General features: G+C 47.2%; 176 protein-coding genes, 1 tRNA gene and 1 riboswitch (1 of these 178 cut by a window edge). Of the genes, 96 read left to right on the top strand and 81 right to left on the bottom strand.

Annotation, left to right across the window (positions count from 1 at the left end; translation table 11 throughout):
• The 7 genes from IC229_RS35910 to IC229_RS05555 all read right to left on the bottom strand — a co-directional run.
• A protein-coding gene (locus IC229_RS35910) for a ligand-binding sensor domain-containing protein (protein WP_317171540.1) crosses the window boundary here: on the bottom strand, nt 1-316 show its start. 374 nt of this gene lie to the left of the window's left edge; 316 of the gene's 690 nt are visible here — the first part of the coding sequence; its start codon is at nt 314-316; its stop codon lies beyond the left edge, outside the window.
• 42 nt (nt 317-358) lie between these two features.
• Nucleotides 359-625 (bottom strand): two-component regulator propeller domain-containing protein, encoded by a 267-nt coding sequence (locus IC229_RS35260; RefSeq protein WP_223833875.1) that lies wholly within the window; start codon nt 623-625, stop codon nt 359-361.
• 306 nt (nt 626-931) lie between these two features.
• On the bottom strand, nt 932-2,428 hold the full coding sequence (locus IC229_RS05575) for a serine hydrolase domain-containing protein (RefSeq protein WP_190885947.1): 1,497 nt from the start codon (nt 2,426-2,428) through the stop codon (nt 932-934).
• A 256-nt stretch (nt 2,429-2,684) separates the two neighbouring features.
• Nucleotides 2,685-3,683, bottom strand: coding sequence for a helix-turn-helix domain-containing protein (locus tag IC229_RS05570; protein ID WP_190885946.1), 999 nt, complete (start codon nt 3,681-3,683; stop codon nt 2,685-2,687).
• A gap of 1,148 nt (nt 3,684-4,831) precedes the next feature.
• On the bottom strand, nt 4,832-6,169 hold the full coding sequence (locus IC229_RS05565; protein WP_317171530.1) for a Y-family DNA polymerase: 1,338 nt from the start codon (nt 6,167-6,169) through the stop codon (nt 4,832-4,834).
• Nucleotides 6,096-6,566, bottom strand: a complete 471-nt coding sequence (locus IC229_RS05560) for a LexA family protein (protein ID WP_190885945.1) — start codon at nt 6,564-6,566, stop codon at nt 6,096-6,098. The genes IC229_RS05565 and IC229_RS05560 overlap by 74 nt, the downstream gene beginning before the upstream one ends.
• Before the next feature lie 235 nt (nt 6,567-6,801).
• Entirely contained in the window at nt 6,802-6,939 is a 138-nt protein-coding gene (locus IC229_RS05555) for a hypothetical protein (RefSeq protein ID WP_190885944.1), read from the bottom strand.
• Between IC229_RS05555 and IC229_RS05550 the strand changes: the two genes are divergently transcribed.
• Nucleotides 6,921-7,169, top strand: coding sequence for a DUF2911 domain-containing protein (locus tag IC229_RS05550; RefSeq protein WP_190886109.1), 249 nt, complete (start codon nt 6,921-6,923; stop codon nt 7,167-7,169). The genes IC229_RS05555 and IC229_RS05550 overlap by 19 nt on opposite strands.
• Before the next feature lie 71 nt (nt 7,170-7,240).
• Here IC229_RS05550 and IC229_RS05545 read toward each other — a convergent pair whose 3' ends face one another.
• The 5 genes from IC229_RS05545 to IC229_RS05525 form a co-directional block, all read right to left on the bottom strand.
• Nucleotides 7,241-7,774 carry a hypothetical protein gene (locus IC229_RS05545; RefSeq protein WP_190885943.1) on the bottom strand — a complete coding sequence of 178 codons (534 nt, stop codon included), beginning with the start codon at nt 7,772-7,774 and terminating at the stop codon, nt 7,241-7,243.
• Nucleotides 7,775-7,797: 23 nt separating this feature from the next.
• Nucleotides 7,798-9,150, bottom strand: a complete 1,353-nt coding sequence (locus tag IC229_RS05540; protein WP_190885942.1) for a serine hydrolase domain-containing protein — start codon at nt 9,148-9,150, stop codon at nt 7,798-7,800.
• Between the two features lie 177 nt (nt 9,151-9,327).
• The gene (locus IC229_RS05535; protein ID WP_190885941.1) at nt 9,328-10,572 is read right to left on the bottom strand and encodes a hypothetical protein; all 1,245 of its coding nucleotides are present in this window, start codon (nt 10,570-10,572) and stop codon (nt 9,328-9,330) included.
• An 83-nt stretch (nt 10,573-10,655) separates the two neighbouring features.
• Complete coding sequence (locus IC229_RS05530; RefSeq protein WP_190885940.1) at nt 10,656-10,958, bottom strand: winged helix-turn-helix domain-containing protein; 303 nt, start codon at nt 10,956-10,958, stop codon at nt 10,656-10,658.
• Complete coding sequence (locus IC229_RS05525) at nt 10,955-11,524, bottom strand: hypothetical protein (protein ID WP_223833874.1); 570 nt, start codon at nt 11,522-11,524, stop codon at nt 10,955-10,957. Before IC229_RS05525 ends, IC229_RS05530 begins: the two co-directional genes overlap by 4 nt.
• 621 nt (nt 11,525-12,145) lie before the next feature.
• Between IC229_RS05525 and IC229_RS05520 the strand changes: the two genes are divergently transcribed.
• The 7 genes from IC229_RS05520 to IC229_RS05490 all read left to right on the top strand — a co-directional run bounded on the left by IC229_RS05520 (nt 12,146) and on the right by IC229_RS05490 (nt 24,144).
• Nucleotides 12,146-12,832: an NUDIX hydrolase gene (locus IC229_RS05520; RefSeq protein WP_190885938.1), complete on the top strand. Its 687-nt coding sequence runs from the start codon at nt 12,146-12,148 to the stop codon at nt 12,830-12,832.
• A gap of 284 nt (nt 12,833-13,116) precedes the next feature.
• Entirely contained in the window at nt 13,117-13,713 is a 597-nt protein-coding gene (locus IC229_RS05515) for an RNA polymerase sigma factor (protein WP_190885937.1), read from the top strand.
• 56 nt (nt 13,714-13,769) lie between these two features.
• Nucleotides 13,770-14,837, top strand: coding sequence for a FecR family protein (locus IC229_RS05510; protein WP_190885936.1), 1,068 nt, complete (start codon nt 13,770-13,772; stop codon nt 14,835-14,837).
• A 233-nt stretch (nt 14,838-15,070) separates the two neighbouring features.
• On the top strand, nt 15,071-18,535 hold the full coding sequence (locus tag IC229_RS05505; protein WP_190885935.1) for a TonB-dependent receptor: 3,465 nt from the start codon (nt 15,071-15,073) through the stop codon (nt 18,533-18,535).
• A gap of 14 nt (nt 18,536-18,549) precedes the next feature.
• On the top strand, nt 18,550-20,364 hold the full coding sequence (locus IC229_RS05500) for a RagB/SusD family nutrient uptake outer membrane protein (RefSeq protein WP_190885934.1): 1,815 nt from the start codon (nt 18,550-18,552) through the stop codon (nt 20,362-20,364).
• 234 nt (nt 20,365-20,598) lie between these two features.
• A complete protein-coding gene (locus tag IC229_RS05495) occupies nt 20,599-22,569 on the top strand; it encodes a sialate O-acetylesterase (protein WP_394355926.1) in 1,971 nt (656 codons plus the stop codon).
• 24 nt (nt 22,570-22,593) lie between these two features.
• The gene (locus IC229_RS05490) at nt 22,594-24,144 is read left to right on the top strand and encodes a glucuronyl esterase domain-containing protein (protein ID WP_190885933.1); all 1,551 of its coding nucleotides are present in this window, start codon (nt 22,594-22,596) and stop codon (nt 24,142-24,144) included.
• A gap of 72 nt (nt 24,145-24,216) precedes the next feature.
• Here IC229_RS05490 and IC229_RS05485 read toward each other — a convergent pair whose 3' ends face one another.
• Nucleotides 24,217-26,901 carry an ABC transporter permease gene (locus IC229_RS05485; protein WP_223833873.1) on the bottom strand — a complete coding sequence of 895 codons (2,685 nt, stop codon included), beginning with the start codon at nt 26,899-26,901 and terminating at the stop codon, nt 24,217-24,219.
• 106 nt (nt 26,902-27,007) lie between these two features.
• Nucleotides 27,008-27,139, bottom strand: a complete 132-nt coding sequence (locus IC229_RS35685; protein ID WP_262893382.1) for a hypothetical protein — start codon at nt 27,137-27,139, stop codon at nt 27,008-27,010.
• Nucleotides 27,140-27,162: 23 nt separating this feature from the next.
• On the opposite strand from IC229_RS35685, the gene IC229_RS05480 reads away from it, so the two are divergent.
• Nucleotides 27,163-28,107 carry an NAD-dependent epimerase/dehydratase family protein gene (locus IC229_RS05480; protein ID WP_190885932.1) on the top strand — a complete coding sequence of 315 codons (945 nt, stop codon included), beginning with the start codon at nt 27,163-27,165 and terminating at the stop codon, nt 28,105-28,107.
• A 122-nt stretch (nt 28,108-28,229) separates the two neighbouring features.
• Here the strand turns inward: IC229_RS05480 and IC229_RS05475 are convergent, their stop codons facing one another.
• Nucleotides 28,230-30,185, bottom strand: coding sequence for a cell division protein ZapB (locus IC229_RS05475; protein ID WP_190885931.1), 1,956 nt, complete (start codon nt 30,183-30,185; stop codon nt 28,230-28,232).
• 447 nt (nt 30,186-30,632) lie between these two features.
• Between IC229_RS05475 and IC229_RS05470 the strand changes: the two genes are divergently transcribed.
• The 9 genes from IC229_RS05470 (at nt 30,633) to IC229_RS05430 (ending at nt 44,636) form a co-directional block, all read left to right on the top strand.
• Entirely contained in the window at nt 30,633-31,211 is a 579-nt protein-coding gene (locus IC229_RS05470) for an RNA polymerase sigma factor (protein ID WP_190885930.1), read from the top strand.
• A gap of 300 nt (nt 31,212-31,511) precedes the next feature.
• Nucleotides 31,512-32,558, top strand: coding sequence for a FecR family protein (locus IC229_RS05465; RefSeq protein ID WP_190885929.1), 1,047 nt, complete (start codon nt 31,512-31,514; stop codon nt 32,556-32,558).
• 193 nt (nt 32,559-32,751) lie between these two features.
• Complete coding sequence (locus IC229_RS05460) at nt 32,752-36,075, top strand: TonB-dependent receptor (protein ID WP_190885928.1); 3,324 nt, start codon at nt 32,752-32,754, stop codon at nt 36,073-36,075.
• 20 nt (nt 36,076-36,095) lie between these two features.
• Nucleotides 36,096-37,742: a RagB/SusD family nutrient uptake outer membrane protein gene (locus tag IC229_RS05455; protein ID WP_190885927.1), complete on the top strand. Its 1,647-nt coding sequence runs from the start codon at nt 36,096-36,098 to the stop codon at nt 37,740-37,742.
• A gap of 219 nt (nt 37,743-37,961) precedes the next feature.
• Nucleotides 37,962-39,608 carry a glycoside hydrolase family 28 protein gene (locus IC229_RS05450; protein ID WP_190885926.1) on the top strand — a complete coding sequence of 549 codons (1,647 nt, stop codon included), beginning with the start codon at nt 37,962-37,964 and terminating at the stop codon, nt 39,606-39,608.
• 1 nt (nt 39,609) lies between these two features.
• Entirely contained in the window at nt 39,610-40,374 is a 765-nt protein-coding gene (locus IC229_RS05445) for a rhamnogalacturonan acetylesterase (protein WP_190885925.1), read from the top strand.
• Nucleotides 40,375-40,641: 267 nt separating this feature from the next.
• Complete coding sequence (locus IC229_RS05440; RefSeq protein ID WP_190885924.1) at nt 40,642-41,640, top strand: pectinesterase family protein; 999 nt, start codon at nt 40,642-40,644, stop codon at nt 41,638-41,640.
• Between the two features lie 100 nt (nt 41,641-41,740).
• Nucleotides 41,741-43,426: a glycoside hydrolase family 43 protein gene (locus IC229_RS05435; RefSeq protein WP_190885923.1), complete on the top strand. Its 1,686-nt coding sequence runs from the start codon at nt 41,741-41,743 to the stop codon at nt 43,424-43,426.
• A gap of 256 nt (nt 43,427-43,682) precedes the next feature.
• Nucleotides 43,683-44,636, top strand: coding sequence for a hypothetical protein (locus tag IC229_RS05430; RefSeq protein ID WP_190885922.1), 954 nt, complete (start codon nt 43,683-43,685; stop codon nt 44,634-44,636).
• On the opposite strand, the gene IC229_RS05425 is transcribed toward IC229_RS05430, so the two are convergent.
• The 5 genes from IC229_RS05425 to IC229_RS05405 form a co-directional block, all read right to left on the bottom strand.
• On the bottom strand, nt 44,622-45,608 hold the full coding sequence (locus IC229_RS05425) for an alpha/beta hydrolase (RefSeq protein ID WP_190885921.1): 987 nt from the start codon (nt 45,606-45,608) through the stop codon (nt 44,622-44,624). The genes IC229_RS05430 and IC229_RS05425 overlap by 15 nt on opposite strands.
• An 89-nt stretch (nt 45,609-45,697) precedes the next feature.
• Nucleotides 45,698-47,434 carry a CAP domain-containing protein gene (locus IC229_RS05420; protein WP_190885920.1) on the bottom strand — a complete coding sequence of 579 codons (1,737 nt, stop codon included), beginning with the start codon at nt 47,432-47,434 and terminating at the stop codon, nt 45,698-45,700.
• 643 nt (nt 47,435-48,077) lie between these two features.
• A complete protein-coding gene (hemB, locus tag IC229_RS05415; protein WP_317171539.1) occupies nt 48,078-49,043 on the bottom strand; it encodes a porphobilinogen synthase in 966 nt (321 codons plus the stop codon).
• A 52-nt stretch (nt 49,044-49,095) separates the two neighbouring features.
• A complete protein-coding gene (locus IC229_RS05410; protein WP_190885918.1) occupies nt 49,096-49,776 on the bottom strand; it encodes a response regulator transcription factor in 681 nt (226 codons plus the stop codon).
• An 80-nt stretch (nt 49,777-49,856) separates the two neighbouring features.
• Nucleotides 49,857-51,761 (bottom strand): sensor histidine kinase, encoded by a 1,905-nt coding sequence (locus IC229_RS05405; protein ID WP_190885917.1) that lies wholly within the window; start codon nt 51,759-51,761, stop codon nt 49,857-49,859.
• A gap of 177 nt (nt 51,762-51,938) precedes the next feature.
• On the opposite strand from IC229_RS05405, the gene IC229_RS05400 reads away from it, so the two are divergent.
• From IC229_RS05400 to IC229_RS05365, 8 genes are all read left to right on the top strand, one after another.
• Nucleotides 51,939-52,769 carry a T9SS type A sorting domain-containing protein gene (locus IC229_RS05400; RefSeq protein ID WP_190885916.1) on the top strand — a complete coding sequence of 277 codons (831 nt, stop codon included), beginning with the start codon at nt 51,939-51,941 and terminating at the stop codon, nt 52,767-52,769.
• Between the two features lie 173 nt (nt 52,770-52,942).
• Nucleotides 52,943-53,188 carry a hypothetical protein gene (locus tag IC229_RS05395; protein WP_190885915.1) on the top strand — a complete coding sequence of 82 codons (246 nt, stop codon included), beginning with the start codon at nt 52,943-52,945 and terminating at the stop codon, nt 53,186-53,188.
• A gap of 446 nt (nt 53,189-53,634) precedes the next feature.
• Entirely contained in the window at nt 53,635-56,718 is a 3,084-nt protein-coding gene (locus IC229_RS05390) for a glycoside hydrolase family 3 N-terminal domain-containing protein (protein WP_190885914.1), read from the top strand.
• Nucleotides 56,719-57,059: 341 nt separating this feature from the next.
• Nucleotides 57,060-60,488, top strand: a complete 3,429-nt coding sequence (locus IC229_RS05385; protein WP_190885913.1) for an Ig-like domain-containing protein — start codon at nt 57,060-57,062, stop codon at nt 60,486-60,488.
• Nucleotides 60,489-60,612: 124 nt separating this feature from the next.
• Nucleotides 60,613-61,047: a nucleoside deaminase gene (locus tag IC229_RS05380; RefSeq protein ID WP_190885912.1), complete on the top strand. Its 435-nt coding sequence runs from the start codon at nt 60,613-60,615 to the stop codon at nt 61,045-61,047.
• Nucleotides 61,048-61,104: 57 nt separating this feature from the next.
• Nucleotides 61,105-61,719, top strand: a complete 615-nt coding sequence (locus tag IC229_RS05375) for a superoxide dismutase (RefSeq protein WP_190885911.1) — start codon at nt 61,105-61,107, stop codon at nt 61,717-61,719.
• Between the two features lie 100 nt (nt 61,720-61,819).
• A tRNA-His gene (locus tag IC229_RS05370) sits at nt 61,820-61,895 on the top strand.
• A 285-nt stretch (nt 61,896-62,180) separates the two neighbouring features.
• Complete coding sequence (locus IC229_RS05365) at nt 62,181-63,059, top strand: MerR family transcriptional regulator (RefSeq protein WP_190885910.1); 879 nt, start codon at nt 62,181-62,183, stop codon at nt 63,057-63,059.
• 50 nt (nt 63,060-63,109) lie between these two features.
• On the opposite strand, the gene IC229_RS05360 is transcribed toward IC229_RS05365, so the two are convergent.
• Nucleotides 63,110-63,646, bottom strand: a complete 537-nt coding sequence (locus tag IC229_RS05360; protein ID WP_190885909.1) for a GNAT family N-acetyltransferase — start codon at nt 63,644-63,646, stop codon at nt 63,110-63,112.
• A 15-nt stretch (nt 63,647-63,661) separates the two neighbouring features.
• Nucleotides 63,662-64,627 (bottom strand): YheT family hydrolase, encoded by a 966-nt coding sequence (locus tag IC229_RS05355; protein WP_190885908.1) that lies wholly within the window; start codon nt 64,625-64,627, stop codon nt 63,662-63,664.
• A 54-nt stretch (nt 64,628-64,681) separates the two neighbouring features.
• On the opposite strand from IC229_RS05355, the gene IC229_RS05350 reads away from it, so the two are divergent.
• The gene (locus IC229_RS05350) at nt 64,682-65,125 is read left to right on the top strand and encodes a hypothetical protein (protein WP_190885907.1); all 444 of its coding nucleotides are present in this window, start codon (nt 64,682-64,684) and stop codon (nt 65,123-65,125) included.
• A gap of 23 nt (nt 65,126-65,148) precedes the next feature.
• Here the strand turns inward: IC229_RS05350 and IC229_RS05345 are convergent, their stop codons facing one another.
• The 11 genes from IC229_RS05345 to IC229_RS05295 all read right to left on the bottom strand — a co-directional run bounded on the left by IC229_RS05345 (nt 65,149) and on the right by IC229_RS05295 (nt 77,561).
• On the bottom strand, nt 65,149-65,916 hold the full coding sequence (locus IC229_RS05345; RefSeq protein WP_190886106.1) for a glycosyltransferase family 2 protein: 768 nt from the start codon (nt 65,914-65,916) through the stop codon (nt 65,149-65,151).
• A gap of 44 nt (nt 65,917-65,960) precedes the next feature.
• Entirely contained in the window at nt 65,961-66,932 is a 972-nt protein-coding gene (locus tag IC229_RS05340) for an aldo/keto reductase (RefSeq protein WP_190885906.1), read from the bottom strand.
• 256 nt (nt 66,933-67,188) lie between these two features.
• A complete protein-coding gene (locus IC229_RS05335; RefSeq protein ID WP_190885905.1) occupies nt 67,189-67,980 on the bottom strand; it encodes a TauD/TfdA family dioxygenase in 792 nt (263 codons plus the stop codon).
• Between the two features lie 78 nt (nt 67,981-68,058).
• Entirely contained in the window at nt 68,059-69,027 is a 969-nt protein-coding gene (locus IC229_RS05330; protein ID WP_190885904.1) for a glycosyltransferase family 2 protein, read from the bottom strand.
• 71 nt (nt 69,028-69,098) lie between these two features.
• Entirely contained in the window at nt 69,099-69,923 is an 825-nt protein-coding gene (locus IC229_RS05325) for a hypothetical protein (RefSeq protein ID WP_190885903.1), read from the bottom strand.
• A 76-nt stretch (nt 69,924-69,999) separates the two neighbouring features.
• The gene (locus tag IC229_RS05320; RefSeq protein WP_190885902.1) at nt 70,000-70,947 is read right to left on the bottom strand and encodes a glycoside hydrolase family protein; all 948 of its coding nucleotides are present in this window, start codon (nt 70,945-70,947) and stop codon (nt 70,000-70,002) included.
• Between the two features lie 80 nt (nt 70,948-71,027).
• Nucleotides 71,028-72,905, bottom strand: a complete 1,878-nt coding sequence (asnB, locus tag IC229_RS05315; protein WP_190885901.1) for an asparagine synthase (glutamine-hydrolyzing) — start codon at nt 72,903-72,905, stop codon at nt 71,028-71,030.
• 125 nt (nt 72,906-73,030) lie between these two features.
• Nucleotides 73,031-73,993 carry a glycosyltransferase family 2 protein gene (locus tag IC229_RS05310; protein WP_190885900.1) on the bottom strand — a complete coding sequence of 321 codons (963 nt, stop codon included), beginning with the start codon at nt 73,991-73,993 and terminating at the stop codon, nt 73,031-73,033.
• Nucleotides 73,994-74,003: 10 nt separating this feature from the next.
• On the bottom strand, nt 74,004-75,479 hold the full coding sequence (locus IC229_RS05305) for a hypothetical protein (protein WP_190885899.1): 1,476 nt from the start codon (nt 75,477-75,479) through the stop codon (nt 74,004-74,006).
• Nucleotides 75,473-76,444, bottom strand: a complete 972-nt coding sequence (locus IC229_RS05300; protein ID WP_190885898.1) for a GDP-mannose 4,6-dehydratase — start codon at nt 76,442-76,444, stop codon at nt 75,473-75,475. The genes IC229_RS05305 and IC229_RS05300 overlap by 7 nt, the downstream gene beginning before the upstream one ends.
• Before the next feature lie 43 nt (nt 76,445-76,487).
• The gene (locus IC229_RS05295; protein WP_190885897.1) at nt 76,488-77,561 is read right to left on the bottom strand and encodes an NAD-dependent epimerase/dehydratase family protein; all 1,074 of its coding nucleotides are present in this window, start codon (nt 77,559-77,561) and stop codon (nt 76,488-76,490) included.
• Nucleotides 77,562-77,853: 292 nt separating this feature from the next.
• Between IC229_RS05295 and IC229_RS05290 the strand changes: the two genes are divergently transcribed.
• The 3 genes from IC229_RS05290 (at nt 77,854) to IC229_RS05280 (ending at nt 80,865) form a co-directional block, all read left to right on the top strand.
• Nucleotides 77,854-79,011 (top strand): zinc-dependent alcohol dehydrogenase, encoded by a 1,158-nt coding sequence (locus tag IC229_RS05290; protein ID WP_190885896.1) that lies wholly within the window; start codon nt 77,854-77,856, stop codon nt 79,009-79,011.
• Between the two features lie 199 nt (nt 79,012-79,210).
• Nucleotides 79,211-80,248, top strand: coding sequence for an SDR family NAD(P)-dependent oxidoreductase (locus IC229_RS05285; protein ID WP_190885895.1), 1,038 nt, complete (start codon nt 79,211-79,213; stop codon nt 80,246-80,248).
• Nucleotides 80,249-80,340: 92 nt separating this feature from the next.
• Nucleotides 80,341-80,865: a hypothetical protein gene (locus IC229_RS05280; protein WP_190885894.1), complete on the top strand. Its 525-nt coding sequence runs from the start codon at nt 80,341-80,343 to the stop codon at nt 80,863-80,865.
• A gap of 12 nt (nt 80,866-80,877) precedes the next feature.
• On the opposite strand, the gene IC229_RS05275 is transcribed toward IC229_RS05280, so the two are convergent.
• On the bottom strand, nt 80,878-81,906 hold the full coding sequence (locus IC229_RS05275; protein WP_190885893.1) for a chemotaxis protein CheB: 1,029 nt from the start codon (nt 81,904-81,906) through the stop codon (nt 80,878-80,880).
• A gap of 98 nt (nt 81,907-82,004) precedes the next feature.
• Here IC229_RS05275 and IC229_RS05270 point away from each other — a divergent pair, with 98 nt between their 5' ends.
• Both IC229_RS05270 and IC229_RS05265 read left to right on the top strand, forming a co-directional pair.
• Nucleotides 82,005-86,516, top strand: a complete 4,512-nt coding sequence (locus IC229_RS05270) for a CheR family methyltransferase (protein WP_190885892.1) — start codon at nt 82,005-82,007, stop codon at nt 86,514-86,516.
• A 202-nt stretch (nt 86,517-86,718) separates the two neighbouring features.
• On the top strand, nt 86,719-87,192 hold the full coding sequence (locus IC229_RS05265) for a response regulator (RefSeq protein ID WP_223833871.1): 474 nt from the start codon (nt 86,719-86,721) through the stop codon (nt 87,190-87,192).
• Between the two features lie 12 nt (nt 87,193-87,204).
• Here IC229_RS05265 and IC229_RS05260 read toward each other — a convergent pair whose 3' ends face one another.
• Nucleotides 87,205-88,017 (bottom strand): LytTR family transcriptional regulator DNA-binding domain-containing protein, encoded by an 813-nt coding sequence (locus tag IC229_RS05260; RefSeq protein WP_190885890.1) that lies wholly within the window; start codon nt 88,015-88,017, stop codon nt 87,205-87,207.
• A 235-nt stretch (nt 88,018-88,252) separates the two neighbouring features.
• On the opposite strand from IC229_RS05260, the gene IC229_RS05255 reads away from it, so the two are divergent.
• Nucleotides 88,253-89,290, top strand: coding sequence for an SDR family NAD(P)-dependent oxidoreductase (locus IC229_RS05255; RefSeq protein WP_190885889.1), 1,038 nt, complete (start codon nt 88,253-88,255; stop codon nt 89,288-89,290).
• 134 nt (nt 89,291-89,424) lie between these two features.
• On the opposite strand, the gene IC229_RS05250 is transcribed toward IC229_RS05255, so the two are convergent.
• From IC229_RS05250 to IC229_RS05240, 3 genes are read right to left on the bottom strand one after another with little or no spacing between them, the layout of a single operon-like run.
• Entirely contained in the window at nt 89,425-90,117 is a 693-nt protein-coding gene (locus IC229_RS05250) for an adenine nucleotide alpha hydrolase (protein WP_190885888.1), read from the bottom strand.
• Nucleotides 90,114-91,169 carry a YncE family protein gene (locus IC229_RS05245; protein ID WP_190885887.1) on the bottom strand — a complete coding sequence of 352 codons (1,056 nt, stop codon included), beginning with the start codon at nt 91,167-91,169 and terminating at the stop codon, nt 90,114-90,116. Before IC229_RS05245 ends, IC229_RS05250 begins: the two co-directional genes overlap by 4 nt.
• Nucleotides 91,169-93,106: a TonB-dependent receptor plug domain-containing protein gene (locus IC229_RS05240; RefSeq protein WP_190885886.1), complete on the bottom strand. Its 1,938-nt coding sequence runs from the start codon at nt 93,104-93,106 to the stop codon at nt 91,169-91,171. Before IC229_RS05240 ends, IC229_RS05245 begins: the two co-directional genes overlap by 1 nt.
• Before the next feature lie 81 nt (nt 93,107-93,187).
• Nucleotides 93,188-93,523, bottom strand: a riboswitch (cobalamin riboswitch).
• 36 nt (nt 93,524-93,559) lie between these two features.
• On the opposite strand from IC229_RS05240, the gene IC229_RS05235 reads away from it, so the two are divergent.
• Complete coding sequence (locus IC229_RS05235; protein ID WP_190885885.1) at nt 93,560-94,333, top strand: SDR family oxidoreductase; 774 nt, start codon at nt 93,560-93,562, stop codon at nt 94,331-94,333.
• 157 nt (nt 94,334-94,490) lie between these two features.
• On the opposite strand, the gene IC229_RS05230 is transcribed toward IC229_RS05235, so the two are convergent.
• From IC229_RS05230 to IC229_RS05220, 3 genes are all read right to left on the bottom strand, one after another.
• Complete coding sequence (locus tag IC229_RS05230; protein WP_190885884.1) at nt 94,491-95,435, bottom strand: sugar phosphate isomerase/epimerase family protein; 945 nt, start codon at nt 95,433-95,435, stop codon at nt 94,491-94,493.
• 96 nt (nt 95,436-95,531) lie between these two features.
• The gene (locus IC229_RS05225; RefSeq protein WP_190885883.1) at nt 95,532-97,223 is read right to left on the bottom strand and encodes a hypothetical protein; all 1,692 of its coding nucleotides are present in this window, start codon (nt 97,221-97,223) and stop codon (nt 95,532-95,534) included.
• Nucleotides 97,224-97,258: 35 nt separating this feature from the next.
• Nucleotides 97,259-98,464: a hypothetical protein gene (locus IC229_RS05220; RefSeq protein ID WP_190885882.1), complete on the bottom strand. Its 1,206-nt coding sequence runs from the start codon at nt 98,462-98,464 to the stop codon at nt 97,259-97,261.
• 209 nt (nt 98,465-98,673) lie between these two features.
• Here IC229_RS05220 and IC229_RS05215 point away from each other — a divergent pair, with 209 nt between their 5' ends.
• The 8 genes from IC229_RS05215 (at nt 98,674) to IC229_RS05180 (ending at nt 111,219) form a co-directional block, all read left to right on the top strand.
• The gene (locus IC229_RS05215; protein ID WP_190885881.1) at nt 98,674-99,297 is read left to right on the top strand and encodes a hypothetical protein; all 624 of its coding nucleotides are present in this window, start codon (nt 98,674-98,676) and stop codon (nt 99,295-99,297) included.
• Nucleotides 99,298-99,558: 261 nt separating this feature from the next.
• Complete coding sequence (locus tag IC229_RS05210) at nt 99,559-100,707, top strand: helix-turn-helix domain-containing protein (RefSeq protein ID WP_190885880.1); 1,149 nt, start codon at nt 99,559-99,561, stop codon at nt 100,705-100,707.
• A 51-nt stretch (nt 100,708-100,758) separates the two neighbouring features.
• Complete coding sequence (locus tag IC229_RS05205; RefSeq protein ID WP_190885879.1) at nt 100,759-102,147, top strand: serine hydrolase; 1,389 nt, start codon at nt 100,759-100,761, stop codon at nt 102,145-102,147.
• Between the two features lie 81 nt (nt 102,148-102,228).
• The gene (locus tag IC229_RS05200) at nt 102,229-103,251 is read left to right on the top strand and encodes a FecR family protein (protein WP_190885878.1); all 1,023 of its coding nucleotides are present in this window, start codon (nt 102,229-102,231) and stop codon (nt 103,249-103,251) included.
• Nucleotides 103,252-103,465: 214 nt separating this feature from the next.
• Nucleotides 103,466-107,086: a TonB-dependent receptor gene (locus IC229_RS05195; RefSeq protein ID WP_190885877.1), complete on the top strand. Its 3,621-nt coding sequence runs from the start codon at nt 103,466-103,468 to the stop codon at nt 107,084-107,086.
• A 22-nt stretch (nt 107,087-107,108) separates the two neighbouring features.
• Nucleotides 107,109-108,875, top strand: a complete 1,767-nt coding sequence (locus IC229_RS05190; RefSeq protein ID WP_190885876.1) for a RagB/SusD family nutrient uptake outer membrane protein — start codon at nt 107,109-107,111, stop codon at nt 108,873-108,875.
• 197 nt (nt 108,876-109,072) lie between these two features.
• Entirely contained in the window at nt 109,073-110,299 is a 1,227-nt protein-coding gene (locus IC229_RS05185) for a purple acid phosphatase family protein (RefSeq protein WP_223833870.1), read from the top strand.
• 113 nt (nt 110,300-110,412) lie between these two features.
• Nucleotides 110,413-111,219, top strand: a complete 807-nt coding sequence (locus tag IC229_RS05180; RefSeq protein WP_190885875.1) for an endonuclease/exonuclease/phosphatase family protein — start codon at nt 110,413-110,415, stop codon at nt 111,217-111,219.
• Between the two features lie 186 nt (nt 111,220-111,405).
• Here the strand turns inward: IC229_RS05180 and IC229_RS05175 are convergent, their stop codons facing one another.
• Genes IC229_RS05175 through IC229_RS05165 form a run of 3 tightly spaced genes read right to left on the bottom strand, consistent with a single transcriptional unit; the run spans nt 111,406 to nt 115,143 of the window.
• Nucleotides 111,406-112,506 carry an alginate O-acetyltransferase AlgX-related protein gene (locus tag IC229_RS05175; RefSeq protein WP_190885874.1) on the bottom strand — a complete coding sequence of 367 codons (1,101 nt, stop codon included), beginning with the start codon at nt 112,504-112,506 and terminating at the stop codon, nt 111,406-111,408.
• Nucleotides 112,507-112,513: 7 nt separating this feature from the next.
• Entirely contained in the window at nt 112,514-113,689 is a 1,176-nt protein-coding gene (locus IC229_RS05170) for an alginate O-acetyltransferase AlgX-related protein (protein WP_190885873.1), read from the bottom strand.
• A 14-nt stretch (nt 113,690-113,703) separates the two neighbouring features.
• Entirely contained in the window at nt 113,704-115,143 is a 1,440-nt protein-coding gene (locus tag IC229_RS05165) for an MBOAT family O-acyltransferase (RefSeq protein ID WP_190885872.1), read from the bottom strand.
• Between the two features lie 243 nt (nt 115,144-115,386).
• Here IC229_RS05165 and IC229_RS05160 point away from each other — a divergent pair, with 243 nt between their 5' ends.
• Entirely contained in the window at nt 115,387-116,550 is a 1,164-nt protein-coding gene (locus IC229_RS05160; RefSeq protein WP_223833869.1) for an SGNH/GDSL hydrolase family protein, read from the top strand.
• 284 nt (nt 116,551-116,834) lie between these two features.
• Nucleotides 116,835-117,818 (top strand): GDSL-type esterase/lipase family protein, encoded by a 984-nt coding sequence (locus IC229_RS05155; RefSeq protein WP_317171529.1) that lies wholly within the window; start codon nt 116,835-116,837, stop codon nt 117,816-117,818.
• 135 nt (nt 117,819-117,953) lie between these two features.
• Here the strand turns inward: IC229_RS05155 and IC229_RS05150 are convergent, their stop codons facing one another.
• Both IC229_RS05150 and IC229_RS05145 read right to left on the bottom strand, forming a co-directional pair.
• Nucleotides 117,954-118,592 carry a hypothetical protein gene (locus IC229_RS05150; protein WP_190885871.1) on the bottom strand — a complete coding sequence of 213 codons (639 nt, stop codon included), beginning with the start codon at nt 118,590-118,592 and terminating at the stop codon, nt 117,954-117,956.
• Between the two features lie 40 nt (nt 118,593-118,632).
• Entirely contained in the window at nt 118,633-119,262 is a 630-nt protein-coding gene (locus IC229_RS05145) for an MgtC/SapB family protein (protein ID WP_190885870.1), read from the bottom strand.
• A 141-nt stretch (nt 119,263-119,403) separates the two neighbouring features.
• On the opposite strand from IC229_RS05145, the gene uvrA reads away from it, so the two are divergent.
• From uvrA to IC229_RS05120, 5 genes are all read left to right on the top strand, one after another.
• The gene (gene uvrA / locus IC229_RS05140; RefSeq protein WP_190885869.1) at nt 119,404-122,301 is read left to right on the top strand and encodes an excinuclease ABC subunit UvrA; all 2,898 of its coding nucleotides are present in this window, start codon (nt 119,404-119,406) and stop codon (nt 122,299-122,301) included.
• Nucleotides 122,302-122,415: 114 nt separating this feature from the next.
• Complete coding sequence (locus tag IC229_RS05135; protein ID WP_190885868.1) at nt 122,416-124,809, top strand: DUF11 domain-containing protein; 2,394 nt, start codon at nt 122,416-122,418, stop codon at nt 124,807-124,809.
• A 210-nt stretch (nt 124,810-125,019) separates the two neighbouring features.
• Nucleotides 125,020-127,809, top strand: coding sequence for a DUF1553 domain-containing protein (locus tag IC229_RS05130; protein ID WP_190885867.1), 2,790 nt, complete (start codon nt 125,020-125,022; stop codon nt 127,807-127,809).
• A 13-nt stretch (nt 127,810-127,822) separates the two neighbouring features.
• Nucleotides 127,823-129,325, top strand: a complete 1,503-nt coding sequence (locus tag IC229_RS05125) for a DUF1501 domain-containing protein (RefSeq protein ID WP_190885866.1) — start codon at nt 127,823-127,825, stop codon at nt 129,323-129,325.
• A gap of 98 nt (nt 129,326-129,423) precedes the next feature.
• Complete coding sequence (locus IC229_RS05120; protein ID WP_190885865.1) at nt 129,424-129,816, top strand: DMT family transporter; 393 nt, start codon at nt 129,424-129,426, stop codon at nt 129,814-129,816.
• Nucleotides 129,817-129,832: 16 nt separating this feature from the next.
• Here the strand turns inward: IC229_RS05120 and gatC are convergent, their stop codons facing one another.
• The 3 genes from gatC to purH all read right to left on the bottom strand — a co-directional run bounded on the left by gatC (nt 129,833) and on the right by purH (nt 132,634).
• Nucleotides 129,833-130,120: an Asp-tRNA(Asn)/Glu-tRNA(Gln) amidotransferase subunit GatC gene (gene gatC / locus IC229_RS05115; RefSeq protein WP_190885864.1), complete on the bottom strand. Its 288-nt coding sequence runs from the start codon at nt 130,118-130,120 to the stop codon at nt 129,833-129,835.
• 61 nt (nt 130,121-130,181) lie between these two features.
• The gene (locus tag IC229_RS05110) at nt 130,182-130,916 is read right to left on the bottom strand and encodes a lysophospholipid acyltransferase family protein (protein ID WP_190885863.1); all 735 of its coding nucleotides are present in this window, start codon (nt 130,914-130,916) and stop codon (nt 130,182-130,184) included.
• Nucleotides 130,917-131,104: 188 nt separating this feature from the next.
• Nucleotides 131,105-132,634 carry a bifunctional phosphoribosylaminoimidazolecarboxamide formyltransferase/IMP cyclohydrolase gene (purH, locus tag IC229_RS05105; protein ID WP_190885862.1) on the bottom strand — a complete coding sequence of 510 codons (1,530 nt, stop codon included), beginning with the start codon at nt 132,632-132,634 and terminating at the stop codon, nt 131,105-131,107.
• Between the two features lie 152 nt (nt 132,635-132,786).
• On the opposite strand from purH, the gene IC229_RS05100 reads away from it, so the two are divergent.
• A complete protein-coding gene (locus tag IC229_RS05100) occupies nt 132,787-134,367 on the top strand; it encodes an oligosaccharide flippase family protein (protein WP_190885861.1) in 1,581 nt (526 codons plus the stop codon).
• Nucleotides 134,368-134,478: 111 nt separating this feature from the next.
• Nucleotides 134,479-138,042 carry a VCBS repeat-containing protein gene (locus tag IC229_RS05095; RefSeq protein ID WP_190885860.1) on the top strand — a complete coding sequence of 1,188 codons (3,564 nt, stop codon included), beginning with the start codon at nt 134,479-134,481 and terminating at the stop codon, nt 138,040-138,042.
• Nucleotides 138,043-138,167: 125 nt separating this feature from the next.
• Here IC229_RS05095 and IC229_RS05090 read toward each other — a convergent pair whose 3' ends face one another.
• The 3 genes from IC229_RS05090 to IC229_RS05080 all read right to left on the bottom strand — a co-directional run bounded on the left by IC229_RS05090 (nt 138,168) and on the right by IC229_RS05080 (nt 142,578).
• Entirely contained in the window at nt 138,168-139,070 is a 903-nt protein-coding gene (locus tag IC229_RS05090; RefSeq protein WP_190885859.1) for a DUF4249 domain-containing protein, read from the bottom strand.
• A gap of 21 nt (nt 139,071-139,091) precedes the next feature.
• On the bottom strand, nt 139,092-141,530 hold the full coding sequence (locus IC229_RS05085; RefSeq protein WP_190885858.1) for a TonB-dependent receptor: 2,439 nt from the start codon (nt 141,528-141,530) through the stop codon (nt 139,092-139,094).
• Nucleotides 141,531-141,696: 166 nt separating this feature from the next.
• Nucleotides 141,697-142,578, bottom strand: coding sequence for a PPK2 family polyphosphate kinase (locus tag IC229_RS05080; protein ID WP_190885857.1), 882 nt, complete (start codon nt 142,576-142,578; stop codon nt 141,697-141,699).
• Between the two features lie 181 nt (nt 142,579-142,759).
• Between IC229_RS05080 and msrA the strand changes: the two genes are divergently transcribed.
• The 6 genes from msrA to IC229_RS05050 all read left to right on the top strand — a co-directional run bounded on the left by msrA (nt 142,760) and on the right by IC229_RS05050 (nt 151,884).
• Nucleotides 142,760-143,338, top strand: coding sequence for a peptide-methionine (S)-S-oxide reductase MsrA (msrA, locus tag IC229_RS05075; protein WP_190886102.1), 579 nt, complete (start codon nt 142,760-142,762; stop codon nt 143,336-143,338).
• A gap of 145 nt (nt 143,339-143,483) precedes the next feature.
• A complete protein-coding gene (locus tag IC229_RS05070) occupies nt 143,484-144,005 on the top strand; it encodes a phage integrase SAM-like domain-containing protein (RefSeq protein ID WP_190885856.1) in 522 nt (173 codons plus the stop codon).
• 156 nt (nt 144,006-144,161) lie between these two features.
• A complete protein-coding gene (locus tag IC229_RS05065; RefSeq protein WP_190885855.1) occupies nt 144,162-145,592 on the top strand; it encodes an autotransporter outer membrane beta-barrel domain-containing protein in 1,431 nt (476 codons plus the stop codon).
• Between the two features lie 317 nt (nt 145,593-145,909).
• Nucleotides 145,910-146,119, top strand: a complete 210-nt coding sequence (locus tag IC229_RS05060; RefSeq protein ID WP_190885854.1) for a hypothetical protein — start codon at nt 145,910-145,912, stop codon at nt 146,117-146,119.
• Between the two features lie 208 nt (nt 146,120-146,327).
• On the top strand, nt 146,328-151,484 hold the full coding sequence (locus IC229_RS05055; protein WP_223833867.1) for a M36 family metallopeptidase: 5,157 nt from the start codon (nt 146,328-146,330) through the stop codon (nt 151,482-151,484).
• A 133-nt stretch (nt 151,485-151,617) separates the two neighbouring features.
• Nucleotides 151,618-151,884 (top strand): hypothetical protein, encoded by a 267-nt coding sequence (locus IC229_RS05050; RefSeq protein WP_190885852.1) that lies wholly within the window; start codon nt 151,618-151,620, stop codon nt 151,882-151,884.
• Between the two features lie 211 nt (nt 151,885-152,095).
• Here IC229_RS05050 and IC229_RS05045 read toward each other — a convergent pair whose 3' ends face one another.
• Together IC229_RS05045 and IC229_RS05040 are read right to left on the bottom strand one after the other, a co-directional pair.
• The gene (locus tag IC229_RS05045) at nt 152,096-152,281 is read right to left on the bottom strand and encodes a hypothetical protein (RefSeq protein ID WP_190885851.1); all 186 of its coding nucleotides are present in this window, start codon (nt 152,279-152,281) and stop codon (nt 152,096-152,098) included.
• A 989-nt stretch (nt 152,282-153,270) separates the two neighbouring features.
• On the bottom strand, nt 153,271-153,804 hold the full coding sequence (locus IC229_RS05040; protein WP_190885850.1) for a hypothetical protein: 534 nt from the start codon (nt 153,802-153,804) through the stop codon (nt 153,271-153,273).
• A 440-nt stretch (nt 153,805-154,244) separates the two neighbouring features.
• Here IC229_RS05040 and IC229_RS05035 point away from each other — a divergent pair, with 440 nt between their 5' ends.
• From IC229_RS05035 to IC229_RS05020, 4 genes are all read left to right on the top strand, one after another.
• On the top strand, nt 154,245-154,613 hold the full coding sequence (locus tag IC229_RS05035; RefSeq protein ID WP_190885849.1) for a hypothetical protein: 369 nt from the start codon (nt 154,245-154,247) through the stop codon (nt 154,611-154,613).
• Nucleotides 154,614-155,295: 682 nt separating this feature from the next.
• Nucleotides 155,296-155,715: a hypothetical protein gene (locus IC229_RS05030; protein WP_190885848.1), complete on the top strand. Its 420-nt coding sequence runs from the start codon at nt 155,296-155,298 to the stop codon at nt 155,713-155,715.
• Entirely contained in the window at nt 155,688-155,834 is a 147-nt protein-coding gene (locus IC229_RS05025; protein ID WP_190885847.1) for a hypothetical protein, read from the top strand. The genes IC229_RS05030 and IC229_RS05025 overlap by 28 nt, the downstream gene beginning before the upstream one ends.
• A 1,168-nt stretch (nt 155,835-157,002) precedes the next feature.
• Complete coding sequence (locus IC229_RS05020) at nt 157,003-157,689, top strand: hypothetical protein (protein WP_190885846.1); 687 nt, start codon at nt 157,003-157,005, stop codon at nt 157,687-157,689.
• Between the two features lie 105 nt (nt 157,690-157,794).
• On the opposite strand, the gene IC229_RS05015 is transcribed toward IC229_RS05020, so the two are convergent.
• From IC229_RS05015 to IC229_RS05005, 3 genes are all read right to left on the bottom strand, one after another.
• Nucleotides 157,795-158,085: a hypothetical protein gene (locus IC229_RS05015; protein ID WP_190885845.1), complete on the bottom strand. Its 291-nt coding sequence runs from the start codon at nt 158,083-158,085 to the stop codon at nt 157,795-157,797.
• Between the two features lie 95 nt (nt 158,086-158,180).
• Nucleotides 158,181-158,366: a hypothetical protein gene (locus IC229_RS05010; protein ID WP_190885844.1), complete on the bottom strand. Its 186-nt coding sequence runs from the start codon at nt 158,364-158,366 to the stop codon at nt 158,181-158,183.
• A 15-nt stretch (nt 158,367-158,381) separates the two neighbouring features.
• A complete protein-coding gene (locus tag IC229_RS05005; RefSeq protein WP_190885843.1) occupies nt 158,382-158,723 on the bottom strand; it encodes a hypothetical protein in 342 nt (113 codons plus the stop codon).
• Nucleotides 158,724-159,930: 1,207 nt separating this feature from the next.
• On the opposite strand from IC229_RS05005, the gene IC229_RS05000 reads away from it, so the two are divergent.
• The 4 genes from IC229_RS05000 (at nt 159,931) to IC229_RS04985 (ending at nt 164,466) form a co-directional block, all read left to right on the top strand.
• Nucleotides 159,931-161,697: a serine hydrolase gene (locus IC229_RS05000; protein WP_190885842.1), complete on the top strand. Its 1,767-nt coding sequence runs from the start codon at nt 159,931-159,933 to the stop codon at nt 161,695-161,697.
• A gap of 777 nt (nt 161,698-162,474) precedes the next feature.
• Nucleotides 162,475-162,651 (top strand): hypothetical protein, encoded by a 177-nt coding sequence (locus IC229_RS04995; RefSeq protein WP_190885841.1) that lies wholly within the window; start codon nt 162,475-162,477, stop codon nt 162,649-162,651.
• A gap of 248 nt (nt 162,652-162,899) precedes the next feature.
• Entirely contained in the window at nt 162,900-163,736 is an 837-nt protein-coding gene (locus IC229_RS04990; protein ID WP_190885840.1) for an IS5 family transposase, read from the top strand.
• Between the two features lie 145 nt (nt 163,737-163,881).
• Nucleotides 163,882-164,466, top strand: coding sequence for a hypothetical protein (locus tag IC229_RS04985; RefSeq protein ID WP_190885839.1), 585 nt, complete (start codon nt 163,882-163,884; stop codon nt 164,464-164,466).
• Here the strand turns inward: IC229_RS04985 and IC229_RS04980 are convergent.
• The 9 genes from IC229_RS04980 to IC229_RS04940 all read right to left on the bottom strand — a co-directional run bounded on the left by IC229_RS04980 (nt 164,452) and on the right by IC229_RS04940 (nt 173,713).
• Nucleotides 164,452-164,640 (bottom strand): hypothetical protein, encoded by a 189-nt coding sequence (locus IC229_RS04980; RefSeq protein WP_190885838.1) that lies wholly within the window; start codon nt 164,638-164,640, stop codon nt 164,452-164,454. The genes IC229_RS04985 and IC229_RS04980 overlap by 15 nt on opposite strands.
• The gene (locus IC229_RS04975; protein ID WP_190885837.1) at nt 164,637-165,062 is read right to left on the bottom strand and encodes a hypothetical protein; all 426 of its coding nucleotides are present in this window, start codon (nt 165,060-165,062) and stop codon (nt 164,637-164,639) included. The genes IC229_RS04980 and IC229_RS04975 overlap by 4 nt, the downstream gene beginning before the upstream one ends.
• A 247-nt stretch (nt 165,063-165,309) precedes the next feature.
• Complete coding sequence (locus IC229_RS04970; RefSeq protein WP_190885836.1) at nt 165,310-165,486, bottom strand: hypothetical protein; 177 nt, start codon at nt 165,484-165,486, stop codon at nt 165,310-165,312.
• A 54-nt stretch (nt 165,487-165,540) separates the two neighbouring features.
• Nucleotides 165,541-166,617 (bottom strand): hypothetical protein, encoded by a 1,077-nt coding sequence (locus IC229_RS04965; protein ID WP_190885835.1) that lies wholly within the window; start codon nt 166,615-166,617, stop codon nt 165,541-165,543.
• A 509-nt stretch (nt 166,618-167,126) separates the two neighbouring features.
• A complete protein-coding gene (locus tag IC229_RS04960) occupies nt 167,127-169,769 on the bottom strand; it encodes an ABC transporter permease (protein WP_190885834.1) in 2,643 nt (880 codons plus the stop codon).
• Nucleotides 169,757-170,095, bottom strand: a complete 339-nt coding sequence (locus IC229_RS04955) for a PadR family transcriptional regulator (RefSeq protein ID WP_190885833.1) — start codon at nt 170,093-170,095, stop codon at nt 169,757-169,759. Before IC229_RS04955 ends, IC229_RS04960 begins: the two co-directional genes overlap by 13 nt.
• A gap of 74 nt (nt 170,096-170,169) precedes the next feature.
• A complete protein-coding gene (locus IC229_RS04950; protein WP_190885832.1) occupies nt 170,170-170,862 on the bottom strand; it encodes a hypothetical protein in 693 nt (230 codons plus the stop codon).
• A gap of 1,059 nt (nt 170,863-171,921) precedes the next feature.
• Entirely contained in the window at nt 171,922-172,665 is a 744-nt protein-coding gene (locus IC229_RS04945; RefSeq protein WP_190885831.1) for a LytR/AlgR family response regulator transcription factor, read from the bottom strand.
• 22 nt (nt 172,666-172,687) lie between these two features.
• Entirely contained in the window at nt 172,688-173,713 is a 1,026-nt protein-coding gene (locus IC229_RS04940; RefSeq protein ID WP_190885830.1) for a sensor histidine kinase, read from the bottom strand.
• Between the two features lie 249 nt (nt 173,714-173,962).
• Here IC229_RS04940 and IC229_RS04935 point away from each other — a divergent pair, with 249 nt between their 5' ends.
• Nucleotides 173,963-174,388 carry a hypothetical protein gene (locus tag IC229_RS04935; protein WP_190885829.1) on the top strand — a complete coding sequence of 142 codons (426 nt, stop codon included), beginning with the start codon at nt 173,963-173,965 and terminating at the stop codon, nt 174,386-174,388.
• A gap of 98 nt (nt 174,389-174,486) precedes the next feature.
• Here the strand turns inward: IC229_RS04935 and IC229_RS04930 are convergent, their stop codons facing one another.
• Together IC229_RS04930 and IC229_RS04925 are read right to left on the bottom strand one after the other, a co-directional pair.
• Nucleotides 174,487-174,759: a hypothetical protein gene (locus IC229_RS04930; protein ID WP_190885828.1), complete on the bottom strand. Its 273-nt coding sequence runs from the start codon at nt 174,757-174,759 to the stop codon at nt 174,487-174,489.
• Between the two features lie 72 nt (nt 174,760-174,831).
• A complete protein-coding gene (locus IC229_RS04925; RefSeq protein WP_190885827.1) occupies nt 174,832-175,422 on the bottom strand; it encodes a hypothetical protein in 591 nt (196 codons plus the stop codon).
• 116 nt (nt 175,423-175,538) lie between these two features.
• Here IC229_RS04925 and IC229_RS04920 point away from each other — a divergent pair, with 116 nt between their 5' ends.
• Together IC229_RS04920 and IC229_RS04915 are read left to right on the top strand one after the other, a co-directional pair.
• Nucleotides 175,539-176,897 (top strand): sulfatase, encoded by a 1,359-nt coding sequence (locus tag IC229_RS04920; protein WP_190885826.1) that lies wholly within the window; start codon nt 175,539-175,541, stop codon nt 176,895-176,897.
• A 354-nt stretch (nt 176,898-177,251) separates the two neighbouring features.
• The gene (locus IC229_RS04915) at nt 177,252-177,779 is read left to right on the top strand and encodes a hypothetical protein (RefSeq protein ID WP_190885825.1); all 528 of its coding nucleotides are present in this window, start codon (nt 177,252-177,254) and stop codon (nt 177,777-177,779) included.
• A 158-nt stretch (nt 177,780-177,937) separates the two neighbouring features.
• Here IC229_RS04915 and IC229_RS04910 read toward each other — a convergent pair whose 3' ends face one another.
• Nucleotides 177,938-180,043 (bottom strand): prolyl oligopeptidase family serine peptidase, encoded by a 2,106-nt coding sequence (locus tag IC229_RS04910; RefSeq protein ID WP_190885824.1) that lies wholly within the window; start codon nt 180,041-180,043, stop codon nt 177,938-177,940.
• 247 nt (nt 180,044-180,290) lie between these two features.
• Here IC229_RS04910 and IC229_RS04905 point away from each other — a divergent pair, with 247 nt between their 5' ends.
• Entirely contained in the window at nt 180,291-183,479 is a 3,189-nt protein-coding gene (locus IC229_RS04905; protein WP_223833866.1) for a sensor histidine kinase, read from the top strand.
• Here IC229_RS04905 and IC229_RS04900 read toward each other — a convergent pair.
• The 4 genes from IC229_RS04900 to IC229_RS04885 form a co-directional block, all read right to left on the bottom strand.
• On the bottom strand, nt 183,476-184,018 hold the full coding sequence (locus IC229_RS04900) for a 3'-5' exonuclease (protein WP_190885823.1): 543 nt from the start codon (nt 184,016-184,018) through the stop codon (nt 183,476-183,478). The genes IC229_RS04905 and IC229_RS04900 overlap by 4 nt on opposite strands.
• 181 nt (nt 184,019-184,199) lie before the next feature.
• Entirely contained in the window at nt 184,200-185,729 is a 1,530-nt protein-coding gene (locus IC229_RS04895) for a S41 family peptidase (RefSeq protein ID WP_190885822.1), read from the bottom strand.
• A 184-nt stretch (nt 185,730-185,913) separates the two neighbouring features.
• Entirely contained in the window at nt 185,914-186,123 is a 210-nt protein-coding gene (locus tag IC229_RS04890) for a hypothetical protein (protein ID WP_190885821.1), read from the bottom strand.
• 56 nt (nt 186,124-186,179) lie between these two features.
• On the bottom strand, nt 186,180-187,073 hold the full coding sequence (locus IC229_RS04885) for an EamA family transporter (RefSeq protein WP_190885820.1): 894 nt from the start codon (nt 187,071-187,073) through the stop codon (nt 186,180-186,182).
• A gap of 236 nt (nt 187,074-187,309) precedes the next feature.
• Here IC229_RS04885 and IC229_RS04880 point away from each other — a divergent pair, with 236 nt between their 5' ends.
• From IC229_RS04880 to IC229_RS04830, 11 genes are all read left to right on the top strand, one after another.
• Nucleotides 187,310-187,864 (top strand): YceD family protein, encoded by a 555-nt coding sequence (locus tag IC229_RS04880; protein WP_190885819.1) that lies wholly within the window; start codon nt 187,310-187,312, stop codon nt 187,862-187,864.
• Nucleotides 187,865-187,966: 102 nt separating this feature from the next.
• Nucleotides 187,967-188,161: a 50S ribosomal protein L32 gene (gene rpmF / locus IC229_RS04875; RefSeq protein WP_157587039.1), complete on the top strand. Its 195-nt coding sequence runs from the start codon at nt 187,967-187,969 to the stop codon at nt 188,159-188,161.
• A gap of 146 nt (nt 188,162-188,307) precedes the next feature.
• Complete coding sequence (gene plsX / locus IC229_RS04870) at nt 188,308-189,249, top strand: phosphate acyltransferase PlsX (RefSeq protein WP_190885818.1); 942 nt, start codon at nt 188,308-188,310, stop codon at nt 189,247-189,249.
• 108 nt (nt 189,250-189,357) lie between these two features.
• Nucleotides 189,358-190,341: a beta-ketoacyl-ACP synthase III gene (locus tag IC229_RS04865; protein WP_190885817.1), complete on the top strand. Its 984-nt coding sequence runs from the start codon at nt 189,358-189,360 to the stop codon at nt 190,339-190,341.
• An 88-nt stretch (nt 190,342-190,429) separates the two neighbouring features.
• Nucleotides 190,430-190,993 carry an elongation factor P gene (gene efp / locus IC229_RS04860; RefSeq protein WP_190885816.1) on the top strand — a complete coding sequence of 188 codons (564 nt, stop codon included), beginning with the start codon at nt 190,430-190,432 and terminating at the stop codon, nt 190,991-190,993.
• An 88-nt stretch (nt 190,994-191,081) separates the two neighbouring features.
• Nucleotides 191,082-191,573: an acetyl-CoA carboxylase biotin carboxyl carrier protein gene (gene accB, locus IC229_RS04855; protein WP_190885815.1), complete on the top strand. Its 492-nt coding sequence runs from the start codon at nt 191,082-191,084 to the stop codon at nt 191,571-191,573.
• 95 nt (nt 191,574-191,668) lie between these two features.
• Nucleotides 191,669-193,012 carry an acetyl-CoA carboxylase biotin carboxylase subunit gene (gene accC / locus IC229_RS04850; RefSeq protein WP_190885814.1) on the top strand — a complete coding sequence of 448 codons (1,344 nt, stop codon included), beginning with the start codon at nt 191,669-191,671 and terminating at the stop codon, nt 193,010-193,012.
• An 88-nt stretch (nt 193,013-193,100) separates the two neighbouring features.
• Nucleotides 193,101-194,738 carry a sodium/sugar symporter gene (locus IC229_RS04845; RefSeq protein ID WP_190885813.1) on the top strand — a complete coding sequence of 546 codons (1,638 nt, stop codon included), beginning with the start codon at nt 193,101-193,103 and terminating at the stop codon, nt 194,736-194,738.
• Between the two features lie 6 nt (nt 194,739-194,744).
• Nucleotides 194,745-195,833 (top strand): serine hydrolase domain-containing protein, encoded by a 1,089-nt coding sequence (locus IC229_RS04840; RefSeq protein ID WP_190885812.1) that lies wholly within the window; start codon nt 194,745-194,747, stop codon nt 195,831-195,833.
• Between the two features lie 84 nt (nt 195,834-195,917).
• Complete coding sequence (locus IC229_RS04835; RefSeq protein ID WP_190885811.1) at nt 195,918-196,772, top strand: inositol oxygenase family protein; 855 nt, start codon at nt 195,918-195,920, stop codon at nt 196,770-196,772.
• Nucleotides 196,773-196,997: 225 nt separating this feature from the next.
• Nucleotides 196,998-198,389: a sodium:solute symporter family protein gene (locus IC229_RS04830; protein ID WP_190885810.1), complete on the top strand. Its 1,392-nt coding sequence runs from the start codon at nt 196,998-197,000 to the stop codon at nt 198,387-198,389.
• Between the two features lie 12 nt (nt 198,390-198,401).
• Here IC229_RS04830 and IC229_RS04825 read toward each other — a convergent pair whose 3' ends face one another.
• The 3 genes from IC229_RS04825 to IC229_RS04815 all read right to left on the bottom strand — a co-directional run bounded on the left by IC229_RS04825 (nt 198,402) and on the right by IC229_RS04815 (nt 199,978).
• Nucleotides 198,402-198,848, bottom strand: a complete 447-nt coding sequence (locus IC229_RS04825; RefSeq protein WP_190885809.1) for a DinB family protein — start codon at nt 198,846-198,848, stop codon at nt 198,402-198,404.
• A gap of 18 nt (nt 198,849-198,866) precedes the next feature.
• On the bottom strand, nt 198,867-199,319 hold the full coding sequence (locus IC229_RS04820; RefSeq protein WP_190885808.1) for an NUDIX domain-containing protein: 453 nt from the start codon (nt 199,317-199,319) through the stop codon (nt 198,867-198,869).
• 152 nt (nt 199,320-199,471) lie between these two features.
• Nucleotides 199,472-199,978: a Dps family protein gene (locus IC229_RS04815; RefSeq protein WP_190885807.1), complete on the bottom strand. Its 507-nt coding sequence runs from the start codon at nt 199,976-199,978 to the stop codon at nt 199,472-199,474.
• Nucleotides 199,979-200,106: 128 nt separating this feature from the next.
• Here IC229_RS04815 and IC229_RS04810 point away from each other — a divergent pair, with 128 nt between their 5' ends.
• A complete protein-coding gene (locus IC229_RS04810; RefSeq protein WP_190885806.1) occupies nt 200,107-200,298 on the top strand; it encodes a hypothetical protein in 192 nt (63 codons plus the stop codon).
• Nucleotides 200,299-200,437: 139 nt separating this feature from the next.
• Nucleotides 200,438-200,701, top strand: coding sequence for a type II toxin-antitoxin system death-on-curing family toxin (locus tag IC229_RS04805; RefSeq protein WP_190885805.1), 264 nt, complete (start codon nt 200,438-200,440; stop codon nt 200,699-200,701).
• 50 nt (nt 200,702-200,751) lie between these two features.
• On the opposite strand, the gene lhgO is transcribed toward IC229_RS04805, so the two are convergent.
• Complete coding sequence (gene lhgO / locus IC229_RS04800; RefSeq protein WP_190885804.1) at nt 200,752-201,948, bottom strand: L-2-hydroxyglutarate oxidase; 1,197 nt, start codon at nt 201,946-201,948, stop codon at nt 200,752-200,754.
• A gap of 231 nt (nt 201,949-202,179) precedes the next feature.
• Entirely contained in the window at nt 202,180-203,439 is a 1,260-nt protein-coding gene (locus tag IC229_RS04795; protein WP_190885803.1) for an anthranilate phosphoribosyltransferase, read from the bottom strand.
• Nucleotides 203,440-203,860: 421 nt separating this feature from the next.
• Here IC229_RS04795 and IC229_RS04790 point away from each other — a divergent pair, with 421 nt between their 5' ends.
• The gene (locus IC229_RS04790; protein ID WP_190885802.1) at nt 203,861-207,403 is read left to right on the top strand and encodes a DEAD/DEAH box helicase; all 3,543 of its coding nucleotides are present in this window, start codon (nt 203,861-203,863) and stop codon (nt 207,401-207,403) included.
• A gap of 12 nt (nt 207,404-207,415) precedes the next feature.
• Here IC229_RS04790 and recF read toward each other — a convergent pair whose 3' ends face one another.
• A complete protein-coding gene (recF, locus tag IC229_RS04785) occupies nt 207,416-208,531 on the bottom strand; it encodes a DNA replication/repair protein RecF (protein ID WP_190885801.1) in 1,116 nt (371 codons plus the stop codon).
• Between the two features lie 204 nt (nt 208,532-208,735).
• On the opposite strand from recF, the gene pdhA reads away from it, so the two are divergent.
• The 7 genes from pdhA to IC229_RS04750 all read left to right on the top strand — a co-directional run bounded on the left by pdhA (nt 208,736) and on the right by IC229_RS04750 (nt 217,460).
• Nucleotides 208,736-209,794, top strand: coding sequence for a pyruvate dehydrogenase (acetyl-transferring) E1 component subunit alpha (pdhA, locus tag IC229_RS04780; protein WP_190885800.1), 1,059 nt, complete (start codon nt 208,736-208,738; stop codon nt 209,792-209,794).
• Nucleotides 209,795-209,943: 149 nt separating this feature from the next.
• Nucleotides 209,944-210,882 carry a ring-cleaving dioxygenase gene (locus IC229_RS04775; RefSeq protein WP_190885799.1) on the top strand — a complete coding sequence of 313 codons (939 nt, stop codon included), beginning with the start codon at nt 209,944-209,946 and terminating at the stop codon, nt 210,880-210,882.
• Nucleotides 210,883-210,968: 86 nt separating this feature from the next.
• Nucleotides 210,969-211,601, top strand: coding sequence for an alpha/beta hydrolase (locus IC229_RS04770; RefSeq protein WP_190885798.1), 633 nt, complete (start codon nt 210,969-210,971; stop codon nt 211,599-211,601).
• A gap of 27 nt (nt 211,602-211,628) precedes the next feature.
• Nucleotides 211,629-211,925, top strand: a complete 297-nt coding sequence (locus IC229_RS04765; RefSeq protein ID WP_190885797.1) for a muconolactone Delta-isomerase family protein — start codon at nt 211,629-211,631, stop codon at nt 211,923-211,925.
• Between the two features lie 191 nt (nt 211,926-212,116).
• On the top strand, nt 212,117-212,563 hold the full coding sequence (locus tag IC229_RS04760; RefSeq protein WP_190885796.1) for a barstar family protein: 447 nt from the start codon (nt 212,117-212,119) through the stop codon (nt 212,561-212,563).
• A 166-nt stretch (nt 212,564-212,729) separates the two neighbouring features.
• Nucleotides 212,730-216,083, top strand: coding sequence for a transcription-repair coupling factor (gene mfd, locus IC229_RS04755; RefSeq protein ID WP_190885795.1), 3,354 nt, complete (start codon nt 212,730-212,732; stop codon nt 216,081-216,083).
• Between the two features lie 114 nt (nt 216,084-216,197).
• Entirely contained in the window at nt 216,198-217,460 is a 1,263-nt protein-coding gene (locus IC229_RS04750) for an SUMF1/EgtB/PvdO family nonheme iron enzyme (protein ID WP_190885794.1), read from the top strand.
• Nucleotides 217,461-217,537: 77 nt separating this feature from the next.
• On the opposite strand, the gene IC229_RS04745 is transcribed toward IC229_RS04750, so the two are convergent.
• Nucleotides 217,538-218,254, bottom strand: coding sequence for a ComF family protein (locus IC229_RS04745; RefSeq protein WP_317171528.1), 717 nt, complete (start codon nt 218,252-218,254; stop codon nt 217,538-217,540).
• 55 nt (nt 218,255-218,309) lie between these two features.
• On the opposite strand from IC229_RS04745, the gene IC229_RS04740 reads away from it, so the two are divergent.
• From IC229_RS04740 to IC229_RS04720, 5 genes are all read left to right on the top strand, one after another.
• Nucleotides 218,310-218,657 (top strand): hypothetical protein, encoded by a 348-nt coding sequence (locus IC229_RS04740; protein ID WP_317171527.1) that lies wholly within the window; start codon nt 218,310-218,312, stop codon nt 218,655-218,657.
• 19 nt (nt 218,658-218,676) lie between these two features.
• Nucleotides 218,677-221,979: a DUF4175 family protein gene (locus IC229_RS04735; RefSeq protein ID WP_190885793.1), complete on the top strand. Its 3,303-nt coding sequence runs from the start codon at nt 218,677-218,679 to the stop codon at nt 221,977-221,979.
• Nucleotides 221,980-222,124: 145 nt separating this feature from the next.
• Nucleotides 222,125-223,984 (top strand): tRNA uridine-5-carboxymethylaminomethyl(34) synthesis enzyme MnmG, encoded by a 1,860-nt coding sequence (gene mnmG, locus IC229_RS04730; RefSeq protein ID WP_190885792.1) that lies wholly within the window; start codon nt 222,125-222,127, stop codon nt 223,982-223,984.
• A gap of 74 nt (nt 223,985-224,058) precedes the next feature.
• Nucleotides 224,059-224,940, top strand: a complete 882-nt coding sequence (locus tag IC229_RS04725; protein ID WP_190885791.1) for a class I SAM-dependent methyltransferase — start codon at nt 224,059-224,061, stop codon at nt 224,938-224,940.
• Nucleotides 224,941-225,428: 488 nt separating this feature from the next.
• Nucleotides 225,429-227,237: a tetratricopeptide repeat protein gene (locus tag IC229_RS04720; RefSeq protein ID WP_223833865.1), complete on the top strand. Its 1,809-nt coding sequence runs from the start codon at nt 225,429-225,431 to the stop codon at nt 227,235-227,237.
• 80 nt (nt 227,238-227,317) lie between these two features.
• Here the strand turns inward: IC229_RS04720 and thrC are convergent, their stop codons facing one another.
• Entirely contained in the window at nt 227,318-228,634 is a 1,317-nt protein-coding gene (gene thrC, locus IC229_RS04715; RefSeq protein ID WP_190885789.1) for a threonine synthase, read from the bottom strand.
• Nucleotides 228,635-228,818: 184 nt separating this feature from the next.
• Here thrC and pruA point away from each other — a divergent pair, with 184 nt between their 5' ends.
• Entirely contained in the window at nt 228,819-230,459 is a 1,641-nt protein-coding gene (gene pruA, locus IC229_RS04710) for an L-glutamate gamma-semialdehyde dehydrogenase (RefSeq protein WP_190885788.1), read from the top strand.
• Nucleotides 230,460-230,686 lie beyond the last annotated feature (227 nt).

Below are 230,686 nucleotides of genomic sequence, written 5' to 3'. Positions count from 1 at the left end.
GATGTTTATCCGTAAAGGTGGTAAATGTTTTTCCATCATAAACACAGAGTTCGCCCTCGGTGCCAAACCATAATTTCCCGGTTTTGTCTTCAATGATCGAACGAACATTATTACTGGTCAGTCCATCTTTCCTGGTAAAATTCCGAAAGGATTTCCCATCGTACCGGCTGGCTCCTCCTTCAGTGCCATCAGTGCCGAACCAAATATTGCCGGCTTTATCTTCATACATATCAGTAACCTGATCACTGGCAAGGCCATCCTTGGTTGTAAACTGTTGAAAGGATTTCCCATCGTAATAATAAACCCCTGAACCGATTGAGGAGAACCAAAAATTCCCTTTTCTATCTTCTAATACAGACTAAAAACGAGCCTTACTCACTTGACTGGTGATATTGGTAAATGATTTTCCATCGTATCGAAAAACACCACCAAAGGTTGCTATCCAAATATTACCCTTTCGATCTTGCTTGATGGTACGAGTGATACTGTTAGGTACAGTTGCCGTGATTAGTTCTTTGGTTTTGGGCTTGATCGTATCTGTTGGCAGGTCAGTTTCGTTCAGGGCTTTACCGGAAGAGTACAAAGCAAGCAGCAAACCTAATGCATATATGGGTACGTACCTCATCACTATTTCTTTTATGGCCCAATGGTTTTAACAAATCTAGTTGTTTTTGTATTGAACTTTAGTTAATGGCTTGTTAATGAGTGTTGAAGAAAGCGAAAGGCGTCTTTTACTGACTGCTGGGAGTTTTTGTACATAAGCAGTGTGGCCTACACAACTGGCTCACATTAACGCTCCCAGTTGAGACGATATAACTATCATGTATCTGCTTCTCAGATGGGGCGTTTCTAGGGACAGGCAGTACACGCCACTATAAGTTTATGGCATACTAACCACTCTTTACCTAGTCTAAGCTTCTCACAACGACTACTAACGTTCGACCTTACTACCCTTATTCGGCTTTGTGGCCGCCAGTTTCGCTTGATTCTTTTTGATCATCGCTTTGGCATGGTCGGCATCGTCATAGTGTTCATTGATCGCCAATGCCCGCTGATAGCTCGTTAGCGACAGCTCATACTGACCATTGCTGTAATAGGCTTCCCCTAGGCTATCATACGGATTCGGTGAATGGGGAAATTCAGCGACCAACAGTTTAAATACATTGATGGCGTCGGCCAGCCGTTTGTCCGCCATCAACGCATAGCCCAGCCGGTTTAATTCCCACTGGTCGCTAAACGTATACTGATCAGGCGTTTCTTTTTTCAGCCGATGGTAGTACGCGATGCCTTTTTCTATATTGTGATAGTAGTTTTTCCGGATCACCAGATCAATAGAGGTCTTAGGCAGGCGATACGCTTCGCCCCGTAAAATATTGTGAATACTGGTGCCCAGGTCAAAGATGGGCAGCAATCGGCCATTGTTCGTTAAAACCACTACATCTCGATTATGCTTCATGTCCCGCATGTGGATATTGTAAAAACCCCCGTAAGCCCCTGAATGACCCAGTATCCCCTCGAACTGGTCCCGGTAAATGTATTGGCCGAAGCCATAGCTAAACGTACTTTCCCGCATTTTTAAGTCTAATACTTTTCCGGAAGGAGATTGGGCGGCTTGATAAGCCACTTTCTTTGACGACAGGGGAATGAGTTGATCAGTTGACATGGATTGTGACCATTTGAATAAATCCTGGGTCGTCGAATACACCCCATTGGTGCCATACGTGAGCACGTTAAAGTCTGCTTTATGACCAAAGCCGTCGTAGCCAACAGCAATATCGGCTCGCCCCTGATGGGCTTTGCTCATCACAAACGTCTGGGTCATGCCCAGGGGATGCCATACGTTTTCCTGAAGAAAGGCTTCGTAGGTTTTACCCGATACTCTTTCAATAAGCAGGGCAAGCAAAATATAGGCCGTATTGCTGTAGCTTAAGTTGGTGCCGGGAGCAAACAGCAACTGATCGCCCACGCTGTTACGTAGGTTTTGATAAACCTCTTCATTGACTAGCCCGTCATGTTCTTGATAATGGGTACGTTTAAGGCCTGAGGTGTGTTGTAACAAGTTTTTTATGGTTATCCCATGCAGGTAGGGCGGTAGTTGGGGGAATAGGGCTCCGACCGTATCGGAATACTGGAGCTGCCCCCGTTGCTCCAGAATCATGATGCCCATCGCAGTAAATTGTTTGGCAATCGAACCTACGCAAAAGGGCGTATGGCTAGTCAAAGGTCTTTGGGTCTCAAAATCGGCAAACCCAATGGATTTATGGTAGATGATTTGGCCATTTTCGGCAACCAGAAGATTGCCGTTGAACATATCGTTCTGCTGACAAAAGCTCACTAATCGTTCGAGCTCATCAATTCGGTTCTGAGCCGAAAGATGATCGGCCATGAAGAGAACGACGATTGACAGGAGCAGTTTTTTTACGTTCATGATCGGTTGATTTTAGATGCGTTGACTTGGCGCTGTACCTGAATGCATTATACCTTATGGGAGGTTACGGTCAAGCTCTTACCTGCGTTTCATAGTCAGGCCCCTTTTGATCACTCGTTGATCAGCGGTTGCTAACCGTGGGATCGATTGACCATCGCCATGTTTAGGCAAGGATAAGGCGACTAGGAGCCGAATTCTTTAACAAACACGATTCTTAAAACGAAAAACTTCACCAAGCAGGCGCTTTTCGGGTCAATCAGGCGAAGTTGCCTTGCCTGCGGTATTGAGAGGGAGTCAATCGGGTTTGGGCTTTAAAGGCCAGATTGAACGAAGTGACATTGCCAAAGCCACAGTCGTAGGCGATGGTCTGGATCTTTTCCTGGAAGTAGGCCGGATCGGCCAGTAGGATTTTGGCTTTGGCGATCCGGTACTGATTGACAAATCCAGAAAAATTCATTTGCGCCTGCTCGTTGATAACCTGCGATAGCTGACGAGGACTGGTTGACAGTAGTTGGGCTACCCCGTTTACCGAAATCGTAGGATCCAGGTAAATTTCCTTTGTTTCGAACAGCTTTTCAATCTGTTGAAGCAATTGCGTTGAGGCAACCTGATCCAGCGAAGAGGTACCATATTTTTCTAAAGCAAAAACATGTCGTTTTAATAACAGAAACGAGAACAGGTAGATCAGCAATGAAAAAATAACTGCGCCGAGTATATACAAAGGAATCAAACCGATAAAGATGCCCACATACACAAACCATATAACCGAAACGCCGATGACAATCGTCCGATACCAGGGCAAAAGCCTGGCGCCAGGTAGGCTTTTTAGGAGATACATCCAGCAAACGATCAGGTAGACGGCCAAATGCAGAAATACCAACGAAGCTATAGCATAAGATACAAAATCAGCGCCGTTGGGCAGCAGCCGACACAACAAAACCACTAAACCAAATGGGATTAGTTGCCCATACTCGCTGGTAGTCACCCCCTTTTTTTCGAAAAGCGCTTTGCCGTAAAACCAAAGGAAAGGCCCAATGAGCAAAAGTCCGGAAATGCCCAGAATGCGTATCCAGGGTTCTGGCCTGATATAATTGGTAACGACCGAATGGGAAATTCGCAGGATCAGTCCCAGCAGCATCAACGCCAAGAATAGATTGGCTTTTTTGTCGCGTAACGAAAACAGATAAATACTGAGAAGAAGGGCCTGGGCGATTCCCAAACAGCTCAAAACAAGGACAATGTTTTTGGTGAGCATTTTGATGCGGTACTACCTGTTTAATGATCCGCTGATTGGTTAAAAGTAAGCAAGGCTGGCCAAATAACCGACCGGTTGCTTCATGCTTTTTCAAGGTACCCTTTTTACCGTCAGCCAGCGCTAAAAAATTGCCTTCAGAAACAGACACTCCGTCGGCCCGGCACAATGGCCGACCGTGGTTTAAAGCCGGTCAGAACGGCACCTGGGCTGTCAAGATCATCTTAGCTATTATCCGAGCAAGTTGTGGTCCCAATCGGCGTGCTTACTGCGTCAAGGGTCGCCGAAGTCGGTATCCACTAAAAAGTCAGCCGAGTCAAAGCCCGAATCGGCGTTCAGAAACAGCCTTTTCAGAGTACTATCAGCCGCTTTGAGTAAACTACATAGTTACTCTAAGAATACCGCACGGGCGGCCCCGCTGAATCTGGAATAAGTCATGGTGCTGGCCTTCTTGAGGGGTAGACATAGCAAGCATAACACCCTGATTATCTGACAAAAATAACGCATCTGTTGTGTTGCAGGCCTTTCGGCCTTGATAGCCCACCGCATCTCCGCCATTCTTGGCAGGCGTATGGCTACCATCAAATTCGATGCTTGACAAATCCAGGTACTTGAGGTTTTTACGCAAAATATTGATCCAGACACGTTTCCAGCCATCGGCCTTACCGCACGGGCGGCCCCGTCCATTTATTATAGTAGTAAAAGACCGAATTCCAATTCAGGACCTAATCACTAAAGAATTGTTTGGTAAGTAATTCACGCCACTGACAACCTGTTTTGAGTCGGTGAAAAATGCATTCCACCACCTCGGCCAAAGGGACTGTTGTCTCAAGTCCACGCTTCAATCATAGCTTTGTCCATAACCGCGCGGGCGGCCCCGCCCCATTGTTGTGTTTAATGAAAGTTCACACCGCAAAACTCACACAGCTTTGGGGATTTTCCTTAAAGTTTAAACAGCTTCATTGTTATAGTTCTGAAATTCTATAGTACTCGTCTCAAACGTAGTGTTTCGGTTTAGCTCAATTTTTAAGCAATTGTGTGCTCTATTTTTTTTATAAAATATTCTTTTGTTGCCCCGTTTAAGTTGGTTAGATAGAACAATCAGCTGTTAAAACGTTCTTTGAACTACTACGTAGTAGGTTGCGACTCTTTTATTTCGCTTCTAATATCTCGCTCCACCGGGTTGTACATCGTTTTGATAGATATTGAAACTGCATCGGCCATTCGGGGTTGTGTTGCTGAGAAGCTAACCGAAGTTTATTCGATCCAAAACGCTGATTAAGTTTGTCGACTGCGTTTGATAGCTTTAGCCGTTTTTCATCAAGGCCAGCTGTGAAAAGATTAGTCTCCCGGTAGTCGGCCGAAACCAAATCCGTCAGCATAATGCCTACTTTCTGATAATGATAATCAGGCGCGTAGATTTCATTGAGTGCGCCTACTGCATAGTGAATCATATCGAGTACATTGTTGGTCGGGTGAGGGAGCACAATGGTTCGGGAAGGATTATGTTGTTTGTCTGGTAGTCCAGTGGCTGTTTTTCTATATCGGTTCGTCTTCAGGTAGACTGTCAGGCAGCCTGCCAGAGAGTTTTGTCGGCGCAACTTTTCACAAACCCGGCTCAGGTGGGCGGTCAGTGCATCCTCAATCATAGCCAGGTCAGTAGTTACCCGATGAAAACCGGGTTCGGTACAGAACGACTTTTTAGGCTTTTGGCCCACCTCCAGAAGCTTACAGGGGTGCCCCTGCAACTCATAAACCAGCCGCACACCATTGACAGTCATCATCTGACGTATCCAATCAATGGGCACCTTACGTAGTTGGTCGGCCGTCTTGATGTCGAAGCATTCAAGCTTCCTGGCCGACTGACGCCCTACGCCCCAAATTTCATTCACTGGAAAATTCTTCAGCGATTCATCGATTTTTTCCGGCGTATCCAGTACACATACACCGTTATGTTCTGGCGTTTTCTTTGCGAGCCGGTTAGCAATTTTCGCCAAGGTTTTGGTGGGGCCAAATCCAATACTGACCGGAATACGGAGCCACTGGTCAATCTTGGCGCGAATGATTTCGCCCAAATCCTGATAGGAAGGGTATAGACACTCAAAGCCTTCTACTAGAAGAAACGCTTCATCAATGCTATAGACCTCTACATCCTCGGCAAAGTGCGTCAATAGGCTCATCAACCGCGCCGAAGTATCTCCGTAGAGCGCATAATTCGAAGAAAAAACGGCGATGTCATGCTGTTTTCGTAATTCCGCCAACTGAAAGAATGGCTGCCCCATATTGATACCCAAGTCCTTCGCTTCGTTGCTACGTGCTACTACGCAACCATCCCGGTTCGATAAGACAATGACCGGCTTGCCTTCCAGAGCAGGGTTAAAGCTACGCTCGACGGAGCAGTAAAAACAATTAGCATCAATCAGGGCGTACATATCGGGGCGGTTTAGAAACGACATACGTAACAACACCCAGCACTCGGAACGTATCACGGTCTTTGTGGACGTAGATGGGTGAATAGTTCTCGTTGCTGGGTTCGAGAATAATCATCTTGCCCACACGCAGAAAGCGTTTAACGCAGCAATCGCCGTTTAGCCAGCAAACCACTACGTTACCCATTTCTATAGGGATGGCAGAATCGACAACCAGAATCGAGCCGGGAAAAATATAGTCTCCCAACATGCTTTCGCCCGTGGCTTTCACAAAGTAGGTACAGTCAGGATGGGCTACGCATAGATCCTGCAGGTTCAGACTGGTTTCAATAATGTTGTCGGCCGGAGAGGGGAAACCCGCTTGTACCTGAGCACTGAAATAAGGAATCGCCTGCCGACGTTTTGGGTCGAGTCGGAAGATATTTTCAGCAGGAATAGGGTCAAGCGAGTCGATCATAGGCGGTCAAAGGCAATTAACCGCCTATATTATACTTTTGTTATATATGTTGCAAATAAATTATAGTGCCGTGATAATACATCTACACCAGCGTTACGTTGGTCCGGCGTGTAACATACTATCATGAAAAACGTAGTAAGATTAACGTAGCAGTGGAAAGCCTACAATACGTTGTTTAGACAGCCTTTTGGTATGAAAGCGGTCAAAAAACGACTGTTCTGGTCGAATCAGGACCTCAGAAGCGGGCAAATTGAACAGCTCCTGTACCGATAAACCCATAACGCAGCCCCGCTACCCACCCGGCATCATTCGACAATTTCCCTTTGCAGGCTAATCGATTGGCCACATAAATAGCTGCCTGTTGACCATTCACTTCGTAGCGGACAGGTTACCATTCCGAATGAAAACGAGTGGACTATCGTCATCAACAAAACGATTAAGTGGGGAGCCTTCAGCTATAAACAGGATGAAGACGTATTGCGGGTGAACGTACCGGTCAAAAAGTCGGACAAATTTTTCGAGCGGATGACCTTCTCCACTGCGAACAATGGCACGGTAACGCTGAATTGGGCCAACGCCAAAGTTGACTTTCATGTAAAGTGAGTCGCTGACGCGAGGCCCGACCCGTTGGGCCCCGCGTCAGCTTTTTACAGCTAAACAGCGGTGAATCAGCATTATTTTACGTTCGTGCGTGCTACGTGTCGAAACAACAACGCCGATCCGACAAACAATAGGGCGAAGAATGCATGGAGGCCAAACACCGCCACCACGCCGTTGGCAAAAGCAGGTGTCCCGATACGTAACGCAATTACAGGAACCAGCACTATAGCGAACGCTGTCGCTAACAACGCGCGTGACATTCCCTGTGGCTCTAAACGTGCGATAATGGTACCGACTAATCCGACGAGCAGCACCCCGAAATACATCATGTTGGCAGAATCGTCTCCAAGAATGCCTCCGACAGCAACATTCATCCAAACAAGCGCAAACACGGCCGCAAGTGCCATTCCGCCGGCGAATCGATACGATTTATTGGTCAATTGCTGTTTTGCTATCAGTTGATACGTTAGACTGGCACCACCGACTAACAAGATAAAACCCAACACAAAAACGCCCGGTTTCCAATGCCAGATGGCAAGAAGTGTCAAAATCAAGGGAATAAGCAGAAACAGTCCTGTTTCGACTGCAATGCGAATACTGTTTTTCATGATGATTTATGAGTTTAGGATGGTTAATTTTCCTTCGTGAAAACTCGCTCTCCACCGTTACGTTTGATAGTCATCTGGTTTTTAGCAACATCGAACTCAATAACGATGCCGCCCGCTGTGCCATTATCGATTTTGAATGTACCCTGTGCCGTTGCTTCGAGCGGGACGGCAGATTGCCCGGGCGGCATCGCGTAAAGTGTTTCCTTGTCGCGGGTGATCACAAATTTCGCGGGTGTTCCAGGAATTGAATAAGTGCCGACGTAATGATCCAGAACATCCGGGCTGACGGCGACCGATTCGAAGGTGGGAATCTGAAACGGTTTGTTGTAATAAATGTCGACAACACCGCTCATAATATCCTTTACCGGGTAGACCTTCGCGTTTGTCGTGTAAGCGACAGCCAATTTTTCTTCCGGCAGGTAAGCCACCCACGCTCCATAGTTATCAGCCCCGCCCGTGTGCCCATAGAAAGTCTTGCCAACGAACGGGAAGGTCACCATGCCTAACCCCTCGCCATCTCGCATCGTTTTTATCTGATCAAGACTCTCCCTTGACACAATCTTCCCATCGAACAGCGCCTGGATGAATTTGGTCAGGTCGGCTGGTGTCGAAACAATCGCACCCGAGCCGAAGAGGATGCTGGGGTGGGTTTCAGCTACCTGTTTCCAGTCGCTACCGGGGAGTATAAAATAGGTTAGACTTTCGTTCTTGTTTATATCAATGTTTCCGGTTGCGGTGTACGTATCCCTAAGCCCTATTTTTGTAGTGATTTTTTCCTGGAGGGCAGCCTCGTAGGATTTGCCGGTTACCTTTTCAATGATAAGCCCCAACAGGAAATAGCCAGAGTTGCTGTAAGAAAACCTGGTGTCTGGCTCGAAATCGGGCGTGGCTTTAACGATAAGGGCGAGGTGTTCATCTTTCGTCATTGGCATCGTATTCACGTTTCGCTGAGCATTCCGATCGCGTTTTATGTTAGGGATACCACTGCGATGCGCCAGTATTTGCACGATAGTAATTTTCTGGGCGTTCGGCACCTGCGGCAGAAATTTGTCGAGCGGGTCGGTCAGTTTCAGTTTTCCTTCTTCAACGAGCTGAAGTATCATTGCAGCGGTGAACATTTTTGTGATCGAACCGATCCGGTATCTGCTGGCTGCGGTTAACGGTTTCTTTTCGGTTCCGTTGATCTGGCTGTAACCGATGGAGCGGCTATATAGAACGTTGCCGTCTTTAGCAATGACCAGACTCCCCATCGCTTTATTTTTTTCGGCGAGTCGATCGAAAAACTGGTCGAGTTTGGCTTTATCAATTGTCTGTGCGTACGCAGAAACAGACAGCGCCAGTGTCAGAAGAGTAGCGAATAATAGATTAATTTTCATTGTCATGGAAAATGGCTTTGAATTTCAAAGTGAATAGGCAAAAAAGTGAGTTGATTAACGAGATTTATGCGTAAATGGCGAAGCAGAGTATGGTATTGCTGATGCTAAAGGCTTCGACAGGTTCAGCCTGACACGTCAGCAATACGTTGATTTTAAGCTATGAAATAGTATCTCCGGTTATCTGAATCCAAACAGAAAAGGAAATAGAAAGGTCACGACAATTGCCCATAACGCGTAAATGGGCAGGTAGAACGTAATGGTTTCGCCAACTTCGGTTAGTCTGGCTTTTCTGGAAACAACCTTAAAAAGTTGCGCCGTTACCAGCAACAGATTGATTAAAATTAAAACATTTCCACCCAGAACGGCAGCTCTGTTGGGTGTAATTCCCCACTCAGAAATTCGGAACAGGATGGCCGACAGGGCAATGCCATTAACAAGCACAGTTACTGCCGATAGTAGGAAAAGAATCCAGACCTCCGGTAGGCTTTGCGTTGTTTTGGATGTTTCGGCTACGGAAAAGAAAATGATAGCCATAACTCCAATTAACAATGCATTGAATATCAGCAGAAAATCCCGGTCGTTATAAGGGTCTTTCCCGGAATAAACGATGGCGACGAGATAAATGACCAGCATCACCAAGACCAGCGGGCTGAACAGTTTGGCGATCACCGGTGAGACTTTACCGACTAACTGCGGATTGGTCTGGATGAGATAAGTGCCAACAATGGGTGCGGCAGGAAGCCCCAAAACCACTACGTTCTCGAAATAAAACTTCTCAATTTCAAAGCCAATCAGTTTGAAAAGTCCAATAGTTATACCGGTCATGATGCCGCCTGCTATCAGAATGAGCCCGGTTATGACGATAAGATCACCGTTATACTTTAAATAGCTAAGTCGCTTCTCATCCGTATTTCTGGTCTCGCCAACGAAAGCAAAGCCTAATACCGACCAGAGAACTAAGACTACATGAATGCACGATAAAATTAACGTATCACTTTTCTTATCGTTGGGCATGAAATTGATAAAAAGTAAACCAATCAGCGTTGAGCCAACGAGAATAGCGATGCTACGTACTGATACGTTATTTTTCCAAGCGAAGTAGGCCGATAGCATCGGGAAAACGATAAATCCAACATTTCTGGAAAAGAAGAATTCCTGATCAATAGACAAAAACGCTGGCAATTTGGCAATAAGGCCCGCCACAAGCGAAATAGCGATTACAACTACCAATTCCTGGCGTGTGCCCCAGCTAAGTTCATCACTTTCGTAACTCAGTCGTGCATTCCAGAAATCAGCCAGTACGTTGCCCTCAAGCTCTGGATAAAGCGCGGTGAATGCTCGCTTAAAAGGCACTTTGTTCGTTCGGTACAGCTTTTCGAGTTGCCCGGGATCATCTAAGGATGTAATTATTTCGTCTTTCATGAGTGTATGTGTTAAAAATTCTTATTAAGTGCTTTGAATTTCAAAGTGTAAGCGTAAAAAACAGCCATTACGTTTCACGACCTCTACTCAGCAATTCCTTTGATCAATTTCTCCAGGGCATTTAAATGGTCATTGAAGGCTTTCCGACCAAGTTCGGTAGCGGCATAATTCGTATTCGATTTTCCGCTGACGAATGATTTTTCTACCTGAATGAACTCCTCTTTCTCCAGCGCTTTCAGGTGGCTTGCCAGATTGCCATCGGTTACATCAAGAAAATCCTTCAACGAATTGAAATCAAGCGACTTATTAATAGCCAGAGCCGCCATAATTCCAAGCTTGATTCTGCTCTCGAATGCCTTCTGTAAACCATTGATCGATATTTTCACCGTTCGTACCTGTAATGCATGTAAATACCGTATATGATGTGGAGTACACCAAAACCTAAAGCCCAGCACACTACTCCATACTCAACGTAGTAAGCGCTAAACAAACCTAACCCTACTTGAATGAGCCCTAAACTTTTAACTTCTTCATAAGTAAACTGACTGGCATTATATAAGGATAAACCGTAAAACAGCAAGGTAAGCGGAGCCATTAAGCCAATCAATCCTTTGTCGATTAAAATAAGAACTAGAAGCCCCCCTACAACTAATGGAACCGCCATATGGACGAGCAGCCGCCTAACAAGGGCATTCCAGAGGTTTTCTCCCCGTTTGGTCGCTTTTTTATGAGAAAGAAAAATAGCGGTTCCTAACGCAAGAACTAATATGACAACGGCTAATAGAATGACTTTCGATAGGTTGGAAGCTAAATTTTCAGAACTCTCATATACTAGTTTATCAGGATTAAAATCAAAAACCCTATAGGCAGTATAAGCTCCCATTAATGCATACAGCCCTGCCATGATACCAGCCCACCCAGCCAGCGACAGAAATTTGGAAGAACGCTCCATGATGGAACGTATCTGAGCTATATCCCGCGTATAATCCTTCTCTTCTCTCATTCAAAAGTACTTTGAAATTCAAAGTAACTAGAGAAAAAATAGTTATGCAAGCGTTATTGGAAATATTTTACAAATCGGCGAGTGATACGTAGCATACAATAGTTAATTTATCGTATTGCTCTACAAAACGGGAATACCACTTATCGCCAATTTTTGGTGATTTACCCCTCAAAATTGACGCTTGGTAAGGTTTCGATTGTTTGCCTGGCAAGTAAACGCTCATCTTTGTGCCATCAATCACAAACAACAACTGCTAATGAAAACGAATTTTTTGCACATCAACCGCCCAGCCCGGCCCCGCATTATTGAAGTAGGTGGCCCAGTAGTTGGCCTTCGTGGTCGGACAATCTATCGGATGCGGACTCGCTAAGCGACCTGATCCACAGGCGGTAAGCTCTCAGTAAGTGGGAGCTTTTTTTTTGCTTTATTGATCCGTAAGCAGGTACAGGGTAATACGTTTCACCTTGTTTATTGGGCGAACATCCATTGAATCTGCTCATTAAGTATACCGAACTACGTGACTTATAGTCTACTTTCGCTCAGAAATAAATTCTGGCCGGAGAATCAATAATGTTAGATCAATACAAGCAGCAACATCCTTACTTATTGGCCCTTGATTCCATCATTTTCGGCTTCGACGGCGAAAGCTTAAAAGTGTTATTGGTTAAACGGGGCGTCGAAGAGCAAACCTGGTCGCTGATGGGGGGATGGCTACAACCCAATGAGGGCCTTGAACAGGCGGCTGCCCGCATTCTGTTTGAACTAACCGGGCTTACTGATGTATATCTGGAGCAATTATACGCTTTTGGTGAACCTCACCGCGATCCAATTGTTCGCACCATCTCCGTCGCTTATTTCTCCTTGGTGAAAGTGGCGGATTATGAATCCAAGATTTCGGAGACGTTTCAGGCGCGCTGGTTTTCTATTTACGACTTACCAATTTTGCTCTTCGACCACGGCGATATGGTTGACCTGGCGATTAAACGATTACGTTATAAAGCCGCTCAACACCCTATTGGTTTCGAGCTGTTACCTGATAAGTTTACCATTCCGCAACTGAAGAAGCTTTATGACGCTATCTACAACACGAACTTCGATAAGCGGAATTTCAGCCGGAAAATCCTCTCAACAAATTTGCTCATCAAATTAGACGAGAAGCAGAAAGGGTTTTCGAGACGTGGGGCTTACTATTATCAGGTCGACCTGGCCAAATACAAGCAGGAAACCGACTCCTTTCTAAATTTTATTCCTACCTGATCGGATTGCTACGTTCACTGGCTTATCCATTCAAGTTTTTTAGACAAAATAGTAGCTGATTCAGGCTTAAAAAATATTGTGTAAAATATTGGTGTTTCAAAAATGAGTGTCATTTTTACACTAATAATCCCCGTACCTTATCACTACGTATGAGCGAATAGGACGTAACTCGAATCACTACGTCTCTACTCAGCTAACTCATCGCACATTTAAGTGATTATTGCATAATTCGGGAAAATTCTATAATTTTTCATTTTTGTAAGCATACGTCATATACGTATTCGATGACTTTTCAACCACAGGACCAGGCGCTATGGCAAGCCTATCGCGCGGGTGATAAACAGGCATTAGGCTTACTGGTTGAACGCTATTATGGCGCGCTGAAACACTATGGACTAAAGTTTATGGTGGAAGAAGCGGTGGTTGAGGACTGTATTCAGGAATTGTTTTTACAGCTCTGGCAAAATCGATTACAGATCAATGAAACGGAGTCCATCAAGCATTACTTACTAAAATCAATACGTCACCACATCCTGCAATATTTGCGCACGCAGAAAAGACTGATACGTAACGAATTAGACTGGGATACATCCGTTGGGGCGGATATTGACTCAGAAACTTTGCTGATTCGTCAGGAATCGTTGGTTAGTATGACGAAAATGATTCAGGATCAATTAGCTACGTTGCCGGCCCGTGAGCGGGAAGCTTTATACCTCCGTTACTACGAGAATCTATCCATACCGGAGATTGCCGAAGTAATGAACGTAAACCGCCAGTCAGTATCAAATTTTCTTCAGAAAGCACTCAATAAGCTTCGGACGCGTTGGCTAGTACACACATTACTAGCGATTTGCATTTTTTTCCAAAAAAATTTCCTTTAAGAAGGGTATAAACGGAATAATACTTCATACTATCAATAAAATAGTAGAAAAGTACAATGTATCCGCCCCCCGAACAATTTTCGACGGTTGACGACTTCTTAGAAAACGACGCTTTTCGGGCGTGGGTTTGGGAACGGCGTCCTGAAGATCAAGTCTATTGGCAGCAATGGCTGGCTCAATATCCCGAAAAAAGGGATCTCTACGAACAGGCCGTTGCTACGTTGTTAGTGATTCAGGGACAGCGAATTGAGCTCTCAGATCAGCAGATAAAAGACAATAAAGACGAAATATTGGCTCAGCTTTCCCCGCCCACTACGTTCGTAAGGCAGTTATGGCAGTGGGGGCGTTGGGCTGCCGCTGCCGCAGTAATCGGGATTGTTATTTGGTGGCAATCCAGTCAATCGGATTCCGGCCAGTACGTATCCATAACTGAACGTAACACTCCTCAGCTAAAAGAGCAGGAATGGAAAATTGTAAAGAACGTAACGGGGCAGTCTTTGGTGGTGCTGCTACCAGATAATTCGTCTGTTTTGCTATCGACGGGTAGCCAGCTACGTTTCCATAAACAGGATAACCATAAGCTTCGGGAAGTGTATTTGCAGGGAGAAGGTTTTTTTGAAGTGACCAAAAATCCAGCTAAACCGTTCCTGGTTTACACCAACAGTTTGACTACTAAAGTGCTGGGAACCAGCTTCCAGGTACGTTCCTTCGCTAAAGAAACCTCCTCTTTTGTGAAGGTAAAAACCGGTAAAGTTTCGGTTACCCCAGTCGACGCGCCTGATCAATCAGTTCTACTCGTAAAAAACGAACAACTCAATCTGGAAACCAGGACGGAAAAGGTTGTTAAACACGACATCGTTCCATCGAAAGAAAGTTCGTCAGCCATTATTAATCAGCAGTTTAGCTTCGAGTTTACACCCATTCCTGACGTATTTGCCCAACTGGAGTCCAGCTATCATATGCCGATTCAATATGATCGGAATATGCTTACCAACTGCACCTTTACCGGACAACTCAACGACGTACCGTTCCTGGAAAAAATTCGGCTTATCTGTCTGACTATTGAAGCTACGTACGAAATCGTTGACAACCAGCTGATTATACAAAGTCACGGTTGTAATTAATTTTCGTTTCTCTTAACCCAAACTACTACCTATGCCCAAAAACGACCTCCTGTTAACAGAAAAGCGATAGTGCTACCAACACTATCGCCTGGAAGCCCCTTAACGTATTAGCTACACACATTACATCTCTATTGATGAGAAGGGGGCTGTTTTTTGTCATTTCTTCCAAAACAACAAAAACGCATAAATGTATGCATTACCTTTTCATCAATCGCAATGTTTGGATCAGGATTATGAAAATCTCAAGCCTGCAAATTTTGCTAGCCCTTGTTCTAACCCACGTTGGCTTTGCCTCGGATGGCGTGGCGCAGGAACTTCTGAGTCGACGAGTTACTATCTCAGCCCAAAATGAAGATGTTGAAGTGACGATTCGGCGAATTGAAAAACAGGCCAACGTCCAGTTTCTGTTCAGCCGGGAAATTATTCAATCGAAGCGAAAAATTAATTATCAGGCGAAGAATGAACAGCTTTCGCAGGTACTGGATCGCATTCTGACTCCACTAGATTTAATTTATGAGGTTGTGGGTCAGCAAATTGTGATAAAAAGAACTGTCGCTCCGGCACCGCAGCTTCTGCAAAATGCTTCTACTGAAATCAACATCGAGACGGCTGTAGATAGACAACTATCAGGCCGAGTTACGGGTGAAAACGGCGAAGGTTTACCGGGAGTAAATATTCAAATAAAAACTACGACACGCGGTACAACTACCGACGGAAACGGGAATTACAGACTCGCTATTCCCGATGAAGCTAGTACGGTACTCGTGTTCTCCTTTATCGGATATGCTACACAGGAAGTAACCGTGGGAAATCAATCGGTTATCAATGTTACGTTGGCTGCCGATGACAAAACACTCAGTGAAGTAGTAGTAGTTGGTTACGGTACGCAACGCAAACGGGATGTTACCGGGGCAGTAGCTTCGGTTAGCGAAGCTATCCTGAGAGAAGTGCCCTCGCCTAACTTGGTAAACCAATTAAAAGGGCGCGCAGCTGGGGTATCTATCGTCAGCAATGGTACTACGCCCGGTTCGCAGGGGCAGATTCGAATCCGAGGGAACAGAACGCTGACAACCAGTTCCAACGGCAGTGATGGATTGGATGGCCCATTGGTTGTGGTCGATGGGATACCTTATGGCGGGCTCAATGATATAAATCCAGACGACATTGTTAATCTGGAAATTCTGAAAGATGCTTCAGCAACGGCGATCTATGGGTCGCGAGGGGCCGGTGGGGTTATTCTGATCACCACGAAACGTGGGAAAGTGGGCAAACCGGTATTCAGCTATGATGGATATCATGGCATTACCTCCATCATGGGCAAATACAACGTAATGAATGGTCAGGAGTATGCCCAGTTTAAAGATGATGCGGCAAAATATAACCGTACGGCCCCCGGTACCACTGGTTATCCGCTCACCCAAAAAGAGAAAGATGCGTTAGCGGCCGGCGTTTCGACCGATTGGCAAAATTTGATATACAAACCCGGCTTCATGACCAACCATCAGCTCAGCATGACGGGTGGAGTTGAAAATACACAATATTCATTGGGGCTGGGTTACTTTAATGAGACCGGTATTATTCCCAGTCAGGATTTTAGCCGAATCAATATACGGGCGACCATTGATCAGCGAATTGGCAAACGTATCAAAGTAGGCTTAAATACCCTCAATACGTTAACGTATCAAAATACGCCAGGTGGTGGTGGTATTCCGGGTGGTTTGGTACGTTTAACGCCGTTGGCTTCACCGTATAATGCAGATGGTTCGGTAAATCTGTTCCCGGCGGAGGGCTCTATTGATGCGGCTATAGTCAGCCCGTTGACGATCAACACCAAAAAGGATTCGTACTTAGGCCGCACACGGTCACTACGTACCTTTAATAGCCTCTATGCTGAGTTGAGTATTCTCCCCGGCCTACGCTATCGGTTCAATGCGGGTTTAAATTTTAGCCAGTCAAACTACAACGGTTACGGCGGCCCACTCACTTATTTTAACACAGCCACGGTGCAGTCTTCATCGACTGCCGAAATCAGCAATACCGAATACTGGGATGTCAATTTGCAGCACTTACTGTATTACGACAAAACGTTTGGAAAGCATAAAATCGGTGTTACAGGCCTGTATGAGGTTACCCAAAACCATTCATTGGGCAGCCGATTTACGATAACAGGTGTTCCAGCTGATTACATCAAAACGTCGAATTTTTCGCTGGCGTCCGGAACACCCGTCGCGAATTCAGACTTCGGCAACTCGTTTTCTGAACTTGGCCTGCTTTCGTACATGGGTCGGGTAAACTATAGTTACAACGACCGTTATCTGTTGACGTTGACCCTACGGCGAGATGGTTCTTCTACGTTATCGCCAGGTAATCAGTATTTTAACTACCCGGCAATTGGCGCAGGCTGGAACGTAATAGAAGAAAGTTTTATGAAAGAAGTTCCTTTTATTTCAAACCTGAAAGTACGGGGCAGTTGGGGTATATCCGGGAACAGGAACGTAGGGGCCTATGCTACGTTGGGCGCGCTTTCGGCTGGCTATTACAATTTCGGAACTGGTACTGCCGGACAGCAACTGGCGTATACCGTTACCAGTTTACCAGCTACGGGTCTGGGTTGGCAATCTACATCTCAAATCGATATCGGGGTTGACTTCGGATTCCTGAATAACCGGATTAGTGGTTCGGTAGATTATTATCACCAGAAAACGAAGGATATCCTTTTGTCGGTGCCGTTACCGCCGAGCAACGGAGCTGGTTCGACTTTGAAAAACCTGGGAAGAACCGAAGGAAAAGGTTTGGAAACAGCGCTGACGTTTGAGGTTTTGAGAAATCCGACAGGATTTAACTGGAGCGCTGATGTTACGTATTTCTTTAACCGTGAGAAAATTACACAGCTCACTACCCCAGCTGAGCAATCCAATATAGGGGCTGGCTGGTTTGTTGGGCAGCCACTCTCAGTAATTTATGATTACAAGAAAATTGGTATCTGGCAAACAGCGGACAAAGAAAACGGTACGTTGGCCAAACAAACGTCACCGGTTCAGTTCGCCGGACAGATCCGAGTGGAAGACGTAAACGGAGACGGCAAAATTGATGCCTCCGACCGGCAGATTCTTGGCAACTTCCAGCCCGCCTGGGAGGGCGGCTTTACCAACCGCTTCAGTTTCAAAAACTTTGATTTATCGATTGTTACGTATGCTCGTATAGGTATGAAAGTAATCGTGCCTTACCTGACGGGTAACTCTACCGGCTCAGGCGGTTTCGCGTTCTTCAATCAGGGCCGAGTTAACCAGGTGAAAGTCGATTACTGGACTGAAGCGAATCCGACCAATGCATACCCGGCTCCTGATGCAGGTGGGGCGGTCGCCAATTTTGGGTCAACATTGGGGTATTATGATGGTTCGTTCATCAAGTGTAGAAGCATCAACTTGGGCTACACCTTTTCCAGTCAGTTGATCAGAAAAATCGGTATAAATTCCGCCCGGATTTATGTCAACGCAACCAATCCGTTCATCATTTATTCGCCACTGGTTAGCCAGAATTTAGCTGTCGATCCAGAAGGAAATAGTTATGCCAGTGGTACGTCGACTCTGAACCCGCAGTTTGCCAGCGAACGCGGAACCCCAGAGCGTCAGATCGCCGTGAACCTGAACAATCCACCCGTACGTCAATTCACGCTTGGGGTAAATCTTAAATTCTAACCTTTGATACGACGATGAAAACCATAAAAGTTCTGGCCATACTGAGTCTCACAGCGTTACTCAGCACGGGCTGCGAAAAAATATTAGAAGAGAACCCGCAATCACAGATTGTTCCTGCCTATTTCAACAGTCCGTCTGGCGTATTAGGTGGAATCGCCGGTGTCTATAACGACATCCGGGGGCAGTGGGGCACCGAAGGGTTCACGGTAGAAATGCAGGCGGGTACCGACGATTTTTTACAGGGGGTCAGTAGCGGAGGAGGACCAGCATATACGTATAACGGCCTGAACGGGAGCAATTTTGGTTCGGCGTGGGGCATCGCTTTTCAGGATATCAATACGTTAAATGGCGTGCTGAAATACGGACAAACGATTGATTTACCTGAAACAACGCGCAAACAATATCTGGCACAGGCGAAGTTTCTGCGGGCATTCTGGTACTTTTATCTGGTGCAGACCTGGGGCGACGTACCGCTCAATACGGAGTTTATTACGGTGCCTTCACAGGCCGCTTCCCGCCAGCCAGTAGCTCAGGTTTACGAGCAGATTATTAAGGATTTGACCGAATCAGCTACTGATTTGCCGAATCAGCCGACTGCGCCGTTTCTGGGAAAAGCCGCTACCAAACCTGTAGCCCAACTGTTGCTGGCTAAGGCCTATTTAACTCGTGGATGGTTAAATAATACAGCCGCTGATTTTACGCAGGCAGCCACCATTTGTGCCGATATCATCGCCAATAAATCGTCGTATGGTCTTGATCTATGGCAGGACTTTGGGGATGCGTTCGTTCCAGCCAACGATTATGGTAAAGAAACCATGTTTGTCAGCGATCACGTGCTGGATCCTAAATATGGTTACTATAAGGTAGGTTCTGGCGAAAGTGGTGGTGCGGCAAATAACCTGACGCCCTGGTTTACAACCTGGAATTACCCCAACAACAGCGGCATCAACTCGTTCAAAAGCGCTGCGGGAGCCTACGTGAACAGCGGCACTTCTCTGATGATTCGGGATTCGCAATATGGACGTCCTTACGTTCGTATGCGGCCAAATAGCTACAAGTGGCCTTCGGGGGCAAACGCTGGGAAAAATTATTTTCTGGATCAGGCGTTTACGAACCGCACTGTCGATTCCCGATTTAGTAACTCGTTCTATACAGTTTATATTTCCAATACGTCCGTTACCAACACGGCTACGGCTGCCAATAATAAACGGGGTATCGGTTATACAACCGTTGTCGGCGCCGATACCGCCGTCTGGATGCCCGACTTTGAAGTGGAAGGTGCACCGCAATTCATCGGTACAAGACCGTTTAAAGGGCTTGTTGTACCGCCCAGTTTATGGGATAATGGGATTTTTCCATCCCTGAAGAAATTCATGGACCCAAGCCGGGGCGCGAACTTCAACGACCCATCGACGCGTCCCTGTGTCTTGTACCGTTTTGCGGATGTGTATCTGACGGGCGCGGAAGCGTACCTGAAAGCGGGCGATGCGACAAAAGCTGCGGCTTTGCTCAACGTAGTACGTCAGCGGGCAGCTTATCGAAAAACCAATACAGCCGCTCAGAATACGGCAGCAGCCACCGCCATGACCATTGCAGCCGCCGACGTAACGGTAGACTTTATTCTGGACGAGCGAACCCGTGAACTGTTCGGCGAATGGCAGCGGTGGCATGATCTGGTACGTACCCGTTCGCTGGTACGTCGCGTGAAAGCCTGGAATCCGGAAGCGGCCCAATATATTCAGGATTTTCACATGCTGCGTCCCATTCCGCAGACCCAAATCGATCGGGTTGTCGAAGGTCCTAAGTTTCCGCAAAATCCGGGTTATTAATGGAGTGAACGTAGTAGCAGGAGTTTTTGATTTTCTAGTAGACAGCTAAATTGATGCGATTTGTGTAAGTGAGCGTATCGAACACTTACACAAATCGCTATTTCTGGAAAGACACATCTACGAAATATGAAAGTGCCCGATCTGACCTATAATCCCGATGGTATGATTCAAGCAATTGACGCTTATAGGTGAGAGACTTTCCAGTTTTTTACAGAAGAATCAAAAACATTGATTTTGTCAATTGATCTCAGCGCCCTATACGTAGCGAGGTTGTGCTACGTCTGTCTGCTCCTGCTAACAGCCAACGTAGCACAGGCACAGCTTCGTCTGCCCAAATTGATCAGCGATGGTATGGTGCTGCAACGGGACGTACCACTCAAAATTTGGGGATGGGCAACTCCTGGCGAACGTATCACCGTACGATTTAACAATAAGAACTACAGAACGGTAACGGAAACCAGGGGGAAATGGCAGCTTGGTTTGCCCGCCATGTCGGCAGGAGGCCCGTTCACGATGGAAATTATCGGAAGTACGCAGCTTACTGTGAAGGATATTCTGATTGGTGATGTCTGGTTTTGCAGTGGGCAAAGCAATATGGTTCACCAACTGAATATTCATGACGTTACGTATGCCAAGGACATTCGGGAGGCTAATTACCCGCAAATCCGACAGTTCTGGATCCCTACCCTGACTAATCTGCAGGGCCCACAAAACGATCTTCCGAGCGGGCAATGGAAAGCGGCTGTTGGCGAAGACGTTCGGCCATTTTCGGCAGTGGCGTATTTCTTCGCGAAGAAAATTCATGAGAAATATAAAATTCCCGTTGGCATCATAAACGCCAGTGTGGGTGGTACGCCCATCGAAGCCTGGACGAGTGAAGAAGGGTTGAAAGAGTTTGACGCCCTGAAAGCGACCATCGAGAAAAATAAAGACACTACGTATATCAATAGTCTCACCCGACGACAGACTGCTACGTCAACCCGGCCAGCGCCACCGGTTGATTTGGGTATGGCAGGCTCCACAAAATGGTTCGACGTAGCGTATGTCCCGAAAGGCTGGCGGCCAATCAACGTACCGGGTTATTGGGAAGATCAGGGCGTGAAAGATCTGAACGGTGTTGTGTGGTATCGAAAAGAGGTTGAAATTCCCGCTTCGATGACGGGCAAGCCTGCCCGGGTTTTTCTGGGACGTATCGTCGATGCTGATGAGCTTTATATCAATGGTAAATCAGTCGGGCGCACTACGTATATGTATCCCCAACGCCGATACAACGTAGCAGCAGACGTATTGAAAGCTGGAAAGAACGTATTTGTGATACGTGTCACCAACAACGCCAGCAAAGGAGGCTTCGTACCCGACAAACCCTACTGCATTTTCGCTGGTGCAGATACCGTCGATCTGAAAGGAACGTGGTACTATAAAGTTGGTACTACGTATCGGCCGATTGCGGGAGGCAATTCAGCGGGAGGCAATTCAGCCGGAGGTATCAATGCGCAAAATCAGCCAACGGCGTTGTTCAATGCGATGGTTGCCCCAGAAATAAACTATGCGATCAAAGGGTTTTGCTGGTATCAGGGTGAAACCAACGCTGGCAAACCTCAGGAATATGCTACGTTGCAGCCCGCACTAATCAACGACTGGCGACGCCTTTGGAAACAGGGGCCATTACCGTTTCTGTACGTCCAGCTTCCGGGTTTCATGGATTACAACTATCAGCCCACAGAAAGTAACTGGGCTATGTTACGTGAAGCGCAGCTCAAAGCGCTGTCTGTACCCAATACGGCTATGACCGTCGCCATTGACCTGGGCGAATGGAATGATATTCATCCTGACAATAAGAAAGATGTGGGTGAACGGCTGGCTTTGGCTGCTTTGAAAACGGCTTACAAGGAAACCCTTGTTTCGTCGGGGCCATTATATCAATCGGCCGCCGTTGAAGGCAACAAAATTGTCATCAACTTTACGAGTACAGGCAGTGGTCTGGTGGCCAACGATGGCGAAGAGTTGGGTGAATTTGCCATTGCGGGTGCCGATAAAAAATTCGTGTGGGCGAAAGCTAAAATCGAAGGAAACAACGTAGTGGTTTGGAGCGATGACGTATCGAATCCGCAATACGTGCGCTACGCCTGGGCCGATAATCCAGTCAATCCAAATTTGTACAATAAAGAAGGTTTACCTGCTTCCCCTTTCCGAACCGACCAATAAACCTTAGCCTACTCCCCAACTATCATGAAAAAATACCTGGCATTTGTACTGTTGATATGCTTTCACTACGTAGCAGTAGCCCAGCAGGTTGCTATCGACAGTAGTAAATATCCTCGACTGAAAACGTTTACGGCTGCTGAAGATCAGGCGAATATGATGCAGCAACTGGGTATCAAAAAGTTAAGACCAGGCCCAAGTGGTAATGAATCAGCGCCCAACCATGCCAATTATGATGAGTCTCAGGCCGAACCTTGTCCGCAATTGCCGGACGTACTAACAACCAGGAATGGAAAAAAAGTAACCACAACCGAACAGTGGTGGCAGGTACGTCGTCCTGAAATTATAGAAGATTTTGAACGGGAGATGTATGGCCGGGTTCCAAAGAACGTACCGAAGGTGACCTGGATCACCAAAGTGACTGATAACGAAATGGTGGGCCGAATTCCGGTAGTGGCGAAACATCTGATCGGTCGGGTCGATAACAGCGAATACCCGCTCATAAACGTCAATATCAATATGGTGCTGGTGCTTCCGCAGAACGTAAAAGGACCGGTGCCGGTATTGATGATGTTTGGATTTCTGCCTCCTACGTTGCCAGCCCCGGCACAGCCTTCGCTCGCCGACATGGAGAAAATCAATGCTACGTTCAAGGAAATGATGATCAGGCAAAATCCGGAGATGAAGGCCATTTTTGATAAGTACCCAGCTTATGCGCCCATTACACGATTACCCGGTCCTAATTTCTTTGCTCCCGCGCCAAACGGCGATTCACCGCCAACCGAACAGTTGCTGGCAGCGGGTTGGGGTTATTGCACGCTGGAAACAGGTAGTATTCAGGCTGATAACGGTGCCGGTCTGACACGAGGTATCATTGGCTTGGTAAACAAAGGCCAGCCGCGTAAACCCGAAGACTGGGGATCGTTGAGAGCCTGGGCGTGGGGAGCCTCACGAGCATTGGATTATCTGGAAACCGAACCGCAGGTAAACGCCAAACAGGTGGGTATTGAAGGTGTTTCGCGATATGGAAAAGCGGCACTGGTCACGATGGCGTTCGATCAGCGTTTTGGTCTAGGATTAATCGGTTCATCGGGTAAGGGCGGTACTACGTTACAGCGCCGGGTATTCGGAGAAGCCGTCGAAAGCCTTGCCGGCAGCGGAGAGTATCATTGGATGGCCGGTAACTATTTGAAATACGCAACCGAAGAATCGTCATTCGGCCGAAAAACGGGTTGCGATCTTCCAATTGACTCGCACGAATTAATAGCCCTTTGTGCGCCACGACCAACGTTCGTTAGTTATGGCATACCCGAAAAAGGTGATGCTAAATGGCTCGATCAAACCGGAAGTTATAAGGCTACAGTTGCCGCCGGGCCGGTATTTAAATTGCTGGGAGCGAAAGATTTAGGCGTGAGCAACGATTATAATTCCGAACAAATGCCCCCTGTATTGACCGGCCTGATGGACGGTGAACTGGCCTGGAGACAGCATAATGGCGGCCATACGGATGCACCTAATTTCCAGTATTTTATTCCCTGGGCTAACAAGATGCTGAAATACGAACGTACCAACAAGTGATGAACAAGGGGCGTAGATAGGCATTGGTAGAGACAAGGGATGCCTTGTCTCTACGGGGAATTTGGAGTGGCATTATTCGCTACGTAGTGATTTAACCGGGTTGGTCAATGCGGCTTTAACTGCCTGTGTGGCAATCGTGAAAATCGATATCCCGATGGTTAGCAAACCAGCCAGGGCAAATACCCACCACTCGATGTCGATTCGGAAAGCGAAATCCTGGAGCCACTTATTCATAACCCACCAGGCTAGTGGAGACGCAATCAGGACAGCCACCAGCACAAGTTTCACGAAATCTTTGGACAATAACCCGAAAATGGTTGTAGACGACGCTCCCAGGACTTTTCGAATGCCGATTTCTTTGGTACGATTGGCCACGGCTAGTGCAGAAAGTCCCAATAATCCAAGGCAAGCCAGAAAAATAGAAATACCGCCGGCCCATCCCACAATGTTGCTCCATCGGGCTTCTGATTTGTAGGTACGGTTCAAATCTTCGTTCAAAAAGCTGTATCTGAACGGAAAATCCGGTACAACTTCTTTCCAGGAAGCCTGTAAAGTGGCCAGCACTTGGGAGGGATCGCCAGGCGCTATGCGCACAAAATATTTATAGGGACGGTAATCCGCTAGTTGGTGAAATAGTTGCGGCTCAATTTTCATCTTGAATGACTGATAATTGAAATCCTTCACAACGCCAATAACGACAGGATTGAAATCTTTTCTATAGCCCTTTATCTGTTGGCCAATGACATTGTTAAGTGTCCAGCCAAACTCTTTCATCATGGCTTCATTAATGATGACGGCATTTTCCCTGTCGGAAGTAATAGCCGGATTGAAATCTCTGCCAGCCTTCAATTGCATGCCCATAACCTGTAGATAATCCCGTTCTACAAACAATTCATTTATTTTTTTAGGCTGCCCATTCACTTCCACTTCGGTATTGCTATGCGACAGTCCGCCTAAATTCTGATCCGAACCAGTCACCCCAATAATTCCGGGATGGGCAGCTATCTGCTGTTTAAAAAACGGATAGATTTCCTTTGGCCAGGTTCCGTCGGCATTGACAACAATGATATTCTCGCTTTTAAAACCCGGATTCTTCGACTTTATATAATTCAATTGCTGAAGGATGATGAGCGTAGCAATAATGAATCCGGCGGATAAGACAAATTGAACTGTAACCAGTGATTTTGTAAAAATCGTTGAGCCGCTCAGTTTTACCTTTGTCTTCAACGCATCGACAGCTTTAAAGCCAGAAAGTATCCATGCGGGATAACTACCAGCTAATAGACCAACAATAAGAATTAAGCCGACCAGCAACCAGCTTAATTCAGGAAACTGGACAAATGAAACGCGAAGCTCTCGTTCTGAAATCTGTTGAAAATAAGGCAGAAAGATTTGTAAAAGCAGTAAACCTAAACTGGCAGAAAGAATAGTAAGCAGCAGTGCCTCCGCTATAAACTGAACTACGAGCGACCGTTTGTTTCCGCCCATTACTTTGCGTACACCAACTTCTTTTGCGCGGTGAACCGAACGGCCAATGGCCAATGTAGTAAAATTGATACAGGAAATCAGCAGAATACCAGTGGCTATGCTCAGCAGAATCCAGACGAGTTCAGGATCAGTAGCAGCCACCTGAGCGCCCTTTAGCTGAGTATCCATATGCATTGCCAGAAGTGGTTGCAAGCCATACGCTCTAGACAGCCCGGCACCTTTCCAGCCCTTTTTTCTTGTTTCCGCTTCCGTATCAGCATTATACTTTCGATAAAAGTTATCGAGTCGTTTTTTTACAGCATTCAGTGAATTAGTATGGTCCAGTTGTACATACGTTTGACTGGATGAATAACGCCAATCATTTACCTGGCCTTTACCATCGGACGTAACGGTGGTCAAAAAATTGAAATTGCCAAGCATCTGGAATGTAATGCTTGAGTTGGAAGGTATATTTTCAATAATCGCCGATACCACAAATGGCTCGTACTTATCCTGAACTTTTACTTCAATAATTTTACCTACTACGTCTGTTTTGCCCCAGAGCCTTACCGCTGTTTCTTCTGTCAGCACTACGTTGTACAAATCGTTTAACGCGGATGCTGCACTGCCTTTTTTGAAGGTAAATGAGAAGACGGAAAAGAATTGCGGGTCGGCAAAGGAAATTTTTGCCTGAGTAACTTTATCTCCGGCTTTAGTAAAGCTTTCCCGCCAAGCATCGCGTATACGAACGTACTGCTTCACCCCCGGCAAATCCTGTTTCATAGCCGGGCCAAGCGGCATGGGATGAGCGGTTTCTCCGGTGTTCGTCCAATTGTCCCATTGGTATACACGATAAATACGATCAGCATTGGTATGAAAACGGTCAAAGCTGAATTCGCTTAAGGCATATAACAGAAAAAAGACAAAACAGAAAAGCCCAATCGAAAGGCCCAGAATATTAATAAAAGTCAGGCCTCTTTGTCTGACTATATTGCGTAATGCGATTTTGACATAATTGCGTAACATATCAGCGTTCAGGATTAAATGTTGTTTATAATAGTCTTCTCTTTGTTGTCGTCGTCGCACAAACGGCGGCAGTACAGATACTACGTAGAGCAGGTAACGTAGCGTCGCCTGCGTCCGGCCAGATCGTGCGTACCAGTACGTATACAACTCATCCAAATCACCAGAAACCTCCTCCAACGTATCGTCGGGGTGCAGGCGAGTCAGCAACCAACGGGCCCAACGCGGAGCATGCTCATGGTTCGGTTCTTTGTCAGGAGCTCTCATAGACTGCCCAGGGAAGCGTGATCGTAGCGGAAAGTATTTGTCTCTATTTTTAAGTACAAATCTGTTACCAACTTGGCAAACAAGCCTGAATCGACTGTGGATGAAGTTATTCCAGAATATTATCCAGCGAAAGTGTCCATTTGCGGACATTGGTTGTCCACTGAGGGACAAGTTGCGAAGTAGCATACTGGATAGGATTGATTAATTTTCCTGTAAACGCATCTGCTACGTCTCTCATAAGCAGATACTAATCTTTTCCTTATGCGTGTAGTCGTTATTGGTGGTACCGGACATATCGGTACATATCTGGTGCCCCGTTTGGTAGAAGCTGGCCATCAGGTCACTTGTGTTTGCCGTCAACAAAGAAATCCTTATCATCCAAACGAAGCCTGGAAACAAGTACAACTAGTTTCGTTAGATCGTAGCCAGCTTGAACAGCAGGGCAAGTTTGGTCAGGCCATCGCTGATTTGAATCCACAAGTAGTTATTGATCTGATCTGTTTCCAAATCGACAGTGCCCGTCAGCTGGTGAGTGCCTTACAAGGTCGTCTGGATCATTTCCTGCATTGCGGAACCATGTGGGTACACGGACACAGTGTCGAAGTACCAACCGACGAAACCCAACCCCGCCACCCTTTTGGCGACTATGGCATTCAGAAAGCGGCTATTGAAGATTTTCTGTTACGCGAAATTGACCAGCGAAGTTTGCCTACAACTGTGCTCCATCCTGGTCATATTGTGGGCCCAGGATGGCTACCCATTAATCCAGCCGGAAATCTCAATCCCGCTGTGTTTGCACAGCTCGAACAAGGTCAGGAAGTGCTTTTGCCCAACTTGGGCATGGAAACCTTACATCATGTGCATGCCGACGACGTGGCGCTGGGATTTATGCAGGCGCTGACTCATCGAGAGCAGGCCGTAGGCGAATGTTTCCATATTGTATCAGCTAAAGCATTGACCCTACGCGGCTATGCCGAATCGCTGGCAACCTGGTATGGACAACCAGCTAAATTACGGTTTGTGCCCTGGGAGGAGTTTCGGCAACAAGTATCAGCACAGGACGCCCATTTAACCTGGGATCATATAGCTCATAGCCCAAATGGCAGTATCGAAAAAGCCCGTCGATTACTGGATTATCAACCCCGATATAGTTCGTTGGAAGCTATTCAGCAGGCACTGAGTTGGCTAAAGAATCACTCAGTCTGAGATAGAAAATAGTAATCTCATAAATTACACTTATTGAAATAGAAAAGTAAACGCCAGCTTCCTGATAAAGGCTGGCGTTTTTAGTTTTGTCTGGGAAAGTACCTCAACCATAAAAGCTAAGGTTATTTCTTATCCAGGAGTTGCTTAACGAGTTGTTTTAATTCGTTAAATTCCTGCTGACGTTGCTGGTCTTTTTCCTGCAACTTCTGGTTGTCCTTAGCCAATTGAATGCTATACAAAGTCAACTCTTCAATCTTTTCCAGCAACGTAGCATTCAGCTTAACCAGATCGATACCCTCTTTCGCGACCTGCTCTGCTGAAGGTACGTTAGGTAAATGACCGTGTTGCTGGATATGCTGTTCTACCTGAGCCAGCGGCTTTAACTGATACGTTGAGGAGAATACCTTATCGCTCCACTGATTTACGTCGTTGATGTGCAAACGATGTTTAGCCAGCACCGTCTCCCCGTTTTCGTTGACGGTTAAAAACTGGTCGGTGTATCCGTTACGCAGTAAGGGATTTATCAGGTGACTGAATTTGAGCGTTCCATTGTTCCGTAAGTTGATGATTCCGCGTACATCGAGAGGAAATTGGGGAGAGTCAGTACCGATGCCTACTGCGATGCTGGTATTAGTAGGGTCGCCTAAAACGATAGCATTGCTGAGTGCTACTTTGGAATTAGTGCCGATGGCTACTGCATTTTGAAGCGTGCCGCTGGCCGGTTTGCTGCTTGCACCCAGCATTAGATTGCCACTGCCTGTCGTGTTCGTCTCACCTGCACCTTCCCCTAAGAAGATATTACTATACCCACTAACACTATTAAGACCTGAATGAAATCCCATAAAGATATTGCCTCCTCCGTTGCTATTATTATACCCTGCCTGAGCCCCAATGAATATGTTACTGAAACCTGTTGTATTATTCAGGCCCGATGAAGAGCCAATAAATTCATTGAAAAAACCTGTTGTATTTTTAAAGCCCGCAGAGTTTCCAATTAACGTGTTTTCGCCCCCTGTTGTGTTATTCTGGCCAGCAAAAGACCCAATAAATGTACTGCCGATAGCTGAAGTACTGCTTAAACCTGCATTAGTACCTATAAGCGTGTTCTGAGAACCTACCGTGTTGTTTTGCCCTGCAAAAGATCCTATAAATGTATTATTTAGGGCTGTAGTATTAGCGGCTCCTGCATACGAGCCAATAAACGTATTGGCACTACCTGTGGTATTATTGGTCCCCGCAATACTGCCTATAAACGTATTTACGTTCCCTGTTGTGTTGGCTTTACCACTGGAGGTTCCGAAAAATGCATTGTCGGTCCCTGTTGTATTAGAAGATCCGGCAAGGGTCCCCATAAGTACATTAGAAGTACCTGATGTATTATTTTGACCGACAAAAGCCCCTACAAATATATTATTGTTAGCTGTTGTGCTACTGAACCCTGCCAAAGTACCTATAAATACATTCGTACTTCCTACGGTATTATTATGACCTGCTAAAGATCCTATAAACGTATTATTAACCGCTGAGGTGCTATTTAACCCTGCACTAGTACCTATAAACGTATTTTGGAAACCCGTTGTATTATTAACACCTGCATTGGCTCCCATAAAAACATTAGATGCTCCTGACGTATTCTTTTGACCAGCAAAAGCACCTATAAACGTGTTATTTGCGGCTGTAGTACTAGCTACGCCTGCATAAGCACCAACGAACGTATTCCCATTTCCTGTAGTATTGTTGCTCCCCGCAATACTGCCTATAAATGTATTAACGGTTCCTGCTGAATTAGTTCTACCCGTAGAGGTTCCCAAAAATGTATTGTCGGTCCCGACTGTGTTAGCTAGTCCTGCACTGCTTCCCACAAATACATTACTACTGCCAGATGTATTGTTTTGACCAGCAATATATCCCATAAACGTATTGTTCAGGCCCGTCAGTGTCAAATTCCCCGCATTGGGACCTAAAATGGTATTGTTCATACCAGGGGTAGTCGAATTTGGGCCACGCACCACATAATTAGTCTGAGCCAACAACGAACTACTGGTTAATAGCAAGAGAAACAGCAGATGTGCTTTCATAAAGGCGGAATTTTAGTTTTATCAAATCTAGCTGATAACCAGCTTGCTGTCGGCTCATTTTACTTTCCGGTAGTATTAGTAAGAAGCAAAGTGATTTGAGAAAACCGCCGAGCTAACTAGTAAGTCAGCTATATGATCACGCCCGACAAATTATTACGTGTGCGAATACAGTCCACGTATCGGTAAAATACAAAATTTTTCCTAGGACGATACGTCCAGGATTAAAATCTATGTTAAGAAATCATGTATATAAATGGGTTGAAGCAGATTCAATCAGGCTACTAGCAACGTTCCCGGTAACGATTGCATAAAAAATAGACAACTTTTGCTTGATAAAATAAAGTAATCTATAGAAATTAATAGACGGTTAGTCTTAGCGTGAATTTTCATCCGTAAAATGTATTCTGGGAATAATTCAAAAATTATTAGCTGCGATCCCATATAGTTATGAATCTTAAATCGCTACCTGACGAAATACTGCTCATCCGACTTCGGACAGGCGATGAAGCTGCTTTTCGGGAGATTTATCTGCGCTATTGGAAGAAGTTATATGCCACAGCCCGTCGTAAAATAGAATCGCAGGATGCGGTTGAAGAGCTACTCCAGGAATTATTCTTAAAACTATGGGAGCGACGTAACGAACTGCGTATTGAACGGCTTGATGCGTATCTGTTTACCGCTATTCGGTACGCCATCATCAACCATATTAAATCAACGCTGATTCACGAGAAATATACCGAATACGCTTACGCCCATTTGCCTGAAGCTTCCTCAAGTACTGACGAGCAGATGGAACTGGATGAGCTAATGGCTGTCGTTGAAAAACAATTGAATGATCTTCCCGAAAAAACCCGCGAAATTTTTAAACTGAATCGGCTGGAGTGCCAATCCGTCAAGCAGATATCATCAAATTTGAACGTACCGGAACGTACCGTCGAATACCATCTTAGTCACGCTGTTAAAACGCTACGTACCTACCTACGCAGCTATCTTTTGCCGAGTCTTCTTTTGCTTATTACTGTTTAGAATACGTGAACATATTGCTTTCGCGTGGGGCTTCGACAGGCTCAGCCTGACAGTCCAGCATGAATCAACAAATTTATGTGGACTGTCAGGCTGAGCCTGTCGAAGCCCCACGCGAAAGCAATAGTCTTAAATCAAGTGATTATTCTGTCAATTATCTACAACTTACACCTTTTAGGATTATTCGAATAATATCAAGTTGTACTTATCCGTTTTATTGTAATTTTCTTCTAATTAATAAAATCATTTGCGGTTCCGGACGAGTTGTTTGACTTAGGTAGTATAAACCTTTGCTACCAGACCATGAGTCGAAAGTCATTCAAAGAGCTTCTACAAAAATACCTTCGTGGAGATTGTACGCCGGAAGAAAAGGCATTTGTTGAGCATTGGTATGGCTTACTGGAAACCGAGTCCGGCGAAACGGGGCAGCAACTCGATATGGACGAGTTGGAGGACCGTCTCTGGAATCGGATTCAGGATAAAATGGATACGGCTGAAGAAGACGAATCGACCCGGATTATTCCACTACGTACCGTTCTGTTTCGCTGGGTTGGCGTAGCGGCTTCGCTGGTTCTGGTTGGTTGGTGGTATTTCGCACAACGGCCCGATGCTACGTTACTTCCGTCGCTGGCCAAGTCGATACCTGCTCCGTTTACTCAGGAGGGCTGGATTGAAAAAACAAACGAATCAGCAAATTCGGTAGCGGTCCAACTAGAAGATGGAAGCACGGTTAAACTGGACGCGCATAGTTCACTACGTTATCCGAAGCATTTCGCAGCCGACAAACGTACCGTTTTCCTCACGGGTGATGCCTTTTTCGACGTAGCACGAATGCCCTCGCGCCCCTTCTATGTATACGCCGGTAACGTAGTGACCAAAGTATTAGGGACCAGCTTTTTTGTTCGTAATCAGCAAAATACGAAGCAGGTGCGGGTAGAAGTTGTAACGGGCCGAGTGGCCATTTATGAAGAGGGCGCGGAGGAAAAGACAACATCGAATGGAGTGGTGTTGAGCCCGAATCAGGCCGCTACGTTCTTCGAAGAACAGCAGCATTTCGTAACGGGACTGGTCGAAGCACCACAGGTCATCAAAACGCCTGAAGCCGAAAAAAAGTCCGTGTCTTTCGAGTTCGACGATACGCCGTTAGTCGACGTATTAACGCGACTGGAACAGGCTTACGGAATCAACATCGAAGTAGAGAGCGAGAGTCAGAATAACTGCCCGCTCACAGCCGACCTTACCAATCAGCCGCTTTACACGCAACTCGACATCATTTGTGCCGCCTTGAAATCAACCTACGAAGTTCAGGGAACCACCATTCTGGTCTCTGGAAAAGGATGTGGCGATTAAGTCTTTCACAAACAGCCACTTAAACCTAAACTATGACCTAAAAATTTCCATTCCCCGGTACGTAAAAAAACGCTGGTCGTGCTTTCAACACAAACCAGCGCTCCATGAATCCCAATTCGGGTAGACCGCGAATCTTGCCCCGAACAAAGGGATGATTTTGTCAAATGTCCATTTAACAAAAACCCTTAAAAGTATGAAAAAAAGAGAACCTGTACGTATAGGTAACTCTCCAGGTAGGCAGGTTAAAACCCTTCTGTGGATTATGAAAATTTCGGCTGTTCAACTGTTTCTGCTCATCGCCTGTGCAAGTTTGACGATGGCTTTCGACGGCCTCGGCCAGGAATTGATGAGTCGACCCGTTACCCTCAAAGTCGATGGGCAACGACTACGTAGCGTTTTGTCACAAATTGAGCAACAGACCGCAGCCCGGTTCGTCTACAGCTCGAAAGCGGTGAACGTAGAACGGCCCGTAACCATCAATTTCTCCGAAAAACGCCTGAATGAAGCGCTAGACGAGTTACTGAAACCAATGAAGCTGTCATATCGGCTGGTTGGAGGGCAAATCATTCTGGAAACCTACACAGAGCCTCGCACACAGGTCGTTGACCCAACCGTCGAAGCGGCTGACCGTGTGGTGTCGGGAACGGTAAAGGATGAGAAAAATGCGGGGCTGCCGGGCGTAAGTGTCGTTGTGAAAGGCACGACGCGTGGTTCGACAACCGATGCGAATGGTCAATACAGAATATCGGTACCCGACGGAAGCGGTGCTACGTTGACGTTTTCGTTTGTCGGTTACCAAAGTCAGGACGTAGTGGTTGGCAATCAGTCAGCGATCAACGTAACGATGGCTCCTGACGTGAGTTCGCTTGATGAAGTTGTGGTCATTGGCTACGGTGCTGTTCGGAAAAAAGATTTGACGGGTTCGGTAGTTCAGCTTAAAAGCGAACAATTGAAGGAAGTGCCAACCGCCAACGTACTGGAAGCCGCACAGGGTAAAATTGCCGGTGCCGACATTACCCGGAACAGTGGTCAGGCCGGTGCTGGCGTTAGCATCCGTATTCGGGGAAACCGATCGATTGGCGGTAATAACGCGCCACTGATCATAGTCGATGGAATTCAATACGGCAACCTCGAAGACATCAACGCCAACGACATCGAAACGATGGACGTATTGAAAGATGCGTCGTCGATTGCGATTTACGGGTCGCGGGGTGCCAACGGCGTTATTCTGATTACGACCAAAAAAGGAAAATCGGGCAAACCGGATATTTCGTTCAATGCCTACTCGGGGATTTCGCAGGTGACCATGTATCCGAAAGCGATGGATATTAATGGGTTCCGCGATCTGAAACGGGAAGCCTGGCGGGCGGCTGGTATCTGGAAAAGCCCCGCCGATGACGCTGCCATTTTCACGAACGTAGCAGAATACGATGCGCTGCAAAAAAATATCTGGACAGATTATCAGAACGAGCTGATTCACAATGGCCTGCAACAGGATTATCAGATTGGCATTCGCGCCGGTTCTGATCGACTGAAGTCCTACGTATCGGTCGATTATTTTAACGAAAAAGGAGTTTTGAAACTGGATGAACTGAAGCGTTATACAGGCCGTCTGAATGTCGATTACACCATCAACGACTGGATGAAAGTTGGCCTCTTGAGCCAGCTAACGTACTACAATCAGAGCGTTCGTCGCGATCCGCTGAACCAGGCCAACAAAATCAGTCCGCTGGGTTCGCTGTATGATGCAAATGGCAACTTCAACTACTTCATGCTGGATGGTCAGACGTCCAACCCACTGTCGGACGAGCAGCCGAACGTGTTCAATAATTCCATTCTGACAACCCGGATTCTGACAAACGGATACCTCGAACTGACGCCAATAAAAGGCCTGACGATACGTAGCACGGTGGGTGTCAACCTGGCTTCGCTACGTAACGGTTCGTATGCGTCGCCAAAATCCATTGATCGTTCACTGACGGGTAAATCACTGGCAACCTACAACGCCAGCAACAGCACCAGTCTGAACTGGGAGAACGTAGTAACGTATCAGCGGACGCTTGGCCAGCATGCATTTACGCTTACCGGAATTGCCAGCTACATTGGTAACAAGTCCGATAACGTAACGGCTTCGGGTGTGAATCAGCTGCTACCGTCGCAGTTGTTCTACTCGCTGGGTAGCGCTACCGAGGAAATCAAAATCAACTCGGACTATTCGCAGAACAACCTGATTTCATACGCGGCCCGCTTAAACTACGCTTTCCGCGACCGTTATCTGCTCACGCTGACCGCTCGTGAAGATGGTTCGTCGAAACTGGCAACCGGCAATAAATGGACGTTTTTCCCATCGGCAGCCTTCGCGTGGCGGATCATCGAAGAGAAATTCATGCAGGGAATAAAAGGCTTGAGCGATCTGAAAGTCCGGGCGAGCTACGGTATTGCCGGAAACGACCCCTCAGGGCCGTATGCGACACAAACTACGTTAACACGCCTGGCCTTTGGTTACGACGAAGTACCGGCTCCGGCCTATACCTTCTCACGCAACGTAGGAAACGCAGCATTAGGTTGGGAATTATCGAGCACAACGAACTTCGGGGTAGATTTTGGCCTGTTCAACGGGCGGCTCAATACGTCGATTGATTATTACGACACCCGCACGATGGACCTGCTGCTGGATCGTGGTTTGCCGCCAACAACAGGCGTAACGACGGTTAAGCAGAACATCGGAAAAACGCGCAATCGGGGCTTTGAAGTCACGCTGGGAAGCACCAACATCCGCACATCGAACCTGACCTGGACCAGCAACGTAACGTTCACCAAAAACAAGGAAGAAATTACGGAACTGGTAACGGGTGGCAACGACATTGGTAACGGCTGGTTTATCGGCCAACCCATCAACATCTTCTACGATTACGAGAAGCTGGGCATCTGGCAAACGTCTGAGGCTGAGGCAGCCAAGGCTGTTTCGCCAACGCAATTACCCGGTGAAATCAGGGTGAGAGACCAGAACGGCGACGGTAAGATAGATGCTGTTAACGACCGAATCATTCTCGGAAATCCACGGCCAAAATGGAGCGGTGGTTTTGATAACAACGTCAAATTCAAAGGCTTCGATTTGAACGTATTCCTGTACGCCCGCGTCGGTCAGATGATCAACTCCGACCGTTCGGCCCGTTTCGACTCGCAGGGTGTTGGTAACAGCACGGCAGGTCTTGACTACTGGACGCCCGAAAATCCAACCAACGCATATCCCCGCCCGAACAAAAACGGCGGTCTGAAATACCTCTCGACGCTTGGTTATGTTGATGGTACGTTCGCCCGAATTCGAAACATCACGCTGGCGTATAACGTACCCGCTACGTTCCTGCGGTCGAAAGTAATTCGGGGCGTTCGGCTGTACGTAACGGGTAAAAACCTGTTCACGTTCACCAAACTGAACTACGACCCAGAGCGCGGTGGCTCTGAGAATTTCCCGATGACCAAACTGTACGTTTTTGGCCTGAACGTCAATCTATAACCCTTAATTCAGTACTGAACATGAAATCATTTTTGATCAATAAAACGGGGTTATTGGCCTTCTTCCTGCTCACGTTTACATCTTGTAAGGACGTACTGGAAGAATACAACCCTAGCGGCTTAACGGCCGAAACCGTTTACTCTACGCCCGAGGGTTTCGAAACGCTGGTCAATGCGGCCTATACGTATCAGCGGTGGTGGTATGGCAAGGAGGAAGCCTATAACATATCCGAAACCGGCACCGACATCTGGACGAGCGGATCAGGAGAAGTCTACCGCGATCTGACTCAATACCTGAACCTACAGGGCAGTAATGCAGCGCTCACGAGTGAGTGGCGTGAGTTTTATGCCGCTATTAACCTCTGTAATGGGGGTATCGCGCGAATCGATAAAGCAGGCTTGTCGGCTGCACTACGTCCGATTCGCGAGGGCGAACTTCGGTTTTTGCGGGCCTTTTATTACTGGCATATTGTTGAAACCTGGGGTGGTGTGCATTTCACGACGCAGGAAACGAACGGCATTGTTTCGACTGCCAATCGTACGCCCGTCGAAACGTTTTACAATCAGATTTTTGAAGATTTGAAGTATGCTGTTGCCAATCTGCCCGTTACACAGGCGCAATACGGCAAAGTAACGAAAGGGGCGGCTCAGGCGTTTCTGGCGCGCATGTATCTGACACGGAACATGAACAAAGAAGCCCTCGAAATGGCGCAGGCCGTGATCACCAGCAATACGTATAAGCTGGAAGCCAACTACGCCGACCTCTGGAAAATGAGCAATCTGAAAACCAAAGAGGCCATCTACGTAGTGGATTATGCAGCAAACCTGGCGATCAACGACCTCGTAAACACTACGTTCAATCCATACGGCCACAGCCGGGGCAGTAACAACGGTCACCTGTTGTTTCTGATGAAATACGACGACCGGCCCGGTTTGGTACGTGATATTGTGAACGGGCGTCCGTTCAACCGCTACATGCCAACCCGTTTTCTGCTTGATCTCTACAGCGATAACGACGCTCGGTACGAAGGCTCCTTTATGGAAGTCTGGCTGGCTAATTCAACGTCGCGTCCGGCGGGGATGAATATCGGTGATACGGCGGTGTATTGTACCCGAAAAGAAATCCCCGACGCATTCGAGGCCACGCGCAAGTATCAGACGTTTGACCGTAGCAAAATTTACAACGCCAACGGAACGACGAAAGACAATCTGCGCTACCCTACCCTGTCGAAGTTCATGGATCCTACGCGAGCGAACCTGAACGAAGCACAAAGTGCCCGCGACGTATTTGTGATACGTCTGGCGGAAGTGTATCTGATTGCAGCTGAGGCACAAATGAAACTGGGTAATCTACAAGCTGCGGCCGATTACGTCAACGTGCTACGTACGCGCGCTGCCAAACCGGGTAAATCAGCGGCCATGCAGATCACATCAACTCAGGTAACGCTCGACTTCATTCTGGACGAACGCGCCCGTGAACTGGCTGGCGAACAGATTCGCTGGTTCGATTTGAAACGTACCGGCAAATTGGTGGAACGTATCAAAGCTTACGCGCCCGATAACGCTGTGAATTTGCAGGATCACCACGTACTACGGCCCATCCCGCAAACGCAACTGGACGCCGTGACGAACAAAACAGAGTTCTCGCAGAACCAGGGGTATCAATAGGAAAAGAACCCAGATTCGTAAGGATTTGGGTTCGTCACGTAGTGACCTAATGTTTATAGAAGAAGAATTTTAAGAAAAGCTTTCCGTCGCGTAGCGACCAAACCAGAATTATATTGTTTGGTCGCTACGCGACGGAAAATAGATGAGCAGGTGCTTAATAACTATAAACATTAGGTCGCTACGCGACGAAAAAGACGATCTACGTTTCTATAAAATCTTATGCGAAAAAGCCATCAATTACTCAACGCATTACTCTTAGGACTAGCTCCATTGGCTGTTTCAGCCCAGATGTATAGCTGGACAAACCTGCCGAAAATAACCCAGCCAACCTTCCGCAAAGATACCATTTCCATTCTGGCATATGGTGCTAAACCCGATGGTGTTACGTTGAACACGAAGGCCATCAATGCCGCCATTGCTACGTGTAATCAGAATGGCGGTGGTGTTGTGCTGGTTCCGGCGGGGATATGGATTACCGGCCCTGTCGAGCTGAAAAGTAACGTTAATCTGCACCTGAAAAAAGCTGCTACATTGCTTTTTACGACAGATAAAAGCCAATATGCGCTGGTCGAAGGAACGTATGAAGGCAAAAAAGCGGCCCGGAATCAGTCGCCGATTTCGGGTATCAATCTGGAGAACGTAGCGATTACAGGTCAGGGAATTATCGATGGCAATGGCGATATCTGGCGGGCGGTTCATAAGAGCCAGTTGACCGAAGGTGCGTGGAAAGAAAAAGTGGCGTCGGGTGGCGTTTTGAAAGATGATGGCAAAACCTGGTACCCGAGCGAGCAATTCAAACGGGCCAGTACCGAAAACAAGAGCATGTTGCTGGCCAATGGCAAAAAGCCCGAAGATTTTGCCGACATGAAAGATTTCCTGCGGCCAAATCTGCTGGTGCTGACGAGCTGCAAAAAGGTCTTGCTGGAGGGTGTTACGTTCCAGAATTCACCGGCCTGGTGTCTGCATCCGCTGATGTGCCAGGATTTGACGATTCGGAACGTAACAACCAAAAATCCCGAATACGCGCACAACGGCGACGGCATGGACATTGAATCCTGCAAAAACTTCCTGATAGAAGGATGCACGCTCGACGTGGGCGACGACGCCATTTGTATTAAATCGGGTAAAGACGAAGAAGGCCGCAAACGCGGAATGCCTACCGAAAATGGCGTGATACGTAACAACACAGTCTATAACGGGCACGGCGGGTTTGTGGTCGGCAGCGAAATGAGTGGTGGGGCACGTAACATTTTCGTTTACAACTGCACGTTCATGGGTACCGATAAAGGGCTACGTTTCAAGTCGGTACGTGGCCGGGGCGGGGTGGTCGAGCATATCTACGCGAAGGATATTTTCATGAAAGACATTGCACAGGAAGCCATCTTCTTCGACATGTATTATTTTGTCAAGTTCGCCACCGACGGCGAGCGCGATATGAAGCCAGTCGTGAACGAAGGCACGCCTGTTTTCCGGAATATGCAGTTCGAAAATATCGTCTGCAACGGAGCAAAAAAAGGCGTTTTTGTGCGCGGTCTTCCTGAAATGCCAATCCAGAATATTCGAATGGCGAACCTGACCCTGAAGACTGACAAAGGCGTTGAACTGATTGATGCGCAGGGCATTGAAATCCGGAAAGCGCAGTTTATTACGCACGACACCAAGCCCGTTATTCTGGTCGATAACAGCAGCAAACTGACCTTCGACGCCATTCAATACAATCCGCAGGCCAGTCTCCTGTTTTCGATCAATGGCGAACGGAGCCAGGGTATTCAGGTAACGAATACCGACGTAACAAAAGCGCAGAACAAAGCCGAATTCGGCAAAGGGGCGCTGGAAAAAAATCTGATGTTATCATCCGCTAAATAAGATGAACTCTACCCGTTTTCGTACTACGTTCCTGCTGATTAGTCTGCTGGTGTTTTCGGGATTTGCTACGTTACCTGGCAAGATTACGGTCTATTTAATTGGTGACTCAACCATGTCGATCAAGCAGGTAAAGTCGTATCCCGAAACGGGTTGGGGAATGCCATTTGCCTATTTTTTCGACGAAAGCGTAACGGTCGACAATCGCGCTCAGAATGGACGTAGCACCCGTACGTTTATCGAGGAAAAACGCTGGCAATCAGTGGTCGGCAACCTGCATGAAGGCGACTACGTTTTTATTCAATTCGGTCATAACGACGAAGTGTCAACAAAAAAAAGCTACACCAACGAAGCCGATTTTCAAGCAAATCTGATACGTTTTATTACCGAAAGTCGCGCTAAAAAAGCGGTTCCTGTACTTATTACCCCGGTTGCCCGCAGGAAATTCGATGACGCCGGAAAAATTGAAGGCACGCACACGGTTTATTCGGAATTGGTACGTACCGTAGCCAAAGAACAGACTACTCCCTTGATTGATTTAGACACACAAAGCCAGCAACTTTTGCAGCAACTTGGCGTAGAACCGTCGAAGTTTTTATTCCTTCATCTGGCTCCTGACGAGCATCCCAACCATCCGCAGGGCAAAGAAGACGATACGCATTTCAGCGAACTGGGCGCCCGTCGGATAGCCGAAATCGTGCTAGCAAACATTAAGTCGCTAAAGCTGGATCTGGCTGATCGCATTGTTAGGCCAGAAAGTGCGAAATAAGAAACTGGTTTAAACTTTCAGGGCTAAGCCTCAAAAAGAAGCGTTTCAGTTTCGTTTAAAAACTCTTAAAGGGGACTTAGCCCGCACGCTAACAAAGTCCGGCAGCGGCCGACCGTCCTTTAGGGGATTTAGGGATTTTCCAGACAGTTTCTAACGTATTTCAACAAGTGAGTAAGGAAAGTTTAAGATGCTTCCTGCGTCAGCATGACAAAATCGCTCAGAGATTTTTAACAGTTCAAACCTATTGGATTTCCTATTTTCCCTTAAATGAAAAAACTGCTTTTGCTTTTTTGCTTAGTAGCTTGTACACGTATCGCTTGCGGCCAGACGCTGTCTGCTACGTCCTCAGTTACGTTTACTGTGGCGCAGGACGGTAGCGGCAATTACAAAACCATTCAGGAGGCCGTCAACAGCTTCCGCGACCACATGCAGGTGCGCGTTACGTTGTTTATCAAAAATGGTACGTATGCCGAAAAACTTGTCATTCCATCCTGGAAACCCAACATTCACATCATCGGTGAAAGCAAGGAAGGTGTAATCATTACAGGCGATGATTATTCCGGGAAAACGTATCCCAGCGGCAAAGACTGGACTGGAAACAGCAAATTCAGTACGTATACGTCCTACGTCGTTTTGGTCGATGCGCCGGACATTATTCTGGAAAACCTGACGATACGTAACACCGCCGGTCGTGTAGGCCAGGCGGTGGCGCTGCATGTGGAAGGCGATCGGTTTGTCTGCAAAAACTGTGTGTTGCTGGGCAATCAGGATACGCTCTACGCAGCCGCCGAAGGAAGTCGACAGTATTATGAAAACTGCTATGTCGAGGGAACAACCGATTTTATTTTTGGGAAATCGATAGCAGTTTTCCAATCGTGCACGATCAAAAACCTATCAGATTCGTTCATCACCGCAGCCGCTACGCCCGCCTATCAGCAATACGGATTCGTTTTCTTCGACTGCAAACTCATTGCTGATCCATCCGTTAAGAAAGCCTATCTCGGCCGTCCGTGGCGACCGCAGTCCAAAACGGTTTTTATACGTAGTGAAATTGGCAGTCATATTCTGCCCGTCGGCTGGGATAACTGGGGCAATACCGACAACGAAAAAACGGTTCTCTATGCCGAATACGGTAGCACCGGAGCTGGAGGTGATACGTCGAAGCGGGTCGGCTGGTCGAAGCAACTTTCGGCGAAGGACGTGAAGCCGTATACATTGGAAAACATCTTTTCCGCTCAATCGACCTGGAATCCTAAATCGAAATGAGGCTATAAACGCTATAAGCTCTTAAATCCCCTGAAGGGGACTTTGTTTGAACACGAACCAAGTCCCCTTCAGGGGATTTAGGGGTAAAAAATCTTTTCTAATGAAATCATTAGTCTTTTTCATACCATTCTGTCTATCAACATTTTCGGCTGTTGCGCAAACTGCCAAACCAAAAACCGCTACGTTGCCCGCTACATCCTACGTATCGAAAGTATGGGTGCCGGATCTGGGAAACGGTACGTATAAAAACCCGGTTCTGAACGCCGACTATTCCGACCCCGATGCCTGTCGCGCGGGCGACGATTTTTATCTGGTTGCGTCCAGTTTCGACGCCATTCCGGGATTGCCTATTCTGCATTCGAAAGATTTGGTGAACTGGAAACTCATTGGCCATGCCTTAAAGCGACAACCGCCGTTTGAGCATTTCGAGAAAACACAACATGGCAATGGCGTTTGGGCTCCGGCGATACGTTACCACAACAACGAATTTTACATCTATTACCCTGATCCCGATTTTGGTATTTATCTCACCAAAGCCAAAAATCCGGCTGGCCCGTGGTCGGAGCCTGTACTGGTGGAAGGCGGTAAGGGATTGATTGACCCCTGCCCGCTCTGGGACGATAATGGACAAGTTTATCTAGTGCACGGCTGGGCGGGCAGTCGGGCCGGTATCAAAAGCGTGATTACCGTTAAAAAGCTGAATTCGGAAGGTAATAAAGTGATCGACGAGGGGGTCATTGTTTACGACGGCCACGAAACCGACCCCACTATTGAAGGGCCTAAGTTTTACAAACGTAACGGCTATTACTACATTTTCGCTCCGGCGGGTGGTGTGCCAACAGGCTGGCAGTTGGTGCTACGTTCGAAGAATATCTACGGGCCTTATGAACGTAAAGTCGTGATGGATCAGGGAAAAAGTGCTATCAATGGCCCACACCAGGGCGCTTGGGTTAATACGTCGCCAATTAATGGGAAGTCTGAAGATTGGTTTCTGCATTTTCAGGATAAGGAAGCTTACGGGCGTGTGGTGCACCTTCAACCGATGAAATGGGTAAATGACTGGCCTGTGATCGGCATCGATGCCGACGGTGACGGAAAAGGAGAACCCGTACTGACGCACAAAAAACCAGCCGTTGGGAAAACCTATCCGATCAATACTCCACCCGAATCGGATGAGTTCAATGGCACTACGTTGGGTTTACAATGGCAATGGCAGGCCAACCCCAAAGGCATCTGGCACACCATGAGCAAACAGGGCTTTCTGCGACTCTATTCCTATAAAGTCCCCGACGAGGCCAAAAACAACTGGGACGTACCGAATCTGTTGCTTCAGAAATTCCCGGCCGAGCGGTTTATGGCTACTACGAAGCTGACGTTTAAGCCAAATCAGAGACTGGAAAACGAACGTACTGGACTGATCATTATGGGGCAGAGTTATGCCAATCTCGTTCTAAAAAGCGGGAAAGATGGTATCAGCCTACTCTACGGCGTTTGCAAAAAAGCATCCGATGGAAAGCCGGAAGTTGAAACCGTTATCACTAAAGTGAATGCAGGCAGCCCCGTTTACCTTCGTGTAGAAGTGGTTGACGAAGCAAAATGTCAGTTTAGCTACAGCCTGGATGGTCAACGCTTTACCAACACTGGTGAACCGTTTCAGGCCGAAGTGGGCCGTTGGATTGGCGCGAAACTGGGCATTTTCTGTACACGTACCACGCAAATCAACGACTCTGGTTATGCCGATTTCGACTGGTTCCGGATAGAGCCTGTGCAGGGTGTAAATCCGTAATGCTACGTCCTTTGATCTGTTTATTAGGTTGATCGAGGAAGTAGAAGGGTTATTGAAAAGAAAGTAGTATAAATCTTCACGAGGTAGTCTTTTCAAGAAGCCTGTTTAAACTTTCGAGAGATTTCTGTCATGCTGAGGAACGAAGCATCTTGATGTACCATCACTCACTGGTTTTGAATCCTTAAGATGCTTCGTTCCTCAGCATGACAAAAATCTCTCGAAAAAACGGCACAGAGATAAACATGAGTTTTCACCCATGACAAAAACACGTAGCGTCAGTTTGATTTCAGTCCTGTTTTTGCTGATTTCACTAGCGGGTATCTCGCAGCCCTCCTCGGGCAGTTATCCATCCCGGCAGATGCTGCTACGTGATGAGGGACTTTCTAAATTGAATTACATCGATCTGGCTCACCCTGAACGAAACTATTACGTATCAGTTCCGGCTGGTCGCGATTTGCAACTGGTTGGGCACGGTCGAGTAATGATCGGTACGGGTAAGGGTTATGAAGAGCGGGATATTAAAACAGGAGCTAAAGTTACCGAAGTTGCTACGTTCGATGGAACCATTGTCGCCCGTCGTTTACGTAACGGCAACACGATATTGGCTGGCCTGAACTGGCAGGGCAAAAAAGGCATCGTATTACTTGAGTTAGACCAGAATCAGAACGTACAGCGAACCATCAATTATCCAGACTTCAATTATGTTCGCCTGATCCGGGAAACCGCAACTGGGAACTTCCTAATTACGTCCAACGACCGGGTTTTTGAAGGGAAACCCGACGGCTCTATCGTGTGGCAGGCTCAGCTCACCAAACAGACCAAGGCTCAACACGCCTGGCAGGCGCAACGATTAGGCAACGGCCATACGCTGGTGAGTGGCGGTTATTCGGCAAATTTTCAGCGATTTGATCAGAAAGGCGCTTTTGTGGATAGCGTCAGTGGGCCTCCCGTAGTACACCCTGATTTTTTTGCCGGTTTTCAAATTCTCAAGAATGGCAACTGGGTAGTGGCCAATTGGCAGGGACACGGCCCTGGTCACGGGGATAGTGGAACGCAGATACTGGAATATACACCCGCCGGAAAGTTGTTCTGGTCGTGGAAACAGGACCCAAAGCAACAGTCATCTATACAGGGCGTACTGGTATTGGATGGACTTGATTTGAACCGACTGCACATTGAGGATGCTCAGGGCCAGCTAGTGCCGAATTGATAAAACCCGGTTTAGAAAATCGTTGATATACGTGAGCGTGGGCGTAAACCACGGGTTGAAAAACAGGAACGTATGGGGTGCATCCGGAAATGTATGGACTTCGGAATACGTACCAAACGGTTTTAGTTTGGCAATCAGGTCATCACGACCGCCGTGCATCCGATCAACAGAACTATTCAGGAACAAAATGGGGGGCGTTTGTTTGTCGATGTGATTCAGCGCCGATGCTTCCTGCCATAAATCGGGCCGCTGTGTTTTGGAATAGCCAAACCAGTACGTAGCTGCCGATGTCGACTTGGAGTCATCGCCCTCCCCTGATTCGGGGTGAATAAAGGCAAGTACCCCGTCAATATCGACAATAGCCTGGACAGCGCTTGAATACGTAGCATTTCCTCCCCGACCTTCAAATTGCGAATTTTTGTTCGTAGTACCCACCAACGCGGCTAACTGCCCCCCTGCCGAAAAGCCCAGTACGGTGACTCGATTTGGGTCAACGGCATATTTCTTCGCATTGGCCCGAACCCAGCGAATGGCCGCTTTGACATCATGAACGGCGGCTGGATATAAGGCTTCCGTTGACAACCGGTATTCGACCGGAATAGCCACAAATCCCCTGGCGGCTAGCTGCCCCGCTAACGTATTGTTATGCGAGCGGTCGCCGGAACGCCAGCCGCCACCATGAATCATGATGACGGCCGGCCGAGTTTTTCCGGAAACGGCTGATTGAGCATAGACATCCAGCTTAAGATTTCTTCCCGTACTGGGTGTGCTATACGTAATAGCTTTATCAATACGTACTCCAGTTGGCAACGTTGAATCAGCCAGCGTGATGTCAGGATAGTATTTCTTCTCGCGCAGGTAAGAACCCTGTACTGTAAATGATGTATCACGAACACCCGTTGGCTTCAATTGGGCATGAACAACTGTTGACTGTAAAGCGCTGATAAGCAATAGAGCAATAGGTCGATTCATACAGGTTTGGTCAAGGCGATTACTGAATCGTTAGCGTAGTTTTATACGACTAAATATATAGCCCGTTTGCTGGCAATTCTACTAGTACCTTATGGTATTAACTTTAGGCGGGCGCTGGATAGTAAAGAGAGACGCCCCCCATTCAGATAGGTGACCTTTGCTACCTGAACTGTAGCTCCTGCTCCGACTGTAATCGAATGACCAATCCGCACCTGATCGGTTGCCAGCGGAGCGCGGTTGCACGACCAGGTTGCGGGGCTAGTCCAGTTACCATTCTGTACGGTTGTCATCACGGTGCAGGGAGGGGTGGAGGATTGTATCCATAATCCATAATCATCGACCTGGCCTCCGTCTGTGAGGGCGCACGCTGTAGTCGCAGAACTGGGGGCATCGGCCATCACCCGTATACGCAGCAACGTATTGACGGAGGCCGTAGTGGGAATGGTTACTACCGCACTCACACTGCCTGCCGAACTTGCTACCACCTGTTCTCCAGAATCGGTGAATTGACCGTTCCCGTTGTAGTCAATCCAGACGCGTAATCGGTGTACGTTGGAAGCAGCACCTTGCAGATTCAGCGTGTAACTACTCCCGGCAGTAACCGTTGTCTGGGTAACGCACGATAGATCGGTGTAGTTTTGCCCGTCATTACTTGCTGACGACGATTGTGTGTCTATTGTGTTAAACCGAAAGGCGGCCGTTCCATAAAAAACGCTCTGACCACCCGATACCGTCACCGAACAGCTGGCTACCGGAGAAGTGCCGGGGCAGGAAGTCACCGTACTTGGATCGATAGCTACGACCGTATAGGAATATGGGGGCTGGGTCACTCCATTTTGGATAACGTTTGATACCGTCACCCGAAACGATTTGTCGGCTGAACCAGTCCAGGCCAGATCTGTAGCAGGTAGATTCCACACAAGTGTGTTGTCGCCATACGCCCCCCCAGGCGTATGCGTCGTAAGGCTAAGTGGAGCTCCTAACCCATCCTGAAGCGTTACGTTAGCAGATGAGAAATTAGCACCAGGAATACTAAATGACCAACGGTCTGGAATCAGTGTACGAGGAACATAACCTGCTGGGGGGAAGGCAATGTATTGTGGTAGAGAAGCGGGGGTTGTGGTCGGGTTGGCAATCCAAAGTGCATCGGCAAAGGTAACAAAGTTAGGATTAGAGGTTCGGGCGCTACCATGACCAAAGCTGGTCGCTCGCGAATATAGAATCCAACGTCGATGACCAACTTCCTCATTACCAGGGGTTCTATCGTCAATGTATTGTTTAACAGCCCTACTGGAATGAAATCCTAAGCCTAAGTTTGAATTGGATGCCCCGCTCAAACCCGCGCTCGAGTAACAGAGCGAAGTTGAGGGAGGGGTATGGTTTAGCTGATTATTGGCTCCCATTATCAGGGCAGCCGCCTGGGTTTCAGTATTGCGGCTTGGGTCGAATGTCATGTTATCGGGTAAGCCTACTAACCGGCGATAATAATTAATGCGCTGAATGGTACGGTTCTGGGCTACCTGAGAGATGGTTCCTGGTATGCAGCTCGCCAGGTTACCGGTCCAGTTCAACTCATTATCGCTGACCGCAGAGCCGAGGTAGTTCTGGTAATAATCGGCCAGAATAGCATTGCGATTCCAGGGATCAACGAGCGATCTGGCGGGTGCAGCTGAACGGATCACAAGCGAATCACCCATCGGTGGGGAATACCGGGGAGCTTCATTGAGCCTGTCAAAAGGGATTTGCTGGGCATTTACGTACAATGGTACTAGCAGACTGGTATAGCTGAACCATCGAACAAGGCGAAAAAAGAGGAGATTGTACATATATTCCTGACATTAATGGGTTTTCAAATTAACTTTCCCGGTGTTTATTACGCCCGTATCTACCCGTTCAACTTGAAGCGTTTGGACGGGTAATTGTCTTTTCGCCGATGAGTTGGCGAAGCTTCATCAGTGAACTGTGTATACAGTACTGAAGCGCATAGCAAGATTAGTAAATAGAAGGCAGAAATAGGTGGACTCTAGTTTCAAAAAGGTGGACTATGGTGCCAACAGGTGAAAAATGGTTGGAGAAACGCCAAATTCTTCGAAAAACAGCCAACAGCTTTGCAGATCAATGAATGCTACTTATAACGTGAATTATGGCTGATTGAAAAAGTAATAGATTTATTCCCAGCGTATTGCTGACGCTTGTGGCTTCGACAGGCTCAGCCTGACAGGCCACTTAAATTTGTTAACGCAGGCTTGGCTGTCAGGCTAAGCCTGTCGAAGCCACAAGCGTCAGCAATATGTCGGCTTATCCATAACTCAGGTTAATTATAGAACTATCAGATGTAGACAGGGTAAGGAACAAAATCTGTTTAGGGTTTCGAAAAGATATTAAAAATAGCCGTTTTTGTCACTCGGAACCCTTGGTTCCGAGTGACAAAAACGGCTATTTTTAAAAGTCCTTAAACAGGTTATATTTTTAAAGTAACCGGGCTGCTTCTTTCGCGAAATACGTTAAAATAACGGTGGCGCCCGCTCGTTTAATCGCCATCAGCGCTTCCATCATGGCGCGTTCACCATCGAGCCAGCCGCGCTGTGCGGCCGCCTTAATCATGGCATACTCGCCACTGACATTATAGGCTGCAATGGGCAGATGAAAATTATCGTTCAGCAGTTTTATAATATCCAGATAAGCCAGTGCCGGTTTTACCATCAGAAAATCAGCGCCTTCTTCAAAGTCAAGCTGGGCTTCGATAATAGCCTCCCGGCTATTGGCGGGGTTCATCTGATACGTTTTCTTATCGCCAAATTTCGGAGCGGAATCCAGCGCGTCGCGGAAGGGACCGTAGAATGCGCTGGCGTATTTGGCCGAGTACGACATAATCGCGACCTCGTTAAAACCGCCTTCATCAAGAACCTGACGGAGATAACCAACCCGACCATCCATCATATCAGATGGGCCAATGATGTTGGCTCCCGCTTGTGCCTGCGTTAGTGCCATCTTTCCTAATACTTCTAACGTAGCATCATTCAGGATTTTACCGTTTTCTACAATCCCATCGTGCCCGTCAGAACTGTACGGGTCCATCGCTACGTCGGTCATGACCACTACGTCAGGAAAACGGTCTTTGATGGCACGTATCGCCTGTGGATACAATCCGTCTGGGTTATAACTTTCAGTAGCGTATTTATCTTTCTTCGACTCGGGCAGATTAGGAAATAAATCGAACGTCTGAACGCCTAAATCCACGCACTCCTGAATTTCTTCCAGCATCAAATCGAGTGATAGACGATGGATACCGGGCATTGAACTTACTTCAGAGCGGACGTTCTTGCCCTCCATAATAAAGAGGGGTAAAATAAAATCAGTAACCGACAAGCGGGTTTCCTGAACCATGTCGCGAATAACCGCCGACTGGCGATTTCGACGCGGACGACGTAGTATATTTGCCAATGTTGTAGGGTTGTTGTAGAGACAAAGCATGCTTTGTCTCTACTCATACAATTAGTTTAAATCCTTCGCCGTGTACGTTAACGAGTTGAACCGCCGGGTCTTCCTTCAGGTATTTGCGGAGTTTCGTTACGTATACGTCCATGCTTCGGGCGTTGAAGTACGAATCATCACCCCAAACCATTTTCAGTGCAAAGCTACGACTGACGGGCTGATTGAGGTTCTGCGCGAGCAATTTTAATAATTCCGACTCTTTGCTTGTCAGTCTCTGCGACGAGCCATTATGGATCAAAAGCTGATGCTGATAATCGAAAGCCAGGTTGCCAATTTGATACGTAGTAGGTTCCGTAGCATCGGCCGACCGCTGGGATCGGCGGAGAATGGCCTGGATACGTAGTAGCAATTCTTCCATACTGAAGGGCTTCGTAATGTAATCATCGGCACCCACCTTAAATCCTTGAATGGTGTCTTCCTGCATCGATTTGGCGGTCAGGAAAATGATCGGTACGTCGCGGTCGCCCATACGGACCTCTTTCGCCAGGGTGAACCCGTCTTTTTTGGGCATCATTACGTCGAAGATGCACAAATCATAGGCTTTATTCATAAAATGCTGCAAGCCCTGATTCCCGTCGGTGGCGCGGTCGGTGGCATATCCCTTCATGGTCAGGTATTCCTGCACCAACTGCCCCAAATTCGGGTCGTCTTCAACTAAGAGAATAGTAGGCATAAGTGTAAAGAGCAAAAGAGTGAAAGACCGGGCCGCCGGAGCGGTGAAAGAGCGAAACCTGCCGGATGGCATTCGCTCTTTCATTCTTTCACTCTTTCGCTCATTTTATATGGTAAAATTACTTCGAACGAACTGCCTTTGCCGGGTTGACTTTCAACTAGAATCTGGCCATGATGCTCGTCAATCATCTTTTTAACGTAGCTAAGTCCCAGGCCAAATCCTTTTACATCATGACGATTGCCGGTCGGAACCCGGTAAAACTTCTCGAAAATACGGCTGGTCTGTTCTTTCGTCATTCCCAATCCTTGGTCAGCGACGGTTATACTGACACCTTCTGGTACGTTCCGGGTACTCAACGTAATATGTGGACTGTCGGGTGAGTATTTCAGCGCGTTATCCAATAAGTTGTACACGATGTTTGTCAGGTGTACTTCGTCGGCTTCGACCACTTCCTGATCGGCATCGAAATGCAGGTCAAGTTCGCCATCGCGCTGCTCTATCTGGAGACTCAGGTTATTGAGCACTTTTTCAATAACATCATGAACATTTACCGACGTGAGATTAAGCTTAATTTCACCCCGGTCGAGCAAAGCCATCTGCAATACTTTCTCTACGTGTGAGCCCAGCCGCCGGGTTTCATCACGAATGATGCCCATGTACCGACCCAGCCGATCTTTGGGCTGGTTATCGACTATGGCACGATCCATCGGTACGTCGGAGCGAAGTTGCTCCTGCGCCATTTCGACCGCCAGTGAGATGGTAGAAATCGGCGTTTTGAACTCGTGAGTCATGTTATTGATAAAATCATTCTTGATGTCGGCCAGTTTTTTCTGTCGCAGAATCGTATTAATGGCGATGTAAAAACAAGCCAGAATAACCAGAATAAGTATCGCCGATGCGGCAAATGTGAAGCCCAATCGACCCAGAATAAATTGCTGCTGCGTGGGGAAATAAACATAGACGTAATTACCCGTTTCCATGAGATTGTTCGGAAATAAGGCAGCTTTATAGCCACTGGAATTGACCTGCTGGGCGTCGATACCCATCGACGCAAATAAGAATTCAGGTTTCTTGTGCGTACGCACGGCATATGCGAACGGAATGCTGATGCCACGTTCGTCCAGCGTTTGCCGGAGCAACGTATCGAGTGCCAATCGATTAATCCGATCTTCAATCGGGCGATCGGACAGGAGCAGCCCTTTCAATACGTCCTTAACCCGATCTGCCTGTTCCTCACTCTTCGACCGGGCAGAGCTCGTCAGTTTGCTGGACGAATCCAGCTTACCGGCAGTCAGCGCGTTGGCCTGCCTGGCTCGCTGTTGTTGAGCAGCCAGACGTAGCTGTTTCTTCCGGACTTTTCGTAGCGAATCCTGACGGTGAGCTAACTGAGCTGCCTCATTGTTGATACGTGGCAGTTCGGTACTCATTACGTTCTCAAACCAGTTGTCAAACTGTTGTTGATGAATAAGTTGCGTTTGCCAGTCGCCAATGGCCATCAACTCGCCCTGTTGCCGCAAAAACTCAGCGACTATAGCCGCCTGTTCCGGCGACAGAGATAGGGGCCGTCCGGTTGGATGTAAGGCATCCGATTGAACTACCAGCGCACCACCATTCAACGGAATCGTCTGCCGGTAAACCAGCCCATCACCTGCCGATGGATTGTCTGTTTTTGATTGCGCTATTGATGGAGAAGTTGTGCTACGTTGTTTCCTGACTGGTTTGATTCCAATCTTATCTTCTTTTTTGGCAATGGCCATCAGCTGGCTTTTGTGTTCGCGGGCCTGAATACGTTGTTTGGTCAGAAAAACGATTTCCTGACGTTCCAGCGTACGGACAACCTCCTGAAGCGCATCCGTGACTTTATAGGCAAACTGTTCTTTCTGTAGCCGGATGGCACTACTAATCCAATAGACCTGCAAGCCAATCAGCCCCAGCAGCCCTATCGCCATAAGTGCCACAATCCAGAGTATGCGTTGTTTCGACATTTTTTACTCGCTCATGCAACGTTCGGTTTGTTTTTACATCTATAACAAACCGAACGTAGTGGTTAGTAAAAGTACGAATCGTGTTGGCGACTCATTGACTCATTAACAAACTTTAACAGCCCCGCTACCGGTCGGTTCAGCAACTTAATGTTCCTTCGTTTGCAATTCGTCTGTACTATGAAAAAAACAGTTTTTAGCGGGCTGCGGTTCGTACCAGCCCTACTTCTGGCCGTTACGTTGAGCGGAGTGGCCATTGCTCAGAAGAAAGCAGCACCTTCCACTAAATCGAAGGACGACAATTCTGAAGTTCATGTCAGAATCATCGAACGTAACGGCGACGATGTCCGTGAAATTGATCGGACGTACCAGTTAGAGGGAAAAAACGACTCGGATCGTGATAAAGTAGTTATGAAACTGGTCGATTCGTTGAAGGCAACCCGAAAAGGAAGCGGTCGTCGACAAATGACCATTATTGTCGATGAAGATGCTGACAATCAAATTGTAACGCGCGATGGATTCAAAATAGGTAAAAAACGCGCGCCAGGAGATGTCTATGTATATCGCGGAAGATCGCCCAAAAACAACCGGGAACTTTGGGATAATAACAACTGGCGTTATGAATTTCGGCAGGGTTTCGACTCGTTGACCGACCGGATGAATCGGTTCCGATATGAATTTCCAAAAGATTTTGACCAGAAACTGGTTCGTCCATTTGAAGAATGGTCCCGGAATTTTAATGGAAAACCCTCAACCATTCGTAGTCTGGACGCTTACCCAAACAACCCAGACCGCGATCAACTGAACGTACGGTTTACAGCGCCGGGAAAGGGTGACGTAACTATTATTGTCACAAACCCAAAAGGTAAAGAAATTGCGCGCCGGGAAATAAAAGATTTTTCGGGCGAATTCGTAGGACAAATAGATTTGGGCAGTAAATCGCAGGGAACGTTTTTTATTACGGTGACTCAGAATGAAGACGGCGCCGTAAAACGAATTGTTGTCGATTAATTTTGATTTAGGTTCCAGATTCTGAGCATTTGTTTACATTTGTGAGCCAGAATCTGGAACCTACACGTAATGATCTTCATACGTAGCAAAAAAAATTAAGAAATTTTAGTACTATGTATTGCAAGATACCAAATAAAACATATAACTTTGTGCTGTCATAAATACTAATGGACATGAAGACTATTGTTATCATCGGGATTTTGTTAGTAGGATTAAGCGGACAGGCTATGAGTATGGGGCACCCACATAATGTGTTTGCCGCTCGGAAACAGTTACGGTCTAAACCATGTGTATCGAATACTAAATCTAAGATACGGGCATCGGCCGAATGGAAACCTGCTGTGAAGACTGCCAAAGCTGCTATTAGTGAGCGATTGCTGACTGTGTTCACTCATCTCCGTCCGTTACGTTCTTATTAATTGAGCAAAAGCTTACTGATTCTGCTCATTTAATTAGACGTGGTAGCTGATTATTGATTGGCCTTTCCACAACTCGTCGACAAGGTTTTCTTTCTCTTCTCTAAATTACCTGTCTGCTGTGGCTGCACCACGGCATTATTTTTGCTCTTTTTCGGGTAATTTTTTTCCTATTTAGTACGTATCGTCGCTGTAAAAAACGACTTGATATTCAAGCACAAGTCTGATTAATAACGTATTGTCGAGTATGTTAGGCTTTACCTATTTGTGACTATTCAATTTTTAATTTTGCATTAATCCGGTGTCAAACACGATTAATCAATAATTTTTCGTTAAAAATTTAGACAATTCGATGATTAGCTATTGTTTTTGGCAGGCTTTACCTATTTTTATGGTTTAGCCAAAATACCACCGATAACAGATTGTACAATTTTACGTACTGAGTACCCATGCAGAACACCGTTGTACGACCCTTTTTACTTGTCGCACTCCTGTTCGTGAGTTTGCTGACGGCTTTCGGCTTAATGAAACCAGACCGCAAATTCTGGGTTCGCCTTGCCCATTCAGCGATCACGAAAGCGGCACCTAAAACCTCGGTTTCCCTTCCGACACGTGCTAAAATTGCTTCCTATAAGTTTGGTCCCGATGCTCGTCCTGTCGAAGTATTCACGCTACCTGACAGTGGTACGCATTGGGTAGATAGTGTTTTCCAGACACTGACGCCGGAGCAGAAAATTGGGCAGTTCTTTATGGTAGCTGCTTTCTCGAACCGCAGCGAAAACCATAATCAATACATCGATCATCTGATTCAATCCAATCATATCGGGGGTTTGATTTTCTTCCAGGGAGGCCCGTATCGGCAGGCAGTGCTGACCAATCGGTATCAGGCTCAGTCGAAAGTACCTTTGCTAATCGGTATCGATGGCGAATGGGGTCTTGGTATGCGACTGGATAGTGCCATGGATTTCCCGAAGCAAATGTCCCTCGGCGCCATTCAGGACAATGAACTGATTTACCGCATGGGCGCTGAGATTGGACGGCAGTGCCAGCGGCTGGGTATTCACATCAACTTTGCGCCCGTGTCGGATGTAAACAGCAATCCAGCAAATCCGGTGATTGGTGTTCGTTCATTTGGCCAATCGAGAGAGAACGTAGCGTTGAAAGCTTCCGCCTACATGCGCGGTTTGCAACAGACGCACGTAATTGCTACCGCGAAGCATTTTCCCGGCCACGGCGACACCAGCGCCGATTCGCATCATACGCTGCCAACGGTTAGTCGTTCTCCCGAAGATATGCGCGAAATCGACCTGTATCCGTTTCGCAAACTCATTGCCGATAGTCTGATGGGCATTGTTACGGGCCATCTGCACGTACCGGTTATGGATAATACGCCCGCGCTGGCTGCTACGTTGTCAGAGAAAATTGTTACCGAATTATTAAAAAAAGAGCTGGGATTCAGAGGTTTAGTCTTTACAGACGCGCTGAATATGGGAGGCATCAGCCGGTCGCCGAAAGCCATGGACGTAAACCTACGGGCGCTGATTGCTGGGAACGACATTTTGCTTTACCCGGAAAACGTTCGCGAAGCCACGCTGAATATTCTAAATGCCGTCCAGCAGGGTATCATTTCGCAGGAACTGATTGACGAGAAAGTTCGGAAAATTCTCCGGGCGAAATACTGGGCAGGTCTTAACCAGTACAAACCCATCAACCTCGCCGGCTTATCGACGGAGCTAAACTCGCCGGAAGCACAGCTTCTGAAACAGGAACTTTGCGAGCAGGCCGTTACCGTTACAGAAAATAAAAATAACCTTCTGCCGCTGAACCGTCTCGATACGTTGCGGATGGCATCGATAGCGATTGGAGCCGAGCCAGGTAATTTATTCCAGAAAGCACTGAATCAGTACGCTCCCTTCCAGACGCTGGCGATTGATAAACCCGTTTCGGAAGCAGATTTAACGACTATTCTGGCACAGGTTGGCGATGCAAATACCGTAGTGCTCAGCTTTCACAAAATGGTTGAGTCCGCAAACCGGAAATATGGCATCACCAAACCGTCGCTGGATCTGATTAACCGGCTAAAGATGCGTGGCACCAAAGTCATTGTTACCGCTTTCGGTTCACCTTATAGTCTACCTCAGTTTGTTGGAGCCGATGCCCTGGTTTGTGCCTATCAGGAACTCGACGCCATGCAGCGCGTAGTACCGCAAATTCTGTTTGGTGGTCTGGGAGCCCGTGGAAAACTGCCCGTTTCGATAGGTGGACTGGAACTGGGTACTGGTCTGGCGTTAAATCCAGAAGGGAGGCTCTCGCTGGGGTCACCGGAAAGCGTCGGGATGAAATCAGAAGTACTGACGCAGATTGACGCGATGGCGCAAGGGGCCGTCAAAAACCACGTAGTGCCCGGTTGCGAAATTTTAGTGGCACGTAAAGGAAAAGTCGTTTACAACAAAAATTTTGGTGCCCTTACCTACGCAGCCGGTGCTGAAAAGGTATCCGACGAAACGTTGTACGACCTGGCTTCGCTCACAAAAGTGCTTGCTACGTTACAGGCCGTGATGGTTCTGCACGACCGTAAGCTGATAGACCTCAGCCAGAAAGCCTCTTTATATTTGCCCGAATTACGTAACACCAATAAGCAAAACATTACGCTTCAGGATTTATTGTGGCATCAGTCGGGCATGGTATCGTACTACCCGACGTCCTGGGATCGCACTCGTTTACCAGGTGGCGGATTGAAGGCCGAATATTATTCAGCCACACACGATACGTTGCATACGCTTCAGATCGCACCGACGCTTTGGGGCGTACCAGCCCTCAGAGATTCGGTCTGGAAATGGGTGGTTCAATCGCCGATGTCGCGTAAAGTAGATGAAACCGGCAAACCCGCCTATGTATACAGCGATTTGAATTTCCTGACGTTACAGAAAATTGTAGAACGTATCAGCAAACAACCGCTCGATAAGTTCGTAACCGAGAACGTTTATAAACCATTAGGCTTACACCAGCTAGGTTTTACACCCCTGCAACGTCTGCAAAAGCCCATTTGTGCGCCCACCGAACAGGATACGTATTACCGTAATCAACTGTTGATCGGTACGGTTCATGATCAGATGGCGGCCGTGCAGGGCGGAATTTCGGGCCATGCGGGGCTATTCGGGAATGCGCGTGATATTGCTACATTGTTACAAATGAATTTACAGAAAGGCAGTTACGGAGATCAACGTATCCTGAATCCGATGACAGTTCCTTTCTTCACTCAAACGCTCAGCAATCGGAGCCATCGGGCATTAGGCTGGGACAAACCCAATCCGGAAAGTGCCAGCAGCGTTTATATGTCTCCTAAAGCCTCGGCCCGTTCGTTTGGCCACACAGGTTTTACTGGTAACGTAGTATGGGTTGATCCAGATGAAGAGTTGATTTTCGTGTTTTTGTCGAACCGTATATATCCCACGGCAGGGAATACTACAATTAACACTACCAAACTTCGCCGACGGATACATGAGGTGATTTATAACGCGGTGCAGCATTGATACGTATCCGAACTTTAAAATTTTTATCACATTAATGCCACTTCATATTGAAGTGGCATTTTTATTGCTAAGACAAGCTATTGACTATCATCCCTAATGAAAATCTATAATGAGCAACTGTGTAAATGCCTTTAAATCAGAAATCTATGACATTTCTGTTTTAAATAAACGACAAGTGGTTTTGATAAGAAAATCAGCAATATCACTAGCGATGTTGCCTTAAATGGCAATTAGTAAACCACATGATTTTGTTTACGAAGCATCGGTATCAATCATATCTGCTACGTAAGTATAAATGACTTAACTTTAATTAACACAATTGCTTTATCGCTTCTACTTTTATGAAAGGACGTAGCTTTTACCTCTCTGTAGTAATTCTGCTCTGGCTTTGTTGTCTGGCAGAACGTAGTGGTGCTCAAGCGCTTACCGGTGTCACGTTTTCGCCAACGTCTCTTTGCCCTGGTGGCGCTCTTACTGTGAACTTTACGGCAACCGGTACGTTTGGAACGGGTAACGTTTTCACAGCTCAATTATCTGATGCAACGGGTTTTATGCCTGTCAACCCTACTGTTATCGGTAGCGTTACCCGGACCACCAGTGGAACCATCAATGCCATCATCCCGAAAACGGCTGTGGCTGGAACGGGCTATCGTATTCGAATTGTATCGAGCACCGTAGCTAAAGCCTCTATTACCAGCGCTATTACTCTTGCGCTAACAACGCCAGTTCCTCCAACTGCGGCTACGCCCGCGCCCTATTGCCAGGGCGCATCGGCAGCACCATTAACGGCAACGGCTTTGGCCGGTGCTACGTTGCAATGGTATGGCCAGAATGCAACGGGAGGTACTGGCTCGAGTACGCCAACCGTGCCTGTAACCACCCAGGCCGGAACCGCAAATTACTACGTTAGTCAGATAGTAAACAGTTGCGAAAGTACGCGAAGAAGCATTACCGTAACCGTTAAGACAGCACCCGTCGGGCCGACCGTGACGCCCGTTCCAACGTATTGTTTAAGCCAGACGGCTACAGCATTATCCGCTACGCCCTCTGCGGGTGGTACGTTAAACTGGTACGGGACAGCCGCTACCGGCGGAACAGCGTCTAGTGTTGCGCCTAAACCATCGACCACGCAAGCTGGAACCACCAACTACTACGTTAGCCAAACGCTAAACGGGTGCGAAAGCGCACGGGTAGCCATTGCGGTAACTGTATCATCCGGGCCCAGCGCACCTGTCGTGAAGAATCCGACCCAGGCATGTTTGAACCAGACTCCGCCGAGCTTAACGGCGACAGCATCGTTGGGTGGTACGTTAAACTGGTATACAGCCGCAACCGGTGGCATTGCGTCAAGCGTTGCGCCTAAACCAACGACAAACAGCTTAGGATCAACCACGTATTACGTTAGCCAGTCGGTAAGTGGCTGCGAAAGCCCACGGGCTGCGCTCACTGTTACGGTGAGTTCTATTCCATTCATGCCCAACATCGCCATACCCAGTGCCTACTGCGAAGGAGCTACAGCACAAGCTTTATCGGCGGGCGGCCAGAATTTGTTGTGGTATGGAGTGAATAAAACGGGAGGCACTGGTTCACCAACTGCAACTATTCCCAGCACGGCCTCAACGGCTATCGGTACTACGTCTTACTACGTTACGCAAACCGTAAATGGCTGCGAAAGTGCACGAGCGACTATTCCTGTACAGGTGAAAGATACGCCCAATGCGCCTGTTACGTCGGCGCTTGATATCTGTCAGGGTGTAACGGTTCCAGCCCTTTCGATTTCCCTGGTCGCCAATGCCACTGCGAACTGGTATGGTACGTCGGCTACGGGTGGCACACCAACTACAGTTGCACCAAAGCCGTCCAGCACTACGCCGAGTAATGCGCTTTACTACGTTAGCCAGACCTTAAACGGCTGCGAAAGTCCTCGGGCAAGCCTGCGCGTACAGGTGAAAGCAACGCCTACGGCTCCAGGTGTTAGCCCGATCAGCTTATGCAACAATGCGACGGCTACGCCCTTGACGGCCAATGGCAAAAATTTGAAATGGTACGATTCGTTCGATAAACTTTTAGGAGGAACGCCAACCCCAAACACCAGTAATGTTGGTACGTTGACCTATAAAGTTTCGCAGGTATCTGACGATGGCTGCGAAGGGCCCAAAGCAAATCTTTCGGTTGTTGTTAACGCGCTGCCCGGTATGCCTACCGTAAAAAATGTTAGCTACTGCCAGGCGCAAACCGATCAGCCCGCCCAGAACATAGAAGTGCTTCAGGCTACTGGACAGAACCTGAAATGGTATAATCAGGCCGGTAATCAGCTTCCTGGCGCGCCGACGCCTTCTATCGACAAGTCAGGTGCACAGGTTTATCTGGTTAGCCAGACGGTCAATAACTGCGAAAGCCCCAGAGCTACGTTGCAGGTAAATGTGGGCGCTATTGCGGCTCCTACAGTAGCCAAGACGCTGCTGGTTTATTGCATCGACGAAAAAGTAGGACCGCTTGAAGCAGCGGGCGAGCCGGGGAGTACATTACAATGGATTGACCCCTACGGACGTTTTCGATCGGACACGCCCATTCCGTCGACTCAAAATACCAATGTTAACCCAGACGGCGACATTTTCTACGTCTACCAGATTAGTTCGGGAGGCTGTTATAGCCCGCGAGCTGCCATCCGGGTCATTGTAAACGCTCCGCCAACATTAGCACTACGTTCCCAGAATGCGACGGTGAATTTGGGTGAAAAGGCCACGTTAGAGCTGAAGTTTACGGGTTCAGGACCATACAGCTACAGCATTTCCGAAGGCTACACAGGCACCTGCCGCCGGGCTGATACAACCATTGCAGTTGTGCCGCGTGGTAATACTACGTATCAGGTAGCGGGCGTTTCCAACGGTTGCGGACTGGGATTACCCGGCAATCCGGCTACAGCATCGGTTACGGTTCGCGTACCCACCGTTTCGACCAATACGCTGGCAACTACTACGTTATGCGCTGGTACGTCGATTGATGTTCCGTTTACAACTACGGGTCAATTCACGCAGGACAACCGATTTAAAATTGAACTGGCCAGTACGGCCGATACGTCGAAAAAATACAGCGTGGCGGCCACCGCACTACGTTCACCTGTTTCAGGAGCATTGCCCGATACGATACCAAGTGGTCAGTACTACGTTCGGGTGATAGCGTTGAATTCAGGAGTCAGTGTTCCGGGAACCGATAGCCCAACGCCATTGACTATCCGGTCAAAACCAACCGCCAGTTTATCAGGTACGTTGGTAGCGCAGGAAGGCATGCCTGTGAATCTGACCTTTACATTCGGCGGTGATGGTCCCTGGACATTTACGTTTGCTGACAGTCTTCAGAGCTATTCAGGAACGGCGACAACGAGCCCTTATCTAGCAGAAGTCCGACCGAATAAAAATACAGTATATCGGCTGACTAGCGTATCAAATAATTGTGGCACCGGCGTTGCTTCGGGTACAGCTACTGTCGCCGTTTTTTCGGTGTTAGGAACGGGCGACAGCTCGCTTGACCAACAGGTAAAAATATACCCCATGCCTGTTACGACGACTTTCACAGTAGAACTAAATTTGCAGTTGATATTCAACCCTGCCGTTATTACGTTGTCAGATTCAAGGGGTAGGCCGTTGCAGGAACGAGTAACCCGGCTCCACTATAACGATTTTGACCTAACCGGCCAGCCCAATGGCATTTATCTGGTCCGCGTTCAGGTGGGTGATCGGCAGGTGATTCGAAAAATACTGAAGCAGTAAAGCTGAGACACAGAGATACACAAAGACGACACGGAGATGTACAGAGGATTATTCTTTGTGCATCTCCGTGTCGTCTTTGTGTATCTCTGTGTCTCAGCCATATCTTTGACAAAATTTATTCCACATGCCCGACGAGTATTTTATGGATATTGCGCTCAGCTTGGCCGAAGAAGCAGCGGAGAAAGGCGAAATTCCCGTAGGCGCGGTCGTCGTATGTCGGAATCGGATTATTGCCAAAGCCAGTAATCAGACAGAGCAACTTAACGACGTAACGGCCCACGCTGAAATGCTGGCGATTACTGCCGCTACGCAATATCTGGGTGGTAAATACCTGAGCGATTGTACGCTCTACGTAACACTGGAGCCCTGTGTAATGTGTGCCGGAGCCTTGTTCTGGGCGCAACTGAGTCGATTAGTGATTGGTGCCGAAGACCCGAAACGTGGCTACAGCCGGATTAGCGCTACGTTGCTGCATCCAAAAACCAGGGTCGAGACGGGCGTACTAGCTACCGAAAGTCAGGCGTTGCTGACGAAGTTTTTTTCCCGCTTAAGAACATAATTTAAGATAGGCTTGTTAACACAACCGAATATCTTCCATTCTAACTAAACAAGTAAAATGGCTTTTGTATTAGACCCGCTTCCCTACCCTAGTGATTCGCTCGAACCGAATATCGACAAACAGACGATGGAAATTCACCACGGCAAGCACCACAATGCTTACGTGACGAACCTGAACAATGCCATCGCTGGTACCGATTTGGAAAATAAAACCATCGAAGACTTGCTGGCAGGCGTAAGTAGCGCGCCCATTGCCGTTCGTAATAACGGAGGAGGGCATTATAACCACACACTATTCTGGAATACGATTTCGGGATCGGGTGGAGGTCAGCCGACTGGCGAACTGGCGGAAGCTATTAATAAAAAATTTGGGTCGTTCGATGCTTTCAAAGAAGAGTTTACGAAAGCGGCTACTACCCGATTTGGCTCAGGTTGGGCCTGGTTAATTGTAACTCCCGAAGGCGAACTGGCTGTTACGTCGTCGCCGAATCAGGACAATCCGTTGATGGATATTGCCGAAGTGAAAGGTTTTCCTGTAATCGGCCTTGACGTTTGGGAACACGCCTATTACCTCAAATATCAGAACCGCCGGCCCGATTATATTGCAGCCTACTTTAATGTAGTAGACTGGAACGCAGCTGAACAACGCTATCAGCAGGGCAAACAAGCTTGATTCAATTAACAATGGGTAATATATGATGAAGAATGTCGGTGCTTATGGCAATTATTCATTGTACATTACCCATTATTCATTATTTTTGCAAACTCAAAACGGTGATTGTAGCTCAGTCGGTTAGAGCGTCGGATTGTGGTTCCGAAGGTCGCGGGTTCGAGCCCCGTCTTTCACCCTGTGAAGCCCTGACATTGTCAGGGCTTTTTTTGTTTACTACGTAGTTCTATCGTCTGCCTATTGTCGAGCCAATCAATTCATAAAAAACAGCCTTTTGTTTATTTTTTTAACAATAAAAATTAAACAAAACAGGATAAATTCAGTTTTTTGAGTAAATTATTCCTAGACATTCTACCTGACCGTATCGCTGTTTTTGTTAAAAAATGACCTGCTTTTCTCTGTTGGAGCATAAGCAAATTGTTTTATTATTACTGAATCGGTTGTGAACGAAGCCAATACGTGCTATGAGTAAGTATTCTATAAAAGATTTGGAGCAGCTTTCAGGTATTAAAGCCCATACACTACGCATCTGGGAGCAACGCTACACAATTATTTCTCCTCAACGGACTGATACTAATATTCGCACTTACGATGACCAGGATTTAAAACTAGTATTGAATATATCGATGCTGAAAGATCATGGTTACAAAATTTCGGAGATAGCCAAACTGTCGATCGAGGACATGAATCGGGAAGTGTCCAGAATTTCTGAGAAACAATTGAATTATCCTGATCAGATTCAAGCGCTTACACTGGCCATGGTTGATCTGGACGAAGCCAGATTCAATAAAATCATTAGTACCAATATTCAGCGGTCAGGTTTTGAGAATACGATGATTCGTATTATTTATCCGTTCCTAAGCCGCCTTGGTACACTTTGGGTAACGGGTTCTATCGGACCAGCGCAGGAGCATTTTATTACCAATCTGATTCGCCAAAAAATTATCGTTGCCATCGATATGCTGGCTGAAAATGAAGAACAGTCGGGCAAAACATATCTCTTGTTTTTACCAGAAGGCGAATTTCACGAAATCAACCTGTTGTTCGCCCACTACGTTATTGCCACTCGTGGGAACAAAGTTGTCTATCTGGGGCAGAATCTTCCATTTAATGAATTACTATTTGCCGGTAAACGACATAAGCCAGACTATATTTTTACGGTTGTTACGTCAACGCCTGCCAATCATGAAGTTCAGCCGTTTGTGAATCAGCTTGCCGACGCATTCTCTGATGCAACGATTTTAATGACTGGTTTTCAAGTTGTTGGCCAGGACATTAATACACCCGAAAACACCCGGATTATCAATCAGATTGACGAACTAATACGTATTGCTGGAACGTAGTAGGTTCTACAACGTAGCGGCTTACTACGTTCCAGCAATACGTATTAGCTTCATGCAATAGGTAACAATTCAAAACACAATTTTTCTGGGTCGTCGCTTTCAAAGGAATAAAATCCATTTTTAGTCAGCGCCTTAATTGATGCTTCATTGGAAGGCAGCGTGTGCGCAATAATCCGTCGTATCTCTGGCTGTTTCCAGGCATGAGCAGTTAACGTACTGACAATTTCGGTAGCAATCCCCTGCCGACGCCATTCTTTGGAAACCGAATAACCGATTTCGACGGTACCATCAGAACTGGGTGGGCCAAAATAACCAGCGCCAGCTACCAAAGTTGCTGGAGACGTAGCAGTCGGATACGTAATGACGTACCAGTTATACCAGCCAATAACTTCTTCCTGGCCGCTGATCAGTTGATCTATAAAGAATCTCATAGCGCCTTCATCGTACTCACCCGGTGGCCAGTCAGACGTAATTGCTACGTTCAGAAGTTGTGCAAATCGCGCTCGATCCGTTAATTCAAGATTTAATAATGTAGGCGTACCGGCAACAAAAAGTAATCGATTGGAATAAAGGAAAGCAGCGTTCATTGGTAGTTGAGGCAGTTATATGTGCTCCCGTACAAAGGACAGCGCACGTCGTTCGGAGTACGTATGTTCGTCGCGGGAAACCTGAAATCCTACGTGTCCGCCTGTTCGGGGTGTTTCCAGAAAAATAGATTTATGCGTCTCCGCCAGCCATGCGGGTGAACATTCGGTCGATAGTAACGGATCATTCTGGGCGTTCAGCAACAAGGCAGGCACAGCAATACCCGACATGTAATTGACGGCAGACGCCTGTGCGTAAAAATCATCGGCATCCCGGTAGTTATTAATGGGCGCGGAGAAAAACTCATCGAAATCACGCCACTTTTTTACGTATCGCATTTTGTCGAGATCCAGACGCCCCGGAAAACGACTGTCTTTCTGACGTAGTTTGCCAATTAGCTTTTTCATAAATCGCTGCCGATAAAAGCGATTAGACGCCCGATCAAGCAAACCCGCACTGGAACCCAAATCAGTAGGTGACGAAATCGCTACGCCCCTTTTCACTACGTCGGGAAGCTCTTTTCCGTGAACACCCAGGTATTTCAGGGTAATATTACCACCCATGCTGTAGCCGACCAGCACGATTTCCTGATAGGGTTTTGTTTTCAGCGCATGGCCAATGACCTCGCCTAAATCGCCAATTTCGCCGTGATTATACAGCCGGAAGGCGCGATTCATTTCGCCACTGCACGAGCGGCAATTCCAGGCTAGTACGTCGTAATTATGTTGGGCAAAGAGCTTGGCAGTTCCCTGAATGTATTGACGATGGCTATCCCCTTCCAGACCATGCGTTAACACAACAAGCCGACGCTGGCCTTTATCAATCCAGTCTGCATCGACGAAATCACCGTCGCTGAGCGTCAAACGTTCACGCTCATACGTAACACCTTGTACTCGGCGCGTGAGACTAGGGACAATGGTTTGAAGATGACCATTGTACTGATAAGCCGGTGGCCCGGCATACGAAGATTGAATTAGCGGCATATACCGTGAACAACGGATAGTTTTGTATCGTTGTTCCAGCATACGTTCAGAACCATGCCAATCGCCAAATACCTCTCCGTAATCATTGCAAGTACTCTCAAATTTGTGGGTGGGCCACTGTCAGGTGTCGCGCTGGGATTATCTTGGCTCGAAACGGCCATTTTCACGACGATAGGCATGATGGTCAGCGTGGTGGTTGTTATCTACGCTGGCGCTGCACTGCAACTGCTCATTCAGCGGTATCGCTCTACTCCTCCCAAACGATTTACGAAACGAACCCGATTAGCTATAAAAATTTGGAAACGAGCAGGGTTGGCCGGTATCGCTTTCCTGACTCCTTTATTACTGACACCCATCGGCGGCACAATTCTCGCCATCTCATTCCGGGTGAAACCAGGGCAGATAATGCTGTATATGTTAGTCAGCGCTGTATTTTGGGCAGTTGTTCAGTCAATAGTCTTCTATCAGATTCCTGGTCTGAAGGGTGTATTTGGCTGAGTAAGGCTGACCGTCCACCTTACTCAACTAGCAACCTTGCTCACAGGAGCAACCGGTTTCTTGTTGAAATCCCCTCTTGAGAAGTATTTTTCAATGAGGCAATACATCAGAATGAAGAAATACCGGGTGCCCATCTCCTTGATCTTGAGCTTCGATTCGCCGTATTTTCGATTCGTCCAGCTATTCGGGACAATGGCGTAGCTATAGCCTCGTACAATCGTCTTTAGGGGCAACTCGATAGTAAGATTAAAGTGGGGCGACAGAAATGGCTTCAGGCCCTCCATTGTTTCGCGTTTGTACAGTTTGAAGGCATTGGTTGTATCGTTGTACTTGATACCCATTACCATCTTCACAATGAAATTAGCAATGCGATTGATGAATTTTTTCAGCGCCGGATAGTCGATTACTTTGCCATCTTTCCCCCAACGCGAACCAAACACGGCGTCGACACCGGTTTCCTGCATCTTGTTGTAGAAACGTACTAAATCCTCGGGATCGTCAGACATATCGGCCATAAAAACCGCTACGCAATCGCCGGAGAATCGCTCTAGGCCGTAGCGTACAGCATATCCAAACCCGTTCGGGCCCGGATTGGTGTAATAAACCAAAGTCGGAATTTCGGTAGCCGCCAGTTTTTCGAGCATTTGCAACGTACCATCCTTCGAATTATCGTTGGTGACGCATATCTCGTGCGGAATACCATGTTTCGCCAATGTCTGATAGAGCGCTCGCAACGTTGGCGGCAACGATTCCTCCTCGTTATAGGCGGGTATGACAACGCTTAATTTCATCATGATACAATAAGCGAATAAATCTCGTTGATAAAATCCAGAAATCAGTTTTTCGGTTTCCAGTGTTCTGCTACGTCCGGAACCGCCTGACGAATCTGCGCCAGCACATCAGCAGGCAAAGGTCCTAATTTAACGGCTTCACAGTTCGCCAGCACCTGCTTTTCGTTACGCATCCCCGGAATAACAACGCCAATATTTTCGCTGGACAAGCTGAAACGTAGCGCCGAAACAGCCAGACCGCCCGGCAAATCGTTCAGGAAAGCTAGTTTTCGTGACGAATCAAGTAGCCAGTTTCGGTCGCGATCGGGTAAATAGTGACGGTATTGATCGGGAGCGAAAGCTGGTTCAGATTGCAGATACGTTGGATTTAAGAAACCCGAAGCCAGCGGTACCCGTCCGATGAAAAAATAATCGTCAGCACCAGAAATTGGAAAAAGTAGTTCTTCAGCCCGCCGGTCGAGCGCGTTGTAAATAACTTCCACTACGTCCCCAAAACCAGCTTCTACTACTTTTTTAGCACCATACACGCTACGTGAGCTTACACCAACGTAACGAATTTTACCTGCTTGTTTCAACGTATCAAAAGGCGTTGGATCATACGTTGCCCAATCGAAAGCATCAGGTGGGCTGTGGAGCAGTAATACGTCAATTGTCTCGCGACCAAGCCGACGCAAACTTGCCTCAACGGCTTCTGTTACGTAGTCGGCACTATAATCCTGAATTGGTTGGCCATCGGGCGTCTGCCGATTACCGAATTTTGTGCAAATAATCGACGTAGCCGTTTTTTGCTGAAAAGCTTCCCGCAGAATTTCTTCGGATTGACCACGACCGTAACTATCGGCCGTATCGAAGAAATTGATTCCCTGTTCCAGTGCTACGTGTACGGCCCGAATCGCTTCCGACTTATCGACCTCGCCCCAACCTGTTACGTTACCGTTTACTACGTTAGGTCCGCCAAACTGCCACGTACCGAAGCCCAGACGCGATGTTAATTGTTCGTTTAGAGAATTTACCATTCGATTATTTATGAGCCTGTTCAAACTTTTATTCGAGAGCGTTTTTGTCACCCTGACGCAGGAAGGATCTTAAGGTTGCCTGAAATACAAATAAGGAAACGTTAAGATTCTTCCTGCGTCAGGATGACAAAAACGCTCGTCTTAGGTCTATTTTCAAAAGTTGAAACAGGCTCTTTATAAAAATTCTGGTCGTTCAACGGCCTAGCTATCTGCTAATTAGCTCGCTGAACGACCAGAAAATCAATACTATTCAATTTTAGAAAACAGACTCAGCAGGAGCCGGATTCATGATGATTTTACCTTTAATAAGGCTGCGCTGGCCGGGGTATTCGGCGAAGAACGCGTTACGTCCGTGCATCACGCGGTCATCGTGGAAGAAAACGGCTTCACCTTTTTGTAGCTGCACAGGCAGAATAACACCGGCGTTCATGATGCGGCTTTCCAGGAATTGATGGAAACGTTCGCACAAATCCAGTACTTCAGGTGAGTTTTCTTCCCGCGACAGGCAGAAGTAGTTCCAGTTGGCCAGATAACCTTCGCCATCCTGATCGATAATTTTCCGCACTTTCCGGCTACCGCCTTTCGAGTGGACTACGTCTGTTGCCATTAACTCTTCAAGAAGTGCTTCTTCTTCGTCAAGTTTCATGCATTCAACCAGATCAGGCAGGTCGAAGAACGTAGTAGCGCCACCGATTTTTGCACGAGAAGCGCAGTAGAAGAAGTTAACGGCTTCTTCACCATTCAGCTCTACGTACGAATCGTCCGTGTGCATGGGCTGGCGCGTGTTGCTGGAGCGGTAGCGGTCAGGAATTTGCGGATCATACGTAATGTCGATCCAGCGATTTCCGGTTTGCTTACCAGTTGCCAGGTCTTCATCGGCGGCATGAATGCGACCAATGGTTTCCGATAGCTTACTATAAAAATCGTGTACGGGTAGATCTTCTTTGAAGCCCGACAGGTAAACCAATTTATTATTCTGAACAGCCTCTTTTACGTTCTGGAACGTTTCTTCCGGCGTAGTATAGACGACTTCCTTGAAAAAATTCATAGCCTATATTCGTTTCATTGTTTGACACACAAAATAAGGAAACTCAAACAGTTAGCCAAAATTGACTTATTGTTCGTACTAATTATTTAGAATTCGGTGTAGACCGATCGCTATTACGCCGTAAGCACGTTGTATGGCTGGTGGCGTCAGATGGTCATAAATAACCGTTTTCAAATCTTCCCAGCTTGGCCGCGCCAGTGAATAATATTTGGCCGTTAACCGAAGTTTGGCCAGATACGAATCGCGGTACTGCTTGCTGTTCATCATCATTCGGTAGTACCGGGCTATATTTTTCTTCATCACCCGGTCGTACCGATATTCCAGCTCGCGATTGATGTTGTCATACATATCGATCCGGTTTTTCAGATAAACTGCATCGGCCTCATTATCCGTAAAGCTGGTACCGTTTTTATTCTTCCGATATACCGACATAACATCGGGTATATAGCCAATTTTACCCATTTTCGCCTTCAGAATCAGGCGGGGGATATCGCCACTAACCGACTCGCGGAACCAGGCCGGATATTCTTTGATGGTGTTCCGATACATGGTACTCGACGTAGCCATAAACCAGATTTCTTTATCACCAATCAAATCCTCGATGGTGTAATAGGATTTCATATCCGACCCATTAAGTATCTCCGACGGGCTACCATCTTCATACGTAATCAGTGCGTTATGAAACACCATTGAATAGTCTGGGTGCGCATCCAGCATGTCGACCTGTTTCTGGAGCTTGAGCGGATCCGTGAGATAATCGTCACCATCGATGAGTGCGTAATACTCACCTTCAGCCCGTTTCAGCGTTTCCAGAAAGTTGATTCCACCATTCTTACCCATGTTACGTGGGTGCAGCACGCCTTTCACCAAGCCAGGATGTTCGCGTTCATATTCCTGAATAATCTCCCGCGTACCATCCTTCGAAAAATCATCGCCGACTAAAATTTCAATAGGAAAATTTGTCTGCTGCATCAGTACACTGTCGATGGCCTGACGAATGAATTTCGCTTGATTATAGGTGATAATCAGAACACTAACTTTTGGCATAACTAGTATTGATTCGATTTTCAGTTCATGAACAACCACGTAGCGTGGATGATTCCAGAATCGAAAATGGACTAAACAACAGCCTCCGACGTAGCGTTTTTGGCAGTTTGAATCTGTGCTTTCCAGCCTTGCGGCTCATCTTTATCAGCCGGTTTGGCCCAGGGATCGTAGAACGGCAGAATGGCCACCCAACGCCCGGCGGGATCCTCCCAACTGAAACGGTCTGCAAAACTTGATGGACTAACCCAGTGGGGCAAATCGTACCGGAACAGGATGATATCGCCCATGTCCTGATAACCTTCCGTCTCCACAATGTGGTCGTTGATGACGTAACCCGTACCGCCCGAGGTATAATCTTTTCCGTACTGATTTAGTGCCAGAATTGTGCCAACCTTCTGCGGATTCAGTGGGTGCCAGTGCCGACCGAAGAAGCTGCCTCCAAGCGGATAGTGCGTAACCTGCGGATGGAAAAACGGCCCTCCTTTGTGGATACCGTATTCTTCGTTATTACCGGTCAGATTATTCCAGAATTGACGTAACGGCGTGAAAACATTCAGTAAAGTTTCTTTGGTAGGTTCTTCCAGATCCAGAATGGCGTCGAACGTGTGGTCATGAAACAGTTGCGGAGCCTGCTGAATCTTGGCAATGTGCAATCGCTGCTTATGCTGATTATTGTCGAACGTATCAGGACCTTCCGCAAGTGGCGTTTTATCGGCCCATTCGCGGGTTGCTGCGATAACGCTACGTAGCGTAGCCTCTGGAATCCCTGTTTTAACGATTACGATGTTTGGTTCATTAACCAGCCGCATTACCTCTTCAAACGGAATCTCCGGCACAATCTGACCATCCTTGAATTCGGCATCAACTTTTATAATGTATTTTGCTACTTCTTTCATGGTTGTGAACGTACTGATTTGATACAAAATAGGCGTCTATCTTTGCAAAATGCAAATTCCGTACAACTGATTCTTATCATAAGGCTGGCTGAGTTGCGTACCCGAAACCAGATGCGCCAAAGCCATTTCCGTTATAAAACATAACCCATTGCTGCTGATACGGGAAAATATGGCAGTAGTCCATCATCAGTGAGTCCCAGCCATCCTCCGAGCGTTCAATGCCTGCCAGTTCGTCTTTCCGAGTCCACGTAAGACCATCCGTCGATTCGGCGTAACCAATCCGGTAACTCTGCCGAACATCGGTACGGTAGTTGGTAGCATTACGATAGGAAAAATACATTTTGTACAAATTCCCATCCTTATAGACCGTCGGTCGACCAATGGCATCGGTAAATTCATCGTAACCAACACAAACGTGCCCGGTACGTTCCCAGTTGATACCGTCAGTAGATTCAGCGTATTTGACGTTATAAAATGGCTCCGGGTGGTTGTTAATTACCTCAATTTTCGTGCACGACAAATACCACATCCGCCAACGGATACTTCCGTCGGGTTGTTCTTCACGGATAACACAGGGTTGCGCTACCCAAACCTGATCGTAAATGGAACGATCGAGAAGTGGGCCCGTGTACTTACGCTCGAACGTCAATCCGCCATCTTTACTGACAGCCAGACCAATTCCTAGTCGATAACTAGCCGTTTCACTTTTGTTCCAGCCGGTATAGTACAGCCAGATTTCGTTCCCGACCGGCAGAAACCACGAAGGCATCGCTCCCGAATCATCGAACATACCAACTTCACCTTTCGTAAGACAAGGTTTGTCGTGGATATACGTAACGTTGGTCAGGTCATTGGGGTCAAGCTCAACAAACGACGTAGCAGATGATACGTTCTCGTCGCGGGTTGAGAAATAAACGCGGAGTTTATCGGCCATCGGAAAGCCAAATGGAACTTGCGCGTGCGTCCGGCTAAACGCTTTTGAGCCGTCGGGTTTATAAATCAGTCCTTTTTTCTGCCAGGTCATAGTGTAGCGCGGGTGGAAACCCGCGATTTTGCGTCAGTAACTGCGGACGGTCGGCCGCTGCCGTTTCCACCCGCGTTACTTTATGCTACGTAATGTCTGTACCACTGCTGGAAAACCATCAATGTCCAGAGAAGTTTGCGGTTGTTTTGTTTACCGGCGTAATGTTCGTTTTTGATTTTTGCTACGTAGTCGTAATTGAACAGACCGTGCTGTTTCAACGACGCTTCCGATAGCAGATCGTCGCACAACGGACGTAATTCGTTACGCAGCCACTGCGACAACGGAATCCCGAACCCTTTTTTGGGCCGATCAATGATGTCATCGGGAATTTTGCCCCGCATCAGCGATTTCAGGATGTATTTACCCGAAAGTCCTTTTCGTTTGTATGACTCAGGCAAACTATTGGCGAAATCTACAATCCGATAATCCAGAAACGGCGCCCGAACTTCCAGCGAATTGTACATGCTGGCCCGGTCAACTTTTGTCAGAATATCATCCAGCAGATACGTCTGGTAATAGATATACGACGTTTGATCGAAGGAATCCGTATTTGCGGGAAGTTGCGCTAAATGCTTATCAATGAGCCCCAGTCCGGTTTTATCCGTCACCTGACTCAACACCGACGATGACAGCAATTGCCGCTTCTGCGACGGCGAAAAACTCCCCAGCCAGAGCGTATGCGTATAAGCTGGTTTTTCCTGAAAACCCTTCAGGAACTGCTTCACCTTAAAATCCAGACTGATGTTATCGTCCTTAACGGGCAGTAAATCGGCCGCGTGACCCGCCAGCGCGTGTACAAAACGTGGCATCTTGCTATAAACACCCCGCGCATAATCGGACGTAAAGGTTGGATAGCCAGCCAGTAACTCATCGCTGCCGTCGCCCCCGAGCGAAACCGTTACCTGTTCACGCGTAAACTGCGATAACAGATACGTTGGAATGATCGACGCATCGGCAAATGGCTCGTCGAGTTTATCAGTGATATTGGGCAGCAGGTCAAGAGAGTCCTGCGCCGTTAAGGTTTTCTCGTGGTGATCAGTGCCCAAGTGTTTGGCAACTGTTCGGGCGTAACCGGCTTCGTCGTACGATTTTTCCTGAAAACCAATGGAGAACGTTTTTATTGGAACCGCACTGTTTTTCTGCGCATAATAGGCCACCGCCGAGCTATCGAGTCCACCGCTTAAGAAAATGCCCAGTGGTACGTCGGCTATCATCCGAATGGCGGTTGCGTCGTTGAGCAGCGCGTCGAAACGGTCAATAGCCGATTCAAACGAGATTGGCTGGTGATTGAACGTAACGTTCCAATATGGTTGGTGTTTGGTGATACGTCCTTCCTCAAAAATCATGTATTGCCCCGGCTCCAGCTTGTGGATGTCGCGGAAAATACTGTAGGGCGTCGGTACGTATTCAAACGTCAAATACGCATTAATAGCGTCCGGGCTAATTTCGTTCGAAACGAGCGGGTGCTGCAACAGGGCTTTAGGCTCAGACCCGTAAACCAACGTATCACCCGCCACGCTGTAATAAAGCGGTTTTTTACCCATGCGATCACGGGCAATCAGAGTACGTTTCCGCTTAAAATCGTGAATCACGAACGCAAACATGCCGTTGATCCGGTCGAACATGGCTTCGCCGTACTCTTCGTACATATACACCAGCACTTCGGTATCCGACGTAGTACGTAGCGTGTATTTATTCAGCTTCAGCAGGTCGTTACGTAGCTCCTGAAAATTATAAATCTCGCCGTTGAAGACCATGCCAATGGTTTGGTCGGCCGTAAAAAACGGCTGATTGGCGGCATCACTCAGGTCGATGATGCTAAGCCGGGCATGGCCCAGCCCAACGCCAGGCTGCCACCATCCGCCTTGAAAATCAGGGCCACGATGGCGTAACTGACGAATCATACGTAGCAGATCGTCTTCGTTGCCACGCCCTATAAATCCCGCTATTCCACACATAGACCTATAGTTTTATTTTTTCGTCATCCTGACGCAGGAAGGATCTTAAAGTTGCCTGACGTACAAATAAGGAGACTTTAAGATCCTTCCTGCGTCAGGATGACAAAAAACTGCTGAATATCATTTTATACCACTTCGGTTTCCTGCCCGAAGTTGATGGTTTCTTTCACGCTATACGGCATTTTGTGCTGCGACTCGTAATACGTTCGCATCAAAATCTCTGCCAGCACGCCCATCAGCACTAATTGAATACCTACGATAAAAAACATAGACCCAATTGTTGGCAATGGGGTTTCAACCAAATCTTTCTGACCGGTAATTTTGAAATAAGCCGCCAATAAAACAGCCGCCAGCGACACCAGAAATGCCAGAACGCCTGCTCCGCCAAAAAAGTGAATCGGCCGCTGCATGTATTTATCCAGAAACTTAATCAGAACCAGATCAAGCAACACCTTATAAGTTCGGAAAATACCGTAGTTGCTTTTACCAAACTGTCGGGGTCGATAGTTAACAGGCATTTCCGTCACTTTGCCACCCTGCCACGTACAATAAACCGGAATAAACCGGTGCATCTGTCCGTACAGAATAACATCCTTGATGACATCCCGGCGATAGACTTTGAGCGTGCAGCCGTAATCGTGCAACTCAACCCCCGAAATAGCGCTGATAAGCTTGTTAGCCATGCGCGAGGGCAACTTACGGGTCAGGAATTCGTTTGCCCAACGGTCTTGCCGCCAGCCGCTCACTACGTCGTAGCCCGAATTCAGTTTTTCAATCAGTTTGGGAATATCGTGCGGATCATTTTCTAAATCGCTGTCGATCAGCACAATAATTTCACCGGACGCATTTTGAATACCAGCATTGATAGCGGCTGTCTGTCCGAAATTACGTTTGAAATTGATGGCTTTTACCCGGTCGTTTTGTGCACAGATTTTACGTAGCTGAGCAAACGAATCGTCTTTGGAACCGTCGTTAATCGCAATAATCTCGTAGTCATACTGCCCGATGGCATCGTCCAGCGCGTCGAATAGAATGGGAATACTCTTCGATTCGTTGTAAATAGGCAGTATTACGGATAGATACGTCATAGTTTTATAATTAACGTGCAAATTTAAGCATCGGAACGCTTAAAAAAGTACAAACGGCACTTAAAACCAGAAACGGGTAAAATGGAACCAGATAACGCGTTTCAGGATGCCGCAGCACAACCACGAAAACAACTGTACACATCAATATGGCCAACGGAGCCGCCAGCATTCTTGGTTCCTTACGAAATCCACGAATCAGCATCAGCACCAAACCTACTACACCCGGCAACAGAATAAATACGTAGTGGTAGAGACGTAGCAGCCAGCGCGGCCACTGAGCAGGAATAATATCGTCCAGAAAATTATACCCCCAGGTCCCGTTGAAGAACGTAAACGTATATCGACTAAGTGCCCGAACGTAGTAAACGAACGGCTTTTCTTCCTGAACGGACTTCGTATACTCACCCAGTTTCTGATGAATTTCGGCGTGATAAGCTTTCCGTCTGGTCGAATCGAGATTCGGATTGTTGGCGGTTTCGTAATATAGATTGCGTAGGTGCGTAATCGAATCCTTATTGAACCGGGAGGTGTAGATGTAATCCGGTGGTGGACCTAAATTCTCCTTAACGTACCAGCGAAGGGGCGGCACAAACGCATCATTTTTCCAACCCAACATCCAGCGAACGCCCGTATTCGGAAACCAGAACGAATAATCTTCGCCATAGGTCTTGTAAAAATCCATCATGTCGAAATAATTCGTCGGCCATACGCTCGCGGGGTACCACGGATTTTTCAGCAGGGGAATAACCTGATGATAATGACGGTAGTTACGTAGCGTCCACACGCCATCGGCAACGACAAACGGAAGCAGAAACAACGTAGTATACTGAACTACCCGACCAAATTTCAACTGCCCTTTCAGCCACTGCAACCCCCAAATTCCGGGAAGTATCGCCAGCATCGGCGCATGAGCGGGCTTTAGGAAAATAGACCAGGTTACCCAGCCACCAGCCGCCAGCAAGGCTAGCCAACGTAACGCCTGTTTATCCTCAGACCGTAGCCAGGCGTGTACAAAAAAAATAGAGGCCGAAGCCGCGAAACTTTCGGTCAGGAAATACGCATCGAAAATACTGACGAACGTACTGAACAGGTAAATGAAATACGCCCAATAAAAAGCCCGCTCGCTCTTAAAAAGTCGTTGCGCACACAGGCCCAGTACGTATACGGAAATTGCTGAGACAATTAACTGAAGAAAAATGAGGGTATTACAGGCATCGGCCTGATCCATCAGCCGACGTAGTACGTAGTAAACCAGCGGGTAACCCGGCATACGCTCGCCCGTATCGAAGCTACCTGTAATGAGCAAGTGTTCGACGGGCGTTACGTAAGTGACCATGTCACCGTTACTCTGCCCTAAAAATCCCGGAACATCGTGGTAATACGTCTTGGTCAGGTACCATCCGAAGAAGGTCCCTTTCACGACCAAAGCAATTGTTATCCAGAAAAGAGGAGCCAACCAGCGATGAGCCAGAATTTTTTTCAGCATGGCTGCTCGGTTTTGTACCAGGTCACAAACCGACGTAACCCTTCTTCCAGCGGCACGCGGGGTTGATAACCAAGCAAACTACTTGCTTTTGCTACGTCGGCGAAGGTCCGTTCTACGTCGCCAGCCTGTTTGGGCAGGTTGATGATGTTTGGCTCTTTTTCCATCAGCCGATACAACGTATCGACTAATTGCTGCAACGTAACGGGACTTTGATTACCAAGATTAACGGTCTCGAATGCCTTCGGATGCTCGTTCAGGTACGTAACGGCGGCCACAATGCCATCGACAATGTCGTTCACGTACGTATAATCGCGCGACGTATCACCCAAGCCGTACATAGTAATAGGCTCGTTATTGGCCATCATTCTGACGAACTTGTGAATCGCCAGATCAGGCCGTTGCCGTTCGCCGTAAACCGTAAAGAATCGCAGGTTGATAATCCCCATACCATACAAATGATGGTAGCTGTGGTTCATCAACTCACAGGCTTTTTTGGTAAAGGCGTAGGGCGAAATCGGGTTATCAACGCTATCGGATTCGCTAAATGGAATTTTCTCGTTGTTGCCATACACCGATGACGACGAGGCAAATACCATCTTGCCCACCTTCTGCGCGCGCATCCACTCCAGCAAGTTGTGCGTCCCGACGATATTGGTCGAAATGTACTCAGCAGGCTGGTCGATGGAGGGCCGAACGCCGGCTTTACCCGCCAGATGGATTACCGTATCGATATCGGTGCTGAGGCCGGTAAGCCAGTCGGTTTGCCGAATATCGGCTTCGACAAACGCAAAATTCGGGTTTTGGCGCGCCAGTGAGAGATTTCGCTCTTTATAGTGGCGCGCGTAAAACGTATCGAAGTTATCGACGCCGGTAACGCGATAACCTGTATTTAATAATCGCTCCGTAAGGTGACTACCAATGAAACCCGCACAGCCCGTAATCAAAAAATGGGGAGTAGTTGCCATCTTCAGCTTAAATCAGTGACGTACCAGACTAAACTAGTGACGCTTAGGTAGTTGGTAGAAGACGGGCTGCCATACTATCATGAATCTGGGTCATGGTTTCTTTCAAATCGAAAGTCCAGTCCCAGCCCGGATAATGTTGTTTAAATTTGGTCAGATCCGAAATATACCAGATGTGGTCACCGCTCCGGTTGGTTTCGGAGTACTGGTAATTGAACTTATTACCCGAAATTTCTTCGCAAAGCGCAATGGCTTCGAGCATCGAACAGTTAGCGTAACGACCACCACCTGCATTATAAACTTCGCCCGGACGCGGATTCTGGTAGAAATGCCAGAACATATTCACTAAATCCCAGCTATGAATGTTGTCGCGAACCTGCTTGCCTTTGTAGCCGAAAATCGTGTACTGATTGCCCGTAATGGCGCATTTCATCAGATACGACAAGAACCCATGTAACTGCGCTCCCGAGTGATTGGGCCCCGTCAGGCAGCCCCCACGGAAAACGCCCGTATTCATGCCGAAATAACGACCGTATTCCTGCACCATAATATCAGCAGCCACTTTCGACGCACCAAAAACCGAGTGCTTGGTATGATCGAGGCTCATGTGCTCGTCGATACCGTTGGCAAAATACGGGTGGTTCTGATCGATTTCCCAGCGCGTCTCCGTTTCAATCAGCGGCAGGAAGTTGGGATTATCGCCGTATACCTTGTTCGTCGACGTGAAAATAAACACGGCTTCGGGGCAATGCTGGCGGGTCATTTCCAGCATATTCAACGTACCAACAGCGTTTACACCAAAATCGGTGAATGGTTCGCGGGCTGCCCAATCGTGGCTGGGTTGAGCGGCTGTATGCAGCACCAGTTTAATGTCGGTGCCAAATTCCTGGAAAATGGTTTCCAGTTGAGGCACTTCCCGGATATCGGCAGTGCGGTGCTGGTAGTTCGAGTAGGTTTCGGCTAGCCGGTTCCGGTTCCATTCGGTCGAACCATCGGCCCCGAAAAAGTACTGCCGCATGTTGTTATCAATACCGACCACAAGGTCGAATTTATCCGCAAAGAAGGCAACGGCTTCACTGCCTATCAGACCGGCCGAGCCCGTAACTAATGCAATTTTCATCGTGTTTTTCGCGTATAGAGCCGCTTGTCTATTTAAATAATACTCTTTTGCAAGAGTGGTTTTATTGAGCAAAGTAACACAAAAAACCGACGCATAGTGCGTTTGATCAATCGGTTTACCGAACATTGCCTAGCTTTTTAGTGAACGGCTGAACATTTTTTTGGCATCAGTTCCGGCTGCGTTACGTTAACCCATAGCCTCTCTAATTGATCTGTTAAATCGTTTTTTCAGAACCTTCCACGTAACAGTAAGTTAGCTATCTGATTGTATTCTCAACGTTTTTATCTCCTGTATGAAAGCAGCTGTGTTTCACAAAATTGGCGACATCCGCATCGAAAACACGGATGACCCACGTATCGAAGAGTCGCGTGATGCCCTTATCCGCGTTACGTCGACAGCCATTTGTGGCTCTGATTTACATATTTACGACGGATTCATACCGCAGCTTCAGAACGAAGTGCTTGGGCACGAATTTATGGGTATCGTAGAAGAGGTCGGTTCGGGCGTAACAAATCTGAAAAAAGGCGACCGGGTAGTGGTGCCGTTTACGATTGCTTGCGGGAAGTGTTTCTTCTGCCAGCACAATTTGCAGATGCAGTGCGAAGAATCGAATACCAAACATTATGGTCCCGATGGCGGGCTTCTTTCCGAAAAAGGCGGGGCTCTTTTCGGCTATACGGACCTTTATGGCGGCTACAATGGTGGTCAGGCCGAGTACGTCCGGGTACCCTATGCCGATTATGGCCTGCGCCACGTACCAGAAACGCTAAAAGATGAACAAGTCCTGTTTCTGACCGATATTTTCCCGACCGGTTGGAGCTCAATCGAGTGGGGCGAATTGAAAGGGGGCGAAACCGTAGCCATATTTGGGTCAGGCCCCGTAGGTCTAATGGCTCAGAAAGCAGCCTGGATTCAGGGAGCTGGTCGGGTCATTGCCATCGATCCGCTTGAATACCGACTCGAACGCGCCCGGCGAGTTAATAAGGTCGAAACGCTGAATCCTGATCAGGTCGACGTAGTAGAAGCGATCCGCCAGATGACCAACGGTCGGGGGGCCGATCTCTGCGTCGATGCAGTCGGTATGGAAGCCAACCGAACCATATTGGAGAAAGCAAAAGCCGTTATCAATTTCGAAAAAGGTACGACCAAAGTACTGGAACTATGTTTTCAGGCAGTACGTCGGGGCGGCATTGTTTCCGTTGTTGGCGTGTATGGCAGCCCTACCGATAATTTCCCCATCGGCCGCGTCTTCGATAAAGGCATTACAATACGTAGCGGCCAGTCGTTTGTCCACAAAAACATCGACTATCTCTTAGACCTTGTGGTTCAGGGAAAAGTAGTGCTCGATGACATCATTTCGCACATTCTACCCCTGTCGGAAGTGTCGCGGGCTTACGATATGTTCAAAAACAAACAGGACGATTGCACGAAGGTGGTTCTAAAACCCTGAGAACAATCCTGTGGTTGTATTTAGAAGCTGCTTCGTCTTTCAGAGAAGTTTTTGTCATGCTGAGGTACGAAGCATCTTATAATCTTCCTACTGGCTAGTTTGGATGCTTTAAGATGCTTCGTTCCTCAGCATGACAAAAACGCTCCTGAAAGACGAAGCAGCTTGAAGCATTACAACAATGAACTCACATAACTCAACAATGGAAAATCAAACAAAAAAAACGGCACTGATTACCGGTGCCAGCAGTGGTATTGGCCGCGAACTCGCCCGCTTATTCGCTAAAGACGGCTACAAACTAGTCGTAGTGGGACGTAACACCGAGTTGCTTGAACAACTCGCCAATACGCATACAAATCAGTACGGCACCGAAACCGTGATTATTCAGAAAGACCTGGCTGATCCCAACGCCCCCGAAGAAATTTACGCCGAAACCCAGTCGAAAGGCATTCAGGTCGACGTATTGGTGAACGACGCGGGCTTTGGCGAATACGGTCAGTTTGCTACCGAAACCGATTTACAGAAAGAACTGAACGTAGTACAGGTGAACGCCGTAGCGCTGATGCACCTGACCAAATTATATGTGAAAGACATGGTAGCCCGTCAGGATGGTAAAATTCTGATGCTGGGTTCCGAAGTTTCAGTTGTGCCGAACCCGATGATGGCCGTATACGGCGCCACCAAAGCTTTTATCAAATCGTTTTCGGAAGCGATACGTAACGAATTGCAGGGTACGAACGTAACGGTTACGGTATTGATGCCGGGGGCTACGAACACCAACTTCTTCAACGTTGCGGGCGCATCCGACATTAAAGGAGCCGATCCGGCCAAAACCGCGAATCCGGCCGACGTAGCGAAAGAAGGTTACGAAGCGCTGATGCAGGGAAAAGACCACGTAGTGGCAGGCTGGATGAACAAAGCTCGCGTAGCGGTTGCACACATACTTCCCGACCCACTATTGGCCGCTAATGCGCGAAGAGATATGGCTCCTAAAGACGAGTCGGGAGACCAACAAAAAGAACGTGGCAAGCAATTTGCAGTTGGTCTTGGGCTGGTGGCCGGTGTGGTAGCGGGGTTATTCCTGACGTATCGCCAGACAAGTTCCTACGACCGGATGCGCTATCGATACAAGGCTAATCAGGCTGGTAAAGCGGCCAAAAAGGCGCTGGGTAATGCAGCCGATTCCGTAAAAGGAGTTTATCAGAAAGCACAGGAAGTGGCCGAAGAACAATTTGCTTAAAGTAACCGTTTCACTTCCCGAGAGTCTTAACTACGGCTTTCGGGAAGTTTTTTTTACTTTTGATTCCATCCTCTTTTTATAGACTCAATTTTATGCTTCTATCGTTTACAGCACTTGATGAAAAAGCCCGGTGGAGAGAATTTTGCTGTGAACTGATTGGTCTGGAAGAGGCCTTCGATTTCCTGAACCTTATTGCGAATGAAGGCCACACGATTGTGCAGGCTTTTATTCATGAAGACAGTACTTGTACGGAATTGCCGGGTGAAGCTTTCGACGGCAAACCTATCTCAGCCTCCATCCGAAAATTGGAAAAACAGTGGAAACAAGCCTTAAAAAGCCCACCTTTAAAAAAACCACGACGTCCGGCGAATGACTCGGCGTTGCTACGTCAGGAGCTTACTCGTCAACGCATCAAACTTTGCGATACAAAGATCACCATATTTGAGACATCAATTCACCATTTTGAAATACTACGTCAACAAACAGAGGATCTTCAACTTTCGCCTTTTCGAAAAGACAAACTCATTCGCCATTACGAACAAAGCATCGTCAATTATCAGCATCTGATAGCAAGAGCATTGACTGATCGATACGCTTTGGAGACGAAATTAAAGTAATTAACTGTCTCATCACTTATCCGGCAACAAAACAGACTCTTTACTAAGTTGCTCCTGCCGAAACGCAAAATCGTGTGCCAGCTGGGCTCGTTTCCGGGTTTCCTGGGCCTTCGACAAAAATTGTTCGGCCGCTTCCATATTGCCGCCTTCGGCAAATTGTTTTCCCGACTGTTCGAGCAGAATCACGGTTTCTTCCAGACTACGTATCGCCTTCCAGAACGACTCTTCAACAACTTTTGTCGTTTCGGCCAGTAACGTGTTCGCCGTGAACGCATGGCCCGTATGGCAGCGATAACGTATCAGTTTGCCTTCTTTAATGCTAACCAGGGCACCGCTGCATTCGGGACAGGTGAGTGGCGTTAGCTCACCCAAATCGATGATACCCTGCTCGAAGGCACTATCCTGAGCCGCGATATTTACTTCGGCTTCCATCAGCTCCTGTTCCTCAGGCAGCAAATCCGACTTATCAGCTACCGTCTCCTGGATTAGCTCGGTGAGCAACGTAGCCATTTGGGCAACGGATACCCGGTAATCGACCTCTACGTTATTCAATACGCTATCGGGCATGCTGGAATACATGGCTTCGTCGGGCTCCTGCACGATGGTCAGTCCACCGAGCCGCTTCACCGACCACATGCCCGACGTACCATCGTCGAGTAAACCGGTCAACACTATGCCAATAACCCGTGGCCCGTACGTATAAGCCGCCGACCGAAACAAGGCATCAATCGACGGGCGAAACCGGTTCTCTTTTGGGCCTTTCTTCACCACAACCTGGTCGTATTCAACCAGCATATGGTGGTCGGGTGGTGCTACGTAGATATGCCCCGGACGAACCAGTTCGCCATCTATTGGATGAGAAACCGTAAGTTTTCCGGCGTGGGCAAGAATTTCGGGCAGGTAGCTGGGCGAGTGCGGAGAAACGTGCAATACCACAAAAATGGCCGCCCCGAAGTCGGCCGGTAAGGCCGCAACCAGGTCTTTCAGCACGTACACCCCGCCAGCCGACGCGCCTATAACGATAATATTTCGTTTTGCCATTAAGTATATATCGTTTAACTTTATGTAGGTAATTGGTCAATCCAATCGTACTATCTAAACCGCCATATGGCTGCTTAGTTTAGCAACAGCCCTCCCATATGGCAAAAAAGCAAACTCCATCCGATTCCACAGAGCTAAGTTCATCATCTAGTGTCCCGATTGTTGCCATTGGCGCATCAGCAGGCGGGCTGGTGGCAATCACTGAGATTCTTGAGCAATTATCGCCAACTACCGGGCTGGCCTTTGTCTACATTCAGCATCTCGACCCAACTCAGGACAGCCATCTGGTCGATATTCTGGGTCGGGTCACGCCCATGATCGTCCGTAAGGCCGAACACCTGATGCGCGTGGAGTCCAATCACCTGTATATTATTCCGCCCGATCGCGATCTGGAAGTATTCGATGGCGTGTTGACGCTGATGCCGCGTAAGTTCCGTGGTGACATTCACATGCCCATCGACCAGTTTTTTCTGTCGCTGGCCGAGCGGCAGAAAGAAGGTTCCATTGCCGTAGTGCTGTCGGGAACGGCTTCCGACGGAACACTCGGTCTCCGGGCCATCAAAGCGGCTGGCGGCATTACGTTTGCGCAGGACGAAACGGCCCAGTTTCAGAGTATGCCCCGGTCGGCCATTGCCGAAGGGGTAGTCGACCGGGTACTTCCTCCGGCCGAAATCGCTCAGGAACTCGAACGACTCGGTAAACAATCGGCGGTGTTTCAGCAAACTATCCATACTGAACAGCAGGAAGCCGAAAGTATGGAGTCGTTGCTGAATGATTCCACGGTGGAAACTAGTGAAGACCTACGTAGCATCATCCAGATACTGCGTAGGGCTACCGGCGTCGATTTCACCCATTATAAAATGACGACCATCCACCGACGTATCATTCGGCGGACGCTGCTCTACAAAATGGATTCGCTGCGCGAGTATGCCGACTACCTGCGTCAGCAGCCCGAAGAAGCCAGCCTGCTCTACGATGACTTGCTCATCAACGTAACAACGTTCTTCCGGGATGCCGAAACCATGGATTATCTCCAGAAAGTGCTGTTACCGCAACTGGTTCGGGAAAAACACGCGCAGGACCCGATACGTATCTGGGTGCCCGCCTGCTCAACCGGGCAGGAAGCCTACTCGCTGGCTATGCTGCTGATGGAGGTGATCGGCGACCGGTCAATCAGCCGTACCATTCAGATTTTTGCAACCGATTTGAGCGAGTCGGCGGTTGCCAAAGCCCGGCTGGGCAGCTACACGCGCGGTGAGGTAATGGACGTATCGGCCCGGCGGCTGCAACGGTTCTTCACCAAAGTAGACGACCATTATCGCATCAACAAAACGGTGCGGGATCTGTGCGTGTTTGCCCCACACAACATGCTGAAAGATCCGCCTTTCTCACGCGTCGACCTGATCAGCTGCCGAAACCTGCTCATTTATCTGGATATCACCCTCCAGCGGAAGGCCATCATTACGTTCCACTACGCCCTCAATCCGAACGGATATCTGATTCTTGGTAAATCCGAAACCGTTGGTACGTCGGCCAAGTTGTTTTCGCAGCTTGAAAAAAATTATAAGGTTTTTGCCCGAAAAAACGACGTAGACAGCCGTACTACGTTCACCATGACGCCCCGCCAGCCAGACACTGATCGGGTAACGAACCGACCCACTAAATCAGGCGAAACGGACCTACCGCCAGAAACTCCCTCCGAACGTAGTGCCGGGTTAGGACAGGAGCGTTGGGGAGGCAAGGTTTCTGATCTCGACAAAATGATCGATAACCTCCTGTTGAGCCAGTACGTACCGGCCAGCGTGGTGGTCAATCAGGATCTCGAGATTCTTCAGTTTCGGGGTTCTACGGGGCTTTTCCTCGAACCGTCCCCCGGCAAAGCCAGTCTGAATCTGCTTAAAATGGCCCGTCCATCGCTGGTTTTCGAACTACGTAACGCCGTCCACAAAGCGCAGAAATCAGGCGAAGCAGTCAGGAAAAGCGGACTGGAAATAAAAATAAAAAGTAAAATTCACTACGTTGCCATCGAAGCCGTACCCATCGACACCATCGGCGAAGAGCGGCTATTTCTGATTATCTTCGAGGAAGTAGAATCGACGGTGGCGCCTACCATACGTACCACTGTTGCCCGAAACCGTCGGATTAAAGAGCTGGAAGCCGAAATAACCAATCTGCGCGAAGATATGCGCTCGATTATTGAAGGTCAGGAAGCCAGCAACGAAGAGCTCCAGTCGGCCAACGAGGAAATTATCAGCAGCAACGAAGAATTACAGAGTATTAACGAAGAACTGGAAACCAGCAAGGAAGAAATTGAGTCGACGAATGAAGAATTGCTGACCATCAATCAGGAGTTGCAGGTACGTAATGATCAGTTGTCGGAAGCGCATCAGTTTGCTGAAGATATTTTCGGAACCATTCGCGAGGCCACACTGGTACTCGACGCCGACCTACGTATCAAAAGCGCGAATCAGGCGTTTTACCGGCTCTTTAAAATCAGCGAGGGCGAACCCGAACGCCGACTTATTTACGAACTGGGCAACCGCCAGTGGGACATTCCCGAACTTCGGCTCAAACTCACCGACATCATTACGTCGGATGTGCCGTTTCAGGGCTACGAAATGACCTACGTATCGTCGGAAGTTGGCAATAAAACGCTGTCGCTCAATGCCCGGCGCGTAGTACGTCAGCAGGATTCCATTCTGCTGGCCATCGAAGACATCACCGAACGCCGTCGGGCGCAACTGCTTCTGGCCGAACGCGAAGCCTGGTTCCATCAGATTGCCGACAACCTGCCAACCCTCATCTGGGTAACCGATGCAAACGGAAAATTTACGTTTCTGAACAAAGCCTGGCTTCAGTACACCGGTCGAACCATCCAGGATATGCAGCAGCAGGGTATCGTTGGTTCGTTACACGCCGAGAACCAGCCCGTTTATCAGGCGATGTTCACGTTGAGCTACAAAGCCCGGCAGGGGTTCAGTACCGAATATCGATTACGGCGGCACGACGGTGACTATCGCTGGATGATGGAAAACGCGCAGCCGCTGTTTAGCATCGATGGGCAATTTAACGGCTACATTGGCAGTTCGACGGATGTACACCTGCAAAAAGAGATGAACCAGGAGCTGGACCGGCGCGTGCAGGAACGGACGCATGAACTGGATCAGAGCCACGATTTGTTCCAGGCGGTCGTCAATACGGCACCGCTCTCAATTGCCGTGATGAAAAACGCCTTCGATGCCAACGGACGTATCGACGACTTTGAAGTACTATTCTTCAATGATTTCACCCTGAAAACGGTAGGTGGTGGCAACTATATCGGAACCCGCTATACAGAATCCTTCCCCAACGTTATCACCAGTGGTGTGCTGGACCGGTTTAAACACGTAGCAACCACAGGAGAGCCCGCCGATTTCGAGCAGCTTTATGAAGGTGAAGGCATGCACCACTGGTTTCACTTCATGGCCAGCCGGCTCGACGATATTCTGGTTGTCATTACCGAAGACATTACCCGCCGAAAAAAGGCTGAGGTTCAGATTCAGCAGACAGCGCATCACCTGCAGGCAGTGCTCGACAGCTCCATTACCGCCATTTGCTTTCTGAAGCCTGTTCACCAGGCCGAACAGGTAACTGACTTCACCATGGCCGTTTGCAACAAGGTATTTGCCCAGGATGTAAAGCTCTCCCTTCAGGAACTGGCTGGGCATTCGGTGTTGCGGATAATGGATAAGTTGTGGATGGAGAACACAATAAACAACATCCGAAACGTACTGAAAACCGGCAAACCTTTTCAGGAAGAGCGCTATTTCTCCGATACTGATCAGTGGATGCTTCGTACACTGGTTAAATATGACGACGGCGTCGTGCTAACCAGCCAGAATATTACGGCGCTGAAAAAAGCGGAAGAACAGCAGGGGCAACTACTGAACGAACTGGAGAAATCGAACGAAAATATTCACGTACTGACGCAGTTGCGCCAGCAAATTCGAGAGCGGGGCGAGTTTTTACGTAGTACGTCACACGACCTGCGTGGTAATTTCGGTATCATTCAGGGAGCCGCCGGTCTGCTCGACATAGCCAACAGCGAGGAAGAACGGGGTCAGATGCTGTCGATGCTTCAACGGAATCTACGGCAGGCCACGCAGATGCTCACTGAATTACTGGACGTAGCACGTCTGGAAGCGGGGCAGGAAGAACGCCATCTGGCTTCCGTCGACGTAGCCGAACTACTGAATGAAATCGTCGAGAGCGCCCGTCCGCTGGCCAATGAACGCGGACTTTGGCTACGTACCGAAGGCGATAAAAGCCTCATCATCGAAACAGACGCCGTTAAACTTAACCGAATTGCGCAGAACCTGATTCTAAACGGCTTAACGTATACGCAGACTGGGGGTGTTACAGTACGTTGGGAAAGCTTTGCCGATACCTGGCAACTAATCGTTCAGGACACGGGGCCGGGTTTGCCGGAGAGCGTACATACAAAATCTGGCGAGGGAATTGGGCTGGTGATCGTACGCCAGTTGTGCGAGTTGCTGGATTGTCAGCAGGAAATTGACAGCCGCCCAGGCGTTGGTGCCCGTTTTCAATTATCGTTTCCCAAAACGTATTAGCTACCCCACGTCAGCGGTCAACTACTGCTTCTCTTCTCTACTAACTTGATATATTTTGTTAAATAATTCAAAAACAAAACTGTTCATTGTTCTATTATGTAGCTACCAACCAATATTATTTTTATACACTAGGTTCAGGATTAATACTAGTTAACTGATTAGTAGTAAGCAATTCATCAACCTTCCTCAACTTATTATGCCCATGAATACGTTTGACAAAACCAACAGAAACCTCAGCCATGCGAAAATGCTGGTTGTTGAAGACAATGCCGATTATTGGCTGCTTATTAAAAAATCGCTGGAGCAGGTTCTTCCCGAAGTTAAACCTGTACTCGCTCAAACGCCCGAGCAGGCTCTTGATTTACTGAACGAGTGGAGCCTGCAGGAATGGGAACTACCTAAACTGATTTTACAGGATTTATATTTACCCACTCGCGAGGATGGCTGGCAGTTATTGAAAAAAATCAAGCAATTGCCATCAGCCTGTAGCCGCATTCCGGTGGTTATCTTAAGCTCATCCAGCTCCCGCGCCGACATTGAAGAAGCTTATCAGTTTGGGAGTGCCTCTTATCTGGTCAAACCAGTCGATTTTCCGGGCTGGATCAATTTTTTTGGGGAATTACGCACCTACTGGTGGGAAACCGTTTCGCTACCCCCCGTCCATTTTTCACTATAGAAATCCTCCCTTTTACGCCACCATTCCGGTTGTGGTTGCGTTTGGCAGCGCCACGATACGTAGCCAGAACTGACAGATACGTTCCAGCGTACTTTCCATCTGAGGATAAACCGCTGGAAACGTAACAACCGAGTTTGCCTGGTGCTGATAGCCATTAATGATTTGCTGGTCGGTCGGCGACACGATCAGAATAACCGGAATCCGACAAAGGTCCTTATCTATTCTCAGCCGTTGAAGCGTATTCAGCCGTTCGAGCATGGCAGTTCGGGCGTCTAAGAAAAGTAATGATGGATAGTCACGTAACGGCAATGGCTTCAGCAGGTCAGGAATCGACGTACTGGTTCTGGATACGTGAAGTTGATGCTCGAATTTTCTACTGGTGACAATCTGGCTTAGTAACGGCGTGATATTCTCATCCTCGGTCACCAGAAATACCGATGCCGTAGTGGATGCCTCTGGTTCAGACCCAACCGAGGTTTCGCGAATTACGCCGATTTGAGTAACTGCTTCGTCCCGTCTCTGCAATAAATCAATAACCGTTTGTAAGCGACGTCGACTCACTGGAAACACGTCGCCCGTATCCATATACACCTTTCCCGACATTTTTCGGCGCGGAGGCTGATAAAGCTTTGTAATGAAGGCCGGATTGAGCAGAGCGGTTTTATGTACCCGTATGAAATCAGGTAACAGCAATTCGAGGTAGCTGATCGGCTTTGCCAGCAGCTTTTTTTCGCCATCCCGAAAATGTATCCAGCTATAATTATTGGCTCCCGACAGATGATTGATTCGTTCGGGATGAAGCAGGGCAGGTTTAATAATACTCATGGAACTTGCGGACTACGTAACACACTAGAAGTCAGGAGCTACGTGCATTTTGACTATTTCTGTACGAATACATAAACGTAACACCCCTCTCCTGACTAAGTTTTGGTCAACTAACAGATGAGGCAAATGATGAGGAAACGGTCCGCCCATTGCCTAAACAGTTTTCATTCTATCAGACCAGCCCTAAACCTTGTGGCGCACGGTCGGTTATGTAGTATCAACGTAGCGAAATCTTATGCGCCTGTCGACCTCAACCAAAACCATCCTTTGGGCCGTAGCCGGACTTGCCTCACTGGCTTCCATCAGAGCCGCCCTGGCTCAGAAACGCAAGTTCGATTTTCGGGGGAAAACGGTAGTCATTACGGGCGGTTCGCGTGGGCTTGGCCTCGAACTGGCCCGGCTATTTGCACGCGAGGGCGCTACGTTGGCGCTCTGTGCGCGGCAGGCCGATGAGCTTACCTATGCACAACAGGAATTAGAAAATTCGGGTGGATTGGTATTTACACAGGTTTGTGATATTACCGATAAGACACAGGCTGAGCGGTTTATTCAGTCTGTTCGGCAGGAAGTCGGGCCAATCGACGTACTGGTGAATAACGCGGGAGTCATCAGCGTATCACCCTTTGAGCACGTAACAGAAACTGATTTCCGGGAAGCGATGGACACGCATTTCTGGGGCGCCTTTCACCTGATCAACGCAGCCTTACCGCAAATGCTGGAACGTGCGAAACGGGGTGAATCCTCAGGACGTATCGTCAACATTGCATCGGTCGGGGGTAAGATTTCAGTACCGCACCTACTCCCCTATTCGGCTAGTAAATTCACGATGGTTGGTTATTCGGAGGGCTTGCGAGCGGCCCTGCAAGAATACGGCATCTACGTAACGACGATTTGTCCCGGCCTGATGCGTACTGGTAGCCCACGTAACGCTACGTTCAAAGGGCAACATCGCAAAGAGTACGCAGCCTTTAAAATCGCCGACTCTATACCTTTATTCACGATGAATTCTGCACAGGCAGCCCGCGAAATTGTAGAAGCCTGTCGCTACGGGGAAGCTGAACGCATTTTGGGCGGGCCCGCCAAACTTGCCAGTGCCATTCAGGGTGTAGCGCCGGGTTTACTGGCTGAAATCATGGGTTTTGTAAACACCTTGTTGCCCAATCCGGGCGGCATCGGCGAACAACCAACAACGGGCATCGCCAGCGAAACAGCCCTTTCATCATCTTTCCTGACCAAATTGACTAATGAGGCTGCCAAGAGAAATAACGAATGATTTTTGTTGGTGAGCAGTTTTTGTCAGCGAGTTTTTTGTCATGCTGACGAGGGAAGCATCTTAAAGCGTCCCAACTTGAGCGTAATGAATCTTTAAGATGCTTCCTTCGTCAGCATGACAAAAAATCTACCATTTCACAACAAATCCTGATACCAAAACCCATTATCCCACTGCCCAGCAGACGAAGAATATGCCTTACGAACAACTTCACCTTTCACAAACGGAATTGGTGATGAAAAAATCGGCCCGTCGTACACAAACGAGTGATATTCTCCATTTTCACCGCAAGGGTCAACGGTTTTGGGAAGGTCTTTGAGTAAATCAAGATCAAGTTCACGGCCTACAAAATCAGCAGGCAGGTGCTTTTCATTCACGCATACCAGCACCGCCCGAAAGCCCAGATCGACAAATTCGTGAATCAGTTCGGTGGTGTTACGTTGCCAGAGTAGAAAGCTGGCTTTCATATTCACGCTGGCCAGTTGTGTTTCGCGATACTGGCGTAAATCTTCCAGAAAAATATCGCCGAAAAGAGCCGTCGTTACGTCCTGTTCCTGAAACTTTCGAAGCATTTCGGCCATACGAGCGTCGTAAAGTTCCATCGATACGTCGCCGGGGAGACGTAGCATTTCCAGCGGAAGTTGTAATCGATCGGCCTGTTCCTGAAGCAGTTCGATACGTACACCATGCATACTTACTCGCTGGTGCAGCTCATTCACCGACGTCAGTAGCGACGTAACGTTCCATCTCCCAGACTGGAGAGCCGAAAACAAAGCGAGGGCAGAATCTTTGCCCCCGCTCCAGTTCATAATCGCCCGCTCCCGGTTCATCGGAAGTAGAAACCAGATGGTCCGATTTCGACTTTTACCGAATCGATTAACGTACCACCTTCGTCATATCGCACTACGTACCCCGCCTGCTTGTATGACGGAACGACTGCCCCATAAATTGTCTTCGTTTGGGGATCGACGCCCAACGTATTAAATGTACGGGCAATGATCTGACTTCCCGAGGCCGTAGTTGACGTGTTATCGAGCCGATAGGTTTTGCCGCTTAGGTTGTAATAGAATCGCTTTCTATCGGCACTGAACGTAACATTACTCGGCGCCGTGGCAAACGTTAACCGCTTGATCGTGGCGCGGGTGGCAGGCTCAATCTGCACCAGATCCTTTCCGGCCAGTATCCAGAGTTTTCCATCGAAATCAAGCCCAATTAGTTCCGGTGTTGCACTGAATTCGATACGTTGCTTTACTTCATCCGTATTCGCGTCAACAATCAGCAGATTTTTATCACCACTGTAGGTCGTACTGCCCACAAACACTTCAGTTCCGACCAGCACCATCCGCTCTACACCTTTCACCGCCAGGATTTTCTTTGTGACTTTACTGCTATTCAAATCAACAACAGCGATATAGCCAGGATCTTTGTAGAATGTACCTTTCGAGAAGTCACCCGATACGTCCCAGCAGCTAACGTAGGCCCGATTAGGCCCAACCTGAATCGCCTGACGCGGATTTTCGATATCAGGCGATTTCAGCGTAAACCGGGTTTTAAACGTACCGGCTTCCACCACTTCAACCTTATCCTGCCCCGCTGTGCTGTTATCAACCAGAATCAATCCTTTACCACTTATATCGGCATACCCCTGCATACCCCCGCTCAATGTCAGATCAGGATTAGCCGACCGAAAAATATCCGTCAAAGCCGTCTGACTCCCACGTGGCAGAAATGAGACAGTGCCATTGTTATCGGAAAAATTTCCTGAGTTCAGAATAAAAACTCCTGATTCATAAGGGGTTGGCTCTGGATCAGAGGTTTTACAATTCCACACGCTCAGTGCCAGTACAATCAGGGCCAGTCCTTTCGTCGATTGTTTTTTCATTAGGTATTAGATGGAAAATTAATAATCAGATTTATTGCCCAGTTACGTCCCGGAAGGGCATTCCGTTTGGCGCTGATGGCCAATGCATCGAATACGTTGTTGGCCTGCCCCTGCACGCGAACAGGTACCGGACCGAGTTTCATTAAATGCTCCAGCAATACGTTCGCCAACGTAACACCTTTGAAAAACTGAGTATTATCGAACGTAACGTAGCGTCGTGATGACGTTTGCGTCTGAACAGTCAGGCGAGTTTTGGTACGTTGAACGTATACGTTGAACGTACCGGTATGCATCGGAACGTAAACCAGTTGTTTGCCTACTACGTCCTGTGCATACGTATCATACACGCGCTCCTGAGAGGCCCGTGTGTAAGCGTATCCCGCCCGTAAACCTGCCTGCCAGCCATTACGTGTGTAAGTCAACGTAGTGGTCAGCTCCAGCCCACGCGCTACGACCAATTGCAGGTTTTCAACATGGTAATTTTTGGTCGGATTCCAGTACGCCCAATCATCGACGCGGTTGTGATAGGCAGTAGCTTCAGCAGTTAGCTTTAACTGATCGGAGAACGCAGCAGTTGCAGCCAGCCCGCCTTCTATGTTCATACCTCGCTCCGGTCGCTGGTCAGGATTGCCTAGCACAAGCCAGTAACGCTCATTCAACGTAGGAACGCGGTAGCTATAACCAATTGAACTTTTGGCGATTACATTCCAGATGCTACGTTGAACCAGTTTGTATTCAACGCCCAGCGAAGGGGTCAGGGGCGGATTGAAGCGCGTGACAAACGCCTGCCGAACATTGGCCGAGACTAACCAGCGATTCGTCTGGAGACGTAGCAAAGCATACAAATCCTGTCGATTTTCGGTAATCAATCTACCACCGTACCCGTCGGTTCTCGTGCGGTAATGCGACCACTCGCCACCAACACGCAGATTCAGATTGACCGATTGGTGCCCCGGCCAGAGATTAAACTCCCGTTCGACACGACTTATAAGACGGTCAGTTTCAGTATGGCTCGGGCCCGAGAAATCTTCTTTTGCATAATCAATCAGGTCGCGAATCCAGCCCATTCGAATACTAAGTTGATTGGCTTCATAGGTAGTAAGAAAACGAGCCGATTGGGTCCGAGTACGTTCGCGTGCAATAGGGTCTTGTGGAGCAATAATCAGGTCATTATCAGTCAGCCACGCATTCACTGAAATCTGTTTCCCGCTTTTATGGCGAAAAAACAAATCCTGCACCAGTCCACGCTGGGCCGTTGTCGATGGTTCGAGGAAATAGCCGCGTCGTTCCTGATAGGGGTACGTATTGTTTAACTGGTGCCTATACCCGAATGATCGACCGGAAAACTGCCAGTTTTCGCCCAACTTAGTTCCATATCGAATACCGAGTTGTGTCTGGTAATTTTGAAACGAAGCCAGTTGCTGGCCCAACGTAACACTGAACTTTTGCTTCCAGTCAGGCGCGCTACTCAGAAGAACACTCCCGCCCACAGCATCGGACCCAACCACACAACCACCAGCCCCGTACTGCACCGATAATAGGTCGAAACCAGCCACAGGAAGCGTCGAAAAATCGGTTTGTCCCAGATTCGGCTGATTGATGTTGATACCATTCCAGAGCACAGCCGTATGATTCGCCGACGTACCGCGAAACGAAACCGTAGCCAACTGACCCGAACCGTAGTTTTTGAATGCCAGTGGCGTATTAAAGGTCAGTAAATCGGTCAGCGAGCCAAACTGAAACTGAAGCAACGTAGTGGAATCAATGCGCTGGAGCTTCTGACCCGCAATGAACCGTTCGGGCGCAATGGCTCGCACCGTCACCACCGACAGCGACACAACCGAAGTCGTCCGCAACGAATCCGTTTGCGCGACGCTACGTTGTCCGGTCAAAACACCGGCAAACAGGCCCAAAACCCACCACCGAAGGGCTTGCATTTCACAATTGATGTTAAAAAATGTGTCGAAACCAATCGATTTCTATCGACACGCGGTTGGGGCGTTTCCTCCGAACACCAGAACAGCGGATGATCGTCGGCAGGTCTCCTGACTCATCACATCGGCTCAAGCCTTCCCGCACTGATAATCAGCGCAGTGACCATGTAGAGAGAACCGAATCTTTAATGGATAATGGGTGATGGTTAATGAATATTGGTTAATGAATGATGAATAATGGTTGCTTACGCTAGCCTTGATTATTCATTATCTATTCATCATTATTCATTAAAAATTAATCATTATTCATTAACTATGATTTACAGTTGCGGGGACAGCGCTGGAGTTACACCAACTTCCCTTTTAAGCCTTGAAAGCCATCTTGAAATGGCATCAGGCACCGAAAACTAAGCGCAAAGGTAGCGTTATTTGCAGAATATCTTAACAAATCGATTTATGAATCCATCGCTCTGGTCGCTACGTGGCCAACGCGCACTCGTAACGGGCGGCACTAAAGGCATCGGTGAAGCCATCGTTCAGCAGTTTCTCGATCTTGGCGCATCCGTGTTCATCGTAGCCCGCGACAATACGTTACTTCAGCAAAAATTAACGGAATATCGGCAACAGGGCCACTCCGTCGAAGGCATAGCGGCCGACGTGAGTCAGCCGAACGTAGCATCTCAGGTTATCGAAGCGGTTACCAAAACGTGGGGTAGCCTGGATATTTTGGTGAACAACGCTGGTACGAACATTCGCAAATCCACCGCCGACTATAGTTCCGCCGATTACGACGTAGTACTGAATACGAACCTGCGCTCGGCTTACGAAATGACTCAGGCAGCTTATTCATTACTAAAATCCTCGGAGACTGGCGGACGGGTTATTTTTGTGTCGTCGGTATCTGGGTTAGCGTCTACCAGCAGCGGGTCGCTTTATGGCATGACCAAAGCCGCTTTGGTGCAACTGACCCGAAATTTGGCAGTAGAATGGGCTGGCGATGGCATCCGGGTCAATTCGGTAGCGCCCTGGTACATCAAAACGCCTTTGGCTTCGCCCGTGCTGAACAATCCCGAAAAACTAGCGGCAATTCTTAAGCGAACACCCATGAATCGCGTTGGTGAACCGGAAGAAGTCGCGTCGGTGGTTTCCTTTCTGAGTATGCCTGCTTCGGGTTACGTCACCGGCCAAACGATTGCCGTTGATGGTGGATTGATGGCCTGGGCGTATTGATTGGTAGCGCAGCTATTCAAACTTAAAGACGCTGGCAATTAGCATTTTTGTCATTCTGACGAAGGAAGAATCTTAAAGCATCCTTATTTGTGAGTTGAGGTACATTAAGATTCTTCCTTCGTCAGAATGACAAAAAACGACGACTGCCTACCAGCGATTACACTCCTGCTACCATCGCCTTCATTTTGGTCATAGCCGTTTGTGTGACGGTTGCGGCATCCTGCGCGTAGTAGGTTTTGTTGAATACCTCCAGCGATAGGATGATAGGTTGGTCGGTGCGCTTGATGATCTTGAGCGTTTCCTTGATTGGCGCTATACCATCGCCCGGGAAAACACGGTCGGCGTCGGTGATTTTTTCGCGGGGAAAATCCTTTGTGTAGTCGTTTACGTGGAAAATTTCCATCGCCGGTTTGCCAACCAGTTTTAGAACCTCAACAGGAGTCCCGCCTTTGTAGAGGTGGTAAATATCAAGCAGTACCCGCGCCGATGGATGGCCGGTTTCGATAGCTACGAACATGACTTCACTTAGCTTACTCAGATTCGGCGAAAAGCCCCATAGTTCCAGTTGAGGCACTACGCCCGTTTTGTCGCCAATTTCCAGAATGGCCCGATAACGTTCGGCGGCTTTGTATAAATCAACTTTTGGGCTTCCTGGCGTTTGCGCCCCAATGGGGGGCGTGGCTACACGTTTGCATCCAACTTCCGCCAGCATCTCCATTTCGCGCTTCATCTGGTCGAGACCTTTTGTGCGGGTAGCTTCGTCGTCCACAATCCAGGGCGCAAAACCAATGGCATTTTCCACTTTGATACCCGTATCGGCCAGCACTTTACGCGCGTCAGCAGACGTAGCACCCGATTTCAGATACGTTTGCAACGTTTCAATCCATATCTCCACCGAACGAAACCCTGCTTTGGAAGCCACTTCCAGTTCCTTCACAAAACCAAGTTTGTGGCCCCGAATCGTGCTCATATTCAGGCACAAGGTAAAAGGAGCGGCAGCCGTTGGGTTAGCTGCGGGCAATGCCGACGTTGACATAAGCGATGCGCCAGTGGTGGCCGTCAGTGCGGTTAATGCCTGACGACGGGTTACAGATTGAGCCATAAAGCAGGACAAATTGTAGCGAAAGCGTTTTCCCAACATAGCGCTGGGTTGTTGATTTACCCAGACAAAAACCAAAAAACCGGCTAAACTACTGCTTCAAAGCAAGGGGTCATTCACCTGTGTATCGAACACGCCCGTCAGCACGCGCCCATTCCGTTTCACCTGCACCCAAATTCGGTAATGACCTGCGCGCGGAAACGCATACGGAAACTCAACCATGTTAGCCACTTTCATGACATGATTCATACCAGGCATAGCGGCCGCCAGTAACGTATTCTTTTCGGCTTCGGGCACGGTTTTCAATTTCTGCACGTACGCATCGATGCTGTCGCGGAACTGAACGGCATTCGGGTAATGAAACGTCCGCGACGTATCAGCAATACGTCCCACCATAGACCCTTCGGCCGCCATCGAATACGTACCGACGGGATGAAGATGAATATAAACTGACCCATCGGAACGTAGTATGGCCGCATGACCGGGCATTCCCAGATACGGTTCAAGTGCGGCTGCTTTGCCCTTCGAATCGGCAACGGCGAATTTCAGCGTATAGAGTTTACCCGATTCCAGTATCTGGCTCGGCTTATCCATCCAGAGCATGGTTGACCCATCTTCCAACGTAACACTGGCCCCCGGTTTACCACAAACTACCATGTCATTGTCGAGGTGCGGTACGTTCACGGCGCTGGCTTTCACACCCATCGGTTCGGTGACGAGCCAGCTATCGTCCGGGTCGGAGGGTTTGGCGTTGGCGGCTGCTTCGGCACTGATTTTCAGAAATGGTACGTCGATAGTGTCTGTCAGCGTTTCGGTAAAGCCGCTTCGGTAAACGACATCCGAATAAACCAGATATTTCCCACCCGGAAACATGGTTGGCAACGTAGCATTGTAGTTCAACGTATCGCGCCGGTTTGGGTGTAAATGCGCAAATGCATCCAGCCCCGGTATCCGAACGATGAAGGTATGCATCAATTTACCATGATCGGGCAGAAGGTAGCTGAAAAGCCGTTTTCGCTGGTTTTTCGCTCCTGCCGTATCGAACTGAATGGTGAGTTGCCGTTGCGCATCGGTGATACGTACCGACGTATTGATCCGTGTAGGCTGGTAAAGTTGCTCGCTCTTGTATTCCTCAGCCGTACTGTTCCACCACGAGCGCCATCCGACCAGAATCAACGTAACGCTTACCAGACCAATACCCATACCGATCAATCGTTTGCGACGTAGCACAGGCGTTACAGGTTGATCAGGTGCTGTAATACCATCCGCATTACTGGCTCCGATAATCGTAATCAGCATCACGATCAGTAACAGCCCCATTGCCGCTAAGCCCCAACCGGTTCCGGCAGGCATGTCGCGCATGGCGGTAGCAATGGCCATAACGGGCACGACCACCTGTTGTTTTCCATCGGGGCCGTCGATGCTTATTTCTATGCTCGATGCACCGGAATCCATCAGCCATAAATCGGCTTCGTAGCGGTTCTGACTAACAGTGGTGAGAATATCGTGCGTTGGGGCACCTTCATCGCCCGAGCGGAAATAGATGGGCCGCGCACCAATTTCACGAACCCGTCCCTGTTCGACAAATACAGTCACCCTCGCGGTTCCGGGCACTACGTCGGGTGGGCTAACGCTGATTAAAAGCTGGTATTTACCGACCTGTTTCTGAACAATAATGCCCGAACTGCCAATGTGGGCAGTGGCAATGTGTGAATGAGTGAATATGAGAATGAATGAATAAAACAGGACGTACCACTTTATCCGACTGAAATTCCTAATCTGAGAGGACATACTAATTTTTCGTTTCTGTACTTTTCGTTTGCTGTTTACCGCGCTATGTTCTTCATCCAATTACCCCAATAGAGACCGACGCGGGCAGATAACGTAGCGTAGATGAGAGATTTGGCAAAACCAATCCAGAAATCGGCAGGCGATTGCTGATACCAGGGTGCAAACGCGAAGCGAAATTCCCAATCAGGTGGGCTGTCGTATGACCAGGAGTTAGATAGAAAGATGCCGTTACGTGCGTAAGGTGATGTTAACAGAAACTCGCCAAAAGGCCACTGAACGGCCAGTAAAATCAACATAAATACTACGCCATAAATCAAAGCCAGTAGCCAGTCGTTCAACTTCTTCTGGCCATTAGCAGGTTTTTCAAAACGGTGCATCAGCCAGTCTAGTGCAAAAGCGGGTACAATGAGCAGCATCGGAAAATGGAAAGGCTGGTAGTTCGTAATTGGATTCAGAACCGGACCAAGGCGAGGTGTGGCCGAAAAAAATTGAAGAATCCAGCTTGGTAGAAGGAGCGCCAGCATGTACAATCCGGCAATAATCGTAATTGGCCAGCGTAGCAACGACGCCCGACCAACCGCCAGTAAATAAAATGGCAGTACAATAGATGCCGTAGCGTAGTATACCGAGTTATGCGATTCAAATTTTCCCATCGACTCCGACGCCATCGAAAAAAGCATGGCCAGCAACAGGGCAGCGGCAACTGCAAACAGCCACTTCAGTCGCGTAGCGCGTGGGCCATCGAGTACTAATTCAGCTTCGGGCAGGGTGCGGTATTGATTCTGAAGGGCCAACACACCTACCATCGCGCCAAACTGTACGGTCATGATACCGATGGCCAGAATGGTATGCGGTGGCGTTAATATCTGAACGTCAAGACCATAGGTATTATGCCACCAATCATCGAAAGGGGCCGACGTTAGCATCATCAGGGCTCCCCAGACGCAGAACATGGCGCCCAGCGGCCCATAAAAAATGCCCCAGAACGGCACAGCCTGGGATCGGCCGGGGTGATTTCGGGAAAAGGTCAGGTTTAGAATCTGGTAGGCCGAAAAAAGACCAGCTACGATGGCCCCTACGTAAATTACTACGTGCGGAGGAGCCAGCAGGCCATCGCGACCAATGCTCATGTGCCACATGATATCCCAGAGCAGGCCCATGACCACACAAAACGAAGAAAAAACGACGGCGTAGATGTAACTCTGAATGGCAGGAAAAGAAGAAGAAACGGCTGGGCGCATTTTTGGAACGAATTTGGCTATTCAAAAATAATGATGCTGACTCAGACTAAAAGGTTGCGTTCTATTAATCGGTAAAATGACGTACTGAATTGATAAAAAAGCATACCCAATCGAATGCTACGTTTAGCGTTCTCTGAGCCAACGGAACACGAATCAACTGATTTCTAGCGTTATTTGCATAGTCATCCCCATAATACAGCGTTATCAACATGCTACGTTCCAAAACGTTTTTTCAGGTTTCTTCACTCAAGCTCAGCCTGTTGCTGTTCGGGATAAGTCTTTTCATGAGTGGATGTGTACCTGATTTTCTGCTTTCTGACCCCGATTGGGTAGAAATTGAAGCAGGAGAACATGAACCCAATCCGAAACGCAAAGTAGGAATAACGATTGCTCCTACCGAAATCACAGCCACCGTTACGTTCGATAGCAGTTGTATTTACGACATTGGTCAGGCCGATGCCGACGATTGGAACAAAGTAATCGGGATAGGGTTTGTCGGCTCGAAAGATCAGGATATTACGACTGGCGTCCCTCCGCATCAGGTTGATGGGGCGCGGGTTGGCTGGCGCTGGAATCCAACGCGCAAACGTATCGATTTGGGCGCGTATGTATATGTAGGTGGCGTACGTACTGATTTTAAAGTGGCCGAAGCGGCCATCAATACACCCACCAAACTGACCATCAAAATCGATTACGACCGAAAAGTTTATCAGGTTCTGGGTGGCAAAACGATTCCGTTTACCCACAATAAGACATTTGGCTACAACACAGGGCTGTATTTCGGGGGTAATCAGCCAGCTCCGCACAAGATTCGGGTGAAGATTGTTGATTGATTTGGCTTCAATTGGTGCGTTTTTTTTGTCATTCTGACGAAGGATGAATCTTAATGTTACCTTACCTGAGAGTAGAGAATCATTAAGATTCTTCGTGCCTCAGAATGAAAAAATTGCAGATCTAGATACTGGTTTAACCATTTGAAGCGGGTTTGTTCATCTATTTGCTACGTAGCAGGGCCAATTTTTTAGTCAGACGCAGGAATAAAGAGTAATACTTCGGTAATCAACTCTTTTTTTTGCGTCTTTTCTATTTCAACCATGACTATTTCTCCCTTTGACATCATCTTGCTGCTGGGCACGGTGCAGGGATTTATCCTCGTTACGTTGCTCTGGACGAATAAAAAGGGACGTCAACTCTCGAACCGGCTTCTTGCTACGTTGATTGGCCTGCTGGCGCTGATGAGTCTGGCGGTCGGTTTTCCGCAATCGAACCGCTACGTTAGCCTTACGTTTGAATTATTGCCATTTATTATGGCTATGCCAATCGGGCCGCTCATTTATTTTTATAGCAAATCGATGCTGGACCCTTCATTCCAGCTCGGCAAACGTGAGCGCCGGCATTTTTACCCGATCATGCTGGACATGGGTGCAAAAATTATTGGCTGGGTATTCATCATAGGCTTACTACTAGGCGTTTTTGAGCATAGAACCAATCCTTCCTGGGGCGATGTAATGGACGAATACAACGCCTATGTCGATATTCCCCGATGGATTTCAGTCACCGTTTATCTATTCCTGACAAGACGATTTTTGAATCAATATGAAGCTTCTGTTTCGAACACTCACTATCCGCAAGTACGCTGGCTGCGGCAGTTCGTTACGGCATTTCTTATCTTTCAGACGATCTGGCTAATTCATTTGATTCCCTACATTAATCCGACCTCACGATATCCGTTGCTCGACCTTTTCGGGTGGTATCCCATCTACATTCCGCTTACTATACTCATTTACTGGCTTGGTTTTAAAGGCTACCTGCATACGCGCTCTGCGAACGTAGTACCGGCCGCGTCAAAACCAGCCGGAACAGAACTACCGGAGGAAACAGTGAATCAGGTTGCCGATACGTTGCGGAAGGCAATGGTTACAGACCGGCTCTTTCTGGACCCTGAGCTGACCGTTGAAAAAGTAGGACAACACACGCAATTGACAGCTAAACTTATTTCGGCGGTGCTGAATCAGCATTTGAATAAGGGTTTCAATAGTTTCATCAACGAATACCGCATTAAGGAGGTAACGCTACGTCTTGTCGACCCTGCTTATGAGCGTCTGACGCTCACGGGAATTGCCTTCGAATGCGGTTTTAATTCACAGGCTACGTTTCAGCGCACGTTTAAGCAACTGACGGGCGTATCGCCGAAGGAATACGTGAATCGACACGTAAAAAATACTACTCAAATCCAGATTTGAGCAGATTGATACGTTGTTTTTGGCCTGGTTTGCCCTAAAAAACAACGTATCATGAAAACGTTTTCGTGGGTCCTCGCTACGTTCATTTTCTCGTCTTTAGCGCTATCTGCACAGGCTCAGACGAACCCATCTACCGTAGAAAAACTTGATGAATACTTACAGGCCGTCGCAAATTTGCATCGTTTAAACGGCACAGTGCTCATTGCCAAAAAAGGGGAAGTTCTGATTCAGAAGGGCTACGGCTGGCGAAATGAAGCCGCAAAAATCGCCAACGATACGTCGAGTATTTATCAGTTGGGTTCCATCACCAAAACGTTTACCGGCGCGGCCATTCTGCAATTACAGGCGGAAGGCAAACTTTCGGTTAAGGATAAACTGAGCAAATATTTCCCTGACTTCCCCAACGCTGACCAAATTACGCTGGACGATTTGTTCGCGCACACGTCAGGGATTTATGATTATAAAGGTTTTCTTTACCAAAAAGAAGGGCCAGATAAGATGGATTTCACCCGCCCGATCGACAAAAATCGTCTGGTGGCACGTTTCAGCAGCAAGCCCACAACCGGAAAACCGGGGGACGAGGTACAATACACTAATTCGGGCTATTATCTGCTGGGGCTACTCATCGAAAAACTAACCGGAAAACAGTTTGAAACCGTGATTCGGGAGCGTTTTCTGACACCACTTCGGCTCACAAATACCGGCTTCGATTTTATTAATCTGAAACGACCCGGCAAAACCGTCGGATATACGTATCACAAAGACTCCGTTTTAGTGGCAGAAACGCCCATCGACTCAACGACTGGTTATGCGGCTGGAGGGATGTATAGCACGGTGGGCGATTTATACCGTTGGGCGCGGGCTATTCAGTCCAGCCAGTTCCTAAGCGCAGCTGACTGGCAACGTAGCGTTACCCCCATTGGCAAAACAATGTGGAGTTATGGTTGGGGCATTAATAAATTTAAAGGCAATAAGGTGCTGGCGTTTCAGAATGGCAATCTGCCCGGTTATTCTACGTTCTTTACGCTAATGCCCGAAGAGGATATCGTCTTTGTCGTACTAGCTAATGTAGACGATACGTCAGACCTTACAACCCTTGAACCAATTCTCCGCGATCTAGTCTTCATCATGTTTGGCGAACCTTATCAACTTCCAAAAAACCACAAAAGTATTACCCTTGACGAAAGCGTGTTACGTCAATACGTTGGCAACTATCAGCTTGAGCCAAAGCGGATTCTGTCCATTACGTTCGATAAGGGGAAGCTTTTTTTGCAGGTAACCGGCCAAGGCAAATTCGAAATCTTTCCGGAAACAGAAACCGACTTTTTCCTCAAAGCGGTCGATGCCCAACTCACCTTTCATAAGCAGGCAACAGGCAACGTATCGCAGGTAGTTGTTCACCAAAACGGAGACTTTGTGGCTAAACGAATAGACCCGTAATAGCCGTTTTAACTTTTTTTCAGAACCGAGTAAGGGTTACCGTTTCGGCATGCGACTTAGGACTTGTAACATCCCTAAGCCATGCCGAAAATCTCTCCCTCACTACTGGATAAATACCTGCGAAACGACTGTACGGAGCAGGAAAAGCAACAGGTAGAAGCCTGGTATGCCTCCCTGCAAAACAATCCTGACTATCTGACTTCGCTTCCACAAGCCGAACAACGCCAATTACAGGAAAATACTTTTCTGGCAATTCAGGGTCGAATATCTACTGGCACTGAACCGGTTATCAGGCGTCTCTCGTGGGGATGGACTGCCTGGTTGGCAGCTTCCATTTTGTTGGCGATTGGCGTCTACGTAACGTATCGGGATTCTGCCGGACAAATTACCGCATTTCAACAATCGAAAACCCAGCAGGCCAACCAACCAACGGTGGCCGATGCCGTTCATTTCATCAATAAACAGGCCCGTCCCATTGTCCACAAATTACCCGATGGCAGTTCGGTCTGGATGCACGTAGGGGCTTCTATTACGTATCCAAAACAATTTGAGCGTGACAACCGTCGGGTCGCTTTTTCAGGCGAGGGATTTTTCGACGTAACAAAAGATAAAACGCGGCCTTTCTTCATTCAGAGTGGCGAAATCGATATTAAAGTACTGGGAACCAGCTTCAACGTAAAAGCCCTCAACAGCAGTAAAGTTTTTCAGGTTGCGGTCGTAACGGGGCGGGTGCAGGTGAGTGCGCCAGACCATACGCAGAAAAAACAGCAGGTTATTCTGAAGCCCCAGCAACAGGCCATCTTCGAAATCAACTCCAAACGACTGGTTGCTACGTCCGTTCCCGTGCTGACCCGGAAAGCTATTTACGAACCGATTACGATTGTATTCGACAATACGCCGTTGAATCAGGTTCTGGCCAAACTCCAAAAGCGATTCGACGTAACATTTCGGTTAATCAATCCCAAACTTAGTTCCTGTCTGTTAAACGCCGATTTTGAGCATCAGGCTTTACCCGACATTATGGAAATGCTCTGTGCGGCTCTGGACGTAACGTACACGATGTCGGGCAATACAATCGTACTCGACGGTACACCCTGCGAATAAAACTGTGAATCAACGTAGTAGCTCATATAAACCAAATACTAACCTATAACTCTCAATCCAACTGTATGCAAAAATCTACCTGACACATTCCATAATCAAAAAAGCCGGGAGTGTACCACCACCCCGGCCCAAACGTACCATCCTTTTACAATTCGTACCACCGAACCAAAGGATGATGAATCAAACAGTGACGAACCATCTGACAATCAAAATTATGCAAAAATCACTCCTTAACAAGTCCGTTGATTGGCGAACGATTATGCGATACGGATTACTTCAGTGCCTCCTGGCGATCCTGCTGGTCAGCATGGCCAATGCCCGGGAAATGGCGGCACAATCGATTCTGAATAAGGACATTACACTTCAGCTCAATAACGTAACGCTCCAGGAAGCACTGGATCGGATTCAGGAAAAAGTAGCTACTCGGTTTGTGTACAGCAGTCGACTTCCGCTGAAAGAGTCGGTAACGATTGACGAACGCAATCAGAAACTGTCGAAAGTGCTCGATCAGTTGCTTGCACCGCGTGGCATTACGTATAAGCTTATCAATGAACAGATTGTATTGGCCCGCGAGAAACGGGAAAAGCAATCGTTTTTTCTGAATGAGCTTTCGAATCGACCCGTCACTACGTATGTTCCGGCCGACATTCGCATTAAAGGCACTGTGAAATCAGCTGATGGACAAGGTGCGCTGGCGGGTGTAAGCGTGGTGATCAAAGGAACGACGCGCGGTACGTCCACTGATGGAAACGGTGCCTATGAAATTACGGTGCCGAATCCTTCGTCGATGTTGGTTTTCAGCTTCGTTGGTTACGTATCGCAGGAAATTTCGGTCGGCAATCGCTCGACGCTCGACGTTACGTTGGCAGCCGACAACAAAATGCTGGAAGAACTGGTCGTAGTGGGTTACGGTACGCAGAAAAAGGTGAATCTGACGGGCGCGGTGTCGCAGGTTCAGGCGAAGGAATTGGAAAACCGGCCCCTGAACAACATGTCGCAGATTTTGCAGGGTATGGTTCCCAACCTGAACATTACGTTCAGCACGGGTCAGCCGGGGCAGGGCGGTAGCCTGAACGTTCGGGGCGAAACGTCCATCAACGGCGGTGGTCCACTGGTGCTTATCGATGGGATTCCCGGCGACATTAACCGCATTAACCCGAACGACGTAGAGTCGGTCTCGGTCCTGAAAGATGCAGCAGCTTCGGCTATTTACGGCGCGCGGGGCGCATTCGGCGTTATTCTGGTCACGACAAAAACGGCGAAAAACGGCAAAACGACCATCGATTACAGCAACAATTTCGGCTGGTCGACACCTACGGTGAGTACTAAATTCATGACGAACGGGTATGATCACACGATGCTCAACGACGAAGCGTTTATCCGGGCTACGGGTAACAGCTATACGCGCTATTCGCAGGAAGATTACAAAGAACTCGAAGCGCGTCGGTACGATAAAGTAGAGAATCCGGCCCGTCCGTGGACAGTAGTTAAGAACGTAGCGGGCAAGGACATCTACAACTATTACGGCAACTACGACTGGTGGAATACATTGTTTGTGATGACTGAGCCATCGAAACAGCACAATCTGAACCTGTCGGGCGGTACCGATAAAATCAATTACTTTTTGTCGGGTTCTGTTTTCGAAAAAGACGGTATCATGCGCATCAACACCGATAAGTTTACGTCGTACACGCTACGTAGCAAAATCAACGCGCAACTGACGCCCTGGCTTAAAGTAAGTAACAACACGCAGTACTTCGATTCGAGATATACGTATCCAGGTCTGGAAGGGGGCGCCAACGCAAACTTTGTGGCCATTACGGTTCACGCCATGCCGGCCTACGCGCCACTGAATCCCGATGGCACTGCTACGTATAACACGTTGAAAAACAATTATTCAATCGGCGATGGTTTGTTTGCGAACCTACTGAAAGGCGTAGCGGGTGGCGAGAAGAAAGTTCATGAGCTGACCACCATCAACTCGGTGACTATCGACTTCACGAAAAACTGGAATCTGGTTGGTAACTATTCGTATTCGTTCTACATCGCCGACGACTGGTACCGCTCGGCAGTGGCACAGTATTCGATTCAGCCGGGTATCCTGACAACGGTTCCGAACTATAACGTCGACCAGTATAAGAAAACCCTGTGGTTCGACCCAGCTACGGCGGCTAACCTATATTCGTCGTACAATCAGACGTTTGGTAAACATTATTTCGCAGCTACGGCTGGTCTGAACCACGAAACCCGTCAGCATCAGCGCCTGTTTGGTGCCCGGAAAAACCTGCTTTCGGAAAGCCTGAACGACCTGAACCTGGGAACGGGCGAGCAATTATCGGCGGGCGATGCGTTCCAATACGCGCTGTTTGGCGCCTTTTTCCGGGCGAACTATGACTACGTCGGAAAATACCTCTTCGAAGTCAATGGTCGCTACGATGGTACGTCCCGGTTTGGTGTTGGCCGCCGGTATGGTTTCTTCCCATCGGTATCGGCGGGCTGGCGGATTAGCGAAGAGAAATTCTTCGAGTCGGCACGTAATGTAGTAAATAACCTGAAAATCCGGGCGTCATACGGTACGTTGGGCAACCAGCTTCCTCCAGGTTCCAACGCGGTTCCATACAACACGACCTCGTCCAATTACTACCCATACGTACCGATTATGCCGACTGCCCAGTCGAGCTGGATAACCAGTGGCCAGAAGTTGTTCTACGTAAACAGCCCAAACCCGATTTCAGAAAGCCTGACCTGGGAAAAAGCCACGACAACCAATTTAGGCGTCGACGCTACGTTGCTGAAAAACCGCCTGAATCTGTCTTTCGACGCTTATGTACGTAACACCACCGACATGTTGGTACCGGGCAAAGTACTCCCTTCTGTTTATGGAGCCAGTGTACCGACCGAAAATGCCGGTGATTTACAGACCAAAGGCTTTGAATTAGCGCTTTCCTGGCGCGATCAGACGAAGCTGGCCGGTAAAGCCCTGTCGTACAATGTATCGTTTATCCTTTCTGACTCAAAATCGGTTATCACCAAATTTGATAATCCGAACAAAATTCTGTCGAGTCGCTACGAAGGACAGGTTATTGGCGACATCTGGGGATATTCAATAGACGGCTACTTTAAAACCAATGAAGAAGCACAGGCCTATACTGTTGACCAAACAATCGTGAACCGTCAACGGCTGAGCGCCCCTGGCGACTGGAGTAAACTTCAGGCAGGTGATCTTAAATTCAGAGATTTAGACGGTAACGGCAAAATCGATCAGGGAGCCAATACGTTGGCGAATCACGGCGATATGATCATCGTTGGTAACGACCGGGCACGCTACCGCTACGGCATGAATCTTGGCGCTTCCTGGAATGGTTTCGACGTATCGGTACTGATGCAGGGTATCGTCCGCAAAAACTGGTATCCGGGCAACAACGCCGATAAATTCTGGGGACCTTACTCGCGTCCGTATTACTCGTTCATTCCGGAGAATTTTAACGATGACGTATGGACGCCCGAAAATCCGGATGCGTATTTCCCAATTCTGCGGGGTTATACGGCGCTGAACGACGGCGGTGATTTACGGGCGGCCAACGATCGGTATATGCAGAACGTTGGTTACCTGCGCCTGAAGAACGTAGTATTTGGCTATACCCTCCCCGAAGCGATCACCAAAAAGGTTCGTCTTTCGCGCGCTCGTATCTTTTTCAGTGGCGAAAACCTGTTGACGTTCACACCACTACGTTCCAAATACATCGACCCGGAACAACTCGACGGCGACGGCACCAACGGCCGGACGTATCCCATGTCGAAAACGGTTTCTGCTGGTCTTAATCTTACGTTCTAATCCGACTTCAATTCGAAATCAGATGAAAAAAATAATCAGTTTTATAGCCATTGCGATCGGTTTGGTTTCGTGCGATCTGAACCGATTGCCCGAGGACGCCATCTCGCCCAATACGTTCTTCAACACGGAGAATGACCTTCTTTTGTATACGAATTCGTTCTATAATGCCATGCCATCGGCCGAGGATGTGTATAACGAAGACGTAGATAACGTAGTAAAAAACAGCCTCCGCGACGAGTTGCAGGGAACACGGGTGGTGCCGACCAGCGAAGCAAATGCAAACTCACCTAGTAATGTTGAAAGCAACGCAAGAGGTTGGAGATGGGCTGATCTCCGAAATATAAATTACTTTCTAGCTAATTCCGGAAAGTGCCCTGACAAAAAAGCCGTTGCTAAGTATAATGGTTTAGCTCGCTTTTTCCGCGCTTATTTTTATTTTAATAAGGTAAAGCGTTTTGGCGATGTTCCTTGGTATGGTAGTACTGCTGACATGTCAGATGCGGATATGCTGACCAAAGCCCGCGACCCACGTACGATGGTGATGGATTCGGTGATGGCCGACGTGAATAACGCCATTGCTACGCTCGATGCATCGCGCCAGCTCAATACGATTACGAAATGGACAGCGCTTGCGCTGAAATCCAGAATCGGTCTGTATGAAGGAACCTTCCGGAAATACCATCCTGAATTTAGCCTGCCCGATGCGAACAAATTTCTGGATGCCAGCATTGAGGCATCCGACAATCTGATGAAAAACAGCGGCTACGTCATCTATAAAGCCACACCGTCGACGGCTTACATGAAACTGTTTTCGTCGGATAACGCCATTCCGGACGAGGTGATTCTGGCGCGTGATTTCAGTGATGAATTACAGGTCTATCACAACCTGAACTACTACACCATGACGGCTTCGTACGGTAAGCCCGGTTTGGAGAAGAAACTGGTGAACAGTTACCTGATGGCCGACGGTACGCGTTTTACCGACATCAAAGGCTACGAAACGATGCAGTTTGCGGAAGAAGTGCAAAATCGCGATCCGCGTCTGTCGCAAACGATTCGCACGCCGGGGTATACACGTATCGGCGAAACCACGCCACTGACGCCTGAATTTGGTGCAACGGTTACGGGTTATCAGCTCATCAAATTCGTGTCGGCCCCGAAGTGGGATACGTTCACCAAAGACATTACCGACATGCCCATTTTCCGGTATGCCGAAGTCTTGATGAACTACGCCGAAGCCAAAGCCGAACGTGGTACGTTGACCCAGGCCGATCTTGATATCTCGACCAAACTTACCCGCGATCGGGTTGGCATGCCGAACATCAACCTGGCAGCCGCCAACGCCAATCCTGACCCGTATCAGGCGCAGCAGTATACACAGTTGAGCGGCAGTAATGTCGGTGTTATTCTGGAAATCCGCCGGGAACGACGTATCGAACTGGTTATGGAGAATTTCTTCCGCTGGGACGACCTCATTCGCTGGAAAGAAGGTCAACTGCTAACTAAAGTGTTCAAAGGCATGTATTTCCCCGGCCCCGGCAGTTTCGATCTGGACAAAAACGGCAAAGTCGATCTGGTAATCTACGAAGGAACAAAACCGACTGTAGCGGGTGCCCAGGTGCTTAAATTAGGCAGCGAAATCCTGCTTGAGAATGGTAACAAAGGTGGTAACATTGTAGTGAACGGGCATATTAACAAGAAGTTCAACGAATCCCGCGACTACCTCTACCCTATCCCAACGCAGGAACTGTTACTGAACACGAAACTGAAACAGAATCCGAACTGGTAGTCTGATGAACGGTCTTTGATAGTTCTGATTTTTTTGTCATGCTGAGGCACGAAGCATCTTAAAGCAGCCGCACCTGAGAGTTACGAATCTTTAAGATGCTTCGTGCCTCAGCATGATAAAATCACTCTAAGCTGTTGAATCTAAATATTTAGAGCTGTCATTATTGCTGATTAACCGCTTTCCAAATCCTTCCAAATATGTTATCAGACAGACGGTCGTTTCTTGAAAAAATGTCGCAGATAGGCGCACTTAGTTTGCTCCCAGCCTCTGCTACGTTGGCCGAACCGGTTTCGTCGGCAAGCGCCGATGAACAAAATCATTTTGTAGTGGGGCCATATCTACAGAATATGGGCACCAATGAAGTAACTATCATGTGGATTACCCACAAAAATTGTTTCAGTTGGGTAGAATACGGCGACGGAAACTATACCAGCAAGCGAGAGTTTGGTTATACGAACGGCCTCATCGAAGCGAACAACCGTATCAACAAAATTACGCTGACCGGCCTGAAACCGGGAACGAATCACAAATACAAAATAGTTTCGACCGAAGTTTTGGGGTATAAAGCTTCGAAAGTGGAGTTTGGCGAAACCATTAGTAGTGCGTTGTATGGTTTCAAAACGCCCGCGGAGAATGAGGAAGAATTCAAGCTGGTTATTTTCAACGACATTCACGACCGTCCTCAAATTATTCCGCAACTGCTTTACCGGCACGGCTACACGGGTAATAAGCGTGATTACGATTTTGTGGTGTTCAATGGCGATTGCTTCGACTACGTAACGGAGGAACAGCAGATGGTCAACCATCTGATTAAGCCCACGGTCGATATTTTCGCGACCGAAATGCCGTTTATTCTAACGCAGGGCAACCACGAATGCCGGGGCAGCTTCGCCCGGCACATTCCGGCCTACTACGCTTACCCGGATCAGAAATACTACTACGCGTTCACGCGCGGGCCGGTACGTTTCGTGATTCTGGATTCGGGCGAAGACAAAACCGACGATAGCGTTGAGTACGGTGGCTTATCGGCCTTCGACCGATACCGCGAAACCCAGAAACTGTGGCTGGAGAAAGAAATTGAAAGCCCGGAGTTCAAGAAGGCTCCCTTCCGCGTTGTGCTGATTCATATTTCGCCCTTCCATTCGGGCGATTGGCACGGACCGATGCACTGCCAGAAAGTGTTTGGACCGCTGCTGAACAAGGGTAAAATTGACATCCAAATCTCGGGTCACACGCACCGGTACGCGACGCACGACCCCGATGCGACGCACAACTATCCCATCGTAATAGGCGGTGGTCCACTCGAAGGCAATCGGACGCTGATCAAACTGCACGTTACGTCGAAAGAGCTAAATCTAAAAATGATACGTGACGACGGCGAAGTAGTAGGCAAATATACAATCCCGAAGAAGGCAAGGACGTAACGTGAATTGTGGGTAGCTACTCTTTGTCATCCTGCCTGCGTCAGGATGATAAAAAATGCCGATATAACTTTGTTAATCAGATATTTACTCCATAAATAATTAACGTTACTTTAATGAAAAAACTAATTATTCTTTTCCTGATTTCCATCACTACGTATGCTTACGAAGGTCCGGTACGCCCTGTTACGTTGACCAACCAAAAATCGGCGAAACTTCGGGTGATGACGTATAATATTCACCATTGCAACCCACCATCGGCTGGAAACAACATCGAAGTTGATGCAATTGCCCGCGTTATCAATCAGGAAAAGCCTGATTTAGTGGCTTTACAGGAAGTTGATGTGAATACCGAGCGTTCAGGGAAAGGTGTCGATCAGGCGAACGAGTTGGCGCGGCTGACGGGTATGCATTATTTCTTCTCGAAAGCCATCGACCATCAGGGTGGCGATTATGGCGTAGCGGTGCTCTCTCGCTTCCCGATTCTGGAAAGTGTGCGCTACACGTTACCTGTTGACCCAGCTATTGGGGGCGAAATACGTACCATTGCGGCCATTACGGTCGACGTAGCAAAAGGGAAGAGAATTGTCTTTGCCAGCACACACCTGGATTTGAAAGAAGAAAACCGAACTATCCAGTCCGAATTGATTATTAAGCATTTTGGCGACTCAAAACTCCCAATGATTCTGGCCGGTGATTTCAATGCCCTCCCCGACAGCAAGGTTATTCAGTACTTCGACAAAACGTTTGTACGTAGCTGTCAGGAATGCGGGTTTACCATCCCGGTTAAAAACCCGAACCGTGTCATTGATTTTGTGATGTATAAGTCGGGCGATGCGTTTGAGAACGTATCGACTCGCGTCATTGATGAGCAATACGCATCAGATCACTTGCCGGTTGTAGCCGATCTAACAATTAAATAAACAACAGCTAAAGGTGAAAAATAGCATCCCGAATGGTTGACCTCTGCCATTCGGGATTTTGCTTATGTTTAGAACCCAATTTTTGTCATGCTGAGGAACGAAGCATCTTAAGGCATCCAAATAAGTAAGTGAGGAGACTTTAAGATGCTTCGTTCCTCAGCATGACAAAAATGGCTCTTAGAAACTTTAGAACGTAGCGAGCTTGCTGATGTTACGTTCAACAACTTCAAGCACAACAATATCAGGGCGTTCGGATTTTAAAACAGACGTTTCCAGGCGGTCGTCGCGCATGAAAAAAGATTCCTGAAAATAACCGGGCATGTAGTGCATCATGCTGTGGCTGAAAGAATCGCCAATCAGCAGGAGTCGATTGGTACCGGAGCCAGCAATTCGGGTTGAAGCATAACCGAAACGGTCGTTTGGCACCGTGGCGAGTTTACGACCTTCCAGTTTTTCGGGGAACGTAATGTAGTAGAAAACAGGATCTTTAATTTCCTGCTGAAGCGTCAGCATCGTCACTAGATCACCGCCCCCGCCCCGTTGCTGCTCAATGTTATAGTTGGACAAACGTACCGGTGGCATCGACGGAAAATCCTGTCGGATTCGGTTGAGCAAGGCCGCGCATCCAACCAGCGTACCGTAATCATTCCAGTGCGTATCGGTCTGATTGTATACTACGTGCCCATTTTTGGCGGCTCGTAACGTATCACGGATATCCAGAAACGGCAACGTAGTGGAAGCCATCGCCTGACGTAGTACGTCCAGCCGAGACGGATTCGAGCTCGGTTGAAGGTGATCGGGTAAGTTTTCAGGATAGATTGAGTGCGAATCCGGAGCGATCAATACGTATAATCGAATGCCGCTACGTGCTAATTCCTGCTGTCGGCGGGTTAGATGGTCGGCAATGATACGTGCAGAGTCTGCCGAAAGCGGATAGATTCCCCGGTGCTGGTCGACAACCCGGTTGTAGCTGTTGCCGAGATAAAACCAGCCGTTTTTGCCCACAACCACTTTTTCGGGCAATGGCGATTCACCCAATATTTTGAATTTCCAGCGACTGTAGACGTAGAACAGCGCATTCCGCCAGCCAAAATTCTCTTTATAGTACTGATCAAATTGCTTGACGAACGTACGAACGTGCGGGAAATGTAAAGCCGGTCGGTTGCTAACAGCCCGGTTTTCGGTGCTACTGAATCGGTTTGATAAACCAACTAGCTGGTCGAGTACCGGCAAAATCAGCAAGGTCACAAAAACAAAAGCAATGATACGTGTTCGGGTTTTATTCATCGTATCGTTACAGCTGCCCCAGCATGCCAATGTTACGTTCAACAATTTCTAAAACTACTACGTTGGGCCGCTCCTTACTGAGCAGTTTCCGGTCAAAATGGTGAGTGCGCACGATGTACGTCTCCCGAAAATAACCCGGTATAAACTGATTCATCGAAAAACTGAACGAATCGCCGATCAGCAATAGTTTAGGCGCTTCGCTATTCTTACTAACAAATCGTTGTGTGGGTAAGCCAACTTCGATGTTTTCGGTAGTTTCGGTTTGGCGGGTGCGCAGGTACGGAGCGGGCGTCACTTTGTAGCTAACCGAGTCGATAAATTCCCGATTCAGCGCAATCATGGTCACTAAATCGCCACCGGCTCCAGTGAAGGGCGTCACGCTGTAATCACTTCGGGTTGGTTTTGGCATCTTCGGAAAATCCTGACGAACGCGCTCGGCAAGACCTAACGACGCAATCATGGAGCCGTAATCGTTCCAGTGCGTATCAGTCTGGCAGTAAATAACCCGTTCGGTTTTGGCGGCACGTAGCGAATCGCGCACATCGACTACCGGTACGTTCGTATGCTGAGCCATGTATGCCTTGAACCGGTCGAAGTTGGAGGTTTGGGGTTTTAATTGCAGGTTATCAGGAGCATTTTCAGGATAAATCGTGTATGAATCCGGCGCTACCAGTACGTAGAGTTTAGCGCCCTGAGCCGCCAGTTGCTGCTGAAGCTCACTTAGATTGCGGGCTATGGATGCCAACGTATCAGGCCGAATAATATCGATACCTCGATGCTGATCCACAATCTGCCCGACGCTATTTCCCGGGAAAAACCAGCCATTTTTTCCCATTACTACTTTTTCGGGCAAGGGAGACGTAGCCAGCACTTTGTATTTGAACTGACTGTATTGGTAAAACAGCGCATTCCGCCAGCCAAAATTCTCTTTATAATACAGACCAAACTGAGCAATGAAAGTTTGTACGCGCGGAAACGTAAACGTAGGAAAGGGCGTCAGAATCCGCTTTTCGGTACTTTTAAAGCCAGCCGACAAATTCAGCCATTGGTCGAGCGTGGGCAGGATGAGCAGGATGGCAAAACCTACGCTCACCACAACGGCTTTGTAGCGTTGCGCCCGTGAACCAGCACTACCCGCCGGGTTCGCCTGAACGTTTGCTTCGGTTGACGTTTTTTGAGTCATCTGCCAGGCGTCAATTAAAATCGAAAATAAATAAACGGATTGTACGTATCGGCGGCCAGATACATCACCGCTAAAACAAATAATCCAAACAACCCCACTACGTATGCCGAATCGAACAGGAAGCGCGTGGATGCCAGACGCGCCAGCAAACGCTCCCACCAACGCTGAAACATCGGGAAAATGGGTGTTGCGAAAACAATACCCAGCAACAATGTAACGAGCAACTCAGCATTTATAAAATATGAGGGCGGATAGGCAAAGGTCGACGTAGCCGAGGAAGACAAACCGAGCATTTTTTTCAGATACGTAACGCCAGCCGAAAACGTCTCGGCCCGGAAAAACACCCAGCCAATCAACACAACCAGCAATGTATAGGCGTGCGCAATGGGTGCCCAGATACGTTCCAGAAGTTTGCCCAAACCAGCCCGCTCGATCAGGAGAAACAAACCGTGATATAATCCCCAGAAAATGAAATTCCAGCTTGCTCCGTGCCAGAGACCGGTCACGAAAAACACGATCAGCAGGTTTCGATACGTTCGGGCTTTGCTTCCCCGATTACCACCCAGCGGAATATACACGTAATCGCGAAACCAGCTCGACAGCGAAATATGCCAGCGACGCCAGAAATCCTGAATCGACCGGGAAATGTAGGGGTAATTGAAATTTTCTTTAAAATCGAACCCAACCATTTTACCCAGGCCAATCGCCATGTCGGAATAGCCTGAGAAATCGAAGTAAATCTGAAGCGAATACGCCAGAATACCCAGCCAGGCCGTTGCTGTTGGATAACTATCGGGTGGTGCGGTAAAAATGGTATCGGCCAGACTCGCGAACGTATTGGCCAGCAACACTTTCTTGGCTAACCCCAGAATAAATCGTTCGGCCCCAACGCCAAATTTTTCGATGGTCGTAGTACGATCGGCCAGTTCGGGGGCAATGTCGGCGTAACGAACAATTGGGCCAGCAATCTGGTGGGGAAACATTGCTACGTAGGTCGCGTAATCGATAAAGCTTTTGTTGGCTTTGATACGTCCCCAGTAAATATCGAGTGTGTAGGAAATTCCCTGGAAGGTGTAAAAACTGATACCGATGGGCAACGCAATCTGGCCCAATGATAAACTCTCGGAAATGGGCAGCGTAAAAGCCTCGGCAAAACCACGTACTGAATCGACGAAAAAGTTGGTGTATTTAAAGTAAAAAAGTAACGATAAGCTACCAATCAGCGACAGCCACAAACCCTGCTTCCGTTTCCCCTGCTCGATAAGTCTGCCCGCTACGTAGTTGATGAATGCCGAAAGCAGCAGGATTAACACAACCGGACCTTCGCCCCATGCATAAAAAACCAGACTGGCCGCAAACAAAAAGGCGTTATGCCAGTGTTTGGGTAGTACGTAATAGATGAGCAGGAAAGCAGGCAGGTAAAGAAACAGAAAGATTGCTGAACTAAACAGCATAGGGCTTTGGTGAAAAGATGATGACAAAAATACGTGTTTTGTGCCACATAGAACCCCATTCACTCGTATTAGGAGGTAGCTACGTTCGCCCAAACGGGCAAAGTCTTACTAACCGGTAAGGACCGCAGGCTAACTTTAACTCATTGATTATACGTAAACATTAGCTAGAAAAATGCCCTGGAACGTCAATTTGACGTATTTTTGCTTACTTTCACAAGATGGTCGACTAATACTCACGTAGGAATGTTCAATTGGCAGAAACGTTTACACCCGTTTTTTGGCGTACTCAGCTTATTCGGCTGCCTTGTAGCCGTTATTCTGTTTGCAATTGGCTGTGCTAAAAATTATACCGCCGAAATCGGCCCGACCGTTACCAAACCATCCAGTTCAACAAACCCTTGCCCCTGCTCTACCGACCCTGGCACCACTACTACGTCGCCCGGAAACACTACGTCATCGCCCGGTAGCAATACCACTACGTCGCCTGGAACCAACACGACGACAACGCCAGGCTCAACGACAACGAATCCGAATACGCAGAACCCTACCCTGGATACCCTTAACGTACCGGCTCCTGTTTTTTCGCCCAACGGCGGCAATTTCCACATGAACGTAGCGGTTCGTATGTCGGCCAATGTTGTTCCGACGGGCGCTATGATCGAGTATACCGTCGATAATGGTACTACGTGGATCACGGGGCAGCAGCTAAATCTTACCAAAGGCGCAAAAATCTTCGCGCGCTTACGTTCCGGAAAGAAAGTATCGCCGGTTAGTTCGGCTCAGTTCAGTGTTTTTTATGAGCGGATGTTGATTATCGGCAACAGCACCATGATGCATAAGCCCGATCCGACGCGTGGCTGGTTAAATACCAACGGAATGGCGGCTTCGGCTCCCGAAAAAGACTTTGTGCATCTGCTGGCGGCTCGTTTGCAGGCGCTTAACCCAGCTATGACGTACCTGCTTCAATCGGGTGGTGATTTTGAACGCTACTATTCAACATCCGGTTACAGCTCTCAGGAATTATCGCAAACGCTACAGCAGTTTAAACCCGACCTGATTGTTCTCAGAATTGGTGAAAACGTCGATCAGGCCGAAGTATTAAGTCGGAATTTTGATAAGTATTATCGTGAATTGCTGGATCTGTTGAATTATGGACAACCCGTTCGGATTGTTTGCACAACGAGTGTGTGGTGGCAAAATCGGTCTGATCCTATAGTTCGGAAAGTTGTAACCGAAAAGGGATACTCACTCGTTGATCTGGATTGTATTGTGGGGCAAACCCAATATTTTGCCACTCAATACAAAGACAAAGGCGTGGCCGAGCACCCAAATGACGCCGGAATGCAGGTCATTGCGAACATGATCTGGTCGAAAATTCAGGGCTTAGCTGAATCAGGATGTCCTTAATTACAGATTATATTTCGTAGCTCTTTTATTTTCTCCAACTATTCATCTTTATAGAAAATCCCTAAACCTTTGACTACCTGATATTTACAAAATATGCTACATGAATTAATTTTTTCTTGTTAATACATGTGCCCTATCAGGTTTTCCAACGTCATAAGATAAGGCTGGCCGTTACCTATTTGTTACCAGATTCTTGGCACAATTTTGGAGGGCTATTTTAGCTGATCATACAATCTGTTGTGGTGAACGAACTCTTTTACATCTTAAGGCTTCATCGTCTATCTGTGCGGTATGCCCTTATCGGGCTCCTCACTGTTGGACTACAATCCTTTATATCTGCCCAAACCATACCTCCTGGCTGTGCACCCGGTTGCGTATTGATAACGATAAAACGTTTACCCAAAGGAACGATTCCTCCTCCACAGCCACAAGGTTTACCAACCCCTTCGTTCAGCCCGCAAAATGGCGTAGTACCCTACGGAAATAAGGTTAACGTAACAGCAGCGTCCTTACCGACTGGAGCTATTGTAGAATATTCAACGAATAACGGGCAAAGCTGGATAACTGGAAATCAGACTACATCTATCCTTAACTCAACCGATATATTAGCCCGTACCCGTCTCAATCAACAGGTGTCGCCAACGATCCGAGGGAACTTTAAACCCTCTTTTCAGCGGATGATGGTCATTGGCAATAGTATTATGGCCCATGGTCCGGCTCCAGAGGTAGGTTGGAATCTTTTCAATGGTATGGCGGCTTCGGCTCCCGAAAAAGATTTTGTGCATTTGCTGGAAGCCCATTTAAAAACTTTAAATCCTGAGGCTAAGACTGAGCTTCAAACAGGGGGTGATTTTGAACGGAGCTTCGGTACTGATGGCTACACTATTAACCAGTTTAATAAGCCAGTTCAGGAATTTCAACCCGATCTCATCATCGTTCGTATTGGCGAAAATATCGACGATGGTCAGGTAAATGGCTCTCGTGATTTAGAAGCCAATTTCAGTCAACTGCTAGATCGTCTGGCCAGCCTGAACCCGTCGCAGCCGGTTAAAATCATTTGTACTACCACTGTCTGGGACCGGCCAAATACAGACGCAATTATTCGGAAAGTGACGAATGCAAAGGGATACCCGCTTGTTGACCTACGTAGCATGGTCGGGCAAAGTCAGTATTTTGCCAGTGAATATAAAGACCCCAACGTAGCAGCCCACCCCAACGATGCGGGCATGAAACGTATCGCCGACCTGATTATCGAGAAACTTCAATAAGTTTACCACCCCCAAACCCCTCCTGTTTTAGAAGGGGGCTGGGGTGGTAAAACCTGACATACAGAAAAAGGCGCTTCAACTGGTGAAGCGCCTTTTTGTTTAGGAACGTAACGCAGACAATCAACCGTGCTACGTTTAAAAGAACGAGATACGTAGCACGAACGGACTACCGTAAACCTGACGGGCAATCCCTGAATTATCGTTATAATTCAGGTTGTATAAAGCTGTTAGATTTACCCCAAACCGACGCGAAATAGGTTGCGAATACGTAACACCCACGAGCGGAGCGGTTAGCGCATAACTGGTTGTCCGGTCGTTATTCTGATTTTCGATTTGCTGAATAGTCGTATTCTCCAGTTCGCCGTGCAGATACAGGTTGGGGAGAATAGACGGAATAAATTCGTACATAACGAAACCACGTCCGCCAAATTGATTATACGTTAAATAGGGAACTGTGTTTCCGGTAGTAGTTACGGCTTTATACCGCGTGTAATTATACGTACCGCCAATCCCAATCAGCATGCGTTCGGTAGCCTGATAGGCCACCACTGGCGAAACACCTATACTAAATGGGTTTCCCAGACGAATGTTGCTGATACCTCCCCCAAACCGGAGCCGTTGTCCAAATGGTAGCGGACGTCCTTCGGGAGTTTGGGTTCGAAGTGGATCACGGCCTTGATCCTTCCGATCATCGGGGTCTTCGGTAAGCTGTCCAAAAGCCATACTACTGCTCAACAAAGCCGTGATAAACAGTAATTTGTGAATATGTTTCATTTTAGTCTATTCTGGGGAATTTATTTACTAATTAACGAAATCAAAAGGTGAATTCTTTTATGTCGGGGTCGCTTAACAGTTGTTTAATGCATTTTTCATGATTCTTTTCCGACCCGCGCACTCGCCAGTACCCAACTACTTCATTACCAATACGTTGCTGCCGTGTTCGCGAAGGTAATAAGCCGTATTTTTTAAATACTTTTTCGTAGTGATTATACGGTTTGTCGCTGAACGTACTAACAATCTTATAGTCGCGAGCCTGGTTCAATTCACCGATACGTTCCGACAAACCCGTCAGCAGAAAGAGCGATCCCATAATCAACGCAAAACCAATCAATGCAATATCGTATTGACCTCCGCCGATACACATACCCAACGCCGATACAGCCCAAATCGTTGCAGCTGTTGTCAGGCCCCGCACCCGATTTTCTTCTTTGAAAATGATACCTGCGCCCAAAAAGCCAATGCCGTTCACGATATTGGCCGCTACACGGTCCTCGGCTCCGCCCAAACGGCCGGAAATTAGGGTAAACAGCGTTGAGCCAACACAAATCATAATCATGGTGCGAAAACCGGCGGCCTTGCCATGATATTCTCGTTCGGCGCCGATTAGCCCACCCAACACCAGTGCTACACACAGGCGAATAATATCTTCTACTGCAAAAATCATCTACTTGATACCAATACGAAAAACTTTAATGTCCCGTTGCGTCAGGCTTCGGCGTAGCCCATAAGAATCACAATCCAGAGAAACCATATTGTCTAATAAACCGTTAAAAATTAGATAGAGTTTACCCTCATTTCATACCGAATGACTCAGCTACCGGAAACCGATAACCGGAATACCATTGACCAGCTCGACCCCAAAAAGTTTATCATCATTAAAGGGGCGAAAGTACATAATCTTAAAGGAATTGACGTAGCCATCCCTCGAAATCAACTGGTTGTCCTGACCGGGTTGTCGGGTTCGGGCAAATCGTCGCTGGCTTTCGATACGTTGTTTGCCGAAGGCCAGCGCATGTACGTCGAAAGCCTGAGCAGCTACGCCCGGCAGTTTCTGGGACGTATGGAAAAGCCCGAAGTTGAATACATTAAAGGTGTATCCCCGGCCATTGCCATCGAACAGAAAGTATCGACCCGAAATCCACGTTCAACGGTTGGAACGTCGACCGAAATTTATGATTATCTGAAACTGCTTTTTGGTAGAGTGGGTGTTACGTATTCGCCGATTTCGGGTCACGAAGTCAGGAAAGATACGGTCACCGACGTAGTGAATTTCATGTACGGCTTTGAAGCGGGACAGCGGATCATGATTATGGCTCCGCTACGTATCCGTGAAGACCGTACCCTAGCTTATGAGCTAAATATTCTGCTTCAGAAAGGCTATACACGTATCGTAGCCAACGGCGAAGTCCTTCAGATTGAGGACGTACTGGAAGCAAACGCCCAGCAATTGTCAACTGACGACTTAGAAATCCTGGTTGATCGGGGCACGGTTCTGTACGACGAAGCCGGGAATCCAGACGAAGACAATCAGTACCGTTTTTCGGATTCGGTGCAAACGGCGTTCAACGAAGGCGAAGGCACTTGCCGGGTCGACATCTTGGGAAAAGAATCGCGGGTTTTCTCCGATAAATTTGAATTGGACGGTATTGCGTTCGAAGAGCCGAGCGTAAACCTCTTTACGTTCAATAACCCTTATGGTGCCTGCCGACGTTGCGACGGATTCGGGAAAATCATTGGTATTGACCCGGATTTAGTCATTCCCGATAAAACTCTTTCGGTTTTTGAAGGAGCCATTGCGCCCTGGCGAAGCGAAAAAATGAGCGAGGAATTTCTGCGGCCACTTCTGAAAAACGGCATCCGCTTCGACTTCCCGATTCACCGACCTTACAAAGATTTAACCCCTGCCGAGCAGGAATTACTCTGGACGGGCAATACGTATTTCGACGGCCTGAACGGCTTCTTTAATTTCGTTGAAAGCCAGACATTTAAAGTTCAGTATCGGGTAATGTTATCGCGCTACCGGGGACGTACTACCTGTCCTGAATGCCGGGGTTCGCGCCTGCGCAAAGACGCCAGCTACGTGAAAGTAGGTGGTAAATCCATCACTGATCTGGTGCTGATGCCGATTACTCATGCCACTACGTTCTTCCGTGATCTGACGCTACCCGAATCGCAGCAGCAGGTAGCGAACCGAATCCTCATCGAAATCCGCAACCGACTGGATTATATGGAGCGCGTTGGTTTGGGTTATCTGACGCTTAACCGGCTCACGAACACGCTTTCGGGCGGAGAATACCAACGTATCAAACTCGCTACGTCGCTGGGATCAGCCCTGGTTGGGTCGATGTATATTCTGGACGAACCCAGCATTGGCCTTCATCCGCGCGATACAAAACGGCTGGTGAGCGTACTCGAATCGCTACGTGACATGGGCAACACGGTCATCGTTGTAGAGCACGAAGAGGAAGTCATGCGAGCCGCCGACCAGCTCATCGACATCGGACCCGACGCTGGTTCACTGGGTGGTCACCTCGTTTTTCAGGGAACGTGGAAAGAAATTGCAGAGGGCAGCGGGCAAAGGGTGGCGGGCGATGAAAACCCTATGCCCCATGCCCTTACCCCCATGCTCTCCCACACGCTTGACTTTTTGACGGGCCGGGAAACGGTTCCAGTACCAACATTCCGCCGGAAAGCGACAAACTTCATTGAACTGACAGGCGCTCGCGAAAACAACCTGAAAAATGTTGACGTGCGTTTTCCGCTCAATACGTTGACGGTAGTGACCGGTGTATCTGGTTCGGGGAAAAGTACACTTATTCGGAAAGTGCTGTATCCGGCGCTGATGCGTCAAAGGGGCGAATCATCAGAAGAATCGGGTAAATACGACAGCCTGGATGGATCGCTTAGCCGCATTGCCGCCATCGAAATGATTGATCAGAACCCGATTGGCAAATCGAGCCGCTCGAATCCGGTTACGTACATCAAAGCTTACGATTATCTACGTCAGGTCATGGCCGATCAGCAGGTAGCCAAAGCGCGTGGCTATAAACCAAGTCATTTTTCGTTCAACGTCGACGGAGGGCGCTGTGAGGTTTGCCAGGGTGAAGGCGAGGTTAAAATTGAGATGCAGTTCATGGCCGACATTTACCTCAAATGTGAAGGCTGTAACGGCAAACGTTTCAAACAGGAAATTCTGGAAGTTACGTTACAGGATAAGAACGTATCAGATATTCTGGACATGACGGTCGATGAAGCCATTACGTTCTTCCGCAAGATTGAACCCAAAATGGCCGATAAATTACAGCCCCTGCAAGATGTTGGTCTGGGTTATATTGGTATGGGTCAATCGGCCAATACGTTGTCGGGGGGCGAAGCGCAACGGGTAAAACTGGCGTCGTTTCTGGGAAAAGGCAATCCAAATAAAGGTGGTACGTTGTTTATTTTCGATGAACCCACCACGGGTCTTCACTTCCACGATATCCGAAAGTTATTGTCCGCCATCAACGCGCTGGTTGACCAGGGTGATTCAGTGATCATTATTGAACACAATATGGAAGTCATCAAAAATGCCGACCACATCATCGACCTCGGCCCCGAAGGTGGCGAAACGGGCGGATACGTAACGTTTACAGGTACGCCCGAAGAAATGGTGAAACTGACAGATGGCAACTATACAGCGGAGTATCTAAAAGGAAAAGTGTAGCCTAACGCGGACATCTTGTCCGCCTGATATCTGCTGTGACAATGTGGACAAAATGTCCGCGTTACGTTCTCTCCAACTTTCCTGTTATTTTCGCGATGAGATTCTTCATTGCTCATGTCGTCATATATAAAGTGGGTTTTGTTATTGGTCAGCTTTCCAATGCTGGCCCTCGCTCAGCTTCAGATTTCACACCCAATGCCCCGGCTCGTTGTTCAGCGCGGGCTGGATGGTAATGGCCGGTTATACGTATCAGGTCGGCTGACTGGAAATGTTGACCGTGTTGAAGCGCAGCTAACGCCGGTTTCTGGCGGGCAGGGCGTAGCAACGGGTTGGCAGGTTGTTCAGGACAACCCAACCAATAACCTATTTATGGGATACGTAACGGGCGCGGGCGGCTGGTACGTGCTCACGATACGTACTAGCGTGGGTAACAACGTAACGGCGCAAGCGACTGTCGTGCCAGTGGGTATTGGCGAAGTTTTTATCACAGCAGGGCAATCAAATGCACGTGGGCTGGGCATTGGCGATAACGACCTGGGTACCAACACCGATCGCGTCAACGCCATCGATTCCATCAATCACTACTATCCTCCCGGCAATCAACCCCTTTTCTCGTCAGGCGATCCTTTTCCTTTACCAAATTTCAAAGCATTGACAGCCACGCGAAAAATCTTTCCGATGGCTGAAAGTTCGTGGGGCTGGGGTGAGTTGGGCGATTACATCGTCAATCGGTATAACGTACCGGTAGCATTCTACGTAGCAGGCTGGGACGGCTCAACCGTAGAAAACTGGTCGAGCACAGCAGATGGCGTTCCGACATGTAATCGATATAACTGCAATGCAAACTGGCCTAATCTCCAGCCGTATACGAACCTGAAGAATATACTGGGTTATTACGCATCTATATCGGGGGCACGCGTCATTCTCTGGAATCAGGGCGAAGCTGAATTCGATTTTCCGGGTGGTCCCAGCAGCGTTAACGACTACGTACCCCGCCTGACAAACGTGATTCAAAAATCGCGGCAGGATTTTGGCGGACGTAACATTCCGTGGATGGTAGCCCGCGTATCATTCGATGGCAGCTCAACGCGTCCTTCAGTTATTGCGAAACAAAACGAAGTTATCAACACCGGCGGTCTGAACGTTTTTGCAGGCCCTGATAATGACGCCATTATAAATCGCAACGCGGGTAATGTGGACGTTCACTTCCGAAACGCCACACGGCCGTCGCCCCATCCGCAGTATTACCTCAATCCAGGTTCGATACCGGCCGATATGGGTTTATCAATTTTTGCCCGAAATTGGAACAACAGTCTCGATAATTCTTTTTTCCAGAACGCTCAACCCATTACGCCGACTCAATTCGCCGTCACTGGCAATATAGCCAATAACGTAGCACCCGGCGCTACGTTAAACGTATCATTTTATACCCTTGGCACGTTCAATGGGGGAAATAATTGGCAGGTCCAGCTTCTCGATGAATTGGGTCGTTTCGTAAGCGTTCTGGGGAGTGGTTCCAGTAGCCCGATTCAGGTTGCGTTGCCGGGCAATCTGCAAAGTGGTCATTTCCGGGTGCGTGTTGTTGCTTCATCACCTGCGCTACCTGCTGTGCCATCTAATTTGTTTCACATCACCACGGTTCCCGATGTGCAGCTAGCTGATGTGAGTCTGGCAATGGCGATCACTCATCGAACTCCAGCGCTAAATACACCCGTTACTATCAGTCTGTTTGCTCGCAATGACGGCCCACTTCAGGCGCAGAACGTAGTAATTCGTGACCGACTACCACCTTATCTGGAATTTATTTCTTCATCTGATTTTTCATTCAGCAACAACGTACTGACCAGCGCTGCGCTTAACCTTAACACAGGAAGCACTCAGATTCTTTCCTTCGTAGCCCGACCAACGGTAGAAGGTACGTACTACAACGCAGCAGAAATTTCCCAGTCAGGCACCCTTGACCCTGACAGTCAGCCTAATTCTGGAACGGGCGATGGTCAGGATGACGTAGCAACGTTGAATTTTCGGACAAAGCAGGGTGTTGACGCCTTATTTGTTTCGCCCAACCCTAACCAGGTGCCTTTGCCGGGTGTCATCGGTAATCAACCAGCCCCTATTCCCGACAAGGCTGATGTGAGCATAAAAATCAGCGTTAATAACCGGGCTCCAAACCTGAACGACATCGTTACGTATACGTTGGTCATCACGAATCAGGGCGGTCAGTCGGCAACAGGTTTGAACGTAGCGGCTACCATTCCTCCGGTCCTGACGTTTGTGCCCGGCGATGACTTTGGCGCATCAGGTGGTTCAGTAATTAGTGGCGTCAGTAGCCTTGCCGCGGGAAGCAGTGTCAGTCTACGGTTCCGGGCTCGCGCAACCGCTATCGGTTACGGCATTTGTTCTGCCCAACTCACCGCTGCCAGCGTTCCCGACCCCGATTCCGTTCCCGGTAACGGCGTATCAAATGGCGAAGACGATGCTGCTCAGGTGGATTTGCGAGTGAAGTGAGCAAATGATGTATGAAGTATGATATATGATGTATTTCACTTATAGAATACATTATATATCATACTTCATACATTATACATCATCTTCCTAATTCACAAATCAATTGCCTTTGATTCGTTATTCTTTTAAGTCGCCTGTTCGCTAACTTTACAGTACAAAAGCCATTTTTTCGGCTTTTAGCAGAAGCTTGTATCTGAAGGTATTAGGTGTATGAAAGCTCAGTGGCTTTTTATTGGCTTTATAGGCATTGCTGGCGCGCTGCTCCTTCCTTCATTTCTGGGTATTTTCGAAAAAAAGGTCGATTATAATACGCAGATCAAGCCGTTATTGAACAAAAACTGCATTGCCTGCCACGGGGGCGTCAAAAAAGCGTCAGGGTTTTCGCTTTTATTCAGGCATGAAGCGGTGGCACCGGCCAAATCGGGGAAACCAGCCATTATTCCGGGAGATGCCGACGCCAGTGAAATGATACGTCGGCTCACCTTGACCGACCCCGATGAGCGGATGCCCCTCGATCATCCGCCGTTGAAACCAGAAGAAATTGACTTACTTCGTAAATGGATTGATCAGGGTGCTGAATGGGGTAATCACTGGGCGTATCAGTCTGTTACGAAGCCTGATTTACCGAGAATCGGTACGTTCCTGAGTCGGCTGGGTGTAACCGTAAATGATGAAACCGACTGGGCGAAGAACGAAATCGACCATTTCATTCTCGACAAACTGAAACAGGATGGCTTAAAACCATCGCCCGAAGCCGACCGTGCTACGTTGATCCGCCGGGTTTCGCTCGATCTGACTGGTTTGCCGCCGACGGAACAGGACGTAACGGATTTCGTAAACGATAAATCGCCGAAAGCGTACGAGAACGTAGTAGACAAGCTGCTGCAATCGCCCGCCTACGGTGAACGCTGGACCGGAATGTGGCTCGATCTGGCCCGTTATGCCGATACCAAAGGTTACGAACGCGACCCCGGCCGCAAAATATGGCGCTACCGCGACTGGCTTATCAACGCTTTCAACCAAGACAAACCCTTCGATCAATTCACAGTAGAACAACTGGCCGGCGATTTGTTGCCACCACGTACGGATGGTTTACCCGATGATGATCAGTTGATTGCGACGGGTTTTCACCGCAATACGATGAATAACGACGAGGGCGGTACGCAGGACGAAGAGTTTCGAATTTCGGCCGTTCTTGACCGTGTGAATACGACCTGGGACGTCTGGCAGGGTACTACGTTCTCGTGCGTGCAGTGCCACAGCCATCCCTACGACCCCTTCGTCAATGAGGAATATTACAAGTTTGTGGCATTTTTCAACAACACCCGCGACGAAGACGTAACAAGCGAAACACCGACGCTACGTTTCTACAAACCTGCCGACTCGCTCAAAATCGTTGATTTGAAACAATATATCCAACATAGTGCCGGTAATCCGAAACAGGCAAAAGCGGTTGTGAGTCAGGTTACGCAGTTGATACGTACCGTAGAGCCTAAAATTAACTCGCACGATTTCGATCAGTACGTTAATGCGTCGTTGCTGGATGCTAAATACTTTGGTTTTCAGGACAAAGGTTCGGTACGTATCAAAGACGTTACGTTGACCGGCCGCCCTCGTTTGCTGATACGTTGGGGGACTAAAGCCACGGATGCTTCTGTTACATTGCATCTGGATAAACTGGATGGGCCTGTTCTGGCCAAATTTCCGACGCCGAAACCCGGAAAAGATACAGTTCAGATGATTCCGCTGCCATCAATACAGGGAAAGCATAGCCTGTACATGTATCTGGATAGCCCGAAGATGCCCAAAGACTGGGTTCAGATTAAGTGGGTGGCTTTCACCCCCATTCTGCCGGGACAACCGCAGCAGGCCGTTGGCGAAAAGGATAAAGAATTGTTAGCCATCCTGAATGCTGAAGCCGAACAAACGCCCATTATGCTCGATGGCACTGGTGACTTAGCTCGGAAAACTCACGTTTTTGATAGGGGTAACTGGCTGGTTAAAGGCAAGCAGGTGACGCCCGACGTACCAAAATCATTCCCGGCGATGGACCCGAAACTGCCTAAAAATCGCCTGGGAATGGCCCGCTGGATGGTTAGCCGCGAACACCCGCTTACGGCTCGTGTGGCTGTCAATCGATTCTGGGAACAATTGTACGGAACGGGGATTGTGGAAACGGTTGAGGACATGGGTACGCAGGGCATCCCTCCTACCCACCGCGAACTGCTCGATTATCTGGCTGCCGAGTTCATGGAAACCGACCATTGGAGTGTTAAGAAACTCCTGAAAAAAATGGTTATGTCGGCAACGTATCGGCAGGATTCAAAAGCTTCACCTGAATTACTGGCAAAAGACCCATTCAACAAACTAATGGCGCGAGGTCCGCGGGTTCGTTTATCCGCCGAGGCCGTCCGTGATCAGGCGCTGGCGGTCAGTGGGTTGTTAAGTCATAAGATGTTTGGTCCGAGCGTAATGCCTGTCCAGCCCGACGGCATCTGGCAATCACCTTACGATGGCGATACGTGGAAGCAAAGCAAGGGCGAGGATTTGCACCGTCGTGCGTTGTATACGTACTGGAAACGTACCGCGCCCTATCCATCGATGGTCACGTTTGATAGCCCTAGTCGTGAATTCTGTCAGCTACGTCGGTTGCGTACCAACACGCCGTTGCAGGCGCTGGTAACGCTCAACGATCCGGTTTACGTAGAAGCCGCCAAAAATCTTGCTACGTATATGCAGCAACATGGCGCTTCACCTGCTAACCAAATTCAGGCCGGTTTCCGACGTATCATGCTACGTGATTTACCGGCAAAGAAATTGAACGTACTGGTTCAGCTTTACAAAACGACGGAACAACATTACCGTCAGAAACCCGGTGAAGCCGAAAATCTGTTCGACCAACCTGGTTTAGATTGTTCGATTATTACGCCACAACTTGCTGCCCTGACCGTAACGGCGAACACGATGTTGAATCTGGATGAGGTGATTACGAAAGAGTAATGAATTTAGTACGATGAAAAACCTTCTTGACGAACTTCAACAAGCCGCTGCATTACGTGCTACCCGTCGGCATTTTTTACATACCTGCTCAACTGGGCTGGGAGCTATGGCGCTTGGTTCAACGCTGGCAGGGTGTGGCTTTTTCGATAAAAGCTCCGACCAGCCAAACAGTGTCGGTGCTACGTTGCAATCTGGAGAACCGTCGGCTCCGCACCCGTCGCAATACGTTCCGAAAGCAAAACGGGTTATTTACATTCACATGGCGGGCTCTCCAAGCCAATTAGAATTGTTTGATTATAAACCTGAGTTGGCAAAATATAATGGCAAAGACTGCCCGCAGGAGTTGCTGACCGGAAAGAAGTTTGCCTTCATACGGGGTGTTCCGAAAATGCTGGGGCCACAGGGAAAGTTCGCGCAACATGGTCAATCGGGAGCCTGGATTTCAGATTATCTCCCTCATTTACAAGGTGTAGCCGATGACATTACGTTCCTGAAAGGTATGCATACCGACCAGTTCAACCACGCCCCTGCGCAACTGCTCATGCACACAGGCAGCGCCCGACTTGGCCGCCCCAGCTTAGGCTCGTGGGTTACGTATGGACTCGGCACCGAAAACGACAATCTTCCCGGCTACATCGTATTGGCTTCTGGCGGAAAACAACCCGATGCAGGAAAATCTGTCTGGGGAAGTGGCTTCTTACCGACTGTTTATCAGGGCGTTCAATGTCGTACCGATGGCGATCCGGTTCTATACGCTTCTGACCCGTCGGGCATTAGCCGTGACGTTAGAAAGAACACGATTGATGCTATTAGCGAAATCAATCAGCAGCAGTACGATGACGTAAAAGACCCGGAAATTCTGACCCGTATTGCGCAATACGAGCTGGCGTTTCGAATGCAGATGTCGGTGCCCGATGCAATGGACATTAAAAGTGAGCCTCAATACATTCTGGATAGCTACGGGGTTGACCCCAACAAAGGTTCATTTGCCCGAAACTGTCTGTTAGCCCGTCGATTAGTCGAACGGGGTGTTCGCTTTGTCCAACTGTTCGACTGGGGTTGGGACACCCACGGCACTAGCGCCAGCGGCTCCATCGATATTGGTCTGAAAACTAAATGCCAGGAATCCGATCAGGCTGTAGCAGCTTTGTTGAAAGACTTAAAACAGCGCGGTTTATTAGATGATACGTTAGTAGTTTGGGGCGGTGAATTTGGTCGAACTCCGATGCAGGAAAACCGCGATGGACAGGTGTTACCGTTCATGGGTCGCGATCACCACCTCGATGCGTTCACAGTCTGGATGGCTGGCGGAGGGGTGAAAAAAGGCTTTTCCTTCGGCGAAACCGACGATATTGGCTACTATGCCGTAAAGGACAAAGTTCATATTCACGATTTGCAGGCTACTATCCTGCATTTGCTGGGCTTCGATCATACAAAACTAACGTATCAGTTTCAGGGTCGCCCTTTCCGGCTTACCGACGTAGCAGGGAAAATTGTTAAGCCGATATTAGTCTGAACCGGGATTTAGAAACACAACAATTTCTTAATCGGCTAATCCTCTTGGTAACCTGACATCCTTATTTCCTTTGCATCTATTGACCCAAATTCGGATGCATGGTAAGTCAGGCGACTCTTTCGTGGCTATATCTGTTCAGTGCGGCCTTTTGTGAAATGGCCTGGACGTATTCGCTCAAGTACATGCGGTGGGATTCACTTAAAACTCTCCGCTGGGATACGTTTTATCGCGTCGATAGCGGATTACCGATCCTGTTTCCCTGGGTGGCTTATGTAGTTTTCGGTATCGTGAACACCATACTGCTGGCCATCGCCATGCGCTCGATCCCTACCTCGACCGCTTTTGCCGTTTGGATGGCCTTAACGCTGGTGTTTTTAAAAACAGCCGATGTTTTCTGGTTGCGGCTAAACTGGACATGGACTGAGCTATTTTTTATTATGCTCATCGCCGTTGGTATTATTGGCCTGAAAGCAGTCGGCTCATCTAATTAACCCTTTTTGCTACGTACTATTCCAGCACTTTAGGCACTTCAAAGAATTGTTCATCGTGTTGTGGAGCATTGACAAGCGCCTGTTCGCGAGGCAGTTGATTCGCCACTACGTCCTCGCGCAATACGTTGGTTTCGGGAGAAATGTGTGTCAACGGTTCGACGCCAGTGGTGTCTACTTCATTGAGCTGCTCCATCCAGGTCAGTACGTTATTCAGGCTGTTGAGCAGTTCTGTTTCTTCTTCTGGTTTTACTTCCAGCCGCGCCAGATGGGCAATTTTTTGCAGTGTTTCCTTGTCAACTTTCATAGGCCAAGAGCGGTTCAAAGAGCGAAAGCGTGAAAGAGCGAAAGTACCTGCTGGATAACTTTCACTCTTTCACGCTTTCGCTCTTTGAACTCCTCATTAATTCAGTATCAATAATTTTATACGTTTCTTCTTTCAATCGTTCCATATCATCGGGTGTCATTCCCTTAGTTTCGATGGGCGGATGAATAACGGCACGTAGTGTATGCCGACGAAAGCGAATAGGACTTTTATCGGGCAAGATCAGGTAGTTGTTCAGTAACGTAACGGGCACAATGGGCACCTGCTGCTGAATCGCCATCGTAAAAGCGCCATCCCTGAACTCAACCATTTGCGGTGGTTCGGGCGCTTTAATGCCACCCTCCGGAAAAATAGCGATGCTACGTCCCGAAGCCAGCGTCCGAATCGATTTGGCCAGTGAGTAAGCCCGGCTATTCGGCTGGCTCCGATCCACCTGTACGTGCAGTTTGGCGAACATATAACCCAATAAAGGAATGTGTTTCACCTCACTTTTGCCCACAAAAGCGTAGTAGTTTTTGACAATAACACCCAGTGCCGCAATATCCAGATACGAGAAATGGTTGGCACAGAACACATAGACCGTTTTAGGATCGGGTCGAAATCGATGATCAACCTGAACGGGAATACCCACGCCGAAAAAGAACAGCTTTCCCCAGATGTAATTGATTTTATGGGCAATAGGTTTCCAGGAATCGCGCTGCAAACACACAAACTGGAATGGGAATAGGATGAGATACAGTCCCACAAACCAAATAGCGCACCAGATTGTGTATAGCATTTCTGAACCGGGATTTAACTGATTTATGGATTTTCTGAAATTCTTCTGAACCGCACGGGCGTCCCCCTGGATTTAGCGGATTGAAGGATTAACAGGATTTTGTTTTTCGCTTCTCCGAAGCGTATTAATCTACTGAAAACAAAATCCTGTTAATCCCTAAATCTGTTAAATCCCGGTTCAGAAATTAATTAATGTTTAAAATGTCTTACGCCTGTCGTTACCATAGCCAGACCGTGTTGATTGCAATAATCAATGGAGTCCTGGTCGCGGATGGAGCCGCCAGGCTGTACGACCGCCGTAATACCCGCCTGCCCCGCAATTTCAACGCAATCCGGGAATGGAAAAAAGGCGTCAGAAGCCATAACTGCACCATTCAAATCAAAGCCGAACGTGTGCGCTTTGTCAATGGCCTGACGTAGCGCATCAACACGCGAGGTCTGGCCCACGCCACTGGCTAATAACTGTCCTTCTTTCGCCAGAACGATTGTGTTCGATTTGGTGTGTTTGCACACCTTAAGCGCAAATTCGAGGGCTCGCTGTTCGCTTTCGGTCGGCGCTTTTTCGGTTACCGTTTTGAACTGACTTGCCGTTTCGGCCAGATTGTCCTTGTCCTGTTCCAGCACGCCATTCAGAATGGTTTTGAACATGACGGTGGGCAGCGTCACCGCGTTACGTTGCAGCAGAATGCGGTTTTTCTTCGATTTCAGGATATTCAATGCGTCCGGTTCATAACCAGGCGCAATCAGAATTTCCATGAATAACTTATTCAGTTCTTCGGCGGCTGCTACGTCTACCTTTACGTTCGTAATAACTACGCCCCCGAAAGCGGAAACCGGGTCGCAGGCGAGGGCGTTCAGATACGCTTCTCTAGCGGTTTGGGCCGTTGCGATACCACAGGCGTTGGTGTGCTTGATGATAGCAAATGTCGTTTCCGAAAACTCATCAATGAGACTGACACAGGCATCGACATCTACTAAGTTGTTGTATGATAGCTCTTTGCCGTGAAGTTTCTCAAACATAGCTTCCAGGTCACCGTAGAAACTTGCCTGCTGATGCGGATTCTCGCCATAGCGCAGGTGCGCTGCTGGCAGGGTTTTAAAATCGTAAATTTCATTCGCCGAACGAACAATACTACCCGAAAAATAAGCCTGTATCGCCGTGTCATATTTCGACGTAACGGCAAAGGCTTCTCCCGCATAGTAACGACGATCTTCCAGATCGGTGGCACCGCCTTTCTCAGTCAATAGATTCACTACGTTACCGTACTGACTTCGGGAAGACACAATCAATACGTCGTTGTAATTTTTGGCAGCTGCCCGAATCAGTGAAATACCACCAATGTCGATTTTCTCGATAATGTCTTCATCCGATGCGCCCGACGCCACTGTTTCCTCGAAGGGATACAGATCGACAACAACCAGGTCGATGGGAGGAATACGGTGCCGTTCGGCCTGGGCGAGGTCTTCGGGCAGTTCGCGCCGGTACAAAATACCGCCCATCACCGCCGGATGCAGAGTTTTCACACGTCCGCCAAAAATAGATGGGTAACCCGTAAGGTCTTCAACGGCGGTTACCGGAACGCCAAGCTGTTCGATAAATGCCTGTGTTCCACCTGTTGAATAAAGTTTGACGTTCTGTTCGTGCAACAGACGTACTAATGGTTCGAGTCCGTCTTTGTAAAAAACGGAAATCAGTGCCGAAGAAATTTTAAGTGACATGAAGTCGTTAAACCGCCGGTGGGTTCTTTTTACCGATTACTGATTGAGTTTCCTGCGCTACGGCTGTACAACACAGCCGACTAGGAACGCAAAGATAACCAAAGGTCTTAACTTTGTCTGCCCGCTACGTTCAGCTGGCGATTTTCAATACGATGAGTACCTTTAAAAAATTAGCGAGCGATACCGCCCTATACGGGGTCAGCACCATTCTGGGGCGATTGCTCAACTACGCGCTTGTCCCCATTCAGACCTATGCGTTCGCCAAACCCGCTTCTATGGCCTCGAACGTCGAGTTATATAGCTGGATTGGCATATTGCTGGTTGTTTACACCCTAGGGCTCGAAACGGCTTTTTTCCGTTTCATCGCCCGCTCCAAAGACCAGCCTCAGGCCGAAAAGGACCGCATTTTCAGCCAATCGCTTAGTCTGGTCATCTGCATTAGTGTCTTATCTACGATTTTACTGTACAGTCTGGCGCATGAGATAACCATCTGGCTCAATTTCCCGGGGCAGGAACGTTTCATACGGTGGTCTGCCCTACTGGTGGCTATCGACGCCATCGTTGCGATTCCGTTTGCGAGACTTCGGGCCGAAAATCGGGCAAAGGAGTTCGTCGGCGCACGTATGACGAACATTGTAGTAGTAGTTCTTTTGAATGTCTTATTTCTTGTTTTGGCCAAAGACATCTCAGAAGGAAAATATCTAACCGGTCTTCAATCCGTTGCCCAACTGATTTACAGTCCTGAAATCGGTCCGGGCTATATTTTTCTGGCCAATCTGATCGGTAACGCACTCTATTTTGTCATTATCCGTAAAGCCTTCGCGGGTTTTAAATTCCAATTGAATCGAGAACAAACCCGTGCGCTGGTCACCTACGCGTTTCCGATCATGCTGACCAATCTCGCCAGCGTAGTGAATCTGCTCACAGACCGGATTTTTCTGCGGCACACCCTTCCGCCGGGTTTCTACCATGGATTATCGTCTGAAGATGTACTGGGCATTTACGGCAACTGTCAGAAATTATCCGTTTTTATGGCGTTGGCAATTCAGTCGTTCAAATTTGCCGCTGAACCGTTCTTTTTCTCGCAGGGCGAAGACAAAAACGCCCCGTCGCTGCTGGCGAACGTAACGAAATGGTTCATCATCGTCTGCATACTGATTTGGGTCGGCGTCAGCCTCAACCTTGACCTGCTGGGTACGCTCTTTCTCCGATCAAAAGCCTACCGCCTTGGGCTGGACGTAGTGCCTTTGCTACTGCTGGGGAATTTGTTATTGGGCGTATATTATAACATTTCGTTCTGGTTCAAGCTCAAAGACAAAACGCAGTACGGTACGTTCATTACAGTCGTTGGCACTGGCCTAACGATTGGCCTGAACGTAGCACTCATTCCAATTATGGGCTATATGGGCTGCGCCGTAGCGTTTCTGGTTTCAAGCTTCGTGATGACAGCCATGTGTTACGTATTTGGCGAGAAATTTTACCCTGTCCCGTACGATGTCCGGTCGGCTGCTACGTATATTCTGGGCGCAGGACTGCTCATCTGGGGATCTTGGCAGTTCCCAATTGAGAATCTGTGGATATCGGCACCCGTGCATCTGGGATTATTTGGGTTGTTTTCAGGTCTTGTTCTTTTGCTCGAGCGCAATAGTCTTCAGCCGCTGCTACGTCGGGTTCAACGGGGAAAACGGCGCTTACCCAACAAGACCATAGTGCCCCCAAACGAACCTTTATAAATCATTAAAATTTTAGTAGAAACTAACCATTTTTGTATAAACCGGTGTTTTTATCGGTAAATTTGGTGATGTTCTGCTAATTCTGCCACCGTAAACGAGCAGTTTCAATTCATGCATTTTCCTCTTCGCAACGGCCTATGGCCTTTATCTTTTCTCTTTCTTTTGCTGCTGGCTGGCTGCCGGGAAAAACCGCTGTTCGAACGTATCGATTCGTCTGAAACCGGCATTACGTTCAACAATACCATTACCGATAGCGACACACTCAACATCCTTAACTACCAATACATTTATAACGGTGGTGGCGTTGGCATCGGTGATTTCAACGGCGACCAGAAACCCGACGTTTTTTTCGCAGGTAATCAGGTTTCCAATAAGTTATATCTCAACGAAACTAGTTCAAGCGATTTTCATTTCAAGGACGTAACACAGGTGGCCAACGTGAGTGGGGGCGGGCATTGGTGTTCGGGTGTATCGGTGGTGGATATTAACACCGACGGAAAACTCGACATCTACGTATCGACTACGCTTCACAAAAAAGCGGCCAATCGGGCTAATCTGCTTTACGTCAATCAGGGAAACGATACCGATGGTGCTCCAAAATTTCGGGAAATGGCTGCCGAATATGGTATTGCTGACACAACATACAGCACACATTCGGCCTTTTTCGATTACGACAACGATGGCGATTTAGACCTTTTCGTACTCGTTGACCAGATCGACAATCCCCACAGCCCAACTAATCTACGTGTGCGCATCGATGACGGTACGTCGACCAACACCGACCGGCTGTATCGCAATGATTTCGATGCCAAACGAGGCCACGCTTATTTCACCGACGTAACAAAACAGGCGGGCACGATTGCCGAAGGATTTGGACTGGGCGTAAACATTTGCGACATCAATCGTGATGGCTGGAAAGACATCTACGTAACGAACGACTTTGCGACGAACGACGTGCTCTACATTAATAACCGAAACGGTACGTTCACCAATCGCGCTCGTGAGGCATTCAAGCATACCAGTTCATCGGCGATGGGCAACGACGTAGCGGATATCAATGGCGATGGGCTGGCCGATATTATCGTGATGGACATGCTGCCCGAAGACAATCTTCGAAAAAAGAGTCTGATGGGGCCAAGCAGCTATTTCGCTTACCAGGAATGGGACCGGCTCGGTTATGAACACCAGTATGCCCGGAATACGCTTCAACTCAACCAGGGTGCTCGCCTAACCGATACGTCTGGCGCTAAAGTGCCGGTTTTCAGCGAAATCAGTATGCTGGCTGGGGTGGCCGAAACCGAGTGGAGCTGGTCGCCGTTGCTGGTTGATCTCGACCACGACGGTTACCGGGATTTGCTGGTTACCAACGGCTTCCCACGCGACGTAACCGATCGCGACTTTACGACCTACTATAGTTCTGTCAATACGTATCTGACCAATACGCTTCAGAAAGACCTTACCGATAAAATTCCGCAGGTAAAGGTCAGCAATTATGCATTCCGCAATAAAGGAGATGCCCGGTCGGGTGGTCCGGCGTTTGAGAACGTAACAAACCTCTGGGGCATGTCAGAGCCTAGTTTCTCAAACGGAGCCGCTTACGCAGATTTCGACGGCGACGGCGATCTGGATTACGTTATTAACAACATTAATGACGAAGCCTTCGTCTACCGGAATAATCTGGCCGACAAAAAAACCGATAATGCGCACTTTTTACGTGTCAAATTTCAGGGAGATGGAGCCAACCCGATGGGTCTGGGAGCGAATATTGAGTTTGAATCAGCAAATGGACGTAAAGAATTTTACGAGCATACGCCCTATCGCGGTTTCCTGTCCAGCGTAGACCCAATTGCTCATTTTGGGTTAGGCAAAGAGAAAGTCATTAAAAACCTAAAAGTAACCTGGCCCAGCGGACGCGTACAGACCATTCCCAGCGTTGATGCAGACCAGACGCTGGTGCTTAAAGCGGCTGATGCCCAACCTGCTACGTCTGTCAATCAACCTAACGTAGCAGGTGCTACGTTGCTCCAGGACGTAACAAAATCCATCGGCCTGACGTATCGCCACGAAGAAACAGATATTATCGATTTCAACCTCCAAAAAACGTTGCTCCATAAATTGACGGAATACGGACCAGCGCTGGCAGTTGGCGACGTAAACGGCGATAGATTGGCGGATTTGGTCGTGGGTGGTAGCTCGAAGTATTCTACTGAACTCTTACTTCAGCAACAAAATGGGCATTTTACCCTAAAACCCTTGCCGACAAAGTTGTCCGAAGACACAGGCTTGCTGCTGTTCGACGCTGACGCCGACGGCGATCTGGATTTGTATGCGGCAAGCGGCAGTTCCGAATTTAACCCGGATCAACTGGACGAAGCTATGCGTCATCGGCTGTATACGAACGATGGAAAGGGGAATTTCACGCTGTCGATGGATGCATTGCCCAACTTTCGCGTGAATGGTTCCTGTGTGAAAGCGGCTGATTTTGATGGCGATGGCGACCTTGACGTATTCGTAGGCGGGCGAGTTGAACCCAATAAGTATCCAAAAGGTGTGCCGAGTTATTTATTCAGGAACGACAGCCAAAAAGGTCAACCTAAATTTACGGACGTAACAAAGCAGGTAGCCCCTTCTCTTGCCCAGGGTGGCCTTACCTGCGACGCGCTTTGGACTGATTACGACAACGACGGCGACCCGGATCTGCTACTTGCCAGTGAATGGGCTCCGCTGACCATGTTGAAAAACGAAAAAGGGCGCTTACAACCGTTGGATAACAGCGGATTAGCCGATAAAACAGGTTTCTGGAATTCGCTGACCCCCGGTGATTTCGACAACGACGGCGACATTGACTACCTGGCGGGCAATTTAGGTCAGAATAATCTGCTTCGTGCCACGCCCGAGCGTCCGGTACGTATGTATGCCGGTGATTTCGACAATAATGGCTTCTACGATGCCTTCCCAACCGTTTACTTCAAAAATGCGAAAGGTCAATATGAGGAGTATCCCTACTTCGGCTGGGACGATATGGTGAAGCAGATGATCGGTATCAAGCGACGATACATCAAATACGCTCTATTCGGCGAGGCTACGATCAATCAGATATTGACTGAGGAAGAACGGAATCAGGCGCTTAAGCTATCTGCCAACTACCTGACGAGCAGTTTTATTGAGAATAAAGGGCAAGGCAACTTCGAGGTTCATTCCTTGCCACTGATGGCGCAGACGGCTCCGGTGTTCGGCATGATTGCGCAGGATGTAGATGGCGATGGGAATCTGGATGCAATACTGGTCGGAAACGATCACGGCAGCGATATGGTAGCGGGTCGGATGGATGCTTTCAATGGTTTGGTCCTGAAAGGCGACGGTAAAGGCCATTTTACACCCCTGACGATGGCTCAAACGGGTTTTTATGTTCCTGGAAATGCCAAAGCAGCGGTTACGTTCCCCGATGCACAAGGCCACTTCCGGCTGGCCATTTCCGAAAACCGGGGGCCACTACGTGTCTTTGCTCTGCAACAGCCACAGACATTTTCGCCGGTCGATACACGTACCACTACGGTCAATATTCAACTCAAAAATGGCGGCAAACGACGGCAGGAGATTCCGTTTGGTACGTCGTTCTATGGGCAGTCCGCTCATGGCGTGTGGCTCTCACCGGGTGAGCAGATTGTGAAGTAATTTTGTCATGCTGAGGCACGAAGCATCTTAAAGCATCCTTACTAGAGTGTTAGGAAACCTTAAGATCCTTCCTGCCGCACCGACGGACCGGTCAGGATGACAAAAATCTCCATTATTCATGCTACTCAATAAGGTCGCTCCCTAAGGTTGGGGGTGGATACCGTAGCACTTAGGCTTCGAACCGCCGACGTAATAAAGAAGCCTGTTGCCTTAGGGCCGCTGGTGTTTGCATTGAGGATATTCGTCGGTACGTTGGCGGGGGGCGTAGCAAACAATCCGCCGTTGGTAACCTGACCACGTAGCAGATTCCAGAAACGGAAAGCATCAGCCGATACCGAGTGTAATTCAATCTTTACATTCTCATTCTGCTTATATAAGCTGTCAGGATTCACAGATAAGCGAATCGGCGCAATAAATAACAGTCCGTCTGTAACCTGACTCGCTCCTTCAAACGCACCATCCTCCGACAGAATGATGTTACGTGCTTTATTCTGCAACACGCCATTTCGAAAAAAGCGAACCCGGTAGTAATCAGTTGCGCCGGCCAGATCAGTGGAGTAAAACTCAGCCCGATAACCCTCCGTCGTTGAAATTGGATTGATCTTTCGTTTCACAAAAACAAGCGAATCAACGGGCGGTACACGGTTCAGCTTCGACGTAGCACGGTACGTTTCCCCACGAAAAACAATCGTCAGCTGATACGTTCTTCCGACACGTCCCAGCGTATCTTTGCCCGTTGGCTGCCAGACGTAGTAACCGTCATTGTCAGGATCGAGAAAACGGTACGTCTTACCAGCATCGTCCGAAACGGTTACTGTTGCGCTGGTAGCAGCTGGTGGCGTACTGCTGTCGAAATAGCCTGCTGTCTGGGTTAAGCGAATGGTTTGCTCACCCGGCTGGTCGGTTATCAATCCATCGACTGATAGTTCTGACGGGCCGGTATCGAGTTTAGCGTCGATGACCGTCGTGCAGCGGCTGAACAGCAACGTAGCGGCAGACACGTAGCAGGCAAAAGCAAATCGTTTCATGGTTGTAAGATGGCCGATGCCTTAAAATTTAAAGTTATACGTAACAGACGGAATGATGGTCGCGAAAACCGAATAACGTATCGCTTCGGTTACGCGCGGGTTGTCGGCATTGGGTTGGAAATACACGGAAAACGGATTTTTGCGGGCATAAGCGTTATATACCGAAAATACCCAGTTGTCTTCTTTCTTTTTACCCGGCCGTTTGCGTCCCTGTAACGTAGCGGCCAAATCGAGCCGGTGATACGCCGGAATCCGGTAATTATTTCGCGCATTTTCATAGTTGTGAGGCACCACAAAATCCCCAAATTCGAAACGATTCGTTGGGAACGTAGCGGGCGTGCCACTCGCCAGCGTGAACGTAGCGGAAAAACTCCAGCGTTTGGCATTGGGTGGATCAAAGAGCAGCACCGACGTAAGGGTGTGTCGTTTATCGAAACGCGTTGGATACCAGTCGCCGTTGTTAATACCCGCCACTTGCCTTTCGGTTTTGGCCAGCGTATAACTAATCCAGCCGTTCACGACGCCGGTGTTACGTTTGATGAAGAATTCGGCTCCGTAAGCGCGGCCTTTTCCCTTCAGCAAATCACCTTCGAGGTATTTATTCAGAATCAGGCTGGCGCCGTCGATGTAATCAATCTGGTTCTGCAACCATTTGTAATACACCTCTACCGATGCCTCGAATTCCTGTCCATTTTTACCGAAATTTTTGAAATAACCGGCGGCAATCTGGTCGCCAATCTGGGGAGCAATGTTATTGGTGGATGGTGTCCAGATATCCAGTGGCGTTGAGGCCGACGTATTCGAAATCAGGTGAATGTATTGCGCCAGTCGGTTGTAGCTGAGCTTAAGCGACGTATTGCCGTTCAACTCGTATTTGGCCGAAAAGCGCGGTTCCCAGTTTCCGTATGTTTTTATGGTCTTATTTCCCTTGTACGACAACGTAGTAATTACTTCACGCCGTTGACCAAACGGTACGTCGGTTTGAAAGACATAGGCTTCACCGGGCCCAACGTAGTTGAACAGCGAGTAGCGCAGGCCGTACTGAAGCTGGAGTTTGGGCGTTAGCTGCTGTTCGTTACCAACGTAGAGCGCGTTTTCGAGCGCATATTTGCTCTCAAGTCCGAACGTACGAACGCTTCCTCCGCTCGCAGCCGTAGCCATTCCCGGCTGAAAATCATGATAAATCGACTGTCCACCGAACGTAATGGTATTTTTTCCCAAAAACAGCGAAAAGTCAGGTTTCAGGCTATAATCAACTATGCGTGAGTCGGTTTTGAAGAAATCATTCGGGCGTTTGCCTTTCAGATCCGTGTTGAGCGAATAATCATAATTGCTGTAATAAGCAGTGGTATTGAGGAACAACCGGTCGCTGAATACATGATTCCAGCGGGCTGATAACGTAGTGTTTCCCCAGTTGAAACCGAAATCAGAACCAAATACATCGCGTCCCAGATAACCCGACAGAAACACGGTATTTTTATCATTGATGCGATAATTCCCTTTAGCGGTCAGGTCGTAGAAGTAAAATTTAGCGCCTTTCAGATCACTGTTCAGGAAAGGCTGAGCCAGAATATCGGCGTAAGAGCGACGACCCGCGACGATGAACGAACCTTTGCCTTTGAACAACGGTCGTTCGTAGGATAATCGACTAAATATCAGACCAATACCTCCATTCAATTCTGGCTTTTTTGCGTTTCCTTCTTTCAGTCGAACGTCCAGAATCGACGCGATACGTCCGCCGTAGTTAGAGGGAATCCCGCCTTTGATGAGCTTTACGTCCTTCACCGCATCGGGATTGAACACCGAGAAGAATCCGAACAGGTGTGATGAATTGTAGACCGGCGCTTCATCGAGCAAGACCAGATTCTGATCGATACTGCCCCCACGCACGTTGAAACCGGTTGCCCCCTCTCCTACCGTCGACACGCCCGGCAGCAACTGAATGCTACGTATCACATCGACTTCGCCCAGCAGCGCCGGAATTCGTTGCAGCGTTTTCACGTCAATCCTGTTGACGCTCATTTCGATATTTTTGACGTTATCGTCCTCGCGTTTGGTCGAGACGATCACTTCCTGAAGATCTTTCCCTTCCTGTTCCAGTTCGAGATCAAGTCGAACGTTTTTATCCGAGAGAGCTACGGTTTTGGTTTGTTTGGCGTAACCAACGTAGCTGATTACCAGACTATACGTACCGGGCTGCAACGTAACGCCGTAAAATCCGTAATTATTAGTTACAGCTCCAGTACCCGTTTCTTTCACGTAAACCGATACGCCAATTAGCCCTTCTCCGTTGGCAGCATCCTTTATATAGCCGCTGACAGTTAGCGCAGCCGTACGATTACTATTAGTTTGATACGTGTCGAGCGTATTGGTGTTCTGTCCATTTTGTGCCTTGCCAGTCGATACGACCAATAAAGAGACGAACGTACAGACTATCCAAAATTGGATATCATTTTTCATTGCGTTGTCAGGAGGGACTTAAACAGGTTGTTGATTAAGACAACGCAAAGGTAGCTCCCCCCTAGTCAACTTATCCAAAAATTAGACGAACCCACTAATTTCTGGGCTGAATGGCACCCTTTCTAGGACAAAACCAATGCTACGTTTAGTAAGCAGAGGTATTATGTTACTGCGCCCGAATGACTGAAATCAGTTTCTGAAGTTCTTTAAATCGCTTTTCGTCAGGAGTTGGCTTAGTGATGGGGAGCTTTTTGAGTTCGCTGATGACGATTTGCCCGACCAACAATCGCATATTTTTTTTGTCGTCGGCGGGGATAACGTACCAGGGCGCGTGGTCCGTAGCCGTTTCGTTGATGCAGTCTTCATAAGCTTTCTGGTAATCGTCAAAGAAATCGCGCTCTTTTACGTCGCCTTCCTCAAATTTCCAGTTCTTTTCGGGGTCCTCGATACGTTCAATGAGTCGCTCAGCCTGTTCTTCTTTCGATACGTGGAGGTAGAATTTAATGGTTGGAAATCCATTGTGATACAGGAATTTTTCCATCTCACAAATGGCTCTGTATCGCTGTTTAAAGAGCTTATCGAGGTCGTCGGTGGTTTTTTCGGGTAATCGCTGACTTTGCGTCAGAATTTCAGGGTGAACTTTCACGACGAGTACTTCTTCGTAATACGACCGGTTGAAAATACCAATGGTTCCTCGCTCAGGTAATTCGCGCCAGCTGCGCCACAGAAAATCGTGATCGAGCTCCTGTTCTGTAGGGCGCTTGAACGAGTATACCCGCACACCCGCCGGGTTCGTACCAGTAAAAACGTGCTGAATGGTACCATCCTTACCGGCTGCATCAAGCGCCTGAAAAACAGTCAACAGACCGTAACGATTGTTTGCATACATCCGCTCCTGCCACTTGTCGATTTCGGCCGCCTGCTGACGTAGTATGGCTTCGTAATGCTCATCATCTTCGTAGACATCGTCAATTTTGGTGGGCGTTTTTTTTAGTTTTAACGAATTCGTTCCATCGTAACGGAACTGGTCAATATTGATGTTCTTCACAGGCAAGGGCGTAAACTTTACGCAGCTTAGTTATGTTATCGGTTTGGACTTACAACCACAAACCTAAGGAATGGTTGCACGAATGCCTCGCTTCAAAACAACTATGTTGCTATTCTCTCTGTTACTGGGCATGAGTCTGGTCGGAGAAGCGCAAAACCAAACAAAAACCAAATCAGGTTCTATGACGACAAATCAATCGGCTCATCTGGAAAAAGCTACGTTCGGAACGGGCTGTTTCTGGTGTACGGAAGCCGTGTATGAATCGCTTGACGGCGTGGCATCGGCCGTATCGGGTTATGAAGGCGGTCAAAAAACTGACCCTACGTATAAAGAAGTCTGCACTGGCACAACGGGCCATGCCGAATGTGTAGAGGTAACCTACGATCCGTCTAAAATCACGTATGCTGAATTGCTGGAGGCTTTTTTCCGTAGCCACGACCCTACTACGTTAAATCGGCAGGGAAACGACGTGGGCACGCAGTATCGCTCAGTGATTTTCTACCACAATGATGAGCAGAAACAACTGGCTGAAACGGCGAAAGCTGAACTGAACAAATCGGGCGCTTACAGCAACTCAATCGTTACGCAGATTGCACCCGCTACTACGTTCTACGAAGCGGAAGATTATCACCAGAATTATTTTGCCAATAACCCCAACCAAGGGTATTGTGCTTTTGTGGTAGCGCCCAAACTGGATAAGTTCAGAAAGGTATTCAAAGAGAAATTGAAGCCTGAACTCAAGTCGGTAGCAAACCACTAAGAAAATACGCTAAGCCCCTGAAAATGGGGCTTTTTCATTGTTTATCATTACAGCTAGTAGCGGTTTGTTATTGGGTTATTTAGTAAGTTTTTGTCCCTCATCAGGAATACGCTTGAGATACAAGCGTATTCCTGATGAGGGACAAATGAAAGTCACCCTGCGCGAAAAGCCGATTGGCAGCGGGCGTAAAAGTCTTTACCTGGATTTTTACCCGCCTATCTCCCATCCTGAAACAGGCAAGCCCACCCACCGGGAGTTTCTAGGGCTGTATGTCTATGACAAACCTCGGCTCGATCTGGAGCGCAGGCACAACAAAGAAACCTGCCTTTTGGGTGAGAACATCTGCGCCAAGCGACAGCTATCGATTCAGAGCGGACACTATGGTTTTTTGAAAAAGACCGCTACGAATCTTGATTTTCTAGCCTTGTTCAAAACTCAGGTCCAGCAGGAAAAGCAGAAGCGTAGTCTGGGGAGCCGCAACAACTGGATGAGTGTTTACCAGCATCTGGAGCATTTCAGCGGAGGTAAACTACTGGCGGGCGATGTGACAGAAGATTTTTATAAGCAGTTTCGGCAATACCTCACGACCGCCAAGACGCTCAATACCAACCGAACTGTAAACACCGCCCTTTCGCATAACTCAGCAGCTGGCTACTTTACGGTTTGACGATTAATCATCCTGCCTATACGCAGAGTAGAGTCTAACCGATCGTTCACTCAGAAGTACCGATGATTAAGTTTCAATCGGACATAGCCGATTGGCAGCTTACGTTTGTCTAGCTCCCCATCGAGTATTTTAGACTCACTACCTGAGCCTTTACGTATGAAACTATCCTATCTGCTGTCATTCCTGATCCTGATGCCGACTGTACTGTTGGCTCAAAACTATGTGGTTAACACTGGCAACTCCTCTACGCCAGGATACGGAAATATACTGATCGGCCCTTCGGCGGGTAATCTAATGATGACAGGTGGCCATAATGTTATACTGGGCACTAATGCAGGTAGTACTAACAGCACAGGCGCCGATAATGTCATGCTCGGAGCCAGTGCAGGCTTTCGTAATACGACGGGTTCTGATAACTGCTTTATGGGCTATCAAGCGGGTTTCAGTAACACTACTGGTAGATACAATACCTTTATGGGTAGCGATGCAGGGAGTGATAATACAACAGGTGAATATAACACAATCTTAGGGTACAGATCAGGATTTAATAATACGACCGGATCGAACAACGTCTTCGTTGGTCAGCAAGCAGGCAAGGCTAACACTACCGGCATCGCCAACTTATTCATGGGCTCCTTTGCGGGCGCCAGCAGCAACGGCTCCTACAACCTGTTCATCGGCAACTCGTCGGGCCAGCAAACGACCTCAGGCGGAGGCAACACCTTCATCGGCAATGGCTCGGGCTATGGCAATACCACTGGGCAGAACAATACCTATATTGGCAATGGGGCTGGCTTCACCGGCAATGGGCCGGGTCAGAGCAACACCTTCATTGGCCAGAATGCAGGGGTGACATCGGGGGCCGTGGTGAATAATTCAACCGCCATCGGGGCGGGTGCTCAGGTATCGGCGGACAATTCGATTGTGTTGGGTGCTCCCAATCCACTGTGGAAAGTGGGCATCGGCAACACCGCCCCCAACAATAAACTGGAGATTACGCACGGCACGCCTGGCCAGTCGGGTTTACGCTTCACCAACCTGACCTCCATTTATCAGGCCAGCGTCACCAACCAGACTCGCTTTTTAACAGTCAACTCGGCTGGTGATGTTATTTTAGGGAGCATAAACGGCTCCACTCGGGAAGGAGTCAGTGAGACGCTCTGGCAACGCAAAGGCTCCTTTCTGCAAAGCACCCAGAACGATGCGGTCATTATTGGTGAAGGAATAAGTAAGACCCCAGCGGATTACAACCTGTTTGTCAGCAAGGGAATATTGACGGAGAAAGTCAAGGTAGCCATTAAGAATACTTCAGATTGGAGTGATAAGGTATTTGATGACTCGTATACACTCAAGACCCTGTCTGAGGTAGAAAAGTACATTCAGTCTAATAAACACCTGCCCGGCGTCCCCTCGGCGAAGGAGGTAGTTGAGAAGGGGGTTGATGTTGCCAAAATGGATGCCAAGTTGCTGGAGAAAATTGAAGAATTGACCCTGTACAGTATTGAGCAGGAAAAGACAATCAAGCTGCAGCAGGCCCAGATTGATGAGCTTAAAGCCCTCATGAGACAGGTTTTGGAGAAGAGGTAACAATAAAATTTATTCAAGGATTCAAGAGGTGTAACAAATCGTTACACCCCTTCTTTTTGGCTGTTCCTATTCAGAGAGACTTAATTTTCTTCATTTTTTACCTGCCAGAAGCCCTTTTGGGACAATCCTTATAGCCTTTGGGAGGATTTTTATAGCCCATAGCTAATACCTCACTTACTTTTAGGCACACGATCACGCACCCAATGCTCATATCACGCCCGTTCAATAAGGGCCACTCGGTCTAAGGCCTCTGGCGCTGCTGGTACTATACATTTGGTAGGTACTTACTTTTATCTGCTGTAAATCCTGACTATTGCATGAAAACACGTTTAACCAACAGTCTTCTCTTGGTGGGTTGGCTATGGATAGCCATCAGCCCCAATTCACTGGCACAGTGCCCGGCAACAGTCAATTCCATGTCCAGTCTTACCCTGTGCAACGGTGCAGTCAGCGGAGCCATTTCCTTCAGTGGCTCCGCTACTAATTACTCTTGGACAAATTCGAATCCTTCAATTGGAACGGGTTAAACTGGACATAGACAGTGAGCCAGGTGTGCTTCTGTTGCAGGTGAGTACCGCTGATCAACGGCAGGTGGTTCGGGTTGTCAAACCGTAAGACCTTTTTAATCAGATAGAATTGGCGTTTCAGTTCAACTAATCAAACTAGGCTTTTTAGTTTTCCATGCAACATATTTATAGCCAGATAAGCAACTTCACTTTTGCTTGTCTCTCCTCTTTGTTCATCCTTTTTGGCAATGCTACTCAGATTTATGCCCAAGCTCAGGTCGAAACAGCTCGACAATACATAGCCGCTAACATTCAGCGCCAGAAGCTGGCTCCTGCTGATATTGATGGCTTAACCCTGTCTAGTGCTTATCTGTCACCAACTACTGGCTGGTATCATATCTATTTCAATCAGACGTATCAGAATGTTGAGGTTTACAACCGGATGATGAACGTAGTCCTATCGAATGATCAGGTAGCCTACATGAATCATAACTTCATCTCCAGTATTGAGAGGTTTGCGGAAACTGGCGCTAAATTATATACCATTACGCCCCTGACAGCCCTACAAAAAGCCATGGCCGATGTAGGTATAAAGACAACCAACCTGGCTCCAATTCAGGAACTAAGCGCCACTAAACTTATCGATGGCACCTTAAGTCGGGTGGTGTACTTTCTGCCCGAATTATCCAGCGAAAAGATCGACGTGAAGCTCTACTGGCTGCCGGTGGAGAAAATCAGCAAAGAAGAGTCCAGAGTGGCGAAACTGGCTTTGAGCTGGGATGTGCGCTTTCGGACTAAGGATGGCAAGAACAGTTGGAATATTCACATCGATGCTACGTCTGGAGAGGTGCTTCAGAAGGTGGATGACGTGATCCACTGTAGCTTTGGTACACCTAATCACTTGCAGGCTCCGCATGCGTGCAAAGGCGCGAGTCAGACCAGCGATGTCCAGTATTTTGGGCTCAAAAAAGCATCCAACGCGTTTACACCCAATGGTTATACGGTGTTTGATTATCCGGTAGAGAGTCCTTCGTTTGGATCACGTACTGAATCAGTTAACCCCTATACGAAGTTTGCCCCAAGTGGAACGGGGCCTGGCCTCACCAATGGCTGGCACAACGATGGAGTGACCAGTTATTCCATCACGAGGGGCAATAATGTGTGGGCTCAGGAAGATGTCAATCGTGATAACGAAACAGGGGCAAGTCCTTCGTCAGCTACACTTGACTTCAATTACCCCTATACCGCTGGCCCCAATACCGCAGCGGGTAACCAGAATGCGGCCATCACCAATCTGTTTTACTGGAACAACCTGATCCATGATGTTTTGTGGAAGTATGGCTTTGATGAGCCGAGTGGCAACTTCCAGACCAACAACATGGGACGTGGAGGAATAGGTAACGATTTTGTGTATGCTGATGCACAGGATGGCGGTGGAAGCAACAACGCTACCTTCGACACACAACCAGATGGTGTCAATGGCCGTATGCAGATGTTTCTATGGACGTCGGCTAATCAGCCGGATGGCGACTTCGACAATGGGATTATCTCCCACGAGTATGGTCATGGCTGGTCGATTCGTTTAGCGGGGGGACCCGCTACTACGTCCTGCCTGAATAATACTGAGCAGGGTGGAGAAGGCTGGAGTGATTACCTGGCCCTGATGCTGACCACCAACTGGGGTTCCCTGAGCCCTACACTGGCCAGTGCCAATATTCCCCGAGGTATTGGTACGTATGCGATTGGGGAACCAACGACCGGACTTGGCATTCGTCCCTACCACTATTCCTATGACATGACCAATGTCAACGGAGCCGTTACGTATGGAAAAGTAAACGATGCCCATGCAACGACGTTCCCCCGGCCTCACGGTATTGGTTCCATCTGGGCAACCATGCTCTGGGACATGACCTGGGCAATTATCATGCAGGATAATTATATCGAACCCAATATTTATACTACTCCCAGCAGTGTATCGGCTATGAGGGGTAACGTAGCGGCTCTGAAGCTGGTCAATGAAGGGTTACGGTTGCAGCCTTGTAGTCCGAGTTTTGTGCAGGCCCGGGATGCGATTTTGCAGGCGGATCGAATGCTGTTTGGAGGGCGGTATCAGTGTGCGATAGGACAGGCATTTGCCCGTCGTGGGTTAGGCGGCAATGCGTCTACGGGTGCTTCTTCGAATGATCGTGTCGTTACGGAAGACTTTAGCCCCATCAATGGGTTTGGACTCACATCGTCAATCACAGCGACGAGCTGTTCAGGGACTTTATTTAGCTATACGGCTACGTCAAACTCCACCGCTACGTCATCTTTTCGGTGGAATCGGCCAGTAGTAGCCGGGATCAGTAATCCGGGCGCAACAGCCGACGTAGCGCTTATTAACGAAACGCTGGTGAACACGACGACTTCCCCCATTACCGTTCCATATTCGTTCACCGTTTCTACTTCTTCAGCCCCCTGCAGTGGTTCGCCCGCATCTGATACGCAAGTGATTAATGTGGTCGTTAATCCGGCGCTAACCCCGACCGTTGGCTCCTATTCAATTTGCCAAAATGCATCGGTTCCGGCTGGCGAAGGGCTTGTGGCGCCTACAATTATGGTCAATACATTTAGCGGTGAACTAACAAGCGGTTCACCGACGTATGTACGTAATGCTGACGGAGATAACAGGACGGTTTATACATCCGGTGGAAGAACGGTATACTACCAGTCGTTCTCCTTTACCGCTCCTACCAGTGGTACGCAAACCTTTGAAATTATTTCCTCTAGCTTAATTGATGAAGATCCCTTTTTATCGCTCTACCAAACAGCCTTCGATCCGGCTAGCCCCGCCACAAACTTTTTGCATAGTGATGACGACAGTGGCGAGGGGAGATTTTCCAGATTTACCCATAATCTTACTGCTGGCACAACCTATATCGTTGTAGTAGCCAGCTTTGAAACGGGTATAACCGGAGGGTTTACGTTCCGACTAAGTCTGCCAATCTTTCTAAATTCACCCAATTGGTATGCTACGTCTTCGGGTGGATCGCCCATAACCAGTGGTAACGTTTTTAATCCGGTAGGGCATGCTGGCTCTGACATTCCCAACACAGCAACGCCTGGCACCACTGTTTTCTATGTGTCCACCCCTAGTTTAGATGCATGCCGCACCGCCACTACGTTCACGATCCTGAATAATGCAGCGCCAACTCCTTCAGGCAACACAACGATAATAGCGGGGAACACGGTTTCACTCACGGCCACCGGCTGTTCGGACGCCGGATCGGTTCTGAGATGGTATCAAACCAGTAATAACGTAGAGGTGAGCATGCCGGTTTCGCCTACCATTACAACCCAATACTACGTTCGCTGCCAGCAGGGTCCAGGTGCAGGAGGGTGTTTGAGTGCGCCCAGTGCGAACGTAACGGTAACGGTAACAGCAGCCATTACTCAACAACCGCCCAGTAGTAGCGCGGTTTGCGTAGGGGCGACGGTCACGGCTAGCGTTTCGGTGAGTGGCACTAATCCCACCTACCAGTGGTATAAAGACGGGACTTCGTTAGGCGTTGCTCAGCAAAGTGCCACCCTTACATTGCCCAACGTAACAACGGCTCAGGCGGGCAGCTATTCTGTGGTGATCACCAGTAACGCGAGCTCGGTCACGTCTACCGTCTTTAGTCTCACCGTCAATGCGCTCCCTACCGCCAGCCTCATGGCCAGTGGCACCCTTACCTGCGCGCAGACCAGCGTTACGTTAACAGCAGGAGGAGGCTCCAGTTTCGTTTTCAGTGGTCCGGGAGTAGTAGGCCAGAATGCTACGTCCGGAACTGCCCTGGTAAATGCCTCAGGCACCTACTCGGTGACCGTCACTACATCAGGAGGATGCACCAGCAGTACTACGGTGGCTGTGGGACAAAATACCAGCTCGCCCCTGGTGAGTATCTCACCATCGAGCACTACGTTAACGTGTACTACGTCCTCGGTGAGCTTATCGGCAATAGGCAGTGGTACGTACCGATGGAATACGGGGGTCATCACGCCAATCATTAGCGTCACCACTGCTGATACGTATTCGGTTACCTTAACTGGTATAAATGGATGCACCAGCACTGCCAGCTCAACCATCAGTCAGGATCAGAATGCACCTTCTCTCAGTATCAGTCCCGCCAGTGCTACGTTAAACTGCGCTAGTCGGGTGGGTAGTCTTTCAGCTATAGGGGCTGGGTCAGTACGTTGGAATACAGGTGCCACTACGTCCAGTATATCGGTGAGTGTGGCCGGGACGTACTCCGTTACGTTAACAGGGGGTAATGGATGTTCTACCACAGCCAGTGCCAGTGTGAGTTACCAGAACTGTGGGCCTACTTTGGTGACTGTCATTCCACCCCAATCGGCTACCATAGGCGATATGTTCACTTATACCATTCCGGCCACAACCTTTACCGATCCTGAAACCCCCAACAGCCTTACCCTGGTGGTGAGTGGACTACCAGCTGGTTTGAGCTTCGTTTCGCCCAACACCATTACGGGTACGCCTTCTACAACAGTAGGCTCACCCTTTAGTGTGACGGTAACGGCTATAGACCCCGGAGGCTTGTCGGCCAGTACCAGCTTTAGTCTGACGGTGCAGCCCCGCAGCTTTGCCATCACTGGGGTGACCATGCTGGACTGTAATCACATCAGCTATTACGAGCGACGCATCAACTTCACGGTCAGTTTTGAAGCCACCAATGGCCAACCCATTAGTCTCTCGGCGGTCAATGAGGCCAGGACTGTCGCCATCCATGAGCCCTATCAGTTGAACCTGTTCACCGACAATCCGGTGATTGTCTTCAAGGCTCGTCAGCAGGGTACTCCTGGTGAAGCTACTTTTAGCTATAACTGGCTGGCTTTTTGTGCCAACGGCAATCCCAGGGTAGAAAATGCAATCCCTCCTCAGTCAGCGACGGTAGGCCAGGCGTTTAGCTATACTATCCCGGCCACTACGTTCACCGATGCCGAGACAGCGAGTAGTCTTACACTTTCGGTGGTGGGTCTACCAGCGGGATTAAGTTTTGTGGCCCCAGCTACCATCGCCGGTATCGTGTCGGCTTCGGCCAGTGCGTTCTATAGTGTGACGGTGACGGCTAGCGATCCGGCAGGTGGGTCGGTCTCGACGATTCTACCCTTGGGTGTAGTGAGTCCAGGTGGCTGCGGGAGTATGTTCACCCTGAAAGCAGGTGACTGGAATGACCCTGCCGTTTGGTCGTGTGGGCGTTTGCCCTTGCTCACCGATGCAGTAACGCTCAATCATGCCGTGAGCTTGCCGTCTACTTATCAGGGTCAGGCACTGCGGGTGATTTATAATGCAACAGGACGGTTGATCTTTGGCTCAATTAGTCGGCTAAGGCTGGGCGGGAATTAATCCCTAAGATATGTGTACTGTAGAGACACAAAGTGAAACCTATTCTTTGAAGCCCTACAGTACACAGCCAACCTATACTGGCTCATGAAACCTTAGCTCAATGCTAACACCGATACCAGTGCCTGCTTTAATTATGAAATCAACACCCCACTTAAAGCCCCACCTCCCCGATAGTCAGCCCCAGGTAAGCTGGCTGCTTGCCGAAGGCAATTATACCCATCTATATTTTCACAACGGCAGTCAGTACCTGTCGGCTATCACCCTATGTAAAGTCTGCCAACGCCATCTCTATCTTCTGCGGCTAAGCAAGCAACTAGAGGTTGACCCTATCCTGATCGTAGGCTGGCAGCGGCCCGCTGCTAAACAGCTGGTGGTGCTTTTGGAAGGCTGTGGAAGTTAGACAGCTATTGCGCCAGCTTCAAGTCTATTAGCTTCGGGGTTATATACGTGATTATCCCACTTGAGCTTTATAACGCGGTTTAATGCGTTATGGGCTCAACCCTGGAAGTCGTAAAGTATTAACCAGATCGCGTCTCTGCGAGGCTATTTTTGCGTCTATGTAGTACCTTGTAAGATAGCTTGATGAAGACTCAGGCAGTTGTGAACAACTGCTAGTAGTGGCCTTTCCTGTTCTTCTTGTTGAGTGATGCCTGAATAAGGACCCAAGCTTTACGCTTTAGCTCCTGGTGCAGTTCTTTGTCTTTAGGAACAAAAGTCGTGCTGCGATCACTCGTAGTGAATTCCCAGTAGTTACTATCGGAGGTGTCGGGAATGGCGGTGTAAGTTGGTTCGTTCATTGTCCAAAGGTACGGGTTATTTTACTGGTCAGCTTATACTATATTTTACTATAATATTCGGCGACTTCGCACCCGTTCTCTTTTATGGAGATCGCCGGTAGGTGTTGAGGGAGTGTGATTTACGAATTTATGGACAATGCTTTCTCAGTTCGTTTCTGAGCCGCCAGCTTTTTCTGGCGATCCACCTTAATAGGATTACCAAAAAGGTAAAACCACTTCTGTCGCCAACTTTTGGCAATTTTCACATCTTCTAGTATAGCACGCACCTACCTCGTGGAAATTGATTACTAGCGGATTAGCCTTTTGATCAATATTCGTTGTCAAGCCGTAAATGGGTGGCTCCTCTTCCGGCTGATAGGTACCAAACAGACGGTCCCAAAAAATGAACGTAGCACCAAAGTTTTAATCAATGTACTTGGGTTGGGAGCCATAATGGACCCGGTGGTTGGATGGGGTGGTAAAGACAAACTCAATCCAGGCTGGTAATCGGCGGATATTTTCGGTGTGCACCCAGAACTGAAACAGAACCGCCAGTTGATTAGTCGTAAAAAAATGATTGGATGAAAGCCCAGCAAAGCTACCGGCAGAAAAAAAATTACCTTTAGATTCTGTATCCAGCTCAGGCGGAAAGAAACTGTCAGATTGTAGTGTTGCACCACACGAGTCGCTCACCAAAAACGGGACTCATGGGATATCCGGTGAGCCCAGTAGCTACACAAATCCAAAAGTAAGTAACAGGGAAGCAGGCTCCACCAGGAAAAGTGCAGCCAAGAGGCTAATGGCCATGCTTAATTGAAAAGAACATTGACCACCTGAGCCCGCTAGCCTATCGCCTGGTCAACCTGGAAGTGATACCCTCATTAGCGGTATAGAGGAACATGACGTTTTCCAGATCGATCAGAACAGGATAGCTGTTCGGGGCAGCCTTGTTTTTAATCACCGTTGAATAGAAACAGGGCCACTTGATCAGTACTCGGATAAAACAAATTTCACTTGTCCCTAGGCCCTCCAGCCTCCTCAGGAAATAAGCTTTGCAGATAGCCCTTCGCCTCCTCATAGGCCCGTACCATATGCCTATAAAAGAAAATTCGATTACGGTCCACAAAAAAGGCTAATTCATCTTCATGATCACAGGTAAAAAACAAGCCATTGGCGAAGTAGCCTACCCCCGCTCCATAAAAGTGATTGATGTGAGGGGTAATAATTTTCTCCTCCTTTGAGCTAGCCATTTCTGCGTTTTTATCGAAGTCATGGACGGATTGACTCATGTTGTGAATCAGACTGGTTATGTCTTCGATTCGGCCGTTAGTACCCACCTCATCCAAAAACTCAATCCGTTTACCGGTCAGCTCAGACTGATGGAGCAATTCATTTTCCAGCCGGATCAGTTCGATAAACAGCGATTGGGTTAAGGTGGAGAAACTTGCCTGCCGTTTAAAACAGGCATTGTGGAGGTATTGCTCGATTTTGTTCAGGTTTGAACTTAACTGACTTTTCGTCCAAAGTTGGATTGAAGGGTTCATCTTACTGGGCATGTTGGCTATGGTTAACTAAGTAAATAGCCTAGCCTGTAGTAGATCAACTCATTTGAGTGACAAACGCTTTTTTATAATTCCAACCCTAGCAGCGGACAAACTAGAACATTACTCAGTGTAATCTGTTATCTACTCGCACAGAATCAAATAGAATCAAAAAAATGCCCCCTTGAGGCAGTTTTTTTTGCTTAAGACAAACGATGATGGCCGCCCTTGTGAGCGCAAGCAATTATGCATCTTAAAATAAAATATTTATACTTTTTTAATATTTCTCATTAAAGAATAACAGGCAATTTAGAATTTATATAAAGATACTATGTTGGGGCATTAAACTATAGGCTGTAAATTCATATCAAGCTAAAACATTAATTGTCAGATTATTGTAACTATTTCCACAAACTCCTTGTTTCCTATATATCCTACCTCTAATGGAGGATATTGTTATGAAATTACAGTTAAGCACTTTTGTATTATTTTTAGTAGCAGCCGCTTTAGATTCGACACCCTCTTTAGCTCAAACTAATAGCATTCAGCCACAAAGTGAACTAGAAGCTAGCCGGGAGGCCAACCAGTTAAGTGAAGAAGTACGAAGAAGTGAACTTCACACCAGCGAGGTGCAGAAAGGTAAAAATCACTCTGCAGATGCCATGCATTGGAATTTTATTAGCGTAAGCCAGCCCATAGCTGCTGATAATAAGAAATCATCAGCCCAAAAAGAGTTATCTGCTACCAAAACTAGTGCTTATGAGCAAGTCAATAAGTCAGTTAAGGCCGAAGAGAAACCTATTTATAACTGATTGTAGGGAACAACTGTTAGAGACATCGTAGAGTGGTTTCTCTCATATACTCAATCCCGTTAATTAGCCACATCTTGCCAGGTGTGGCTTTTTCTATGTCCAAATATAAGGATAATAACTGCACTAGAGCAATATCTAATAATAGTCTATATTGCTCTGTATGTATTTATACTTATATTTGACTAAAGCAATATACAACTATGGCAGACAGTGAAGTAAAAGCCCGGACATTTCGTTTCCCTAAGACCACCAGTGATCAAATAAAAGAGATTGGGACGCTCTTGAGCAAGAATGATACTGAAGTAATTATAAGGGCGGTAGAGTATCTATATGATAACCGTAAAGCGGTGCAGAGAGCGATTTCCAGAATCGTATAAAAGGGCTCAAATAAGAAATTATCATTGAGATAGGATATGCTAAGCTAGCGCATACCCTTTTATGAAATATTTATATTGCTACATATTGCTTCATATGTATAAACCTAATATACTTGCTTAACAATAAGGAGAAATATAAGAAAGCCGTATAGTACCAGCAATGTTGCCCGGTCGAACTAAGCCCCCTTTAACACAGTAAACTCCCTCACAATCGCCCTAGGAAAGCACGTGAGGGGCCCAAGTATCAACCATTTTAATTTTCATTAAAACGATGACCGCACAAAGTTACGGGGAAGGGGTAGACCATGCACCCACCCAGCACAAATGGCTCAAACACCGAGCCCAACGGCGAAACCACGCCACATACGGCAACCTTGGCCGATCAGCCAACAGAGGAGACACCCCAGGAACAGGAGCGCCTTGTGCCCGACGTACCCAGCCCTAAAAATCCACACACTACACTGGATCCAGAGCTGGGGCTCGACGGTCAATTCATCAGCGTTAATCTGCCGGGATTCTTCACCCGGTCATTCAGCAAGCCAGAACACTACGCCGGTTTACAAAAAGCGATACGGGATGTTTTCAGAGCTTACGATGATGCAACCCTGTTTCTCCAGCGTGACGTTAAAGTTGATGCCGCCTACAGAGCACTGGAAATTTGCCATTCTAAAATGATTGAGTGGGGAGTCGAAAAGCAATGGGACCACTTCCCGATCAATCCGTAGTAGAGCCAGCAGATATTGAGCTAAACGCTTTTCAGCCCGAAGCCTACGAGGTGTATATGCACAATCCGCTTAACTATACGGAGGTGGAGCACCTACAGCAGTGGGTACGCACACTTTAGAATATGTCACTGCTTCAAACGAAGGTTATTAATAACTACCAGCGTTAGGAAAGTATACAGGAGCGGCTTATTAAGGAACTTCAGGAGTCGGCTACGCTTAAAGATACCCTCATCGACCGACAAAATAGGATCATCAGTAAATTGGAGGATCTGTCTAAACACATCAACCTTCCAACTCCCGGCGGGGTTGACCGGGTAGTGCCTGACCGAAAGCGGATAACACGACTACCCTCTACCTCGGCATAAACGCCCTACGTGACAGCTCGGAATTTGACTTAGTAACCGACGCTCTGCGATCTGCCAGAGACGAAAAATTAAAGGATGCATTAAAGAGGATTTGTAATGACGAAACCGACGAGGCTCCCTGTGATTTCGAGGAGTACGAGACACTTAAAAAAGTGCTGGACTTTCTTTCGGGTCAGGTGAGCGAGTTGGGCGATACCAACTATCGGGCTGATTTGCGCTCCCGAAGCCCGGACTCTTACGTCCGATGGTATATAGGGGCTTAAGACCGGATCCGTGAAAAGCAGGAGAAATTTATAAACGCTTACTCAGTTAGGTCTGACGAGGAGGCAGATGAGTCGAGCGAGGCTGAAGATGCCGAACAAATACCTGCCGAAACCGAAGCAGCTTATTTAAAAGGGCTGGATGATGTAGATCGTGATTTGATGTTGCAGTTCAAGAGGATTGCCCTTGAGAAGCGCCCTACTCTTACGCCGGAAGAACTGGGAAAGGACATGCTGCATATGCGTAAGAGCGTAATCAAAGACCTGCCAGCCGAAGAATCAACCGCTGAGGAGCCAGCCAATGAATAACAATCGGCATATATGCGCGCGCCCGCTGTAGTGATACCGCTATTTCTGGTTTCACTACTTTCTAAATCAACTCTCACAACTCAAAATCAATTATAGCAATGGAAGCAATCAGTAGCCGTAAACAGGCAATACGGCTCGTACTGGAGTGGATTAAAGCAAACCTGCCATTAAACGAAACCGTCAACTTTACGCGGTGATTCGGTATGTAAGGCAACCAACACAACGCCCGCAATTGTTAGCCGCGTCCTGTTGATGTTAATCAATCGGATAATCTCAAATACAAACAGTATCGAACTCGCCTGGAGCCTATCGGCTGGTAAAAGACATTTCGGCTATCACTACACCCCAGATGGATGTATGGATTAAGGAATACCAGCAGCATAAAGATCAGGCGCGACGGGCTTTCGGGCGTTAGCGAGGGTAGGACACAGTTAGAAGTTGAGCAGGAGCAGCCTATCTCAACTCCCCAACTCCAGCAAAACGGCTACCGTCTGGTAAGTTCTTACAAAACTCCGAAGGCAACCGAAGTGCCGGCAGACGAAACTGAAAACCTCACTCCTGGCCAGCGGCTGCTAAAAGAGGCTCAGGCATTGCTGGAGGAGGAAAACCGCAAAAAGTCAGAGGAGGAGGAACGCCAGCGCAAAGCTCAACAGGAGCCAGTTGCAGCCCCTCAGAGCACCGAGCCTGCATCATCACTGGTAGAACAGCGGGTAAATACGCTTTTAGGTTTCTTTACCCGGACCTATCAGGCACTCGACCTTGCGCTGGTTGATGCTGAGCCCACTACAGAGGAGCCAGCGGCACCCACTACACGCGGTTTGTTGATTCGCATGGTCAACAGTTACGCAGCCGCCGAGCGCCAGACTGAGCACGAAATCTGGAAGTATCTGTATGGACAATTCGACCTTCGCAACGGCTTCAACGTATACGCTCATGCGCCCGGCAAAGGTGAGCGCAATTACCTGACCATCATTGGGAAGACGGGCATATTGAAACCCTGTACAACTTCGCAAAAAAGCTGTTTGTGCTGCCTGAGTTAAAGTAGTGGGAGATTGAGTAATCCGGTTCCTTTGCAATCCTTCGGGTCTGTATTTGGCGCCGGATTTTATATATTTAGGTAGGTATATAATTACCAATAGTGCTAGTTAAAAGGTAATTGATTTGATGACTAATAATGGTCTATCCGCCATCGAGTTAAGATAAATGGCTAGCGTGTGAGCTGTCAATTTATGGATGAGTCGACTCATTAACCCCCAAGCTGATTTAGCCCGGGTGTATGGCAGGTTGAACTGCTCACTAAGTTGAGCATTGGTCGTCTCAATCAATTGGCGAAAACGAGATAGATACGCCTTTTCAAGGGCTGTATTGGGAGACTGATTCGATTTGCTCGACACGATTAACTGATAGTCCAGGGGATGGCAAAGGCGTTTAGCCAAGCCTGTATACCCCTAGTCAGCCCCCACAACAATGTTGGCTCGATAGGACTCCAGTAATTCGGAGGCAACTGTTACATCATGATGACTCCCTGGGGCTAGTACGAAGTGGGTAATAATGCCTTCGGGGTGACCATCAGATGGAGTCGAAACCCATAAAAAATCAGTTTTTTAGCCGCACAATAGCCGTAGAGTGAATCGTGAGGGATGCCAAACTCAGCGGCAAACTGATGAGTTCGTCCAGGGCGGGTATAGCCACAAACCGGCACCGGTAGGCTGTCCATCAGGTGCCATTGTTGCTAATGAACATCCAGATGCAGCAGGAGCAGTTGGCGAATCAGGTTGGTGAGTTTGAATAGACTCTTGCTGCGCTGATGATAGCGGGAAGGTTCAATAAGCTTGGGGAACAGGGGTTTGTAATTGCGTTTGACAAATCTATACCAAGCAGTTTCCGAGTCGATGACCATCTGATTGACTAAAGTTAGAGTGATGACCTCACTGTCAGAAAACGTAGGCTTAGTGCCGCTACGGTCTACAAAATGAGCGACTTGCTGGTAGAATTCATCGATGTAGAAAAAGATTACCGTCAATATATCGTCTAATTTACCTTCTTGGAGTGTAAGTTTGAGTGACTCGTTCATGGGGTATCTTGTTTTTGGTTTGGCGAACATGAGCTACCCCTTTCGGGCCTGTTTCACAATTAGCACTATTAGTAAATCCTTACTTATATAGCCAAGGAGTACGCTTACTTACAAATCGATTCCTGACACTTCGGATAGCGATTACTGGAGGCAAAATCCCTACGACTGCAACACCGCACGCGCTTGTTTGTACCCAGAGATAAGGACCTGCATAAACAACTGTTACAAAAAGCCTGGGCGGAAAGTCGGAAGCGAGTTGACAAGGGCAGCCGCGATCTAAGGTATAACTATCCCCTACGGGCACTCTCCCCACAGTGAACGAATAAGCCTACTTAGGCGTATTTGTACGACAATTTATGTACTAGTTTAATGGTACATCTGTGTAATCAATGTTGCTTACATCGGGCAGGGGTTGGGAGTTTCACTACCCTTCGTGTACGGAGTTTTGCGTACCTGGGTGTAAAGAATATGGGCAGTGAGGTATGTAACGATTCGTTACACCCTTTAGCGTAGAAACGCACCGTTTGCTGAAAGCAGGATTTTACGTTCAAGCGTTCACCTACCGGCACTCTGTCTATAACAATCAATAAACTTTGTTATCTGTACGGAACTTTGCGTACCAACATCTAGGATTACGATAAAAATAGTATATCCATGTCCTATAGTGCCCGTACGTAGAATGCCACTTATGGTGGCATTTAGTACCATGCTATGCGCTAACGGCCGCGCGGGTGTACTAAGTCAAAAATGACCTGTTCGCTGAAAGGGGGTGGTTCGGAGTCCATAACGCGGGGGTTAATTATGTGTCAGGATCACATTTAAACTCTCACAGTCCAAAGTGGGGTTATTTTAGTAAATGGACATAGAATTACTCTAAGGAAACCCAACGCCCATCTGTCTTGATTATCAGTAACTTACAAAAAGGAGCGTTTTCGCGAGATCGTTGTATAGGCAACCTATTTATTCAATATGCCCACCTGCTTAGGGGCAAAAAGTCCACAGCAATATGTAAAAGCAGCTTTTACATTTCGTTTACCTTCTTTTACAGGTCATTAACAGACGACAAGATAGAAACTTTTAGATTTGTTGAAATCCTTGAAAACAAAAAAGGAGATAAAAGAACTGTGTTCGTGTGTACTGCTCCAATTTTGCTACGCGAGATTCTTGGTGCTTTCTGTGACAATTTTAAATTTAACATTTGAGATAAATGACCATTTCGACCAAACCATCCACGAAAAACCAACGCCTTTTTCTGATTCTTTCCTTTCTAATAGTTGTATTTCACGTCCACGCGGATGATCTGGACGATTTTATTCGGAGCCAAATGCAGAAGCGTGGTATTCCCGGTTTGTCCCTAGCTATCATTCAGGACGGAAAAATCTTGAAGGCTCAGTCATATGGATTTATTGATAAGGATGGAAAGGTGCCTGTCACGACGAACACCTTGTTTCAGGCAGGCTCGGTTAGTAAATCGGTTGCGGCTATGGGCGCTCTGTATCTTGTTGAACATAACAAACTTCTTCTGGATGAGAGTGTTAACGTAAAACTTAAAAGTTGGAAAGTTCCTGATAATGAATTTACAAATGACAAAAAGGTTACACTGCGCGGGATACTCAGTCATACTACCGGTCTTACAGTGCACGGATTCCCGGGATACCCTGTGGGCGCGAAGATCCCTTCGATAGTTCAGATTCTGGATGGGACAGCCCCAGCCAATACACCACCGGTTCGCGTAGACTTTGTTCCGGGCTCTCGCTGGAGGTATTCAGGTGGCGGTTATACCGTCATGCAACAACTGATGGTGGATGTAACTGGCGCTGTTTTTCCGGAATTCATGAAAAATAAGGTGCTTTCGCCACTTGGCATGAAAAACAGTACCTACCAACAACCTTTACCTCCAGAACTGGCAAAATTGACGGCAACCGGTCACTACAACAATCGAAGTTTAGTGGAGGGTCGCTGGCACATTTATCCTGAGATGGCAGCAGCGGGATTGTGGACTACGCCGTCCGATCTAGCTCGATTCGCGATTAGTATTCAGAATGCTTATGCTGGAAAATCAGGAAGTGTATTATCCCAGTCCATAACCCGCCAAATGTTGACAGATCAGAAAAACAGGGATGGACTTGGCGTTTTTTTGCAGGGTGACAGTTCTACGCTCCGCTTCGGTCACACTGGGCGCGACGAGGGTTTTGATGCGTTACTTACCGCTAGTGTGGACAAAGGACAAGGCATTGTGATCATGATCAATGCGACTGATAACTCGCATATGATGGGTAGGATTGTTGATTTTATCGCTGACTATTACCACTGGGATGGATTTCTTGTAAAGACCGCTAAACCGGCCGCGGTAGATGTGGATTCCAAAACGTTAACGGCTTTCGAAGGTCGATATGAATTAGCAAATAATCGAATTGTCACTTTTGACGCTGATAATCAGCGACTTTTTACAATAGAAGATGGTTTTGTTGATGAAGAATTTGTGCCCGTCGCTACTAATAAGTTTACATCTACTGACCGCAATGTTTCTGTAACCTTCATTCCCGACGCTAATGGAAATGTGACTGGCTTCAGGCTTCAAGACAATGATCAAAGGTATGAGCGAACCATACCACGTATTGGGCCGCTTGCCGATGCCCATAAAACCAATGCCGATCCTGATCCGTCACGCACACCTAAAATCATGGCTGCTTTGCAGGCTATGGTAAAAGGGGGTAAACTATTAGAAGAAGCATCAGGCCTCACTTTGGGAGCCAAACGTGATTTTGCAGGAGGAATGCGAGATCCGGGAACGTTGAAATCATTAACTTTTATTCATTCAGAAAACGTCGCAGGCCGGGGAATTCAACGCCATGAAAGCGACGTAAGCGAAATAGTAACTTACCAATTGAAGTCCAATCAGCCGGACACCTATATACTCGTCCATCTGACCTCCGACGGCTTGGTTACGGATTGCGATCTCGTTGAAAAATAATAGCTATTTGAAGCGAATTATGCAGGTACTTCGTTGCCGGCGAAAACGGCAAAGATATTTTTTAAGCTATCTCTTTTGTAGGTCGTTTATAGCCGTGCAGTGTATAATTCTTAATGTACTTCTGACGTACATTCAAACTATGCAGCCTCTCTGCGCTGAAGCAGTCGCATTACCTGAGTAGTCTGGAACTGGCAAAAAAGCGCTATTTTGAATCCTGAACTGTTGAGGTGCGAGACTATCTCGGAATAGTTGCTACTTGCTTTATGCATCATGTACCCGAACCCGACCGCATGTAGCTTTTTCAGCCGAGCATTACAATCATGTGCGCAGGCTGAATTAAGGCGAAAGAACTCTAAGGATACACGAAACGCTGGCTCTATTGTGGCTGGCGTTTTTTGTTATTCGGTCAGTTCATGTGCCATTTACTCATTCACTACTGATGAATATGAGGTATTTATGTACATTTGTTAAGATGCACCCGACTCTTCTTACCAATCGTTTATGCTATGAAATCAAGTCTTCCTTTGCTCTTAGCAGCCGCCCTTGCTTTACCTGTACGGGCTCAGCAAACCCAAAGTATTTACTACACCTCATCTACTAGTGCTGACGGCAAGTCCAATATAACCCTGGCCCCTATACGGGCACAAGCGGTGGCTCGAAGACGGTCACCTTGGGCGCTTTTGCCGGGCAATACAATACGGCTACCGGTAACGTGTTTGTGGGATATGGAGCGGGAACGCTAACCACCTCGGAGGAAACAATGCTTTCCTTGGCTATATGGCAGGTTATAACAATACTACCGCTTCTAGTAACAGCTTTGTGGGTTATCAGGCGGGTTACACCAATACAGCTGCCTTTCTGGGCAATCAGGCTGGTTACCTTAACACAACCGGTTCCTACAATGCTTTCATAGACGATCGTGCTGGATTATCTAAGCTCGCTTTAGCTGTTTGAAAAATGCTTATAGCCGTTTCCTGGATGGATAGGACACGTTGGTGATTTATTTTTGAACATCTGCTCTAGAATGAGGGTATTCAAAAATTTAGCAAGTACGTATTTAGGCCTATACAAGCCAATTTAGGGCATTCTCGAAAGGTTAAAGTCAAGCTGAGAGACTGTCTGAAAACCATATTGAGATAGAAAAAGGCATCCAATAAAAAGGGAATTTTGTAGCGACCAAACTCCAAAATATCTCCTCTAGGATGCCTACCTGCAAAACTAAACATAAAACCGCCAAGAAGTACCCCCACGAATTGAGCAATCAGCAATGGAAACAGTTGAAAAAGCTCGTGCCTCAACCTAAAAAACAAGCCCAGGGGCCAGGGCGAAATCCGCTGGATTTGCGCCAAGTCATCAATGCCATCTTGTATGTGATGCGGAGTGGGTGTTCGTGGGCGGTGCTACCCAATGATTATCCCAACTACAAGAGTGTCTACCATTACTACAATTCGTGGAGCAAAGCAGGCTATTGGCAAGAGATTCATGTTAAACTAGTTACCAAAGTGCATAAGAAAACGGGGCGTAAGAAACGGCCAACCGCTTCAGCCATTGACTCCCAGAGTATTAAGACCACCCAGATCGGTGGAGAAGAAGGTGGTTTCGACGCAGGCAAACTAGTCAAGGGGCATAAACGATTCATTCTGGTAAATACCTTAGGGTTATTATTGGCCGTCAAAGTAGTGGCCGCCAGTGTCTCACAAAAAGCAGGAGCCAAATTGTTGATTGAGAAAATTTGGGCTAATTGTTTGCTCAAAGAATTATGCGGGAAGTTAGAGCTAGTCTGGGTCGATGCGGGTTATAGTGGTGATGATCTCTACGATTGGATCGCTACTTTAACGGGCTGGCTGTGGGAAGTTGTTAAGCGGAGCGATTCCAAGCACAAATTCGTCTTACTACCTCGTCGTTGGGTAGTTGAGCGGAGCTTTTCCTGGCTAAGCTTCCATCGTCGTTTATTAAAAGATTACGAAAAATTGACTCGTAATAGCGAGTCCACCTTGTACATATCCATGTTACCCATGATGCTCAGAAGGCTCAATTAACCATTTTCAAATAGTTTCTAATGAAAATGGTGCTTTCAATACCTTTATAGGCAGTGGAGCTGGTTACAATACCTCAACCGGCACGAATAATACCTTCCTGGGTTCTGGAGCTGGGGAAAACAATACCACGGGCAGTAACAATATTTTGATTGGCCCTCAATCGGACACGGTGATTACCACCGGCAGCAATAACGTGATGGTTGGAGCCAATGCCCAGACCACCGGTGGTAGTATCCAAAATGCGGTTGCCATTGGCGCCAATGGCAAAGTTGCCTTGAATAACGCTATTGTATTGGGTGATCTCACCAATACCAGTATCGCCTTTGGCATCGGCACAGATTCTCCTCAATTCCCCCTGGATGTACGAGGTACAATTAACCTGCGCAACAATGGCAAGATCAAATTCGCGCACTTGAGTAATCCCATCCACAACGGCACTAAAGACCAGTTCTTAACCGTCAACGAACAAGGTGAAACCGTACTGGCTAAGCATCGCTTGCGGATTGATAACGTGACTCAGTGGAGTGATAAAGTTTTTACAAAAGGATACGTACTCAGTCCACTAGCTGATGTTGAAAATCATATCCAGCAATATGGTCATTTACCCAACGTTGCTTCAGCCGAACACCTTTCTTGTCTCCCAATTTTCATGGGACTGGTCTGGTGGAGAGTTTTAATTCAAATGACTCGGATAAGTCGTAAACGTATCATCCTGCTAGTAATCGATTAGCCACATCAGAAAGCGCAGGTCGTTTTGCGTGATGATGGAAGTCGCATAGCCGTCAAAATGGAATGTACCTACCTCCACGTTTAGCCAGCCGATGACACCTTTATAATGGTAGGCTTGCAGGCGGTTAGGAACTGACTCGAAGCCAAGCTCAAGTAGTAGGTCGTGTGTGATCATACCTCGGCGCCTACAAATGGTTGCCACTTACCGTTCCATTGTCTAAACCAGATGCCGTCTGGCTTGAATCGCCAGAAACCCGGCTCCCGTACCTTTTGCTCGGGCTGAATAACCGTCCAGCAATCCCCTTCGGGCAGGTGGATTATTTCGTGTATACATTCCGCTTCAACAACATGGGTGGTATCTGCTTTTCGCTCAATGTCCTCGAAGCTCCACTGACCATCAGGCGCATGGAAATAAACCCGTTCGGTATAGCTACCCTTAAGAATGTGTGTTCGGAAGCGAAAGGGGTGATCATGCGGGCCTCCTTTGTCTGGCCCTTTAAAATGATGGATAACAAGATGTAAGCTGCTGTTTTTGCTTTTAAAGTCGAGTAGGTGTTTGGTGAACTCACGACTCATAATCTCTTTTCTATATTTCATCTGTCTGTCGTAACATGGCTAGGGTGCTTACCTTAAACTCACTGTGGTTAATTGGTGCATACCTAGGCATTTTTCGGCATAAGTTCGTAGTTATTCTGGATTAATGCCTGATTACACGGCTCAATCACTGTGTTTCCGTTATTTTCTAAAAACGCGCACTCGATTACCCTACAAAACCTACAAAGGGTCAATCCGCTATAGGAAGAAAAATACTTTTTTCCACTTTCATCAATTTCACCACTGTGGCTTACTTCTGCTTCAGGAGTTGATTAACCAACCGTTCTAACTCTGCCTGCTTTTGTTTTACAGCCTGCAATTCCTGCTGTTGAGCATGATTGACATGCTTTTGTTCCTGATTCGCTTTCTCCAGCTGAATGCTATACAAGGTCAATTCCTCCACTTTTTCCAGCAACGTAGCATTCATCTTGACTAGATCGATACCTTGTTTTACCACCTCATCCGCCGAGGGAACACCGGGTTAAGGGCCGTGTTGGGCTACATAAGTAGCTACAGCTGGTAGTGAACGTAGCTGGTAGGTAGGCGCAAAGACTTTATCACTCCATTCGCTGGGGCTGTTGATACGAAGTTGATTGCGGGCCAGTACTGTTTCGCCTTGCTCATTGACGGTCAGAAATTGATCGGTTGTTCCCTGGCGTATGGAGTTAGTAAGGTGCGCAAACTTGATCCGACCGTTATTCCGTAGGTTAATCGTGCCGCGAACGTCAAGCGGGAATTGGGGGGCATTGGTCCCAATACCGACAGCAATGTTGGTATTGTTGGGGTCGCCCAGTACAATGGCGTTGTTTAAGGCAACGGTGGCATTCGCGCCAATGGCTACCGAGTTCTGGATAGCCCCACTAGTGGGTTGGGTGTTGGCCCCCAGCATGAGGTTATTACTTCCCGTTGTTATACTTGTACCCGAGGAGGGGCCTACTACCACGTTGCCTGCGCCAGTAGTATTGTTTAAGCCCGCCTGATAACCAATGAACACATTGTTGCTGGCAGTCGTATTGTTGTAACCAGCTTGAGCCCCCACAAATACATTTGCCGTGGCAGTTGTGTTCTGAAAGCCCGCAGCATAACCCACAAAGGCGTTGTTGCCACCACTCGTATTATAAGCGCCCGCGTAATACCCCAGAAAGGAATTCTGTTCCCCGGTGGTATTGAAGTTGCCCGCATTAGAGCCCATAAACGAATTATACCTTCCCGTGGTATTACTGTATCCCGCGTAAGGCCCCATAAAGGAATTATGCACCCCAAAGGAATTAGTGTAACCCGCATAATAGCCTAGGAAGGCATTATAACTCCCACTGGTGGTTAGTAGACCTGCGGCATAGCCCACAAATATATTGGCCATACCGCTATTGCTTTGTCCAGCAAAGGCCCCCAAGGTGACGGTATGAGTCCCCCCAACCGTACCCGCATAGGGGCCCAGGGTTATGTTGGACTTGCCGTCAGCACTGGTCGAGGCGGTGTAGTAAATACTTTGGGTTTGCTGAGCCAAGGCAGGATAAACTAATACACATGCCCAAATAAGTAGAAGAGTTGGTTTCATAAATTCAGCGATTTAGTCTTTACCAAATCAAGCTGATAAGCAGTACATTTTTATTTCGCTTTTACTTTTCGGTATAATCATCAGGCAATAAAAAAAGCTCCTAAGAGTGGCGGGCAACTATGTAGGATGTGTAAGAAATGTAAGCTCAAAAACATCTTTTTTATTTTTTTACCTAGAAATCGTGGCTATTTCAATTATCTTCTATACAGAGAATATACTTTGCGTCTTTTGACCTCTATTTGTACCCTAGTAGTAGTTACAATTTATAACTCATTGATTTTTAGACATATAAAATAAATCTTCAATTTCTCTTTAAAATTGAAACCTGAACTCAAGTCGGTAGCAAATCACTAAGAAAATACGCTAAGCCCATGAAAACGGGGCTTTTTTATTGGTTTTGATTGCAGATGGCCCGATTTATAGGCTGCATGTTCTTGCAAAATCACTGTGCCGATTATCAGACTATCTCAACGTGTATGAATACGGTTCCGGAATGGTAGTCGTATATTCTAGTCACTTCGTAAGCTTTTGACCGGATTCATTAAGGCAGCTTTAATACTTTGGTAACTCACGGTTAACAGGGCGATCACCATGGCCAACAAACCCGCCAGAGCAAACATCCACCACTCAATATTAATCTTATAGGCAAATCCCTGTAACCAACCGCTCATAAAATAGTAGGCTACGGGCGAAGCCAGAAGAGTAGCCAATAAAACTAACTGGAGAAAATCCCGCGTTATTAAAGCTACAATACTTAGCTCAGAAGCCCCTAAGACCTTACGGACACCAATTTCTTTTGTCCGTCGTTCCGTCATAAACGTGGCCAGGGCAAACAGACCTAAACAGGCAATCAATAGAGCGATTAGGGTAATGCCGGTAAAAATATGCTCAAAAAGAGTGTCGGCGTGATGCAGGGCGGCAAATCGTTCGTCTATAAATGAGTAGCTGAAGGGTCGGCCAGGAACTAACACGTCCCATTTATGTTGAATGGCATCAATCGTTGCCTCTACGTTGGATGAGTTTAGTTTGACCAACAAATTCGATAAATTCTGCCGACCAAGCAGAAAAGCAAACGGTTGGATCGTTTGGTGAAGTGACGAGTAATGAAAATCCTTCACGACACCAACGACGGTTCGATAATTGCCCTGTAAATTCGTATTGATGATGCTGCCCAAAGGATGATTTAAATCCAGATGTCTGGCGGCAGTCTCATTGACGAGCAGTGAGGTGGTGGAGTCAGAAGGAAACTGAGTCGAAAATAGTCGCCCTTGCTTGAGCTGTATACCCAGCACATCTAACCCCTGGTTATCAACTGTTATGAAGTTAACAGTTACGCCTTTATCCGTTCCTTTTAGGGCCATACTCATGGTCGAGTTGGTTTGGCCAATTGCATCTGAAGCAGCACCGGTTTTGGAAACGCCTGGTAAGGCAACTAGTTCTTGCCGAAGTGCATCCAGGTTGGTCAGACCGCCAACGTTAGGTAATACCATTACCTGCTCTTTATCAAAACCCAGCGGACTAGTTCTCAGAAAATGCAGTTGCTGAGTAACGATGATTGTACCAATAATGAGTCCTGCCGACACAGCAAACTGACCGGTAACCAGCCCCTGTCGTAACCGACTGAACGTACTACTTGGCAGGTTTTGACCCTTCAATACCTGAACGGGTTCATAGGAGGAAAGAACAAGGGCAGGATAGATACCGGCCAGCAGCCCGGTTCCACTGGCCAGAAGCATGACGAACAGACTAACCATCCAGCCCTGTTGATTCGATAGACTCAATTGTTTTTCAACGAATTGATTAAAAAATGGCAATAGCAGGAACAGTAATCCAATGGCTATTAGCCCCGCCATTAGTGCAAACAAAACTCCTTCGCCTAAAAATTGGCCAATTAACGATTGCCGATGCGCGCCCGCTACTTTTCGCACGCCCACTTCCCGCGCCCGGCGGGCGGCTCGTGCAGTGGCAAGGTTAATGTAGTTGATGGCTGCCACAATCAGCACGAACAAAGCCACATAGGATAAAATACGCACGTACGATTGATCTCCGTTAGGAGCCAGTTCCCACTTGAGTTTGGAGGTTAAATGGATACGGGTTAGTGGCTGAATGTAGAACTGATTTAAGTCGTCTGGCTGATGATGTTTGACTAACGATTGAACTTTGGTTGTGAAGCTCTCTGCATTGGCGTTCGGTTTTAACTTGACGTAGGTGTAAAAATTATAGGTTTTCCAATTTGAATCGAGCGTTGGGCCCAACGTACGTAGCGGAATCAAAAAATCAAACGTAAAGTGAGTATTCGAGGGGATATTAGCCAGCACACCCGACACAATAAAATCGCCCAGGTTTGCGTCCAGGGTGAGTCGTTTACCCATTGGATTTTCGTTACCAAAATACTTGTGTGCGGCTGAATCCGTCAGAACAATCGACTTAGGCGTGGCCAATGCCGTTTGCGCATTCCCCGATAAGAAGGGAAAGCTAAAAACAGTAAAGAAGTTAGGGTCAACCCGGTAAACCCCTTCTTCATAAAACCGTTGGTCTCCCTGTTTGATCAGGTATTTTTGGCCCCAATTTGGATATAAACGGGTTGCAGCCTGTATCTCGGGCAATTCGTTTTGTAGAGCAGGGACTAACGCAGCAGGGGTTGTTGCATCAGGTGTTCGAGCCCCCCCACGTGTGACAAAATCTTTAGCGATGCGATAAATGCGATCCGCATCGTTATGGAACGTATCATACGAACGTTCGTCATAAACCCACAATCCAACAAAGGTACTACTAGTCAGGCTTAGCGCCAGCCCGCCAATGTTGATCAGGCTGTACAGTTTATGACGCCATAGATTTCGCCAGGCGACTTTGATATAGTTTCGTAGCATGTCCGGATGTAAAATAAAGGTGGTCCGGCATTCCGGATGAGAATAATCATTACGTTGTTTCGTTCTGGGTCGGCTAAAAGGGCGAATCAACCGCATCACCGCTAGCACATATCGCCATCGGGCTCTGGATAAACCAACGGTTTTCACCCAGTAGGTGTACATCTCCAGCATATCGCCCTGTAGCTCATCTTCTAATCCGTACGGGCTGAAATGGTTCAGTAACCAGTCGGCCCAGCGGGGCGGCCTTAGAAAGCCGCCTTCTCCCTCCGTTAAGCGCCCCATAACTGTATGATTTGGTTTGGGATTTGATCCCACAACTGGCTGCGCATTTGCCGACACTCGATCAGTGCCCGCTGACCGGCGGCCGTGACAGTAAACAGACGTTTCTGACGACCGCCCCGCTCGGTGGTAGCTCCGCCCATCAGGGAGGAGACGAAACCTTTTTCTTCCAGTCGTTGCAACGTAGTGTGGACAGTTGGAAAGCTGATACTGCGGGCCATCTGCTGATCAATGGTTTGGGTAATCAAGGCACAGTATGCGGCTTCCTGCAACGCGGCCACCGTCAACAGGACGACTTCTTCCAGCTCCCCCAAAAAGGCTCGTTTCATAGTATAAAGCAATTATCAGGCTCCGGCACAGTCAGCATTAATATGGACGTTAAGGATTCCCTTTAAGACCGTAATTAGTCTTTAGGCGTTACAACCAGATTCGTAAAATGAGCATCAGTACCGGGGCCAATCAATAAACCGATGGCTCCTCCCTCATTCGGTCCGTGTTTCAGATCATTGACGATCAACGTGGGTTGCGTGGCTCCATGAACGTACAACCGCGCTTTCTCACCTTCTACCACAATCTTCACTTTCGTCCATTCACCGGCTACCAGATCGACGTAGGCTTCATATTTTTCCGGTGCTTCTTTGCGACTGACGTTAAAGGGGAAGTCTGGGTGGGCACTGTATTGTACGGAATGGTTGCGCCGAACCTGATCTTCAGCCCGACCATTTGTCGGACGCAGGTAAATGCACTCAAAGTTGCCAGTATCGGTAATGCGAAATGCAATGCCGACAAAGCCTCGTGCCTGTTCACCGGCGCTGGGTAAGGGTTTACCGGCCATTTCCAGTTCAATAGTACCGTTGTGAAAGCGTAAATCCTTGATTTTGGCATAAGCTTGAGTAGCTCCTGCCGTCGCCTGGTTTCCAGGATCGACCACATGGAGAGATTTCTTGCCGAGATAAGTCTCGGTAGACAACTGCACATAAACCGGAGTCACCCCATCTGTACTGTTCAGAGGCAGTTTCTGTTGACCAACCTGAGCCATCCCAGTCCTGGCACCGAGGGCAGTCAAAGCAAGCAAAAGCAATATCTTGTTTTTCATGAATTTAAGATTTAGGGTTCAGGAATATTAGTATAGGGTTTGTCGTACAAATGTTTTACCAAAACGCTTAAATTGGCCTCTATGCATTGAAATCACTATTTTATAAATGCATCGGATAATAATTTGTCCATTTTTGGACAACCAGAGTCCAGTACCGGACAACGGTTGAGCGCTTTTTTTGCTTCGTTCTGAATGTAAGGAGTCAGCATTTAATCGTATTCAACAGCATAGAACGATTCAGGCCCAGCAGCAGGAGTTACAGGCGGTAAGACGCAAGCAGCCAGCGCTGGAACGGCTGCTAGATCAGCTTTTGAAGCAAAAGTAAAGGCGATTCGCGACTGCTAGAAAAGCAATTATCAAACTGCCTAAGCCCTTAATTGCTCCAAACTTCGATACAAACAACAACGCCTGACCAATTAGTCAGGCGTTTTGCGTAATACATACCGTTAAATAGGTTTGCCTTATTGTCTTAATTTTTATTTTCCAGTGAAACTAGAGACCTGCTCCGTCGCACCGCACTGTTTTTTATCAGTCTATCACCATAGGTTTTTCAGACAGCGAAAGTCCGGTCACAGACGCAACCGGGCTTTCGCTATTGATGAGCTTATTTTATGGGCGTTTCTTCCACTTATAGGTTAGTTTCTGCTTCAAAGTAACAACTTCACTACCTATCCCAGCACTGACTAAAGTCATCTCACCGTATGAGTATTGTTATGACAAAAATAGACCTGCCACAAAATGGCAATTATTATGTTAACCTAAACAAATCAACATCTTACTAATACGCCATCTTCATACTGAAATACCCCCATTCTGCAAATGTTCATCTGGTTGATCTGACTAAAATCATCCACCCGACTGACCGGTGTCATGTATCAGTTATAATACACCGCCTACTTTGCAACTCCGTCCTACCGTAATTTGATAGGCCCGGCTTAGGCGTAATGTCTGGTCGGGCTGCTTTTAAAAGACGTTGCACCTACGCGAAGCCTTAAAACCAGTACGTTCACCAGGAGAAACCTGGACTTAAATCCCTGAAATGAAGTCTTTTTAGTGGATTCAACTTTCGATGAGCCGGTAAAATGCGTCGCGATACGTATCGCCTAGCGGAATCACAGCTTTGCCGATATAAATTCTGCTACGTTCGATAGATTCAATACGGTTCAGAGCGACGATGTACGATTTATGAACGCGGGCAAACTGATGAGCCGGTAGTTTATCTTCCATACTTTTCATGGTTTGCAACGCCAGAATGCGATTGGTCGGCGTATAAATGGATATGTAATCCTTTAATCCCTCACAGTATAATACCTCCGAAAGAACAACCCGTTGCAGGCGATATTCCGTTTTTACGAAGATAAAATCTTTAGGAACCTCGGCTGGCGGAATGGTCAATTGAATGGATTCTGTGGGAAACGTAGCAGTACGTTCGGCGGGAGAGTTGGTGGGGAGCAGTTTCAGGACGGCTTTATAAAATCGCTCGAACGAAACGGGCTTGAGCAGGTAATCCACTACGTCGTGTTCGTAACCTTCCAGCGCGTATTCTGAATAAGCTGTAGTTAAAATAATTCGGCATTGATGCCCGTTCACGCTACGTCGTGCCAGACTCATAAACTGTATTCCCGTGAGTTCGGGCATCTGAATATCCAGAAACAATACGTCTATTTCGCCCTGTTGCACCCGTGTCAGGGCCTCGATGGGGCTTGTAGTCGCACCCGCCAATTCCAGAAAAGGAACCTTGTTCACGTAATCGCTCAGGATGGTGTGAGCCAGGGGTTCATCATCAACAATCAGACAGCGCATAGTCCTTCAGGCTTAGGTTGATCTACAAATTCAGTTCCAGCGAACAGGCATAACTTTCGTTCTCATCACTAATCTGCAATCTATGCCGGTTAGGATATAGCAAGGCTAAACGACGCCGGACATTTGTCAGGCCAATACCGCCAATAGCGTCAGTTTGTCGACGCGTTTTCTTGTTCAACGTATCGAAACGTAACGTACCATTACGTACGCTCAGGTCGAGCACCAACGGATTATTAGGGTCTGTCAAATCACCGTGTTTGAAGGCGTTTTCAACAAAAGAAACCAACAGCAGCGGCTCAATGCGAAATAAATCGGTATTTCCCTCTACGCTGAAATGAACCTGCGCATTGGCTACGCGCAATTTTTCGAGTTCCACAAAATTTTCCAGATACCTCACTTCTTTGGAGAGCGGAACACGTAGCGGACCATTGGCCTCCGTCGACTGATCATTTCCCTCATAAAGCATGTAACGCATTAATTCTGAGAGTTTCAGGATGGCTCCCGGCGCTGCGTCGGACTTGGCATAGGCCAGAGCGTAAATATTATTGAGCGTATTAAAAAGGAAATGCGGATTTACCTGCGATTTGAGAAAAGCCAGCTCCGCCGTGTTACGTTCGGTTGTCAGCGCTACCCGTTCCTGCTGATGAACAAACCAGTCTTCCACTATCTTAAAAATTAGTCCGATCAAAACAGCCGGAACGGCGTAATACAGATTGTCCTTGGCAAAAAAACTAAAGGGTGTATCGGGGAAATAGTTACGAACGCCCACCAAAGCGAATACCAAAACTTCGTCGACGAAATAGCGGAACAGAATAAAGAAAGCTACGCAGCCCAATAAACCCAGCACTGCCCAACCATATTTTTTACGAGCAAACAAAGGATTGAGCACTGCTACGTGGGTCAGATAAATTGTCAGCCATTGGTGCGTGGCGAATAAAAAAGCAAAACCCCAGTAGGGCTTAGGCGATTCGCGAACGCGAACAATATTGAGCGCCAGATACAGCACTAAGCCACTGATATAAAGCAGCGTACGAGTCCGATGTTTCATAAAACAAATAAACAACTAAGCCTGCTAAAATCGCAATCCCGTTCGACCAATGCCCGATTTTAACCGACCAACCGCTCAACGACGGAAATGCTACGTTGGTCGTCGTTGAGCGAGGTTAGCCGAGGTGTTCGGTGCGTTGGTCGAATACAGTTGAGACAGGTCTGTTGAAGCCTACACCTTTGCTTCATGAACGACGCAGTTCTCTAATAAGTCAGAACTTTTTCATTGATCAAACCAAATTTCAAACTCATGAAAACCACTCGTTATTTTCTCATCAGCAGTATTGCCATTTTACTCCTTGTTTCATTTTCGGCCTGTAAGAAAGAAGCCGAACCAGCAGCCGAGCTATCGTCTCGTGTAGTCGGTAATTACACGCTGACGGGCATCCGGCAGAACGGAACCTTATATACGGTTAATTCGAAAACAGTCGGTAAAATGAACGTAGTGCGTGAATCCGCTACGTCTGTTCAATTATCAGTTGATGTTAGCAATGGCAACGCTGCCGAAAACATTCAGTTCACGGCGAATAACGTTACGTTACAGGAAGCGGGAAATAATGAAGTCAACCTCCTCAAAGACAACGCTTCATTTGCCAAAGGGGGCAACAATAGTTTGTCTATAAAAGTAGCACCTACCGATGGGAGTACACCTTTTGAATTAATTGGGAGTAAATAGCAAGTCGCGTTTGAGTAGTATGCATAGGTTCCATTGAGTGGGCGGGCACAAAAAAATCGGAGCCGGTTTCGGCTCCGATTCAGGAGAAAATTCTTCAACTATAAAGCACTGACTAAGTGACTTCTGGAACTAAGAAGCCCACCGCCTATCAGACCATTTTCACTACTGGAGCCTTCATACAGGCTTTTACTTTTGACCAGACTGTTACCAATGAAATTCCGGCCATTCCCCACAATTCCTCCATTGGTGGTTATCACACCATTCTTTTTAGTTTTTCGGCTGAAATACTTATAAATGCCATAACCAGCGCCAGCTAGTAACGTAACGCCTAAAGCAATTCCGGCGGCAATGGTGGTTGTTTTCTTATCCATAATATCTAAGGTTGTTTCAGAACAATAACGTATTGGTCAGCAAATGGTTTGGTAGTGCTGTATCGTCAATTCTTATCGGCCATTTATCAGATTATAGAACTCATCGATCAACGGATCATCGTCCTGAAGTTCACATTCTGACGTTAATTCGGTTAGTTCCTTGCTATGGATAATGAGTTTATTAAAATCCTCTTGCTTACAATCGCTATCGTAGCCCTTTGCGTGAATAGCCAAGGTCAAAATGTCGCCGTTTTCCCAGATTTCGCCTTTCAGGAGCATGTTTTTGTCTTTTCCCTCATCGCAAAATGTCAGTCGGCTTTGAGGGCTGGCCGTTCCTTTACCATATGTGCGAACAAAAGCCTGCTCGATAGCCGGTGTGTAATCGCAGGTGATGCGAAAAAGTTTATTATCGTAGAAAAACAGATAGACGTTGGTGAACGTAACGCCCATGATCTCAATCCCACCCGAAGCAAACGTTCGAATGTGCGGGCAGGCCAGCGTTACCGTTCCTTTTGCATTTGCTTTCTCCATTTCTCTGAAGTTAGCCGGGTTTAACGCATCGGGCGACGTAGCATCAATCTGATAACTGCCTAATCCGTTTACCTTCGTCTGGGCATGAAGTGGAAGCGCGAGCAGACAAAGCAGGGCGATAACGTAGTACATTATATAACAAGTGACAGTGATTAATACGTAGTGAGTTAGCCATTCTACATGGGCGAAGATAGTAAGGAAATGACGACTACCGACTTTTAACTGTCACCGCAAAACCGGGATAATTGATGAAACACTACGTTGCAAGTCTCTTTTTCTGGTTTCTGACATCATCCGTCATCGCACAAACTAGCCGATCAGCCAGCCCACCGAATATTATTATCATTCTGGCCGATGATTTAGGCTGGCACGAACTGGGCTGCTACGGCAATCAGTTCAATAATACGCCCAATCTGGATAAACTGGCGGCTGGCGGTATGCGCTTCACGCAGGCTTACGCGACTGCTCCGGTATGTACGCCCACACGTATTGCCCTGATGACCGGCCAGCATCCGGCCCGCGTGGGAATTACGGATTATCTCGACGCCAAAGACGAAAAATTTCTTTCACCCGACTACACTACCCTCAACGAACAGTTAAAAAAAGCTGACTATCATTCAGGATTAATTGGCAAGTGGCACCTTACAGGCGATTACACGAAACGAAAAGGCGAACCCGCCAAACACGGTTGGGATGAAGTAATCTGTTCAGAAACAGGCTACATTGCCAACGGCGATTATTTTCATCCCTATTTTTTCATGCCCGATGTGCAGGCTAACACCGAAGGCGAATACCTCACCGACCGGCTAAACAACGAGGCCGTTGATTTTATCCGACGAAATCAGGCGAAACCATTTTTCCTGTATCTATCTCATTATTCCGTACACACCAAGTTAGCTGGCAAACCCGCCAACGTAGCGAAATATGGACAGAAACAGGGCGTGGGTACGAAGCAAAATAATCCTGAATTAGCAGCCATGCTGGAAAGTATCGACGATGGCGTTGGGGCGATTACTGCTACGTTACAGGAGCTGAATCTTGATAAAAATACACTGATTCTGTTCACATCCGACAATGGTGGCGAAAGCAACGTAACGTCGAATGCGCCGTTAAGAGGTGGGAAATCAGAGCTTTATGAAGGAGGCATCAGAGAACCATTCATTGCGTATTGGCCGACGAAGATCAAACCCGGCACAGTGTCTGATCAGGTAATCAATACGTTGGATGTCTACCCTACCCTGCTGGAGATTGCGGATGTAAAGCCGGAACCGGGGTTAATTCTTGACGGTATTAGTATGAAGAACGTATTAATCGGCAATAAAAAGCCTGTTTCAAGAACGCTTTATTGGCATTACCCGCTACCGAAACCGCACTTTCTGGGTGGACGTTCTGCGGGAGCGATTCGGGTTGGAGATTTTAAATTGATCGAGTACTTCGACCGGGAACAGGTGCAGCTTTTCGATCTTGCTCAAGACATAAGTGAGCAGCATGATTTATCAGAACATATGCCATCGGTACGTAGTAAATTACTCAGTCAGTTAAGAGAATGGCGAAAAAAAACGGCGAAGTCGCTGCCAGAAGGCGTAGAAAGTTCCACAAAGCCGTAATGCAAAAGATGATGTGTTAATCTCGATCCAGACTACTTGTCAATCAGGTCTAACTTCGCCAATCAGCCGTTCAATATGTTTTCTGACTGAAAAAATGTAGTCTAGAGAATTGATATACAGGCACGTACCTATATACGACAGCAAAATTCCACAAAATAAACTCATTGATTATCAGACTTTTAAATTAAATTTTTATGAATAGCTATAAGTTATAGAATCTAGTTTGTTATGTTTGCTACGTTTGTCACGTAGTCGACAATTTGACCGATTAATAAGAGGTTTCTGTCAACATTTGTCAGCCCATGAGAATCGCATTTACTTTGTCCTAAGTTTTACATAAATCAGTTTTATCAAATGAAAAAAATCCACTTTTCCTTTTTACTGGCTATTGGCCTTTTAGTTGGTACCCAATCATTTGGCCAGATGGCGATTGACAAAGGAGTCAAATTTATCAATCTTGGCATTGGTGTTGGTGGCTATTCGAGCGTAGGCGGTATTGCTTTCGGGGCTGGAGCCGATTTTGGGGTTGCACCGAATTTCACCGTTGGCGCGAATGCAGCCTATCGTAGTTTCAACTATGGCTACTTAGGTTTTAACGATAAAATTAACTACCTCTATTTTTCTGTTCGGGGTTCTTATCACTTCAATCAGTTGTTAAATCTTAGCACAGATAAAGCAGATCTTTATGCTGGCCTTGGTATCGGTTACGAAAGTGTTACCTACAGCGATCGCTTCGGAAACGGTTTCAATGCGTTTGGTAGCGGTATCTATATTCCTATTCACCTGGGCGGTCGGTATATGTTTGCCGAGAAAGTTGGTGCTTTCGCTGAACTCGGAACGGGTATTGCTCCTTTAATGCTGGGCGTTACGTTCAAGCTGTAATTTCCCCAGATACGTTTACAATAGAAGGGCGTCCTGATATCAGGACGCCCTTCTGCGTTTTGTTACGTTCTTATTGAATGACCACTCCCCTCCTAAAACAGGAGGGGGTGGGAATGGTCCGACGGGTCGCAAAACGAGGGCCGAGTCAATTTACCCCATCACTTACTCGCAATTTCTTTTATACTTTTCACGCCCATATTCCACAGGATGAACGAGTAAATATCGGCCGCTGTTTCAATGTTCTTCTTCGTATTGCTGGCACCGTGTCCCGAATTGGTATCAATCCGAATCAGTACAGGATTTGCTCCTTTATAAGCTTCCTGCAACGTAGCAGCGTACTTAAACGAATGCGCTGGCACAACCCGATCGTCGTGGTCGGCAGTGGTAATTAACGTAGCCGGATAGTTCAGATTAGGCTTGATATTGTGCAGGGGCGAGTACGCATACAAGGCTTTAAACTCATCGGCATTGTCGCTGCTGCCGTAATCAGCAATCCAATTCCAGCCGATGGTGAATTTATGAAACCGAAGCATGTCCATGACGCCCACCTGCGGAATGGCAACATGAAACAAATCGGGACGTTGGTTCATAACGGCACCTACCAGCAAGCCACCGTTTGAGCCTCCTTGAAGAGCCAGTTTAGCCGAACTAGTGTATTTCTGCGCAATCAGGTATTCGGCCGCAGCGATGAAATCGTCAAATACGTTCTGCTTCTTGAGTTTCATGCCCTGCTCATGCCATTTTTCACCGTATTCGCTACCTCCACGCAGATTGGCTTGTGCATAAACTCCACCCTGCTCCAGAAACGGAATCCGAAATGGACTAAAAGAAGGTGGTAAACTAACGTTGAAACCGCCGTAGCCGTAGAGTAACGTCGGATTAGTGCCGTCGAGTTTGAGCCCTTTCCGATACGTTAAAAACATAGGAACTTTCGTACCATCTTTACTGATATAAAAAACCTGTTTGGTTTCGTAATCGGCTGGTTTAAACGCAACTTCTGGCGCCCGAAAAACGGTACTTTTCCGCGTAGCGATATCGTAGCGATAAATGGTTGGCGGGAACGTAAAGGACGTAAAGGTGTAGAATACGAATTTGTCGTCTTTCTCGCCACCGAAGCCCCCCGCCGAACCTACTGCCGGTAATGCTACGTCGCTTTCATGCTTGCCCGCGTAATCAAACACCTCAATTTTCGACGTTACGTCTTTCGTGTATTCAACAAAGAGTTTTCCGCCCGCGGCACTCACGCTACCTTCGGCAATGGGTTCGGGACGTTCTGCAATCAACGTAGCGAATTTCTGACTTTTGGTGTCGAAAGCCTGTACTTTGCTGTTCGGCGCTTTTTCGTTGGTAAGAATCAACAGACGGTCCTTGTCGTTATCAATTACCCCATAGCTGAAATCACTCACCTCGGCCACAACGGGCGTAAACGTCTTTTCGGGCGATTGAGCGTCCATAAAAAAGAGCGCGTTACCATCTTTACCTTTTCCCCGGTCGCTTACGGTTAACAGCACGAATCGCTCATCATCGGTAGTGCCAACCGTATGAAAACGCTGTGGGTTTTTGGCATCTTCAAACACCAGCCGGTCGGCCGACTGAGCAGTGTTGAGTTTATGAAAGAACACCTGGTGATTTTCGTTTTTTGCCGCCAGCGCACTGCCTTCGGGCTTTGGATAACGGCTGTAATAAAACCCATCACCCTGCCAGGCAGCGCCCGATACTTTCACCCATTCAATTTTTTCGGGCAGGTATTCCTTGGTGGCCAGCTTCATAATCTGATACTCCTGCCAGTCAGAACCACCTTTCGATAACCCTACAACCGCATATTCACCATTTTTCGACAGCGAAAACACGCCTAATCTTGTCGTACCGTCCGACGATAGTTTGTTGGGGTCAATCACTACTTCAGGTTTTCCATCAAGACCTTTCTGCCGGTAAAGCACCGCCTGATTCTGGAGACCATCGTTTTTATAGAAATAGAACCACTCCCCTTTTCGGTTCGGCGCCGAATATTTTGGGTAATCATAGATCTGTTCAAGACGGTTCTGAATCTGTTTACGATACGGAATCTGTGCCAGATAATCGAACGTAACTTTATTTTCGGCCTTCACCCAGTCAGCGGTTTCAGCCGAACGGTCGTCTTCCAGCCAGCGATACGGGTCGGATACCTGGGTACCGTGATACGTATCGACCTGATCGGTTTTACGGGCTTGTGGGTACGTAATGGGAGGGTTCGTCTGTCCCTGAACGATAGACGAGGTTAGCATAAGACAAACAGGAATAAGTTTCGAAAGATGCATACTAGTTAAGTTGATGATGTTGAAACGCTACGTAAAGATACGCTACTCTTTGTCATGCTGACGCAGGAAGCATCTTAAAGCATCCTGATTAGTCAATAAGGATACATTAAGATGCTTCCTGCGTCAGCATGACAAAAATGAAAACTACCGGTTAGCGAATTTCCTGAGGTGTATATACTCTTTTACGCTAATTTGTGAAAAACCGTCTGGCCCAATGATGCGCACGATACCCAGCATCTGTATTCATCTCCTTTTCTGGAGCTCTCTGCTTCAGGATGGTTGGGCGCAGGCAACCGAACGTAACACCGCTCCTTCATTTCGGATTAGCCATATCGGCGTGAGCGACGGGCTTACACAGGGATCGGTTTACGCCATTTTGAAGGATAGTCGCGGTTTTCTGTGGTTTGGTACGCAGGATGGACTCAATCGGTACGATGGGCAACGCTTCCGAACGTATCACCCGACCATAGGCAGGCAGGGCGCCATTCAGGCGGGAACAATTCGGGGAAACAACATCTTTGGCATCGTTGAAGACCCGGACGGTAATCTCTGGATTGGCACCGAAGCTGGCCTGAATCGATATGATCGGCAGCGCGACCAGTTTACATTCGTTCTAAGCAGTACAACCGAATCAAAAAAGAAACGACTGAGCAGCCGCACGTTTCCTTTTTTTATTGACAAAACTCAGCTATTGTACCTGAGCGATGCCGAAGGGTTGGTACGTTATGACTACCGAAAAGGGCATAAAACGGTATTATTCAATCAATTATCACCTACGAAAGAATACGATTTATATAGCTCACCGATTTATACTGCTGCGGGCGATGTGTGGCTTCAGGCTTCGACTGGGTTGCTACGTTACAACATTCCAACCCAAAAGCTATCCGCTTATTTCAGCAATCATCCCCAGAACCAATTCGGGCCTCCGACCACGATTTATTCATTCCACATCGATGCTAACAACGTAGCGTGGCTGGGCACGCAAAATGGTTTGCTACGATTCGATTATGGAAATAATACGTATCAGAATTACCCGATCAAAGGGCTAAAAGAAACCAGCGCCGTTTTTAGTATCGCGGCTGATGGTCAGGAGCGACTTTGGCTGGGTACGCAACGTAACGGTGTTATTTATTTCGATAAACGCGGACAAACATTCAGTCAGGTTCAGGATTTTACCAACACAGTCCGGCAACTGAACGAGTTTAAGATCAGTAAGATTTTTGTCGATGATCTGGGAATTGTCTGGGCAAATACCGATCCCGATGGACTGGTACGTATCGTTCCGGGAGCTTTTCTGTTTGGGGGCATGGTGAAACGGCAGGTCGGTGACTCTTTACGCGCTGATCGACAGTTAAGTAGTTATACGATACGCGGATTTCTGGAAGAACGCTTCGACCGGCTCTGGGTACTTACCGAAAATGGTATAAATATCCTGAATCCAGCTACGAATCGGATTGTCGAACGATTTTTGAGCCTCTCCCCTACCCCCACAATGCCTCAGGGTTTTCGGGCACGTAGTCTTTACCGAGATCCGCAGCGACGTATCTGGGCTGGTATAGCGGGTGGTGTGCTGACCTATCAGCCGACGACAAAGACGTTTAGCCCAATTCTATGGAATTCGGCGAATCAGAATTCGGTTGCCAACAACTATGTTCGAAACCTGACTGGTATTTCCGATTCCCTGCTGGTGGCGGCTACCGAAGATGGCCTCTATGCCTTAAATCCCAACCGACGTAGCTGGTCGAAATTACCCATCCTGACGAATCAGAATATTTTTAGCCTTTGGTATAATTCATCGACTCAACAACTTTGGGTCGGCACGTATCGAAACGGGTATTACTGCTATCAGGTATCCGACAAGGGTTGGCGAATGGTCAGATCCGGGCTTAACGGCTATACCATATTGAACATTCGCCCCGATACCGATAAGCAAACGCTCTGGCTTTCATCTGACCGGGGTCTGGTGGCCATGAATGCTGAATCCGGGCGTTTCCGATTATATTCAGAGCAGAATGGTCTGGCTAATTCATTCGTATATGGTTCGCTTTCCGATGCGCAGCATAATACCTGGATGAGCACCAATCGGGGTATTGCTCGCCTGGACCCAATTTCGCAGACGATTAAAAACTTCGATCCGAAAGACGGGCTTCAGGGCTACGAATTCAACGGCAACGCATTTTTGAAAACCGCTAATGGTGACTTGTATTTCGGTGGGGTCACGGGATTTAACCATTGCCGACCCGATGCTTTCCGAAAAAACCTCTTCAATCCACGGGTTCATATTTACTCGCTCAGCATTAACGAAGAACCATTTCACACCGCTACGTACATCGGCGAAACCAACAGTCTGAACCTGACTCATACACAGAATACATTAGCGCTGGAATTTTCGGCCTTCGATTATTTCTGTGACGGCCACACGAATTACCAGTATCAGCTTACGGGTTATGACGACAACTGGGTAATGTCGGGCGAGCGTAACTACGTTCGGTATGCCAATTTGCCGCCCGGTCAATACGTCTTTCAGGTAAGAGCCACCAATCAGGACAATCGCTGGAGTCACTACGTTCGGCGAGTGAGTATTTACATTGAACCCCCTTTCTGGCAAAAACCTGCGTTCATTACGTTGCTGCTGCTGATCATCGTAGGCACCGTCTGGGCATGGATACGTCAGCGCGAACACAACATCCGTCAGCAGCAAGTGGATCGCCTACGACTTGCTTATGATATTCAAGAGCAGGTAAAAAAGGAAATTGCCCGCGATTTACACGACGAAATTGGCACGCGGCTGGCGACCATTAAACTCTATACGACGCAACTCACGCAGGAAGCGGGGGAAACATCGTCCATCCGGGCACTCAAAACCACCATTTTCCAACTCATCAACGACACCATCAGCGACGTTCGGAATCTGCTCCGCAAACTCAATCCCCAGACGCTGGAACAGCACGGATACGTAGCAACGGTTGAAGAATTGTTTTCGCGGATTAACGCCAGCGGCATCATCAGCGCTCTATTTACCTACGACGAAATTACCGAAAGCGCCGACCGGTTCCCCGCCGATACGGAAGTGATGCTGTATCGGATCACACAGGAACTGGTCAATAACTCACTCAAACATGCTACCCCTAAATGTATCGACTTAAAGATGCGGCAACAACCCGGCCGGATTATCCTGGCTTACACCGACGATGGCTCCGGATTTAATTACGAGCAGGCAAAAAAAAGCGCAACGGGATTAGGTATCAGCAACATCGAATCGCGGGTGGCGCTGCTGAATGGGCAAATTTCCTGGCAAAGCAAGCCAGGGCAGGGCGTGTTGGTCAGCATCGAGGTTCCGGTTAGCCCGGTTCACCAAAAAGCGTTCTACAAATCACCTGATAAGGTTGAGCAAACGGGTTAATTCCAATGACTATTTTGGGGAGTCGGTCGCGGAATCAATCCGATGGCGTCGTGGCGCATCAATAATTCAAAAAGAAGCACGGTAGCCGCGGCATCACCCTGCGCCCGGTGCCGACCGTGAAGCGGAATATTCAACGTCCGGCAAAGCTTACCCAAACTGTAGGAAGGGTGGCCGGGAATCAGTTTGCGGCTTGTCCGAACGGTACACAGCGTGCGCCGGAAAAAATCGTAGCCAAGCCAGTTCATCTCTTTCTGAATAAAACCGAAGTCGAAATTGACGTTGTGGGCCACAAAAACGGCTCCTTCCGTAATAGCCAGTACGTCTTTTGCTACGTCGGCAAAGGTGGGCGCATCCTGAACCATTTCGTCAGAAATGCCGGTCAAATATTTAATAAATGGTGGGATTGGACAGCCTGGATTCAGCAGAGAATGGAACGAGTCAACTACCTGCTGGCCATCGTGCCGGTAAATAGCAATTTCAGTAAGTCGGGAGGGACCTTTTACGCCCCCGGTCGTTTCAACGTCAACGATGCAATACACAAAAAATCAGTTAAGCTGGTAGGCATGGATAGTCATTTTTTGCCGCCGATGGTCCGAATTTGTTTACAGGACTTGACTAAAAATGACGATTCTTGACTCTCAATGGCTATTAATGACAAGGTACGTACGCTTTCTGAACAGTTTTTCCCCGCCTATGAGTTCGCCAAAGACGCAGCAAGAACTATTCCTGAAGCGTATGATTCAAATTCATAGACGCTTGCGATGCCTGCATTGGATGCTGGCGAACGGGCTGACGAGCAACGATTCCTTGCCGAATTAACCGTAAAGCATATTCCAGCGTGTAATCACGGTTGTTCATCAGGTCCTCAAAGGTACGACTGGCCGTGAAATCAGGCTCAACAGTAAAGCCATTTGCGCAGCTTTCATTGACAGCGTGCGTCAGCTTCTTAAGCGGCATTCTGACTTGAATACGTGTATTTGGTAACGTAATGGTTTTAAAATGACCGGCAAAATCACCCCAGTACGCACTTCCGCAGGCTTCGCCGACAAACGTACCAATACCCGCATCGAGCGTTTTGGCCATTACCGACGTAGCAGCCGAAAACGAAGCCCCATTCATCAGAAAATACAGATTTCCGGCGAACGCGTCTTTTTTACGTGGCCGATACCGATGCTGCGTCGATCGGCTGGCGAATCCACCCGTTTTATCTGATTTATATTGCAGGCTGAAATTCAGCATAGATATCGGATTCCAGCGCGCTACCAGTTCGGCACGAGCGGCCCGTTTCATTTCTTCATGTGCCATAATTTGAAATGGCTTTGGCATCCAGTAACGTAGCAGTCGAGCCGAGTTCAGAACGATCCCTCCCCCATTCCCCTGCATATCGACAATCAGATTCTGAACGTTTTGCTCCCGAATCTGCTTGAACGCCTGTTTCAACTTCCGATTAAAGGCCCACTGAAACGGATCTTTTTTCTTTAAACCCATAAATGTCGACACACGTAGCACCGCCGTATGCGTCAACGTATCGACGATACGTACCGACAAATTGGAAGGCTGATTAATTTCAACGCCATACCGACGCCGAATCGTGGTTCGGAAGTTGTTCAGAGAGGGGCATTTCAGGCGCGTCTGCCGAACCAACGTATCGCCTTTGAGCTTATACGTGATCGAAATCGAATCCGAGGACCCGTACCAGGCCGCGTAGTAATCGGCAAATTGCACCAGGCTCCACTGACGACGGCCCGAACTGTTATCGCCGTCGGAGCCAGAACGGTCGGCTTCCATTAATTCCTGGTGAAGGTCGGCAACGGTACGTCCATTGATGGTCAGCAATTCCGTTCCGCGCTGGAGACTCGTATCAGCCGATACGTTATGGCTGATATAATACGTATCGTTGACCGGCCGGATGTAAAAGGGAATGAATCGGGTGTTTTTCCCGATGTAATTTTTGCGGTGATTGAGGTTCGTATGACCGTCTTTCAGCGCTGCCACGTAGGGGCTGATGTGCTGATAAAATTTCAGGTACTCAACCGGAGCCGTCAATCCATTGTAGAGCGAGTCATACAGTCGCTCCATCTTCGGTTTTGGCGTATAATAGCCAACTCCCGGATGTAATTGATCGATCTTGTGTTTCAGGTAGCTGAAATCGGCACGGGCTTGTGCAGGACTAATCGTTTGCCCGTTCGCAACTGAACAAAATGCTCCCAGCGACAAACTTGCCAGAAGCAAAATCCCCCCTATCTTCATCAATACAAGTTACGGTAGAGACCAACTCGAGCGAGTTGGCCAGTTTTTGTACGGTGAAGATACAATTCCGCGTAACTATAATCAACAAAAAATGTTTATGAGTTTTATAAAATTTTGTTTCTGGCAGAAACAGGAACGTAACGCTGAACGCTAATACGTTAATAATCAATACTAAATCGGTAGGCTAGCTATCTTTCCGATGCGGAATAACGGTCCAATTTTTTACGCCGGGCAGGTGTTCAGCAGCAATATCAGCCGCTACGTCCTCCAGATTTTCTTCATTGGTCGTAAAAAACAGGCTTTGCGTTTGGTCATCGTTATGGGTTGCGCGCACTTCATAATATTCGTTATGGTGCTCAATGGCGTGCTTGTCAACAAGTTTATACTGGCTCATACGTAGCAAATGCGGTTGATGTTTGAGATGTATAAACTCGTTTTTTAGCAAGCTGTTTACGCGAAGAGCGTAATTACCACCGCTCCCGCCACCATGATACCAGCGCCAATCAGCTTCCGGGCGATGTCTTTCTCCTGAAAAAACTGGTATCCAAACAACACACTGAACAAGGCTGATAGTTGAAACAAGGCCAGCGCGTATCCTACGGGCATACCCGCCAACGCTACGTTACTCGACAGTTGCGTAACGCCCACCGCAAGGCACAAACCAAGAAAGATCAATTTTTCGGAAAACAGACGGTTTAATTGTGGTCGCCATTGTCGGCGCATGGTTAGCCCAATCCAGATCAGCGTGCAGATGAAACCTAAAAGGCACCAGTAAAAAAAGGCAATCGTTGGCGTAGAAACCAGAATAGCTTTTTTTAGAAATACGCCGTCTATGGCCGAGAAAACCAGAGCTGCCAATCGTAATTTTATTTCAGGCCGTTGAAAAATCTGCCACGAAAATCCACTACGTTGTTTCTTATCGGCAAGCACTACGTAGCTACCCACGATAATCAATAAAATTCCGGCCAGCCCCCACCACCCCGGAATTTCATTCAGCAAAAAAATCCCGGTAAGCATTCCGACCACGGATTTATAAGCATTGATTGGCCCCAGTACTGACAAGTCGCCCAGGTGTAGGGCTTTCACCAGGAATACGTTTCCGAACATGGCTAAAACGCTTGTTACAAGCATATAATACCAGAATTCGGCTGGGAGGTCGTACAATCGCAATTGCGGCCAGAAGGCAAGGCAAGTCACACTCAGAAAACCATACGTAGCAGAAATTACAAACAGTGGGTCGGCGGTACGTTGTGTGAGCTGTTTCTGAAATACGTTCGCTAGCGGGTTTGCCACGATACGTAGCAGAACGGCAAAGGCCGTAAACGTAATGAGGGTTGCAAGCATTTTACTGAATACTGGTTGTTTATCGAACTTCCTCAAACATCAAATTTCAAATGAAAATGGCCGATTTTGCCATGCTGACGAAGGATGCATCTTAAAACATCCAAACTTGAGCGTAATGATACGTTAAAATGCTTCCTGCGTCAGCATGACAAAAAGCTGATAAATTAACAGTATTCACTTTCCTGATTCACAAACATTTTGTACCTTTGCGGTCTTATTTTTGAAAGGAGTAAAAAGTGAATCCATTACGCGCATACGACATCCACATTGCTGGACTGGATAACAAACGCTACGAGTACGATTTTACGTCGGACTATGCGTTTTTTGCCGCATTGGAGCAGGAACTCATTCAGAAAGGCAACATTCAGACCCATCTGCTTCTGGACAAATCAGAGACGATGATTCGGCTGGATTTCCACATCACAGGTACTGTTGAACAGACCTGCGATCGGAGCCTGGACGAATATGATGAACCGATTGATACGCGTCAAACGATGCTGTTGAAATTCGGTGATCATAATGAAGAGTTGAGCGACGAAATTGAACTCATCGAACGTAACACACCGACGATCAACGTAGCGCGGTACATTTTCGAGTTCATTGGTTTATCGCTTCCCATGAAACGGCTTCACCCCCGTTTTCGTGACGAAGAAGAAGATTACGCTGATGACGATACGCAGAATGGCCGGGTTATCTATCGTTCTGATCCTGAATCAGCAAACGACGACGATAACCAGCCGGATACAACAGATCCACGCTGGGCTGCTCTACGGAGATTAAATAACAATTAAAATCAGTTGTAGGGTTATAAAGTTGTAAGGTCATATAATTTGTACTCCTTCCAACACCCAACTCTACAACTGTACAACCATATAACTTTATAACTTAAAAAAATGGCACACCCCAAACGACGCCACTCCAGTACTCGCCGTGACAAGCGCAGAACGCACTATAAAGCTACGCCTGTAGCCCTGTCGACCGACGCCCAAACCGGCGAAGTTCATCAGCGGCATCACGCCCACGTATTCGAGGGCAACCTGTTTTATAAAGGCCAAATGATTATTGAGAATTACGCCAAAACGGCCTAAATCTTAGTAATTTCTGATAAGTATTTCGTCGACGTCTTTCCGAAGATGAACGCGAAATACTTTTTTATTGCCCGTTACCTGCCTATTTTTACGCGCATTTAGTTTACTAGTCCAGTTTAACTGGGGGTATTGAACCAACGGAGTCAATGAAAATTGCAGTGGACGCAATGGGTGGCGATTTTGCTCCCGACGCTATTGTGGAAGGAGTTGTAATGGCCGCTGCCGAATTGCCAGAGCAGGTATCTATCGTATTGATTGGTAAGCAGGCTGTCGTTCAGGAATTACTACAGAAACACGGAGCCGATGCTGCTGCCAATATCGAATTGGTCAATGCCGATGACGTTATTGATATGAGCGAGCATCCTACCAAGGCGCTTTCTCAGAAACCCAATTCCAGTATCGGGGTTGGGTTTAAGCTTTTGAAAGAAGGTCAGGTACAGGCATTTTGCAGCGCGGGCAATACGGGTGCTATGCACGTAGGGGCTTTGTTCAGCATCAAATCTATCGAAGGCATACTACGTCCCTGTATCGCGGGTTTTGTTCCACAGATTACGGGGGGACACGCAGTTATGCTCGACATTGGTGCCAACGCCGACTGTAAACCCGAGATGCTGGCTCAGTTTGGTCAGGTAGGCTCAATTTACGCGCAGTACACGTTTGGTATCGAAAAACCTCGTGTAGCCCTGATGAACATCGGTTCTGAAGAGCAGAAAGGCTCGCTAGTAGCACAAGCCGCCCATCAGCTCCTGAAGGATAATCGCAAGATTAATTTTATCGGGAATATGGAAGGGGGTGACTTTTTCGCTGGTATAGCCGATGTGATCGTAACCGACGGATTCACCGGAAACACGATGTTTAAGCTGGGCGAGTCGTTTTACAAAATCGCCAGCCAACGTAACATCAGTGATACGTTCCTGGATAAAACTAACTATGAGTCGGTAGGTGGCAGTCCTATTTTGGGTGTCAACGGCAATGTGATTATTGCTCACGGTATTTCATCGCCGTTAGCCATCAAGAATATGATTAGTCTGGCCATCCGTCAGGTTGAATCGGGTGCTTACACAAAAATCGCACAAGCATTGAGTTAGTCTAAAAGTTTACGGTTTACTGATAATGCTGGGTAACGTAATGCAGATTCGTTACGTTAGCCAACTAAAAACAGAATACTGCGAACGGAGGACTTTTTAATACTGTCTATGAGTAAAGCTGCCATTACTGGAATTCACGGCTACGTTCCCGATTATGTGCTGACCAATGCTGAATTGGAGCGCATGGTGGACACGAACGATGAATGGATTACGAGCCGCACAGGTATTAAAGAACGGCGCATTCTGAAAGGTGAAGGTTTAGGTTCTTCTCACATGGGCGCGAAGGCAGTGGCAGGCTTGCTCGAGAAAACAAACACGAAACCTGAAGAAGTTGATTTATTGATCTGTGCTACCACCACGCCCGATTACGTATTCCCCTGTACGGCCAACCTGATCTGCGATATGGTTGGTATCAGGAATATAGGGAGCTTCGATATTCAGGCAGCCTGTTCGGGTTTTTTGTATGCGTTAACTATTGGGACGCAGTTTATTGAAGCTGGTCGGTATAAGAAAGTTATTGTTGTTGGCGCCGATAAAATGTCGGCCATCACAAACTACACCGACCGGACAACCTGCATTCTTTTCGGCGATGGTGCCGGGGCTGTTATGCTCGAACCAAATGATGAAGGGTTCGGCGTACTCGATTCCATCATTAAATCGGACGGAACCGGACAACACCACCTGTTTCAGAAAGCGGGCGGAAGTCGATACCCTCCCACCCACGAAACGGTAGAAAAGCGTTGGCACTACGTCTATCAGGATGGGCCATCGGTGTTTAAGTTCGCTGTGAAGAACATGGCCGACGTATCGGCCGAAATCATGGAACGGAATCACCTGACTGGTGCCGACGTAGCATGGTTAGTGCCTCATCAGGCCAATAAACGTATCATTGACGCTACGGCCCACCGCATGGGCATTGAGACTGATAAGGTCATGATAAATATTAACAAATACGGCAACACCACAGCCGCTACCATTCCACTTTGTTTGTTCGATTACGAATCGCAGCTGAAGAAAGGAGATAATCTGGTACTTGCTGCTTTTGGTGGAGGCTTCACCTGGGGAGCCGCCTACGTCAAATGGGCGTATTAATTTTATATATGATGTATGAGATAGAATGTATGCGGTTTTCTCGCACTCTAGTTCATATATCATACACTTTACATCATACATCATAAACATGGCAACAACCGCAGATATCCGCAACGGGCTGGTTATCAACTTCAATCACGACCTTTTCCAAATCACGGAGTTCCAACACGTAAAGCCGGGTAAAGGCGCAGCTTTTGTTCGTACCAAACTAAAAAGCCTGACAACCGGGCGGGTTATCGATAATACGTTCAACTCGGGCGTAACCATTTATCCTGTCCGCGTGGAGCGTCGAAAATTCCAATACCTTTACAAGGATGAAACGGGGTATAACTTCATGGACCAGGAAACCTTCGATCAGATCAATATCGACGAAAAACTCGTGGAGGGAGCTGATATGATGAAAGAAGGTCAGGAAGTTGAAATCATGATAAATGGCGAAAACGACACGCCTTTATCGTGCGAATTACCACCATTTGTTGAGCTGGAAGTAACCTATGCCGAGCCTGGCATTAAAGGCGATACGGCTAACAGCCCTAAAAAGCGTGTTGAAGTAGAATCGGGAGCCAAAATTATGGTGCCACTTTTTATCGAATCCGGGCAAAAAATTCGAGTCGATACGCGCACACGGGAGTATGTTGAACGCGTGAAATAACGATTGTTAAACTGTTAGTCGTCAATTCAGTTAGTGAGTAAACACCACTTTTTTAACCTAAACTCCATTAACTGCCTGACAAAAAAATATGACCACGAAAGACATTCAGCAGCTTATCGACTTCATCTCACAATCGGGTTTAGATGAAGTTAACATCGAAACGAGTGACCTGAAAATCAGTGTTAAGCGTTACGGCTCAAGTGTTCCGGCGACCTCAGCTCCAGCACCCCCGGCTGCTGCATACGTAGCACCCACACCGGTAGCGCCACCACCAGCCGCAACGCCCAACGTAGCGCCAACAGCTACTCCTCCAGCCGCTCCCAAAGCTGATACGTCCAATTACGTTACGATCAAATCACCCATGATTGGTACGTTCTATCGGTCGTCTAATCCGGAAACGCCTTCGTTTGTTGAAATCGGTGATAACGTAACAGAAGGAAAAGTGGTGTGCATTATCGAAGCCATGAAACTCTTTAACGAAATCGAGTCGGAAGTATCCGGCCGAATCGTGAAAGTACTGGTCGAAAACGCTACGCCCGTAGAGTACGACCAGCCTTTGTTTTTGGTAGAACCCATCTAACTTAATGAGTGAATAAGCGGATGAGTGAATGAGTGAATAGGCTGACGCAAGCTTTTACTTATTCGCTCATTCGCTCATTCACTCATTCACTCATTATGTTTAAGAAAATATTAATCGCTAATCGCGGAGAGATTGCGTTGCGTATTATTCGCACCTGCCGCGAGATGGGTATAAAGACGGTAGCGGTTTACTCAACCGCCGACCGCGATAGCTTGCACGTACGTTTTGCTGATGAAGCCGTTTGCATTGGCCCCCCTGCTAGCCGACAATCGTATCTGAGTATCCCCAGTATCATTTCAGCCGCCGAAGTGACCGGGGCCGATGCCATTCACCCGGGCTATGGCTTCCTGTCTGAAAACGCCGAATTTTCCCAAATCTGTGCTGATTACGGCATCAAATTCATCGGAGCTACTGCCGAACAAATCAACGGTATGGGCGACAAGGCAACCGCCAAAGCGACCATGAAAATAGCCGGCGTACCCGTTATTCCAGGTTCCGACGGTTTGCTCGAATCAGTTGAGCAGGGCAAGAAACTTTCAGCCGAAATGGGCTATCCGGTCATCGTAAAAGCTACGGCGGGTGGCGGTGGACGCGGGATGCGAATTGTCCGTTCAGAAGCCGATTTCGAGAAAGCCTGGAATGATGCACGTACTGAAGCCGGTGCCGCTTTCGGTAACGACGGCCTGTATCTGGAAAAATACGTAGAAGATCCTCGCCACATTGAAATTCAGATTGTCGGCGATCAATACGGTAAAGTTTGCCACCTATCGGAACGGGATTGCTCGATTCAGCGTCGGCACCAGAAACTAGTGGAAGAAACGCCGTCGCCAATTGTTTCAGATGAACTTCGTATGCAAATGGGCGAAGCGGCTATTAAAGGAGCTCAGGCAATTGGGTACGAAGGTGCCGGTACCGTCGAATTTCTGGTTGATAAATACGGGAAGTTCTATTTCATGGAAATGAACACCCGGATTCAGGTTGAACACCCGATTACTGAAGAAGTAACGGATTTCGACCTCATCAAAGAGCAGATCAAAGTGGCCGCTGGTACTGAAATTTCAGGCCGGAATTATACACCCAAACTCTACGCGATGGAGTGCCGGATTAATGCCGAAGACCCAGCGAACGGCTTCCGTCCATCCCCCGGTAAAATCACAAACCTGCATTTCCCCGGCGGACACGGTGTTCGGATCGATAGTCACGTGTATAGCGGCTACACCATTCCGCCGAATTATGACTCCATGATTGCCAAGCTGATCGTTTCGGGCCAATCACGAGATGAGGTAATTACGCGCATGAAACGTGCCTTGCAGGAATTTGTCATTGAAGGTATCAAAACCACGATTCCGTTCCATATCAAACTGATGGACGATCCTAAATTCCGGTCTGGCCAGTTTACGACGGCCTTCTTGGAAGGGTTTGATTTTAGTACGCTGTAATGTAGACCGTAGGTACGCATTACGTTAGAAAAAACGAGGTGTCTTGCTTTAGTGCTAAGACACCTCGTTTTTATTTAAACCCACCCGAATGAACCACCTTGCTACGGCCGATTATATAGTTTTTCTTATTTATTTCATCATCGTTGTTGGCTACGGATACTGGATTTACCAGCGTAGACGAAAAAAGAGTGTCGACACTCACGATTTCTTTCTGGCAGAAGGTTCCTTAACGTGGTGGGCCATTGGTGCTTCGCTGATTGCATCAAATATTTCGGCTGAGCACTTTATCGGGATGGCAGGTTCTGGCTTTGCTATGGGGCTGGCTATTTCGTCGTACGAGTGGTTTGCTGCCGCTGTACTCATTATTGTAGCTGTATTTTTTATCCCGATCTACCTGCGGAACCGCATCTACACCATGCCCCAATTTCTGGCGCAGCGATATAGCGATACGGTCAGTACAATTCTGGCTATCTTCTGGTTAGTTGTATACGTTCTGGTCAATCTAACGTCCATCCTTTATCTGGGAGCCATTGCCATCGAATCGCTGGTCGGTATTTCGTTTACTACGTGTACCATTGGGCTGGCGGTATTTTCCATTTTCATTACGTTAGGGGGCATGAAAGTCATCGGCTATACCGACGTAGTTCAGGTAGTTGTGCTTATCATCGGTGGGCTGGTTGTTACGTATCTGGCGCTGGATTTAGTGGCTCAGCAAACAGGTACTACCAGCGTCTGGAATGGCTTACTGTCGCTACGTCAAAAAGCTGATTCACACTTTCATATGTTTTTTCCGAAAGGTCACCCACAATACGAAGTGTTGCCTGGTATGGCGTTGGTAACGGGTGGTATGTGGCTCAATAATCTGTATTATTGGGGATGCAATCAATACATTGTTCAGCGGGCGTTGGGCGCCGATTTGAAAACGGCACGTAGCGGAATTCTCTTCGCGGCTTTTATGAAGCTTATGATTCCGCTTATCGTGGTTATTCCGGGTATAGCTGCTTATGTATTGTATCAGAGTGGGCCTTTCCGAGACGCGATGACCGATGCATCGGGCGTAGTAAAGCCCGATCACGCTTACCCGGTACTGATGAATCTGTTGCCTGTCGGTATGAAAGGGCTGGCTTTTGCTGCATTGACGGCTGCTATCGTTGCGTCTTTAGCGAGTAAGTGTAATTCGATTTCAACCATTTTCACCCTCGATCTGTACAAGAAGTACGTTGCTCCAAAAGCATCGGAGCAGAAGTTGGTCAACGTAGGGCGATGGGCGGTTGTCGTATCGTTTGCCATTGCGCTCGGTATTGCTCCTATGCTACGTTCGCTCGATCAGGTGTACCAGTACATACAGGAGTACACCAATTTTGTTACGCCGGGCATTTTCGCCATTTTCTTACTAGGCTTTTTCTGGAAACGCGCCACCAATCGGGCTGCCCTGACAGTGGCTATTCTAACACTTCCTTTTTCGCTGTTACTTAAATTCTGGCCAGACGTAATGGCTAACTTCGGTATTGAAGCTGAGCCGATTCCGTTTCTACACCGCACGACCTGGGTTTTCTGCATCGACGTAGTATTGATGGTTCTTGTCTCGCTGACGGACCCTGCTAGTCACAAAGCGAACGATACGATTATTGTCGATAAAAGTATGTTCCGGGTAACACCTTCGTTTGTGGTTGGTTCTGTGATAATTTTCGGTATTTTGGGCGTATTGTACACCGTTTTCTGGTAATACCCCATGCCGAACGTAGTAATAGCGGGTCTACTATTGTTGGCGACTCCCCTTTTTGCCCAGTTGCCTGCGCGGCTCGATTCCCTTATGCAGGCAACCACTAAACCCAATCTGCCAGGAGCAGCTTTACTGGTCGAAATAGACGGGAAAGTTATCTATCAGCATGGGAGTGGATTATCGAACGTAGCGCAGAAAAAGGGAATCTCGCCAACCACCAATTTCCGCATGGCGTCGGTGACGAAGCAGTTTACGGCGATGAGTATTCTTTTATTGGAAAAAGAAGGAAAACTCTCTCTAGATGACCCGCTTATTCGGTTTTTTCCTGAATTGAATGTTCAGGTTGCCCGAAAAGTACAAATACAAAATTTATTAACACATTCATCGGGTATTCTGGATTATGAATCCCTGATGTCGCCCAAACAGACCAAACAACTGCTAGATGAGGACGTACTGAATCTGCTTAAAGATCGGGATTCATTGTATTTCGAGCCGGGAAGCCAGTTTCGGTATAGTAATTCCGGGTATTGCCTGTTAGCGCTTCTCATCGAGCGCGTATCGGGTGATACGTATGCTACGTTCCTGCGGGAGCGTATTTTCAAGCCGCTTCAAATGAATCAGTCAGTAATTTATGAAGCTGGAAAACCTATTGCTAATCGGGCTATGGGTTATCGTAAAAAAGGAAAAATATTCGCCTTCTCCGACCAAAGCCTGACCAGCGCCACGAAAGGGGATGGTGGCGTATATACGTCGCTGACAGATTATCAGAAATGGATTAACGCACTACGTAACAATACGTTGCTTGAATTAAAAGCCATTCTCAATCGCACGAAGCAAACGATTTCGACCAATCCGGGGAGTTATTACGCGGCTGGCTGGTTTTTCCGGCAACCGAATAATCCGGTACTTTTTCACTCCGGAAGCACGTCTGGATTCAATAATTTTGTGGTTTCAATACCGGATAAAAAGTTTCTAATGGCTTATTTTTCGAACAAGGCCGATAATAAAGCCAATGCAGCCGCCGTATTGAAACTACTGGCTAGTGCTAATCCAACTGAACTCGCTGATATACTTACACTTGACGAGTTGACCCAATAATAAGTTTTACGTTGAACCCTATTGGTATCTTATTGGTTTTCAGTAATAATTTTAAGAAATTTGTTGCCTAAATTTTCATTTAACATGATTAGCGAAACCGCCCCTCTTGCCAGTCTTGATGTATGGGAAGACGACGTATTGAGCCGTTACCCACAACCAGAGCATAAAGCGAAGGAAGACTATCGTAACTACGACACGCCCGAGCGTGATACTGTTCGGGAGTTTTATCGACTGAACCATACGTATCAGACGTATGATTTCGTGCGCGAAAAAGAGCGGGAGTTTTTGAAATTCGATAAAAAAGAATTGCCGGTTTGGGGCGCGATGGAATTCCTGAACACCCTCGTCGACGATTCTGACCCCGATACCGATCTTGATCAGCTTCAGCACCTGCTGCAAACCGCCGAATCCATCCGCGCCGATGGTCATCCTGACTGGTTTGTGCTGACGGGCTTCCTGCACGATATGGGCAAAGTACTGTGTCTGTTCGGTGAACCGCAGTGGGCCGTAGTGGGCGATACGTTCCCGGTTGGTTGCGCGCATTCGGATAAGATTGTTTACCCCGAATTTTTCGCCAACAACCCCGATAGCTACGACGAGAAATATAATACGAAATACGGCGTTTACGAGCCGAATTGCGGACTACGTAACGTACATATGTCGTGGGGGCACGACGAGTACCTATACCAAATCATGAAGGATTATATGCCCGAGCCAGCGTTGTATATGATGCGCTACCACTCATTCTATTCGCAGCACCGCGAGGAGGCTTATAATCACCTGATGGACGATCACGACCATGAAATGTTCAAGTGGGTGCGGAAATTCAATCCATACGATTTGTATTCAAAGAGCCCAAAACCTCCGGTTGTAAGCGAATTGAAACCTTACTACGAAGACTTGATTGCAAAATACCTGCCCGCGACGCTGAAGTTGTAAAGCATCTAGGTGTTTAATATCAAGTCAGCAAATGAATTTTTTGTCATGCTGACGAAGGAAGCATCTTAACATATCCTGACTTAAGAGTGAAGACGCCTTAAGGTGCTTCCTTCGTCAGTATGACAAAAAAGCAAGTTCGCTACATAAATTCCGTAAGTGGTTTTCGACTGCTTACGGAATTTTTATTGCTAGAATCTTTAGTTTTGGCCGTACTACGCTCTCACCATGCTCCTCTTTTTTATCTCTCTCTACCTTCTCTCCAACGTAGCGGTTGGCGCCTGGGCCGCTCGTAAAGTCACTACGTCACAGGATTTTGTGCTGGCTGGCCGGGGCTTACCCCTGTTTCTGGCGGCTTCCGTTACGTTCGCTACGTGGTTTGGCTCCGAAACGATCATGGGCGCACCAGCCATGTTTGTGGAAGGCGGGCTTCTGGCAGTTATCGAAGAGCCGTTTGGGTCGGCGTTGTGTCTGTTTCTGGTCGGGGCTTTTTTTGCACGGCCGCTTTATAAACTCAATATCACTACGTTCTGCGATTATTTTCGAATACGGTTCGGGCGGTCGGCGGAATTGCTGTCGGCTTTGATGGTAATTCCGTCATATTTCAGCTGGATTGCGGCACAGCTTGTAGCCATTGGCATTGTTTTGAGCGTAGTAACCGACATTCCGCGTGAGTATTGCGTGATCGGGAGCGCTACAATTGTGATGATTTACACACTGATGGGCGGTATGTGGTCGATTTCGGTCACCGATTTTTTCCATAACCTCATCATCATTGTAGCATTGGCAGTATTAGCCGTTATACTCTGGAACGACGTGGGCGGTTGGGAGACCATCCAACGGCGAACACAACCCGGTTTTTTCCGCTTTTTTCCTAATAATACCGCCAAAGACTGGCTCGAATACGTAGCGGCCTGGATTACAATTGGACTAGGTTCAATTCCTCAGCAAGATGTATTCCAGCGAGTTATGTCGGCGAAGTCCGAAAAGGTGTCGGTTCGGGCGTCGTATCTGGCATCGGGAATGTACCTGACCATTGCGATGCTACCGCTGTTTATTGCGTTAAGCGCCAAAATGCTGCATCCTGATCTGCCCAAAGACAGTCAGCTTATCATTCCGAACATGGTGATGCGCCACGGTAGTTTACCGCTTCAGATACTGTTTTTTGGCGCTGTTACGTCAGCCATTCTAAGCGTATCGAGCGGTGCGATTCTTGCGCCATCAACCGTTTTTGGCGAGAACGTAATGAAGTTTTTCCGGCCCGACATCAGCGATAAAGCACTCTTGGCAACAATACGTTGGGCGGTGGTCGTTATCACGATCGTGTGCGTACTTATGAGTACTACGCGCGAAACCAACATTTTCGATTTGGTAGGCGAATCTTCGGCGTTTAGTCTGGTATCCCTGTTCGTACCGCTTGCCGCGGGAATTTACTGGAAACGAGCCAATCTGACGGGTTGCCTTTGCTCGATGGCGATTGGTTTCAGCGTCTGGTTGCTTTGTTTGTGGCAAGACACTTCATACCCGCCCATCATCTGGGGTTTATTGGCTAGTCTGGCGGGTATGATAGTCGGTAGTTTAGTGAGCGCTAAACGAAGTCTGAATCCGGCGGCAAATTGAAGCATTCGGGAATTACGTATCCAATAACCGTCGGTGATAGTTAATTTGACCGAGATGATACGTTAGATGCGTTGTCAAATGCACTAGCAAGTATTCTGTTGAGGTGGGTTTATCAAATACCAGCATCGGATATTCTGCCTCAAGTTGCTCGTCCGATATGTTATTAAGTCCTTTTTCAACCGCGATCATCGTTTCATCAATCTTGGCTAACAACTCGGTTCGCGGAACATTTTTGAGCGAAAATTCAAGCTCGCGGTTGCGTACGTAACCCGTTTTGCCCAACTCGGCTCCGATGTAGGTATTCAGGTTACCAACCAGGTGCAGGCAGAGGTTACCACCTGAGTTGGCAATGCTTTTCTCAACGTACCAGATTTTCGGTTCGTCTTTGTAAAGATTGATTTCTACTTTTAACTTTTCAAGATCGCGTTGAAAAAGCGTTTTCAGTACGTCTACCAGCATTGTATTTCTGACAAAGATTTACCCAAAATATTGTTGCTCAATACGTCCAACGTAGCCCGGATACGTAGCAGAACTGAACCATGATTGAAGTCTACTACCAATATTTGGGTAAAGATTTAGATTATCAAGTTCGCTAAGTGGCTTCCAGACCAGTTCGAGAGCCGTAGTTTCGTCGGGGTTCAATTTGGGTTCACCCACTACGTTCCGAGCGGCAAAAACGATGTGTAATACGTCGTTGTTACGTTGCGTCAGCAGCATTTCGCCCGCCAGAATCATTTCTCCAATTTCAACCGAAACGCCTAGTTCTTCCTGAATTTCACGGGCAATCGTTTCGGGTAAGGTCTCACCCCGGTCGGGACTACCACCCGGAAGCGCAAATACATCCTGACCGCCATATTGATAACGCATCAGTAAAATCTCGGTGTGGTTAGCATTTTGTCGCCAGATAAGGGCGCTTGGGCGAACTTTCATGTTGGCAACTTAAAAAAAGCGGTGATCTTTCCCAATATGTTTCTGGAAAAGACCACCGCTTTTTTGCCGTGCTGAGGAACGAAGCATCTTAAGGATTCCAAACTTAAGGATCAGGATACTTTAAGATGCTTCGTTCCTCAGCATGACAAAATTTAATTCAGCTCGCGCGTAGTTTCGAACAGGAACCAGGTGCGTCGTTCGGTTTCATCGATAAAATTCTCCAGCAAACTAGCCGTTGCTACGTCCTCAGCATCGTCGGCAATCTGGTGAGCGTCACGCATGGCTTTTGCCATCTTCTTGTTTTCGGCCAGCAGATCCAGCAACATATCTTTTGGGGCCACAAAATCCTCGTCGTTGTCTTTCACCCGTTGTAACTGAGCAATATGCGCAACCGAACGGATGGTATTGGCGCCAATTTTCCGAACACGTTCGGCCAGTGGGTCAATCGTTGCAAAAATCTGCTCGGCCTGTTCATCCAGCAGCAAGTGATAATCCCGGAAATGGCGGCCCGATACGTGCCAATGAAAGTTTTTTGTTTTGATGTATAGGGCAAAAGCGTCGGCAACGAGTCGGTTCAATGCTTCCGCTACTTTTTCACGTCCTTTCTCTTTCAGGTCGGATGGTGTATCTAGTTCCTCAACTTGATTATTCGCTTTCATAGTGTATTCCAATTTTAAGCTAAAAGCTGTTTTTCTACACAACGACAATCCGTATAGCATTGTTCGGGCGTTACCATTCGAACCTCGCTACGTCGCAATATTGTTATCTTTGTAAAAATGCACCGGCCATGACAGCACAGGAAAAGAAGCAACAACTTGTTGAAAAGGTACAGCAAATTCCGGAAAGCTATTACGATGATGTCAATACACTACTTGATACCATTCTGAGCAATCAGGAAACGCAGCGACGCGAACGTTTTGAGCAATTACTGACTAAAACATCGGTAAAATATAAAGCGGTTTGGGAAGCTTTAGCTTAAAATGATCTATCTGATCAAACCGGAAATAATCGCGATTAATCACCATCAAATCCGGTTATTTGGCGGAAATTTTGTTCCGCCCAACAACTTTCTTCACGAGGAAAATCTGGATTATTTGCTGTAAGCTGTAGAAGCAGAAATGTTTGGCGAACCATTGTACCCTGAGGTTTATCAGAAAGCAGGGTTGTACATGTACAATGTCGTCTGCAACCATATTTTTCAGGATGGAAACAAACGTACTGGTTTGCAGGCAGCTTTAATTTTTCTGCTTCTCAATAATTATAAATTCATCGCTTCGGTAAACGACGATCTGTTAATCCAATTCACGCTCGACGTAGCATCGGGGCAACATTCTCTCGAAAGCGTGCAGGAGTGGTTCAAGGCAAATATTCAGCCATTGTAATCGCTACGTTGTTAAGTAACTTACGTAGCGATTTGGCCCGTTCCGCTACGTTAAAAACGCGCTAGTACTTTCTCCGAAACGGTTTTCCCAATTGATAACGACGACGTAGCAGCGGGAGAGGGGGCATTCACTACGTTGATAGCTTTGTCGGTTTCTAAAATGGCGAAATCATCGAGCAATCCGCCCGTACGGTCGCAGGCTTGTGCACGAACACCCGCGCCACCCGGTTCGAGGTCAGCTTCCTGAATGTCGGGAATCAGGGCTTGCAGGGCTTTGGTAAATGCCGATTTTGAGAAGGAGCGGTACATTTCGCCCAGGCCAGTTTCCCAGTACTTAGCCGCTACTTTCTGAAAACCTGGCCACGCAAGCGTTTCAAATAATTCCTTCAGGTTGATGGCTGATTTTGTATAGCCCTCCCGCTGGAACGCCAGTACGGCATTCGGGCCAGCTTCTACACCGCCGTGAACCATCCGGGTAAAGTGGACTCCCAGGAACGGAAAATTAGGATCTGGTACCGGATAAATCAGGTTTTTTACCAGATACTCTTTGTGAGGCTTTAGCTTAAAATATTCACCTCGGAAGGGAACGATACGTACATCAACAGCCTCACGTTGGGTAAGTTGAGCGATTTTATCAGAGTAAAGACCCGCGCAGTTGACAACTAATTTCGTCTCGTAACGACCTTTATCCGTTACGACAATGCTCAGGCTTGTTCCAGGAGTTACCTGCTCTACACGTTCATTGAACCGGATTTCGCCACCCAGCTCCTGAAATTTGACCGCATATTTTTCCGTAACCTGTTTGTAATCAACAATGCCCGTCTGCGGCACGAACATGCCGGCTACGCCATTGACGTGAGGCTCAATTTCACGCATTTCGGCGATGGTGAGCTTTTTCAGCCCACCTAACCCATTCTGCTGACCACGTTGGTAGAGCGTTTCTAATTGTGGGATTTCTTCTGCTTTTGTAGCCACAACAATCTTTCCGCAAAGGTCGTAGGGAATGTTTTCGGCATCGCAGAAATCTATTAGCATCTGGTAGCCACGGATGCAGTTTGTCGCTTTCAAACTGCCCGGTTTATAATATAATCCAGAGTGAATGACACCGCTGTTATGGCCGGTCTGATGCCGCGCTACAGACGACTCTTTTTCAAGCAGAATGATTTTTAAACCGGGCCGTTGCTGCTTTAACTGTAATGCGGTGGCTAACCCAACAATGCCTCCACCGATGATTATTACGTCTGTCATTGTGCAAAGGTACGGCCTGACAACAAAAAACGGACGTAGCGAGGTTAATGCTACGTCCGTTTCATCCTTTAGCTGTCGTTTACTATTCTGCCCAACCCTTTGTTAAATATTCAAATAAAGGATTAATGATGCAGGGGCTCTTTTCGTTCAGTTGTATTTGTCTGAAAGATGCAGAACAGCCAAAATTCGTCACCGGATTTGGATGAAAGGCAAATGGAGTAGACAAGCGGTTTAACGTAGTTGTCCCTCAATCCAATCAAGGCCTCGCCCATACAGTGCGTGAGCAAGTCGTACCCGATTGTCGAAATCAGCGTTTGTGGTTTTTCCCTGTTTCGCAAACTGGCTTACCAGTTGGGCGTTCTCCATAGGTTGTGGCTGTTCGTACTCCGGTTCTTTATCAGTCCGAAATGCTGAAAAGGCAGGTGCATCGGCGTCGAAATGCTGGAAAAACAAATGGCCTCTTGGTGTTCGAACGGCACACAGAACGCCACTCGCCCGACTAGTAGAAGGGGACAGACTACCTTCCTGACCGCGTTTGAGCACAATAACGCCATCGAAGTTGGCTAACATGGCAAGTTCCGCCATTTTCATCTGATACGTAATGTGAAAAACCGACGTAACGAGAATCCGGGCGTGGCAGGGATTCAGGACTTTTTCGAGCGTTGCCAGAAAGGGGCGTTTAATCATTAGATGACGTCTATCGACCCACCGATTCAGCGCAGGAGACATTGCTTTCTGGTCTAGCACCCAGCCGTAAGGCTCTAGAACCGTATCGAGTTCGTGATTGCTTTGCAGGAATTGACAGCCCAGATGCATATAGACATCCTGAGCATTGAGCGTAAATTTTGGCCCGCCCGACCGCCCAACCAGCGATACAGCCCCGTAACCTCGTTTTTGAAAAAACTGAGCCAGTAAAGGTGTTATCAGATAGCTATTTTCAACGCCATCGAATGGTTCGGCAAGCTGAATCAGCGGTCGGTCGGCGCAACTCATCTGCCGGAATCCGGGCGTAAAGGTTCGTTCAGCAGCCCGCATGAGTCCAAGGTATTCATCGTTGGTCTCGTGACGAACCCGCATGATGCTGGCAGCCAATGCCCGAAATGTCTCGCAGTTATCCCGACCGAATAGATAATCGCCCAGTTGCTGAGCTTCTGAAACCTGTAAATGATCACCCCGAATCAATTTAGTTGCAATGGGGAGCATGCCGGTTGCCAGATCAGGGCAAACTTTATTGATAAAAAACGTAGGGTGAGAAAACGCACCTTTACCAATTACGTCTTCCAGTGTTCGCTCTTCAGGTGTTGGCCCTTTGGCAATGAGCGAACCCAGAAAGGCCCCTTTTTGCAACGGATGCGCCATTGGGTCGGCCAGCGCCACGCGACATTCAGCCATTAATTCGGGCGTAAGTGGTTTGCTGCCGTACTTACCAATGCCAATGTGTTTGATACCCCGGCCAAGTGGCGTATCGGTAGGAGGTACGTCCAGAACCATACGAATGACAGGTTTAGAAGGGGAGATAGGGTTGTGAGTAAAGGTAAAAAAAAGGAGCTACTTACTGACAAGTCAACTGGCTCAAAATCAAATTTTTTGATCAGTTTCTTCGCACATTTATGCTGAATCCTGATACGTTGCTATAGTGACTAAAATTGGTACTGATTTCTGCGAAAAACAGGCGAGTAATAACCCATATCTGCAATCTATAAAAACGGCAATTCGAGTGTTGAGAAATCTGTTCGATATGCTGATTGTGCCTTTTTTTCGTTATCAGTCCAATTAGAATACGTTTAACGTGGCTGATTGTTTATTAAAAATGTGCAATTAATGAGCTTCTACCACTACATATTCAGTTGATTTCCACGCCTAATTTATTAATCCTCTATTTTTGCGACCGAATCAATCGGTTGCGAGAGCTATGGCAGAACGCATCGCTTACGGAAAAACCTGGTGGGGTCAGGAGTGGCTTAAAGCCTTGACAAGCATCGACATGGCTAATCGATTGCCGCGTGGTAAAACGTATGCCAATCAGGGCGCCGTGCATAGCCTGACGATCAGTCAAAATCAGATTGGTGCATCAATCAAGGGATCGGCGCCACGTCCTTATAAAGCCAAACTTTCGGTACCGCTGTTGACCGATCAGGAAAAAGAATGGCTTTTGACCGAGATTCGCGAGAATCCCGCTACGTTGGCTCAACTCCTCAACCGACAGCTTCCTCCCGAATTGACTGAATTTACAACCCGGCGCGGTATTCAATTATTTCCCCGCTCGTTTCGCGATTTGTCGATGGGTTGTTCCTGCCCTGATTTTGCTGTTCCGTGTAAGCATCTGGCCGCTGTTATCTACGTTATCGCGAATGAAATCGACCGAAATCCGTTTATTGTTTTTCAATTAAAGGGGCTCGACATTCTGGGAGAACTTCAGAAAAGTCAACTCGATAAAGTAGGTGGTACGTTGGAAACGGTACTATCATTGAAGGAGTTAGGTACTGACGAACTGCCCGACGATGAAGACTGGCATCCCGACGAAAAAGCCCGCGCCAGCCTTGATTTTGCTACGATTCCACTTTTAACTGACCAGTTGCTGGAGTTGCTCTCACCCGACGTTACGTTCGCCAAAGGTGATTTCCATAAGTCGCTGACAAAAGCATACAAACTATTCACCAAAACCCCGGTAATCGATCCAAAAGCCGACAACTCGTCGGCCGATGACGATGGTTGGGATCTCGACTTTAGTGACAGTGTTGAGTTACAGCTCGATGAAACGATGTCGGTCAAAAAAATCGGCATGTTCAGTGAGCATGGTGAACAGCGGTCGCTACGTGGTTTTAAGATGAGCGATTTGATAGGCTGGCTCAGTACGTTAACTGAAGCCGATTGGCCTGAAATGAGCGATTCGGTACGTGGTTTATACCTTACCCAGCAGTTTTCGGCTGCTTTGCTACGTCGCGGGGCAGTAGTGCCTCAACTGCTACGTGTCGCTCCAGCCGAAGATCAGTACCGGGTTCGGTGGTTACCGGCAACCTTAAATGAAACGGTTAAACGTATCACGAATCTGGTCGCTACACAGCTTCCGCCTACGTTGCTGACGATACGTTGGCAGAAAGAATACCTGGCGCTTTCTGGTGAGCAGCAGGTTTTGATGCTCTGTTCCATTTTTTTACGCCGAACGATCAAGCCTGCCACCATTGAGCTTTGGGAAAGATGGCCGCTGGAGGATGCTGACCGTCTTTTTTTCGGGGTTGAAACACTACGTTTTGAGGGGTTTGGCCGGAAAGAGATGCCGCTAGCCATGCAATTCTGGCTAAATGATTTCTTCCTGACGCATAAGCGATTCGTACCTATTCTGGCTGTGGAAGATACGGAGTTGGGCGATGAATTTCATTTACGCCTGCTCGTCCGCGACCGCGATGCCAGTGCTGCCGATGCGCCGATTCCGTTGCCCGATCTGTTGACCAAGAAAAAACACGAGCCGATTCGGATGGCGGTTTTGCAGGATTTATTAGTCTTGTCCCGGCACTTTCCTGACCTGGTGCGGTTGACGAAAATAGGTGGTCCGGCCTTTCTGACGTACTCGCCGAGTCAGTTTGTTGGCGTTTTGCTCGATACGTTGCCCCGCATGCAATTGTTGGGTATTGCGCTCTGGTTGCCGAAATCGCTTCAACACTGGGTTCGCCCGCAGGCAGGGGGGCGACTGAAAGCCAAGGTTACAGCCAACAATGCTTTCATGCGCTTAGATGACATGCTTACTTTCGATTGGCAAGTGGCACTAGGCGAAGACATGGTCAGTCTGAAGGAATTTCAGCAACTGGTTGGACGTAGCACCGGACTGGTTAAAATTAAGGATCAGTACGTTCTGATTGATCCCAACGAATTAAGTAAACTCTACAAACAACTCGAAAATCCACCTGAAGTAACTGGTTCCGATTTACTAAAAGCTGCGCTTTCGGAAGAATACAGAGGCAGTCGATTAGGGTTGTCGGCGGAGGTGCAGAAACTGGTGAAGCAGTTTACCGAGAGCAGTTCGCAACCCTTACCCGACTCTCTGAATGCTACGTTACGTCCGTATCAGCAACGAGGCTACGATTGGCTGTTGAAGAATACGTCGCTAGGTATGGGTAGTCTACTGGCCGATGATATGGGGCTGGGGAAAACGCTTCAGGTGATTTCGTTACTGCTGAAATTCAAGCAGGAAGGCCGATTCAGCCAGCAAAAAGGGCTTATTGTACTCCCTACTACGTTGCTGACCAACTGGCAGAAAGAGATTTCACGGTTTGCACCAGATTTAAAGGCACGAGTTTATCACGGTTCGAACCGAAAACTGCCCGAAGATAAAGCCGCTACGTATGATTTATTGCTCACTACGTATGGTATTGTTCGAAGCGATCTTGATAAACTGAAAAAGCAAAACTGGGCTATTGTTATCATCGACGAAGCGCAGAACATCAAGAATTCCGATACAGAGCAAACCAAGGCCGTTAAGGCCCTAAAAGCTCCTATCCGCGTAGCGCTAAGCGGAACGCCCGTCGAAAACCGTTTGTCGGAGTTCTGGAGCATTATGGATTTTGTAAACAAGGGCTACTTGGGCGGTTTGAGCAAGTTTAACGAGGAGTTTGGCAAGCCAATTCAACAGGAACGCGACCATCAGAAACTTGAGCTTTTCCGTCGTGTCACTAGCCCATTTTTGCTACGTCGCGTCAAAACCGATCGGAGTATTATTAGTGATCTGCCCGACAAGATTGAAAACAACCAGTTTTGCTCGCTCACTTCTGAACAAGCTGCTTTGTACGAAAGTGTCGTTCAGCAAAGTTTGCGGGCTATTCAAGAGAAGGATGGTATTGCTCGTCGGGGATTGGTGCTGAAACTGATGACGGCTCTGAAGCAAATTGGCAACCACCCGCGTCAATATCTTAAACAAGGAAATAATGTTCCGGCGTTGTCGGGTAAGGCTACGATGTTATTAACCCTGCTCGAAAACATCTACGCCAACCATGAAAAAGTCTTGATTTTCACGCAGTACTACGAAATGGGAGAACTGCTGAGCCAGTTTATTCAGCAGACGTTCGGTATGCAGCCGTTGTTTCTACACGGCGGTACGTCGCGCCCGGATCGGGACGAAATGGTTGAGCAATTCCAGAAAAATCGCTCAGACCATACGTTTATTTTGTCGCTCAAGGCGGGTGGAACGGGCCTGAATCTGACCCAAGCCAATCACGTCATTCACTACGATTTGTGGTGGAATCCGGCTGTTGAAGCGCAGGCTACCGACCGAGCCTTCCGCATCGGTCAGACCAAAAACGTACTGGTTTATCGGCTTATTAATCAAGGCACGATGGAAGAAAAAATTGACGCTATGATACGTTCCAAACGCGAACTGGCCGACCTCAGCGTAAAATCTGGCGAAACCTGGCTTGGCGATTTGAGTGATGCAGAATTGAAAGAGTTGGTCGCGCTGGGGTAACGTAGCATGAGCTTACTTACCAATCTCAAAAAAGCGAACATCCGTCTGGACCGCGTTGAGTAATTCGCGGGTACGTTCGGGGCGGGCGTCAGTTATAAATATCTGGCCGAAAGCGCCTTCGTCCATTTGCTGAATCAGTTTGCTAATACGTCGGTCATCTAGTTTATCGAAAATATCGTCCAAAAGCAGAATGGGTTTGATACGTTTCTCAGACTCCAGCGAATCGAACTGAGCCAGTTTTAAGGCAATTACGAACGTTTTCTGCTGACCCTGAGAGCCGAATTTTTTCAAGGGAACTGACTGCCCACTACCGTTATCGATCAAAAACGAGTAATCATCTTTGTGAATACCCATCGTGGTACGTTGCAAAACCGTATCCCGACGACGAAAATGCCGGAACTCATCTGCAAAGTTTGGATTGCCTACTTCTGATTCGTATAGAATATTCACCTCCTCGCGGGAGTCGCTCAGGTAAGCGTAGTGCGCTCGAAAACCGGGCAAAAATTCGTCAATAAACTGTTTCCGACGATCATGGATTTTTTGGCCAAGCTCAAGAAGTGGTACGTCATACGTATCAAGCATGTCATTGTCTACCTGATTACGTTCCGCGAAAAGTTTAAGGAGACTGTTACGTTGTTTGAGCACCTGCTGATACATCAGGTAATCGCTCAGGTAATTCGTATCAAGTTGCGACAGTACACCGTCAAAAAAGTGTCGGCGGTCTTCGCTGTGTTCACGGACAAGATCGGTATCATTCGGCGCAATCAATACGACCGGAAACCGACCAATGTGCTCGCTGATACGTTCGTAAGGCTTTTTATCGGCCATTAATACTTTTCGCTGCCCGCGCTGCAAACTGATGGTAATCTGAACCCGATTTGGATGGCTATTCTGGCTCTGTTCGTCGAATACACCATCGATGATAAAATAATCGGCATCGTGCAGAATATTCAGGGCATCCTGGCTTTGAAAGGCACTTTTGCTCAGAGCCAGAAAATAAATGGCGTCGAGCAGATTGGTTTTACCACTACCATTGGGGCCTACAATGACGTTCACCTGCTGTCCGAACCCATACCGGATATCTTCGTAATTTTTAAAATTGGTCAGGCTCAGTTTTTCGAGGTACATAGGTGTACTGAGTTACGCGATATTGCGTAATTTTGCGAGTCAAGCGTTGATGTAGATACATAATCCCATCAGCACTATAGGCAACAAAGATACAGTCGGTTTGTTACTTGTTATGAAGTGCTTTCGGATTGTTGGTATCAAATTCGGCGGTCCAATGCTTCAGCAAACTGGCCGCGTTTACTAGTTTCATCGAACAGATTCCTCATGGCAAGCGTCAAAGAGAAAACCCCATCGGGTAAATCCAAACAGAATGGTCAGGCTCCGGCAGCGGCAAAAACGCAGCATCCCAAAGAGCGATATATGTACTGGTACGAATCGATGCAATTGCAACGCAAGTTCGAAGAGAAAGCCGGGCAGCTCTATGGTCAGCAGAAAATCCGAGGATTCTGTCACCTTTATATTGGTCAGGAAGCCTGTTCATCGGGTTCTTATACAGCGCTCACCAAAGACGACAAATGGATTACTGCCTACCGCGACCACGGTATTCCACTTGCGCTAGGTTCTGACCCCAAAGCAATAATGGCCGAGTTGTTCGCCAAACAAACCGGCTCTTCGAAGGGAAAAGGTGGCTCGATGCACATCTTCGATAAATCAGTCAATTTTGTCGGCGGTCACGGCATTGTTGGTGCCCAGATTCCTATGGGTGCTGGGATTGGTTTTGCGGAGAAATACAACAAGACCAACAACCTTTGTATAACGTTCATGGGCGATGGCGCCGTTCGGCAAGGGGCTTTACATGAAGCATTCAACATGGCGATGCTCTGGAAAATCCCGGTCATTTTCGTGGTTGAAAACAACGGTTATGCCATGGGAACATCCGTTGCTCGTACGTCGAACGTAACGGATTTATATACGCTGGCTGAAGCTTACGACATGCCTTCTGAACCCGTCGATGCGATGAGCGTTGAAGCCGTTCACGAAGCCGTTAGTCGTGCCGCCGAACGTGCTCGGGCAGGAGAGGGGCCAACATTCCTTGAGTTTCGGACGTATCGTTACCGTGGGCACTCTATGTCGGATCCACAGAAATACCGATCTAAGGACGAAGTAGAGCAGTACAAGATGCGCGACCCAATTGAGCAGGTAAAGGCTGCGATTCTTGAGAAGGGATTTGCGACTGAAGATGAGCTTGGCGCAATTGATCAGAAAATAAAAGGCATCGTGGACGAGTCGGTGAAATTTGCTGAAGAATCGCCATACCCGCCTGCTGAAGAAGCGTTCAAAGATGTTTATATGCAGCAGGATTATCCGTTCCTGATGGAGTAATTCCAGAAAACACTTCTAAATTTTGTCCGGGCTTAAAACCCGGACATTTTTTTGAACTTCTACCTCAAATTAAATGTATATACATCAAATACCAGTGTATTTAATTTTTAAACTGGAAACAATATCATCTTTTAACGTATTAAGCAACTATGGAAACCCTGATCAATGGCCTTCACCACGTAACAACCCTGGCAGGCGAAACGCAACGTAACGTTGATTTCTACACCGATATTTTGGGACTTCGTTTGGTGAAGAAAACGGTTAACTTCGATGCGCCTGATGTTTACCACCTGTATTATGGAAATGAAACCGGTTCGCCCGGATCTATACTCACGTTCTTTCCCTATGGTGATATTCCTCGTGGGCGTAAAGGTGTCGGCCAATTGACCTACACAGCTTTCTCGGCTCCGACTTCCTCACTTAGCTTTTGGATGGATCGTTTGCATCAATACCATATTCCTTACGCTATTCCTCAAAAACGTTTTTCAGAAACGTACATTCGATTTGAGGACTTCGACGGCATGGGCATTGAGCTTGTCTTTACAAACGATGATTTACGACCTGGCTGGGACAACGGACGGATTCCGGCAGAGTTTTCCATTCGTGGTTTTCATACCGTTACGTTAAACGAACTACGTACTGATCGGACAATAAATCTTTTGACGGATATCATGCAACACACGCTGGTAGGCGAGGAGGGAGGACGTTTTCGGTTTAAAGCTGGGAATGGTGGTCCCGGAAATTTTGTCGATGTGTTGCACTCGCCTAATGATGTTCATGCGCTACAAGGCGCGGGCTCGGTTCACCACGTAGCATTCTCTACCGATTCTGACGAAACCCAATTGATCATTCAGCAGCAGTTGGCGGAGGCTGGTTACCACGTAACGCCGGTTCAGGATCGTAACTATTTTAACAGTATTTATTTCCGGGAGCCGGGTGGAATTCTGTTTGAAGTCGCTACGAATCCTCCTGGATTTACCGTCGATGAACCGCTTGCTGAATTAGGCACTACGTTAAAGTTGCCTCCTCAATATGAGACTCGGCGTGCAAAACTCGAAGCTGCCCTTCCTGAAATCATAGTGAACTAATATTTCTTTTTAGGCTTACGGTGAGTTGGCAAGATAGCTTGTGCTACGTTTCTCACCGTAAGCCAACCCAAACTTATTGAGCGATTATGATTCACAATCCCAATAATATTCGTACGGCTGGAGTGCCCCTGGAATCGGCACAGAAAGTTATGATTATGATTCATGGAAGGGGAGGTTCTGCCCGTGATATTCTGTCTCTTTCTGAATATATTCAGGATAAGGATTTTGCGTTCATTGCTCCTGAAGCCAAAGGCAATACCTGGTATCCAAATTCCTTTCTGCGACCCATTTCAGAAAACGAACCATACCTGTCCTCGGCGCTTGAAGTACTGGCAAGTCTGCGGGCACGATTGCAGTCAGATTTTAATTTTAAAATTCCTCAGATTTACTGGCTGGGTTTTTCGCAGGGTGCCTGTTTGGCGCTCGAATTTGTGGCACGTAATGCTGCCGAATATGGTGGTGTATTTGGGCTAAGTGGAGGGTTGATCGGTCCAGAAGGGACGTTGCGGCAGTACGAGGGTACGTTAGAAAATACGCCTATTTTTTTGGGATGCAGTGACCACGATCCTCACATTCCGAAAGAGCGGGTTCTGGAATCTGAGACTATATTTCGTGAGTTGGGTGGTAACGTAACGGCCAAGCTGTATCCGAATTTTTCTCACTCAATCAACGAAGATGAGATAAACCTTGTTAATTTGCTGATAGCTGATTCACATTAGTCAGCTTTGTACATAACACATTTGCCTATGAGCCAATACATGGTTGAATTTGACCTTCCGACTGTGATGGATGAAGAATTCGCAAACCTGATTCCCGCCCAGCGGCTCAAAGTAGAAGAACTGATGGAGAAAGGAGTTTTATTATCCTATTCTCTTTCACTCGACCGACAGAAACTTTGGTGCATTTTCAAGACTGATTCGGAGATAGAAGTTATGGAATTTATCTCTGGATTTCCACTCATTAAATACATGACTCCGATGATTACTGAACTCATGTTTCACAATATGATTGCCGCCCGAATTCCTCTTTTTTCGTTGAACTAATATTCGTGAAAAAGCCCTCTAAGTTGAGGGCTTTTTTGTGTGAAACAATTGTATTTTTGTTTTAGTATTTTGCTAAAACTATCTATGTAACCAGGTTTCCGCTGGTTACATAGATAGTTAAGTCGCTGATAGTCAAGTTCCACGTGGAACATTGTATATTTCCGGTACAAAAGCAGTTATATAAGGAATTCATGAAGACAAACGTACTGATTTGCGGGTCAGAGAGCGAGTTAGAGGCCCATTTTTCAGAGGATTTTATCGCTCATATCGATGGTAAAAAAACGCTGACACTACGTCAGTTTTACGAAGAAATTGCTGAGCTCTTAGAGATCCCCGACTTTGGTTTTACGCTGGATTCACTAAGTGATTCGCTTAATGATTTACAGTGGCTAGAAGAAAATCGAATCGTTTTATATTTCACAAATACAGATTCTTTAATCAGCAAAGAACGTGACCCAGCAAAAATAGGAGCACTATTAAGTGTGTTAGATGCAACAGCGGAGGATTGGAAATGGGTGGATGAAAGTGAAAATATTGAGCCAAAAGAAATCATAATCGTATTTGAAAATAGTGAAAGGATTCGCAAGTTTCTCGGTAGTGAGTCCATTGAATGTACCGACATAGCGTCGTTAATGTAGCAGTCTCCTGCAACAATTTTGCCAAACCTGCTGTTAAAAAGTATGCCGTCGGAAAGCCTTCCAGCGGCTTTTCGTATTGTTAAATTCAGTAAATCAAGACAAAGAATTACGTAGCGGTTTTTCTTGAAAGAGCTAAACAAGCGAACTACTCCAACCTGAATTCAATTTGAAAACTGAAGAGTTACTCGGTCTTTATGCCGACGATAGTTTTATAAAGTTATTAGCTGAACCGTTCAGTCGAAAGCCCATTTCCGACCCCCAACGATTACAGATCAAAGGTCTGTCAGGAAGCTTAGATTCTGTAATAGCTTCCACTATAATAAGGATTGTTGAGGGGAATCATTTATTCATAATGACAGACCGTGATGAGGCTGCTTACTTTTTCAACGACTTACAAAATCTATTAAAAAGTGAGGTATTGCTTTTCCCAATGTCATATAAAAAGCCATACCAATATGAGGATGTTGAAAATGCGAATGTACTGATGAGGGCAGAAGTCCTTAACAAGTTGAACCCACCACCAAAAGATGGGTTGTTAATGGTTACGTACCCAGAAGCACTCTCGGAAAAAGTCATCAATAAACGATCGTTACAAGCCAATACGTTGACCATACGTGTGGGTGAGAAAGTCGATACAAATTTTGTGTCTGAACTGCTACAGACGTATGAATTCGAAAAAACGGACTTCGTGTATGAAGCTGGTCAGTTCTCTGTACGGGGTGGTATAATCGACGTATTTTCATTTGCAAGCGAGTTTCCATACAGGATTGATCTTTTCGATAATGAAGTTGAAAGCATTCGTAAATTCAATCCAGAATCGCAACTCTCAACTGACCCGGTTGAATTTATCAATATCATTCCGAATATTCAGACAAAACTAGTCGAGGAAAGACGAGAACCGTTTTTCGATTTTCTGCCGGAAAGTACAACCGTTTGGGCCAAGGATGTTGAATTCACACTCGAAATAATCGACAGCAGTTATGAGAAGGCAGAGCAAAGTTTTGCGTCTATACTGGAAAGTAGTGGTGGAATACAAGTCATTTCCGATCCAGGTGATTTGTTCGAAACGCGCCGAACGTTTCTAAACGATTTGAAAAAATTTAGGACAGTAGAATTTGGCCGTAAATTTTATTTCAAAACTGAAGGGAAACTGCAATACGTCTCAAAACCACAGCCATCATTTAATCGAGATTTTAAGCGCCTGGTTGACACGTTAGGTGAGAACCAAGCGAAAGGGTTTACAAATGTTATAGCTGCTGAGTCATTCAAACAACTTGACCGACTTCGTACCATTTTCGAAGAACTTGACCCATTTGTGAAATTTCAGGCGATGAATATTGGGTTGAGGGAAGGGTTCATTGATGAGGCTGTAAAAATTGCCTGTTTTACAGACCACCAAATTTTCGACCGCTATTACAAATACCGGGTTCAGGACAAATTTTCAAAATCGAAGGCCTTAACATTACGTGAGCTGAAAACGCTGCAACCAGGCGACTATGTAACACATGTTGACCACGGTATCGGACGTTTTGCTGGACTTGAAAAAGTAGACCATGCAGGTAACGAGCAGGAAGCAATTCGGCTCATTTATCGCGACAATGATATTTTACTGGTGAGTATCCACAGCCTACATAAGATCGCAAAATATAGCGGTAGAGAAGGTGGACCTCCAGTTATGAGTAAACTGGGGTCGCAGGAGTGGGAGAATAAAAAATCCCGGATACGCAAACAGGTAAAAGATGTTGCTCGTGAGCTGATTGCGCTTTATGCCAAACGTCGCACTGCACCGGGTTACGCTTATAGTCGCGATAGTTTTTTGCAAGCTGAACTTGAGTCTTCCTTTTTATATGAGGATACGACCGATCAGGCGAAAGCAACTAATGATGTAAAAGATGACATGGAACGTCCACATCCGATGGACAGACTTGTATGCGGTGATGTGGGATTCGGGAAAACGGAGGTAGCGATACGTGCCGCGTTCAAAGCAGTTACCGATAACAAGCAAGTAGCAATGCTGGTCCCAACAACCATACTGGCCATGCAGCATTATAGAACGTTTAGTGAGCGGTTGGCGGATTTTCCAGTAAAGATTGAATATATCAATCGATTTAGATCGGCGGCTCAAATTAAGGAGATATTAAAGGGTGTTACGTCCGGAGAAATCGGCATTCTGATTGGCACACATCGCATCGTCAATAAAGACATAAAGTTTAAAGATTTGGGGCTATTAGTGATTGACGAAGAGCAGAAATTTGGAGTAAAAACCAAAGACCGCCTTAAAGAGATGCGGGTAGAAGTGGACGTACTGACGCTGACAGCAACACCGATACCGCGAACACTGCACTTCTCGCTAATGGGTGCAAGGGATTTGTCGGTCATTGCAACGCCACCACCGAACCGTCAACCTGTAACTACAGAAGTTCATACTTATAATGAGACAATTATTCGAGATGCAGTTAGCTACGAAATTAGACGTGGTGGTCAAGTTTTCTTTGTGCATAATCGGGTGAGTGATATCGAATCTATTGGGAATTTAATAAAGCGTTTGGTGCCGGAGGCACGTATTGGAGTTGCGCATGGGCAAATGGAGGGCGACCGCCTGGAACGTATCATGACCCGGTTTATTGATGGTGACTACGACGTATTGATTTCGACGAATATCATAGAATCGGGATTGGATATTCCGAATGCGAATACGATTTTGATAAACAATTCCCATTATTTCGGACTCTCAGATTTGCATCAGATGCGGGGTAGGGTAGGACGTTCAAATCGAAAAGCTTTCTGCTATCTGCTTACTCCACCGCCCACTGTATTGACAGTAGATGCGCGCAAAAGACTCCAAACATTAGAGGATTTTTCTGATTTGGGCGAAGGCTTTAAAATCGCTATGCGTGATCTCGACATACGCGGGGCGGGCAACCTTTTAGGTGCAGAACAAAGTGGTTTTATTAATGACTTAGGGTTTGAGATGTACCACAAAGTACTCGATGAAGCTGTTCAGGAATTGCGGGAAAATGAATTTAAAGACCTGTTCGAAACGAAACCAGGAGATCTGAAACTGGCTTTGCCAGATACAGTAATTGAGACTGATTTACAGGTAGTAATACCCGAACGCTACGTCTCCAATATTTCGGAACGCTTAGCGTTATATACACGCCTGGATAGTTTACAGAATCTCGACGAACTGGCTGCGTTTCGACAGGAAGTTATCGACCGGTTTGGACCAATGCCTGATGAAGTCGAAAATCTCATCAAAATGGTCAATGTACGCTGGAAAGCAGAGCAATTATACCTCGAAAAACTGACTCTAAAGAATAATATCATGAAAGGATACTTCGTTTCTAACGGGAACGACGACTTCTTCAGGTCTGACCAGTTTGGCAAGGTAATTGAATACATCAAGCGATACCCAGCAAACTGTTCCTTAAAAGAGTCGAAGGGAAGGCCCATTTTTACGCATACCAATGTGTTCTCAGTAGAGCAGTTGGACGAAATTCTGGGAGCAATGACAAATTAAGAGACGAAGTGACAAAGGCAATTTTTAAGTAAAATTCGCTTGAAGATAAAGTCGTTCACTGGTCGTCTTCCATCTTTTTTTAATTTTGCACCTACGTTTTTACACAAAAAAGCAATGATTCAAAAGTATCACCTGCGACGAGCGGCTTATGTATTGCTGGCAACAGCAGCCCTGACAGCCTGCAAATCCAAGCACCCGACTAGTGTGCAGCCCGGTAAGAAGAGTACGGCGACGGGAATTGCTTATAACCAAAAAGATGGTTTTCAAGTAAAGAAATTTGCTGGCCAAAAAGCAGGGCCAAACCTTGTATTTATTGAAGGCGGACGTTTCACGATGGGAGCTCTGGAAGAGGACGTAATGAATAGTCGTGATAACCGCGAACGTACCGTTTCAATTCAATCCTTCTACATGGATGAAACCGAAATGGCCAATGTTCACTATCTTGAATATTTGAACGCCATTACACGTGACTCTTCTGAAGAAGTTGTAAGAGCTGCTTTACCAGATACTACTGTATGGTCTAATCCGCTTTCCTTTAACGATTCTTACGTAACACAATATCTACGATACCCTGCTTTCCGGTATTATCCTGTGGTAGGTGTATCATGGGTACAAGCGAATGACTATGCAACCTGGCGGTCAAATGCAGTAAATAATGAATTGGCAAAAGGGGGTGCAAGTACAAAGAAAAAGGGGGGAGGGTTCTCATTGAAACGTAAGTCGAAGACTGAAGCTGAAGCTCCTGCAATGGCTGAAGCAACAGCTGCACCAGCTAAACCAAGTCTTGAAAGCGGTATGATTTTACCAGATTACCGTTTACCGACTGAAGCTGAGTGGGAGTATGCTGCTAAAGCCCTGATAGGAACGCAATACATGGACGAGAATCAAATAAATCAGCGGATTTATCCCTGGGATGGTTCTTCAGTTCGCAACCCCAAGAAAGGTCGGAAACAGGGCCAAATGCTGGCGAACTTCAAAAGGGGTCGTGGTGACTACGCTGGTATTGCCGGACGTTCGAATGATGGTGCCATTATTACGGCTGAAATTTACGCTTATCCAGCCAACGATTTTGGTTTATATAACATGGCTGGTAACGTAAACGAGTGGGTTATGGACGTTTATCGCCCATTGTCTTACCAGGATGTAAATGACCTGAACCCAGTACGTCGAAATGGCTACATTGATGACGCTAAAAACTATGATGTTAAAAATAAGCAATCGCTGATTGACGATAAGCTTCGTGTTTATAAAGGCGGTTCATGGAATGACGTAGCATACTGGCTCTCTCCCGGTACTCGTCGTTTCCTGGATCAGGATTCAGCTACAGCCATGATTGGTTTCCGTTGCGCAATGATTGGTGTAGGTCGGAATAAATAAGATACTACGTTCCAAAACAGAAAAGCCGCTCTTTCGGGTGCGGCTTTTCTGTTTTGGAACGTAGCAGAATCAACAGATTATTTGGTAACGGCCAAGGTCAGAATACTTACAGATTTACAACCTGCATTAATCAATTCGACAGCACAAGATTCCAACGTAGCACCGGTCGTTAATACGTCATCAACCAGCATTACGTTGAGGTCCTTAATCATTTCAGGTTTAGAAACGGCGAAAACTGACTTCACATTTTCCCACCGTTCCAAGCGGTTTTTATTCGTCTGGGATTGCTTGAATTCAATACGTCGAAGTATGTCAGTCCGGGTTATTACGTTCAAGGCTTTGCTAAGTCCTGCTGCAATAAAATCGGCTTGATTATAACCCCGTTGTAGCGCTCTGCTTGAATGCAACGGTACGCCGATTATTACGTCTATATCATTGAGCTGTCCACTTTCCAATTTTAACTGGTGCCCATACCAGCCCGCAATTTCTGTGGCGGCCTCCTTTTGGTCTTTATATTTAATGCTGTGAATTAACTTTTGAACAATACCTCCTTTTGTAAAGTAGAGGTAAGATGCTAAAAATTGAATCGGTGTTTTTCCGGCAAACTTATTGAGGTGATTTCGGTCATAAGGTTCGAAATGTTGGCCTGTCTCGGGTAAGTTAATTCGACAAGTTGTACAAAGAAATTTCTCATTGTCGCCTAACAAACTATCACAACCAAGGCAAGGAGTAGGGTAGAGAAGGTTGAGAAAATCAGAAGTGATACGTTTAATAAACCGAAACATCGCATTCATTCGTTAATTACATATAATTCCTTGTAATTTAGAGAGAAGAATAATTGAAGAGAAAGTGGTAGAGGAAAAAAGTATCGATATAAGCTGGGAAGTGTTACTTAACCAATTGGAAGTTTTGGTTGGTAAACGCCCAGTAGACTTAAATGCCGTATTATTTTTAATCGGTGTTCAAGAACTAGGGACCGGTCCAAAACGCTTCTCAAAAGAAGCTAAACAGGACTTGATGCACATTGCTGTATGCCGAGTGCTAAGTCTATCTGGATACTACGTATTTGAAGGCAATGATAAGGATGGGTGGCCACAATGGACTCTTGCGAAACCTATTCCACAGGGCGATTTATTAGCTCAGGAAGGTTTTCTGAAACAACACATAATTCACTATTTCGAAACTCAACTCGTTTAACTCAATCAACCTGAATTCTATGCAATCCTCAACCGCCTATACTACGTTGCTTGAGCGCATCGACGAGTATAAAAGACGTTACTTTCAAAATCAGTTGGTGAAAGGAAGTCTGTTTTTTCTTGCATTGATTGGCAGCGGCTACTTACTTATTAACACAGCTGAATTCATTGGCCGCTTCGATACTGTTGGTCGGGGAGTTCTCTTTTTTGGCTTTTTACTGACCATGCTGGCGGGCCTGTATCTGCTGATTATTCGGCCACTTATGAGTTTATATGGGTTGAATAAACCGTTAACGAATGACGAAGCCGCCCGTCAAATTGGTACGTTCTTTCCGGAAGTAGGGGACAAGTTGCTTAATACGTTACAGCTACAACGTATCTCCTCAGACCAAAGCGATCTATTATATGCAAGTCTGAATCAACGTTCACAGCAACTGCTAATTAATCGGTTTGCCAATGCAATCCAGATTAGTCGAAACCGGCAATTCTTAAAATATGCCATTCCACCTTTAGCAGTAATTCTCCTGATCCTGATTTTAAATCCGGGCTTTTTCACGAAGTCATCCACGCGAATCGTGAATTATGACAAAGAGTTTGTAGTGGAAGCTCCATTTCAATTTGTTGTACAGAACAAATCGTTGAAAGCTTTTCGAAATGAAGATTTTCCACTTTCAGTGAAATTAAAGGGTGATGCAATACCTCAAGCCGTATACGTAGTAGCAAATGGAACACGCTTTAAACTAGACCAGACCGGTGATAAATTCACATATAATTTTGATAACCTTCAAAGAGATTTAGACTTCCATCTGGAGGCTGCTGGCTTCAATTCGCCGACGTATAAAGTCCTATTAATTGACCGGCCTTCCGTGCTGTCTTTTAACGTAAAACTCGATTATCCTGCCTATTTGAATAAAGCAGATGAGCAGCTTTCAAACGTTGGAAACTTACTGGTCCCACAGGGTACGGTAGCTAATTGGGAGTTTGCGGCTGATCATACCGACTCCCTTTTATTCCGATTTAATACTGATCCAAGACCAACTCCCGCTCGTTTAGTTGACAACAATACGTTCGTTCTGAATCGTAGGGTAATGCAAAATGCGGTCTATACTGTTTCGCTGAAGAATGGCCAGATTGCATCACCTTCTACCATTCAATATAATGTTCAGGTCATCCCTGATCGTTATCCGCAGATTTCAGTCGACCGGATTCAGGATACTGTTACGTATAACTATATCGCACTTTCCGGCCTCATCTCTGACGACTATGGCTTTTCGAAGCTAAAGCTGAATTACAAAATTACGCGTAATGGAAAACCCTCACCAAATTACGTGCAGGACATTCCAGTCAACCGTTCTACTACGTCGCAGAATTTTGTTTATAACTGGTCACTGGATAGTTTGAAGCTTGGACAAGAGGATAGACTGGAGTACTACGTTCAAGTTTGGGACAATGATGGGGTAAATGGGCCAAAGTCCAGTCGATCGAATCAATTGAATTTTGTGGTTCCATCTAATACAGAAATTCAGGAGCAAATAGACAAATCGGCGGAAAAAACCGAACAGCAAATTGACAATGCGCTGAGCAAAACCCAGGAAATCAAGAAGGAGCTGAACCAAATGGAAGAGCGGATGCGCACTAAAAAGACATCCGATTTTCAAGATAAGAAACAGCTCCAGGAAGTGCTTCAGAAACGTGAAGAACTGTTAAAAGAAATTCAAAAACTTCAGGAGCAGTTCCAAAAAACGAATGAAACGCAACAACGCTTTGCTGAAAAAAATCAACAGGTTCAGGACAAGCTAGACCAATTACAGAAGCTTTTCAACGAGCTCCTTGATCCTGAATCGAAACAGCTTTATGAGCAGTTAAAGCAAATGCTAGAGCGTAAACAGGATGAAAAAGCCTCGGACTTATTGAATAAGCTTAGCCGTAAAGAGCGTAACCTGGAGCGTGATTTAGATCGTGCTTTGAAGCTCTTTAAGCAAATGCAGCTTGAGCAGAAGGTAAATAATATTGCTGAAAATTTAGAGAAACAAGCGGAGAACCTTGAGAAGCAGGCAGAGGAGAATGCCAAGAAAAATGAGACTTCTCTTGATCAGCAGAAGCAGCAAGAGAAGTCTCAGGAGGACTTTAAAAAGACTCAGGAAGAATTGAAGGAAGTTGCTAAGGAAGCCGAAAAGGAAGATCTCAATAAGCCTGAAGATTCGGAAAAGGAGCAGCAGGAAATTGAAAAAGATATGGAAGAGGCTACTAAAGATATGAAGAGCAACAAAGGAAAACAGGCATCTTCAAAACAACAGAAGTCAGCAAAGTCCATGCGTGCGATGAGTAAGTCCATGAAGGAATCCATGGAGTCGGCTGAGATGCAGGAGATGCAGGAGAATATGGATGACCTTCGAAATATCCTCGATAACCTCATTACATTATCATTCGGTCAAGAGCGTGTGATGAAAGATTTCCGGGGTATGAGTCTTCAGGATCCACGCGTTACGAAACTTTCTCAGGAGCAATTAAAACTTCAGGACGATGCAAAAATCATCGAAGATAGCCTAAATGCGCTTGCCAGTCGGGTGGTACAAATTCAATCGTTTGTTACTCGCGAGCTGACCAATATGAAATCCTACATGGATGAAAGTACTCAGCAGCTAAAGGAGCGACGATTAAGTATGGCTTCATCTAAACAACAATTTGCGATGACTTCGATTAACAACTTAGCGTTAATGCTTAGTGACGTATTGAAGAATATGCAACAGCAGATGAATGCAATGGCCATGCCAGGTAAAGGTAAAGGTGGTAAGAAAGGCGAGAAGCCCGGCGGTATGGGAGAAATGCAACAGCAATTAAATGGCAAAATGCAGGAGCTTCAAAAGGGAGGTAAGTCGGGTAGGGGACTTTCGGAAGAACTCTCGCAGATGGCAGCAGAACAGGCTATGATTCGTCAGATGTTAAAGAAAATGGAAGAGAACGCAAAAGGTACTGAAGCCGGCAAACAACAGGAAAAACAGATTAAAGAGTTGATGGAAAAAATGGATGAATCAGAAACCGACTTAGTAAATAAGCGTGTTAATCAGAATCTCATTAATCGTCAGAATGAAATACTGACTCGGCTATTAGAATCTGAGAAAGCGCTTAAGCAACAAGAGGAAGATCCAAAGCGCCAGGCCGAAACTGCCAAGTCACTGAAACGTAGTACGCCTGCTTTTTTTGATTCTACGAATCTTCAGAACAAGACGAAGCAAGTCGAAGTACTACGTTCCGTTACACCTAATTACAATCTCTTTTACAAAAAAGAAGCTAATCAGTACTTGCAGAAAGTGAGCAAATAAATTCGAGTATTTCAATTAGAACCGCTGGCTTGGCACAAAGTCCAGCGGTTTTTTGTTGGGTTCTTATTAGGATTTCATAATTTTTTCAACTTTCAACAATTTTGTAAAAAGTTTCACGTGGAAACTTTTGCAAAAGTTTTAAAAGATGCATTCTTCTTACGACGTCATTGTAGTTGGGGCAGGTCATGCTGGTTGTGAAGCTGCACACGCGGCAGCCACAATGGGTTCACATGTTTTGCTGATTACCATGAACATGCAAACAATTGCACAAATGTCATGTAATCCAGCAATGGGTGGAGTAGCAAAAGGTCAGATAGTTCGTGAAGTCGACGCGCTTGGTGGCATGTCAGGAATTATCAGTGATAAAAGCATGATTCAATTTCGAATGCTCAATCGCTCGAAAGGTCCAGCTATGTGGAGCCCAAGGTGCCAAAGCGATCGAAATCTATTTGCCTGGGAATGGCGGAAAGCATTAGAAGAAAACCATAATGTCGATTTCTGGCAGGATACGGTTCAGGAAGTTATTGTAAAGGATAGGAACGTAGCAGGAGTAAAAACTAATCTGGGTGTAGAGTTTAGGGCCAAATCAGTTGTACTCACTAATGGTACATTCCTAAATGGAAAGATGTTCATCGGTGAAAAGGTCTTTGGTGGGGGACGTACCGCCGAACGAGCTGCTACTGGGTTGACTGAACAATTAGTGAAACTAGGTTTCGAATCTGGCCGAATGAAAACCGGAACTCCTCCACGTGTAGATGGACGGAGTCTGAATTATGACGTAATGGAAGAACAACTTGGGGACGAAAATCCGGGTAAGTTTTCTTACACAAATACACCAACACTCACTAAGCAACGTAGCTGCTGGATAACGTACACGAATCAAGCAGTACACGACGAACTGAAAACGGGGTTTGATAAATCGCCCATGTTTACGGGACGTATCAAGGGATTAGGACCGCGATATTGCCCATCAGTTGAGGATAAAATAAATCGATTTGCCGACAAAGATCGTCACCAGATTTTCGTTGAACCTGAAGGGTGGGATACTGTAGAAGTTTACGTGAATGGTTTTTCAACCTCTCTGCCTGAGATTATACAGTACAATGCACTACGTAAAATTCCTGGTTTTGAAAACGTGCGGATGTTTCGTCCAGGCTACGCTGTAGAGTATGACTTCTTTCCACCAACACAATTAAAACCGACTCTCGAAACTCGGTTAATAAATAATCTCTTCTTCGCTGGTCAGATAAATGGCACAACAGGCTACGAAGAGGCCGCTTGTCAGGGTTTAATTGCAGGCATGAATGCAAACCGTCGAGCAAATGAAGAGGAGGAATTTGTTGTCAAACGGTCGGAAGCATATATAGGTGTCTTAGTTGATGACCTAATCACAAAAGGTACGGAAGAACCTTACCGTATGTTTACATCAAGAGCGGAATATCGCACCCTTCTCCGGCAAGACAATGCTGATTTAAGATTGACCGAAAAAGGCTATGCAGTTGGACTGGCTTCGCAAGATCGGTATGATACCATGATTACCAAACGTAACGGGCTAGCTAAATTGACCGAAGCTATTAGAGTAACGAAGGTAAAACCGGAGGAAGTTAATGACTGGCTTATAGAAAAAGGTAGCTCGCCGTTACGTGAAAAAAGCAGTTTGTATACGTTGTTCAAACGCCCAGAAGTTGAACATGGTGAGGTGAATGAGTTACTCAAACTAATACCAGATTTACCCGAAGTAGGGGAGGAGGTAATTGAGCAAACTGTTATTGAAATCAAATACGAGGACTACCTGGCCCGGGAAAAGCAAAACGCTGAAAAATTGGATAAATGGGAAAATCTGTCCATTAATCCCAGCTTTGATTATGATCGTTTAAAAGCACTTTCATTCGAGGGTAAAGAAAAACTGAAACGATTGCGACCTGCAACAATTGGCCAGGCTTCACGAATTAGTGGAGTCAGCCCGTCAGATGTTTCAATCTTACTTGTCTACATGGGTCGTTAAAAACGAAAGTATTTGCTGTTAACAATGTTGTTAATAGCTCAGATTTTGTCAAAACTTATCATCCTTTCGAAATTTTGGAAACCGTAACTCAGTGCCCAGTCTGTAATAATACGACCTTCAAAACATATTTAGTTTGTAAAGACTATCTGGTAAGCAATGAGGATTTTAAAATTCAGGAATGTAATGAGTGCGGTTTCCGACTAACAAATCCTCGCCCGGATGAGAATGCTATAAGTGCATATTACAAGTCTGAGCAATACGTCTCCCACAACGATGAAAGCCAGGGAATAATTAACACAGCTTATAGATTGGTCAGAACCTACACGCTACGTTCAAAAGTCAACCTAATAAATAAACTTAACGGGAGTCAGGGCAGAATACTCGACGTAGGTTGTGGTACTGGGGCTTTTTTAGAAAGTTGTAAAGCAGATGGCTGGCAGATCATGGGCATGGAACCTGATCCTGATGCTAGAGAGTTAGCCACTAAAAAATTAGTGGCCGAAATAAAACCTGATTTAAATGCTGTAATTAGCGCCGGCCCATTTGATATAATTACTCTTTGGCACGTGCTCGAACACATTCCAAACCTAAACGTAGTAATTCCACAATTTCAACAATTATTGAGTGATAATGGTACGTTGCTTATCGCCGTCCCAAATTCCGATTCATACGACGCTCAATACTTTAAGCAATTTTGGGCAGCCTATGATGTGCCCCGCCACCTGCATCATTTTACGCCAAAAACTATTTCCCGGCTTTTCGAAAAACATGGCTTTAAACTGATCGACAAAAAGCCAATGGTTTTTGATGCTTTTTATATAGCTCTGCTCAGTACCCGATATAAAACCGGTAAAACAAATTATTCTAAAGGTATCCGGGTAGGACTCACTTCCAATGCTAAAGCGAGACGTAGTGGAAATTCATCGAGTCAAATCTACCTCTTCAACAAGGCATAATAATTGTACTAGAGTTAAGGGTACTCCCTTTATTCCCAGCTTGAGGAAAACAGGTCAATTCTAAATTAAAAAAGTGAAATTTTCTTGTGAATAACTATGTGCATAATTTGACCATGCGCGTGGAAAACATGTTTACAAGCTATTGAGTTACTGTGGAATAGTATCTGAGTAATCCACACAGGTTTTTCAGGTCCTGTTATCTGTGGAGAAACAGCTACATATCACAATCCATTCCACAGATTTTCCCCAACAGAAAATGTGTATAGATTTTATGCACAAATCCACAAAAGTTAAACACACAATTTGTGGATAAAATGTTATTTACTTAAAAGTGAGTATATTACACGTGGATAACTCACGAAGAGTAAGTGGATAAAATGGTTTATTTATCCACAGATGCTGATTTCAGAAGTGGACAACTTATTTGTTCACATATCCACACAGCTAATGATTATAATAACGTTCTTTTTAAAAGAGAAAATTATAAAATGTTAATAAGGTCAAAAGTCATTGTTACGTTGTTGTGGCTGTTATCAGTCGGAATGGCATGGGGGCAAGCAGGGGCAACGCTGGCCGAAGAATATTATAAAGCCGGCGAGTTTGAAAAGGCCGCGAATGAGTATACGAAGTTGCTGAAGACTGAAGTGACGTGGACAAAGTTGTCACGATACGTATACAGTCTTCAAAAAAGTAACAAAGCTGAGGAAGCCAATAAATATCTGCGAAAGCAACAACGTAGCGATGAAGCGAACCGGGCATATTACGAACTGTTGATAGGGCAGACGGCAACTCAGCAAGGCGATACTACGTTGGCAAAAACGCAATATACGGCCGCCCTTCAATCGAGTAAATCGACAGTGGCAAAGCTCGAGAAGATTGCAACGGCCTTTAATGAGGCCGGAGAGACGCGCTGGGCGATCCGCGCACTCGAATCGGCACGGGAGCTCGGAAAAGACCCAACGGCTTACAGTGAGGATTTAATGGGCCTATACCGGGCTACGGGTCAAACCGAAAAAACGATAGAAGAAATCATAACCACAAGCAAACAGGCTGAGAAAAAAGAAACTGTTTTGGCCGCTCTTCAAGGATTTATTAACACCAAAGATGAGCCAATTGTGGAAAAAGCGCTTTACACTCGTATTCAGCAAGAGCCGAATGAGTTGGCATATAATGAACTGCTAATTTGGTATTTCGTCCAGAAACAGAAATTTAGCCGGGCACTCCTACAAGAAAAAGCAACTGATAAACGACTAAAATTAAACGGTAGCAGAGTTTATGAACTCGGTATGCTGGCCATGAACAACAAGGAGTATAAAGTGGCTGCCGAATCGTTTGAGTACGTAACTGTTACGTATCCGCAGGGCCAACTTTATCCGTTTGCCCGTCGGTTAGTTATCAACGCACGAGAAGAGCAGGTAAAAAACACGTATCCGGTGGATAAGGGTGAAATCCGGAAACTCATCAGCGATTACCAGCGGATGTTGCAGGAAATCGGTACAAACGTGAAAACGCTGGAAGCATTACGTAGCACAGCCAATTTGTACGGAAATTATCTCGATAGCAAAGACACGGCTCTAACTGTGCTGGATTTGGCTATTGATCTGGGCAAAACAGATAAGAATTTTGTAGACCGATGTAAGCTAGACAAAGGTGACATTTACCTGCTCAAAGGCGAACCGTGGGAATCAACGCTTCTGTATTCTCAAGTCGAAAAATCGCAGAAAGAAGAATTGCTCGGTTATGAAGCAAAGCTAAAAAATGCTAAGCTTCATTACTATAAGGGCAGTTTTGCGGTCGCGAAAGATTTGCTGGACGTATTGAAACTTGCTACGTCCCGTGAAATCGCTAACGACGCTGAGCAATTAAGCTTATTAATTATCGATAATACGGGCATGGACAGCACCGAGGCTGCCATGCGGGAATATGCCTCAATAGATTTGCTCTTGTTTCAAAATAAAACCGATGAAGCAGTTGCAGCGCTTAATGGCATGCTAAAGAAATACGCTGAACATACAATTGTTGATGAAGTACTGTGGTTGCGGGCGAATACGTTCATGAAACAAGGCAAGAATAATGAAGCACTTGAGGATTTGAAGAAAATTGTGGCCAGCTATCCCTACGACATTTTAGGAGACGATGCCATGTTTACCCAGGGAAAAATTTTTGAAGATCGTTTAAAAGATAAGCAGGCCGCAATGGATGCGTATCAAAAAGTACTCACTCAGTACCCTGGTAGCATTTATGGTGCAGAAGCCAGAAAACGATTCAGAATGTTACGTGGTGATACTGTGAATTAATTAAGAAGTTATCCACATAAAAATGGCCAGATTGATCAATCTGGCCATTTTTATGTGGATAACTTTGTGGATAAACAATTTTAGTGTGAAGAAACTGTTTGCAAAAGCGATTCTTTAAAGACCTGATAATCAGCCGGAATTTGAATACTTTGCTTAATACGTTGCGATAAAATAGCTAACCGTTCGGGGACACCAACAGACTTTTCTAGAACAGATTCAACCAGTGGTTTGAATTTAGAAGGATGGGCGGTAGCCAAAGAGATACCTGCTACGTCCTTTTCAGACGCTTTTAAATAAGCTTGCAAACCCATAATACCAATTGCAGTATGTGGACATGCTACGTAATCATATAGCTCATTGATACGTCTCATACCCGCACGAGTTTCTTCATCATCATAAAAGAAACCCGAAACATTATTACTGGTTCGCTGAAAATCGTCGCCATATAAATGCTTCAGTCGAACAAAATTGCTTGGATTTCCTACGTCCATAGCATTTGAAATGGTGGCAACTGAAGCTTTAGGCGAGTAAATTCCACTTTCCAGATAGGTAGGTACTACATGATTTAAGTTCGTGGAGGCAATGAAATGGGAGATAGGCAGACCCATTTGCTGCACCATCACGCCAGCACTTAGATTGCCAAAATTTCCGCTTGGAACAGAAAAAATAACTGGCTTCCCGTATTTCCTGACCTGACCAAAAGCACGAACGTAGTAAAACCCTTGAGGAATTAAGCGGAAGATATTAATTGAATTTGCCGAGGAAAGTGACAACGTAGCATTCAACTCAGCATCGACAAAGGCTTGCTTAACGATAGCCTGGCAATCGTCGAAAGAGCCATCGACTTCAAACGCCTGCACATTCCCGCCCAACGTAGTCAACTGTTTTTCCTGCAAATCACTCACACGACCGCTGGGATATAAAATCGAAACCCGAATGCCCGGTACGTTATGAAATCCCATAGCAACAGCTCCACCCGTATCTCCCGACGTAGCAACCAGAATATTAACCTCCTTATCGTTACGTTTAGAAAAGTAAGACATTAGAGCAGCCATGTATCGCGCTCCTACATCTTTAAAAGCAAGTGAGGGGCCGTGAAACAACTCCAGAACGCCAATTTTACCGGGTTCCAAGTCAACAACCGGTGTATCAAATGGAAAAGCCTTGTGGGTAAGTTCTTCTAAATCGCCAGAATTAATTTCAGCACCGAATAATTCTTTACTGATGGCATAGCCAATATCTGCCAGTGTATCACCAGCGATACGTTCAAAGAAGGAAGCTCCTAAGTGAGGCAAAGGGGTTGGCATATACAAACCTTTGTCCACAGGCATACTGTGGAAAAGTGCTTCTTCTGTCGTTACAGTTGCCTGTAGGTTATTCGTACTATAAAAACGCATAGGTTGAAATCAGAATAATGGCGCAAATTACGGCAAATCAAGCCAAGGAATAGAAATGGATGTATTGAAATGTGGAAAACTAATCCAGATTAGTGGATAAGTAGGGCAATCCGTAAATTTGTGAAATCAAACACTTCATAACCTACGTAGTAAACGGTAGGGAAGACAAATCACAGTTAAACTTATGTCTTTCGGAATATTCAACGTACCAACTCCGGTAAACGAGCCTGTAAAAGAATATCGTCCGGATTCACCTGAACGGGAAGCACTGAAAAAAGCACTAGCTGAATTTCGTGCACAGGAAACCGATATACCCATGTATATAGGTGGGCAGGAAATTCGTACAGATAAAAAAGTGCGGGTCGCTCCACCCCATGATCACCAGCATACGCTTGGATATTTTTATGAAGGTGAAGCCGAACACGTAAAAGCGGCCATTGAAGCTGCATTGTCTGCAAAGGAAAACTGGGCAAATTTACCCTGGGAGAACCGGGCTAGCATTTTTCTAAAAGCAGCTGATCTGATTGCTGGCCCTTATCGGGCACGTATCAATGCGGCAACGATGCTTGGGCAATCAAAAAATGCGTATCAGGCAGAAATTGACTCAGCTTGTGAATTAATAGATTTCCTTCGTTTCAATGTGCTTTATGCGGATGAAATCTACCGCCAGCAGCCCAACTCATCGCCAGGTGTATGGAATAGACTTGAGTACCGGCCGCTTGAGGGGTTTGTGTTTGCTTTGACACCCTTCAATTTTACGGCTATTGCGGGCAATTTACCAACTTCAGCTGCCTTGATGGGCAATACGGTCGTGTGGAAACCTGCATACACACAAGTCCTATCAGCAAAAGTGATTATGGACGTATTACAGGAAGCAGGACTTCCTGATGGCGTCATTAATTTAATTTACGTAGATGGGCCTGTAGCTGGTGACGTAATTTTCAATAATCCTGATTTTGCAGGAATCCATTTTACAGGTAGTACGGGGGTTTTTCAACAAATCTGGGGTACAATTGGTGCTAATATCCACAAATACAAAAGTTATCCACGTATTGTGGGTGAAACTGGTGGAAAAGACTTTGTATTGGTACACGAATCAGCTGAGGTTGACGAAGTTGCGGTTGGTTTAGTACGTGGAGCATTTGAATTTCAGGGTCAAAAATGCTCTGCTGCTTCACGAGCATACGTACCATCAAATCTCTGGCCAGCCGTTGAGGCAAAAATCAAGCAGTTTCTGGACGAACTGAAAATGGGAGGGACTGAGGATTTCACTAACTTCATAAACGCCGTCATTGATGAACGTGCATTTAAAAAGATAGCAGCCTATATCGAAGAAGCGAAAAATAGTAATGAAGTCAAAATTATAGCTGGTGGAAATCACGATAGCTCAAAAGGCTATTTTATCGAGCCAACCGTATTATTGGTAGATAGACCAGACTACCGAACCATGTGCGAGGAAATTTTTGGTCCTGTATTATCTATATATGTGTACAAGGCAGAAGAGTTTACTGACATTATTAAAACAGTAAACACTACGTCGCCATATGCCCTAACAGGTTCCATATTCGCAAAGGATCGTTACGTTGTCGAGCAGGTAACGAAACAACTGCAAAATGCTGCTGGAAATTTTTATATAAATGATAAACCAACGGGAGCAGTAGTAGGGCAACAACCATTTGGTGGAGCACGTGCATCGGGTACAAATGACAAAGCTGGTTCGGCCCTGAACCTATATCGCTGGGTTTCAGCCAGAACGATTAAAGAAACATTTGTTCCGCCAAAACACTACAGTTATCCATTTCTGGAAGCTGAGAAAAATTCATAAAAAAGTTTTGGAGGGGACTTGCGAAAAGTGAAAAATACACCTACCTTTGCAGTCCCAAATCAATAGGGAAGGCCAACAACGGTTGGCCGCCATCTCGAAAGAGAGACCGTTCTTTGACATATTGACATCTAGAAGTAGCACTAATAAGGCTAAAAACACCGTGTTTAATTTAGGTTAGACACACAATTATTTACGATGGAGAGTTTGATCCTGGCTCAGGATGAACG

The sequence above is a fragment of the Spirosoma profusum genome (genome assembly GCF_014699005.1).
In the GTDB taxonomy this organism is placed as follows: Bacteria; Bacteroidota; Bacteroidia; order Cytophagales; family Spirosomataceae; genus Spirosoma; species Spirosoma profusum.
Note: the sequence above shows the minus strand (reverse complement) of the source record. Positions and strands in the feature narration are given on the sequence as shown.

Bases quoted from the DNA above. Each gene is read 5' to 3' on its own strand.
- IC229_RS35260 (WP_223833875.1), bottom strand. From the start codon at position 625: ATGAGGTACGTACCCATATATGCATTAGGTTTGCTGCTTGCTTTGTAC.
- IC229_RS05575 (WP_190885947.1), bottom strand. From the start codon at position 2,428: ATGAACGTAAAAAAACTGCTCCTGTCAATCGTCGTTCTCTTCATGGCC.
- IC229_RS05570 (WP_190885946.1), bottom strand. From the start codon at position 3,683: ATGCTCACCAAAAACATTGTCCTTGTTTTGAGCTGTTTGGGAATCGCC.
- IC229_RS05560 (WP_190885945.1), bottom strand. From the start codon at position 6,566: ATGATCGACTCGCTTGACCCTATTCCTGCTGAAAATATCTTCCGACTC.
- IC229_RS05545 (WP_190885943.1), bottom strand. From the start codon at position 7,774: ATGAAAAACAGTATTCGCATTGCAGTCGAAACAGGACTGTTTCTGCTT.
- IC229_RS05540 (WP_190885942.1), bottom strand. From the start codon at position 9,150: ATGAAAATTAATCTATTATTCGCTACTCTTCTGACACTGGCGCTGTCT.
- IC229_RS05535 (WP_190885941.1), bottom strand. From the start codon at position 10,572: ATGAAAGACGAAATAATTACATCCTTAGATGATCCCGGGCAACTCGAA.
- IC229_RS05525 (WP_223833874.1), bottom strand. From the start codon at position 11,524: ATGGAGCGTTCTTCCAAATTTCTGTCGCTGGCTGGGTGGGCTGGTATC.
- IC229_RS05520 (WP_190885938.1), top strand. From the start codon at position 12,146: ATGTTAGATCAATACAAGCAGCAACATCCTTACTTATTGGCCCTTGAT.
- IC229_RS05515 (WP_190885937.1), top strand. From the start codon at position 13,117: ATGACTTTTCAACCACAGGACCAGGCGCTATGGCAAGCCTATCGCGCG.
- IC229_RS05510 (WP_190885936.1), top strand. From the start codon at position 13,770: ATGTATCCGCCCCCCGAACAATTTTCGACGGTTGACGACTTCTTAGAA.
- IC229_RS05505 (WP_190885935.1), top strand. From the start codon at position 15,071: ATGAAAATCTCAAGCCTGCAAATTTTGCTAGCCCTTGTTCTAACCCAC.
- IC229_RS05500 (WP_190885934.1), top strand. From the start codon at position 18,550: ATGAAAACCATAAAAGTTCTGGCCATACTGAGTCTCACAGCGTTACTC.
- IC229_RS05490 (WP_190885933.1), top strand. From the start codon at position 22,594: ATGAAAAAATACCTGGCATTTGTACTGTTGATATGCTTTCACTACGTA.
- IC229_RS05485 (WP_223833873.1), bottom strand. From the start codon at position 26,901: ATGAGAGCTCCTGACAAAGAACCGAACCATGAGCATGCTCCGCGTTGG.
- IC229_RS35685 (WP_262893382.1), bottom strand. From the start codon at position 27,139: ATGAGAGACGTAGCAGATGCGTTTACAGGAAAATTAATCAATCCTATC.
- IC229_RS05480 (WP_190885932.1), top strand. From the start codon at position 27,163: ATGCGTGTAGTCGTTATTGGTGGTACCGGACATATCGGTACATATCTG.
- IC229_RS05475 (WP_190885931.1), bottom strand. From the start codon at position 30,185: ATGAAAGCACATCTGCTGTTTCTCTTGCTATTAACCAGTAGTTCGTTG.
- IC229_RS05470 (WP_190885930.1), top strand. From the start codon at position 30,633: ATGAATCTTAAATCGCTACCTGACGAAATACTGCTCATCCGACTTCGG.
- IC229_RS05465 (WP_190885929.1), top strand. From the start codon at position 31,512: ATGAGTCGAAAGTCATTCAAAGAGCTTCTACAAAAATACCTTCGTGGA.
- IC229_RS05460 (WP_190885928.1), top strand. From the start codon at position 32,752: ATGAAAAAAAGAGAACCTGTACGTATAGGTAACTCTCCAGGTAGGCAG.
- IC229_RS05455 (WP_190885927.1), top strand. From the start codon at position 36,096: ATGAAATCATTTTTGATCAATAAAACGGGGTTATTGGCCTTCTTCCTG.
- IC229_RS05450 (WP_190885926.1), top strand. From the start codon at position 37,962: ATGCGAAAAAGCCATCAATTACTCAACGCATTACTCTTAGGACTAGCT.
- IC229_RS05445 (WP_190885925.1), top strand. From the start codon at position 39,610: ATGAACTCTACCCGTTTTCGTACTACGTTCCTGCTGATTAGTCTGCTG.
- IC229_RS05440 (WP_190885924.1), top strand. From the start codon at position 40,642: ATGAAAAAACTGCTTTTGCTTTTTTGCTTAGTAGCTTGTACACGTATC.
- IC229_RS05435 (WP_190885923.1), top strand. From the start codon at position 41,741: ATGAAATCATTAGTCTTTTTCATACCATTCTGTCTATCAACATTTTCG.
- IC229_RS05430 (WP_190885922.1), top strand. From the start codon at position 43,683: ATGACAAAAACACGTAGCGTCAGTTTGATTTCAGTCCTGTTTTTGCTG.
- IC229_RS05425 (WP_190885921.1), bottom strand. From the start codon at position 45,608: ATGAATCGACCTATTGCTCTATTGCTTATCAGCGCTTTACAGTCAACA.
- IC229_RS05420 (WP_190885920.1), bottom strand. From the start codon at position 47,434: ATGTACAATCTCCTCTTTTTTCGCCTTGTTCGATGGTTCAGCTATACC.
- IC229_RS05410 (WP_190885918.1), bottom strand. From the start codon at position 49,776: ATGCCTACTATTCTCTTAGTTGAAGACGACCCGAATTTGGGGCAGTTG.
- IC229_RS05405 (WP_190885917.1), bottom strand. From the start codon at position 51,761: ATGTCGAAACAACGCATACTCTGGATTGTGGCACTTATGGCGATAGGG.
- IC229_RS05400 (WP_190885916.1), top strand. From the start codon at position 51,939: ATGAAAAAAACAGTTTTTAGCGGGCTGCGGTTCGTACCAGCCCTACTT.
- IC229_RS05395 (WP_190885915.1), top strand. From the start codon at position 52,943: ATGAAGACTATTGTTATCATCGGGATTTTGTTAGTAGGATTAAGCGGA.
- IC229_RS05390 (WP_190885914.1), top strand. From the start codon at position 53,635: ATGCAGAACACCGTTGTACGACCCTTTTTACTTGTCGCACTCCTGTTC.
- IC229_RS05385 (WP_190885913.1), top strand. From the start codon at position 57,060: ATGAAAGGACGTAGCTTTTACCTCTCTGTAGTAATTCTGCTCTGGCTT.
- IC229_RS05380 (WP_190885912.1), top strand. From the start codon at position 60,613: ATGCCCGACGAGTATTTTATGGATATTGCGCTCAGCTTGGCCGAAGAA.
- IC229_RS05375 (WP_190885911.1), top strand. From the start codon at position 61,105: ATGGCTTTTGTATTAGACCCGCTTCCCTACCCTAGTGATTCGCTCGAA.
- IC229_RS05365 (WP_190885910.1), top strand. From the start codon at position 62,181: ATGAGTAAGTATTCTATAAAAGATTTGGAGCAGCTTTCAGGTATTAAA.
- IC229_RS05360 (WP_190885909.1), bottom strand. From the start codon at position 63,646: ATGAACGCTGCTTTCCTTTATTCCAATCGATTACTTTTTGTTGCCGGT.
- IC229_RS05355 (WP_190885908.1), bottom strand. From the start codon at position 64,627: ATGCCGCTAATTCAATCTTCGTATGCCGGGCCACCGGCTTATCAGTAC.
- IC229_RS05350 (WP_190885907.1), top strand. From the start codon at position 64,682: ATGCCAATCGCCAAATACCTCTCCGTAATCATTGCAAGTACTCTCAAA.
- IC229_RS05345 (WP_190886106.1), bottom strand. From the start codon at position 65,916: ATGAAATTAAGCGTTGTCATACCCGCCTATAACGAGGAGGAATCGTTG.
- IC229_RS05340 (WP_190885906.1), bottom strand. From the start codon at position 66,932: ATGGTAAATTCTCTAAACGAACAATTAACATCGCGTCTGGGCTTCGGT.
- IC229_RS05335 (WP_190885905.1), bottom strand. From the start codon at position 67,980: ATGAATTTTTTCAAGGAAGTCGTCTATACTACGCCGGAAGAAACGTTC.
- IC229_RS05330 (WP_190885904.1), bottom strand. From the start codon at position 69,027: ATGCCAAAAGTTAGTGTTCTGATTATCACCTATAATCAAGCGAAATTC.
- IC229_RS05325 (WP_190885903.1), bottom strand. From the start codon at position 69,923: ATGAAAGAAGTAGCAAAATACATTATAAAAGTTGATGCCGAATTCAAG.
- IC229_RS05320 (WP_190885902.1), bottom strand. From the start codon at position 70,947: ATGACCTGGCAGAAAAAAGGACTGATTTATAAACCCGACGGCTCAAAA.
- asnB (WP_190885901.1), bottom strand. From the start codon at position 72,905: ATGTGTGGAATAGCGGGATTTATAGGGCGTGGCAACGAAGACGATCTG.
- IC229_RS05310 (WP_190885900.1), bottom strand. From the start codon at position 73,993: ATGACGTATCTATCCGTAATACTGCCTATTTACAACGAATCGAAGAGT.
- IC229_RS05305 (WP_190885899.1), bottom strand. From the start codon at position 75,479: ATGCTGAAAAAAATTCTGGCTCATCGCTGGTTGGCTCCTCTTTTCTGG.
- IC229_RS05300 (WP_190885898.1), bottom strand. From the start codon at position 76,444: ATGGCAACTACTCCCCATTTTTTGATTACGGGCTGTGCGGGTTTCATT.
- IC229_RS05295 (WP_190885897.1), bottom strand. From the start codon at position 77,561: ATGAAAATTGCATTAGTTACGGGCTCGGCCGGTCTGATAGGCAGTGAA.
- IC229_RS05290 (WP_190885896.1), top strand. From the start codon at position 77,854: ATGAAAGCAGCTGTGTTTCACAAAATTGGCGACATCCGCATCGAAAAC.
- IC229_RS05285 (WP_190885895.1), top strand. From the start codon at position 79,211: ATGGAAAATCAAACAAAAAAAACGGCACTGATTACCGGTGCCAGCAGT.
- IC229_RS05280 (WP_190885894.1), top strand. From the start codon at position 80,341: ATGCTTCTATCGTTTACAGCACTTGATGAAAAAGCCCGGTGGAGAGAA.
- IC229_RS05275 (WP_190885893.1), bottom strand. From the start codon at position 81,906: ATGGCAAAACGAAATATTATCGTTATAGGCGCGTCGGCTGGCGGGGTG.
- IC229_RS05270 (WP_190885892.1), top strand. From the start codon at position 82,005: ATGGCAAAAAAGCAAACTCCATCCGATTCCACAGAGCTAAGTTCATCA.
- IC229_RS05265 (WP_223833871.1), top strand. From the start codon at position 86,719: ATGAATACGTTTGACAAAACCAACAGAAACCTCAGCCATGCGAAAATG.
- IC229_RS05260 (WP_190885890.1), bottom strand. From the start codon at position 88,017: ATGAGTATTATTAAACCTGCCCTGCTTCATCCCGAACGAATCAATCAT.
- IC229_RS05255 (WP_190885889.1), top strand. From the start codon at position 88,253: ATGCGCCTGTCGACCTCAACCAAAACCATCCTTTGGGCCGTAGCCGGA.
- IC229_RS05250 (WP_190885888.1), bottom strand. From the start codon at position 90,117: ATGAACCGGGAGCGGGCGATTATGAACTGGAGCGGGGGCAAAGATTCT.
- IC229_RS05245 (WP_190885887.1), bottom strand. From the start codon at position 91,169: ATGAAAAAACAATCGACGAAAGGACTGGCCCTGATTGTACTGGCACTG.
- IC229_RS05240 (WP_190885886.1), bottom strand. From the start codon at position 93,106: ATGCAAGCCCTTCGGTGGTGGGTTTTGGGCCTGTTTGCCGGTGTTTTG.
- IC229_RS05235 (WP_190885885.1), top strand. From the start codon at position 93,560: ATGAATCCATCGCTCTGGTCGCTACGTGGCCAACGCGCACTCGTAACG.
- IC229_RS05230 (WP_190885884.1), bottom strand. From the start codon at position 95,435: ATGGCTCAATCTGTAACCCGTCGTCAGGCATTAACCGCACTGACGGCC.
- IC229_RS05225 (WP_190885883.1), bottom strand. From the start codon at position 97,223: ATGTCCTCTCAGATTAGGAATTTCAGTCGGATAAAGTGGTACGTCCTG.
- IC229_RS05220 (WP_190885882.1), bottom strand. From the start codon at position 98,464: ATGCGCCCAGCCGTTTCTTCTTCTTTTCCTGCCATTCAGAGTTACATC.
- IC229_RS05215 (WP_190885881.1), top strand. From the start codon at position 98,674: ATGCTACGTTCCAAAACGTTTTTTCAGGTTTCTTCACTCAAGCTCAGC.
- IC229_RS05210 (WP_190885880.1), top strand. From the start codon at position 99,559: ATGACTATTTCTCCCTTTGACATCATCTTGCTGCTGGGCACGGTGCAG.
- IC229_RS05205 (WP_190885879.1), top strand. From the start codon at position 100,759: ATGAAAACGTTTTCGTGGGTCCTCGCTACGTTCATTTTCTCGTCTTTA.
- IC229_RS05200 (WP_190885878.1), top strand. From the start codon at position 102,229: ATGCCGAAAATCTCTCCCTCACTACTGGATAAATACCTGCGAAACGAC.
- IC229_RS05195 (WP_190885877.1), top strand. From the start codon at position 103,466: ATGCAAAAATCACTCCTTAACAAGTCCGTTGATTGGCGAACGATTATG.
- IC229_RS05190 (WP_190885876.1), top strand. From the start codon at position 107,109: ATGAAAAAAATAATCAGTTTTATAGCCATTGCGATCGGTTTGGTTTCG.
- IC229_RS05185 (WP_223833870.1), top strand. From the start codon at position 109,073: ATGTTATCAGACAGACGGTCGTTTCTTGAAAAAATGTCGCAGATAGGC.
- IC229_RS05180 (WP_190885875.1), top strand. From the start codon at position 110,413: ATGAAAAAACTAATTATTCTTTTCCTGATTTCCATCACTACGTATGCT.
- IC229_RS05175 (WP_190885874.1), bottom strand. From the start codon at position 112,506: ATGAATAAAACCCGAACACGTATCATTGCTTTTGTTTTTGTGACCTTG.
- IC229_RS05170 (WP_190885873.1), bottom strand. From the start codon at position 113,689: ATGACTCAAAAAACGTCAACCGAAGCAAACGTTCAGGCGAACCCGGCG.
- IC229_RS05165 (WP_190885872.1), bottom strand. From the start codon at position 115,143: ATGCTGTTTAGTTCAGCAATCTTTCTGTTTCTTTACCTGCCTGCTTTC.
- IC229_RS05160 (WP_223833869.1), top strand. From the start codon at position 115,387: ATGTTCAATTGGCAGAAACGTTTACACCCGTTTTTTGGCGTACTCAGC.
- IC229_RS05150 (WP_190885871.1), bottom strand. From the start codon at position 118,592: ATGAAACATATTCACAAATTACTGTTTATCACGGCTTTGTTGAGCAGT.
- IC229_RS05145 (WP_190885870.1), bottom strand. From the start codon at position 119,262: ATGATTTTTGCAGTAGAAGATATTATTCGCCTGTGTGTAGCACTGGTG.
- uvrA (WP_190885869.1), top strand. From the start codon at position 119,404: ATGACTCAGCTACCGGAAACCGATAACCGGAATACCATTGACCAGCTC.
- IC229_RS05135 (WP_190885868.1), top strand. From the start codon at position 122,416: ATGTCGTCATATATAAAGTGGGTTTTGTTATTGGTCAGCTTTCCAATG.
- IC229_RS05130 (WP_190885867.1), top strand. From the start codon at position 125,020: ATGAAAGCTCAGTGGCTTTTTATTGGCTTTATAGGCATTGCTGGCGCG.
- IC229_RS05125 (WP_190885866.1), top strand. From the start codon at position 127,823: ATGAAAAACCTTCTTGACGAACTTCAACAAGCCGCTGCATTACGTGCT.
- IC229_RS05120 (WP_190885865.1), top strand. From the start codon at position 129,424: ATGGTAAGTCAGGCGACTCTTTCGTGGCTATATCTGTTCAGTGCGGCC.
- gatC (WP_190885864.1), bottom strand. From the start codon at position 130,120: ATGAAAGTTGACAAGGAAACACTGCAAAAAATTGCCCATCTGGCGCGG.
- IC229_RS05110 (WP_190885863.1), bottom strand. From the start codon at position 130,916: ATGCTATACACAATCTGGTGCGCTATTTGGTTTGTGGGACTGTATCTC.
- purH (WP_190885862.1), bottom strand. From the start codon at position 132,634: ATGTCACTTAAAATTTCTTCGGCACTGATTTCCGTTTTTTACAAAGAC.
- IC229_RS05100 (WP_190885861.1), top strand. From the start codon at position 132,787: ATGAGTACCTTTAAAAAATTAGCGAGCGATACCGCCCTATACGGGGTC.
- IC229_RS05095 (WP_190885860.1), top strand. From the start codon at position 134,479: ATGCATTTTCCTCTTCGCAACGGCCTATGGCCTTTATCTTTTCTCTTT.
- IC229_RS05090 (WP_190885859.1), bottom strand. From the start codon at position 139,070: ATGAAACGATTTGCTTTTGCCTGCTACGTGTCTGCCGCTACGTTGCTG.
- IC229_RS05085 (WP_190885858.1), bottom strand. From the start codon at position 141,530: ATGAAAAATGATATCCAATTTTGGATAGTCTGTACGTTCGTCTCTTTA.
- msrA (WP_190886102.1), top strand. From the start codon at position 142,760: ATGACGACAAATCAATCGGCTCATCTGGAAAAAGCTACGTTCGGAACG.
- IC229_RS05070 (WP_190885856.1), top strand. From the start codon at position 143,484: ATGAAAGTCACCCTGCGCGAAAAGCCGATTGGCAGCGGGCGTAAAAGT.
- IC229_RS05065 (WP_190885855.1), top strand. From the start codon at position 144,162: ATGAAACTATCCTATCTGCTGTCATTCCTGATCCTGATGCCGACTGTA.
- IC229_RS05060 (WP_190885854.1), top strand. From the start codon at position 145,910: ATGAAAACACGTTTAACCAACAGTCTTCTCTTGGTGGGTTGGCTATGG.
- IC229_RS05050 (WP_190885852.1), top strand. From the start codon at position 151,618: ATGAAATCAACACCCCACTTAAAGCCCCACCTCCCCGATAGTCAGCCC.
- IC229_RS05045 (WP_190885851.1), bottom strand. From the start codon at position 152,281: ATGAACGAACCAACTTACACCGCCATTCCCGACACCTCCGATAGTAAC.
- IC229_RS05040 (WP_190885850.1), bottom strand. From the start codon at position 153,804: ATGAACCCTTCAATCCAACTTTGGACGAAAAGTCAGTTAAGTTCAAAC.
- IC229_RS05035 (WP_190885849.1), top strand. From the start codon at position 154,245: ATGGAGGATATTGTTATGAAATTACAGTTAAGCACTTTTGTATTATTT.
- IC229_RS05030 (WP_190885848.1), top strand. From the start codon at position 155,296: ATGCACCCACCCAGCACAAATGGCTCAAACACCGAGCCCAACGGCGAA.
- IC229_RS05025 (WP_190885847.1), top strand. From the start codon at position 155,688: ATGGGACCACTTCCCGATCAATCCGTAGTAGAGCCAGCAGATATTGAG.
- IC229_RS05020 (WP_190885846.1), top strand. From the start codon at position 157,003: ATGTATGGATTAAGGAATACCAGCAGCATAAAGATCAGGCGCGACGGG.
- IC229_RS05010 (WP_190885844.1), bottom strand. From the start codon at position 158,366: ATGGACAGCCTACCGGTGCCGGTTTGTGGCTATACCCGCCCTGGACGA.
- IC229_RS05005 (WP_190885843.1), bottom strand. From the start codon at position 158,723: ATGAACGAGTCACTCAAACTTACACTCCAAGAAGGTAAATTAGACGAT.
- IC229_RS05000 (WP_190885842.1), top strand. From the start codon at position 159,931: ATGACCATTTCGACCAAACCATCCACGAAAAACCAACGCCTTTTTCTG.
- IC229_RS04995 (WP_190885841.1), top strand. From the start codon at position 162,475: ATGGCAGGTTATAACAATACTACCGCTTCTAGTAACAGCTTTGTGGGT.
- IC229_RS04990 (WP_190885840.1), top strand. From the start codon at position 162,900: ATGCCTACCTGCAAAACTAAACATAAAACCGCCAAGAAGTACCCCCAC.
- IC229_RS04980 (WP_190885838.1), bottom strand. From the start codon at position 164,640: ATGATCACACACGACCTACTACTTGAGCTTGGCTTCGAGTCAGTTCCT.
- IC229_RS04975 (WP_190885837.1), bottom strand. From the start codon at position 165,062: ATGAAATATAGAAAAGAGATTATGAGTCGTGAGTTCACCAAACACCTA.
- IC229_RS04970 (WP_190885836.1), bottom strand. From the start codon at position 165,486: ATGAATGCTACGTTGCTGGAAAAAGTGGAGGAATTGACCTTGTATAGC.
- IC229_RS04965 (WP_190885835.1), bottom strand. From the start codon at position 166,617: ATGAAACCAACTCTTCTACTTATTTGGGCATGTGTATTAGTTTATCCT.
- IC229_RS04960 (WP_190885834.1), bottom strand. From the start codon at position 169,769: ATGGGGCGCTTAACGGAGGGAGAAGGCGGCTTTCTAAGGCCGCCCCGC.
- IC229_RS04955 (WP_190885833.1), bottom strand. From the start codon at position 170,095: ATGAAACGAGCCTTTTTGGGGGAGCTGGAAGAAGTCGTCCTGTTGACG.
- IC229_RS04950 (WP_190885832.1), bottom strand. From the start codon at position 170,862: ATGAAAAACAAGATATTGCTTTTGCTTGCTTTGACTGCCCTCGGTGCC.
- IC229_RS04945 (WP_190885831.1), bottom strand. From the start codon at position 172,665: ATGCGCTGTCTGATTGTTGATGATGAACCCCTGGCTCACACCATCCTG.
- IC229_RS04940 (WP_190885830.1), bottom strand. From the start codon at position 173,713: ATGAAACATCGGACTCGTACGCTGCTTTATATCAGTGGCTTAGTGCTG.
- IC229_RS04935 (WP_190885829.1), top strand. From the start codon at position 173,963: ATGAAAACCACTCGTTATTTTCTCATCAGCAGTATTGCCATTTTACTC.
- IC229_RS04930 (WP_190885828.1), bottom strand. From the start codon at position 174,759: ATGGATAAGAAAACAACCACCATTGCCGCCGGAATTGCTTTAGGCGTT.
- IC229_RS04925 (WP_190885827.1), bottom strand. From the start codon at position 175,422: ATGTACTACGTTATCGCCCTGCTTTGTCTGCTCGCGCTTCCACTTCAT.
- IC229_RS04920 (WP_190885826.1), top strand. From the start codon at position 175,539: ATGAAACACTACGTTGCAAGTCTCTTTTTCTGGTTTCTGACATCATCC.
- IC229_RS04915 (WP_190885825.1), top strand. From the start codon at position 177,252: ATGAAAAAAATCCACTTTTCCTTTTTACTGGCTATTGGCCTTTTAGTT.
- IC229_RS04910 (WP_190885824.1), bottom strand. From the start codon at position 180,043: ATGCTAACCTCGTCTATCGTTCAGGGACAGACGAACCCTCCCATTACG.
- IC229_RS04905 (WP_223833866.1), top strand. From the start codon at position 180,291: ATGATGCGCACGATACCCAGCATCTGTATTCATCTCCTTTTCTGGAGC.
- IC229_RS04895 (WP_190885822.1), bottom strand. From the start codon at position 185,729: ATGAAGATAGGGGGGATTTTGCTTCTGGCAAGTTTGTCGCTGGGAGCA.
- IC229_RS04890 (WP_190885821.1), bottom strand. From the start codon at position 186,123: ATGAGCCAGTATAAACTTGTTGACAAGCACGCCATTGAGCACCATAAC.
- IC229_RS04885 (WP_190885820.1), bottom strand. From the start codon at position 187,073: ATGCTTGCAACCCTCATTACGTTTACGGCCTTTGCCGTTCTGCTACGT.
- rpmF (WP_157587039.1), top strand. From the start codon at position 187,967: ATGGCACACCCCAAACGACGCCACTCCAGTACTCGCCGTGACAAGCGC.
- plsX (WP_190885818.1), top strand. From the start codon at position 188,308: ATGAAAATTGCAGTGGACGCAATGGGTGGCGATTTTGCTCCCGACGCT.
- IC229_RS04865 (WP_190885817.1), top strand. From the start codon at position 189,358: ATGAGTAAAGCTGCCATTACTGGAATTCACGGCTACGTTCCCGATTAT.
- efp (WP_190885816.1), top strand. From the start codon at position 190,430: ATGGCAACAACCGCAGATATCCGCAACGGGCTGGTTATCAACTTCAAT.
- accB (WP_190885815.1), top strand. From the start codon at position 191,082: ATGACCACGAAAGACATTCAGCAGCTTATCGACTTCATCTCACAATCG.
- accC (WP_190885814.1), top strand. From the start codon at position 191,669: ATGTTTAAGAAAATATTAATCGCTAATCGCGGAGAGATTGCGTTGCGT.
- IC229_RS04845 (WP_190885813.1), top strand. From the start codon at position 193,101: ATGAACCACCTTGCTACGGCCGATTATATAGTTTTTCTTATTTATTTC.
- IC229_RS04840 (WP_190885812.1), top strand. From the start codon at position 194,745: ATGCCGAACGTAGTAATAGCGGGTCTACTATTGTTGGCGACTCCCCTT.
- IC229_RS04835 (WP_190885811.1), top strand. From the start codon at position 195,918: ATGATTAGCGAAACCGCCCCTCTTGCCAGTCTTGATGTATGGGAAGAC.
- IC229_RS04830 (WP_190885810.1), top strand. From the start codon at position 196,998: ATGCTCCTCTTTTTTATCTCTCTCTACCTTCTCTCCAACGTAGCGGTT.
- IC229_RS04825 (WP_190885809.1), bottom strand. From the start codon at position 198,848: ATGCTGGTAGACGTACTGAAAACGCTTTTTCAACGCGATCTTGAAAAG.
- IC229_RS04820 (WP_190885808.1), bottom strand. From the start codon at position 199,319: ATGAAAGTTCGCCCAAGCGCCCTTATCTGGCGACAAAATGCTAACCAC.
- IC229_RS04815 (WP_190885807.1), bottom strand. From the start codon at position 199,978: ATGAAAGCGAATAATCAAGTTGAGGAACTAGATACACCATCCGACCTG.
- IC229_RS04810 (WP_190885806.1), top strand. From the start codon at position 200,107: ATGACAGCACAGGAAAAGAAGCAACAACTTGTTGAAAAGGTACAGCAA.
- IC229_RS04805 (WP_190885805.1), top strand. From the start codon at position 200,438: ATGTTTGGCGAACCATTGTACCCTGAGGTTTATCAGAAAGCAGGGTTG.
- lhgO (WP_190885804.1), bottom strand. From the start codon at position 201,948: ATGACAGACGTAATAATCATCGGTGGAGGCATTGTTGGGTTAGCCACC.
- IC229_RS04795 (WP_190885803.1), bottom strand. From the start codon at position 203,439: ATGGTTCTGGACGTACCTCCTACCGATACGCCACTTGGCCGGGGTATC.
- IC229_RS04790 (WP_190885802.1), top strand. From the start codon at position 203,861: ATGGCAGAACGCATCGCTTACGGAAAAACCTGGTGGGGTCAGGAGTGG.
- recF (WP_190885801.1), bottom strand. From the start codon at position 208,531: ATGTACCTCGAAAAACTGAGCCTGACCAATTTTAAAAATTACGAAGAT.
- pdhA (WP_190885800.1), top strand. From the start codon at position 208,736: ATGGCAAGCGTCAAAGAGAAAACCCCATCGGGTAAATCCAAACAGAAT.
- IC229_RS04775 (WP_190885799.1), top strand. From the start codon at position 209,944: ATGGAAACCCTGATCAATGGCCTTCACCACGTAACAACCCTGGCAGGC.
- IC229_RS04770 (WP_190885798.1), top strand. From the start codon at position 210,969: ATGATTCACAATCCCAATAATATTCGTACGGCTGGAGTGCCCCTGGAA.
- IC229_RS04765 (WP_190885797.1), top strand. From the start codon at position 211,629: ATGAGCCAATACATGGTTGAATTTGACCTTCCGACTGTGATGGATGAA.
- IC229_RS04760 (WP_190885796.1), top strand. From the start codon at position 212,117: ATGAAGACAAACGTACTGATTTGCGGGTCAGAGAGCGAGTTAGAGGCC.
- IC229_RS04750 (WP_190885794.1), top strand. From the start codon at position 216,198: ATGATTCAAAAGTATCACCTGCGACGAGCGGCTTATGTATTGCTGGCA.
- IC229_RS04745 (WP_317171528.1), bottom strand. From the start codon at position 218,254: ATGAATGCGATGTTTCGGTTTATTAAACGTATCACTTCTGATTTTCTC.
- IC229_RS04735 (WP_190885793.1), top strand. From the start codon at position 218,677: ATGCAATCCTCAACCGCCTATACTACGTTGCTTGAGCGCATCGACGAG.
- mnmG (WP_190885792.1), top strand. From the start codon at position 222,125: ATGCATTCTTCTTACGACGTCATTGTAGTTGGGGCAGGTCATGCTGGT.
- IC229_RS04720 (WP_223833865.1), top strand. From the start codon at position 225,429: ATGTTAATAAGGTCAAAAGTCATTGTTACGTTGTTGTGGCTGTTATCA.
- thrC (WP_190885789.1), bottom strand. From the start codon at position 228,634: ATGCGTTTTTATAGTACGAATAACCTACAGGCAACTGTAACGACAGAA.
- pruA (WP_190885788.1), top strand. From the start codon at position 228,819: ATGTCTTTCGGAATATTCAACGTACCAACTCCGGTAAACGAGCCTGTA.